The sequence below is a fragment of the Citrobacter sp. Ct235 genome (assembly GCF_030332305.1).
GTDB classification, from domain to species: domain Bacteria; phylum Pseudomonadota; class Gammaproteobacteria; order Enterobacterales; family Enterobacteriaceae; genus Citrobacter_A; species Citrobacter_A telavivensis.
Window position 1 is genome coordinate 114,079 of sequence record NZ_JAOWIC010000043.1, and the last position, 230,686, is coordinate 344,764.

Genomic DNA, 230,686 nt, shown 5'->3' on the forward strand with positions numbered 1-230,686 from the left:
TTTAACGCCCGCGCATTGCGACGCCTGCGCCTCCAGCGTGCAGGCGGCCTCACCTTCATAGCTGAGCGATTCTGGCGCGCAGTTCAGCGCTGCGGCAACCGCATCAAACAGACGCCCACAGGACGAGGCCTGCGGTGCGTTAATCCCGCGCTCAATCGCGCGCGCCAGCACGCTCCAGTTCTGCCGCTGCACGCCGGCGGTTTCCGGATAGCGCTGCCAGTCCGGCACAAAACGCAGACACTGCGCTAACAGGTTACGCCAGGGCTGCTTTGCAGCGAGATCGCCACCGGCAAGCGCCACGGCGGGCAGCCCTCCAAGGTGCTCGCACTCACGGTAGCTCACCCGCAGACACTCTGCGCCCCACAGCGCGCCCGCTTCACCCATTCCGATGCCGTCCAGCGTCAGGGCGATGACATCGCCACCGTCCAGCGGCCAGCCGTGTTCAGCCAGACAGGCCGCAGCATGGGCATGATGATGCAACACACTTTCTGTCGGCAGGCTCATCTCGCTGGCCCACTGGCTGGAGACGTATCCTGGATGGGCATCGCAAACAAGACGCTGCGGCGTGAAGTCATAGATATTCTGGATCAACCGCAGCGCGTCACGCCACTGATGCTGGATCCCGTCGTCGCTGAGATCGCCAAGATGCTGGCTGATCACCGCCTGCTCACCGCGCACCAGGCAGAAGGTGTTTTTCAAATCCGCCCCCAGACAAAGCATCGGCGGCACGTCGCGAAAACCCGGCGGCAGCGCCAGCGCGTCCGGGACATATCCCCGCGAGCGACGCAGCATTTCGCCGCTTTGACGCACCACGGAGTCGTCCATGCGCTGCACGATGTCGCGATTGTGCAACAGGAAACCCCCGGCAATATCCTGTAAATCTTCAAGCGCCTGTTCGTTGCTGATGGCCGGAGGTTTACCACTGAGATTGCCGGAGGTCATCACCAGCGGACCCTTCAGTTCCTGGAGCAGCAGATGCTGCAGCGGATTGGCGGGCAGCATCACACCAACTTCTGCAAGCCCAGGGGCAATACCGTCACACAGCGAGGAAACATGCTGTTTATCCACCAGCACAATCGGCGCGGCGGGTGTTTTCAGCAGCCGACTTGCCGCATCTGGCAAGCCGCTGTCATCGGGCAGCATCACCGCCAGCGGTTTTGCTGGACGGCGCTTACGCGCGCGAAGAGTTGCTACCGCATCGCCGTTTCGCGCATCGCAGGCCAGATGAAACCCGCCGATGCCCTTAACCGCGATAATGCCCCCCGCCTTCAGCATCTCAACCGCAGCCAGCAATGCCGCGTCCTTTTCCGCCTGTCGTCCGCCGCTCAACCAGCTCAGATGCGGACCACACGCCGGGCAAGCCACCGGCTGGGCGTGAAAACGACGGTCATACGGGTCGCGGTACTCCTTATCGCATTGCGGACAGAGCGGAAATGACGCCATCACGGTAAACGGACGGTCGTAGGGCATCGCCCGGATAATGGTAAAACGCGGGCCGCAGTGGGTACAGTTGATAAACGGATAGCGATAACGCCGCTCACCGGGCGTGTTCATTTCAGCAAGACATTCCGGGCAGGTGGCGGCGTCGGGCACAATCTGGGTGTTCATCGTGCCGCCCGCGCTCTGGCGGATGCTGAACTCGGTGGGCTGCTGTCCCCAGTGAAATGGCTCACTCTCCACGCTGTCGATACGCGCCAGCGGCGGACAGTGCTGATGCAGTTCAGCGATAAACGTGGAGGGTTCTTCCAGCAGGCGAACGACGACGCCATCACCGTCATTACAGACATCGCCGTGTAATTGCAGTTGCTGCGCCAGTTGCCAGACAAAGGGGCGAAAGCCGACGCCCTGCACTTTGCCGCGAATACGTAGCTGTACGCCGGAGTGATTGTTTAGTGCCATTAAGTCGTTTCCGCAGTCATCTATCCCGGTTTACCTGATGGCGCTACGCTTATCAGGCCTACGGGGATGCGAACAGTAGGCCGGATAAGATGCATGAGCATCGCCATCCGGCATAAGTACTACCGTATTTTACGCGGATTTTCAGGGATTAGAAAAGCAGCGATGCAGAGGACTCCAGCGCCGCGCGACGACGTTTTTCTGCGCTGAGTTGCTCGAGCTTATTGCGATCAACACAAATCAGGGCGTGCGTCGGGCAGGCTTCCATACAGGCCGGACCGGCGTCACGGTGATGGCAGAGATCGCACTTGTTAGCTTCTGCTTTTTCCGCCCGCACGTTCAGGCCTGCGCCGCTATTACGCACGACCGGACGCACCACCACTTCCATTGCCCCATACGGGCAGGCCACCACGCAGGTTTTACAGCCAATGCAACGTTCCTGCATGACGTGGACAAAGCCTTTATCACGGCTGATGGCACCGTTCGGACAAACGTTCGCACACGGCGCGTCCTCACACTGGCGGCACAGCGTCGCCGTCGAGACATTGACGCCTTTGATCACATGGATACGGGGTAAAAAGGTTTCAGGGGTCAGTGACGCGCAGTCCTGGTTTTCCTGATGGGAGACCACGCAGGCCACCTCACAGGTACGGCAACCAATGCACTTATTGGCGTCTGCAATGATGAAACGGTTCATCAAACTCTCCAGCAATGACAGATAATGTGCCGAAACATTCACAAATCATGCCAGTTTTTATCTTGCTGTAATTTAACGATATTTAAAAACAGGGGGCGACCATTGCGGTGTCATCGTCACGAATGACGATGACGGGTGACAATTTTTACTGCGCCGTGACAGGCGCAACAGAATCGCGGCGGATCAGCGTGCCGGTGAAGCTTTTCGGTGGCGTAAACGCCCCGCCGTCCAGCATGAAGATGAGTCGACCAATGGTCTCCTGAATCATCTCCGTCACTGGAATTTTGACGCTGGAGAGCGCCGGTATGGTGTAGGGTGCCATTGCGATATCGTCAAAACCGATCACCGACACCTGCGATGGCACAACCAGTCCTTTGTCATGCAACTGTTTGATGGCCCCAATCGCCATGTCGTCATTGCTGGCCACCAGCGCGCTGAACGTCGCGTTACGTGAAAGCAGCGTGTCCACCCCCGCCGCACCGCAGGCAGGCGTCCATTTGCCGTTGACGATCAGCTCGTCATTGACGGCGATGCCGTGTCGGGTCAGCGCCTCTTTGTACCCCGACAGACGTTCAACCCCGGTAGGGGAGTCCATTGAGCCGGTAATAAAGGCAATCTGCTGATGGCCTGCGGCAATCAGTTCCGCCACGGCGTTAAAACTGGTTTGCTTTTGATCGCACCAGACGCAGTGGCTGCTATTTTTTCGTAACCGGCGGTTAAGCACCATAATCGGTTGCGAGTGGCTGTCGATAATTTTATCGATCTCATCCACGCTGAGAAAACGCGGGTAGATCATGATGGCGTCGCAGCGCAAGTCCAGCAGATACTGGATCGCCTGGCGCTCTTCTTCGGCGCTGTGCTTACCATCGGCAAGCAGCAACTGACGACCTTTGTCTTCCGCCATCCGCGCGGTGTGAAACAGTAACTCGCTGAAATAGACGCCGTGGTAGAGGGTGTTGGTCACCACAAGTCCCAGCGTTTGACTGGTTTTCGCCGCAAGGCTACGCGCCAGCAGGTTTGGCCGATAACCGCTCTCTTCAATCGCCTGAAATACGCGATCCTTCGTTTCCTGGCTGACGTAGCCATTCCCTGAAAGCACCCTGGAGACCGTCGCCTTCGACACTCCGGCCCGCTGCGCTACCTCCAGCATCGTCGTCATAATTTTTCTTCCTTTTCTCGCAATGAGATGCAGTGTACTTCACCGCTACGCGGTTGTCCTTGATGCTAAATCACGCCAAAAAACCACGAGTGATTCAAATCACAATTCACGAAAATAGATAAAATTAAATATTGCCTGATTAACACAATCTATTCATGATTTTGTGGAACCGGTTTCTCATCAACGTTTCATCACCGACGATCGTTCAGGCGAGCGAGCGGCAAAATAAAACGTACCCTACTGATAAAACAGGATAAAAATCCTATGTCCAAGAATTATGCAGCGCTGGCGCGCGCCGTGGTGACGGCTTTGGGCGGCGTCGACAACATCACCGCAGTGACACACTGCATGACGCGTCTGCGTTTCGTCGTGAAAGATGACGCGCGGGTCGACAGCGCCACGCTCAAAACTCTCAGCGGTGTACTCGGCGTGGTTCGCAGCGACAACCAGTGTCAGGTCATCATCGGCAATACCGTCTCCCAGGCGTATCGGGAAGTCGTTAGCCTGCTGCCGGGCGATATGCAACCAGCAGAACCCGTCGGCAAACCGAAGCTGACGCTAAAACGCATTGGCGCGGGGATCCTGGATGCGCTGATCGGCACCATGTCACCGCTGATCCCGGCGATTATCGGTGGATCGATGCTCAAACTGTTGGCGATGATCCTTGAAATGACCGGCGTGCTGGAAAAAGGCTCTTCCACCTTAACGATCCTGACCGTGATCGGCGATGGTGCCTTCTTCTTCCTGCCGTTAATGGTGGCTGCCTCGGCGGCGATTAAATTCAAAACCAACATGTCGCTGGCGATCGCCATTGCCGGGGTGCTGGTGCATCCGAGCTTTATCGATCTGATGGCGAAAGCGGCACAGGGCGAGCACGTTGAATTCGCGCTGATCCCGGTCACCGCGGTGAAATATACCTATACGGTTATTCCGGCGCTGGTCATGACATGGTGTTTGTCGTATATCGAACGCTGGGTGGATCGCATTACGCCCGCGGTCACCAAAAACTTCCTGAAACCCATGCTGATCGTACTGATCGCCGCACCGCTTGCCATCGTCCTGATTGGGCCAATTGGCATCTGGATCGGTAGCGCAATTTCCGCGCTGGTCTATACCATTCACGGCTATCTCGGCTGGCTGTCTGTCGCCATTATGGGCGCACTGTGGCCGCTGCTGGTGATGACCGGGATGCACCGCGTCTTTACGCCGACCATCATCCAGACCATCGCCGAAACGGGTAAAGAAGGGATGGTAATGCCGTCCGAAATTGGTGCCAACCTGTCGCTCGGCGGCTCCTCGCTGGCGGTTGCCTGGAAAACGAAAAACCCGGAACTGCGCCAGACCGCACTGGCAGCGGCGGCCTCGGCTATCATGGCGGGGATTTCAGAACCCGCCCTCTACGGTGTGGCGGTACGCCTGAAACGTCCGCTGATTGCGAGTCTTATCAGCGGCTTCATCTGTGGCGCCGTCGCTGGTATGGCCGGGCTCGCCAGCCACTCAATGGCGGCACCGGGCCTGTTTACCAGCGTTCAGTTTTTCGATCCGGCCAACCCAATGACCATCGTCTGGGTGTTCGGCGTCATGGCGCTGGCGGTCGTGTTGTCGTTTGTCCTGACGCTGCTGCTGGGCTTTGAGGATATCCCCGTCGAGGATGCAGCCGCACAGGCACGAAAAAACCAGGCGGCGCAACCGTCCGCGGTAAAAAGCGCCAGCGTCTGACTGTTATTCACTGAGGTTTACTATGGCTGTATTTCCGCAAGGATTTTTATGGGGCGGCGCGCTGGCCGCCAACCAGTCTGAAGGGGCATACCGGGAGGGCGGCAAAGGGCTGACCACCGTCGATATGATCCCGCACGGCGAACATCGCATGCCGGTCAAACTGGGACTGGAGAAACGCTTCCAACTGCGGAATGACGAATTCTATCCAAGCCATCAGGCGATCGATTTTTACCATCGCTATAAAGACGATATCGCCCTGATGGCGGAAATGGGCTTCACCGTCTTTCGTACCTCGATTGCCTGGAGCCGTCTCTATCCCAACGGCGACGAACTGACGCCAAACGAGGAAGGCATTGCGTTCTATCGCGCGGTATTTGCCGAGTGCAAAAAGTACGGTATTGAACCGCTGGTGACGTTGTGCCACTTCGATGTGCCGATGCATCTGGTCACCGAATACGGCTCCTGGCGTAACCGCAAGATGGTGGATTTTTTCACTCGCTATGCACGTACCTGTTTTGAAACCTTCGATGGTCTGGTGAAATACTGGCTGACCTTCAATGAAATCAACATCATGCTGCACAGCCCATTCTCCGGCGCGGGGCTGGTGTTTGAAGAGGGGGAAAATCAGGATCAGGTGAAATATCAGGCCGCGCACCACGAGCTGATTGCCAGCGCGCTGGCGACGAAAATCGCCCATGAGGTAAACCCGCAGAACCAGGTGGGTTGTATGCTGGCAGGGGGAAATTTTTATCCCTACTCCTGTAAACCGGAAGATGTCTGGACGGCGCTGGAAAAAGATCGTGAAAACCTGTTCTTCATTGACGTGCAGGCGCGCGGGGCGTATCCGGCTTACTCTGCCCGCGTGTTCCGCGAGAAAGGCGTGGTGATAGAGAAAACCCCGGAAGATGATGCCATCCTGAAAAATACCGTCGATTTTGTCTCTTTCAGCTATTACGCGTCGCGCTGCGCGTCGGCTGAGATGAATACAAAGAACACCAGTGCCGCAAACGTGGTGAAGTCGCTTCGCAACCCATACCTTCAGGTAAGCGACTGGGGTTGGGGAATAGACCCGCTTGGCCTGCGCATCACAATGAACATGATGTACGACCGCTATCAGAAACCGCTGTTTCTGGTGGAAAACGGTCTTGGGGCAAAAGATGAAATCGATGCCGACGGCAACATTAATGACGATTATCGCATCAGCTATCTGCGCGAACATATCCGGGCCATGGCTGACGCCATTGAGGATGGCGTGCCGCTGATGGGTTACACCACCTGGGGCTGTATTGATCTGGTGGCCGCGTCAACGGGGGAAATGAGCAAACGATATGGATTCGTCTATGTCGACCGCGATGATGCCGGAAACGGTACGCTTGCACGAACCCGTAAAAAATCGTTCTGGTGGTATAAAAAAGTGATCGCCAGCAACGGACAGGATCTGACCTAAACAAGATGCCGGATGGCGCTCTCGCTGTCCGGCCTCTACCGGTCTTCCCTCCCTTTCCCGTTACATCATTTGCATTCTGTTTCCGCTATCTCCCTTCCAGTTTCCGGTTTGCCCTTCCCCTCTTTTACTGGCATTTTATACAGGTATATTCTTCTACCCGTGGGCAACAAGGAATCGTTTATGACTATTGAGACTGACAGTCCTGAAGTCGCTATCAGCAGGCCCTTTCGTCGTTTAAAGGTGAGCTATGTCAGAAAGCGCCATGAAGATCCAAAAACCGGCAACACGCGCCGCTATAGCCGGCATGCGTCGTTAACCATTAACGGCGACTGGCTGGAACAGGCCGGTTTTCCTACCGGCACCATCGTCAATGTGGCGGTGATGCAGGGGAAATTAGTGATTGAACAGGTGAAAGAAGAACGGGCCGGATGAGGCCAAACCGTCATCCGGCATGAACATCACGACGCGTCCAGTTCCGCGAAACCGCCGTGGCCTTCCCAACCGTCGAGACGCTGGTAAACGGTGTCGACGGCATCCTTAATCGGCTGAGTCATGGGATAATAAAATCCGACAATATCCGGCTGAATACCGAGGAAGATCACCTCACCGACGTCTTCTTTGAGCTGATCGACCAGATAGTTCAGCGGCATATTATGGGTCGTCATCATGAACATTTCGGCGATATCGTCAGGATCAATGATGCGGATTTCGCCGGGATTCAGCCCCATATCGGTAGCATCCACGATCAGCAGACGATCCGGGCGCAGTTCGCGGATGGCCACGATGTCATTTTCCGGCGCACTGCCTCCGTCGATGACCACCCAGTTGCCCTTCGCCTGCGCCGCACATTTTTCTGCCAGTAGCGGACCCGCGCCGTCATCCCCCATCATGCTGTTGCCAACACACAATAAAACGTCAGTCACGATGTCTCCTCACCATCAGGTAGATGGCACTCTCCTGATGAATATCGTGCAGCATGCCGAGCATCTGTTTACTCCATGCCTGCTGCTCCGGAGTCTGTACGGCAAGCGCCCGATCGAACGCGTGCGCCAGCATTTGCACATGGTTAAAATCGATGACGATCTCCCCGTACTTCGGCACCCCTTCCATCTTTCGACGGGCCTCGCTCCCCTCTTCCAGCGTGGCAATCCACGCCAGATATGCATCCCACGGACAGGTCAGCGCCGCTTCAAGACAGTCGATGATCCCAAGATGATGGCCAATCGCCAGGCTGTAATAGACAACCTGCTGCGCCTCTGCGGGTGTCGCATTGTTCTCATCAATAAACTTACGGCTCAGTTGACTGAACACCACCGTTTCACTCATCGGATACGCGCCTCTTCAACAACCTGATTCAGATGCGAAACGATCTCAGTGAGACGTGGGTCGCTTTCCGCTTCCAGCCAGCGCGCCACCTGATGTTCACCCTGACCTAGCTGTCGCAGGTAGTCATCAGCAATCTGTCGCCCGTAGCGATAGCCCGCCAGACGACGCGCTTCGCGATCAATCTTCACGCGCAGCGGTTGCACCATTTCCGGGTGCAGAATTTCCGCAGGCTGTTCATCCAGTTCGCCTGGGGCGCGAGCATGAATTTTCTGCTCCAGCAGGCCCAGCGCCATCGCGAAACCGTACAGCGTAGCCGCAGGCGTCGGCGGGCATCCTGGAATATACACATCCACCGGCACAATTTTGTCGGTGCCGCCCCAGACGCAGTACAGGTCGTGGAAAATGCCACCGCTGTTGCCGCAAGCGCCGTAAGAGATACAGATTTTCGGATCGGGCGCTGACTGCCAGGCACGCAGCGCCGGAGAGCGCATCGCGCGGGTGACCGCGCCAGTGAACAGCAGAATGTCCGCATGACGCGGCGACGGTACGACTTTGATACCGAAGCGTTCGGCATCGAACAGCGGTGACAACGTTGCAAAAATTTCAATTTCGCAACCGTTACAGCCGCCGCAGTCCACGCGGTAAACATACGCTGAACGCTTGATGTTTTTCAGCAATGACGCCTTCATGCTGGCGATGGACTCATCCACCGTCATCGGTACCGGAATACCGTTTGCGTCACGCGGGCCTAATAAATTGCTCATCAGCTGGCCTCTTTCATATGGCGAGTCAGTTCAATACGGTCGGACGGCACCAGGCACTTCTGGCGCTTGCAGTCCGGGCAGGTCTCAAAGCTTTCGCGGTGATGCTCCGCGCGGCTGTCGCCGTTGTGCCTGAGCAGCGCAATGGCGTAATCAATCTCTTTCTGGACGGCGAAAGGACGGTGACACACGCGGCAGTTGCACAGCGCAAAACGAGACTGCTGGAGGAAATCTTCTTTCTTCCATACCGCCAGTTCGTACTCCTGCGAAAGCTTGATCGCCGCCGTCGGGCACACTTCTTCGCAGCGGGCGCAGAAAATGCAGCGCCCAAGGTTGAACTGCCAGGCCAGTTCGCCACGGGCGAGATCGGTTTCCACCGTCAGCGCATTCGACGGACAGGCATTCACGCAGGCCGCGCAGCCAATACACTGCTGCGGATAATGCTCCGGCTTGCCGCGGAAGTTTTTATCAACCGCAATCGGCTCCAGCGGATAAGACGAAGTCGGCGCGCCGGTTTTGATGACTTTTTTGATAAAGGTAAACATGGCGATTCCTTATTTCAGCGGCGAGTTTTTACGCTCAATGCTGTAGCGCTCAAGTTCTTTGTAGGGCACGACTTTGCTCTTCTTCTTACGCACATCCACCACGGTCATGCGGTCGGTACAGGAGTAGCAAGGGTCAAGGCTACCGATAATCAGCGGTGCATCAGAAACGGTGTTGCCGCGCAGCATATAGCGCAGAGTTGGCCAGTTGGCGTAAGTCGCCGCACGACAGCGCCAACGGTACAGCTTCTGGTTGTCGCCGGTCATACTCCAGTGGATATCATCACCGCGCGGCGCTTCGGAGAAGCCCAGCGCAAAGCGATGCGGGATGTAGGTAAAGCCTTCTACCATCAGCGGACCGCCAGGCAGGTTGTCCAGACCGAAGTCGATCATATTCAGCGCGGTATACACTTCGTTGATACGCACCTTCAGGCGCGAGATCACATCACAACCCTGTTCGCTGTGAACCGTCATCGGCAGCAGGCCGTAACCGACAAACGGGTGATCGGCGCGGGTGTCACGGGCGTGACCGCTGGCGCGAACCATCGGCCCAACGTTACTGAAATCACGCGCGATTTCCGGATCCAGACGACCAATACCCACGGTGCGCTGTTCCATGTTTGGTGTGCTGAGTAACATATCCACCAGTTCCTGCACGTCGCGACGCATCTGTTGCGCCAGTTGGCGGGTCTGAATCATGTCCTCTTTCAGCAGATCGCGACGAATCCCGCCGATCAGGTTCAGACCGTAGGTTTTCCGCGCCCCGGTCAGGATCTCCGCCATCTTCATGGAGGTTTCGCGTACGCGGAAGAACTGCATAAAACCGGAGTCGAACCCGGTGAAATGACAGGCCAGGCCAAGGTTCAGCAGGTGGGAGTGCAGACGCTCCACTTCCAGCAGAATGGCGCGGATCATCTGCGCGCGTTCCGGCACCACAATGCCCATCGCGTTTTCAACCGAAGTGGTATACGCGGTGCTGTGGGCAAAGCCGCAGATACCGCAGACGCGATCCGACAGGAAGGTGACTTCGTTGTAACCCATCCGGGTTTCCGCCAGTTTCTCCATGCCGCGGTGGACATAGAACAGGCGATAATCGGCGTCGATAATATTTTCGCCGTCAACGAACAGGCGGAAGTGTCCCGGCTCATCCGAAGTGACGTGCAGCGGGCCAATCGGCACCACGTTGTTTTTCTTGTCACCCAGTTCGTTGATGAACTGATAAGTCTCAGCATCGGTGGTCGGTGCCGGGCGCTGACGGTAATCCATGCTGTCTTTACGCAGCGGATAGAGTTCATCCGGCCAGTCATCCGGTAACACCAGACGGCGTTCGTCCGGCAAACCGACCGGGATCAGACCGTACATATCGCGCACTTCGCGCTCGCCCCACACCGCCGCAGGCACGCGCGGCGTAACGGACGGGTATTCCGGCTTGTTCGGATCGACCTCAACACGCACCGTTACCCAGCATTTGGTGCCCTGCTCCATCGACAGCACGTAGTACACGGCGTAGTGACCGCACAACTGGCGTTCATCGTTGCCGAACAGCACAGAGAGCCACCCACCCTGCTTGTAGTACAGGAATTCGACCACTTCCGGCAGATAATTGACCTTCACAGTGATCGTCAGCTGATCCCTGGTCTGCCAGGCTTCGTCCAGCACCACGCCAGGAAACGCCTGGTGCAGTGCAGCAAGGTATTGTTGACCTAATTTTTCTTCAGACATGCTCAAACTCTCTTAAATCACGCCACCAGCAAGGAGACGAACGCTAAAAACGCAAACCCAAAACCGGCCCAGGTCACGCGTGAAGTGGCGCAAAAACGCAGACGCGCCATGCTGTTTTCGAACAGGGCAATCACCAGCACGCCGACGAGCAGCTTGACGATGGCAACCACCAGCGCCAGCAGCAGTCCCCCCATGCTGAACGCTTCCATCTGTCCCCACGGCAGGAACACGCCGACAAACATTTGCAGTACCACCAGCTGTTTCAGGCTAATGCCCCACTTCAGCACCGCAAAACCGCTGCCGCTGTATTCGGTCAACGGTCCTTCCTGCAACTCCTGTTCTGCTTCCGCCAGATCGAACGGCAGTTTGCCCATTTCGATAAAGGTGGCGAAGGCGCAGGCGCACAGCGCCAGAATCAGCGGAATACTGTGGGCCGTCGGCCAGTGGTAGATCGTATCGGTGATATTGCTGATATGGGTGGAACCGGCCACCTGCGCGGCGACCCACAAACCCAGCAGCAGGATCGGCTCAACCAGCACGCCGAGCATTGCTTCACGGCTGGCACCGATCGCGGTGAACGGGCTACCGGTATCCAGACCGGCAATGGAAAAGAAGAAACGGGCGATGGCGAACAGGTAAATCAGGGTTATCAAATCGCCCAGTTGCGGCAGCGGAGAGCCGACGGTCACCACCGGCAGCGCGGTCGCGATAGTCAGCATCACGCCGACCATCACAAACGGCGTCAGGCGAAAGACCCACCCGGCGTCCGCTGGCGCGACGCTCTGGCGGCCCAGCAGTTTGATAATGTCACGATATTCCTGCAATACGCCCGGACCGCGGCGATTGTGCAGACGGGCACGTGCCACGCGGGTCACGCCGGATAGCAGCGGCGCGGCGGCAAACAACACCAGCGCCTGAACTAACGGATATAAAACACTCATTCTCAGGCTCCTCGTGAAACCACAATCACCACCAGCACGGCCAGCTCAATCAGCGCCAGACGACGGAACAGAACCGGCACAGCCGCGCTCTGCCAGCCCGGAACCCACGCTACCGGGTTAAGCCACTTCCGCAGTTTGAGGACCGGAGCAAAAGCTTCCTTCACCGGCATCGCGAAACCGTGCGCGGTAATGACCATTGACTGCTCGTGATCGTAACCGCAGACCCATGCCGTACCGCGTGAACGCGACGGCAGACGGTTGCCTTTGAACATCGCCATGAGGATGAACGGCAACAGCGGACAGGCTATCAGCAGCAGCGTGATCATCGGCTGCGAAACGGTGGTATTGGCGGTTTCCAGCGGCAGAGGGACGGCGGTCGCCAGCAGCGGCAGCAGCCACGGCGCGGCAACACCGCCCAGCACACAGCAAATCGCCAGCGCCACGACGCTGATACCCATCAGGATCGGCGCACAGCAGGCGTTTTCCGCCTCTTTCGTGCGCGGCGCGCCGAGGAAGGTGACGCCATACACTTTCGCCATACACATCACCGCCAGCGCACCGGTGATCGCCAGTCCAACCGCCAGTAATGGTCCCAGCAGACGACCAATAAACGCGCCGCTGTTGCCCAGTTTGAAGAAAGACTGATAGATAACCCACTCACCGGCGAAGCCGTTCAGCGGCGGCAGTGCGGCCATCGCCATCAGCCCGACCAACATAGCGATAGAAATCACCGGCATGCGTTTGCCGATGCCGCCCAGCTTTTCGATATCGCGATGTCCGGTACGAAACCAGATGCTGCCCGCACCGAGGAACAGTACGCTTTTGAACAGGCTGTGGTTCACCAGGTGGTAGAGACCGCCGGTCAGGCCAAGGGCAATCAGCGCCGGTTGATTGAGGGCAATCCCGGTCACGCCTGCGCCCAGACCGAGCAGAATAATGCCGATGTTTTCCAGGGTGTGATACGCCAGCAGTCGCTGAATATTGTGCTCCATCAGCGCATACAGACCGCCGACAAACGCGGTGATCATGCCGAGTATCAGCAGCAGCACACCCCACCACAGCGGCGCATTACCGCCAATCAGCGATAAAGAGAGAATACCCAGCAGACCGACCTTCATCACCACGGTGGAGAACAGGGCGGCAGCAGGTGCGCTGGCATTCGCATGTGCCTGCGGTACCCAGCCGTGCAGTGGAATGATCCCCGCCAGCAGACCAAAGCCCGCCACGCCGAGCAGCCAGATGTCGGAGCCCAGCGGCAGTTCCTGCGTGCGCAGATCGAGCAGACGCAGCTCCAGGGTGCCATAGCGCTGCCACACCAGATAGCAGGCAATCGCCAGCAGCAGCGTACCGAGACGTCCCAGCGCAAACCACAGCTTGCCTTCTTTGCTACAACCGGTCAGGAACACGGCGCACAGCGCCATAATTTCCGCCATCACCACCAGCGTGCCGAGATTACTGGCAGCAACGGCGCACACCGCCGCCGCCATCAGCAGATTCACCAGCAGGCCGTTCGCTTTGACCTGCGGATGACGATGCCAGTCGATGTTGTACAGGCTGACGAACAGCCCGCACAGCCCTAACGTAATCAGCCAGATGGCATTCAGCGGGGTGATTTGCACGCCGTGACCGATAAACGGCATCACGCCGCTCACGGCGACAGCGTTGATCAGTACGGTGAAACCCGCCGCCGCGGTGCACAGACTGCCAACCGCGCCGCCCACGCCGGCGATCCAGCCGCTCAGCGCTTTATGAAAAGAGAACAGAAATGCCAGGACGGCGGCGGCGGCAAACCAGGCCACGCCGCTTACGATCAGTGAAATTGCGCTCATTTTGCATCCCCACTCTGAGCCTGCTGAAACAAGGAGAGATCGCCGAAGTCGGTATTAAACGTCAGCTCACGTTTGCGTTTGCTGGCGCGGGCGATATCCATGTTGTTCACCAGATGCAGGGCTTTGGTTGGACACATCCGCACGCAGGCCGGGCCTTGTTCATCAAAGCTGCACAGGTCGCATTTCACCGCAATGGCGCGCACGCCCGGAACCCAGTCCAGCAGTGTGCTGACGCGAGCCGGTGCCGGTGGTGCAGGCGGGGCTTTTGGGGTATTGGCATTGGCCGGGATATGCAGCGGACGGCTGCCGGAAAATTCGATCGCGCCAAACGGACAGGCGATGCCGCACAGTTTGCAGCTCACGCACAAGCTTTCATTGAGCTGCACAGCGCCATCCACCCGGTTAATGGCGTTGACCGGACATACGCTGGCGCAGGGGGCATCTTCACAGTGGTGGCAAAGCTGCGGCGCAGATTCTTTTTCATTCAGCATCACTTTCAGGCGCGGCATAGACTGCAAGCCGTGCTGGCGATGCGTCTCTGAACAGGCGGCCTCACAGGTGTGGCAGCCGATACAGAGCGTGGAGTCAGCAATTACAAAACGATTCACCAGGCATTCCTCAGGTGATAGTCATTTTTGACGAAAACATGCCGATGAAATGTCAGTATCGACACTTATCGACACGTCTGTCCCTCAAATCGCCGTGACAACCGATGACACGACGTCACAACGCAAAGCGCCGCGTTCAGGCCGCTGGGTTTTGTCCCGCCACCAGTTGGCTCAGATTGATCGGCGATCCGCTCTCAACGGCGGTATACAGTCGGTCATAGACGCTGGAGATTTTATCGAGATAGTGTTCCAGCACCTGCTCGCGGTCACGGTTGCTGACCCGCTCGTCCACTTTGCCGTCAATGCTCAATTGCGCCTGTGCAATCCGTTGTTTATCTTCGCCATCTTTTGTTTCGACGTAATACTCGATGGTGTGGCTGTTGAAGCCATCCGCCATCGTGACGGTGATACGAAAGTGTTCGAACAGCACGAAGCAGAGATCTTTATCCGGCGCGCAGCTCATCGCATGATGCAAACGCGCTTTCGACAGGGTGATCCCCTGAACCAGCGAGTTACAGTAAATATGCCACTGGTCCTGTAGGCGACGATGCCGCTGCGCGATGTAATCGGCTTTTTCGCTTATTTCCCAAATAGTCATGTCAGGTTACCCGTTTAACAGAGATAGCCTGCCATAAGCATTTTCCATGCCAGTTTTTAACTAATTGTTTTTGCATGAATTTAAAAATAAATGACGGATGTCGACGTCCAGATGACATGTCATTTCGTCATCATCGTCATCGGCTAACGCACGCAATTTTCAGGCTGGCATAGTTATTGCTTAACCCTGCCCATAACATCGGGAGGCGACATGCACGAAATTACCCTTTGCCAGCGGGCGCTGGAATTGATCGAACAACAGGCCGTCGCGCACGGCGCAAAACGGATAACTGGGGTCTGGCTCAAAATTGGCGCATTTTCTTGCGTAGAAACCAGCGCTCTCTCCTTTTGTTTTGATCTGGTATGCCGTGGCACCGTTGCGGAAGGTTGTAAACTGCACCTCGAGGAACAAGAAGCCGAATGCTGGTGTGAATCCTGTCAGCAATACGTCACCTTACTCACCCAGCGCGTACGCCGTTGTCCGCAATGCAATAGCGACACGCTGCAGATCGTGGCTGATGACGGATTACAGATTCGACGAATAGAAATAGATCAGGAGTGAGCGATGTGTACAACATGTGGTTGCGCTGAAGGCAACCTTTATATAGAGGGTGATGAGCATAACCCTCATTCCGCGTTTCGCAGCGCGCCTTTTGCCCCGGCAGCTCGCCCGGCGCTGAATATTACTGGCATCAAAACGTCCGAATTCACCCCGAGCCAGACTGAAGAAGGCGATCTGCACTACGGTCACGGTGAAGCCGGAACCCACGCGCCAGGTATGAGCCAGCGTCGTATGCTGGAAGTGGAAATCGACGTGCTGGATAAGAACAACCGGCTGGCTGAGCGCAACCGCACCCGCTTCGCCGCGCGCCAGCAGTTGGTGCTCAACCTCGTCTCCAGTCCAGGCTCCGGTAAAACGACCCTGCTCACCGAAACGTTGATGAAGCTGAAAGACAGCGTGCCGTGTGCCGTTATTGAAGGCGACCAGCAGACGGTCAACGATGCGGCGCGCATTCGTGCCACCGGCACGCCGGCCATTCAGGTCAACACCGGCAAAGGCTGTCACCTTGACGCGCAGATGATTGCCGATGCCGCGCCGCGTCTGCCGCTGGCAGACCACGGTATTCTGTTTATCGAAAACGTCGGCAATCTCGTCTGCCCGGCGAGTTTTGATCTCGGCGAACGCCATAAAGTGGCAGTGCTTTCTGTCACTGAAGGCGAAGACAAGCCGCTGAAATACCCGCATATGTTCGCTGCCGCCTCGCTGATGCTGCTCAACAAAGTCGACCTGCTGCCGTACCTGAATTTCGACGTTGAGAAGTGCATTGCCAGCGCCCGGGAAGTCAACCCGGATATCGAGATCATCCTGATTTCCGCCACCAGCGGCGAAGGGATGGATCTGTGGCTGAACTGGCTGGAGGCACAGCGATGTGCATAGGCGTTCCCGGCCAAATCCGCACCATTGAAGGTAACCTGGCGAAAGTCGACGTTTGCGGTATTCAGCGCGACGTCGATCTGACGCTGGTCGGCAGTTGCGATGAGCACGGTGAACCCCGTCTGAACCAGTGGGTACTGGTCCACGTCGGTTTTGCCATGAGCGTGATTAACGAAGCCGAAGCGCGCGACACGCTCGATGCGCTCCAGAACATGTTTGATGTTGAGCCTGACGTCGGCGCTCTGCTGTATGGCGAGGGAAAATAATGCGTTTTGTTGATGAATACCGCGCGCCGGAACAGGTGATGCAACTGATTGAGCACCTGCGTGAACGTGCCGCGCATCTGCCGTACACCGCCGAACGTCCGCTGCGCATTATGGAAGTTTGTGGCGGCCATACGCACGCCATCTTTAAATTCGGCCTCGACCAGTTGCTCCCCGAAAACGTGGAGTTCATCCACGGCCCGGGCTGTCCGGTCTGCGTGTTGCCGATGGGGCGTATCGACAGTTGCGTGGAAATTGCCAGCCATCCGGAGGTGATTTTCTGTACCTTTGGCGACGCCATGCGCGTGCCGGGGAAACAGGGATCGCTGTTACAGGCGAAATCGCGCGGTGCGGACATTCGCATCGTCTACTCGCCGATGGATGCGCTCAAACTGGCGCAGGAAAACCCGTCGCGCAAAGTCGTTTTCTTCGGTCTCGGCTTTGAAACCACCATGCCGACGACCGCCATTACCCTGCAACAGGCGAAACTGCGCGACGTGCAGAACTTTTACTTCTTCTGTCAGCACATCACGCTCATTCCGACCCTGCGCAGTCTGCTGGAACAGCCCGACAACGGCATCGACGCGTTCCTCGCGCCAGGCCACGTCAGCATGGTTATCGGCACTGAAGCCTATCATTTTATTGCCAGTGAATTTCATCGTCCGCTGGTGGTCGCGGGATTCGAACCCCTTGATCTACTGCAAGGCGTCCTGATGCTGGTTGAGCAGAAAATAGCGGCCCACAGTCAGGTCGAAAATCAGTACCGCCGCGTGGTGCCCGATGCCGGTAACCTGTTGGCGCAACAGGCTATTGCCGAGGTATTTTGCGTTACTGGCGACAGTGAGTGGCGCGGCCTGGGGGTGATTGAATCGTCCGGTGTGCATTTGACGCCCGATTACCAGCGTTTTGATGCCGAAGCGCATTTCCGCCCGGCCCCCCAACAGGTTTACGACGATCCGCGTGCCCGCTGCGGCGAAGTGCTGACCGGGAAATGTAAACCGCATCAGTGCCCGCTGTTTGGCAAGACCTGTAATCCAGAGACCGCCTTCGGCGCGCTGATGGTCTCTTCAGAAGGCGCATGCGCCGCCTGGTATCAGTATCGTCAGCAGGAGTGTGAAGCATGAACAGCGTACAACTCGCCCACGGCAGTGGCGGTCAGGCCATGCAGCAGCTGATTAACAGCCTGTTTATGGAAGCCTTTGCCAACCCGTGGCTGGCGGAACAAGAAGATCAGGCGCGGCTTGAACTGGCGCAACTGGTCGCAGAAGGCGATCGGTTAGCCTTCTCCACTGACAGCTATGTCATTGATCCGCTGTTCTTCCCCGGCGGTAATATCGGCAAGCTGGCGATCTGCGGTACCGCCAACGACGTCGCCGTCAGCGGCGCGATCCCTCGCTATCTCTCCTGCGGTTTTATCCTCGAAGAAGGGCTGCCGATGGAGACGCTGAAAAGCGTGGTGAGCAGCATGGCCGCCACCGCGCGCGAGGCTAACATTGCAATCGTCACCGGCGATACCAAAGTCGTTCAGCGCGGCGCGGCGGACAAACTGTTTATTAACACCGCGGGCATGGGGGCGATCCCGGCCAATATTCACTGGGGCGCACAAACCCTGAGTGCAGGTGATGTGCTGCTGGTCAGCGGGACGCTGGGCGATCACGGGGCAACCATTCTTAATCTGCGTGAACAACTGGGGCTGGATGGTGAACTGGTCAGCGATTGCGCGGTATTGACACCGCTGATTCAGTCGCTGCGCGATATCCCCGGCGTGAAAGCTCTGCGCGACGCGACGCGTGGCGGCGTGAACGCGGTCGCCCACGAGTTTGCTGCTGCCAGTGGTTGCGGGATTGAGCTGTCCGAATCCGCACTTCCCGTGAAGCCCGCCGTTCGTGGAGTCTGTGAACTGTTGGGTCTGGATGCGCTTAATTTCGCTAACGAAGGCAAGCTGGTGATTGCGGTTAAACGTCAGGCGGCAGAGCAGGTGTTGGCTGCCTTGCATGCCCATCCGCTGGGGCGCGATGCGGCACTGATTGGCGACGTCGTCGAACGTAAAGGTGTGCGTCTGGCCGGTCTTTACGGCGTGAAGCGCACACTGGATTTACCGCATGCCGAACCTCTGCCGCGTATTTGTTAATTCTGTAATTATGCCGGATGGCGGCTACGCCTTATCCGGCCTACACACGCTTTTGAACCGTAGGCCGGATAAGGCTATTTTGCCGCCATCCGGCGGAAGTCGAGTATATCTATCTATAATTTAGTTTCTTTTTCGCACCGCGCAGCGGTACTTTCCTGGAAAAGCAATATGTCGTATACACCGATGAGCGATCTCGGGCAGCAAGGATTGTTCGACATCACTCGCACATTGTTACAGCAGCCCGATCTTCAATCGCTAAGTGAGGCGCTTTCGCAACTGGTAAAGCGCTCGGCGCTTGCCGACAGCGCGGCAATTGTACTGTGGCAAGCGCAAACGCAGCGCGCGTCGTATTACGTCACGCGCGATAACGGCAATCCTGTCGTCTACGAAGACGAAACCGTATTGGCCCACGGCCCGGTCCGCCGTATTCTTTCCCGACCTGATGCCTTGCACTGCAATTATCACGAATTTACGGAAACCTGGCCGCAGCTGGCCTGCGGCGGACTTTATACACCCTTTGGTCACTACTGCCTGCTGCCGCTGGCGGCGGATGGGCGCATTTTCGGCGGCTGTGAATTCATCCGCAATGAAGACCGCCCCTGGAGCGAAAAAGAGTACGAGCGGCTGCAAACCTTCACGCAGATAGTTGGCGTGGTGGCGGAGCAAATTCAGTGCCGGGTCACGAACAACGTCGATTACGATCTCTTGTGCCGCGAACGCGACAACTTTCGCATTCTGGTCGCCATCACCAACGCCGTGCTCTCCCGGCTCGACATGGATGAACTGGTCAGTGAAGTCGCCAAAGAGATCCACCACTATTTCAATATCGACGACATCAGCATTGTCCTTCGCAGCCACCGCAAAAATAAGCTCAGCATTTACTCCACCCACTACCTCGATGAAAATCATCCGGCGCACGAACAGAGCGAAGTGGATGAAGCTGGCACCCTGACGGAGCGGGTGTTTAAAAGCAAAGAGATGCTGCTGATTAACCTGAACGAACGGGATGCGCTGGCCCCCTATGAACGCATGCTGTTCAATACGTGGGGCAACCAGATCCAGACGCTGTGCCTGCTGCCGCTGAAGTCGGGTAATACCATGCTCGGCGTGCTCAAGCTGGCGCAGTGTGAAGAAAAAGTGTTCACCACCGCCAACCTGAACCTGCTGCGCCAGATTGCCGAGCGCGTGGCCATCGCCGTGGATAACGCCCTCGCCTATCAGGAAATTCATCGACTGAAAGAGCGGCTGGTGGATGAAAACCTGGCGCTCACCGAACAGCTTAATAATGTCGACAGCGAATTTGGCGAAATCATCGGGCGCAGCGAAGCAATGTACAGCGTGCTCAAGCAGGTCGAGATGGTGGCCCAGAGCGACAGCACCGTGCTGATCCTTGGGGAAACCGGCACGGGGAAAGAGCTTATTGCCCGTGCTATCCATAATCTGAGCGGGCGTAACGCGCGCCGGATGGTGAAGATGAACTGTGCCGCCATGCCCGCCGGACTGCTGGAAAGCGATCTGTTCGGCCACGAGCGCGGCGCTTTCACCGGTGCCAGCGCGCAGCGTATTGGCCGCTTTGAGCTGGCGGATAAAAGTTCACTATTCCTGGATGAAGTCGGCGACATGCCGCTGGAATTACAGCCGAAGCTTCTGCGCGTCTTACAGGAACAGGAATTTGAGCGTCTGGGCAGCAACAAGCTGATCCAGACCGACGTGCGTCTGATCGCCGCCACTAATCGCGATCTCAAAAAAATGGTCGACGATCGCGAGTTTCGCAGCGATCTCTACTACCGCCTCAACGTTTTTCCGATCCAGCTTCCGCCGCTGCGCGAACGCCCGGAGGATATTCCTCTGTTGGTGAAAGCGTTCACCTTTAAAATCGCTCGCCGCCTGGGACGTAACATTGACAGTATCCCGGCGGAAACGCTGCGCATCCTCAGTAATATGGAGTGGCCTGGCAACGTGCGTGAACTGGAAAACGTGGTTGAGCGCGCCGTTCTACTGACGCGGGGAAGCGTACTACAACTCTCACTTCCGGATGTTGGTATGCTCTCACCGGACGTCCCCCCTGTCGCAACGGAAGTCGCGCAGGAAGGCGAGGACGAGTATCAGCTCATCATGCGGGTGCTGAAAGAGACCAATGGTGTGGTCGCGGGTCCGAAAGGGGCGGCTCAGCGCCTCGGACTCAAGCGTACAACGCTGCTGTCGCGCATGAAGCGCTTAGGTATTGATAAGGATGCATTAGTGTAAGTCGTTCAGGCTATACTCTGTGAAACATAAACAAAAGGAGGCAACATGGCGGTATCAGCACGTAATCAATTGACCGGTACGGTTAGCGCAGTCGCAACAGGGGCAGTGAATGACGAAGTTGAGTTGACCCTGGCTGGCGGTGCAAAACTGGTCGCCATCGTCACCCACAGCAGCCAGCAGGCGCTGGGCCTGGTGAAAGGCAAAGACGCCATTGCGTTGATCAAAGCGCCGTGGGTCACTCTGGCAACAGAAGATTGTGGTCTGAAATTTTCAGCCCGCAACCAGTTCGTCGGTAGCGTTTCTCAGGTCACTGAAGGCGCGGTTAATGCCACTGTCCACATCAAAACCGACGCCGGATTTGAGATTGTGGCAGTCGTCACCAATGAAAGTCAGCAAGAGATAAAACTGAGCCAGGGCAGCCGCGTGATCGCGCTGATTAAAGCCTCAGCGATTCTGATTGCCACCAAAGCGTAATTCTGGTGCCCGATAACGTCATGCTGTCGGGCTTACCAACGCCCTACTTCTTGCGCTGATATTTTTCCGGTAATGCCGGCACGGGGCGTTTATCGTCGATAAGATGACGAACGGTTAAAATCGGGTGACGCCAGAGCATTCTTGGCCCCGCCCAGCGCATGATCTGCTTCATCTCTTCACGTTTTGCAGGCTGATAGCAGTGTACCGGACACTGTTTACAGGCGGGTTTCTCCTCACCAAAGACGCACTTATCCAGACGCTTTTGCGCATAGGCGAACAGCGCGTCGTAGTGCCCCGACTCGTCGGAAGCCTGCGGACACTGGCTCTCGTACAGCGCGATCATCTTTTTAATCGTCAGTTTTTCGCGAGCGATACGCTTGCCGGACATGATGCGCCCTCCACAACATTAAGGTGCATTTATTCTACAACTTAAATTCTCGCGACACTATCACCCGAAGGTGACATCTCCCTCACCACTCAAATAAGAATTATTTTCATTTAACACTATCTTTATATATGCCTTGTGCTATATAACATAGCAAAGGCTATATTTGATGGATAATTAACCACTTTTTTAGGAGGGATACTATGTCACATCTTTCCCGTCTGACGTCGTCTCTGCTGGCTGGCGTACTGGTCATCTTTGCGCTGTCACCGGCTTACGCCAGAGAGAAACTCAACGTCGTTACCACCTTCACCATCATTGCCGACATGGCGCAAAATGTGGCGGGCGAGGCGGCAAATGTCAGTTCGATCACCAAACCTGGCGCAGAAATTCATGAGTATCAGCCCACTCCGGGTGACATTAAGCGGGCACAGGGTGCGCAACTGATCCTCTCTAACGGCCTGAATCTGGAACTGTGGTTTGCCCGCTTCTATCAGAATTTGTCGGGCGTACCGGACGTGACGGTGTCTGACGGGGTGAAACCGATGGGTATCAGCGAAGGTCCGTATAACGGAAAACCTAACCCCCACGCCTGGATGTCTGCAGAAAATGCGATTATCTACGTCGACAATATTCGCGACGCGCTGGCGAAATACGATCCGGATAACGCCGCGGTTTACCAGAAAAATGCCGAACGTTATAAAGCGCAAATTCACCAGACGCTGGCCCCTCTCCATGCCGCGCTGGCAAAGATCCCTGCCGATAAACGCTGGCTGGTGACCAGTGAGGGGGCGTTCTCTTATCTTGCCCGCGATAACGATCTGAAAGAGCTGTACCTCTGGCCGATCAACGCCGATCAGCAGGGAACGCCAAGACAGGTGCGTAAAGTAATCGATGCGATAAGACAACATCAGATCCCCACCGTGTTCAGCGAAAGCACCGTCTCGGATAAACCGGCTCGCCAGGTCGCCCGGGAGTCCGGTGCACATTACGGCGGCGTGCTGTATGTCGATTCGCTGAGCGCCGCCGATGGCCCCGTGCCCACCTATCTCGACCTGTTGCGGGTCACTACCGAGACCATCGTCAGCGGCATTAACGACGGTCTGAGGAACCAGAAATGAGTCAATCGGCGATTACCGTGAATCAGGTGACGGTGACGTATCGCAATGGTCATACCGCGCTACGCGATGCCACCTTTCAGGTGCCCGGCGGCTCTATTGCCGCGCTGGTAGGGGTTAACGGATCGGGAAAATCGACGCTGTTCAAGGCGTTAATGGGCTTTGTCCGTCTGGCGGACGGCGAGATATCTATCCTGCGACTGCCGGTGAATAACGCGCTGAAACAGAATCTTATTGCTTACGTGCCGCAGTCAGAAGAGGTCGACTGGTCATTTCCGGTGCTGGTGGAGGACGTGGTGATGATGGGTCGCTACGGGCATATGGGTTGGTTGCGTCGCCCAAAGGCAGCGGATCGAGCCAGCGTCGACGCTGCGCTGGCGCGGGTGGACATGCTGGAATACCGCCACCGGCAGATTGGTGAGCTTTCCGGCGGGCAGAAAAAACGCGTCTTTCTCGCCAGAGCCATTGCCCAGGACGGCCAGGTGATTCTGCTGGATGAGCCCTTTACCGGTGTCGACGTCAAAACCGAAGCCCGCATTATTGCGCTGTTACGCGAGTTGCGCGATGAGGGGCGCACCATGCTGGTCTCCACCCATAATCTCGGTTCAGTCACCGAGTTCTGCGATTATACGGTGATGATCAAAGGCACCGTACTGGCAAGCGGCCCAACCGATACGACCTTTACCGCCGAAAACCTTGAGCTGGCATTCAGCGGCGTTTTACGCCACGTCGCGCTCAGCGGCGGCGAAGAACACATCATTACCGATGACGAACGTCCGTTTATTTCCCGGCGTACGGCAGGCAGCGGAGAATCATCATGAACTGGCTGACGGAACCCTTTGGCTATCAGTACATGCTCAATGCGATGTGGGTTTCAGCGATGGTTGGCGGCCTGTGCGCCTTTCTCTCCTGCTATTTAATGCTCAAAGGCTGGTCGCTGATTGGCGATGCGCTTTCGCACTCCATTGTGCCTGGCGTTGCCGGGGCGTACATGCTCGGCTTACCTTTTTCGCTCGGCGCCTTCCTCTCCGGTGGTCTGGCGGCGGGCAGTATGTTGTTTCTGAACCAGCGCTCGCGGCTGAAAGAAGACGCCATTATTGGCCTGATCTTCTCGTCATTCTTTGGCATTGGGCTGTTTATGGTGTCGCTCAACCCGATGTCGGTAAATATTCAGACCATCATTCTCGGCAACGTGTTGGCGATCGCGCCGGAAGATATTGTGCAACTGGCCATTATTGGCGCGGTTTCCCTGCTTATCCTGCTGCTGAAGTGGAAGGATCTGATGGTCACCTTTTTTGATGAAAACCACGCCCGCTCGATTGGCCTGAATCCGGATCGCCTGAAGCTGCTGTTTTTCACCCTGCTGTCGGTGTCCACCGTGGCTGCGCTACAAACGGTGGGCGCCTTTCTGGTGATCTGCCTGGTGGTGACGCCCGGCGCAACGGCCTGGCTGCTGACCGATCGCTTCCCGCGCCTTCTTATCATTGCCGTTGCGATCGGCAGTGTAACCAGTTTCTTCGGTGCCTGGCTCAGTTACTGGCTGGACGGCGCTACCGGCGGGATCATCGTGGTGCTGCAAACGCTGCTGTTCCTGTTAGCGTTCGTTTTCGCCCCCAAACACGGCCTGCTGGCGAACCGTCGTCGTGCACGTCGTAAGGAGCCGTCATGTTCCTGAGCATCCTGCTGGAACCTTTTCAGTTCGACTTTATGGTGAATGCGCTTTCCGTTTCCGCCCTGGTAGCCGTTCCCTGTGCGCTGCTGTCGGTATTTCTGGTACTGAAAGGCTGGGCACTCATGGGCGATGCCATGAGCCATGCCGTCTTTCCGGGAATTGTACTGGCGTATATCGTCGGCATTCCGCTGGCGATTGGCGCGTTTATCGCCGGGCTGTTCTGCGCCGTGGCAACCGGGTATCTCGACGACAATAGCCGGATCAAACGCGACACCATCATGGGGATCGTCTTCTCCGGAATGTTTGGGGCCGGACTGGTGCTGTATGTCTCTATCCAGTCAGAGGTCCATCTCGACCATATCTTATTTGGCGACATGCTGGGGATTTCGCTCAGCGATATTGGGCAAACGGCGCTCATCGCGCTCGGAATTGCGCTAGTCATCGTCTTCAAATGGAAAGATCTGCTGCTTCACGCCTTCGATCCACATCAGGCAAAGGCCTGCGGTCTTAACACGACGCTGTTGCACTACGGATTACTCTGCATGATTGCGCTGACCATCGTGGCGACGCTGAAATCGGTGGGGATCATTTTGTCGATTTCCCTGCTGATAGCCCCTGGCGCGATTGCCGTTCTCCTCACCCGACGCTTTGCCCACGCACTGCTGTTGGCAACAGGGCTGTCGGTAGTCACCTCATTTTTGGGCGTTTATCTGTCGTTTTTCCTCGACAGCGCTCCCGCTCCCACGATCGTGGTGCTGTTTACTATTATCTTTATCGTTGCGTTTGTTTTTGCCACATTACGCGACCGGCGCTCGGAATTGCGACAACAACAATCGGTGTAAAATTCTGAAACGGAAGAAGGATCGAGAAGTCGGCGATCCTGGCTTTCCCTGAAATGCGTATCTCCGCTATCATGTGCCCCTAATGTGATAACAACGAAAACTAAAAGTATCGCAACCCATTTACATTCAGGGAACTGGACACAACTCCATGAGTACAATCGATAATCTCGACGCCCATACCCCCATGATGCAGCAGTATCTCAAGCTGAAAGCCCAGCACCCGGAGATCCTGCTTTTCTATCGCATGGGCGACTTTTACGAACTCTTTTACGACGATGCAAAACGGGCGTCGCAACTGCTCGACATTTCGCTGACCAAGCGCGGCGCATCCGCAGGCGAACCTATCCCGATGGCGGGCATTCCCCATCACGCGGTTGAAAACTACCTCGCCAAACTGGTGAATCAGGGTGAATCCGTCGCCATTTGTGAGCAGATAGGCGATCCCGCCACCAGCAAAGGGCCTGTTGAGCGTAAAGTCGTTCGTATTGTCACTCCAGGTACCATCAGCGATGAAGCCCTGTTACAGGAGCGCCAGGACAACCTGCTGGCTGCCATCTGGCAGGACAGCAAAGGCTACGGTTATGCCACGCTGGATATCAGCTCCGGACGTTTTCGCGTGAGCGAACCGGCCGATCGGGAAACGATGGCGGCCGAACTGCAGCGTACCAATCCGGCGGAACTGCTGTACGCCGAAGACTTCGCTGAGATGGCGCTGATTGAAGGCCGTCGTGGATTACGACGTCGCCCGCTGTGGGAATTTGAAATTGATACTGCCCGTCAGCAGTTGAATTTGCAGTTTGGTACCCGCGATCTCATTGGCTTTGGCGTTGAAAACGCGCCGCGCGGGCTTTGCGCTGCCGGCTGCCTGTTGCAATACGTCAAGGACACGCAACGCACTTCCCTGCCGCATATTCGCTCTATCACCATGGAGCGCCAGCAGGACAGCATCATCATGGATGCCGCGACGCGCCGCAATCTGGAGATTACCCAGAACCTGGCGGGCGGCGTAGAGAACACGTTGGCCTCCGTGCTCGACTGTACCGTAACGCCGATGGGCAGCCGCATGCTCAAACGCTGGCTGCACATGCCGGTACGTGACACGAAAATCCTGACTGAACGCCAGCAGACTATCGGCTCGCTACAGGATGCGACCAGCGAACTACAGCCGGTGCTGCGTCAGGTAGGCGATCTGGAACGTATTCTTGCGCGTCTGGCACTGCGTACCGCCCGTCCTCGCGATCTCGCCCGCATGCGCCACGCCTTCCAGCAGTTGCCGGAACTGCGTGCGCAACTGGAATCGGTGGACAGCGCCCCCGTACAGATGCTGCGCGAGAAAATGGGCGAATTCACCGAACTGCGGGAACTGCTTGAACGTGCGGTCGTTGACGCGCCACCGGTACTGGTCCGTGACGGCGGCGTTATCGCACCAGGCTACAACGAAGAACTCGATGAGTGGCGCGCGCTGGCAGACGGTGCGACCGACTATCTCGACAGGCTGGAAATTCGCGAACGTGAGCGTACCGGACTGGACACGCTGAAAGTCGGCTTTAACGCAGTACACGGTTATTACATCCAGATCAGCCGTGGGCAGAGCCACCTCGCGCCAATCAACTACGTTCGTCGCCAGACGCTGAAAAACGCCGAGCGCTACATCATCCCGGAACTCAAAGAGTACGAAGACAAAGTCCTGACCTCCAAGGGCAAAGCGCTGGCGCTGGAAAAACAGCTCTATGATGAACTGTTCGACCTGCTGCTGCCCCATCTGGCGGATCTGCAACAGAGCGCCAGTGCGCTGGCGGAACTCGACGTACTGGTGAACCTGGCCGAGCGCGCATATACGCTGAACTACACCTGTCCGACCTTTAGCGATAAACCGGGTATTCGGATTACCGAAGGTCGCCATCCGGTAGTGGAACAGGTGCTGAATGAGCCGTTTATTGCCAATCCGCTGGACCTCTCACCGCAGCGCAGAATGCTGATCATTACCGGGCCAAATATGGGCGGTAAAAGTACCTACATGCGCCAGACCGCGCTGATTGCACTGCTGGCCTATATCGGCAGCTACGTGCCGGCGCAGAAGGTAGAGATTGGTCCTATCGATCGCATCTTTACCCGCGTGGGCGCAGCGGACGATCTGGCCTCCGGGCGCTCCACCTTCATGGTAGAGATGACCGAAACGGCCAACATTCTGCACAACGCTACCGAGAATAGTCTGGTGTTGATGGATGAGATTGGCCGCGGGACGTCGACTTACGACGGCCTGTCGCTGGCGTGGGCGTGCGCAGAAAATCTGGCGAATAAGATCAAAGCGCTGACGCTGTTCGCGACGCACTATTTCGAGCTGACACAACTGCCGGAGAAAATGGAAGGCGTTGCCAACGTGCATCTGGATGCCCTGGAGCATGGCGATACCATCGCCTTTATGCACAGCGTTCAGGATGGTGCGGCCAGTAAGAGTTACGGCCTGGCGGTCGCGGCGCTGGCGGGCGTTCCGAAAGAGGTGATCAAACGAGCGCGACAGAAACTACGCGAGCTGGAAAGCATTTCGCCAAACGCGGCGGCAACGCAGGTGGATGGCACGCAGATGTCGCTGCTGTCCGTCCCTGAAGAGACCTCTCCCGCTGTTGAAGCCCTGGAAAATCTCGATCCGGATTCCCTGTCGCCCCGTCAGGCGCTGGAGTGGATCTATCGTCTGAAAAGTCTGGTGTAAGAGAAATGCCCGATGACGCTTTGCGTATCGGGCCTACACACTCACGGTACTGTACTTTCGTAGGCCGGATAAGGCGTCAGCCGCCATCCGGCACTCCGTTAACGTTTATCTTCCGCCAGCAGCGGCGGAATACTCGGCACCATCGGCGCGTCATCAATATCTTTTTGTGTCATGCGAAACGCCTGCGGATAATGTTCGCGGCTGGTGCGGCGCAGCGGTTCCGTATTACGCCAGGTATAAAGGCAGTGCTGGCACTGATACACCGTCCAGACATCTTTCACCGGCGATGTCGCCATCACTTCAATATGTTCATCAGCACAACGTGGGCAAATCATCTTCTTCTCCTTATTTGCGTGCAGCCAGCATCGATGTCAGTTTTTCAGCCCAGGCTTTGGTTTCCGGTAAATCCACCACCGGCTGGCTATAGTGACCACGGTTGTCTGGTGCGACTGGCGTGGTGGCATCGATGATCAGTTTGTCGGTGATCCCCGCAGGGCTTGAACCTGGATCCAGTTCCAGTACCGACATATTCGGTAGCTGAACCAGGTCACCCGCCGGGTTCACCTTCGAAGAGAGCGCCCACATCACCTGCGGCAGGTTGAACGGGTCAACATCTTCATCAACCATGATGACCATCTTCACGTAACCCAGGCCATGCGGCGTGGTCATCGCACGCAGGCCCACTGCGCGGGCAAAGCCACCGTAACGTTTTTTGGTGGAGATAATCGCCAGCAGGCCGTGGGTGTACATCGCGTTAACCGCTTGCACTTCCGGAAATTCCGCTTTCAGTTGCTGATACAGCGGCACGCAGGTGGCCGGCCCCATCAGATAGTCGATTTCCGTCCACGGCATACCCAGATAAAGCGATTCAAAAATCGGTTTGCTGCGATACGAAACCTTATCGATACGCACCACCGTCATATTGCGACCACCGGAATAGTGACCGGTGAACTCGCCAAACGGCCCTTCGATTTCGCGTTTGCGGCTTTCAATCACCCCTTCCAGGATCACCTCCGATCCCCACGGTACATCAAACCCGGTCAACGGCGCGGTGGCGATGGGATACGGGCTTTCACGCAGCGCACCCGCCATCTCATATTCGGACTGATCGTATTTCAGCGGCGTTGCGCCCATCAGCGTGATGATAGGATCGTTGCCCAGCGTGATGGCGATCGGCAGGTCCTCGCCGCGCTCTTCCGCCTTATGCAGATGCAGCGCGATATCGTGCATCGGTACCGGCTGCAGGCCCAGCTTACGCTTGCCCTTCACTTCCATGCGGTAGATCCCGACGTTTTGCTTGCCGAAATGTTCAGGGTCAAGCGGATCGCGGGAGACCACACAGGCTTTATCCAGGTAAAACCCACCATCCCCATCGTTCAGGCGAAACAGTGGCAGAAGGTCGAACAGATTAATCTCTTCGCCATCGACGCTGTTTTCCGCCCAAGACGGATTCTCGCGACGCTCCGGGGCTACCGGGAACTTATCCCAGCGACGGATAAACTCATCAATCTGCTTTTTCACCGGCGTATTCGGTGGCAAGCCCAACGAAATGGCATGATTTTGCCAGGATCCGATGGTGTTCATCGCCACGCGCGCATCGGTGAAGCCGCGAATATTGTCGAACCAGAGTGCCGGCGCACCGTCGCCAATACGGCCAGTGGCGTTGGCGGCTGCCGCCAGATCCGGCTCTGCATTCACCTCTTCACTGATTTTCAGCAGTTGCCCCTGGTCGTCGAGCGCCTGCAAAAAGCTGCGCAAATCATCAAATGCCATTATTCATTCTCCTGTGAAAAATTTTGTGCCTGTGACAACCCCTGCCAGCGACGTGCGTGCGGATGCTCCAGCGCAAACTGGTCCAGGATGCGGGCCACAATGTGTTGTGTAATATCATCAACGGTTTGCGGATGGTTGTAGAAAGCGGGCATCGGCGGCACCATTGCCACACCCATGCGAGAAAGCGCGAGCATGTTTTCGAGATGAATCGTGCTGAGCGGCATTTCACGCGGCACCAGCACCAGTTTGCGCCCTTCTTTCAGCACTACGTCGGCGGCGCGTCCCACCAGACCTTCGGCGTAGCCGGCGCGAATTCCGGCCAACGTTTTCATACTGCAGGGGATAACGATCATGCCGTCGGTGCGAAACGAACCTGACGAAATCGTCGCCGCCTGATCCGCCGGGCTGTGGCAATAATCCGCCAGTCCAGCGACATCGCGTGCGCAGTATGGCGTTTCCAGTTCAATGGTCGTTTTGGCCCACTTCGACATCACCAGATGCGTTTCCACATCCGGCATTTTTTGCAATGCCTGCAACAGCGCCACGCCCAGCGGCGCACCCGTTGCCCCCGTCATCCCCACAATCAATCTCATCCATCACTCCACAAATTGTTCGTATACGAACGTTTTATCTAAATTACCCCTATACAACCGCAGCGACAAGATCGCCCACTCTTTTTCGCACGTATAGCTTAAGCTTTCCTCGTTAAAAAACGCGACGTTACCCGTTATGATAGGAGACACGATTTTCAGCCTGGAGTTTTCATGGAGTTACGGAATAAAGCGTTTCACCTGTTACGCCAGCTTTTTCAGCAACATACGGCGCGTTGGCAGCACGAGTTGCCGGATCTCACTAAACCGCAATACGCAGTGATGCGTGCCATTGCGGAACGTCCCGGCATTGAACAGGTTAATCTGATGGAGGCCGCCGTCAGTACCAAAGCGACGCTGGCTGAAATGCTGAGCCGGATGGAAAAACGCAGGCTGGTGAGGCGTGAGAACGATCCGCTGGATAAACGTCGCCGCTTCGTTTATCTGACCACGGAGGGAGAAGCCTTGCTGAAAGTATGCATGCCGCTGGGAAACCAGGTGGATGAGGAATTTCTGGGACGGTTGAATGACGAGGAACGTGCGCAATTCACCCTGTTAATCAAGAAAATGATGCCCGATTGACGAACCTGAGTATGCATGAAAATGCCCCCGTCTGCTTTCACCTGCGAAACCACAGCAAAAAAGCCAGAAAGAAAAAGGCCAGCCTCAAAGAGGCTGGCCTTTCTTGTTAGAACAGTACTTACTCGCGGAACAGCGCTTCGATATTCAGCCCCTGAGTCTGCAGGATTTCACGCAGACGGCGTAGGCCTTCAACCTGAATCTGACGAACACGTTCACGAGTCAGACCGATTTCACGGCCTACATCTTCCAGTGTCGCCGCTTCATAACCCAGCAGACCGAAACGACGTGCCAGCACTTCACGCTGTTTGGCGTTCAGTTCGAACAGCCATTTGACGATGCTCTGTTTCATATCGTCATCTTGCGTGGTGTCTTCCGGACCGTTCTCTTTCTCATCGGCCAGGATATCCAGCAACGCTTTTTCGGAATCGCCACCCAACGGGGTGTCTACCGAGGTAATGCGCTCGTTAAGACGAAGCATACGGCTAACGTCATCAACCGGCTTATCCAGTTGCTCTGCAATTTCTTCCGCGCTGGGTTCGTGGTCCAGTTTATGGGACAACTCACGCGCGGTACGCAGATAGACGTTCAGCTCTTTAACGATGTGAATCGGCAGTCGAATAGTACGGGTTTGGTTCATAATAGCCCGTTCAATCGTCTGGCGAATCCACCAGGTTGCGTATGTTGAGAAGCGGAACCCGCGTTCCGGGTCAAACTTCTCGACGGCACGGATAAGCCCCAGATTGCCCTCTTCAATCAGATCCAGCAGCGCCAGACCACGATTGCCATAACGGCGGGCAATTTTCACCACCAGACGCAGGTTACTTTCAATCATCCGACGGCGAGAGGCGACATCTCCACGCAGTGCGCGACGCGCAAAATACACTTCTTCTTCGGCCGTTAACAGTGGCGAATAACCAATCTCACCAAGGTAAAGCTGAGTCGCGTCCAACACACGCTGTGTGGCCCCCTGCGATAACAGCTCTTCTTCAGCCAAATCGTTATCACTGGGTTCCTCTTCAACTAAGGCTTTTTCGTCAAAAACCTCAACTCCGTTCTCATCAAACTCCGCATCTTCATTTAAATCATGAACTTTCAGCGTATTCTGACTCATAAGGTGGCTCCTACCCGTGATCCCTTGACGGAACTAGCAAGTGTCAGCCTGGTTCCGCCGCTTTATCGCTGCGGTAAATAACGCAGCGGGTTTACGGATTTCCCCTTGTAACGAATTTCAAAATGCAAACGTGTAGAACTGGTTCCGGTGCTACCCATCGTCGCTATTTTTTGTCCTGCCTTCACTTCTTGTTGTTCCCGGACCAGCATTGTATCGTTATGAGCGTAGGCACTCAGGTAATCATCGTTGTGTTTGATGATAATAAGATTACCGTAACCGCGCAGAGCGTTACCGGCATAGACCACGCGCCCATCGGCGGTCGCGATAATAGCCTGTCCCTTACTGCCCGCAATGTCGATCCCTTTATTGCCTCCCTCGGAAGCCCCAAAGTTCTCGATCACTTTGCCGTCAGTCGGCCAGCGCCATGTGGAGATTGGCGAACTGGTAGACGAACTGCTTGCTGTCGATTCGGTTGCACTAACTGCTGGAGCCGTTACAGGCGCTGTGACGACTGTCCCAGCAGGCTTGTTGTTCGGCAACATTTTGTTAGCACTTTGTTCACCTGAATCCTCAGAATACGTAATTGTCGGTTTAGACGCAACAGCAACGGCGGAATTTTGTGCAGGCCTGGTCACAACTCCTTGCTCTGCTGCATCGGCCCGGGTAATCGCATTACCACCGGTAATTGGCGCACCTGATGCGTTACCTACCTGTAGCGTTTGTCCGACGTTCAGGCCATACGGTGCCTGGACATTGTTGCGCTGCGCCAGGTCACGGAAATCGTTCCCGGTTATCCAGGCGATGTAAAAAAGCGTGTCGCCTTTTTTAACAGTGTAGGTGCTGCCGCCGCTGTAGCTACCTTTCGGAATGTTCCCATACTGGCGGTTGTAGACAATTCGTCCGTTTTCCATCTGCACGGGTTGCTCGGCTACCGGCTGAACGTGCGTCGGTTGCGTCGTCGGGCGCTGCACCGGTTGAATTTGTGGTGTCTGCGAGGCGGATGACGACGTCCCCATCTTCGGTGGCGGCGTGATCAGCATACCGGAACTGGTATTCGCCGGGGCATTACCATTGACTGAGCTTACCGGCGCAGGCGGATTCGATGAATTTGAACAACCCGCCAGCCATAGCGAAACCAGTGACAGTGCCGCAATGCGGCTAACGGTGAATTTTGGGCTTCCCGCGCTCATTTATCCCCCAGGAAAAATTGGTTAACAACCAGTGACGTATAATCGTGCAGACAGCAAATGGGCACTGGAAAATGTGACCACGATACGCTGACCCGTTCCAAAAACTCCAGGAAAACTCCAGGTATTCGGAACCGCGTCTTACGCGAGTTCCCCTTTTACTAAGGGAACAAAACGTACCGCCTCCACGGTGTCGATAATAAATTCGCCGCCCCGACGACGCACCCGTTTCAGAAACTGATGCTCATCCCCCACGGGCAAGACGAGAATGCCGCCTTCATCCAGTTGCGTCATCAACGCGGTCGGAATTTCCGGCGGAGCTGCCGTCACAATAATAGCGTCAAATGGCGCGCGTGCCTGCCAGCCTTGCCATCCATCACCGTGACGAGTTGAAACATTGTGTAAATCGAGCTGCTTCAGACGGCGACGCGCCTGCCATTGCAGACCTTTAATGCGTTCGACGGAACAAACCTGCTGTACCAGGTGCGCCAGTATCGCCGTCTGATACCCGGAACCGGTGCCAATTTCCAGCACCCGCGACTGCGGGGTCAGTTCGAGCAGTTCGGTCATTCGCGCCACCATGTACGGTTGCGAAATCGTCTGTCCCTGACCTATCGGCAACGCGATATTGTCCCAGGCCTTATGTTCAAACGCTTCATCAATAAATTTCTCACGCGGCACCGCGGCCAGGGCATTAAGCACCTGCTCATCGCGAATCCCCTGCGCGCGCAATTGTTCAAGAAGCGTCTGTACGCGTCTGCTTACCATTGCGTGCCAACTCCCACGCTATCTAACCAGTCGGAAACCACATCATGCGCGCTGTGCGCGGTTAAATCCACATGCAACGGCGTAATGGACACGTAACCTTCATCTACGGCCGCAAAATCGGTATCAGGCCCGGCGTCGCATTTATCGCCCGGTGGGCCAATCCAGTACAACGTGTTACCGCGCGGATCTTCCTGCGGGATCACTTTGTCTGCCGGATGACGGCTACCGCAGCGCGTCACGCGGATGCCTTTGATCTGCTCCAGCGGTAAGTCGGGCACGTTGATGTTGAGGATCCGCCCGGTACGCAGCGGTTCCCGACGCAGTGCGCGTAAGATCCGACAGGTGATGGCCGCAGCAGTCTCGTAATGCTGATGTCCGTCTAACGATACGGCAAGCGCAGGAAAACCAAGATGACGCCCTTCCATCGCCGCCGCGACGGTGCCGGAATAAATAACGTCATCCCCCAGGTTGGGGCCGGCGTTAATTCCTGACACCACAATATCTGGACGCGGACGCATGAGCGCATTGACACCCAGATAAACACAGTCGGTGGGCGTCCCCATCTGCACGGCGATGTCGCCGTTTTCAAAGGTAAACGTCCGGAGAGAAGATTCAAGCGTCAGCGAGTTTGACGCGCCACTGCGGTTCCGATCCGGGGCGACGACCTGTACGTCAGCAAACTCCCGCAGGGCTTTTGCCAGCGTTTGTATACCGGGCGCGTGGACCCCATCATCGTTACTCAGCAATATGCGCATAATCACCCATTGTGTTGATCAGTTCCCTCACAACGCTGGTGGCGAAGCTCCCCGCGGGCAGCCAAAAACGTAACTCAACAGTGACATCATCCCACCAGTTCCAGCTTAATTGCTGCGGATAGAGCAGCATCGCTCTTCGCGAAGCCTCGACTTTTTCGCGCAGCAGCAGTGACTGCAACTCGCACTCTTCGGCAATCGCGGACTGTTCGAACGCCAGCGCATCCCGCTGGGTTCCCCACTCGCCGCTGCCGGGAAGTGAAGCCGTCACCATCAATTCTTTTTCATCGACACGACGCTGTAATTCCGCCAATTCTTCTTGTGTGGCGACAAACCAGCTTCCGCGTCCCGCTAATTGTAGCGCATCGCCGTCAACAACTTGATTAAAGTCTGTTTTTTTCAGACGCTCGCTGACAATTTGATTAAACAACGCACTGCGGGCCGCCGACAACCAAAAACTGCGTTTATTGCGATCCCGCACAGGCGCATCGCTTTGCGCCCAGCGCAGCGCGCCTTGCAGATTGCTGCCACCAATGCCAAAACGCTGAGCGCCAAAATAGTTTGGTACACCGCCGGTGTTTATCGCCTGTAGACGAGATTCTACCTCGTCACGATGGCTGACTTCGCGCAGCACCAGCGTGAACGCATTGCCCTTCAGCGCGCCTAAACGTAGCTTGCGTTTGTGACGTGCGTATTCCAGCACCTTGCAGCCTTCAAGCTGGAAAGCGCTCAGGTCGGGCATTTCTTTGCCCGGTACGCGCGCGCATAGCCACTGTTCAGTGACCGCATGCTTATCCTTTTGCCCGGCGAAGCTCACTTCGCGGACATGAATTTTCAGAAACTTCGCCAGCGCGTCGGCGACAAAACGGGTATTACAGCCGCTTTTGAGAATACGCACCAGAATGTGCTCACCTTCGCCATCCGGTTCGAAACCTAAATCTTCGACCACCACAAAATCTTCCGGACTGGCTTTCAGCAACCCAGTGCTTTGCGGTTTTCCGTGGAGATACGTGAGATTATCAAACTCTGTCATTTCGCGGCCTTAATGAGTAACGCCACCGCTTCGCAGGCAATCCCTTCCCCACGTCCGGTAAAACCGAGTTTTTCGGTGGTGGTTGCTTTCACGTTCACATCATCCATGTGACAACCGAGATCTTCAGCAATAAACACGCGCATTTGCGGAATGTGCGGCAGCATCTTCGGTGCCTGAGCAATAATGGTCACATCGACGTTGCCCAGGGCGTAGCCTTTGGCCTGGATCCGACGCCAGGCTTCACGCAGCAACTCGCGACTGTCCGCGCCTTTAAACGCCGGATCGGTATCCGGAAACAGCTTGCCAATGTCACCCAGCGCCGCCGCGCCAAGCAGCGCGTCGGTGAGCGCATGCAGCGCAACATCGCCATCAGAATGCGCCAGCAGCCCCTTTTCATACGGGATGCGCACGCCACCAATGATAATTGGGCCTTCACCGCCAAAGGCGTGTACGTCAAAACCGTGTCCAATTCGCATTATGCATCCTCCAGATGGATTGTTCGGGTCAGATAAAATTCAGCCAGCGCTAAATCTTCCGGACGAGTCACTTTGATGTTATCAGCTCGTCCTTCAACAAGTTGTGGATGGAAGCCGCAATATTCCAGCGCCGACGCTTCATCGGTGATGGTCGCCCCTTCATTCAGCGCACGCGTCAGGCAGTCATGCAGCAGTTCACGAGGGAAAAATTGCGGCGTCAGCGCGTGCCATAAATCGTTGCGTTCAACGGTATGGGCGATGGCCGTTTTGCCCGGCTCCGCGCGTTTCATGGTGTCGCGCACCGGTACGGCGAGGATCCCGCCGGTGCGGCTGGTTTCGCTAATCGCCAGCAGGCGCGCTAAATCATCCTGATGCAGACAGGGACGCGCCGCATCATGCACCAGCACCCATTCAGCGTTTCCGGCGGCCTGTAATCCAGCCAGCACGGAGTCTGCCCGTTCATTTCCCCCGTCCACGACGGTAATGTGCGGATGCTGCGCCAGAGGAAGTTGAGCAAAGCGGCTGTCGCCAGGGCTGATAGCGATGATCACGCGGGTCACCCGGGGATGCGCCAGCAGCGCAGAGACCGAGTGTTCGAGAATGGTTTTATTACCGACTGAGAGATATTGCTTCGGACATTCCGTTTGCATACGGCGGCCAAATCCGGCCGCCGGCACCACGGCGCAAACATCCAAAAAAGTGGCTGCCATGTGATTTCCTGGGCTGGTTTAACGAGTATTTTGCCCCGCAGTTTGCGCGCGTTTAGACGCGTCGGGCACCAGACGATAAAACGTTTCGCCCGGCTTAGTCATGCTGAGTTCGTTGCGTGCACGCTCCTCGATAGCCTCCTGACCGCCATTGAGATCGTCAATTTCGGCAAAGAGCTGATCGTTACGTGCTTTAAGTTTGGCGTTTGTCGCCTGCTGCGCCGCCACGTCATCATTGACGCGACTGTAATCATGTATGCCGTTCTTACCGAACCACAGCGAATACTGTAGCCAGACCAGTAAAGCCAGCAACAGCAGCGTTAGTTTACCCATCCTGCCCCCTGAAAAACGGCATCATCCTCCCATACTTCCGCAAACGACACGACGTTTGCGGGCGGGAAAGCCGCAACAACGCGGGCAAATGTACCACAATTGCCCTTTATAACGTATACCCAGAACCCTGAGAACATCATCTCATTGTTAGTTACGGTTTGAATTATGGACAGTGGTCGCGCTTTAGCCCAGCAGCCACATAAACAATGCGCCGAACATCGCGCAAACGGTCAGCAGGGTTATGATAATGCTGTAGCGCAATTTGCCGTTGAGCAGGGAATGCAGCGCGATACCCACGACGACCGCAACGGGCATCAGCGCCAGGAAGAAAGGCCAGGTGTAGATGAAGAAAAACAATGTGTTAGGGCCATACACCAGAAAGGGGATCCCCAACGCCAGCAGCCATGACACGAAACCCACCACGGCGCCCGGCAGCGACCAGGTGGTTTCGTCATCAGTAGCAAACGCGTCTGTCGTTGTGAGTGTGATGTTCTGGCTATCGCGCATATTAAATCCTGTAACCTTGACTGACTGTACACACAAGTCAGGTGTCTCAGGATCTGATAATATCGCTCTGTCTGAGCAGGTCTAATAATTGGGCGACCAAATTTGTTACTAATTGTTCGCCATTAAGATGAACCTCAGGCGATTCAGGCGCTTCGTATACGGAATCAATTCCGGTGAAATTGCGCAACTCGCCGGCGCGCGCTTTTTTATATAATCCTTTCGGATCGCGGGCCTCGCAGATTTCCAGCGGCGTATCCACGAACACTTCAATGAAGCGTCCTTCACCGACGCGCTCACGCACCATCTGCCGCTCCGCGCGGTACGGAGAAATGAACGCCGTCAGCACCACCAGACCGGCATCCGCCATCAGGTTTGCCACTTCGCCCACGCGACGGATGTTCTCTTTACGATCGGCATCGCTGAACCCCAGATCGCTGCACAGGCCGTGGCGAACGTTATCGCCATCCAGCAGATAGGTACTGACGCCCAGTTGATGCAGCGCTTCTTCCAGCGCCCCGGCGATCGACGATTTACCGGACCCCGACAGCCCGGTAAACCACAGCACAGCACCACGATGACCGTGATGTTGCTCGCGCTGTTGCGGCGTGACGGGATGGGCATGCCAGACGATGTTTTCGTCATGCTGCGCCATTATTTCCCTCCCAGCAGATCGCGAGCGCCCCAGTGCGGGAAGTGACGACGCACCAGCGCATTCAGCTCCAGCTCAAAGGCGCTGAATTCTGACGGCGCAGCGGTCTCCTGCACAATCGGTTCGCGGACCATACCGGCACCCACGGTGACGTTACTCAGACGATCAATAAAAATCAGCCCGCCGGTCACCGGGTTCTGCTGATAAGTATCCAGTACCAGCGGCTCATCAAAGGTCAGATTCACCAGACCAATGCCGTTCAGCGGCAGATTGTCCACCTCACGCTGCGTCAGATTGTTGATATCCACCTGATACTGAACGTTATCAACGCGCGCACGGGTCTTTTTGCCCGCGATTTTGATTTCGTAACGTTGTCCCGGCGCCAACGGCTGTTCCGCCATCCAGACCACATCGACAGCAGCGTGCTGTACCGCCGGCAGGCTTTCGTCCGCCGCCAGCAGCAGATCGCCACGGCTGATATCAATCTCGTCTTTCAGGACAAGGGTAATGGCTTCACCGGCAAAGGCTTCGTCCAGATCGCCATCAAAGGTGACGATCCGCGCCACGCTGGATTCCACGCCGGATGGCAGCACCTTCACGCGCTGTCCCACCTTAACGCGACCAGAGGCCAATGTGCCGGAATAGCCCCGAAAATCGAGGTTCGGACGGTTTACGTACTGCACAGGGAAGCGCATTGGCTGGCTGTCGACCACACGCTGGATCTCAACCGTCTCCAGCACTTCAAGTAAGGTCGGGCCGCTGTACCACGGCATGCTAGTGCTCTGGGAGGCCACGTTGTCACCTTCCAGCGCAGAAAGTGGCACAAAGCGGATATCCAGATTGCCCGGCAACTGTTCAGCAAAGGTCAGATAATCTTCGCGAATGCGTGCAAAAGTCTCTTCGCTGTAGTCGACCAGATCCATTTTGTTGATCGCCACCACCAGGTGTTTGATCCCCAGCAGCGTTGAGATGAAGCTGTGACGACGAGTCTGATCCAGCACGCCTTTACGGGCGTCAATCAGCAGGATCGCCAGATCGCAGGTTGATGCGCCGGTCGCCATATTACGGGTGTATTGCTCATGCCCAGGGGTATCGGCAATGATAAATTTACGCTTCTCGGTAGAGAAATAGCGATACGCCACGTCAATGGTAATCCCCTGCTCGCGCTCGGCCTGCAGGCCATCCACCAGCAGCGCCAGATCCAGCTTCTCTCCCTGCGTGCCGTGGCGTTTACTGTCGTTGTGCAGCGATGACAACTGATCTTCATAAATCTGACGCGTATCGTGCAACAGGCGACCGATCAGCGTACTTTTGCCGTCATCCACGCTGCCGCAGGTTAAAAAGCGCAGCAGACTTTTATGTTGTTGGGCGACCATCCAGGCTTCGACGCCGCCTTCATTGGCGATTTGTTGTGCAAGTGTGGTGTTCATGGCGGCTCCTTAGAAATACCCCTGACGTTTCTTCAGCTCCATAGAGCCCGCCTGGTCGCGGTCAATCACGCGGCCCTGACGTTCACTGGTGGTCGAGACCAGCATCTCTTCAATAATTTCCGGCAGCGTTTGCGCGTTTGACTCCACGGCGCCGGTCAGCGGCCAGCAGCCGAGGGTACGGAAACGAACCATCCGTTTTTTGATCATCTCGCCGGGCTGCAGGTCGATGCGATCGTCATCGATCATCATTAACATGCCATCGCGCTCCAGTACCGGGCGTTCTGCCGCCAGATACAGCGGGACGATCTCAATATTTTCCAGCCAGATGTACTGCCAGATATCCTGTTCGGTCCAGTTGGAGAGCGGGAAAACGCGGATGCTTTCGCCTTTGTTAATCTGCCCGTTGTAGTTGTGCCACAGTTCAGGACGCTGGTTTTTAGGGTCCCAGCGGTGAAAGCGGTCGCGAAAGGAGTAGATGCGCTCTTTCGCCCGCGACTTTTCTTCATCGCGACGCGCGCCGCCAAATGCGGCGTCAAAACCGTATTTGTTCAGCGCCTGCTTCAGTCCTTCTGTTTTCATGATGTCGGTGTGCTTGGCGCTGCCGTGGACAAACGGGTTGATGCCCATCGCCACCCCTTCCGGGTTTTTATGCACCAGCAGCTCGCAGCCGTACGCTTTGGCAGTACGATCGCGGAATTCATACATCTCGCGGAACTTCCAGCCGGTATCGACATGCAGCAACGGGAACGGCAACGACCCCGGGTAGAATGCCTTACGGGCAAGATGCAGCATGACGCTGGAATCCTTGCCGATGGAGTACAGCATTACCGGGTTAGAGAATTCAGCCGCCACCTCGCGAATGATGTGGATGCTTTCGGCCTCCAGCTGTCGCAGGTGGGTGAGTCGTTTTTGGTCCATAACCGTTCCTTTACAATACCGCGAATGTCGAGCACGTCAGATAACCCGACTATAGGGAGCGCAGGAGAACGAATGAAATTACGAATTGGAATGAGTAGTTCCTCAAAGGAATAACGATCTGGCAAAGCAAATATCAAAAAGTGCTTAACCCGCCGGAATTCGGGCATTTAAGAGCAAATGAAATTGTCTTAGCGAGGTCACCGTTTCATACTAGATGGATTAAAATTTTTGCTTTGTATTCAGGGTTTCCCCCGCTGGCTATTAAGGATTCACTATGTTTTCCGCAACGCGCCGTCTTTCTGCTCTCCTGGCGCTCGGCGTATGCTTTATTGTCCCCGCTCAGGCGTCATCCCCAAAACCGGGCGATTTTGCGACAACGCAGACCCGTCATATTGCGACCGTTTTCCCGGGAAGGATGACCGGTTCCCCGGCAGAAATGTTGTCTGCCGACTATTTACGCCAGCAGTTTGAGCAAATGGGCTATCGCAGCGATATCCGCACGTTCAACAGTCGCTACATTTATACCGCTAAAAATAACCGCAAAAACTGGCATAACGTGACCGGCAGTACCGTCATTGCCGCTCATGAAGGCAAAGCCCCGCAGCAGATTATTATCATGGCGCATCTGGACACCTACGCCCCGCAAAGTGACACCGATAGCGATGCAAATCTTGGCGGTCTGACACTGCAAGGTGTGGATGATAACGCCGCCGGACTGGGCGTTATGCTCGAACTGGCAGAACGCCTGAAAAATGTGCCTACCGAATACGGTATTCGCTTTATTGCCACCAGCGGCGAGGAAGAGGGAAAACTGGGGGCCGAAAACCTGCTCAAACGCATGAGCGCGGCCGAGAAGAAAAACACACTGTTGGTGATTAACCTCGATAACCTGATCGTCGGCGATAAGTTGTATTTTAATAGTGGGCAAAATACCCCGGAAGCCGTGCGCAAATTAACCCGCGACCGGGCATTAGCTCTCGCGCGCAGTCATGGTATTGTCGCTACCACTAATCCTGGCCTGAACAAGGATTATCCAAAAGGCACTGGTTGTTGCAACGACGCAGAGGTTTTCGATAAAGCGGGAATTTCGGTGCTTTCCGTCGAGGCGACGAACTGGAATCTCGGCAAGAAAGATGGTTACCAGCAGCGCGCCAAAACCGCCTCTTTCCCGGCAGGAAATAGCTGGCACGATGTACGTCTGGATAATCAACAGCATATTGATAAAGCCCTGCCTGGACGTATTGAACATCGCAATCGCGACGTCATGCGCATTATGCTGCCGCTGGTGAAAGAATTAGCGAAAGCGAGCTAATCATACGGCCGGATAAAGCGATATTGCTATCCGGCAAAAGACGCGAAGAGTGACACTATGCTGAGCGTCGTTTATTTCCATTACGCTCTTTTGTAATAACTTATTGAATGCCCATGGACTGCTTCATTTGCACCAGTGCGGCAGCGCCTTGTTTACAGCCAGCATCCTGATTTTCAGCCGGTAATGCTGCAAGTTGCTTTTTAGCCTCTTCCAGTTGAGGTTTCATTGCTTCCATCTGCTGTTTAGCCTGATCGCTGGTTTTTGATGCCTGAACAATCAACGCATCAACATCATCAAAGTATTGCTGACAAGTATCAGTAATTGCTGCAAAAGAAGAACCAGACACCAGAGTTAGCATCGCAACAAAAAAAATCTTTTTCATTTATTTAATCCCTCAGTTTTAAATTGACGTCACTGCCTCCGGCAATAACGTCACCAAGGGTAAAACAAAGCGATTTATAAAACAGCCCGGGATAATATTTTCAGATTTTTATTTTAGCCTTCGTGCAGTCCGCACTCACGCTTCAACCCAAAGAAACGTGTCTCTTCTTCTGCCATGCCGGGTTCCCATTTGCGCGTGGTATGTGTATCCCCCACGGAAAGATAGCCCTGATCCCACAACGGGTGATACTTCAGCCCGTGCTTTTGCAGGTACTGATAAACCGTGCGGTTATCCCAGTCGATAATTGGCAGCACTTTAAAGACCCCACGCTGGATAGCCAGCACGGGCAGATGCGCACGACTACCGGACTGTTCGCGACGCAACCCCGCAAACCAGGTTTGCGCATTGAGTTCCTGCAGCGCCCGGTTCATCGGTTCGACTTTGTTGATCTCATTGTATTTCTCAATGCCTTCCACGCCCTGCTCCCACAGTTTGCCATAACGTGCTTCCTGCCAGGCGGCGCTTTCGGGGGCGCAATAAACCTTCAGATTCAGTTTGAGCTTGTCCGTTAACTCATCAATAAACTGGTAGGTTTCCGGGAAAAGATAGCCGGTATCGGTCAGGATCACCGGGATATCCGGGCGGATCTGATTGACCAGATGCAGACTCACCGCCGCCTGAATCCCGAAGCTTGATGAGAGGACGTATTCGCCAGGCAAATTCTCCAGCGCCCAGGCTACCCGCCCCTCAGCGTCAAGTTTTTCCAGTTGGCTGTTGGTTTCAGCCAGTGCCATCACGCGCTCCACTTTCGGCAGCGCGTTCAGAGCGTGTAGATCGAGTCTGGACATAAGTTCCTCACTGTTTGACTGCCTGATGGCGCTTCGCTTATCAGGCCTACAACGGCCACCGGGCGTCTACAAAATCCGTAGACCGGATAAGGCGTTCACGCCGCCATCCGGCAATAAGACTGTTTGACTGCCTGATGGCGCTTCGCTTATCAGGCCTACAACGGCCACCGGGCGTCTACAAAATCCGTAGGCCGGATAAGGCGTTCACGCCGCCATCCGGCAATAAGACGTTATTCCCAGAAGTCCCGGGCAGGATCGAGCACCGGGCGAATAATGCCCGCACGCACCGTAAAGTCGCCGAAGCCTTCACCCGCTTCTCGCTCTTTCGCCCAGCGCCCAATCAGTTCGTCCAGCGAGTCGAGAATTTCCGGCTCGGTGATGTTCTCTTTGAACATCCGCGGGATACGCGTGCCGATTCGGTTACCGCCAAGATGCAGGTTGTAGCGTCCCGGCGCTTTCCCGACCAGCCCGACTTCTGCCAGCATCGCGCGGCCGCAGCCGTTCGGGCAACCCGTCACACGCATCACGATATGCTCGTCACTGACATGATGCTTCGCCATCAAACCATCAATTTTATCGATAAACGTCGGCAGGAAGCGCTCGGCCTCCGCCATCGCCAGCGGACAGGTTGGGAAAGACACGCAGGCCATGGAGTTTTCACGCTGCGGCGTCACCGTGTTCATCAGGCCGCTCACTTGCGCGATCTTCTCAATCTTCGCCTTCTGGCTCTCCGGTACACCCGCGATAATCAGATTCTGATTCGCGGTAATACGAAACTCGCCTTTATGGATTTTCGAAATCTCCAGCAGGCCCGTTTTCAGCGGACGTCCCGGATAATCGAGAATTCGACCATTTTCGATAAACAGCGTCAGATGCCATTTATTGTCGATGCCCTTCACCCAGCCAATACGATCGCCACGACCGGTAAATTCGTACGGACGAATCGGTTCGAATTTGATGCCGGCACGACGTTCCACTTCCGCTTTGAACGTCTCGACTCCCACGCGTTCCAGCGTATATTTGGTTTTCGCATTTTTACGGTCAGTACGGTTACCCCAGTCACGCTGCGTGGTGACAACGGCTTCCGCCACAGCCAGCGTGTGCTCCAGCGGCAGATAGCCAAATTCGCTCGCCGTACGGGCGTAGGTTTTCTTGTTACCGTGCTCGATGGAAAGACCGCCGCCCACCAACAGGTTAAAGCCTACCAGCTTGCCATTTTCCGCAACCGCGACAAAGTTCATGTCGTTAGCATGCAGATCGATATCGTTCTGCGGCGGGATCACCACCGTGGTTTTGAACTTACGCGGCAGATAGGTCTGACCGAGGATCGGCTCCTCATCGGTGGTCGCGACTTTTTCCTGATCGAGCCAAATTTCAGCATAGGCGCGGGTACGCGGCAGCAGATGCTCGGATATCTTTTTCGCCCATTCGTAAGCTTCGGCATGCAGCTCTGACTCGTACGGGTTCGAGGTGCACAGCACGTTACGGTTCATGTCGTTGGCGGTTGCCAGCGCGTCCAGCCCAACGGAGTGCAGCATCTGGTGCACCGGCTTCACGTTCTTCTTCAGGATGCCGTGGAACTGAAACGTCTGTCGGTTGGTCAGGCGAATGCTGCCATAAAGGGTGTTGTCATGGGCAAACTTATCAATCGCCTGCCACTGTTTGGTGGTGATGACACCGCCCGGCAGACGGCAGCGAAGCAGCATCGCGTGACGCGGCTCCAGCTTCTGTTCTGCACGCTCGGCGCGGATATCACGGTCATCCTGCTGGTACATGCCGTGAAAACGGATCAGCAGGAAGTTATCACCTTTAAAACCGCCGGTGAGACCGTCATTCAGATCCTCAGCAATGGTGCCGCGCAGATAGTTGCTTTCCAGCTTCATGCGCTCGGCGTCCGTCAGTTTACCTTCGACCACCAGGGGCCCTGGATGTTTTTCGCTCATTAGTAGACATCTCGCTGATAACGGCGCTCAACGCGCAGCTCACTTAAAAATTCATCCGCTGATTCCGCGTCCATCGCGCCGAATTCAGCAATCACTTCCAGCAATGCCTGCTCAACGTCTTTCGCCATGCGATTAGCGTCGCCGCAGACATAAATATGCGCACCGTCATTAATCCAGCGCCACAGTTCTGCGCCCTGTTCGCGCAGTTTGTCTTGTACGTAAACTTTTTCTTTTTGATCTCGTGACCAGGCGAGATCGATACGGCTCAGTACGCCCTCTTTGACGTAACGCTGCCATTCCACCTGGTAGAGGAAATCTTCAGTAAAGTGGGGATTGCCAAAAAACAGCCAGTTTTTACCTGATGCTTCATCAGCGGCGCGCTGCTGCATGAAGGCGCGGAACGGCGCGATGCCCGTACCTGGACCAATCATAATCACCGGCGTTTCAGGGTTCGTCGGCAGACGGAAGTTATCGTTATGTTCGATGAACACACGCACTTCACCCTCTTCTTCAACGCGATCGGCGAGGAAGCTGGATGCGCCGCCGGCGCGCGCGCGACCTTCCACTTCATAACGCACCGCACCGACGGTGATGTGCACTTCGTTCTCCACTTCAGCCTGAGACGACGCAATAGAGTAAAGGCGCGGCGTCAACGGACGTAACAGGTCGACCAACGCCTGTGCATCCAGCTGTGCTGGCGAAAAACGCAGCATATCGACAACCGGCGTTGTCGTCGCATAATGCTGCAACTGTGCCCTGTCGCCAACCAGCGGCAACAGCGATTCACTGCGCGTTAAGGTGGCATAGTTTTCAACGATATTGGCGGTATTGACGGTCAGTTCGACATGCCACTGTAACGCGTCGGACAGCGACAGAGACTGGCCATTGACCGTCACGGGCTCATCACCTTTCAGCCAGACCAGTTCCACTATCTCTTTCACCAGCGCAGGATCGTTCTGATACCAGACGCCCAGCGCGTCGCCAGGCTGGTAGCGCAGACCCGACTCACCGAGATCGATTTCAATATGGCGAACATCTTTCTCTGAATCACGGCCGGTGATTTTTTGATTCACGGACAACGCCGCGCTCAGCGGCGCTTCTTTGGTATACGGGCTGGAGTGGATCTCATTCACCGCTCCGCTGGCAATCGACGGAGTCTGTGTCGCAACCGGCGCACGTGATTTCAACACCTCAACCACACGGGTACGCCACTCGGCGGCGGCGGCCTGGTATTCCACATCGGCGTCAACGCGATCCAGCAAACGCTCACCGCCAAGTTCCGCCAGTTTGCTGTCAAAATCTTTGCCTGACTGACAGAAAAACTCGTATGACGTATCACCCAGACCAAAAATAGCAAATGCCGTGTTTTCGAGCTTCGGCGCTTTTTTAGAGAACAGGAACTTATGCAGCGCGACGGCTTCTTCCGGCGGCTCGCCTTCACCCTGTGTAGACGTGACGATAACCAGCAGTTTCTCATTGGCGATTTGTTTGAATTTGTAGTCGCCTGCGTTCACCAGCGTGACGCTGAGCTTTGCCGCCAGCAGGTCGTCACGCAGCGCTTCTGCCACACGACGCGCATTGCCCGTTTGTGACGCGGAGATCAATGTGATGCCCGGCATTTCAGCAACGGGGGCCGGCGTCGCAACGGTCGCGCCGGGTTGCTGATTCAGCGTGCCCCAGAAATAGCCAGAAACCCATGCAAGCTGCATGGGCGAGAGATCGGTAGTGGCCGCCTGAAGGCGGGCCAGTTGCTCCGGGTTCAGCGGAAGCAAAGCGGAAGGTGGGGCCTGTGTCGTCATGCGTCGTTATGTTCCAGTAAGCAAAGCGGATTTAAGCAATAAAACCCAAACTGAAGATAAGGGTAACGGCGGTGATAGTAACAATTAAAGAAGGGATGGAAATAACAAATAACCAAATGGACTAACCTGTTTTAGTTATAGTTATTAACAACAAAAACGATTAAATAACCACATGAAATATATGAACTTATCTCCTATAAAGTTGATGAATGACGTAATCTGCGACGGAAAGCCGTTTTAGTTAATGATAAAAAATGTACTTTCCGGTACCCTACGGCGGTTTTTTGCCTGACTGAGAGTTTAAGATGACCACCACCCTGTTTAAAGATTTCACCTTCGAAGCCGCTCACCATCTGCCCCATGTTCCTGAAGGGCATAAATGTGGCCGTCTGCACGGACACTCCTTTATGGTGCGCCTTGAAGTCACCGGTGAAGTCTGTCCACATACAGGCTGGATTATCGATTTCGCCGAATTAAAAGCCGCGTTCAAGCCAACTTACGACAGGCTCGATCATTACTACCTGAACGATATTCCCGGTCTGGAAAATCCGACCAGCGAAGTGCTGGCAAAATGGATTTGGGATCAGGTCAAACCGTCACTCCCCCTGTTGAGCGCCGTGATGGTGAAAGAAACCTGTACGGCGGGCTGCGTCTATCGCGGCGAGTAAATGTTTCGTCTTGCCGGATGGCGACGCGAAACGTCTTATCCGGCCTACAGATAAGCCCGACAGGTTAACCCGCCGGGCTTTTTATCAGGCAATATTCAGATATTTGTGCGTCTGCATCGACAGGCGCCAGTTGCGCGCGATGCAGGTTTCGATGCACAGGCGTGTGGCATCCTCTTTCTGACTGATGGGTTGCAGCGCAATCACTCGCGGTTTGTCGTCGCTCAGCGTGGCAAGCAGTTCGTCCAGCGCTTCAATGTCACGCACGCGACCGACCGGATGTTTAATCTCATTCGCGCGTTCCAGGGCCTGTGAAAGAACGTCATAACCACCACGCATGTTCACCTTTGGCGAAACGGTCACCCAGGTATTGGGTGTGCAGCGCACTTCATGCGTACCGCTGGTCTCTATCTGGCAGCTGAATCCATTTTTTTCCAGCAAATCAGTAAGTGGCATCAGGTCATGGATACAGGGCTCGCCGCCGGTAATCACCACATGACGCGCGGTGTACCCTTGTCGGCCAATCACGGCCAACAGATCTTCGCTGCTCGCCGCGCCCCATTTATCGCTCTCTTTGGTTTTCGCCAGGATGCTGTACAGGGAAACTTCCCGATCCTCAAGCTTATCCCAGGTGTGTTTGGTATCGCACCAGGCACAGCCGACCGGGCATCCCTGTAAACGAATAAAAATGGCGGGGACGCCGGTAAAGTAACCCTCACCTTGCAGGGTCTGGAACATCTCGTTAATCGGGTACTGCATAGCGTTCTCTGTTAAAGGGATAATCTGTAATTATCGCAGATTTCGTCTTCCTGGTCATGCGCAGCGGCTGCGCTAACCGCAGGCATAAAAAAACCCGCCGAAGCGGGTTTTTCAGAGCGTAAAGCGGCAGTAATAAATTACTGGCCTTTGATCTCTTTACGACCGTTGTACGGTGCTTTTTCACCCAGCGCTTCTTCGATACGAATCAGCTGGTTGTATTTAGCAACGCGGTCAGAACGGCTCATAGAACCGGTTTTGATCTGGCCTGCAGCGGTACCAACAGCCAGGTCAGCGATGGTTGCATCTTCAGTTTCACCGGAACGGTGAGAGATGACAGCCGTGTAGCCAGCGTCTTTCGCCATCTTGATTGCAGCCAGCGTTTCGGTCAGAGAACCGATCTGGTTGAATTTGATCAGGATGGAGTTAACGATGCCTTTCTCGATACCTTCTTTCAGGATCTTGGTGTTGGTTACGAACAGATCGTCACCAACCAGCTGGATTTTGTCGCCCAGTACTTTGGTCTGGTAAGCAAAACCATCCCAGTCAGACTCGTCCAGACCGTCTTCGATAGAAACGATCGGGTACTGTTTGGTCAGGTCTTCCAGGAAGTGAGTGAACTCTTCAGAGGTGAACGCTTTGTTGCCTTCGCCCGCCAGAACGTATTTACCGTCTTTGTAGAATTCAGATGCTGCACAGTCCATCGCCAGAGTGATGTCTTTGCCCAGCTCGTAACCTGCTGCTTTAACCGCTTCAGCGATAACAGCCAGCGCTTCTGCGTTAGAACCCAGGTTCGGCGCGTAGCCACCTTCGTCACCCACAGCCGTGTTCATGCCTTTCGCTTTCAGAACTTTAGCCAGGTTATGGAACACTTCAGAACCCATACGTACGGCTTCTTTCAGGGTTTTCGCGCCAACCGGCTGAATCATGAATTCCTGGATGTCGACGTTGTTGTCAGCGTGCTCACCACCGTTGATGATGTTCATCATCGGAACCGGCATGGAGTATTTGCCCGGAGTACCGTTCAGCTCAGCGATGTGCTCGTACAGCGGCATGCCTTTAGCGGCAGCAGCAGCTTTGGCGTTTGCCAGAGACACAGCCAGGATGGCGTTTGCACCGAAGTTGGATTTATTTTCAGTACCGTCCAGGTCGATCATGATTTTGTCGATGCCAGCCTGATCTTTGGCATCTTTGCCAAGGATTGCCTGAGCAATCGGGCCGTTAACCGCGCCAACAGCTTTCAGTACGCCTTTACCCATGAAGCGGGATTTGTCGCCATCGCGCAGTTCCAGCGCTTCGCGGGAACCCGTAGAAGCACCTGACGGAGCTGCTGCCATACCGACGAAACCACCTTCCAGGTGTACTTCGGCTTCAACAGTCGGGTTACCACGGGAGTCGATGATTTCACGACCGATGACTTTAACGATTTTGGACATTAGGTTTTCCTCAGTACAAGTTAAACTAAAACTCCAGACAAACAACGCGTACCTTTGGTACGCGTTGCCGTTCTAACTTTTTTACTTCTTACTTCGCCTGACGCTTCTGATGCTCGCTGGCGGCTTTCACAAAGCCAGCAAACAGCGGATGTCCATCACGTGGCGTGGAAGTAAATTCCGGATGGAACTGACAGGCCACGAACCACGGATGATTCGGTACCTCAATGATCTCGACCAACTGATCATCACCGGAACGGCCTGCAACACGCAGACCCGCAGCTTCAATCTGTTTCAACAGCATATTGTTGACTTCGTAACGATGGCGATGACGCTCAACAATGGTCGGTGCGCCGTACAGTTGACGAACCAGACTATCGTCGCCAAGCTGACACTGCTGCGCGCCCAGACGCATCGTGCCGCCGAGATCGCTCTTCTCAGTACGAACCTCAACGTTGCCTTCTTCGTCACGCCATTCGGTAATCAGCGCCACAACCGGGTACTTACAGTCTGGCACAAATTCCGTCGAGTTGGCGTTGTCCATACCGGCGACATTACGCGCAAACTCAATCAACGCAACCTGCATACCCAGGCAAATGCCCAGATAAGGAATATTGTTCTCACGCGCATAGCGTGCAGTGGCGATCTTCCCTTCCACACCACGGTAGCCAAAGCCGCCAGGGATCAGGATAGCGTCCAAATCTTTCAGGATTTCGACACCACGCGTTTCAACATCCTGCGAATCGATAAGCTTAATGTTGACGGTCACACGATTTTTCAGACCACCGTGTTTCAGCGCTTCGATAACGGACTTGTAGGCATCCGGCAGTTCGATGTACTTGCCCACCATGCCGATAGTCACTTCGCCTGCCGGATTCGCTTCTTCATAAATAACCTGTTCCCATTCAGACAGGTTAGCTTCCGGACAGTTCAAGCTGAATCGTTTACAAATATAATCGTCCAGGCCCTGCGATTTCAACAGGCCTGGAATTTTATAAATGGAATCGACATCTTTCATTGAAATAACGGCTTTTTCCGGCACGTTACAGAACAATGCAATTTTTGCGCGCTCATTTGCCGGAACGGTGCGATCGGAACGACAAATCAGGACATCAGGCTGAATACCGATGGACAGCAGTTCTTTCACAGAGTGCTGGGTCGGTTTGGTTTTAACTTCACCCGCGGCGGCCAGGTAAGGTACCAGGGTCAGGTGCATGAACAGCGCGTGTTCACGACCGATATCAACCGCCAGTTGTCGAATCGCTTCAAGGAACGGCAGAGATTCGATATCACCGACGGTGCCACCGATTTCAACCAGGACAACGTCATGGCCTTCGCCGCCTTCCAGCACGCGTTCTTTGATAGCGTTGGTGATGTGCGGGATAACCTGTACGGTCGCCCCCAGATAGTCGCCACGACGCTCTTTGCGCAGAACGTCAGAGTAGATACGACCCGTAGTGAAGTTGTTGCGGCGGCTCATTTTGGTGCGAATGAAACGCTCGTAATGACCCAGGTCCAGGTCGGTTTCAGCGCCGTCTTCAGTAACGAACACTTCCCCGTGTTGGATTGGGCTCATGGTACCCGGATCGACGTTGATATACGGATCCAGTTTCATGATGGTCACGTTGAGGCCACGGGCTTCAAGAATGGCTGCGAGGGAGGCTGCGGCAATGCCTTTACCCAGAGAGGATACGACCCCGCCGGTCACAAAAATATAGTTCGTTGTCATGCTGAACCTGAGAAGTTAGGGTGAAACGATGGAATAACCAGGACGGGAAAGTAGTATACCCGAACATGACGTACGCCACAAACTTTCATTATCCCTCCTCTTCGTCAGCTCACATTTAACATCGGGAGTGAGAAAATAGCCCCTTTGGGGTAAATGTTTTTGACGCAAATCAAGAGCTTGTTATTTAAAAAATCACACAAAACGCCCTTGACCGCTCAAACTCCTTAGAGATCAATTTCCTGCCGTTTTACCTGCTGCCAGACTTCTTCCATGGTTTCCAGATCAACACCCGTCATTTCCAGGCCCCGCGCCGCCACAATCCGCTCGACCTCACGAAAACGCCGCTCGAACTTTTCGTTGGCTTTTTGCAGGGCGGTCTCCGCTTTGGTGCCTAAGTGACGGGCCATATTGACAGTGGCAAAGAGCAAATCGCCCATTTCCTCTTCCAGTTTAGCCTGGTCGACCACGACCTGCCGCGCCTCGTGCATGACCTCGTCAATCTCTTCGTACACCTTGTCAACCACCGGGCCCAGCGTCGTCCAGTCAAAGCCAACATTCGAACAACGCTTCTGGATTTTCTGTGCCCGCATTAACGCTGGTAAGCTACGCGGAATATCATCAAGGGCAGAATGCTGCGCCTTTTGCGCCCGTTCGCCGGTTTTAATTTGCTCCCAACGAGCCAGCACTTCGCTGCTGTTATGAGCCTGAGCATCGGCAAAAACGTGCGGATGTCGGCGCTCCAGTTTGTCACTGATGGCGGCACAAATGTCATTGAAATCAAAGCGCCCCTCTTCCTGGGCTATCTGCGCGTAAAACACCACCTGGAACAACAGATCGCCCAGTTCGCCGCGCAGATCGTCAAAATCTTCACGCGAAATCGCGTCGAGTACTTCGTAGGTTTCTTCAAGGGTGTAGGGGGCAAGCGTGGCGAAAGTCTGTTCGTTATCCCACGGGCAGCCGGTTTCCGGGTCGCGCAGGCGCTGCATGATGCCAAGCAGGCGGTCAATTTGAGTCATTGGAACATCCTGAAAAATAGGCCCGATAAGCGAAACGTCATCGGGCATTGTGATATTGCCGGATGACGGCTAACGCCTTATCCGGCCTACAAATAATTAATTGCCGTGCAAACGACGCGCGTCAATCACATCAGGGACCTGATTCAGCTTGCTGAGCACGCGTCCCAGCACCTGCAGGTTATAGATTTCAATCGTCATGTCGATGGTGGCAAGCTGTTGTTTGGTATCGCTGCGGCTGGCAACGCCAAGCACGTTGACCTTCTCGTTCGCCAGAATCGTCGTGATATCACGCAGTAAGCCGCTGCGATCGTTGGCCTGTACGCGCACCACCAGCGAGTATCCCGCCGAGTAGCTTTCGCCCCAGACGGCCTCCACGAGGCGCTCTGGCGCATGCGCGCGCAGTTCGACCAACTGCTCACAGTCCGCCCGATGGACGGAAATCCCGCGCCCCTGGGTGATGAACCCGACAATCTCATCGCCCGGAATCGGCTGGCAGCAACGGGCAATGTGATGCATCAGGTTGCCGACCCCTTCCACAACCACGCGACCATCATCTTTACGGCGGTTCTGCGGGGAATGCGTTTTCTGCTGAAGCTGCTTCAGCGCGGCGGCATCCTCTTCGGCGGCGCTCGGTTTGTTGAACTGCGATTGCAGGAAATTCACCATCTGATTCAGACGGATATCTCCACCGCCAATCGCCGCCAGCAACTCCTCCAGTTCGTTAAAGTTGTAGCGCGGCAGCAGGTGCTTTTCCGCTTCTTTCAGACTGATACCGAGATGCGACAGCTCATCATCCAGAATCTGCCGTCCGGCAAGGATGTTCTTGTCCCGATCCTGTTTACGGAACCAGGCGTGAATTTTCGAGCGCCCACGACTGGTCGTCACATAGCCCAGATTCGGGTTCAGCCAGTCACGACTGGGATTTGGCTGTTTCTGGGTGATAATTTCGATCTGATCGCCCATCTGCAACTGATAGGTGAACGGTACGATGCGCCCACCGATTTTCGCCCCAATGCAACGATGACCTACATCACTGTGAATGTGGTACGCAAAATCGAGCGGCGTGGAGCCAGCGGGCAGATCCACCACATCACCTTTCGGCGTAAAGACGTAGACCCGGTCGTCAAAGACCTGACTGCGGACTTCGTCGAGCATCTCGCCGGAGTCCGCCATCTCTTCTTGCCAGGCGATCAGCTTACGCAGCCAGGCAATGCGGTCCTCATGACCTGAACGCGCCCCGCCCGCGACCGCGCCTTCTTTGTACTTCCAGTGCGCGGCAACGCCCAGTTCGGCGTCCTCGTGCATCTGCTTAGTGCGAATCTGGATCTCAACCGTTTTGCCGCCCGGCCCTAATACCACGGTATGAATCGACTGATAGCCATTCGGTTTCGGGTTGGCAACGTAGTCGTCAAACTCATCCGGCAGATGGCGATAGTGGGTGTGCACAATCCCCAGCGCAGCGTAGCAGTCCTGCAAACGCTCGGCGACAATACGTACGGCGCGGACATCAAACAGCTCATCAAACGCCAGATGCTTTTTCTGCATTTTTCGCCAGATGCTGTAGATGTGTTTCGGGCGCCCGTACACTTCTGCCTTCACGCCTTCGGTTTTCATTTCCGATCGCAGATGACCGACGAACTCTTCGATGTAATGCTCCCTGTCGATACGTCGTTCGTGCAGCAGTTTGGCAATGCGTTTGTACTCGGCAGGATGCAGATAGCGGAAGCAATAATCTTCCAGTTCCCATTTCAACTGGCCGATACCTAATCGGTTCGCCAGAGGAGCGTAGATGTTGGTGCACTCTTTCGCCGCCAGTACGCGTTCATCTTCCGGCGCGTCTTTCACCTCGCGCAGATGGGCAATGCGTTCGGCAAGTTTAATGACCACACAGCGGAAGTCGTCGACCATCGCCAGCAGCATCCGCCGCACGTTATCGACCTGCTCTGAGGAGACGGAATCGGTATGGGTCGCTTTCAGTTGGCGAATGGCCGCCATGTCACGCACGCCGTGAATCAGGTTGACGATAGACTTACCTACGCTTTCCTGCAGGGTATCTTCGCTAACGACATTGGCATCTGCCAGAGGGAACAGCAGCGCAGCCCGCAGCGTGTCGATATCCATACTCAGCGTTGAGAGGATTTCCACCATCTCCACGCCACGCCACAGCAGCAGTTCCGCATCCGGATGCCCCTGTGTCTGTTGCAGGCAATACGCCCAGGTTTCGGCTAAGCGTTCACATGACTGCTGGCTGGTGATCCCAAGACTTTCGATCCATTTTTTCGGGTCAAATTCCCCAGCTTTATTTAGATGTGCACTTCTTACCGCAACCATTGTCCTCTCCTTAAGGGACGTGACCTGTCGAAGTCGACAAGTCGTGATTCATTATGAATGCTCAAACAACACCATTGACTCCAGGTGTCCCGTGTGGGGGAACATGTCGAGCATCGCCAGCCGCTGAATTTGGTATCCTGCGCGTAATAACGCCTCGCTATCACGCGCCAGCGTGGCAGGATTACAGGATACATAAACAATGCGGCCAGGCTGCAATTTTATAATATGTTGCATTACGCCTGCAGCCCCTGCACGCGCAGGGTCGAGCAAGACCTTATCAAAACCGTTTTTGGCCCACGGCTGTCGGGTAACATCCTCTTCAAGATTTTCATGAAAGAATGTCACATTGTGTAATTCATTTTGTTGGGCGTTTTCGCGCCCTTTCTCCACCAGCGCGGGCACGCCTTCCACCCCGACGACGCTTGCCGCCCGGGTTGCCAGCGGGAGCGTAAAATTACCCATCCCGCAAAAGAGATCCAACACGCGATCGCCAGGCTGTACGTCCAGCCACGCCAGCGTACTGGCCACCATTTTCTGGTTCACCCCTTCATTGACCTGAATAAAATCACGCGGGCTGAAGTTTAAGCGTAGTCCGTTTGACTCATACCAGGGCGTCTGACCAGATACCGTTTCCAGTATCTCGCTTTGCGGCGCCAGATACAGAGACAGTCCCTTTGAATGCGAAAAGCGTTCCAGTTTTTCGTTATCCTGCACAGTAAGTGGCGCGGTATGGCGCAGTATCATCAGCGTGCCGCTGCCCGCCTGCACCAGTTCAACGTGTCCCAGATAGCGTATTCCCTGCAGGCTACTGAGGCATGCCCTGAGTTCGGGCAGCAACGCTTCAAGTTGGGGCACCAAAATGGGGCACTGTCTGATATCGACGATGTCGTTGGACGCCGCCTTGCGAAACCCCATCTGGAACTGCTGGGTTTTCGTCTGGAAGTTGAGACTTAACCGCGCGCGACGACGATAGCCCCACGGCGCATCGGCGATCGCCTCAGTGACATCGTGGTTCATCAGGCGCGACAGCGCGGCGCTTTTACTGCGCTGTTGCAGTTCGATACTGGCATGCTGTTGCTGGCAGCCGCCGCAAATGCCAAAGTGTGGACAGCGCGGCGTTACGCGATCCGGACTATCATTCAAACGGCGCTTAACCTGAGCTTTCGCGTACTGTTTTTTATCTTCGGTGATCGCCACGTCCGCACTTTCCTGCGGCAGCAAACCGGGGATAAACAGCGTCTTTCCGTTGTGCCGCGCAACGCCCTGACCAAAAGCATCGAGGTCATTGACGGTAACGGTTATGATCTGGCGCGTCGTCACGCGCCGTTTTGCAGAGTAGAATTGCGCCATCGACGAGATTGTTCTCAATTTAACAGTGTGACCCTAATTGTCCCATAACGGAACTCCATGACCAACTACAGCCTGCGCGCTCGCATGATGATTCTGATCCTGGCCCCAACCGTACTTATTGGTTTACTGCTCAGTATCTTTTTTGTTGTGCATCGCTACCACGACTTGCAGCGTCAACTGGAAGATGCCGGTGCCAGTATCATCGAGCCTCTCGCGGTCTCTACCGAATACGGTATGAACCTGCAAAACCGCGAATCCATCGGCCAACTCATCAGCGTTCTACATCGCCGCCACTCTGATATCGTGCGGGCGATTTCAGTCTACGATGAGAGTAATCACCTCTTCGTCACCTCGAATTTCAATCTCAACCCGTCGGAAATGCAGTTGCCCCCGGGCTCACCGTTTCCGCGCCGACTGAACGTTGAGCGTCATGGTGATATTTTAATCCTGCGAACACCGATCGTTTCGGAAAGTTATTCGCTGGACGAATCCCCAGCCACTGACGCAAAAAACGCGGGTAATATGTTGGGATATGTGGCGCTTGAGCTCGATCTCAAGTCGGTCCGCTTACAACAGTATAAAGAAATCTTCATCTCCTCCGTCATGATGCTGTTCTGTATCGGCATTGCGCTAATCTTTGGCTGGCGTCTGATGCGCGACGTGACGGGGCCGATTCGCAACATGGTCAATACGGTTGACCGCATCCGACGAGGGCAACTCGACAGCCGCGTCGAGGGCTTTATGCTCGGCGAGCTGGATATGTTGAAAAACGGCATTAACTCGATGGCCATGTCGCTCGCCGCCTATCATGAAGAGATGCAGCACAATATCGATCAGGCCACCTCCGATTTGCGTGAAACGCTCGAACAGATGGAGATCCAGAACGTCGAGCTGGACCTGGCGAAAAAACGCGCGCAGGAAGCCGCGCGCATCAAATCTGAGTTTCTGGCCAACATGTCCCATGAGCTACGTACCCCGCTGAATGGCGTGATCGGCTTTACGCGCCTGACGCTGAAAACCGAACTGAATACCACGCAGCGCGATCACCTGAATACCATCGAGCGGTCGGCAAATAATCTGCTGGCGATCATCAATGACGTCCTGGATTTCTCCAAGCTGGAAGCGGGTAAACTCATTCTCGAAAGCATTCCTTTTGCGCTTCGCAATACGCTCGATGAAGTGGTGACGCTGCTGGCGCATTCGTCGCACGACAAAGGGCTGGAGCTGACGCTCAATATTAAGAATGACGTACCGGATAACGTGATTGGCGACCCACTGCGTTTACAGCAGGTGATCACCAATCTGGTCGGCAACGCGATCAAATTCACCGAGAGCGGCAACATCGACATTCTGGTGGAGAAGCGCTCGCTGAGTAACACCAAAGTGCAGATCGAAGTGCAGATCCGCGATACCGGCATCGGCATCCCTGAGCGCGATCAGTCGCGCCTGTTCCAGGCTTTCCGTCAGGCCGACGCCAGTATTTCCCGTCGCCACGGCGGCACCGGGCTGGGACTGGTGATCACGCAAAAACTGGTCAACGAGATGGGAGGGGATATCTCCTTCCACAGTCAGCCGCATCGCGGTTCAACCTTCTGGTTCCATATCAATCTCGATCTGAATCCGAATGTGATCAGCGACGGCCCGGCCACCGCTTGTCTGGCCGGTAAACGCATTGCCTACATCGAGCCGAATGCCGCCGCCGCGCAATGCACGCTGGATATTCTCAGCGAAACGCCGCTGGACGTGGTCTACAGCCCAACGTTTTCCGCGCTGACCGTTGAGCATTACGACTTTATGCTGCTCGGCGTTGCCGTCACCTTCAAAGAACCGCTGACTATGCAGCACGAGCGGCTAATACAGGCGACCAAAATGACCGATTTCCTGATGCTGGCGCTGCCGTGCCACGCTCAGGTGAATGCCGAAAAACTCAAGCAGGACGGCGTTGCCAGCTGTCTGCTAAAACCCCTGACCTCTACGCGTCTGCTGCCCGCACTGGTGGATTTGTGTCGTCAAAACCACCACGAAAGCATGCTGACATCAGACGAAAGTAAAATCGCCATGACCGTCATGGCGGTCGATGATAATCCGGCGAACCTGAAGCTGATTGGCGCACTGTTGGACGATCTGGTTCAACACGTTGAGCTGTGTGATAGCGGCCAGCAGGCGGTCGATCGCGCGAAGCAAATGCAGTTTGATCTAATCCTGATGGATATTCAGATGCCGGATATGGATGGCATTCGGGCCTGCGAACTGATCCACCAGCTGCCGCATCAACAGCAAACCCCGGTAATTGCCGTCACGGCGCACGCGATGGCGGGTCAGAAAGAAAAATTACTGAGTGCCGGAATGAATGACTACCTGGCAAAACCGATCGAAGAAGAGAAGCTGTGTAACCTGCTGCAACGCTATAAACCTGGCGCAAGCGCCCCGACGCGCCAGGTCGGTGCAGAAACGATCGAACCGATCTTCAACCCGAACGCCACGCTGGACTGGCAACTGGCGCTGCGCCAGGCCGCCGGGAAACCGGATCTGGCACGGGATATGCTGCAAATGCTGATCGATTTTCTGCCGGAAGTGCGTAATAAAATTGAAGAGCAACTGGTGGGTGAAAACCCGCAAGGCTTAATCGACCTGATTCATAAACTGCATGGCAGTTGCGGCTATAGCGGCGTACCGCGCATGAAAAATCTGTGTCAGTTGCTGGAAAATCAGTTACGAGAAGGCACGTCAGAAGAGGATCTGGAACCCGAGTTTCTGGAACTGCTTGACGAGATGGATAACGTAGCGCGTGAAGCGCGCAAATGGCTGTTATAGGCCGGACAGGCATCGCGCCATCCGGCCTGCCGATTGCTTCAGCGTAGCGTCTGTCCCATTTTGAGCGTCGCCGCGACGTTGCGCGCGGTCATGCGCACGTTCTCTGCGGCGTTCTTCAACGCATCGTCCAGCGTACAGATGGTATAAATCACGCTAAATACGGCATCAAGTCCATGCTCATGGACAATGCCGACATCGGCCGTCAGGCTGCCGGCAATACCGATCACCGGTTTGTTGTAGCGTTTCGCCACCTTCGCCACGCCTACCGGAACTTTACCGTGGATAGTCTGGCTGTCGATGCGCCCTTCCCCGGTGATCACCAAATCGGCATCGGCAACGCACTCATCCAGTTGCAGCGCATCGGTGACAATCTCAATCCCGCGCCGCAGTTGCGCACCGCAAAACGCGTACAGCGCCGCCCCCATACCGCCTGCCGCGCCGCCGCCTGCCAGTTCAAGGACATCCACCTCCAGGTCACGGGCAATAATCTGCGCATAATGCGCCAGTGCAGTATCCAGACGATCGATTGTCTCGGCCGTTGCACCTTTCTGTGGGCCAAACACGGCCGACGCCCCCTCTTTTCCGATCAACGGATTGGTCACATCACACGCCACTTCAATACGGCATGTGGCAAGACGCGGATCCAACCGGCTGATATCGATCTGTGCAAGCGCGTCGAGCGCCGCACCGCCCTTACCAATTTCATTCTGTTGGGCATCAAGCAATTTTGCCCCTAACGCCTGCACCATGCCTGCGCCGCCGTCATTGGTCGCACTACCGCCGAGCCCGATAATAATATGGTCTACGCCCGCATCCAGCGCATGACGAATCAACTCCCCGGTTCCCCAGGAGGTTGTCTTTAATGGATCGCGTAACGCGACAGGCACCTGCTCCAGACCGCTGGCCGCCGCCATCTCAATGAAAGCCGTGCGCTCGTCACCGGATAAACCATAAAACGCGGTGACCGGTTCCCCAAGAGGGCCCGTAACATCGACTTCAACAATGCGTCCCGTCGTCGCCTCAACCATGGCTTCGACCGTTCCTTCTCCCCCATCAGCAACCGGAAGTTTTACGTAATCCGCATCGGGCCAGATTTCACGAAAACCTTGCTCAATGGCGTTCGCCACCTCGAGAGCACTCAAACTTTCCTTATACGAGTCCGGTGCGATCACTATTTTCATAAGCCGTCCTTACGCATGTTGACTCAGCTAAGCATACACCCGGTTTACAGATAAAAAATAACCGGTCCTTTTGGGACCGGTGTCTATCTTAACGAACCATGCACGGACGTTTGTTATCGAACGTCCAGTTCGGGATCAGATACTGCATCCCCATCGCGTCATCGCGCGCGCCCAACCCATGCTTCTGATACAACTCATGGGCTTTCATCACCTGGTCCATATCCAGCTCAACGCCCAGGCCCGGTTTCGCCGGTACCTGCACCATACCGCCTTTAATTTCAAACGGCTCTTTAGTCAGGCGCTGGTTGCCCTCCTGCCAGATCCAGTGGGTATCGATCGCCGTGATCTTGCCCGGAGCCGCTGCCGCGACGTGGGTGAACATCGCCAGTGAAACGTCAAAGTGGTTGTTGGAGTGTGAACCCCAGGTCAGACCGAACTCATGGCACATCTGCGCGACGCGTACAGAGCCCTGCATCGTCCAGAAATGCGGGTCAGCCAGCGGAATATCCACCGACTGCAACGACAACGTCTGACCCATCTGACGCCAGTCGGTGGCGATCATGTTTGTCGCCGTCGGCAAACCGGTAGCGCGACGGAACTCCGCCATCACCTCACGACCTGAGAAGCCCTGCTCAGCACCGCACGGATCTTCCGCGTAGGCCAGCGAACCCTTCAGGTACTTCCCGATTTTGATCGCTTCATTCAGCGACCATGCGCCGTTGGGATCCAGCGTGACGCGCGCCTGCGGGAAGCGTTTTGCCAGCGCCACAATGGATTCCGCCTCTTCTTCCCCTGCCAGCACGCCGCCTTTCAGTTTGAAGTCGTTGAAACCGTATTTTTCGTATGCGGCTTCAGCCAGACGGACGACCGCATCGGGCGTCATCGCCTCTTCATGACGCAGACGATACCAGTCGCACTTCTCATCGGGCTGGCTCTGATACGGCAGCGGCGTGGCGTTGCGGTTACCGACGAAGAACAGATAACCCAGCATTTCCACTTCATTACGCTGTTGACCGTCGCCCAACAGAGAAGCCACGTTAACGCCCAGATGCTGTCCCAACAGATCCAGCAGCGCAGCTTCAATCCCGGTGACGACGTGGATGGTGGTACGCAGGTCAAACGTTTGCAGGCCGCGACCGCCTGAGTCACGATCGGCAAAGGTATTGCGTACCGCATTCAGCACGTTTTTGTACTCACCAAGCCGTTGACCCACCACCAGTGGGATCGCCTCTTCCAGCGTCTTACGAATTTTCTCGCCGCCGGGGATTTCACCAACGCCAGTATGACCCGAATTATCTTTGATAATCACAATATTACGCGTAAAGAATGGCGCATGCGCACCGCTCAGGTTCATCAGCATACTGTCGTGTCCCGCAACCGGGATAATCTGCATGGCCGTAACCACTGGGGTGGTAAATTGTGCGTTCATTATTGAGTCCTTATACAAAATCAGTGACGGCCGAAAACGGGACGTTTACGGTCAAAAGTCCAGCCGGGGATCAGATACTGCATAGGCCCTGCGTCATTTCGCGCGCCGCCCGGCAGTTTTTTATAAGCTTCATGTGCCTTCTGCACTTGATCCCAGTCCAGTTCAACACCCAGTCCAGGCGCGTCGGGAACGGCAATTTTTCCGTTTTTAATCTCAAGGGGATTTTTCGTCAGGCGACAATCGCCCTCCTGCCAGATCCAGTGCGTGTCGATGGCGGTCGGTTTACCCGGCGCCGCGGCGCCAACGTGGGTAAACATCGCCAGTGAAATATCAAAGTGGTTGTTAGAGTGACAGCCCCAGGTCAGCCCCCAGTCGTCGCACAACTGTGCCACCCGCACCGCACCGGAAAGTGTCCAGAAATGCGGATCGGCAAGCGGGATGTCGACAGCATTAAGCATCACCGCATGGCCCATTTCACGCCAGTTGGTGGCGATCATGTTCGTCGCCACCGGCAACCCCGTGGCCCGGCGGAATTCCGCCATCACTTCGCGACCGGAGAATCCCTGCTCTGCGCCGCACGGATCTTCTGCATACGTGAGCACATCGTTCAGCCCTTTACACAGCGTGATGGCCTCATCAAGCAGCCAGGCACCGTTGGGATCAACGGTAATCCGCGCATCCGGAAAACGTTTTTTCAGCGCACGGGCGGTGTCTATCTCTTGTTCGCCAGGCAGCACGCCGCCTTTGAGTTTGAAATCTTTAAAGCCGTAGCGATCCTGTGAGGCTTCCGCCAGGCGAACCACGGCATCGCTGTTCAACGCTTCCTGATGACGCAGGTGATACCAGTCGTGATTGCCCGGGGTGGTCTCCAGATAGGGCAGATCGGTTTTTGTGCGATCGCCGATGTAGAAGAGATATCCGAGCACGGTCACCGCATCGCGCTGTTTGCCTGGCCCCAACAGTTCACAGACCGGTACGTTGAGCGCTTTGCCCAACAGATCAAGCAGGGCTGCTTCCAGCGCGGCTACCGCGTTTACGCGCAGTTCGAAGGTCCATGCGCCGTTACCAAAGGTATCAAAGTCAGCGGCCTGATTGCCTTTGTGCACCTGCTGAACCACTTTGTTCAGTCGGGCCACTTCCTGACCGAGCACCATCGGGATGGCATCCACCAGCGTCTGGTAGATCACCTTACCGCCCGGTGCTTCACCTACGCCAGTGTTGCCGGCGTTATCGGTGAGGACCACGATGTTGCGGGTAAAGTACGCGTTATGCGCGCCGCCAATATTGAGAAGCATACTGTCATGTCCGGCGACCGGAATGACCTTCATGTCCGTGATAACGGGACTGGATTGTGTCGTCATGATAGTTGTCCTGCGACAGGTTTCAGTTCGATACGCTTAATATCACCCACCAGCACCAGATAGCTCAGTACCGCCACCAGTGCATGCACGCCCACATAGATCAGCGCGCCGTTAAAGGAGCCCGTCGTGCCGACGATATAGCCAATCGCAATGGGCGTTACGATACCGGAGATGTTGCCGAACATGTTGAACAGACCGCCGCTCAGGCCGCTGATCTCTTTCGGTGCGGTATCGGCCATCACCGCCCAGCCCAGCGCACCGATGCCCTTGCCAAAGAACGCCAGCGCCATGAAACCGATGATCATCCACTCGACGTTAACGTAGTTACAGAACACCATCACCATCGACAACAGCATCCCCATCACGATAGGCGTTTTACGCGCAATGTTCAGCGAGCCGGTCCGACGCATCAGCCAGTCGGAGATAATGCCGCCCAGAACCCCGCCGACAAATCCGCACACGGCCGGAACCGAAGCCACGAAGCCCGCTTTCAGGATCGACATGCCGCGAGCCTGCACCAGATAAACCGGGAACCAGGTGATAAAGAAGTAAGTCAGCGCGTTGATGCAGTACTGGCCGATGTATACGCCGATCATCATGCGGGAACCCAGCAACTGCTTGATTTGCCCCCACCTCACGCTAAACGGCACTTTGGCCTTGGTGTCTTTCTGATCCATGTTGATCAGCGCACCGCCTTCTGCAATATATTCCAGCTCTTTCTTGTTCACACCCGGATGCTGGTTTGGTTCGTGGATCACTTTCAGCCAGATAAAGCTGATAACAATCCCGAGGCCGCCCATAAAGAAGAACACGTGCGACCAACCCACTTCATGCGTCAGCCAGCCCATGATCGGGGCGAAAATAACGGTGGCAAAGTACTGTGCAGAGTTAAAGATTGCGACTGCCGTTCCCCTCTCCTGCGCCGGGAACCAGGCCGCGACAATGCGACTGTTGCCGGGGAAGGACGGCGCCTCCGCCAGACCGACAAGGAAGCGCAGAGTAAACAGCGCGACGATAATGCCGAATCCGCTGAAGATATCGACGAAGCCCTGTAACAGGGTAAACATGGACCAGATGAAGATGGACCAGAAGTAAACACGTTTGGAACCAAAACGGTCCAGCAGCCAGCCGCCCGGGATCTGCCCGATAACGTAGGCCCATGAGAACGCAGAGAAAACGTAACCCATACCGACCGGATCCAGACCAATGTCTTTGGCCATCTCCGAACCGGCAATGGATAAAGTGGCGCGGTCGCCATAGTTGAAGGAGGTGACGATAAACAACATCACCACTATCCAGTAGCGAGCATTTGTGCGTTTTTCCGCACTGCTCGCAGCCTGACTTAATGAACTCATTGTTGCACTCCTGAATTTTCGCGTTAGTCACGCTCACTCTGAACAGCACAACTGGTAGGGGATCAGAGGTGACGTTTCGTGTTTTTTTGCAGCTTTTATTAGGTCGTTCGCCTTGCTAACTGCATTTTTTTATAACTGGCAGGAGAAGTATAAAAAGCACCAGGTTCTTGCTCACCGTGCAAGAACCCAACATTTAGACAACGTATCACTTATGTTTATGGCAAAAGCCCAGGGTGATGGAAGCGACTTCACGGAAATGAAAACATATAACGGAAATCGCGCAGGGCTTACGTGGAAAAGGCAGGAGTGTGAAACAGGTCGCTTGACCCTATGAAAACGCCCCTAAAAACCCTTCAATAGCGAAGGCTTTTAGGGGCGTTTGCCCGAGGCTAACACGATTCAGTATTGGGTAGACTAGAGACAGGTCGTTCCCGTGCCTGGCGTCACAAGGGAGTCCCTCCCGGTAGGGGGAGGGTTAACTCTCAGGGTAAGAGTGTGCCCCAATGTTCAACCCAGGGATTGGATTCGCTTTCGGGCTCCGGGTGCTCACTGGCATCAATCAGCAACATTTCCCCCACGCGCTGTGCGCTTTGTTCCTGCAACAGGGCGTCAAACTGTTTACCGCCATTGCAGAAATTGACGTAACTGCTGTCACCCAACGCAATCACGCCGTAACGCAGATTGGGCTGAAAACCCAGTTGGTCTTTGACCCCCTGAAACAGCGGCACAATGCTGTCAGGTAAATCGCCCTGCCCGGTCGTGGAGGTGACCACCAGCGCGATTTTGTCCTGATATTCCTGCCAGTCCGTCAGTTCAGGATCTTCAAAAACGGTCGCTTTGTGCCCCTGTGCCGTCAGGATCGCTTCTGCCTCTTCGGCAACCAGTAGCGCATTGCCATACATCGTCCCGACAAAAATCCCAATTTCCGCCATGCTTAATTACTCCCTGGATGAAGAACTTATGCCTTCATCCTGACCTGCTGGCTCACTTAACTCAACCCTTTCATTCTCAGGGAGAAGTCCCTGCCAGCCAAACTGTGATAGTGCCTGCATCCAGACCGTATCCAGCCCGGCATGAATCGTCAACGATTCACCGGTAAACGGGTGCGTCAACGAAAGCTGGCTGGCGTGCAGCATCAGCCGGTTGCAGGAAAAATGTTCCGCCGCGCTGCGGTTCTGCCGTAAATCGCCATGCTTGCTGTCGCCAATAATCGGATGGCGCAGGTGCGCCAGATGGCGTCTGAGCTGATGCTTGCGTCCTGTTTGCGGATCCAGTTCCACCAGTCCGTAACGCGTCGTCGGATAACGCCCGGTCGCCACAGGCATTTCAACGGTGGCGAGGCCGCGATAATGGGTCACCGCAGGCTGCGGATCCTTGTTTTCACGGGCAAACTTATCGGCGATTTTATCCAACTCTTCCACCAGCGGATAATCGAGTACCGCTTCCTCCATTAGCCATCCGCGGACAATAGCGTGATAGCGTTTTTGGATCTGATGTTGCTCAAACTGCTGTGCGAGGCGGCGCCCGGCTTCGCTGGATAGGCCCATCAGCAGCACGCCGGAGGTTGGTCTGTCGAGGCGATGGGCGGTAAACACGTGCTGACCAATCTGGTCACGCACCGTCTGCATCACCACCACTTTTTCGTCGCGATCCAGCCAACTGCGGTGCACCAGCCAGCCGGAGGGTTTGTTGACCGCAACCAGCCACTCGTCCTGATACAAAATCTCCAGCATCAGGATTCATCTTGCGCAAAAAGCGCATCCAGTGCCTGCAACGCCTCCAGCAGGAGCTCACGCTGCGGATGATCGGCGGTCAGCGCCATTTCGTAGTAGGGTGCGACGGCAAACGCCTCTGGCAGCGGCTGCGCGCTGTCCAGTAAAGCATGCATACGAGGGAGCAGAACCCATTGCAGCCACTCAATCGGCGCCATCGTATCCATACAAAACGGTTGGGTACTGGAAAACAGGTGGGCTTCGGGTTCATCCATCCGCCAGTGTTGATGCTCACGCAGCAGCGCTTCAAGTGCATGGAGCTGCTGACGCACACGGTCATGAGTCGTCATGAAAGTCACCTCAATGATGAAAAATCTGGCGCGAAGGATACCACCAGTAAAAAAAGAAACAAAAAAAGGGAGCACTGTAAAAACAGTGCTCCCGGTTCGTTTCGCAGCATTCCAGCTACTTTTCGTGCTCCCTGCTCATCCGTGACAACTTTTCCTGGGGTCTTGCGACCTGTTGTTCATCCTGAACATTTGCGTCCTGCACACACCACCCCGATGTGATGACTTCATCCTGAAGCGTCCTGGCCATCCTGACCCACCGACTATCCTGACCGGCTCTCGTTCTCCTTCCTGGAGGTGTCCTTTAACGCGCTCCTGCGTTTTCCTCTTCACTTCATCCTGAAGCCTTTCCCTGTAACACCGTCCTGGTGTGTCCTGCCGAAGTGCCATCATCCTGATGTTCACTTCGTTGTGCGACTCCTTGTCGACGTAGATAGAATCGCCTTTTTCACGCCGTCTTACAAGGTGCTTATAGGCAATGCCTTAAGGAAAATTTCATATGAAAGTTGACAGAAAATGGTTAACTTGCTGATTTATTGGGAAATTGGCTATTTTTGTTTCGCAATGTCTTCTGTTATCACCTGGCGATCTCCTACAGGGCTTGTAAGAGATCTCTCACACGCTGATGGGGTAAATGGATTACAGAAGAGGCTTAAGTCGCGTAAGGAAATCCGCAAGAGAAGGCGCCAGAACGGAACGACTACGGGTTCCCAGCGTTTCTTTGATCACTTCACCGGACAGATTGCAGAGTGAAATCACCTCCAGTTCATTGTCCAGCGTGGCAATAAAAAGGGTCGGTGACAGTTTCAAACGTTTCTGCGTCACCAGATGACCAATCAGGTTCTCCTGAACCCGTCTGAAATCATCCGCGCTCCAGGTCTGCAACAGCGTCAGCGTTTCACTGGCCAACTGTGCACGCATGTCCCCGGCAAACTGCGTGGTATAAAATGCATGAAGGGCTGGTTGTATCACAATATCGAAGGCACGTTCAACCGCGTTTACATTCTGTTCACCTTCAAACGGCTGCGGTTGCCAATAAACGGCATCACGGGTTGTAGAAATAATGCACGGAGAAGGCACCCCGTACAGCTCTTCGCTCATGGGCCAGCTTGCGTGTTTTTCGTGCCATTCGTTGCAGTAGCGCGTCGTAAAGTCCTTCAGGGCCAGAGCTGTCTGTTCGTCCACCGGTTTCTCTCTTCATAAAAGCCAGGATACACTTGACGCATAGTGTATCTGGTTTATGACGGTGAAACATGTCTTCTTATGAAAACCATCAGGCTCTTGACGGCCTGACGCTCGGTAAATCAACCGATTACCGGGATCTTTACGACCCCAGCCTGCTACAGGGCGTACCCCGCAGTTTGAATCGCGACCCGCTGGGATTAAAAGCAGGCAGTCTGCCGTTTCACGGTGCCGATATCTGGACGCTGTATGAACTGTCATGGCTGAATGCCAGAGGATTACCGCAGGTGGCGGTAGGCCATGTTGAACTGGATTACACCAGCGTTAATTTGATTGAATCCAAAAGCTTTAAGCTGTACCTGAACAGCTTCAACCAGACGCGGTTTGATTCCTGGGAGGCGGTACAACAGACGCTGGAAAACGATCTGCGCGCCTGTGCCGAAGGGGATGTGACCGTGGCATTGTACCGTCTCGACGAACTGGAAGGACAACCTGTCGCGCATTTTCACGGCACCTGCATTGATTTTCAGGACATCGACATCGACAACTACCAGTTCACCACTGACTCTCTGCAGTCCGCCGCCAGCGGGGAAAAAGTAGTGGAAGAGACGCTGGTAAGCCATTTGTTGAAATCAAACTGCCTGATCACCCATCAGCCGGACTGGGGCTCCATACAAATTCAGTATCGTGGACGTAAAATTGACAGAGAGAAGTTGCTCCGTTATCTGGTTTCTTTCCGTCATCATAACGAGTTCCACGAGCAGTGCGTGGAACGCATTTTCAATGACCTGCTACGCTTCTGCCAGCCAGAGAAACTGAGTGTTTATGCACGCTATACACGCCGTGGCGGTCTGGATATTAATCCATGGCGAAGCAACACCAACTTCGTTCCGGCAACCGGCAGATTAGTTCGACAGTGAATTATTTCACCATTTTGCGCGCCGGATTCCACGCGCAAGGTTGTGAAAGGTCATAAGCCAGGGCTATTGTAATCTACAGGGAATGACGTTTTGCGTCCCATAAGGAGTTTACTTGATTACACATATTAGCCCGCTTGGCTCAATGGACATGTTGTCGCAGCTGGAAGTCGATATGCTTAAACGCACGGCCAGCAGCGACCTGTATCAACTGTTTCGTAACTGTTCGCTTGCCGTTTTAAACTCCGGCAGTCTGACTGACAACAGCAAAGAGCTGCTGTCCCGCTTTGAAAGTTTCGACATTAACGTGCTGCGTCGCGAACGCGGCGTGAAGCTGGAACTGATCAACCCGCCAGAAGATGCATTCGTCGATGGTCGTATCATCCGCGCCCTACAGGCAAACCTGTTTGCTGTGCTGCGCGACATTCTGTTTGTTAATGGTCAGATTCATAACGCGGGTCGTTTCCAGCATCTGGATCTCGAAAGCTCCGTGCACATTACTAACCTGGTGTTCTCTATTTTGCGTAATGCCAGAGCGCTGCACGTGGGCGAAGCGCCAAACATGGTTGTCTGCTGGGGCGGCCACTCCATTAATGAAAACGAATACCTGTACGCCCGACGCGTCGGGACGCAGTTAGGTCTGCGCGAGCTGAACATCTGCACCGGCTGCGGACCAGGTGCGATGGAAGCCCCCATGAAAGGCGCGGCGGTGGGTCATGCTCAGCAGCGTTATAAAGACAGCCGTTTTATTGGGATGACCGAACCGTCGATTATCGCTGCTGAACCACCGAACCCGCTGGTTAACGAGCTGATCATCATGCCGGACATTGAAAAACGTCTGGAAGCTTTCGTGCGTATCGCCCACGGCATTATCATCTTCCCGGGCGGTGTGGGAACGGCAGAAGAGCTGCTGTATCTGCTGGGGATCCTGATGAACCCGGCGAACAAAGATCAGGTTCTGCCGCTCATCCTGACCGGCCCGAAAGAGAGTGCCGACTACTTCCGCGTGCTGGATGAGTTCATCGTGCATACGCTGGGCGAAGCCGCGTGCGCGCATTACCGCATTATCATTGATGACGCGGCAGAAGTGGCGCGTCTGATGAAAAAAGCGATGCCGCTGGTCAAAGAGAACCGTCGTGACACCGGTGACGCCTACAGCTTCAACTGGTCGATTCGTATCACGCCGGATCTGCAAATGCCGTTCGAACCGTCCCACGAGAACATGGCCAACCTGAAGCTGTATCCCGACCAACCGGTTGAGGTGCTGGCAGCAGACCTGCGTCGCGCCTTCTCCGGGATTGTGGCGGGTAACGTCAAGGAAATGGGCATCCGCGCCATTGAAGAGTTTGGCCCATACAAAATCCATGGCGACAGTGAAATGATGCGTCGCATGGACGATCTCCTGCAAGGTTTTGTCGCGCAGCACCGTATGAAGCTACCCGGCACCGCCTATATCCCCTGCTACGAAATCAGCGCCTGACGCGTAAAGCGTTTCATGAACCGGGAGCGGCTACTGCCTCTCCCGTTTTTTTTATAATTACCAAAGAGATAACGTCTTTACTTTATTAAGGTAGCTAATACATCATACAAAAATTATCGCAACGCAAACGATTACCCACCTAATGCAACCGCGTTTTATCAGCCTAAATTTAACTTAGTCATCATAAACCACCAAAAACAACGCTTTTTACAACGCAACCTCCGCATCTACCTCGCAATACTTTCAGCCGATATGTCGTTAATGCTAGCCTTCGCGCGCGTAAATTCGCTTTGATGTTTTTTTAACAGACTAATGATCCAAACATATCCCTGTTAGAAGTGGATTATTGCATTTGGGATCGCGATCACTGATAGATTCATTAGTTAAATGTATCTTTCTGCCCGCAAATTACTACGGTTAAAAATTTTATAAAAATCGTCATTGCAAGAATTTCGTTTTACTGTCAGGAATTTTTTCCTGATTTTTAGCTTCCTCCAGGAGAAACAGATGGAAACCATTCAAACCAGCACGATTGCTTCGACTGAAACACGAAGCGCATGGCGCAAGACTGATACCATGTGGATGCTGGGCCTTTATGGCACGGCTATCGGTGCGGGCGTATTGTTCCTGCCAATCAACGCAGGTGTCGGCGGTATGATCCCGCTGATCATCATGGCAATTATCGCCTTCCCGATGACCTTCTTCGCCCACCGTGGTCTGACTCGCTTCGTGCTGTCCGGCAAAAACCCGGGCGAAGACATTACAGAAGTGGTTGAAGAGCACTTTGGCGTTGGTGCAGGTAAACTGATTACCCTGCTCTACTTCTTCGCGATCTATCCAATTCTGTTGGTTTACAGCGTCGCGATTACCAACACCGTTGAAAGCTTCATGACCCACCAGTTACAAATGACTGCGCCGCCGCGTGCGATTCTGTCGCTGATTCTGATTGTCGGGATGATGACCATCGTCCGCTTCGGTGAGCAGATGATCGTGAAGGCGATGAGTATCCTGGTGTTCCCGTTTGTTGCGGCGCTGATGCTGCTGGCGGTGTACCTGATCCCTCAGTGGAGCGGTGCGGCGCTGGAAACCTTGTCCTTTGACACTGCCGCGTCAACCGGCAACGGCCTGTGGATGACGCTGTGGCTGGCAATTCCGGTGATGGTTTTCTCCTTCAACCACTCTCCGATCATCTCCTCTTTCGCAGTGGCGAAACGTGAAGAATACGGTCAGGGTGCTGAGAAGAAATGTTCCAAAATTCTGGCCTGCGCGCACATCATGATGGTACTGACCGTTATGTTCTTCGTCTTCAGTTGCGTACTGAGCCTGACGCCGGCAGACCTGGCGGCGGCAAAAGCACAGAACATCTCAATTCTGTCTTACCTGGCGAACCACTTTAACGTCTCGTTCATCGAATGGATGGCGCCAATTATCGCCATTATCGCTATCACTAAATCCTTCCTCGGTCACTACCTGGGCGCGCGTGAAGGCTTTAACGGTATGGTGATTAAGTCGCTGCGCGGTAAAGGCAAATCCATCGAAATCAACAAACTGAACAAAATCACTGCGCTGTTCATGCTGGTTACGACCTGGATTGTCGCCACCCTGAACCCGAGCATCCTCGGTATGATTGAAACCCTGGGCGGTCCAATCATCGCGATGATCCTGTTCCTGATGCCGATGTACGCTATCCAGAAAGTACCGGCAATGCGTAAATACAGCGGTCACATCAGCAACGTGTTCGTTGTCGTGATGGGTCTGATTGCTATCTCCGCGATTTTCTACTCCCTGTTCAGCTAAGTTTTTTAGCGCCGCTTTCGGGCGGCGCTTCCTCCCTGATATAACCGCAATGGATGCCCTATGATTAGCGTATTCGATATTTTCAAAATCGGCATTGGCCCCTCCAGTTCACATACCGTTGGACCAATGAAAGCCGGCAAACAATTCACGGATGACCTGATTGCCCGCAATATTCTGACGGATGTCACCCGCGTCGTGGTGGATGTGTATGGCTCCCTGTCGCTGACGGGTAAAGGCCACCACACTGATATCGCGATTATCATGGGTCTGGCGGGAAATCTGCCGGATACCGTCGACATCGACGCCATCCCGGGCTTTATCCAGGATGTGAACACCCACGGGCGGCTGCTGCTGGCGAATGGGCAGCATGAAGTCGAATTCCCGGTTGATAAGTGCATGAATTTCCATGCTGATAACCTGTCTCTGCACGAGAACGGGATGCGCATTACCGCGCTGGCGGGCGATAACGTTCTCTACAGCCAGACTTACTACTCTATTGGCGGTGGTTTCATCGTTGATGAAGAACATTTCGGTTTACCGAACAGTGCGCCGGTCAACGTACCGTATCCGTACAAATCGGCTGCCGATCTGCAGAAACACTGCCAGGAAACCGGGCTTTCTCTTTCCGGCCTGATGATGCAAAACGAACTGGCATTGCACAGCAAAGAAGAGCTGGAACAGCACTTTGCTAACGTCTGGGACGTGATGCGCGGCGGCATTGAGCGCGGCATCACCACCGAAGGCGTACTGCCAGGAAAACTGCGCGTACCACGCCGTGCTGCGGCGCTGCGTCGTATGCTGGTAAGCAGTGACAAAACCACCACCGATCCGATGGCGGTTGTTGACTGGATCAACATGTTCGCGCTGGCAGTGAATGAAGAGAACGCCGCTGGCGGACGCGTGGTTACCGCACCAACGAACGGTGCCTGCGGTATCGTGCCGGCAGTCCTCGCCTACTACGACAAATTCATCCGCGAAGTGAATGCTAACTCGTTGGCGCGCTATATGCTGGTCGCCAGCGCGATTGGCTCACTGTACAAGATGAATGCCTCCATTTCCGGCGCGGAAGTGGGCTGTCAGGGTGAAGTCGGCGTGGCCTGTTCGATGGCGGCAGCCGGTCTGGCAGAACTGCTGGGCGGCAGTCCGACGCAGGTGTGTATTGCGGCGGAAATCGGCATGGAACATAACCTCGGTCTGACCTGCGACCCGGTTGCGGGCCAGGTTCAGGTACCGTGCATTGAGCGTAACGCGATTGCTTCCGTCAAAGCGGTCAACGCGGCGCGTATGGCGCTGCGTCGCACCAGTGAACCGCGCGTCTGCCTCGATAAAGTCATCGAAACCATGTATGAAACCGGCAAAGACATGAATGCCAAGTATCGCGAAACCTCTCGCGGCGGCCTGGCCATGAAGATTGTCACCTGCGATTAAGACCTGCCTGTAGGCCGGATAAGGCACATGCGCCTTATCCGGCTTTGTTTTCCCTAATGGCGCTACGCTTATCAGACCTACGGACTGACTCCTGACATTAGCCACAATTTGCGGTGAATGTTACCCTATACGCTGACTGGTAAGGGAGAACACCGTGGCTGTCCATCTGCTCATCGTCGACGCGCTCAATTTAATTCGCCGGATCCACGCCGTTCAGGGGTCGCCCTGCGCGCAGACCTGTCTGCACGCGCTTGATCAGTTGATTGTCCACAGTCAGCCCACTCACGCCGTGGCGGTGTTTGATGATGAAGCGCGGAGCAGCGGCTGGCGTCATCAACGCCTTCCGGACTACAAAGCCGGTCGCCCCCCCATGCCTGACGAACTGCACAATGAGATGCCCGCCCTGCGTGCTGCCTTCGAGCAGCGAGGCGTCGCGTGTTGGGTGTCGAGCGGCAATGAAGCCGACGACCTGGCAGCAACGCTGGCGGTAAAAGTTGCGCAAGCGGGCCATCAGGCCACCATCGTATCGACTGACAAAGGCTATTGTCAGTTGCTCTCCCCAACCTTACGCATTCGTGATTACTTTCAGAAGCGTTGGCTGGATGCACCCTTCATTGAAAAAGAGTTTGGCGTTCAACCGCAGCAGTTGCCGGATTACTGGGGACTGGCGGGGATCAGCAGTTCAAAAGTGCCAGGCGTCGCCGGTATTGGCCCGAAAAGCGCAACCCAACTGTTGGTGCAGTTTCAAACGCTGGAAGGTCTCTACGCGCATCTGGATGAGGTGCCGAATAAATGGCGCAAGAAACTGGAAGCTCACCAGGAGATGGCATTCCTGTGCCGTGATATCGCGCGTTTGCAAACCGATTTGCATCTTGACGGTAACCTGCAACAGTTACGCCTGACGCGGTAGTGTTAGGGCCAGATGGCGCAGACCGTCTGACCCGACACACAAACAGCGACGGACTCTCCGCCGCTTATTCTTCGATGCGTAATCCGTAAGTTTTAAACTTCTCCAGCACAACGGCGATCTCTTCATCGGATAACACCGGCACCGGATCCACCACCGCCAGCGTCTTCATATAGAGTTGCGCCAGCACTTCTACTTCATGTGCCAGCCACAGCGCCTTTTGCAGATTCGCCTCACAGGCAATTAAACCGTGATGTTGCAACAGCGTGGCTTTGCGATTTTTCAGTGCCACGACGACATGTTCAGAGAGCTCGCGGGTTCCGAAGGTAGCATAAGGCGCGCAGGGAACAGAATTTCCCCCCGCCGCCGCAATCATATAATGGATTGCCGGAATAGGTCGGTTGAGAATAGACACCGCAGTACAGTAAATGGCGTGATTATGCACAACCGCATTCGCCTCCGGGCGAGTCTGATAAGCCGCCAGATGAAAACGCCATTCGCTGGACGGTAATTTCCCCTCTTCGTATTTGCCGTCGTTATCCACGTAGACAATCATCTGTTCGGTCATTCGCTCATAAGGGATACCGCTCGGGGTAATCAGCATACCGCCCTGATAACGCGCGCTCACATTTCCCGCGGTCCCCTGGTTTAAACCCAGGCGCGTCATTTCCAGACAGGTTTCGATAATTTCTCGAGATAAACGAGTTCTTTCCATCTCAGTTCTCCGGGGTAATCGGTTCAATGACTGATAACGCTCTTTTTGTCGCGCGTATTATTTTTGTCTTAAGCGCTTAATTAATTTCATTTCCACTTTTACCGTCTCATGGACGGGACGATCTTCAATGGCATTGAGCATCATCGCGAAGGCTTTTTCCGCCCAGGCATTCTCGTCCTGCTGCATTGACCACACGTTATTGGACAGAAATCCCAGCATCGGATGTTCGTCGAACGTGCCGATATTGATCTCGGGTGGAATGACGCCAAAACGGTCGCGGATGGCTCTTACCGCGCCTTCCAGCACCGGTAACGACGAGGCGATAAACGCCTGTGGGCATCCCACTTCGTCGATCAGCGCCTGCATGATCTGGTATCCCCCTTCCGGGGTGTTCACCGGTCCTTCACGCACCCAGTCGCGGTGATGAATCCCTTTTTTACTGAGCGCATTCAGATAGCCCGACAGACGATCGCTGATACTCGGCAAACCGGTGTCGCCGACCAGAAACCAGATCGGCAGCTTTTCTGCATCCAGTAGATTTTGGGTTAATTGTTCACCGCCTGAAATATTGTGACTTTCCACCAGCGCGTTATCCGTGTACTTAAAATCACGGTCCAGCAATACCATCGGTTTTCTCACCTGACGTAAATGATGCTGCTGGTTTTCTAACGTCGACGGGACAATAAACAGGCCGTCCACATTACGGGCAATTAAAGCCTTGGTTATTTTGTTTTCGTAATCGACATCATCATAGGTACAGCTAATCATCAACTGGTAACCGGAGCGGCGACAGCGCTGCTCCAGTTTCTCCGCCAGCGTGGCAAAGAAGACGTTAGAAATATTCGGTACGATAAGACCTAGCGTATCCGTTTTATTCAGCTTCAGACTGCGGGCGGAATGGTTAATCACATAACCATATCGCTCAACATATTCATTAATACGCGTTTGCGTTTTGAGGCTGATCCGATACTGTTCAGCTTTTCCGTTTAGCACCAGTCTCACGGTTGTCACCGATAAATTCAGGTCGCTGGCTATCTGTTCTACTGTTTTAGCCATATATGTGCCCCAGTCACCGTCCACGCGTCAATTGACAATCATAAAAGCATTTTACACTTTTGTCTTACCGCATCAGTCGGTTAAGCGCACGCTGTTGATCTCACCAGCTAAGCGGGGGCGCAGACGCCGCCCCCTGCCTGTTTATTTCTTGCCGAAAGGATGTAACAGCTTGTCAATTTCTGGCGTATTGATGTTCTGAGCGCTGACGAATTTCACCGGGATATCGATCTCTTTCGCGACCGTTTGCCCGGACAGCGCGGCATTCAGGGTTTTGATCCCCTGATAACCAATCTGATAAGCGTCCTGGACGACAAAGCCCTGGATAACCCCGGTGTTGAGGAAGTTAATAATGGCTTCGGTACTGTCGAAACCAATGACTTTCACCTTCCCTTTCAGATTCTGACTGTCGATAGCGTTAGCGACGCCCAGCGTTGAGCCTTCATTGGTGCCATAGATCCCAGCCAGATCGGGGTTGGCCTGAATCATATCAATGGTCTTATCCATCGCTTTTTGCGGATCGCCATCACTGTACTGCACGGGCAGCACCTTGATATCCGGATACTTTTCCTTCATGCGGGCGATAAACCCTTCCGAGCGCTCAATCGCCGATGACGTTCCGGCGACGTGAGCGATAATGCCGACCTTACCTTTATTATTCACCTGCGCCGCCAGCGCATCTGCCGCTTCAGCGCCAGCTTTACGGTTATTGGTCGCGACAAAGCTGACTGGAATATCGGAGTTCACGCCAGAGTCAAAGGTGACAACCTTAATGCCACGTGAATTTGCCGTTTCCACCAGCGGAGCAAGCGCATTCGCATCCAGCGCGGCCAGCAGCAGGCCGTTCGGTTTTTGCGCCATGGCGTTTTCAACCAGCTGAATTTGTTCCGCAATCTGGGTTTCGTCCGCAGGTCCGACATAGCTGGTTTTATCGCCCAACTCTTTCGCCGCCGCTTCCGTCCCCATTTTCACGGTTTGCCAGAATTCATGCTGGAAACCTTTACTGATGACCGGAAGGTTCAAATCTTTCGCTAACGCGCTGGACGTGATGCACGCCAGCAGGGATAACGCGTAGACAAAATGCCTGGTTTTCATTGTGGTACTCCGTTGTAAGTGTGTCACCCTTAACGTCAGGGTCAGTGTTCCCCGTGACTGCCGGGAGCGTAAATCAACGAATCTTTTTGCGTAATGTATCGAGATAGACGGCGGCGACGACCACAACCCCCATCGCAACCATTTGCCAGAACTGGGAGACTCCCATCAGGTTCAGGCCATTTTTCAATACGCTCATAATGAATGCGCCAATGATGGTGCCGCCGATGGTGCCAATCCCGCCCATCAGACTGGTGCCGCCAATCACCACTGCCGCGATGGCTTCCAGTTCATAACCAACGCCGACCGTTGGCTGACCGGAGTTCAGGCGCGAGGCCAGAATCACCCCGGCAATGCCAGTCAACAGCCCGCAAAAGGCATAGACAAAAATTTTGACGCGCTGGACTTTGATCCCGGAAAGGTGCGCCGCCACTTCATTACTGCCCACGGCATAGACGTAGCGACCAATCACCGTTTTCTTGAGGATGTAACCGGCAACCAGGGCGACAATCACCAGATAGAACACCGGATACGGCAGCACATCGAATAAACGTCCCTGCGCCAGCAATTTAAAGGTGGGGTAATCGGCAAAATAGATGGCGCGGCCGTCGGTCATCACCATGTTGATTCCCCTGACGGACATCATCAGGCCCAGCGTGGCGATGAACGGCGGGATCGTCATTTTGGTCACCAGCAAACCGTTCACGTAGCCGCATAATCCCCCGGCCAGCACGCCGGCCAGAATGCAGACCGGCAGGGGCAGTCCGAGTGTCGCGCAGATGCCCACCGCAACGCCGGAAAACGCCACCACTGACCCTAAGGAGAGGTCGATTCCTGCCGTAATAATCACAAACGTGACGCCAATGGCCATAATGCCGATAACCGACGTTTGCAGCGCAATCGTCATAATATTTTCGGTATTAAAGAAAAACGGCGAACTGAAACTGAAGAAGACAACCAAAATAATCAAACTGAACAGCGGCGCAAGGCGCATTAAAAGTTCTTTATTAATTTTTATTTTCTTATTATTGCTGTCTGAAGAGGTTACAGAGATGGTCATGATTTAATCCTCTAACGTCGCATATTGCATGATTTTTTCCTGGGTGGCGTTATCAGCAGTTAATTCTCCGGTAATACGACCACTGCGCATGACTAAGATACGATCGCACATGCCCAGAACCTCCGGTAATTCCGAGGAAATCATAATGATCGACTTCCCTTTCGCCACAAGACGATTCATTAATTCATAGATTTCTAATTTTGCGCCGACATCAATTCCCCGGGTGGGTTCATCAAAAATAAGAATATCGGTATCTTTACACACCCAGCGGGCAATAATTATTTTTTGCTGATTTCCCCCACTCAGATTCAGGGCCGCCTGTTGAAGGTGCGGTGTTTTAATTCTGAGCGCCCTGACCTGTTCTTCACTTGTTTGCTGGCAGCGTTTCGAATCAACGTTACCAAAACGGTCGGCGTATTCAGGGTAATTCCCCAACATGATATTGCGCTCAACGGACAAATTAAGCGCCAGCCCCTCTTTTTTGCGATCTTCGGTTAAATAGCTAATACCTTGCGCAATGGCGTCAGAAATACTCTTTATCACAATGACCTTGCCGTTCAGCGTAATGGTCCCGCTGTCGATAGGATCGGCGCCAAAAATGGCCCGCGCCAGTTCCGTACGCCCGGCGCCCATCAAACCGGCAAAACCCAGGATCTCTCCCCGATTCAACGTAAAGTCGATGTTATTGAGAACGCCTTTGCGCGTGAGGCCGCTGACTTCCAGCACCGGTTCCTGATGTGCCCGCGCTTCGCGGCGAGGATAGATGTTTCCCAATTCACGCCCGACCATCATCGCAATCAGGTCGCTTATCTTCACGTTTTCATAATCAACGGTATCAATGTACTGGCCGTCGCGCATAACCGTCGCGCGATCGGCAATCAGCGCCAGTTCTTCCAGACGATGCGAGATGTAGACAATCCCGGTTCCCTGTGCTTTAAGCAACCGGGTCACCTGGAATAAACTTTCTATTTCCGTTTCCGTCAGCGCCGCCGTAGGTTCATCCATAATCAGGATTTTGGCATTGACGGAAATCGCTTTCGCGATTTCCACCATCTGCTGTTGTGCCACCGTCAGGTCTGCCACCAGCGTTTCTGGCGAAATATTCAGGTTTAATTTCTGCAAAATCTCGCTTGCCGCCTGTCGCTGTTGCTTTTCATCCAGTCGCCAACGGTTATTTTTACAAAACTCTCTGCCAATAAAGATATTTTCTTCCACGGTTAATTCCGGAAAGAGATTAAATTCCTGATGAATAATAGTGATCCCGGCATTTTGCGCACTGAGCGGATCGCTGAATGACACAGGATGATCCTCAAATATAATATCCCCTTCATCCGGTTGATAAACACCGGATAAAATTTTCATTAGCGTGGACTTTCCTGCACCATTTTCGCCTAATAGCGCATGCACTTCGCCTTTGCGAAGAGTAAAGTTCACATTGCTCAACGCTAATACGCCGGGAAAGCGTTTGGTAATATGATTCATCTGTAAAAATGTTTCGGACATTGCTGCTTTCCTCAATAATCAGAAACTGCAGGCAGTGAATCAGGCGAAGTGCATTCTCAGGGAGCGAGCGTCACCATGAATGTGAATACTTCCTGAAAACACGTATACGTCACGTCGATATGTTGCCAGATATTGCTAACTCGAGTTAGCGATTTGCCCTTTTAAAGCTATTTTAGCCACCAAAAATAGCCAAATCATTTGGGTTAAAACTGTGATACCGGACAGACATTTATTTCTAATTATTTGATTTTAAATATTTTAATAAATTTGACTGCCTCTGAATTATTTGATGCAGATCGAATTTTAACCACTTCTCGTGAAGCCACTCACAATCCCATCAGAAAAAAGTTGTGTAAAAAACACACCAATATCTAAGCTAACTCGAGTTAGCAATTTTATCTGTTTCAGCCGCCTGCTGCGCTGGTGCTCTTTTCATCCGCCTGAGCAGCGCGCCAATACGTGAGATGAGGAACCCCGAATGAAGAAGATCAGCCTACCGAAAATTGGTATTCGTCCGGTCATTGATGGACGCCGAATGGGCGTTCGTGAATCACTGGAAGCACAGACGATGAATATGGCAAAGGCGACTGCAGCCCTACTGGCGGAGAAGTTGCGCTACGCCTGCGGCACGCCGGTTGAATGTGTTATTGCCGACACCTGTATTGCCGGAATGGCGGAATCCGCCGCCTGTGAGGAAAAATTCAGTCGTCAGAATGTCGGTCTGACGATCACCGTGACGCCGTGCTGGTGCTACGGTAGCGAAACCATCGATATGGATCCTCTACGTCCGAAAGCCATCTGGGGCTTTAATGGCACCGAACGCCCGGGCGCGGTTTACCTGGCTGCGGCGCTGGCGGCGCATAGCCAAAAGGGGATCCCTGCGTTCTCCATCTACGGCAAGGATGTACAGGATGCCGGCGATACGTCTATCCCGGACGATGTTGAGGAAAAACTGCTGCGCTTCGCCCGGGCAGGACTCGCCGTCGCCAGCATGAAGGGCAAAAGCTACCTCTCTCTGGGCGGAGTGTCGATGGGGATCGCCGGTTCCATCGTCGATCATCATTTCTTTGAGTCCTGGCTGGGGATGAAGGTCCAGTCCGTCGATATGACCGAGCTACGTCGTCGCATCGATCAAAAAATCTATGACGAAGCCGAGCTGGAAATGGCGCTGGCATGGGCGGATAAACACTTCCGCTATGGCGAAGATAAAAATGCTAAACAGTATCAGCGTAACGCCGAACAAAGCCGGGCGATCCTGCGGGAAAGCCTGCTGATGGCAATGTGCATTCGCGACATGATGCAAGGGAACCCTAAGCTGGCAGAAAAGGGACGCGTGGAAGAGTCACTCGGCTATAACGCGATTGCCGCGGGCTTTCAGGGGCAACGTCACTGGACCGATCAATACCCCAACGGCGATACCGCCGAAGCGTTGCTGAACAGTTCGTTTGACTGGAACGGCGTGCGCGAACCGTTTGTGGTCGCCACCGAAAACGACAGTCTGAACGGCGTCGCCATGCTGCTTGGACATCAGTTGACCGGCACCGCACAGGTCTTTGCCGATGTGCGTACCTACTGGTCGCCAGAAGCGGTTGAACGAGTGACGGGCCAAGCGCTGACCGGACGTGCTGAACACGGCATTATCCATCTGATCAACTCCGGTTCCGCCGCGCTGGATGGTACCTGTAAACAGCGCGACAGCGAAGGAAAACCGACGGTGAAACCGCACTGGGAGGTGACACAGCAGGAGGCTGACGCCTGCCTGGCGGCCACCGAGTGGTGTCCGGCTATCCATGAATATTTCCGCGGCGGCGGCTATTCATCACGCTTCCTGACCGAAGGCGGCGTACCGTTCACCATGACCCGCGTGAACATCATCAAAGGTCTGGGGCCGGTACTGCAAATTGCCGAGGGCTGGAGCGTCGAACTGCCGAAAGCGGTGCATGACACCCTCGACAAACGCACCGATTCCAGTTGGCCCACCACCTGGTTTGCACCACGCCTTACCGGTAAAGGACCATTCTCCGACGTCTATTCCGTGATGGCTAACTGGGGCGCGAACCACGGCGTCCTGACCGTCGGCCACGTCGGCGCAGACTTTATCACCCTCGCCGCCATGCTGCGCATTCCGGTCTGCATGCACAACGTGGAAGAGGCGAAAATTTACCGCCCCTCCGCCTGGGCCGCGCACGGTATGGATACAGAAGGCCAGGATTACCGCGCCTGTCAGAACTACGGGCCACTGTATAAACGTTAAGCATTGCGCAATTGCCTGATGGCGACGCTGAGACAGCTTATCCTGCCTACGGGTAAACAACGTGTAGACAGGATAAGCGCGGTGCCATCCGGCAACGGGAGTCATAATGAAAAATGAAATCATCCTGGTTCTCGACTGTGGCGCAACAAACGTGCGGGCCATTGCCGTCGACTGTCAGGGACACATTGTCGCCCGTGCTGCGGTTGCCAATGCCAGCGAGATTGCCGCAGAAAACAGTGCCTGGCACCAATGGTCGCTGGATGCCATCCTGCAACGTTTTGCACAGTGCTGCCAGAAACTATCCGCTGAACTCTCGGTCTGTCGGATCCGCGGCATCACGGTCACCACTTTTGGCGTTGACGGCGCGCTGGTCGATGAACGCGGCGAGTTACTCTACCCCATCATCAGTTGGAAATGCCCACGCACCGCCTCGGTGATGGAAAACATCCGTCGTTTTATGTCGCCGCGTCAACTTCAGACCCTTTCCGGCGTCGGCGCATTTAGCTTCAACACGCTGTACAAGCTGATATGGCTTAAAGAAAATTACCCACAGCTGCTGGAGCGGGCCCACGCCTGGCTGTTCATCTCTTCACTCATTAATCATCGTCTGACCGGCGAATTCACCACTGACATCACCATGGCTGGCACCAGCCAGATGCTGGATATCCAGCAGCGGGATTTCAGTACCGATATTTTACAGGCCACAGGACTGCCGCGACGGCTCTTCCCGCGACTTGTAGAGGCGGGTGAACAGACAGGTTCGCTACAGCCTGCTATGGCAACGATACTCGGTCTCCCGCCGGGAATTCCCGTGATCTCCGCCGGACATGATACCCAGTTTGCGCTGTTTGGCGCCGGCGCGGAGCAAGACGAACCGGTTCTCTCTTCCGGCACGTGGGAGATCCTGATGGTGCGTAGCGCGAGGGTTGATACGTCGCTATTGAGCGGACATGCGGGTTCAACCTGTGAACTGGACAGCCAGTCAGGACTTTATAATCCTGGCATGCAGTGGCTTGCTTCCGGCGTACTTGAATGGGTGCGCAAGCTACTGTGGACACCCGAAACCCCCTGGCAAACGTTGATTGCACAAGCGCAAGCGATTCCTGCCGGGTCCGATGGCGTGCAGATGCAGTGCGAACTGCTCTCTTCTGCAAACGCAGGCTGGCGAGGCGTTACGCTCAATACCACCCGCGCGCATTTCTATCGCGCGGCGCTGGAAGGATTAACGGAGCAACTGCGACATAACCTGCATACGCTGGAAAAAATTGGTCAGTTCCGCGCGACGGAACTGCTGTTGGTCGGCGGCGGGAGCCGCAATGCGCTGTGGAATCAGATCAAGGCCAATACTCTTGAGATCCCTATCAAGGTGCTGGATGACGCGGAAACCACCGTTGCCGGCGCGGCGATGTACGGTTGGTATGGCATCGGCGCGTTTTCCAGTCCGCAGCAGGCCAGAGAACAGGTGCGCTACCAGTACCGTTATTTCTATCCCCGCACAGAGTAAAGGAATATATATGCTTAAAACCATTTCTCCTCTCATCTCACCAGAACTGCTTAAAGTTCTGACGCAAATGGGGCACGGCGATGAAATTATTTTCTCAGACGCGCACTTCCCGGCGCACAGCATGGGACCGCAGGTGATCCGTGCCGATGGTCTCAGCGTCAGCGACTTACTGCGAGCCGTGATCCCGCTGTTTGAGCTCGACAGCTATGCGCCACCGCTGGTCATGATGGCTGCCGTCGAAGGCGACACGCTCGACCCGCGCGTTGAAGCGCGCTATCGCGATGCACTTTCCGCACAGACGCCGTGTCCGGAGATTACTCGTATCGATCGCTTCGCCTTCTACGATCGTGCGCAAAAGGCTTTTGCGATTGTCATCACCGGCGAGTGCGCAAAGTACGGGAATATTCTTTTAAAAAAAGGGGTAACACCGTAATCTCAATCGCGGTTGGGGCATTTGATTGAGAGGTGATAAGAGATGAAAGCGGCACGTCAGCAGGCGATCGTGGATCTGCTCAGTCAGTATAAAAGCCTGACCACGGAGACACTGGCCGTTCAGCTCAGCGTCAGTAAAGAGACCATCCGCCGCGATCTCAGCGAACTGCAGATTCAAGGCAAAATACTGCGCAACCACGGGCGCGCAAAAAGGATCCTGCGGGAAAATCCGGACAGCGGCGATCCCTTTCATATGCGCCTGAAGAGCCATTACGCGCATAAAGCCGATATCGCCAGAAAGGCGTTGAGCTGGATTGAAGAAGGCATGGTCATTGCGCTGGATGCCAGTTCTACCTGTTGGTATCTGGCTCGGCAACTGCCGGATATCAATATACAGGTCTTTACCAACAGCCAGCCCATTTGCCAGGAACTCGGTAAGCGCCAGCATATTCAACTCATCAGTTCCGGCGGCAGACTCGAGCGCAAGCATGGTTGTTACGTCAATCCTGCGCTCATTTCGCAGCTCAAATCCCTTGAGATCGACCTGTTTATTTTTTCCTGCGAAGGGATCGACGGCGGCGGCGCACTATGGGATTCCAGCACCTTTAACGCCGATTTCAAATCGGTCCTGTTGAAACGCGCGTCGCAGTCGCTATTGCTGATCGATAAGAGTAAATTCAATCGCTCAGGAGAAGCCCGACTCGGGCATCTGGATGACGTAACGCATATTGTGTCGGACAGTACGTCGATGTAATCAGATCATCACATTCAACAAATAAAAGTCATTACTCTCGCTACAGTGGCAATGTCCCTGACAATATCATCTAACGCGTTAGAAACAATCATAAGAATAATTAACCATAAAATTATTATTTAACATATTAAATTAAAATAGTTCATTAACTCAACTCCCCCTGTAAAATACAAAGCAAGAAAAAAACATTAAAAACACATAAAGATAGCAATCTTCTTTTTGATTTCAACCCCAGATCGTGTGGGTTCAACAGAGGTAATTGCCTGGCGTGTGGAATGGTTGTCGGAAGGTGAAATACGCCTTCATCTCCCCGATGAAACGATTTCCGTCAATATTGCTCTTCGCTGACAAGACGAGATAAATAATTAAGTCATTAGACCGAAATTATAACACGTCACCCTTTTCTTCACATCATCAGTTTCAATCAATGAAATTCAGGTAAAAGTTGAGTTTTTACTGTGTCATAGTAACGTGGTACTTACGCATTGATCTGCTGGATAAAAGAATGATTTCTCAGAGTGTGCTGACTTTACGTGGGTAAGACAGATGCTGAGCCAACCAGAGCGGTTGGCTCAGACAGGATTACTGATCTACAGGACCACAGCCACCAATAATCTTAGAAATAGAAATTGCCGGGTGTAACAAATAATCGTAATCACAATTTTTTTGTTTGTTATAGACACTACCTGTGCAACCAGAAATCACAGAGATAGCAATAGCAAGCAGAGAGAATTTAATTACCTTTGACATGTTGTCTCCTTGGTATAATAATGCCAACCTAATGTTTTTAGCCATTAAGCTCTGGAAATTTAACTTGCCATATCATGGCATTTAACGTTACGTTTTCTTCAGAACATCAAAAAATGCATAGTACTACTATTATTCACATTCAATACAATGTCTGTTTTTCGGCCAGGTAACAAATCTGACCGGGAAAACGTATAATCATTATTATCAGCAAGATCTGACGAACGCAATACATAAAAGAAAATTAGGACAATATAAACATTATCGACTTTATATTTTTTTGGACGTTTATATGACCATCAGTCTAATAACATTCCTTGATGGATACATGAATATCTTATTCCATGGCAACATTCAGTGTTTTGTCCATTCAAAACTACACAAACCAGCGTTTTATCTTTAAAGTATTAATTATGCATGCCAAAGTAAATAATTAGCTTTTTAATGATATTAATATTGATGTATCCCCTTCTCAGGCCGGATTAATGCTGATGAAAATAAGAAATACTGATGGGAAGAACAGCGCCTGACGGCGCTGTGGTTACTCTTGCAAAAGACAAAAGCAGACGCTAGCGCTCGTCGCGACGCCCACCGACCGCTGCCCACAGGCGGCGGACGTGCACCGTCACCTCTTCACGATCGTGATACAGCTGACGCGCCTGAATCTGCGCATTCACGCCGTGCTCGTCGAGTTGCGCCTGGATATAGGCCAGGTTCTGCGAAACCTCTTCGTAGCGTTTTTTCATCGGCAACTTGAGGTTAAAGATGGTTTCCCGGCACCAGCCGTTGACCAGCCACTGCGCCATCAGCGCCGCCACTTTCGCCGGCTTCTCAACCATGTCGCACACCATCCACGAGATGTTGTTGCGGTTGGGGCGATACCTGAAGCCGTCTTCGCGAAGCCAGGTGACCTGCCCGGTATCCATCAGGCTTTGCGCCATCGGGCCGTTATCGACTGAATACACCCACATATTGCGTTTGACCAGCTGATAGGTCCAGCCGCCGGGGCAGGCCCCTAAATCCACCGCGTACATCCCGTTTGCCAGACGCTCATCCCACTCATCTTGCGGAATAAACACGTGCAGCGCTTCTTCCAGCTTCAGCGTCGAGCGGCTTGGCGCATCGGCCGGGAACTTCAGGCGTGGAATGCCCATATAGTACGGCGAGTTGTTACTGGCCCAGGAGTAGCCGGTATAGCAGCAGCCCGGCGCAATAAAGAAGACGTGCACTACCGGGCGCTTCGGCGTCTCATAATTCGTCAGAACGCCAGCATCGCGCAGCGCGGCTCGCAACGGCACCGTAAATTTGCGGCAGAACTTCATCAGCTCTTTGCTTTCATTCGTATCTGCCACTTCCACGCGCAAATCGCCGCCTTTCTCCACCACGCCCTGCAACATGCCAACAATCGGCGTAATGCGATCTTCCGGTGGCAAATGCTGGAGCAATTCGCCGACCACAAACCATTGACGAGCAAAAATCAGTGAACTGAACGGCAGCTCGCTGATAATTTTTTCGGCGTCTTCTGCCTGATAGCACTCATAGATGACATAGCCCGCGTTCTCTTTGACGCGAGCAAAACCGAAAAGCTCCCGACGCCCTGCTTTGTCGGTAATTTCGGCGGCACACTCTTTTTCAAAGCCCGGGCGACACAACAACACAACCTTATTCATGAACTACGCCCTTACGCTTCAAACGGATGGCGCCAATTAACATCAGCACCCAACCTGCCAGGAAGCTGACGCCGCCGACAGGGGTAACAAACGCCCACAGGCGCAGATGAGACAGCGCCAGGCAATACAGACTACCGCTAAACAGCACCGTGCCCAGGGCAAGAAAAACACTACTCCAGTAAAACCAGATGCTGATCCGGCGTTGCATCGCCACCGCCAGCCCGAAGATAGCCAGCGTATGAAACGCCTGATATTGCAGGCCGGTCTGGATCCAGCCCATTTCAACCACACCGAGGGTTTTGCTCAGGACATGCGCACCGAAAGCCCCCAGAGCGACATAAATAAAGCCACTGATCGCGGCAAAAATCAGCATAAAACGGCTGGTCATGGTAATACCCTAAGTAAGTTATTGTTCGTAACGAAAGCGGAATTTCTCTTGTTCCGTGGCCGCTTTCGCCAGTATCCACTGACGGAACGCGGCTATTTTACCCAGTTCTGCCTGACTGTCATGACAAACCAGATAAAATGCATTTTTACTGACCAGCACATCATTAAACGGGCAGACGAGTCGTCCCGCCTCAATTTCTGACTGCGCCATCACGTTATTCGCCAGCGCAACGCCCTGTCCGTGGATAGCGGCCTGCAGCACCATCGCACTATGGCTAAAGATAGGCCCTTGCTGCACGTTGATGTGATTCAGCCCCAACTGTCGCGTATAGGTTTGCCAGTCACGACGTGAGGCATCATGCAGCAAAGTATGCGAAGCCAAATCCGCGGGTGATTTCAGGGGATTATCCCCCGTCAGCAGCAGCGGCGAGCACACCGGCAGCAGATACTCGGCGTACAATTTTTCTACGCGTAGCCCAGGCCAGTTGCCGCGGCCATAAAAAATCGCCACGTCGACGTCGTCCGCCAGTTTATCTTCCTGACGGTCCACCGCCTGGATCCTGACATCAATTCCCGGATAAGCTGAGTTAAAGCTAGAGAGTCGTGGCACCAGCCACTGAATCGCAAAACTGGGCAATAAACTGACCGTCAGCGCCCCTTTTGCACTCCGCGCCTGAAGTTTACGCGTGGCTTCGGTTAATTGCGAAAAAATCTCTTTTATGTCGAGGAAGTAGCTCTGCCCTTCTTCGGTAAGAAGAAGAGAACGGTTGCGTCGACGAAACAGCTTCAGTCCCAAAAAATCCTCAAGTGACTTGATTTGGTGGCTTACTGCGGCCTGCGTCACAAAAAGCTCTTCTGCTGCGCGGGTGAAGCTCAGATGCCGTGCGGCGGCATCAAAAACACGTAATGCGTTCAGCGGTGGAAGTCGTTTTGACATGGCTTTTAAACTTTGATGTTAAAAGAATTTAACAATTAAGCTACACTATGTAACCTATTAGTTTTTTTAATCTGAGCCATTATAATTTGTCCGTTGAGGAACTACCAGCAAATACCTATAGTGGCGGCACTTCCTGAGCCGGAACGAAAAGTTTTATCGGAATGCGTGTTCTGGTGGGCTTTTGGCTTACGGTTGTGATGTTGTGTTGTTGTGTTTGCAATTGGTCTGCGATTCAGACCACGGTAGCAACGCTACCCTTTTTCACTTCCTGTACATTTACCCTGTCTGTCCATAGTGATTAATGTAGCACCGCCAATTTGCGGTGCTTTTTTTTACCTGATATCTGGCGACTACTGATCCAACTCGACCATCTCTTTCACATCGGTACGATTGATCTGCTGTTTGTTGCCATTAGCGTCCTTGTACGAAATCATCCCGGTTTCATCATCGGTTTTCGGCTTACCGTCCGCGACGATGCTACGACCATCATTGGTGTGCATCACATAGTTCGGACCGGAACAGGCGCTCAGGGCAAAAGTCAGCATACATGCAGAGATAATTGCGGCAGTCTTTTTCATCTTCTTCTCCTTAAAGCTGTTTATGCTATTTAAAACGTACTCCGTAACAGGCATAAATATTTACCTAACATAATTCAGCATAAGCTACTGGTCTGATTTCGCCACAACATCCAGAGTATTCCTGGTGGCCGCACAATCCTTGAATCAGCGACCAATTTGCGCCACGATCGGATCACTGAATCGAGGAATACCATGAACGCTTTCAATCCCGCGCAGTTTCGCGCGCAATTTCCCGCATTAGCTGACGCGGGCGTCTATCTTGATAGCGCCGCGACGGCCCTCAAACCACAGGCCGTTATTGAGGCGACCCGACAGTTCTATAGTCTGAGCGCCGGCAACGTCCACCGCAGTCAGTTTGCCGAAGCCCAGCGCCTGACCGCGCGCTATGAGGCCGCGCGGGAAAAGGTGGCGCGTTTGCTGAACGCGCCTGATGACAAAACCATCGTCTGGACCCGTGGCACCACGGAGGCCATCAACATGGTGGCGCAGAGCTATGCCCGCCCTCGCCTGCAACCGGGTGATGAGATTATCGTCAGCGTCGCGGAGCACCATGCGAACCTTGTGCCGTGGCTGATGGTCGCGGAGCAAACCGGGGCGAAAGTGGTCAAGCTACCGCTCAATACCCAGCACCTGCCTGACGTCGAACGCCTGCCGGAGATTATCACCCCGCGAAGCCGAATTCTCGCACTAGGGCAGATGTCGAACGTTACCGGCGGCTGCCCGGACTTAGCCCGAGCCATTACGCTCGCCCATGCCGCTGACATGGTGGTGATGGTGGATGGCGCGCAGGGGGCGGTCCATTTCCCGGCGGATGTCCAGGCGCTCGATATCGACTTCTACGCCTTCTCCGGACATAAGCTGTACGGCCCAACCGGCATCGGCGTGCTTTTCGGCAAACCAGCGTTGCTGGCAGCCATGTCGCCCTGGCTTGGTGGCGGTAAGATGATCAACGAAGTCAGTTTCGAGGGCTTCACTACTCAAGCCGCACCGTGGAAGCTGGAAGCGGGCACTCCTAACGTCGCTGGCGTGATTGGCATGAGCGCCGCGCTGGAATGGCTGGCCGACATTGATATCATCCAGGCGGAAAGCTGGAGTCGCGGGCTGGCCACGCTGGCGGAAGAGGCGCTGGCTCAGCGTCCGGGGTTCCGTTCGTTTCGCTGTCAGGACTCCAGTCTGCTGGCCTTTGATTTTGCCGGGGTTCACCATAGCGATATGGTCACCCTGCTGGCGGAGTATGGCATCGCACTGCGTGCCGGTCAGCACTGCGCGCAGCCGCTGCTGGCTGAACTTGGCGTCACGGGTACGCTACGCGCCTCATTTGCGCCGTATAATACCCAAAGTGATGTGGATGCGCTGGTCAACGCTGTTGATCGCGCACTGGAAATACTGGTGGATTAATGACTAGCCCAATGTTTGCCGGACACCCGTTCGGCACAACCATAACCGAAGAGACGCTGCGCCATACCTTTCTCCCGCTGACCCAGTGGGAAGACAAATATCGTCAGTTGATCCTGCTCGGTAAACAGCTTCCGGCATTGCCCGACTATCTCAAAGCGCAGGCCAAAGAGATTGCTGGCTGCGAAAATCGCGTCTGGCTGGGATATACATGCTCTGAAAAGGGCACGCTACACTTTTTCGGCGACAGTGAAGGTCGCATCGTGCGCGGACTGCTGGCGGTATTGCTGACCGCCGCAGAAGGGAAAACGCCGGCGGAACTTCTGGCCCATTCGCCGCTGGCGTTGTTTGATGAGCTGGGGCTACGAACTCAGCTCAGCGCGTCGCGCGGCCAGGGCCTGGCGGCGTTGAACGAGGCAGTCATTAATGCGGCTCATTCCGCCGGATGACGACGCTGAAGCGTCTTATCCGGCCTACCCCTGGCGTGCCGCTTTTGCCATCATCTTTTTCAACGCATGGGATACTGCCACGAAACCGAACGTGGCGGTGACCATCGTTGCCGCGCCGAAGCCCGACGCACAGTCCATCCGCTTTGGTCCTTCTGCCGTCGCCTTCATGGCGCAGACGCTACCGTCTGACTGCGGATACACCAGCGCTTCCGTTGAAAACACACAGTCGACGCCGAGTTTGCCTTTACTGTTTTTCACTACGCCAAAATCGCTTTTCAGCCGTTCGCGCAGTTTTGCCGCCAGCGGATCCTGGATAGTTTTCGCCAGATCGACGACCTGAATCTGCGTAGGATCGATCTGACCACCCGCACCACCGGTGGTCACTAACGGGATCTTATTGCGTCGACAGTAGGCAATCAGCGCCGCTTTTGGCCGTACGCTGTCAATGGCATCAATGACATAGCTGAATCCCACGTTCATATATTCCGCGACGTTATCCGGCGTAACAAAGTCATCGACTACCGTCACCCGGCACTCGGGGTTGATCAGGCGAATACGCTCGGCCATCACTTCCGCCTTTGCCAGCCCGACATTGTCGCGCAGCGCATGGATCTGGCGGTTGGTGTTCGTCACGCAAACGTCATCCATATCGATAAGCGTAATCGCGCCGATCCCGGTTCGCGCCAGCGCTTCCGCCGCCCAGGAGCCGACGCCGCCGATCCCAACCACGCAGATATGCGCATCGGCAAACAGCTGTAGCGCTTTTTCACCATACAGACGCGCGGTGCCGCCAAAACGCTGACGCCAGGCATCACTAATTACAACAGACATAACACCTCAAATTCATTAATACCGAGCGGGATGGCTGCCTGATGGCGGCTGCGCCTTATCAGGCCTACCCGATGATGTAGGCCGGATAAGCGAAGCGCCATCCGGCGACTAGCCGCTAAACACGTTACCCGCGCCAGGCGCGCTCTTCAGTACCCATACGCGACCATAGTGATTATACCAGCCCGCGCGGTGTCCGGCGTCCGGTCCAATGCCCTGGTAAATATCGAAGTGCTGACCTTTAATCGCCCCACCGACATCCAGCGCCACCATCAGACGCAGCTCATACTGACCGTTAAATTTCCCGTTGTTGTCCAGCAGCGGAACTTCGGCGAGCAACGTCGTGCCCGCCGGGATAATACTGCGGTCAGACGCCACCGACGCGCGGCCAATCAGCGGTACCGCACTGGCCCCTTTCACCGGGGCAAAAGATTGCGGTTTAAAGAAGACGAATGACGGGTTCTGCTCAAGCAATTCACGCACTTGTGCTTCGCTGTGCGTTTCGCCCCAGTGGCGAATCGCCTGCATCGACATATCTTCTCTCTTCACTTCACCGCGATCGATCAACACTTTGCCAATACTGCGGTAGGCGTGACCGTTTTTCCCGGCATAGCTAAAGAAGTTCAGCGGGGAACCGTCGCCAAAGTCGATATAGCCGCTACCCTGCACGTCCATAATGAAGTTATCCATCAGGGAGTTGCTGTACGCCAGGATATAGCTGTCGCTCAGCGCACCGGAGTAGATCTCGGCGCGTGACGGCAGACGACCTCGCTTCGGCGGCATACGATAGATAGGGTACTGGAACTCGCCCTGGCGCGTATGACGCGCCTGAATCACCGGCGTGTAGTAACCGGTAAACTGCACGTTACCGTAGTTATCAGCGCCTTCCATCTGCCAGGCGTCAAGGCCAAACTGGCGCATGGCGCGCGTATCGCCACCGGCGCGCAGCCAGTCCTGCACGGCGTTATAAACATTGCTTTGATTACCGTACAGGCGCGGAGAAGCGCTGCGGATCTGATTGACCTGTTCGGCAAAATCGCCGGCGTTGATCGGTGCGCCGATGGCATCCGGCTGGTTCACCAGTGAGAAAGGCTGGGTAAACTTCCCGTCTTTATACTGCTGTCCGCGATCGGTTGGTTTGGAGGAACAGGCAGCCAACATTGCAACTACCGCGCCCACGAGAAGGTAACTGACCCAACGTCCTTTCATTGTTCTCTTCTTTTAGCTGTAAATCATGCGCAATGAAGATAACAAACCCGGCCCGCTAATGAAACGAGCACCGCTGCCCTGACGCAAATTTTGCACATTATTTAAACTGAAATGCCTTGTTTTTGTTCATTTTCATCCCGAAACCGTGATCCATGTGAAAAAAGGGTTGCATGAAAATGCGAGCAGAGTATAGTGCGCATCCACGGACGCGGGGTGGAGCAGCCTGGTAGCTCGTCGGGCTCATAACCCGAAGGTCGTCGGTTCAAATCCGGCCCCCGCAACCAATTAAAATTTGATGCAGTAAAGCTTTTGCATAGTCGTTCGAATCACAGTAGAGCCAACGCTCATGTGGTTTGAAATACGCAGCAGAAAGACGGACGCGGGGTGGAGCAGCCTGGTAGCTCGTCGGGCTCATAACCCGAAGGTCGTCGGTTCAAATCCGGCCCCCGCAACCAATCAAATTTGAAGTAGTAAAAGTTTCTGCATAGCAGTTCGAATCACAGGAAATGTGGTTTGAAATGCGCAGCAGAAAGACGGACGCGGGGTGGAGCAGCCTGGTAGCTCGTCGGGCTCATAACCCGAAGGTCGTCGGTTCAAATCCGGCCCCCGCAACCAACATCAAACACCTTAACGGGTGTTTTTTTGTTTCTGCGGTTCATAAAAAAAGCGCTTTTCAGCGCTTTTTTATTATCCTCTTCTCGCCAGCGTCGCGCCATCGGCGAAGTACGCTTTGATCCCTGCCAGAATCGACTCCGCCACTTCCTGCTGGAAGGTTGCCGTTTTCAGCTTCCGCTCTTCTTCGATATTACTGATAAACGCCGTTTCGACGAGAATCGATGGGATATCCGGCGCTTTCAGCACCGCAAACCCGGCCTGTTCCACCTGATTTTTATGCAGATTGTTAATCCTGCCGAGCTTGTTGAGCACCGCTTTACCAAACTTCAGGCTATCGGCAATGGTCAGCGATTGCACCATATCGAACATGGTGTGATCGACATAGCGGTCGCCGCTTTTACTTACGCCGCCGATCAAGTCCGAGGCGTTCTGCGTCTGCGCCAGATATTTCGCCGCCGTACTGGTTGCCCCTTTGGTCGACAGCGCAAACACGGATGAACCGCTGGGTTGCCGACTGGTGAAGGCGTCCGCATGAATCGAGACAAAGAGATCCGCACGCTGCTTCTGGGCTTTCGCCACGCGTACCTTCAGCGGAATGAAGATATCTTCATTGCGCGTCATGTAGACCTTCATGTTGCCTTCTTTCTCGATTAAGGCTCGCAGCCGCCGGGCTATCTGCAACACCACATCTTTCTCACGCGTGTTGTACTTACCGACAGCGCCGGAATCCTCACCGCCATGTCCCGGATCGAGCATGATCACAATCGGGCGATCGCGACCGGCTTTACCCGGCTGCGGGCCACTTTGCGCGGGGGGAACCTGCTTATCGAGATCGCCTTTGTTGTAATCTTCCAGCAGCGCCAGCAGCGGATCCTGCATATCCTGCGCATTGGCCGGATAGAGATCCATCACCAGACGTTCTTTAAAACCGGCCACCGGCGCCAGCGCAAACAGCTGCGGCTTCACGTCTTGCTTCAGTTCAAACACCATACGTACGGTCTGCGGATCGAACTGCCCTACGCGTGCCGACTTGATAAAAGGATCGTCGGGACGAATTTGCGCCGCCATACCTTTCAGCACGGAATTCAGGTTCACACCTTCAATATCCACCACCACGCGCTCAGGATTGCTCAGCGCAAACTGTTTGTACTTCAGCTGTTGATTCGATTCCACCGTCACACGGGTGTAACTGGATGCTGGCCAAATACGAACCGCAACGACCTGACTGACCGCAGCCAGACCGACCTGACTGACGCTCAATAGCCACATGGCGCCCGCCCCTTGCAGTAAACGACGGCGGCTGATAGGTGGATTGGATCCTGACATGCTTCTCCCGAGCAAAATAAAACGTAATGGTGATGAGATACTAAACGTCTAAATTGACCGGAAACTTTATCGAATGACGCATAATCTGTCATCTATAAAAGGGTAAACATTGTTATTGTATTCACGGTATTACTGAGAAAAAACTTTGTCAGGGTCAAAATTTGCACTTGCGCGCGGCGGAAAAACAGAATAAAAATACACTAATTACGAATAATCATGCAATGAGGATATGCCGTGGTGAAGGAACGTAGAACCGAACTGGTACAGGGATTCCGCCATTCTGTTCCCTATATCAATACCCATCGGGGAAAAACGTTTGTCATTATGCTCGGCGGCGAAGCCATTGAGCATGAAAACTTTTCCAGCATCGTCAACGACATTGGGCTTCTTCACAGCCTCGGCATTCGCCTGGTGGTGGTCTATGGCGCGCGTCCGCAAATCGACGCCAACCTCGTCACCCATCACCATGAACCGATGTATCACAAAAATACCCGCGTCACTGACGCCAAAACGCTGGAGCTGGTAAAGCAGGCAGCGGGCACTTTGCAACTGGATATCACCGCTCGCCTGTCGATGAGCCTGAACAACACGCCGCTACAGGGCGCGCATATCAACGTGGTCAGCGGCAACTTTATCATCGCGCAGCCGCTGGGCGTCGATGATGGAGTGGATTACTGCCACAGCGGGCGTATCCGTCGTATCGATGAAGAGGCGATCCATCGTCAACTGGACAGCGGCGCCATCGTATTGATGGGCCCCGTCGCGGTGTCTGTCACCGGCGAAAGCTTTAACCTGACCTCGGAAGAGATCGCCACGCAGTTGGCTATCAAACTGAAAGCCGAAAAGATGATCGGCTTTTGCTCTTCGCAGGGGGTGACCAACGACGACGGCGATATCGTCTCTGAGCTGTTCCCGAACGAAGCGCAGGCGCGCGTAGAAGCACAGGAAGAAAAAGGCGATTACAACTCGGGCACCGTACGCTTCCTGCGTGGCGCGGTGAAGGCCTGTCGCAGCGGCGTGCGTCGCTGTCACCTGATCAGCTATCAGGAAGATGGCGCGCTGTTGCAGGAACTGTTCTCGCGCGACGGTATCGGGACGCAGATTGTGATGGAGAGCGCCGAGCAGATCCGCCGCGCCACCATTAACGATATTGGCGGGATCCTGGAGCTTATTCGCCCGCTGGAGCAGCAGGGGATTCTGGTGCGTCGTTCGCGCGAACAGCTGGAAATGGAGATCGACAAGTTCACCATTATTCAACGCGATAACATGACCATCGCCTGCGCCGCGCTGTATCCCTTCCCGGAAGAGAAGATTGGTGAAATGGCCTGCGTGGCTGTCCATCCTGACTACCGCAGTTCTTCAAGAGGAGAAGTGTTGCTGGAGCGAATCGCCGCCCAGGCGAAGCAGATTGGTCTGAGCAAGCTGTTCGTCCTGACGACCCGCAGCATTCACTGGTTCCAGGAGCGCGGCTTCACGCCCGTGGATATTGACCTGCTGCCAGAAAGCAAGAAAGAGATGTACAACTATCAGCGGAAATCCAAAGTGCTGATGGCCGATCTGGGTTAGCGGTTATTGAATTGCCGGATGGCGGCGTAAACGCCTTATCCGGCCTGGCGTCATGAATTCAACACGGGCCGGATAAGCGCAAACGCCATCCGGCAACCTGTCATTTAAACAACGTCGACAGCCCGCTGCGACGTTCGGTACGGGTGGCAACCGCACTGCCAAGAATGCGTTCATCAGCATACAGCGACAGGCGGCGACGTGCGCGGGTGACAGCGGTATACACTAACTCCCTTGTTACCACCGGCGTACGCTGCGTGGGTAACACCAGCGCGGCATGATCGAACTCTGAGCCCTGCGATTTGTGCACCGTCATCGCCCAGGTGGTTTCATGCTCCGGCAGGCGACTGGGCTGTACAGATTTAATACTGCCATCCGGCATCGCAAACCAGACCCTTAATCCTTGCCCACGATCGAGCGCCACGCCGATATCGCCGTTAAACAATCCCAGCGCGCTGTCGTTACGGGCAATCATTACGGGTCGCCCTTCATACCAGCGGGAATGGGGCAGACGATGAATTTTACGCTTTTGCTGCATAGCCAGTTCGATGCGTTCATTCAGTCCGCTCACGCCAAACGGCCCTTCACGCAGCGCACACAGCAGCTGGAATTCATTGAATGCCTGAATGATTAACGCCGGCTCCGCGCGCGCCTGAAGCAACGTCAGGTAGTGTCCGTAACCTGTCAGCGCGTCTTCAAGCATGGCGGTATAATCTTCACTGCTCTCCAGCGTCCGTTTATCGATATCGCTGAAGCCCTGCTGGAAAACGCCGTTTATCGCGGCCTTATCGCCACGGTTGATCGCCGCAGCCAGTTGTCCGATGCCGGAATCACGACCAAAACGATAGCTTTTTTGCAGCAGGCAGAGACTGTCACGCAGCGTGGCGGCGTCGTTGCCCACGCCTGCCGGAACGGGCATCCCCGTCAGGCGAGCCAGCTGCTGCGCCCGTTCTGGGGTATAGCCCGCATTCACCCAGGCGCAGATATCGCCCAGCACCGCCCCCGCCTCAACCGAGGCAAGCTGATCGCGATCGCCGAGGAAAATGACGCGCCCGTGCGGCGGCAACGCCTCGATCAGTCGCGACATCATCGGCAGGTCGATCATCGACGCTTCATCCACCACCAGCACATCCAGATGCAACGGGTTGCCTGCGTGATGGCGTAAGCGCTGACTACCCGGCTGCGCGCCCAGCAGTCGGTGTAAGGTGCTGGCATCATCCGGGATGCGTTTCTTTTGTTCATCCGTCAGCGGCAACTGGCGCAGCGCCTTGCCTAAAGACTCTGTCAGACGCGCGGCGGCTTTGCCCGTCGGTGCCGCCAGACGAATACGGCAGCGTTCGCCTTCCGTCATCTGGATCAGCGCCGCCAGCAGTCTCGCCACGGTCGTCGTTTTCCCCGTACCCGGCCCGCCGGAAATCACCGAAATGCGGCGGGTCAGCGCCACCGCAGCGGCAACTTTTTGCCAGTTGATTTCGTTTGTTGTCGGGAACAGCGCTTCCAGCGTTTGCGTCAGCAAGGCTTCATCCACCGCGATGGGTTGATTCACCTCGCTAAAGAAACGGGCGACCGTGCGTTCGTTGCGCCACATCCGGTTCAGATACAGCCGATCGCCGTGGAGGATCATCGGCGATGGCCGCTCTCCACGACTGACGGCATTCGATGCGAGCAGGCATTCCTCCCAGTCCGCCGGTTCGCCTGACTCACTCAGGCAGGCTGCCAGCAGAGGCGGCAGGTCGGCATCCATCGCCAGTCGGGCGAGTGGTAAACAGACGTGCCCTTCTCCGGCATCCCGACTGAGTAACGCCGCTGCCAGCGTCACCGCAGGTTCATGTTCGCCGGTCACCGCCAGCGCGAATTGCGCATCCAGAGGGCGCAGTTGCTTCTGCTCGACGGCCTCAAGCAATCGCTTTTGTAGCGTCACGATGCCTCCTCCAGTGCCACACCGGCAAACATCTCGTCCATCCGGGCAACCAGTTCCTCCGACGGGCGGGTGGTGTAAATTCCCTGCTGCGGCTGTTCGCTGTCCACGCCGCGCAGGAACAGATAAATCACGCCGCCAAAATGGCGCTCGTAGTCGTAATCCGCGATGCGATGGCGCAAATACCGGTGCAGCGCGAGGGTATAGAGCTGATACTGCAAATCGTAGCGATGCGCCTGCATGGCCGTCGCCATCGCCTGTGGGGTGTAAGCCGAGCTGTTTTCACCCAGCCAGTTCGATTTGTAATCCAGCAGGTAATAGCGCCCGTTGTGACGAAACACCAGATCGATAAAGCCCTTCAGCATCCCGCGAACCTGGGCGAACTCCAGCGGCGGACAGCCTGCCGAGAGCGGGTCATACTGGCGGATCAGCGCATCCAGTTTTTCTGCGATAAGCGGTTGGCTAATGGGCAGATAAAACTCCATCTCGACCTGTTTTTCACGCGCAGAAAGCTGGCTCAGGCTGATGCCGGTTTCATTAAGCGGCGCATGGAGAATGGTCGTCACCCACGCGGTGATGACCGGTTCCCAACTGGCGTCATAGCCGCCAAGTGTGAGTTTTTCCTGCACCCAGGCGGCCTCTACCGGTTGGGTAAAATCGAGATCTTCAAACAGGCTGTGTAAAAACGTCCCCGGCGACGCGCCGCGCGGAAACTGGTGCGGCGTCAGTTCCGGCTCTTCAACCACCTCACCGACGCCTGTCGCATCGATGTCCAGTCGCGGCATGAGATCCTGCGCAATACCATGACCGCGCTGTTGCAGGCCAGAATAACTGGTCACCCGCCAACTGTCGCCAGGCGTTCGTTGTACTCGTCGGGCATTCAGCGACGCCCCGCTCGCCGCAGTGACGGGCAACGGCTCCATGCTGACCGCTTCCGGGACACGACAGATGATGTTCTCATCGCAAACCGCCTCTATCGCCGCGCGTAGCCCGGCGGCATCCATCGGTTCGCCCTTTTGCAGCAGACGCCCCAGCGCGCTCTGATGCACATCGGTATCGCCCTTTTTATCGCCCCGACGACGCACCAGAGGGGCGACGCCCAGACTACAGTGCCAGACTGAACGGGTCAGCGCCACGTACAGTAAACGCAGATCTTCCGCCAACCGTTCGGCTTCTGCCAGCGCCACGCTTTCGTCCGCTTCGCTCAGATCCAGTACCGCTTCAAACGAGTTGCGATCGTGATAAAACGCCTGATCCTGAATGCGGAAATGGGTGATAAACGGCAGCCAGACCAGCGGATACTCCAGCCCTTTTGACTTATGGATAGTGACGATTTGCACCAGATGGTTGTCGCTTTCCAGGCGCATTTGCTGGCTGGAGGCGTTGCTGTCAGGCTCAAGAATATGCTGCGAAAGCCAGCGTACCAGTGCATGTTCGCTTTCCAGTTGCGATGCCGCCTCCTGCAACAGCTCGCTAATGTGCAAAATATCGGTCAGGCGACGTTCGCCCCCCGCCGTCGCCAGCAGGTTTTCCGCAATCTTTCGCGTCGACATCAGCGCGCGCAGCATCGGCATCACGCCCCGTTTCTGCCAGATCTGGCGGTAGACGACAAACTCTTCGACCACCTGATCCCAGGCATTTTCATTGTCGTTGAGCATGTCAATGTCGCGCGCGTTCAACCCCATCATGGAGGTTGCCAGTGCGCTACGCAGCGTATTTTCTTTTTCCGGTGCCATCACCGCCTGTAAAACCCAGAGCATCTCCTGCGCTTCCAGCGTTTCAAACACGCTGTCGCGGTTGGAAAGATACACGGAAGGGATCGCCAGATGCGTCAGGGCGTCGCGCACCAGCGCCGCTTCCTGACGGCTACGTACCAGCACGCTGATATCCGCCGCACTCACCGGACGCGCATCCTTGCCGTTGAAAAGTATCGCCTCACCGCTCAACCCGGCCTTCAGCCAGTCGCGGATCTGCGCGGCGCACACCTGCGCCATATAGCTTTGATAATCCCCTACTCCGCAGCTTTGCCCTTCCATCAGCCACATCGTCATCGCGGGCTGAGTTTCGCCATGAAATTCAAAGCGCAGCGACTGATTTTTATCGGCGTATTTCACTGGCTGAAACGGGATTTCGCGGAACATAAAGGCATCGTCCATCAGGCCGAACAGCCTGTTGACGCTGTTCACCATGCCCGGCGCGGAACGCCAGTTGGTGTCGAGGGTATAGTGCGCGCTGACCTCACCGCGGGCCTTCATATAGGTAAAAATATCCGCGCCGCGAAACGCATAGATCGCCTGCTTCGGGTCGCCTATCAGCAACAGCGCGGTGTCCGGCTGATGCTGCCAGATGCGACGGAAAATGCGGTATTGTTGCGGATCGGTATCCTGGAACTCATCGATCATCGCCACCGGGAAGCGGGTTCGAATCGCCGCTGCCAGCGCATCGCCGCTTTCACTGCGCAGCGCGCCATCCAGTCGGCTGAGCATATCGTCAAATCCCAGCTCACCCCGGCGACGTTTTTCTTTCGCCACCGTCTCACGGATCTCCGCCAGCGCACGGGTGATCAGCAGATCTCTGAGGGTCAAAGGTTCTGACAGCAGTTCATCTATCGCGACAAACAGCGGATGCTGCGGCACAGCGCCGCCTTCTTTGGTGCGATCCTCAAGAAAACGCTGCGAGAATTTCTCCAGTGCCTCTGGCAACTGATAGCTTTGCGTCCCGGACTGAGCCCAGACGCTGATCTTCTCGATCCATTTACCCTGGTTGCCACGATTAAATTTACGCCGGTCGATGTCTGAGGCTTCCATCAATCCCTCAAGCTCACCCACCGCGTCACACCACTGTTGTTTAAGCGCGTTGATTCGCTGCACAATCTGTTGATGACGGGACGCCAGCGTTTCGTCATCCGGCGGCGGCGCTTTGATGACCGGCGCTTCCCCTTGCAGGTAGCGGTTAATATCTGCCAGCAGCGCCTGCGGTCCTTTCCACGTTTCAAACACTACCTGGGCAATGTCACGTGATAAGGGGTAACAGTGTCGACGCCAAAAATCCGCGCAGGCCTGGTAGCGCAGCAGAGATTCATCTTCGATCAACTGTTGCTCAAACAACATGCCGGATTCAAAGGCATTCAGACTCAGCATGCGCTGACAAAAACCGTGGATGGTGAACACCGCCGCCTCATCCATCTGTCTCTCGGCGAGCAGCAACCACTGAGCCGCCTGTTTTTTATCGTCGATCTCGTCCAGCAGACGGGCATAAAGGGGATTGTCGGTCGATTCGCGCAGACAGGCTATCCGCAGCTCATGAATATTACTGCGGATGCGACCACGCAACTCGTCGGTGGCGGCCTCAGTAAAGGTCACCACCAGCAGTTCTTCAACGGTCAGGGGACGGGGAAAGGCAGTGGAACCGCCAAGTCCGAGGAGCAGACGCAGATAGAGCGCCGCGATAGTAAAGGTTTTGCCGGTGCCCGCAGAGGCTTCAATCAGGCGCTCGCCCGTGAGGGGCAAGCGCAGGGGATCAAGGGACTCGGCGACATCATTCATTCTGTTCTCTCACCAGGGGCAAAGTTTGCTGCAACGCGCTGACGTTGTCCCACACTTTCCAGCCTTCCGGGTGCACATAGTGTGGCTTCCCGTTTTGACCACCGGAAATCTGCGACAGTACCGCCATGCCTTGCGGCTCTACCACCGCCTGATGGAAGAAATCAGCAAGTTTTTGCGGCGTCAGCTGTTTTATCTGAGCCACAATTTTATCACGTGAATCGAATCGCATATTAGCGCGATCGAAATCTTTGCTTAATTTCGATGCCTCTTCGCCCAGCGTTTGCGGTGCCTGCAACATCTGCGCAACGATAGCCTGCTTAATCTGGGCAAACTCTTCCGGTTTCATCGCCCGCAGCTTCTCCTCCGCCGTGGGGAAAAACGCCTTGTAGCGCTCCCAAATATATGACGGCTGTTTATCGCTGCTTTGCAGCAGGAAGCCCATCCCCCACTGGCGTCCGACGCTCATCGGGAAGGCGAACACCGCATATCCTAACTGCTCTTCCGTACGCAGTTGATTGTAGAACCACGGCTGAACAATCTGGCCCAGCATGGCGCTGTAGGCCGCGCTGGCATACTCATCATAGCCGGTAGGAACAAATACCGCCGCCAGTGCAGAGTCGGTGCTGCTGCCCGCTTTTTCAAAAATGATCGACTGCTTCTTATCCACCAGCACATCTTTGTTGCGACACCATTCGGAACCGTTCGCACCAAGCTGTTTCTGGATATCCCGCGCCATCGTTGTGACCTGCGCTTCGCTCATGTTGCCAATTGCCAGGAATTCCGGACGGGCACCCGATTTTAACGCTTCACGGTAGGCCATCACCTCTTTCAGGGTGATCGACGGCAGCAGCGCGCGCCGCTCATCGCGCGAGAAATAGGGCACCTGAGAGATCATCTGCACCGGCATAATCGCCTGCTCGTAAGCTTTCCCTTTCTCGGCGGAATCCATCATCTGGCTATACCAGGATTTCGCCTGCTCAAGCTGCTCCTCGGTTGCGGTGTAGCTGAAGTAGCCTTCAAGCAATGCCTGGAAAAGCTGCGGCAGACGCTGTGTGTAGCCGTCAGCGTTGAGCATTAAGCCATTGTTGGCATTGGTTGAAAAACCGATGCCACCCACTGCCGCCTGATTACTTAACTGATCGAGCGCAATCCCCGCCAGATAGTCGTTCAGTGCAAACATAACCTGATTTTTGGCGCTGTCCATCGCCTGCGGATTACGCAGAATGACGCTCACGTCCGCCTTTGGTTCGCTGGCAAAATGTTGGCTCGGGGTGTACACCACGCGCAGATCAGGCTTATCCACGATCAGCGCCGGACGGTCATATTTCTTTTCCGGTTTAATCAGCGTGAAATCGTCAGGAATATAGGGGTTCAGTTCCGGCAGAGACAGCGCAATACCCTGCGTTTTTTTCTGCCAGTCGCTGAAGGTCTGCTTGCTGATTTTATTGACCTGATAAGGGGCATCAACAAAGTAAGCGGTTTTGTTGTGCGGTTCTTTCGGGCTGATGTACCAGATACGCGCATTTTGCGGCGTCATCATCTCCAGACGCGCCTGAATCGCTTTCGCATCGTACTGATCGGCGATGTTCACCGCATCCAGCGTATGCGCCACCGGCACGCGGATCATGGTATCCGCCAGCCATTCGACGTAGTCCATATCACGGGTGATCGACGGATAACGGAAGTCGAGATCAAGCACATGCGACAGCTCGTCAAAGTAGCGTTTATCCACGCCCTTATCACGTAACAGATTGAGATAGCTGAAAATAGCCGCGACAACCTCTTCGCGATTCGCCAGGCCTTTATCGGTCAGCGTGGCGGAAATGGCTAACACACCGCTGTTGCCGTTGACCACCGGATCGGAATCCGCGCGAATACCTTCCACCAGCCCTTGTTTTTGCAGCCAGTCAGAAAGCGTACCCGGACTACGGTTGCCAATCAGATAAGTGATCAGCTCGTCGGTTTTACTGCGAAACTGCGCGCTGTTGTTGTCAATTCGGAACTCAACGCGCAGCACTTTACGCGGCAGCGCAGGAACGTAATGGATAATGACACCCTTCTGCGCATCGGTGACAACCGGAACGGTAATTTCCGGCTTTTCGATATTCTTGTTTGGCACCCGCCCAAAGGTCTCTGCAGCAATCTTTGCCAGGTCCGGCAAAGGCTTATTGCTGTAGATAACCGCTTTCATCAGATTGGCGGAGTAATACTTGCTGTGAAAATCGCGCAATGCCTGCTGCACCGGGTTACCCGGTTTGTCTTTTAAGGTTTCCAGATTACCACCGGAAAAACGTGAACCAGGATGCGCCGGGTTGATGGTTTCCGCACTCACCTGCGCCATCCGCATACCGTCACGGGTGCGCGCCATCGTCAGCTCTGCGTTTACCGCATTGCGCTCACGATCGGCATATTTTTTATCCAGCAGCGGTTCGGCAATAGCATCGGCCAGACGATCAACAGCACCGGTAAGCGCGTCGTTCTCCACTTCCAGGTAGAACGCGGTACGGTACGGCGCGGTACTGGCATTGTGGCTGCCGCCGTGCAATTTCAGGTATTCCGCCAGGCTGTCGGCCTGTGGGTACTTTTTCGATCCCATCAGACACATGTGCTCAAGATAATGTGCCAGTCCCTGATGCGCATCGGGATCTTCCAGCGACCCCACGGGTACCACCAGCGCAGAAAGCGATTTCACCGCTTGCGGGTCGGATACCAGTAATACCACCATGCCATTATCCAGACGAATGGCCTGATACTGGCGGGTATCTTTGTCGCTTTTACGGATGGTTTCCGCAATGGGCTGCCAACCGGTGTCTGCCTGACTTAAGGGCGCCCAAAAGGCGACCAACAACAGTAACGCTTTGAACCAGGTGCTGCGGGGCATTCAAGAACCTCATCATTAACTTTCTTTCTGCGCAAAGACATGTTGGATGCTTCTCTGAGCAGGGCAACGCATCATAAAGGAAGCATCAAAATTGCGCAATTTTTATACAATCATCACGACTGATTAAATCTGAAAAGCGGAAGCAGGTAACGTTGTGACTGCAAAATAATGGCCTCCAGGGTCTCGGAGTCCAGTTGCCGCCACAGGCGCTGATACCAGATATCCTCGCCTTCGCCACGCACGACCATGTTGCCTTCGTAAGCCTGCATAAACTTCACGCGGGCTTTTTGTCGCGTATCATCGTCATCTAACATGGCATCATTTGTCGCGTCATAACAGGTTTTTATCCACGCGCCGCCGCTTTCCGGAAGCACCAGCAGCGGTGCGGACATTCCTTCGCGATATCCGTCAATCAGTTGCGCCAGGTAACCCAATGCCTGCTCTTTTTCCAGCGGTGGGAAACGCCACTCTCCGTCTTTTCGCAAAAACAGCCGGCTTTCACCTTTTCCCCCGCAGGCACAATAGACAAGGTGTTCGAGCCAAAGTTGCACGCCTTGTGAAATGCTGATTAACGAAGGCCGCCAGCGCAGCAGCCCATCTTCCTGCACCTGCGGTAGCCACCCGGTCAACTGTACGCCGTTACAGTGCAGATCGACCTCCAGACTTTGGCTCGGCTGACGGCAGGCCACGATCCTGTCCGCCAGCGTCTGCATTTCCTGATGCTGAACTTCCCAGAGGATCTCGCCATAAGCCCCATACGGCAGATCCCCCGCCGCGCGGAAGCGACGGAACAGACGTTCGGCATCCTCCTGTTCGACCAGTGCATTCAGTAACTGCTGGTTAAGCTGATAGCGGGTTAGTCCTTCCAGGGTAAATGGTTCGGTATCCGGGATTTCACTCTCTTCGGAGCGGAAATTGACCTGCAAGCGCTGCTGAAAAAACGCCCGTACTGGATGCGCCCAGAAACGTTGCAGCGTTTCCAGACTCAGCATCTCTGGCATGTCAAAGGCCAGCGGCTGCACAAAATCGCTATGGGCCTCTCCGCAACGGCTTGCCGCGGGCAACCACTCGCTGGCGTAGCTCTGCTGCTCACCGGGCAGGAAATTTTGCGCATCGAACGGCATACGGGTATGCAGTCGGGCGATATGCGCTTTGACTCGTTTCTCGCTCTCATCGCTGGTCAATGCTTCGTCACCCGGCAAATAGTGGCTTTGTCCGATGTAATCGAGCAGTTCCTGAACCAGCACGGAAGGGAAGCGTTCGCTATTATCCTGGATCGAGCGCCCGATGTAGCTGATATAAAGCGACTGCTGGGCAGAAATTAAGGCCTCAAGGAACAGATAACGGTCATCATCACGACGACTGCGATCCCCACGCATCGGTTTCTGGCTCATGAGATCAAAGCCGAGCGGCGCAAGCTGGCGCGGATAGACACCGTCGTTCATTCCCAGCAGGCAGACGACTTTGAAGGGAATAGAACGCATCGGCATCAGAGTACAGATGTTCACCGGCCCGGCTAAAAAACGCTGGCTGATCCGCTCCTGATCCAACCGCTGCGCCAGCTCATCGCGCAGCAGTGACAGGGGGACCGCGTCGTCATATTCAGCCTTCAATCCTTCGGCGATCATCGCCTGCCACTGTTGCTCGATAAGCGTCATGGCCGCCTCGGTTTCAGTGTCCGGCAGGAAGAAGTCGTTGAGCATCTCACGACACACCGGCAGCCACTCTTCCAGCGGACGCTCCTGTGCCAGACTACGACGCCAGAGATTAAGCTGCATCAGTAATGACGCCAGATGCCCCACCAGCTCGGCGATCAGCCCACTGGACTCATCATAAGGCAGAACGGACTGCCACTCGCCCTGCGCACTTTCCATGGCATAGCCCAATAGCATACGCGTGAGGCCAAATTGCCACGTATGCTGTCCCGTTGCCGGAAGTTCCAGCTCCCGCACGTTGTCATCATCAATTCCCCAGCGAATGCCCGACTCATTGACCCACAGTCGCAAATAGCGCAGCCCTTCTTCGTTGATATTGAAGCGCGCCGCCAGCACCGGGACATCCAGTAGCGCCAGCACATCCTCAGAAATAAAGCGACTGTCAGGCAGTGACAGCAGGCTGATGAACGCCTGCAATACCGGATGCGACTGACGCGCCCGGCGGTCGGAAATGGCATAAGGCAGATAACGCTCTGCAGGGGCGCTGCCAAAGACCGCCTGAATAAACGGGCTATAACTGTCGATATCCGCCACCATCACGATGATGTCGCGCGGCGTGAGCGTTGGGTCCGCTTCCAGCATCGCCAGCAGACGATCGTGGAGGATTTCAACTTCACGCTGTGGGCTATGACAGACGTGAAAGGTGACGCTGGTGTCATCCGGGTCAAGGCGTCGCTTATTATCGCTGCGCGAATACTCTTCCAGGCTCACCCCCGCCACTGCGCGGTTTTCCAGCTCAAGGATATCGGCCTGAATGTTATGCAGCAGGTTATCCGGGGTCACATCGACAAACGCATCAAGCTCCTGGCTGTTTTCCAGTTCTGAGAGCAGATAAATATAGTCGCGTCCCAGTTTCCCCCACGAGGCCAGCATCGGGTTACCGACATCCTGTTCACCATCGCCGTTAAACAAACGTTCGGCATTCGAATTGTCACGGAACAGAGGTAAATGGCGGTCTTCAAAACTATGTCGCCGCTGACGCGCCAGCAGCTTTGCCAGATATGCCGGGTCTTTTATATCGCCCCAGTAGTAGCGGCAGGGATTGGTGAAGAGCAGATGAATGTCGATATGTTTGCCGAGCGCCTGCAATGCCTGTAGGTACACGGGCGGCAACGCGGAGATCCCGCAGATAAACACACGGGAAGGGAGGCCTTGCGGGCAGGTATCGGCGTTTTCGAGAGTCTGGATAAACCGTTGATAGAGATTGGCACGATGCCAGCGCGGCTGACCCAGCGTATCGGTGTACTCCACCAACGCTTTCCACAGCGGCGCCTGCCAGCATTGCGCCTCGCCTAACCCCTCGACCGTTCGCCCCGCTTCCCACTGCGTTAGCCATTCCGGTCGATACACCAGGTACTGATCGAAAAGATCCGCCGCGCGCGACGACAGCTGAAACAGCTTACGCTTGTCGGTATCGTCCGTCAGATAGTGGCGTAAAAGCGCAAAGTCGTCATGATCCAGCAGTTGCGGGAGCAGCGTCATCAACTTCCAGCTCATGCTTTGTTTGTTGAAGGCGCTCTCTTTGGGGATCTCCGGCAGTACGCGGACGAACATATCCCAGATAAAGCTTGCCGGGAGCGGGAATTCTATGTTGGCGGCAATACCAAATTTCTGCGAAAGGGTCATCTGTAACCACTGCGCCATCCCGGTACTCTGCACCAGGATCATTTCTGGCTCAAAGGGATCGTCCAGCCGTTCGCGCTCGACGATGAACTCCATCAATGCTTCCAGCACATCCAGACGGTTTGAGTGGTAGACCCTTAACATAGAGACTCCTGGCAACTAACGGTTGGGCAGTGCAGGCGCGTCATTTTCCCCTGCCTGCCCTGAGGTGAAGATAGCGTAACGCTGATGCTGACACATCCCGCCTGCGTTGTCTGCATCCGGTTAACCTGCCAGTTAACAGGTGGCGAAAACGAATGCAGTTGCGTCTGCTGCCAGCCCTGCCGCCAGAGCTGAAGATACTGACCTCTGATGAAAAAACTGTTCATCAACGCGCGCTGATACCCGGAAAGCGCCGTCACCACCATCACCATGAGGACCATTGCCAGTATCACTTCCGGCAAGCTAAACCCACGCTGTCGGCTCAGGGGATCTGGCATAATGCGGCCTCCCGTAGCGGACAGAAATCGCTCCAGCCATGAGGAGAAAAAATAACGATTTCCTCCTTTTGTTCGCCTTCTCGCCATACGGACGTTCCCTGATAGTTGGCAATAAGCAACGCGCGACTGTCAGCGAGTCTGCGCAGGCAAACAGCAACATTGTCCTCTCCATAGTACCGACACGGTTTATCGGAGTTTACTGACCATTGCTGCATCCTGCCCCACTCCATGGCTGACTGCACGACAGCCTGGCGCTGCAAAGCCTGACTTTCTATCGCCACCCGCGAAGCAAAACTGCTCTGCTGCTGATTAACGCCCTGCAACAGGAGGCTGCCGAGGACCAACAGCATCAGAACCAGCGCCAGAGAGGAAACGCCCCGCTCGCGATTCATAAATTAAAGCCGCTGACGCTGTAGCGCGCGTCAACCACGGTTTGCGGATCTGCCCGACTACTGCCGCGCAGATGTAAGGTCAGTTCGGGTGCAAAGCCCGCGATATCCTGGCGCGTGACCTCAAATGCCGTAATCTGCACAACATCAGGATCGGTCATTTTATCCCATCCTTTTCCGCCGCACGTTTTCGCGCCGCGCTGCGTCTCCAGCACGTTGTCATTCAGGCGAAATCCGGTTTGTTCAGCCTCCTTTACCGGCTCGTTTTCCCAGATACCATTCGCGTTTGCGTCCCACTGTACGATAACGCACTGGCCCGCCTCGGCAATGTTTACCCCTTCGCCACGACAACTACCGTGACAATATCCCGCGCGTTGAAGGTGCTTCGCGACGGTATACACCCGCTGCCACACGTCATCCTCCAGCGCGAGTTTGCGGGTCTGCTGCAAAATATCGCGCTGTAACGCCGGTAAAAACCGGGCAGCCCCCAACAACAGTACGCTACTGATTGCCATCGCAATCAGTACCTCAAGCAGAGAAAAACCACGCTCACTCACCGACAGCCCTGGGTATCGTCGCGTTCGCACAGGCGAATGCGTCCCCAGGGCGAAACCACCACTCGCCACTCCCCTGCCGTATTTTTCAGGCGAATATTCCCCGGCCACGCGGTATTGCGTTGACCATAAAACGCCAGCGAGGCGGTGATCCCGACGAGATCGACATCGCGCCAGAGCGGCACAAAAACGAGCGCAGAGCGCGGCGTACAGGTATTTCGTGAGGCTGTCGAACTGACAAGACACCATGACGCGTCCTCCCTGATGGCGGTAATGATGTGGTCGCGGTTATGCCAGTTGGCGTCCTCCCGTAGCTGCAGCAAGAAATCGCGCAGCTGACAGGCGGTCTGCCAGAGATGTTGCTGTTGCTGCCACTGCTGCCAGCCGTAGAGACCCGTTGCGCTCAGGCTGACAATAATAAGCATCGCGACCAGCGTTTCGATGAGCGTATAGCCCTGCTGTGTATTCATGGCGGCAGTATGACGCGTCGGGAAGTTAAAACGAGGCGAGAATTCAGGTTTTTCGGCGCGTTACGAGGGAAATTTACGCTGTTGCAGCAGGTTGCAACCTTTCAGGAATCCACGCCGAAAAAACAAAACTGGGGTAAAAAAAACCGACGCGCAAAGGCGTCGGCTATGTCAGGATAAGGCCAGTTTAAATAGCAACCGGCGCTTTAATTCCCGGATGCGGGTCGTAACCTTCGATTTCAAAATCGTCGAAGCGGTAGTCGAAGAGGGAATCGGGTTTACGTTTGATCACTAACTTCGGCAGCGCGCGCGGTTCGCGAGTCAGTTGCAGGTGCGTCTGCTCCATGTGGTTGCTGTACAGATGAGTGTCACCGCCGGTCCAAACGAAATCGCCAACCGCCAGATCGCACTGCTGCGCCATCATGTGTACCAGCAGCGCGTAGCTGGCGATGTTAAACGGCAAACCGAGGAACACGTCGCAGGAGCGCTGATACAGCTGGCAGGAGAGTTTGCCGTCCGCGACATAGAACTGGAAGAACGCGTGGCACGGTGCCAGCGCCATTTTGTCCAGTTCGCCGACGTTCCACGCCGAAACGATAATACGGCGCGAATCGGGATCATTTTTCAACTGGTTCAGCACGGTCGTTATCTGATCAATGTGGCGACCGTCCGGCGTCGGCCAGGCACGCCACTGTTTACCGTACACCGGGCCCAGATTGCCGTTTTCATCCGCCCATTCGTCCCAGATAGTGACGTTATTTTCGTGCAGATAGGCCACGTTGGTGTCACCTTGCAGGAACCACAGCAGTTCGTGGATGATGGAGCGCAGGTGGCAACGTTTTGTCGTCACCAGCGGGAATCCTTCCTGCAGGTTAAAACGCATCTGATGACCAAAAATGGAAAGCGTTCCGGTTCCGGTGCGGTCGTTTTTCTGTGTGCCTTCATCCAGCACTTTTTGCATCAGTTCTAAATACTGTTTCATGGTTCCTCAGGAAACGTGTTGCTGTGGGCGACGGCGATAGGCCCACATCATCATGACAACACCAGCGACAATCATCGGAATCGAGAGGATCTGCCCCATGCTGATGTACTGTACCCATTCACCGGTGAACTGCTGATCCGGCTGACGGAAGAATTCAACGATGATACGAAACGCGCCGTAGCCAATCAAAAACAGTCCGGAGACGGAGCCCATCGGGCGCGGTTTACGAATAAACAGGTTAAGAATGATAAACAGCACGACCCCCTCCAGCGCCATCTCATAGAGTTGAGACGCGTGGCGCGGCAAGGAGCCGTAGGTATCGAAAATGGATTGCCATTGCGGGTTGGTTTGCAGCAGCAGAATATCTTCGGTGCGTGACCCAGGGAACAGCATGGAGTAAGAGAAATTCGGGTCGACACGGCCCCACAGTTCGCCGTTGATAAAGTTGCCCAGACGCCCGGCCCCCAGGCCAAAGGGGATCAGCGGAGCAATGAAATCAGAGACCTGGAAGAAACTGCGCTTCGTGCGTTTGGCGAAAATAATCATCACCAGAATCACGCCAATCAGGCCACCGTGGAAGGACATGCCCCCGTCCCAGACGCGGAACAGGTAGAGCGGATTATCCAGGAACAGCGGGAAGTTATAAAACAGCACGTAGCCAATACGCCCACCGAGGAAGACCCCGAGAAAACCTGCATAGAGTAGGTTTTCAACTTCAGTCTTCGTCCAGCCACTGCCAGGACGATTGGCACGGCGCGTCGCCAGCCACATCGCGAAAATGAAGCCCACCAGATACATTAAGCCGTACCAGCGAAGTGCAACGGGCCCAATTGAGAAAATGACCGGATCAAATTCCGGAAAATGCAGATAGCTACTGGTCATCTGTCACCACAAGTTCTTGTTATTCCGCTGAAAAGACTCAGCGAGCGATATGCGCACCCACTGCTTACAGGCGCTCCAAAGGAGCGAATGATAGCATAAGGGGGTTAACGAGGCTGCGCAGAAGATGTAAAAGATCTGTATAGCGCTTTTACATCCCTCCACGAATCAGACCGCCCATGCCGCGACGCTCCATAAACGCCGCCACCTGATGGCGCACTTCCGTTGCCAGTTGCGCCTCAAGGCTACGCTGGGCAAGCGTTTTTGCCTCTTCGTAATCAATACGGCGCAGCAGGTATTTCACGCGCGCCACGGAGCGACCGTTCATTGAGAGATGGCGGAAACCCAGCCCAATCAGGATGGTCACGCACATCGGATCGCCCGCCATTTCGCCACACACGCGCAGGTCGATATCGCTGCGCTCGGCTTCCTGCGCAATCATCGACAGCGCACGTAACATCCCCGGATGCAGACTGTCGTAGATGCTGGCGACGCGCGTATTGTTGCGATCCACCGCCAGCACGTACTGAGTCAGATCGTTCGTGCCGACGGAGATAAAATCGATACGACTTGCCAGATTCGGCAGCATAAAGACCATCGACGGCACTTCGAGCATGATGCCGATACGCGGTTTCGGGATCGCGTAACCGATCATCTCTTCCACTTCACGCCCGGCACGTTCAATCAGGCGGCGCGCTTCATCCACCTCGTCAATACTGGTTACCATCGGCAGCAGAATACTCAGGTTGCCTGTCGCCGCATTGGCGCGCAGCATGGCGCGGACCTGGACAAGGAAGATCTCTGGCTGATCGAGCGTAATGCGGATCCCTCGCCAACCCAGGCAGGGATTCTCCTCGCTGATCGGCATGTACGGCAACTGTTTGTCCGCGCCAACGTCCAGCGTTCGTAGCGTCACTGGCTTGTCGTTAAACATCTGCAACATACCCTGATACTGCGCCACTTGCTCCTCCTCAGAAGGAAAACCGCTTTGCAGCATAAAGGGAATTTCGGTGCGATACAGGCCAATACCGTCGATACGACTGCCCAGCTTTTCTTCATGCTCCGGGCTGAGACCCGCGTTCAGCATGACCTTGACCCGCTCGCCGCTTTTCAGCTGTGCAGGTAAATTGACGTCATCTTCCGCCAGACGGCTAAGCTCGTTTTCTTCACTGATAAGCCGCTGATATTCCTGGATCAATACCGGTTCAGGATCGACCAGCAGCTCACCGCGATAGCCATCCACCACCAGCGTACGCCGGTGCAGTACAGACGGCTGGATATCAGCCCCCATCACGGTAGGAATGCCCAACGCACGCACCATAATGGCAGCATGGGAGTTGGCCGCCCCGTCGCGAACCACAACACCCGCCAGTCGGTCCTGCGGCAGTTCCGCCAGCGTCGTGGCGGAGAGTTCGTCAGCCACCAGCACGAAGCGTTCTGGCCAGGCATTTGGCCCTTGTACGGAATCATCAAGATGAAACAGCAGTCGCTGACCCAGCGCACGCAGATCGCCCGCACGCTCTTTGAGGTAGTTATCGCTCAGCGCGGCAAACTGTTCGGCAAACTTTTCGATGATCGTTTTGACCGCCCACTCTGCCACCGAACCATTATCGACTTCGGTAAACAGTTCGCGTCGCAGGCGGGCATCGGAGAGCAGGTGCGAATAGAGATCGAATATCGCAGCGGTCTCTTTCTGCGCGCCTGCGGCAAACCGCTTGCTGTAACGGCGAAACTCATTTGCCGCCTCTTCCAGCGCACCGGTCAGGCGCTCACGCTCCAGAGCAGGATCCAGCGTCGAGGCTTGATACACCTGCTCCATCAGCGGTAGCGTCGCGTCCTGCCAGCCTTCTGCGATCGCCACGCCCGGTGCCGCCGGTAACGCACGAATACGCGTCTGGCGATACTGGCCAAACAGGGCGGTAAGCTGAGATTGTGACAGGATCGCCGCCATCTGCGTGGCGAGCGTCACGAGGAAAGATTCTTCGCTTTCGTCATACTGGCGCAGTTCACGCTGCTGTACAACGAGGACGCCCAGCAGTTGACGACGCTGAATGATCGGCACCCCGAGGAAGGCACGGAAGCGCTCTTCTTTTACCGAGGGGATATATTTAAAACTGGGATGTTTTTGCGCATCGGCAAGGTTGATAGGTTCCGCCAGCCTGCCAACCAGGCCGACGATACCTTCATCAAACGCGAGTGCGACAGTGCGACCGCGCGGTTTTTTAAGCCCCCGCGTCGCCATGAGGTAATAACAACGCCGGTCATGATCGGCCAGATAAACCGAGCAGACCTCTGTATCCATCGCAAGACAGATGTCAGTAACCAGAATATTCAGCGCTTCATTAAGACGCGGAGCACTGGCCACCTTTTCGACTATTTCGCGCAGGCGGGTGAGCATAATTTGCGTGGCTTAACCTCTTTTACGTCGATAAGCAGGTGTACTTTGCGGCTTCGGCGTCGTTTCCTGAAGCGCCATCACAACACTTGCGAACTCTTTCATCACCCTGCGGTAGACATCGCGTTTAAATGAAACCACTTGCCGGACCGGGTACCAGTAACTTACCCAACGCCAGCCGTCGAACTCAGGAGTGCTGCTGGTTTGCATATTGATTTCCGCGTCCCCGCTCATCAACTGCAAAAGAAACCACTTTTGTTTCTGGCCGATACATACCGGCTTTGTATCCCAACGCACCAAACGTTTTGGTAACTTGTAACGCAACCAGTTGCGAGTAGAGGCAAGGATTCGCACATCTTTACGGCTTAACCCTACTTCTTCAAACAGTTCCCGGTACATCGCCTGTTCTGCTGATTCTCCTGGGTTTATCCCACCCTGTGGGAACTGCCAGGAGTGCTGACCAAACCGCCGGGCCCACATCACCTGCCCCTGACGATTACAAATTACGATACCTACATTTGGGCGGTAGCCATCGTCATCAATCACCGGACTACCTCAATATAAACCTTATATGAGAATGATTGTTTCACACTCCTGACAGACGGTAAACCACTGAGTTAAGACGGTGTGCATCTAATAACAATTGAATAACTCACAGTTAAAGACAAAGTTATAAACAGACACTCACCCATATGGACGATTTTATTCACCTTTTCTGTGGATAGAGTTGTGAAGAAGTACGGAATTACTCCGGGAAAAACCGGTACAGTTTGAATAAACTGCCAACAGGGTAAAAAAAATCTTTTCTTATATTCATGAGGTTACTTGGTCATTCCACCTGTTATCAGGCAAAAAAGTGACAAGTATCACACTGACGATCCTCAGGCTGATGAAAGATCGAACAGCGCCGACTTTATCCACAGATTGTGCCAATAAGTTAAACACAAATTGTGTGAAAATTCGATTTTCGTCGCACGTCAAGGCTGTAAATGGAAACAGTAGTCGGGGTTTTTCACAGTTATCCCATCTTTCTGTGGATAACATGGTGTAAGATCCTGTTTATTTTCAGTGACCAGAAATGGAAAACCCATTCTGGTGTTGCGCAATACGTGATGCCGTAAACTAAAAATCAATATAAATCATGGCATTGGATATCGCATGTGGAAAACGATAAACTTCTTTTCCACGGTATAAAATCATTGTTTATTTTTTCACCTAAGGTATGACGCCATGTCCGGACTCCATCCTTTACGCTTTCCGCCGGAATCTGAAGCCCTTCTGCTCCAGCAGGCGCAGCAGCTTTCGGGCTATTCGTTAGGCGAACTGGCTGCGCTGGCGGGCATTGTTGCGCCGAAAGATCTCAAGCGGGACAAAGGCTGGATCGGCGTGTTGCTGGAACTCTGGCTGGGCGCCAGCGCCGGAAGTAAGCCTGAGCAGGATTTCGCCGCACTCGGCGTCGAGTTGAAAACCATTCCTGTGGACAGCCTTGGGCGCCCGCTCGAAACCACCTTTGTCTGCGTCGCGCCGCTGACGGGAAACAGTGGCGTGACGTGGGAAACCAGCCACGTGCGGCACAAACTGAAGCGAGTGCTGTGGATCCCGGTGGAAGGCGAGCGCAGCATTCCCCTCGCACAACGGCGGGTGGGTTCGCCGGTGCTGTGGAGTCCCGATGAAGAAGAAGACCGTCAGTTGCGTCTGGACTGGGAAGAGTTAATGGACATGATTGTGCTCGGTCAGGTTGAACGCATTACCGCCCGGCATGGCGAATTTTTACAACTGAGACCGAAGGCGGCAAACGCCAAAGCGCTCACCGAGGCCATCGGCGCCCAGGGCGAGCCAATACTGACGTTGCCGCGTGGTTTTTATCTGAAAAAGAACTTCACACGCGCCCTGCTGGAACGCCACTTTTTGTTACAGCAGCGTTAGACTTTCGCCTGGTGCCCCGGAAGCATATAATTAGCGCTTCTTTTTTTTGGCAGGACTTTGTTCAATGTTATTTGCATGGATAACCGATCCTAACGCCTGGCTTGCGCTCGGTACGCTGACGCTGCTGGAGATCGTGCTTGGGATCGATAATATTATTTTCCTCTCTCTGGTGGTTGCAAAACTCCCGACTGCGCAACGCGCACATGCCCGACGTCTGGGTCTTGCGGCGGCGATGATCATGCGTCTGGCGCTGCTGGCCTCCATCGCCTGGGTGACCCGGCTGACCAATCCGCTGTTTGACGTGTTTGGTGAGGCCATTTCCGCCCGCGACCTGATCCTTCTGCTCGGCGGATTGTTCCTGATCTGGAAAGCGAGTAAGGAGATCCACGAATCCATTGAAGGTGAAGAAGAAGGGATGAACATGCGCGTCACCTCCTTCCTGGGAGCAATCGTGCAAATCATGCTGCTCGACATCATCTTCAGCCTGGACTCGGTGATCACGGCGGTCGGCTTGTCCGATCATCTGTTCATTATGATGGCGGCGGTGGTGATTGCCGTTGGCGTAATGATGTTTGCGGCACGTCCTATTGGCGAGTTTGTCGACCGACACCCGTCCGTGAAGATGCTGGCGCTGTCGTTCCTGATTCTGGTGGGCTTCACCCTGATTCTGGAAAGCTTCGATGTTCACGTACCGAAGGGTTACATCTATTTCGCCATGTTCTTCTCGATTGCGGTCGAGAGCCTGAACCTGTTGCGAAACAAAAAAAACCCGCTGTAATTGCCTTTTTCGCTCCCGGTGGGGAGCGAAATTCTTTCCTTTTCCCCTCTCAGTTTAAGATTTTCCTGCTTTTCCTGCCCATAACGTCAGGTTATTACTAGACTATTATCAGACGCAGGCCACGTGAGGATAAATGGATGAAAAAATGGGCAGTGATAATTTCCGCAGTTGGACTGGCTTTTGCTGTTTCCGGCTGTAGTAGCGACTATGTGATGGCGACCAAAGATGGTCGGATGATCCTGACCGACGGGAAACCCGAAATTGACGATGATACCGGTCTGGTGAGCTACCACGACCAGCAGGGCAACGCCATGCAAATTAACCGTGACGAGGTTTCTCAGATCATTGAACGTTGAGGGTTGAGGTCAGCCACGCTGCTGGCCTTAACAATTTTTCTTCCCTTTTTCCCTTCCCTCAGCCATTTTTATAATCCTTATGTCGTGATTATAAAAAGGAAACGGCTATGCAATATCACCGTATACCCCACAGCTCGCTTGAAGTTAGTACACTGGGGCTGGGCACAATGACGTTTGGTGAACAAAATAGCGAAGCCGACGCACATGCACAGCTCAACTATGCCGTCGCCAACGGCATTAACCTGATCGACGTGGCCGAAATGTACCCGGTCCCGCCGCGCCCGGAAACCCAGGGGCTCACCGAAACTTACGTCGGAAACTGGCTGGCCAAACATGGCAACCGTGAAAAACTGATTGTCGCCTCCAAGGTCAGCGGCCCGTCGCGTAATAACGACAACAGCATTCGTCCGAACCAGGCACTGGATCGTAAGAACATCCGCGAAGCGCTGCACGACAGCCTGAAGCGTCTGCAAACCGATTATCTGGATCTCTACCAGGTTCACTGGCCGCAGCGCCCGACCAACTGTTTTGGCAAGCTCGGTTACAGTTGGACCGATGCCGCGCCGGTGGTGTCGCTACTGGATACGCTGGATGCGCTGACCGAGTTTCAGCGCGCGGGTAAGATTCGCTACATCGGCGTCTCAAATGAAACGGCCTTTGGCGTGATGCGCTATCTGCACCTGGCGGATAAACATGACCTGCCGCGCATTGTCACCATCCAGAACCCTTACAGTCTGGTCAACCGCAGTTTTGAAGTGGGACTGGCGGAAGTGAGCCAGTACGAAGGCGTCGAACTGCTGGCCTATTCCTGTCTGGGATTTGGCACGCTGACCGGTAAATACCTGAACGGCGCGAAACCGGCCGGAGCGCGCAATACGCTGTTTAGTCGTTTTACCCGCTACAGCGGCGAGCAGACGCAAAAAGCCGTGGCCGCGTATGTGGAGATAGCCAGACGCCATAACCTCAGTCCGGCGCAGATGGCGCTGGCATTCGTTCGTCGTCAGCCGTTTGTTGCCAGTACGCTGCTTGGCGCCACCACCATGGAACAACTGAAAACCAACGTTGAGAGCTTACATCTGGAGTTAAGCGAAGAGGTGTTGGCAGAGATTGAAGCGGTGCATCAGGTTTACACCTATCCTGCACCGTAACAGAAGCGCGCCGGAGGAATTCCGGCGCGTTGATTACGCCTGACGGCGCTGCCAGATCCACAGCGCCGCAATGGCCAGCGCGAACAGACCGCCAAAACCGATACCCACGGCAATGACCGGGATCCCTACCCATACCGCCAGCGAGTAGAGCCCCAGCATCAACAGCATCGCACTGTTCTCACCGAGGTTCTGTACCGCAATCGCATTACCCGCGCCGACACTCTTCTTACCGCGCTCCTGCAACAGCGCATTCAGTGGAACCACAAAGAAGCCGCCCAGCACACCAATCAGCATCAGCAGCGCATAGGCAGGCAGCAGCGCGTGTTGCAGAGAAAAAATCAGCACGACGACGCCAATCAGGATCCCCGCAGGCATGCAACGCACCACCGTATCCAGCGTCACCAGTCTGGCAGCGGCACCCGCCCCGACCACAATACCGACCGCGACCATCGCGTTAAGATAGGTTGGCGTGGCGTTATCGGTAATGCCTAACGCCACCGGCACCCACAGCACCAGCAGGAAACGCAGCGTCACTCCCGCGCCCCAGAACAGACTGGTGCCCACCAGCGAGAAACGTGTTTCGCCGTTGCGCCACAGTGAAACACAGGCGCAGAAGAAACTGCGGGTCATTTTTGCCAGATGCCAGGACTGCCCAGGACGCGCGGCGGCCAGTTTGGGAATAGAGAGGTTTGCCACCACGGCACCGGCGTAGGCCAGCGCACAGGCAACCAGTGCGGCAATGACATGCCAGTCGGCCAGCACCCCACCGGCCACCGAGCCAAGCAGGATCGCCGCAATGGTGGATGCTTCCATCAGACCGTTGGCTTTCACCAGCTTATCGCCGGTGGTCAGTTCACCCAGAATGCCGTATTTGGCCGGTGAGTAAGCCGCCGCGCCAACACCCACCAGCGTATAGCCGAGAAACGGATTGAAGCCAAAGCAGATGCTTGCCGCCCCCAGCAGTTTAAGGCCATTGGCGAACATCATCACCCGACCTTTGGCAAAGCTGTCAGCGACCTGCCCCACAAATGGCGCAAACAGGATGTAAGCGCCCACAAACACCATTTGCAGAATCGGCTGACTCCAGTCCGGATAGAACTGTTCCTTCAGCAGCGCCAGCGTGGCAAACAGCAGGGCGTTATCGCCAAACGCCGAGAGAAACTGCGCCGCGATAACCGACATCATCCCTTTCGACCAGACAGAGGTATTGGTATGTACTGACTCAGGCATTTTGTTTTTCCGGATTATCAACCCAGCTTTTCAGCGTCACGAAATCCGGCTTACCGCTGCCGAGTAACGGGAGTTGTTTCAGGTAACGGATATCGCGCGGCACCGCCAGTTCAGGGATGCCGTGCGCGCGGGCGTACTGCTGTAAAACGTCACGCGTCAGTTCGCTGTCGGTGGTAAAGAGCACCAGCGCTTCGCCTTTGCTGACATCACTCTTGATAGCCGTTGCATGCATTTTCTCCGGCGACACGCCGAGCGCCAGCTGCTCCACCATCTCCAGCGAGACCATCTCGCCGGCAATTTTCGCAAAGCGTTTGGCGCGTCCCTGAATCTGCACGAATCCCTGCTCATCAAAGCGTACAATGTCTCCGGTGTCATACCAGCCGCGCTCCAGTTCTCCCGCGGCGTTTTCCGCCGCTGGCACTTCCAGCACGCCCGGTTTTTCCACGCGCAGGTAACCGTTCATGATGTTTGGCCCTTTCAGTTGCAAACGTCCTCCCTCTTCAATGCCGGGGATCGCCAGCAGGCGCGCGTCCATGCCGGGCAGGATCCGTCCTACGGTTCCAGGCTTCGCTGCCATCGGGACGTTAATCGAGACCACAGGCGCACATTCCGTCACGCCGTAACCTTCGAGAATGCGCAGACCAAACTTGTCCTGCCAGAGCTGTTTTGTACTCTCCTGGAGTTTCTCCGCTCCCGCCACCACATAGCGCAGGCGATAGAAATCATACGGATTGGCAAAGCGCGCATAGTTCCCAAGAAACGTGGAGGTGCCGAACAGCACCGTGCAGTTCCGGTCGTAAACCAGTTCCGGCACAATGCGATAATGCAGCGGACTGGGATAGAGGAACACTTCAGCGCCGGTGAGCAACGGCGTAAACAGCCCCACCGTCAGGCCGAAGGAGTGAAACAGCGGCAGCGCCGACATAAAGCGGTCATTGGCGGTGAAGTCAGCAATGGTTTTGATCTGCTCGACGTTAGCCAGCAGGCTCTTGTGGCTATGCACCACGCCCTTTGGATGGCCTTCAGAGCCAGAGGTAAAAAGGATCACCGCCGCCTCTTCCGGCTGCTGTTTGACCTGCGCCCGATGCGGCATCAGCAGGTGCGCAAAGATCCACAGCTTGTCTGCCGTGGTCACATCAGCTTTGAGATCTTCCAGATAGACCCAGCGAACCTGCGTCAGTTGCTCCGGCAAGTGCCAGAGTTTGCCTTTATCCAGGAACTGACGGGAGGTAAAAATGGTTTTGATTTCCGCGGCGGTGATGGCGCTGGTCAGCCCTTTGACGCCCGCCGTGTAGTTCATCATTGCCGGGATACGACGGCGAGACACCGCGCCGAAAATCACCGCCGCGCTGATGGCGGCATTCGGCAGCATCAGGCCAATTTTTTCGCCCTCTGCGCTGTATTTTTCCAGAATACGCCCGACAAACAGCGTCTTAGTGAGCAACTGTCGGTAGCTGTCCGGCTTGAAGTTGATGTCTTCGATACAGTGCTTACCCGCGCCATAGCGGTACTTCGCTGCCAGGAGCGATTCATACAGCGTTTCGCGCGGGCGCACCGCCATTCGCGCTTCCATCATTTTTTGATGCAGCATTTCGCCAGCAATTTTACGACGATCGCGCGCGCGCGGCGCGTCTGGCATAGGCAGACGGGTTGGCGGCAAAACATGCAGATGGATCTGCGGGAAGAAGCGACGTTTCACCAGCCCTTTCAGGCGGCTAAAATGGGTGAGCTCTGCCCCTTCAATCCGTACCGGCACCAGCGTCGCGCCGGATTTCGCGGCGACAAATCCGGCACCGTCGTAGATTTTCATTAGCGAGCCGCTCACCGATATGCGTCCTTCCGGGAAAATCACCACCGGACGACCCTGCTCGATCAGGCGAACCAGATGTTTAATCGCCATCGGCTTCGTCGGGTCGAGCGGCACAAAATCAATCAGCGAGGTTAACCAGCGCATGTACCACTGCTGGCTAATTGAGGTGTAGACCGCGAACACCGGGCGTACCGGCAGAAACAACGCCAGCAGAATACCGTCGATAAAAGAAACGTGGTTAGGGGTGATTACGACGCGCTCTCCCTGTAACGCCTGCATATCCCCCGTCACGCGTACCCGGTAGAGCACACGGCACAGGTTACGGAAAAAGCCAAATAACATTTCAACTCCCTTTGCGCACGATTCGGTAAAATAATGGTGGCAGATTACACGAACAAGGCAACAGGAGCGACAGTAAAGTCGGGGCGAAAAAAAACCTGCGCATCCGCGCAGGTTGGTGCAAGAGACAGAGTACGAAGAGCGTACCGAATAATCTCACCAATCAATACCTCTGGGATCTTGATTGTGGTCGGTACGTGACCGCTTCGCCAGCGAGAAAACGCAAAGGAATGAAGGGAAATGCAACCAGTTGTGTAAATTATCGCTTACTGTTACAGATTGCGGAAATCGCAAAAAAAAACCTGCGCAACTGGCGCAGGTTGGTGTAATTCGTGTGCTCAACCCGAAAGTTGACTTCACCTATCAATACCTCTGGGATCTCAACTTTATCAAGCCGCCAGGAAACGTCGCCAGCGAACAATCGCAACAGCCCTTCGCAAAGTGTAACTAATGGTTTGCATCTTTCGATTTTTGTCTTAATTCCGAGGGTGTTGCTCACATTTGCCGCGTCGTAACAGGCAATCTGCTTGAACCAGCAGACGTTTTCCGTAACACTGACAGAATGTAAGCGTTTACCCACAATAGGTACTGTCATGGCGACCATAAAGGATGTAGCCCGACTGGCTGGTGTATCAGTCGCCACCGTTTCCCGCGTCATCAACCATTCCCCCAAAGCCAGCGAGGCGTCACGCCTGGCGGTAACCAGTGCGATGGAGTCGCTCAGCTACCATCCCAACGCCAACGCGCGCGCCCTGGCGCAGCAGTCCACCGAGACCATAGGTCTGGTGGTTGGCGATGTTTCCGACCCTTTTTTCGGCGCGATGGTGAAAGCCGTGGAGCAGGTCTCCTATAACACTGGGAATTTTTTACTGATTGGCAACGGCTACCATAATGAACAAAAAGAGCGCCAGGCGATCGAGCAACTCATTCGTCACCGCTGCGCAGCGCTCGTCGTTCACGCCAAGATGATCCCGGATGCCGATCTGGCGTCATTAATGAAGCAAATGCCCGGCATGGTGCTGATCAACCGGATCCTGCCCGGTTTCGAACAACGCTGTGTGGCGCTGGATGACCGCTACGGCGCCTGGCTGGCGACCCGTCATCTGATCCAACAGGGCCACACCCGCATTGGCTATCTCTGCTCGAATCATTCTATTTCGGATGCGGAAGATCGCCTCAAAGGCTATTACGATGCCCTTGAAGAGAGCCATCTCCCGGTTAACGATCGCCTTGTGACGTTTGGCGAGCCGGATGAGAGCGGCGGGGAGCAGGCGATGACCGAACTGCTGGGTCGGGGCAGAAACTTCACTGCAGTAGCCTGTTATAACGACTCCATGGCCGCAGGCGCAATGGGCGTGCTGAATGATAACGGCGTGGACGTCCCGGCGGAAATTTCGCTTATCGGCTTTGATGATGTGCTGGTTTCGCGTTACGTTCGCCCGCGGCTGACCACCGTGCGTTATCCCATCGTGACGATGGCGACGCAGGCCGCAGAACTGGCGCTCGCGCTGGCGGAAAAACGTCCGTTGCCGGATGTCACCCATGTCTTCAGCCCTACGCTGGTCCGTCGCCATTCCGTGACGACGCCAGTGGAGTCGGGCAATGCGTCATCAAACGAGTAATCAGGAACGCGTCATGATAACAATGCTGGATGTTTCCCGTCGTGCCGGTGTCTCGAAAGCCACCGTTTCTCGCGTGCTGAACGGCACCGGTCAGGTTAAAGAGAGTACACGTCAGAAAGTGTTTAAGGCGATGCAGGCGCTGGACTATCGCCCAAACTTTCTGGCCCGATCGCTGGCGAACCGGACCAGCAACAGCATTGGACTGGTCGTATCGACCTTTGATGGCTTCTACTTTGGCCGCCTGCTACAGCAGGCCTCGCGGCAGACTGAATCTCATGGCAAGCAGTTGATTGTCACCGATGGTCACGATACGCCAGAGCGCGAACAGGAAGCGGTGCAGATGCTGGCCGACCGGCAGTGTGACGCCATCATTCTCTACACCCGTTATATGAGCGAAAAGGCGATCCTGGCGCTGGCGGATTCGATTACGATGCCGTTGATTATCATCAACCGCGACGTCAGCCTCGCCCGTGAACGCGCCATCTTTTTTGAACAGGAAGATGCGGCATTTCAGGCGGTGGATTACCTGATTTCTCAGGGACACCGCGAGATTGCCTGTATTACCGTGCCGGGACACACGCCGACCGGGAAGTCGCGTCTGATGGGCTACCGTAAGGCGCTGGAGAAAAATGGCATCGCCTGGGATCCGGCGAAGGTGAAGTATGGCGATTCCAGCATGACGCGCGGCTATGACGCCTGTAACGAACTGCTGCGGGAAGGGGTAACGTTCAGCGCCCTGTTCGCCTGTAACGACGATATGGCGCTGGGCGCATCGAAAGCCCTGCACCAGGCCGGGCTTAACATTCCGCAGGATGTGTCGCTGTTTGGGTTTGACGATGCGCCGAGTGCGAAATGGCTTGAGCCAGGACTGTCGACGGTTTATCTCCCCATCGACACGATGATCACCACCGCCATTGACCAGGCAATTCGCATGGTCAATGGTGAAGAGGTTGAACCGATCCCGCCCTTTACCGGCACGCTGGTCCTGCGCGACTCGGTGACCACCGGGCCGTATTTTAACATATAAATCGTAATGTTATCTGCGCGACGCAATGCCTGATGGCGCTTCGCTTATCAGGCCTACAAACGACGGTAACTCCGCAGGCCGGATAAGCCGCTGCCCGACAAGAAATTAAAACACTTCCAGCGCTAACAGTTCTTCAATGGTCTGGCGACGGCGAATCAGTCGCGCCTGACCGTTGTCAAATAACACTTCCGGCAACAGCGGACGGCTGTTGTAGTTCGACGACATCGACGCACCGTATGCGCCGGTATCATGCAGCACCAGATAATCTCCCGGTGCCACCACCGGCAGCGCACGCGTCTCCACCTTGCCTCCCTCCTGCTGGGTAAAGACGTCGCCCGATTCACACAGTGGTCCTGCGACGACCGTATCGACCCGTGGTGCCTTCTCCAGCGAGCGGCCATCCGCCGCCAGCGCGGTAATATGGTGATAACTGCCGTACATCGCCGGGCGCATCAGATCGTTAAAACCCGCATCCACCAGCACGAAATGACGACTGCCCATCTGCTTCACGCTGCGTACCTGGGTAACCAGTACGCCTGACTGAGCGACGAGAAAACGTCCAGGCTCAATTTCCAGCTTCACGTGATGCCCCAGATGACGGGCGATCTGCTCGCGCGCGGCGTTCCACAAGCCAAAGTAATGCCGGGTGTCCACCGCCTCTTCGTCATCGTGATAAGGAATCGACAGGCCGCCACCGGCGGAAATGGCCTCCAGATCCTGACCAAAATCAACCACCTGACTCACCATCGCGCCACACACCTGCTCCAGATGTTCATAGTCAACGCCTGAACCAATGTGCATGTGAATACCGACCAGTTTCAACTGATGGCGCTGCATCACCGCCAGCGCCTGCGGCAAATCGGTATGCCAGATGCCGTGTTTACTGTTTTCGCCACCGGTATTGGTTTTCTGGCTGTGACCATGACCAAAACCTGGATTAACGCGCAGCCAGACGCGATGGCCCGGCGAAACCTGTCCAAGCTGATCGAGCATATCGACAGAGCCGGCATTGACCGGAATGCGCAATTCGCTGACGCGGGCCAGCGTGGCGCTATCAATCACATCGGCGGTAAACACGATGTCATCCGGGTGCGCTTGCGGATCGTATCCCGCCGCCAGCGCACGCTCGATTTCGCCTAATGACACAGAGTCCACTTTGACGCCCTGCTCACGCATTAAACGCAGAATATGAATATTGGAGCAGGCTTTCTGCGCGAAGCGCACCACATCAAACTGCTGCAACGCCGCAATCTGGCGACGAACGATCTGTGCGTCGTAAACCCAGACCGGACAGCCAAATTCAGCCGGCAACCTGAGCAGGTTTTCCGCAGTGAGATCGGTATCGGTGCAATACAGTGAATGAGGCATAACGGACTCCGGACATGACGTTTTTTATCATTACGCCACAGTGCGAAGAGAATAAAAAATATCGTTTTATATCGACTCTATGCAAAAATGATATGGATTGAATCAAACGAGGTGACTATGGCTGCCGTTAACTTACGTCATATTGAAATTTTTCATGCGGTCATGACCGCCGGAAACCTGACTGAAGCCGCGCGACTGCTGCATACGTCACAGCCCACCGTCAGTCGCGAACTGGCACGATTTGAAAAAGTGCTGGGATTAACGCTGTTTGAACGCACGCGCGGTCGCCTGCATCCGACGGTCCAGGGGTTACGTCTGTTTGAAGAGGTTCAGCGATCCTGGTACGGGCTGGATCGAATTGTCAACGCGGCGGAAAGCCTGCGGGAGTTTCGCCAGGGAGAGTTGTCGATTGTCTGTCTGCCGGTCTTTTCGCAGTCGCTGCTGCCTGCGTTGATTCAGCCGTTTCTCGTCCGCTACCCGGACGTCAGCCTGAACATCGTGCCTCAGGAGTCACCGCTGCTGGAAGAGTGGCTTTCCGCTCAGCGTCACGATCTGGGGTTAACAGAGACGCTGCATACGCCTGCCGGAACGCAACGTACGGAACTCTTCTCGCTCGATGAAGTCTGCGTGCTGCCGCCGGGACATCCGTTGGCGGAAAAACCGGTATTAACGCCGCAGGATTTTCAGGGGGAGAACTACATCAGCCTGTCGCGCACGGACAGTTACCGGAAGCTGCTGGACGCGTTGTTTAATGAGCACGACGTTAAACGGCGAATGGTCGTGGAGACCCACAGCGCGGCGTCAGTGTGCGCAATGGTGCGCGCCGGCGTTGGTCTTTCAGTCGTAAACCCGTTCACCGCGCTGGATTATGCGGCGAGCGGCGTGGTCGTGCGCCGTTTCAGTATTTCCGTGCCGTTTACCGTCAGCCTGGTTCGTCCGGTCCACCGCCCCGCTTCCGCACTGGTCGAGGCCTTCAGCGATCATCTGCAAACCCGCCATCACCTTCTGGTGACGGCGCTGGAGCAGATCCTCGGACCGGTTACGACAGCATAAACGTCACGGCGTCTGCGGCATGGATCGCGGCGGTGTCGAACACGGGAATTGGACTGCGCTCTACCGGTACCAACAGGCCAATCTCGGTGCAGCCAAAAATGACGCCCTCTGCACCCTGCGCCGCGAGGTCTTCAATCACCTCGACATAGTACTGGCGCGAGGTCTCGGTAAAGTGTCCCAGGCAAAGCTCATCAAAGATAATCTGGTTGATCTTCGCCCGAGCCTGCGCATCTGGCACCAGGCTCTCAATAGCAAACTGCTGTTCCAGACGACCGCGATAAAAATCCTGCTCCATGGTGTAACGCGTACCCAGCAGTGCAACCCGGCGCATTCCCTGCGAGGAGATGACGCGACCGGTTGCATCGGCAATATGTAGAAAAGGCAGCGAGCAGCGCGATTCAATGGCTTCCGCCACTTTGTGCATCGTGTTGGTACATAAGACGATCCCTTCCGCCCCCGCCTGCTGCAGCCCGATCGCGGCTTGCGCAAGTATCTCTCCGGCTTTGTCCCACTCACCGCGACTCTGACACGCTTCGATCTCATGGAAGTCAACGCTGTGCAGCAGCAGGCTCGCAGAATGAAGCCCACCCAGTTGCTGTTTGATCCCTTCATTAATTAACCGGTAGTACGGGATCGTCGATTCCCAACTCATGCCGCCTAACAAGCCGATCGTCTTCATTACCTGCTCCTTCATCAGTGATTTACAGCAGTGAAGCAAACTTGTGATCAAGTTTCCAGTTCATTCGATCTGCCGTTTTCTTTATCGCGTGCCTGAGTTAGCTTGAATGAAACATTGTTTCAAACACTAACAGGATCCCGCATGTTTGTTTTCCATAACGAGACGACGCTTGAAGATCTGGGCAATGGCGTCACCCGCCGCATCCTCGCGCATAATGGCAACATGATGGCCGTTGAGGTGAATTTCGAACAAGGGGCGATCGGCCCGCTGCATCATCATCCTCATGAACAACTGACCTATGTCTTATCCGGTGAATTTGAATTTACCATCGGTGACGAGAAGCAGGTGGTACGCGCAGGGGATACGTTATATAAGCAACCGGATATTGTGCACGGCTGTGTCTGCCTGAAACCGGGAACCCTGCTGGATACTTTTACACCGGTTCGCGAGGATTTTCTCAACACCTGATTTCATCAATAAAAAACCCTGCGCGATGGCAGGGTTTTTTCGATAAACGGGGGCGAATTAACGTGCCAGCCAGCCACCGTCAACAGCCACGGTGTAGCCGTTGATGTAATCAGATGCGCTGGATGCCAGGAACACCACCGGTCCCATCAGATCGCTCGGCAGACCCCAACGGCCAGCCGGGATGCGGTCGAGGATTTCAGCGCTACGCTGTTCATCGGCACGCAGCTGCTGGGTATTGTTGGTTGCCATGTAACCCGGTGCGATCGCGTTGACGTTGATACTGTGCTTCGCCCATTCGTTCGCCATCAGACGGGTTACCCCCATTACGCCGCTTTTGGACGCCGTGTAAGACGGGACGCGGATACCGCCCTGGAAGGAGAGCATGGAAGCGATATTGATGATTTTGCCGCCGTTACCCTGCGCGATGAAATGTTTTGCCGCCGCCTGAGACATAAAGAACACGCTCTTGATGTTCAGGTTCATCACGTCATCCCAGTCTTTTTCGCTGAAATTGATCGCATCTTCACGACGGATCAGACCAGCGTTGTTAACCAGAATATCGATATGACCAAACTCAGCAACCGCACGCTCCAGCAGCGCCGGGATCCCGTCGATCTGACGCAGGTCAGCGGTCAGGCTCAAAAAGCGACGGCCCAGTGCGGTCACTCGCTCGATGGTTTCGGTCGGTTCAACGATGTTAATCCCGACGATATCGCAGCCGGCTTCCGCCAGACCGAGCGCCATGCCCTGGCCCAGACCCGTGTCACAACCGGTCACGACAGCGACTTTACCTTCGAGAGAGAATGCATTCAAAATCATTGTAAATCCTTAGTTTTTCATACCTGTCACGGACAGGCGTTATGAGCGCCCGCGACTAGCGCAGATCTTTCACCGCAACGTGGTCCATGTCATCAAAGACCTGGTTTTCACCGACCATGCCCCAAATGAAGGTATAGGCTTTGGTCCCCACCCCGGAGTGGATCGACCAGCTTGGCGAAATGACCGCCTGTTCATTGTGCATAACGATATGACGCGTTTCCTGAGGCTGCCCCATCATATGGAAGACACAGGTGTCTTCTTCCATATTGAAATAGAAGTACACTTCCATGCGGCGTTCATGGGTGTGGCACGGCATAGTGTTCCACAGGTTGCCCGGTGCCAGTTCGGTAAGGCCCATGCTCAGCTGGCAGGTCTCCAGCACATCCGGCACGAAATATTTATTGATGGTGCGACGGTTACTGGTGAGATTGTCGCCTAACGTCACGGGCGCAACATCGGCAGGCGTCACTTTTTTGGTTGGGTAGGTGGTATGAGCCGGCGCGCAGTTGTAGTAGAACTTGGCTGGCGTCGCGCTATCCACGCTGGCGAAGACCACTTCTTTTGCCCCTTTGCCGACATACAGCGCGTCGCGGTGGCCGATTTCATAGCACTGACCGTCGACGATGATGGTGCCTGCGCCGCCGATGTTGATCACACCCAGTTCGCGACGTTCCAGGAAATAGGTCACACCGAGTTGTTTACCGACTTCGCCGCCGACGGAGACCGTTTTTGCCACCGGCATAATGCCGCCGACGATGATGCGGTCAATGTGGCTGTAAACCATTGTGTATTCGTCAGCCACGAACACTTTCTCAACCAAAAACTCCTTGCGTAGCCCCTGGGTATCCAGTGTTTTGGCGTGCGCGCTGTGAATACTTTGTCTTACGTCCACATTTACCTCCAGTGATGTACTGAGCGGGAATTCCTCGACGGAGAGCGAAACGCTGTTCCGTTTTACGTTATGCGCCCATGATAGTCCTCCAGGAACCCGTTTTCAATTACAAATAAAACATCGTTTCACTTTTTCTGCATCTTATTGTCAAAAGTGTAATTCCGATCACGATCGATTCATTCCATGATTAAGCGCAGGGGTAAAATCGTATAGTAAAACAAAGAAATAGGATTTAACCCCGAGTCTGCGACACCCCCACTCCCAGGCAAACCGCTGTAAGTTCATTCGCTTAGTTCATCTGTCTGATGCTAATAATGAAGGGAATACAAAACAAAACGCAGTAATGCCGTCACGATTTCTCGCACGGCATAACGGCTATGAATGGAATGTAGAGGGAGAGAAAAAAGGGGAGTTAATCGCGTTCGATGGCTAATGCTACGCCTTGCCCACCGCCAATGCACAGCGTCGCCAGACCTTTGCGGGCATTGCGTTTGACCATTTCGTGAACCAGAGAAACCAGAATACGACAGCCGGAAGCGCCAATCGGATGTCCAAGGGCAATCGCGCCGCCGTTGACGTTCACCCGGCGCTCGTCCCACTCCAGCATTTTGCCCACGGAAAGCGCCTGGGCGGCAAACGCCTCATTCGCTTCAATGAGATCCACATCGGCCAGCTGCCAGCCGACCCGCTCCAGACAGCGGCGAGTGGCATACACGGGGGCAATGCCCATCAGAGCAGGATCTACGCCGACGCTGGCAAAAGCGCGGATGCGGGCCAGCACGGGCAAATCCAGCTCCTGCGCTTTGGACTCGCTCATCATCATCACCGCCGCTGCGCCATCATTAATCGAAGAAGCATTGCCGGCGGTCACCGATCCTGACAGTTCGAAGGCCGGATCCAGCCGCGCCAGACCTTCTGCGCTGGCATCGGTTCGCGGCTGCTCGTCAGTATCCACCATCACGGTTTGCCCATTACGCTGGGTGGCAACCGGAACAATTTCCGCTTTAAAGCGACCGGCATCGATGGCCGCTCGCGCCTTTTGCTGCGAACTGAGGGCATACGCATCCTGCAGTTCCCGGCTGATGCCGTATTCACGCGCCAGATTCTCGGCGGTCACGCCCATGTGGTAATCATTGAAGGCATCCCACAGGCCATCGTGCACCAGACTGTCAACCAGTTGGCTGTTGCCCAACTGCGCGCCGGTTCGGCTGTCGGTGAGGACATGCGGCGCACGGCTCATGTTCTCTTGCCCACCCGCAATCACAATGTCCGCTTCGCCACACTGGATCGCCTGCGTGGCAAGATGCAGCGCTTTAAGCCCTGAGCCACAAACGTCGTTGATGGTGATAGCAGAAACGGTATTCGGTAATCCCCCTTTGATTGCTGACTGACGCGCCGGGTTTTGTCCCGCCCCCGCCGTCAGCACCTGCCCGAGGATCACTTCATCAACGGCATGCGCCTTCACGCCGCTGGCTTCAATCAACGCTTTGACCACCATACTGCCCAATTCCACGGCAGAATGACGTGCCAGCGTCCCCTGAAAACAACCAATTGGCGTACGCAACGCCCCGACTATCACCACCTCTTTCATTACGACCTCAGCGCAAAATAACACCGCAATAGTAGAGGATTGTTAAAAATAGTTATCTTGATTGTTTAAGAAAAGTGAGTTTTATCACAAAGGAAATCGTTATAACGCCCCGCGACCAGGGACACTGCCTTGCTGTAAATGGTATCTCAGCCAGTTCCCTGCCGCGCCGGGCGGTGATTTTTTGTTCCAGAGCAGATCGATAGCAATCGCTTTGGGCCATCCCGGAACATCGAGTTGCATCAGTGGTTTTTCCGCCGCAAATTCCTCCACCAACGCACAGGGGAGCGCACACCAGCCAAAACCCTGTACTGCCATACTCAACAACAGCAAATAGTTCGGCGCGGACCACACCGGACCACGGGCAAGCGGAGCGCCACGATCGATGTAGGTGTTAAGGCGCAACTCACGCCAGACGTGCAGCTGATCCCATTGCAGTTTCTTCTCTTTCGCCAGGGGATGGGAAGCGGCAACGTAGAGCCCCATCCACGTTTGCATCGGCAAGCGCGTCGCACCGATATCGGTGGGATAGTGGTCCCTGGCTTCAATCAAACCGACCTGCGCCCGCTCTTTTTGCAGCAGATCGATGACGTCGACATCTTCACCAATCAGGCACTCAAACTCGGTATGCGGAAACTGGCGATCAAACTGCACCATCAGTTCCTCCAGTACATCGGGGTGCAGGGTGTCGGAGAGCACAAACGTCAGCCGCGCTTCGGTTTCTCCGGCCAGCGAAAGCGCTACCTCATCAAGACGCTCGCTGGCCGAGAGAATCGCCTGAACGTAGACGAGCACTTTCTTTCCTTCTTCCGTCAGCACCGGCTGACGCGAGGAACGGTCAAAAAGTTGAACGCCAAGATCGGCTTCAAGATGGGCAATCGCCGTGCTAATGGTGGACTGACTTTTACGCAGTCTGCGTGCTGCAGCCGAGAAAGACCCACAGGAAACGGTCTCGACAAATGCGGTTAAAGCTTCAGGTGAGTAACGCATAAACTATCTACTTTATCGATGGATACTATCTTTTAGATATCATATAAAGCGATAAAATACCCTCTATTCCGTTATCCGGGCGTTTTTAATAAAGGTAAGTTATGCAACACAATGCGGTTCAACGTCGTTCGTTACTGGAGCGTGTCTTCCACGCCGTATGTTTTGAAGGGATTGCCACGGCGATCCTGGCACCGACCACGGCCTGGTTAATGCAGCGATCGGTGCTGGAAATGGGCGGACTGACGATCCTGCTGGCGACCACAGCGATGATCTGGAACATCATCTACAACGCGCTGTTTGACCGTTTCTGGCCTTCACATCTGGTGAAGCGAACGGCGAAAGTGCGTGCATTTCACGCGCTGGGGTTTGAAAGCGGCTTTATCGTCATTGGCGTGAGTATCGTGGCATACGTGCTAAACGTTAGCCTGATACAGGCCTTTACGCTGGAGATTGGCTTCTTCCTGTTCTTCCTGCCCTACACCATGTTCTACAACTGGGCTTACGACACGTTACGCGTACGCGTTATGAAGCGTCGCGAACAGCGCGTGACTGCCTGATAATTCACACATTTGCCGGAATCACCTGGGTTCCGGCAAGGCCCGTTGCCACCCCTTCTCCCGTTCAGTCCTCACGCCCGCCCGCTCATTTATGGTAAATTGCGCTTCTTTTTGTTTATTTTATAGTTGATACGTTCAAGAAATGTCGAAAATTTGGTCAAAAGAAGAGACGCTCTGGAGCTTTGCGTTATATGGGACGGCCGTTGGCGCAGGAACCCTGTTTCTCCCCATCCAGCTTGGCTCCGCGGGCGCGATGGTATTGTTTGTCACCGCCCTGGTCGCCTGGCCTCTCACATACTGGCCGCACAGAGCCTTATGTCAGTTCATTCTCTCGTCTAAAACCTCCGCAGGAGAAGGGATCACCGGCGCGGTGACACATTATTATGGTAAGAAGATCGGCAGCCTCATCACCACGCTGTACTTTGTTGCCTTTTTTGTTGTGGTTCTGATTTATGCCGTCGCCATAACCAACTCCCTGACAGAGCAGTTAGCCCGGTATCTTGAGATTAGCCTGGGCATCCGCATGGGCGTCAGCCTCGGTGTGGTGTTAATCCTGAACCTGATTTTCCTGATGGGCCGCCATGCGACCATTCGGGTGATGGGATTTTTGGTGTTCCCGCTGATCGCTTACTTCTTATTTCTCTCGCTGTATCTGACCGGCAGTTGGCAACCCTCGTTGCTCACGGGACAAATGGCGTTCGATCAGCACACCCTGCGTCAGGTCTGGATATCGATTCCGGTGATGGTTTTTGCTTTTAGCCATACGCCTATTATCTCCACGTTTGCCATCGACAGACGTGAGAAATATGGCGAGCTGGCCATGGGTAAATGCAAAAAAATCATGAAGGTAGCCTATCTGATTATCTGCTTAAGCGTGCTGTTCTTCGTCTTTAGCTGCCTGTTATCGATTCCGCCGTCGTATATCGAAGCCGCCAAAAATGAGGGCGTCACTATCCTTTCGGCCTTATCCATGATGCCTGCCGCCCCGGCGTGGCTCTCTGTTTCGGGTATCATTGTCGCCGTGGTGGCAATGTCGAAATCCTTTCTCGGCACCTACTTTGGCGTTATCGAAGGGGCAACCGAGGTGGTCAAAACCGGTCTGCAACAAGTTGGTGTGAAGAAAAGCCGGGCCTTTAACCGCGCCCTGTCCATCATGCTGGTATCAGCTATCACCTTTATTGTCTGCTGCATCAACCCGAATGCCATCTCGATGATTTACGCCATCAGCGGACCGCTCATCGCCATGATTTTGTTCATTATGCCGACCCTGTCGACATACCTGATCCCGGCGTTAAAACCGTACCGTTCTCCAGGTAATCTGATCACCCTGATTGTCGGCCTGCTCTGCGTGTCCGTGATGTTTCTCGGCTAATGCTGGAGTAAACGGCTCGTCCGGGCCGTTTACTCAATACTGCGACACAGCAGCGAAGGGGCGCCTACCGTCGTAAAGACCCACCCTTCCCGATAACGTTTAATCAATAGCGAAAAAGAAGCACGCTCGGAGAGATAGAGCGAGGGCAGTGACCGGTATCCTTTTTTCGCCTCTAAATTATCACTCGGAAACCGCACGAGGTTATTGCTGCTAATAACATAGTTGTCCCGCACCTTGTAATAAGTGAAATAGATAATCCGGCTAATTTTATAATTATCAGTTTCCGGCGTATGCAAATCGCCGGTGATTGTGACTATCCCCTGGTTATTCTGCATCTGGTAGGCGACGTCTCCCCGGAACTCCTCATTATTAATTTCCCATACCACGCGCCCCTGGCAATCAATCCCATTTTTGCCTTTATGTGAATACCAATAACCTGCGCTTGCCAATATCACTACTACAACCAGTAAAATGAATACTACTATTTTAATTTTTATCATTAATCGAGTACCACGTCGTACATTTGGTCTGAGGGCTTTCCCTTATATCTAACTGACAGGCGACTGCCGCAATATTTTTCGCGCTGTTCATTCCCGAGAGATACACATATTTATGGCTCTGACAGATATCCGGGTGTCTTGTCAGGAATGTTGCATAGCGAGTATTTAGCGTACTATTGCCTTTCAGTAACAGAGTACAGGATGAAAAGGAGGTGGTATCGACAATAGTATAGGAAGAAAACAGCGATTCCGCCGTCGGATATAACAAACCAAAAGAAAGGCCGACACCGATCAGCAATACCGACAGTAAAACGGCCCCCACCATTAGCGTTTCCCTTGAAGGCCGCATTTTGAGCGGAGTTGCCGTCAGCGCGGGTGATGTTGACTCCTCCCCGGTAACGTCCTCTCCCGCATTATCAACCGATTCCATCTCCGTACGTTGAATTTCTGCGGTCATCATCATACCGCGCCGGGCAACGGTTTTAATCAGATCGCGCGGCAACCCGACTTCAGTTAACGCATTTCTGAGCGTGAGCACCGTCTGATATAACGTATTGACGGAGGTGATAGTGTTTTTATCCCCCCAGCCCACCTCTACGAGCTGAGTTTGTGGAATAACAACCCCACAATTTGTGAGGAGATATAAAAGAATGAAACTCGCAGGGTTTTGAAGAATGACCGTTTTTTGCGTATTTTTATTTGTCAGCGTTCTGTCACCCGGGTGAAAGTCAACCAGGTTATTAATTGTGTATAATGTTGTGTGCGTGTACTTCTCAAACACGGTGTGCATTCTCGCATTTACTTGATGAATGACATGCTACAAAAATCTTATACAGAGATCACCAAATATATAATAGATATGTCAGTGCGGTCATAGCTCAAAAATAAAATTTCTTATAAATCAATACACTTCCAGCTGAAAAAGATCATGTATTCTTAATTAAGACCATTTTAGATGCTTTATCACTCAGCACTCATTATTATTGTTTCACGTTTAAAAAACGGACAAACAGATAAATAGCATTACTTAATAAAAGACAAAAGCATTGTTACAATTGTTTCAGACAATTTAACATAAGTTCAACTTTTTGCCATTAATGCCATTTAGCGATAAAACTTAAACATTTTTGCAATATAGATTTTCCTGGTGGTTGTTACAAAATTCCTGGAGGCGTTTTTTCATGCTTCGCCCGTTGGAGAATGACCCCGATAGAAACCTGAATTGATACAGAGGCAACGCCCTAACAAAAGTCACGATTAAGAATAATAGCAATAAATAAATTTTCGGATTTTCTCTCTATCAAAGTTGCATTTTGTTGAGTATTGACATGTTTTAAAACGGATGAAATTATGAAATCATCTACGGATAGGGAGGCTCTCAATATGGGGCTGGACGTTAAATTAAAGAATTTGACATGCAGCAGTTGTACCTTGCATTGTAAAATAATGCCCGAAAAATCACCCCGCTTACAGTATTGTGCCAATGCTTGCTTTTGCATGTGGCCAGAAGAAAGCATTTATTTTAATAAGGGGGTCATTGAAGGGATTTTAAATAATAATCACAACGCCAGACTTAGTGGCTATATTTTTGTAGATTTCTCTATCAGCTTTTTACGCCTGTTTTTGGATATAGAGTGGATAGAATATCTCGCAAGCACGCGCATGGGCATTATTTTGATAAGCGATCGCAACATGCAGTCGCTCGCCAACTACTGGCGTAAAAAACATCCTGCGATTTCCGCCATCATTTACCACGATGACGGACTGGATGTCGCCAATGAGAAGATCCGCCAGGTGTTTATCGGACGGCATTTGTCGTTCACCAAAGGGAATACGTTGACGCAGATGGAGTTCACCATTCTGGGCCATATGGTTGCAGGCAGCAATCCGCACCAGATCGCTCAACTGTTGGACATGGATATCCGCAGCATCTACGCCTACAAGCAAAGAATTGAAAAAAGAATGGGTGGACGAATCAATTCGTTGTTTATTCACTCGCATCCGGTTTCTGGCGATAAGTCATCTTATCCGCTGTTGCTTAAAGAGACGGATGGTACAGCAGTGCATTTGCAAAGACGCAGATGAGTCCGACAACAGGGAACGAAATGGACAAGGTATATAAAGTGGGATACTACGAAGAAGAAACGCGCGCGCTGAGTGCGATATTGTTATCGCTCTTTACGGCACGTAATGAACTCGCCTTTGGAGAGTTGGAGCGCTCTCTGCAAAAACTCGCCTTTCCACCTGCCGTGCGCAAGTTATGCGAAGAGGCGTTGCAAAGTCATAGTGAAGACGAAACCGATCGAACGAATGCCCGGGCGGTCTGCTGCCTGTTGCATGCGCTGGAATCCATTAGTGGCTATAAGCACGTTGAGCGCTATATTTCCCAGCGGAATCAGGCTGTAGTGTATTGCTAAGACACAGAGTCGGGACAACGTTCCCGGCTATTTTATATAGGAATCCAGAACCTTAAGAACCACGTCCAGATCCTCTTCTCGCTTCTCTTCATCACTCTGATGAACGATATGCTCGGTCAGATGCCCTTTGATCACTTCCCGCATTAATCCATTTACCGCCCCGCGTATCGCGGCGATCTGCTGCAACACAGCGGCACACTCATGGGGTTCGTCGAGCATTTTCTTCAGCGCAACGACCTGTCCCTGAATTTTGCTGGTTCGGGCTTTTAGTTTCTGTTTATCCCGGATGGTATGTGACATCGCAACACCTCATTAACATAAATCATTGTGGATTATAGCATTACGCTGCTACTGGGGGGTAGTATTTGGTACTGGGGGGGAGTAGAATCTGGCAAAACAGGCAACTAAGAATCATTATCATGGGCGAATTTTCAACACTTCTTCAGCAAGGTAACGCGTGGTTTTTTATTCCCAGCGCGATTCTTCTCGGCGTGCTGCATGGACTGGAGCCCGGCCACTCGAAGACGATGATGGCGGCATTTATCATCGCCATTAAAGGGACCATCAAACAGGCGGTGATGCTGGGACTGGCGGCAACGCTCTCCCATACCGCCGTGGTCTGGCTGATTGCTCTCGGCGGCATGTATATCAGTCGGGCGTTTACCGCAGAGTCCGTGGAGCCCTGGCTGCAACTGATTTCAGCATTTATTATTCTGGGCACTGCGACCTGGATGTTCTGGCGGACGTGGCAGGGGGAGCGAAACTGGCTCACCGATATGCAGCATGACGACCACGCTCATGCCCCTCATCACGACCATGACCACGATCATCATCACGATCATCATGCTCACGATCATCATGACCACCACGATCACGCGCATCACGATCGCGAGCATCAGCACGACCACAACGTTCTGGCGGAACTGTCGGAAGGGTCGAAAGCCTGGCAGGACGCCCACGAGCGTGCGCATGCCAGTGATATTCAGCGCCGTTTTCACGGCAAAGAGGTGACCAATGGGCAAATCTTGCTGTTCGGTCTGACAGGTGGGCTGATCCCCTGCCCCGCAGCGATTACCGTGCTGCTGATTTGTATCCAGTTGAAAGCCTTTACTCTCGGTGCAACGATGGTGCTCTGCTTTAGTCTGGGACTGGCTATAACGCTGGTGGTGGTCGGCGTGGGTGCGGCAGTTAGCGTCCACCAGGTCGCCAAACGCTGGAGTGGATTCAACGCACTGGCAAGAAAAGCGCCCTATTTTTCCAGCCTGCTAATCGGTCTGGTCGGCCTTTATATGGGCATTCATGGCTACATGGGGATTGTTCACGCTTCCTGAAAATACGTTTCTGACGCACAGCGCCTGTCGCTGTGCTCACTCATCTTTCCAAAAAAACCTCATTTTTCTCGTTGTGAAGATAAGGGTTTGTCAGCGCAAAAGAATCAACGCGTACCGCATGGCACAAATTGCTGGTGAAAAAATTGTCAAAAGTCATCTCTTTCAGGGTCTGACACCGCGTTTTTTGCCATGAACCTGGCAAAAATGACGCGACATCAATTGCAGAGGAAAAAAATTTTTCTTGTTTTTTGATGTTGAGCAGTCCGCGATTACTGGAACCCTCGACATTAAGCTTCCAGAAGCAACTCTATAATCAAATAAAATTCTCATCCCTGAATGTCATCAGCAAAATAATTAGCACGGTGCACTATTCATTTTTCTTTATGTATAGCGTGTGAATTTTCCTGGTCCGGGAACCTGTCAGGCGGGAATACGCTTTTCACCCGGCGAAACACTTCAACATTAATCATCTAATAATCTAAAATTCCTAATAAAGCTACCGCCGATCTATTTCCAGATTTTAATAGACTCAACCTATCACCAGTAATCTATCTGTTCGTTTTAAACGATTTTCCTCTTTATGGATATTCTCGGTAATATCCACGCAGACAAATTAACTGATTAACCAGGGTGAATTTATTCTCGCTACGAAAATATAATCATTGCCGTTACGATATTCCTGATACAGGAAGCATTCACCTTTTAAGAAAATCACCAATTATTTTATTTTGTCCCCATTCCCGCACAGAGCCATCGCGATAAATGTCCCTGCGCATGGAAGAACCCTGTCCCGCAGGGTAAATCAACACGACTGAAAAAAATGGAGTTTATATTATGACCTTAAATCGTGCCTTCCTTTCGGCGCTGATGGCCTCTGCGCTCTTTTCCACGAATGCACTAGCCTCTGACAACACCATTACGTTTATGGGTGAAGTGAGTGACGAGACCTGTTCAATATCGGTAAATGGCTCTGATGCCTCTCCGGTGGTATTGCTGCCGACCGTGACGGCCACCGAACTGAATGCCAATCAGGTGGCTGGCGCGACGACATTTGATGTTGGTGTGAGCAACTGTACCGGCTCACCTTCTGGCGTGCAGATCTCAACGGTCTTCGTTGGCAACAACATCAGTTCAGCCACCGGGAACCTCGGCAGCACGGGCTCTGCGACAGATGTGGAGATCCAAATCCTCGATACCAGCGGCGATGAAATTGACTTCCGCAGCGCCTTTACCGGTACCGGCGACCTCTCTCTCGCCGCTAACAAGGACTCCGCGAGCGCGACCTATAAAGCTCAGTATTACAGCGGTGGTGCCGCCACCACCGGTACGGTGCTGGCCTCACTGCAATACGCCGTTTCTTATCAGTAAAAGTAGTCCTGGCGGGAATGAACTCCCGCCATCCACCTTCAGGGAAAATACAATGCGAACTTCTCATCGTTATCGTCCGTTTATTTCAGGTTGCCTGTTTCTCTTTTTTAGCGCCTGCTGTAGCCACGTGAATGCCAGTATTACGATGACAGGAACGCGTATTATTTATAATGGTGCAGCGAAATCTACCGATGTGCATCTGAAAAATAAAGATGCCATTCCCTATGTTGTCCAGAGCTGGTTCGATAACGGCAATATGGCCGATGGTCCGGATAAATCTGCACAGGTTCCGTTTATTGCCACACCTCCGGCATTTCGTATTCAGTCTGGAGAAGGGCAAATCATTCGTATTGTTTACACCCGGGGGAAAGAATTACCTCAGGACAGGGAATCGCTGGTCTATTTTAATTTCATGCAGATCCCGCCCGCCAATGCCGGACAATCCGCGACCCACACAGAAAAACAAAACAGTCTGCTGATTATGTTGCGCAATCGGGTCAAACTTTTTTATCGCCCGGCAGGTCTCGTCGGCGATCCGCAAAAAATGCTGGAAAATCTGCAGGTCAAACGTATTAGCGGAAATAAAGAACTGGCGATAAGCATAAAAAATAACCAGCCTTATTTTGTCACGGTCGCAGTCCTGCAACCCGGTCGCTCATCGGAAATTCTGCACCCCAAAAACGACATGATTTCGCCCTTTGCCAGCGAAACGTTTCACTTTCCGCGTACCTCTGGCGCTGACGCACAGCGCGTACGCGTTACCTTGATCAACGATCAGGGAGCACGCATCAGTGCCGACTATCCGCTATAACGTCGTCGCGCCCCTGATAGGCCTGGCGTTAACCCCGGCGACGGCGTGCGCGGAATATTACTTTGACCCGGCGCTTTTGCAGGGTTCCGATGTGGGTAAGACACTGGATCTGGATCGCTTTAATCAGCGAGATGACGCGCTTTCAACGGGCAACTATGTGCTCGACGTCTATCTCAATAACCAGTTGATTCGTCACCAGGAGTCAATCACGCTGGTAAAACCGGAAGGCGACAATGCGCGGGTTCAGCCCTGTCTGTCACCTGAACTGATTGCCGCCAGTGCTATTCGTACAACGCAAAATTCTACGCCCGACGCGTGTCTGCCAATTGACAGTCTGGGACAGAAAATCAACTGGGAAGTGGATTTAAGCGCGTTACGCCTGAACATGGTGATTCCTCAGGCGGGGCTGTTACATTCGCCAAGAGGCTTCATTCCGGTATCCGAATGGGATGCCGGTGAAACCGCGCTGTTTCTGCGCCACAACACCAATTTTTACCATACCGAAAACACGGACAGCCATCTGCGCTATGACTATCTGTGGAGCAATATCAACGGTGGGATCAACCTTGGCCTCTGGCAGGTTCGTCATCAGGGTAACCTGCGCTACGCCGATGACAATCAGACGGGAGGTCACTACAAATACAATGCGGTCGCCACCTCGGTACAACGGCCTTTGCCGCAGCTGGACAGCATCATTGCCTTCGGTGATAACTACACCAACAGCAGTCTGTTTGGCAGTCTGTCATTCAACGGCGTCAAGCTCAGCACCGATCAGCGCATGTGGCCGCAGGGAAAACGGGGCTATGCGCCGGAAGTGCGCGGCGTCGCCACCACAACGTCCCATGTCGTTGTGCGCCAGCAGGGAAAAGTCATCTACGAGACCACTGTCGCGCCCGGTGCCTTCGTCATTAACGATCTGTACAACACCCGCGGTCAGGGCGATCTGACGGTCGATGTGATTGACGCCAACGGACAGGTATCGCGCTTTACCGTCCCCTACTCCGCCGTACCAGACTCGATTCGTCCCGGTAACTGGAACTACGAGCTGGCGATGGGCTACGTTCGTCAGTACTACAGCGTGGAAAATAAGTTTATAGAAGGTGTGTTGCAGCGCGGGATGAGCAACGTGCTGACGGCCAACATGGGGTCGCGACTGGCGGATAATTATCAGGCCATTCTCGCGGGCGGCGTGCTGGCGACCTCTGTCGGCGCCTTCGGTCTGAACACGGTATTTTCCAGCGCCCGTGTGGAAAATGACGAGAAGCAACAGGGCTGGCGCGTCGAGGCGAGTTACAGTAAGACCTTCACCACCGGAACCAACCTGGTCCTCGCGGCGTATCGCTATTCCACCAGCGGCTATCGCGATTTGCAGGACGTACTCGGCGTGCGTCGCCAGGAAAAAAGCGGCACCACCTACTACTCCGACACGCTCAATCAGCGGAACAACTTCTCGGCGACCCTCAGCCAGCCGATGGGCAACTGGGGCATGCTGAGCTTTACCGGCAGCACGTCGGATTACTACAACAACGCCTCACGCATCACTCAACTACAGCTCGGCTACAGCAATAGCTGGCGGGATATCAGCTTCAATGTCAGCGCCGCACGCCAGCGTAGCACTTACTCCAGCCGCTACTTCAGCAGCGTCAACGATCGCGATTTCGATAATGAGAACCAGCGCAAATACACCGAAAACACCGTGTCGCTGGGGATTTCGATTCCGTTCGACTTTGGCTCCAGCCGTTCGCAGATCAATCTGGACATGAACCGCAGTCGCGACAGCCGGACGGCAACGGTCGGGATGAGTGGGACAACGGGCGAGAAAAGTACCACCTCGTGGGCGCTCTACAGCGGTATTGAGCACAACAATGACAGCGGCGACAGCTCAACCTGGGGCGGTAATATTGAACGCCGCACCTCCGTCGGTGCCTTCCGCGCCTGGGCCTCCCGGGGTGACAGCTATCAGCAGTACGGGTTGGGCATGTCCGGTACGCTGGTCGCCCATCGCGGCGGAATTACCGCTGGCCCGTATACCAGCGATACCTTCGCACTGGTAGAGGCCCCAGGCGCACGCGGTGCGACGATACGTAATGGTCAGGGTGCGACGGTAGACCGTTTCGGCTACGCGATCCTCCCGTCCCTAACGCCCTATCGCTATAACACCATCAGTCTCGACAGCCAGAATATGGCCGATGACGTCGAACTTCAGGGCGGCAGCAAGCGCCTTGTCCCCTATGCAGGGGCGATTTCCCGCGTGACGTTCAAGACCACTCACGGCAAAGCGACGCTGATCAATACCACCCTGCCCGACGGCAGCCTGCCGCCGATGGGCGCGGACGTCACGGACGGCAACGGCGACGACGTGGGCATCATGGGTCAGGGCGGCCAAATCTACGCCCGAATCGCCGCGCAGTCCGGCGTGCTGTTTGTTAAGTGGGGCAAAAATGCCGCTCAGCGGTGCCAGGTCTGGTATCAATTGCCGACGACGAGCGACACGCCGTTGTATCAACTCACGCTACCTTGTCGCCAGGAATGATGACTCATGAAATTATCCTCTGTCCTCCCGCTACTGCTGGTCGCTGTCGTACTGACACCGCCCGCATGGTCTGCCTGTAAAAGGGTGACCTCAGCCAACGACCTGTCGCAGGTGGCAAAAGACGCAGGCTACGTCGGCGCCAGTTGGGGTGGCGTTGGCGATAGCGAAGTAAAAGGCAAACTGGGATTGCCCGGCGTCATCACCTTAAGCAGCGGCACCGGCTTTCAGAGTGAAGGCACGCTGCTCGCCAGCTCAACGGCCAGCTTTGTGCCTAACGGCCGCACCCAGGGCGTCAACGCCAACCAAATCTATTTCCGCTGTGATGTCGCAGAAATCGGCAAAGTGTATGAGTATTACGCCACCAACGGCGATGACGCCTGGGGCGGCAGAGAAGCGGTTGCGGGTATTGAAGGCGCGTACTACACCTACGTCAAAAACGTGGCGCTCCGACTGACGAACCTGAAAACCGGGCAATACTACTCGCGCTACTGGAAAACACGCCTCATCCCTGAAAGCGAGATGTTTAATGACGGGACCTATATTTACATCCCTGGCAGCGCCTTCAGCGATGTTTTCGTTGAGCTTTTTCGGGTTGATGACGCGTCGAAAGGCGTGAACGGTTCAAATCGCTATGGCTATACCTACGCGGGGCCGGCGGGCTATATCGCCTTTCACGGCGGTGGCATGAGTTCCGGACTCTTTGACGGCGCAGACAGCAGAACCAATTACGACGGCTGGGGTGCTATGCAGTGGCCAGGCGGCTGGACGCTCACCAGTCAAAGTTACTTTGTGCGCGGCGCCGCCTGTCGGATCGACGACTATCCCGCCATCGTCCGCCTGCCGCCGATTAGCGTCGGTGAACTGAGCGGCGGCGGCACGGCGCAGACGCCCTTTAACATTACCGTCGAATGCGAAACCGGTGCGATTTCCAGTACCGCGGTCTCGACCACCAGCAAAGCGAATGTGGCGATGGGGTTTCTGGTGAATAACCTGACGGCGGCGAATGCGGCGAACCAGTTAGGGCTCAAGACCGGATCGGGGGCCTGGACCTGGCTGCTCGATAACCATTACGGCGCCAGCGGCGTGGCGTCCGGCGTGGGCATTCGTATTTACAGCGAAAAATTGGGCGGTAGCGCCATCAACCTGTTGCCGAATCTGACGGCGACCGCGACGGGCAACGCCGGAGGGTGGTATGGCTATGCCGATTTAACCAGTAAAACCTCAAGCGGTTCGACCGAATTTTACAACGGTGAATTCACCGCCTCGCTGGAAGCAATTCCTGGCGAAGCCATTACAGCAGGATCGGTTTATGCACAACTTCAGGTGGTGGTTAGCTTTCAGTAGCGCGTTGCTACTGAACGTTCTGCCGTTCTCCAGCCACGCGGTAGTGAATAGCGAAGTGACCCGAGTGATTTTTAATGCCGGTGACAAAAGCACGTCGCTGGCGCTGATTAATTCACCGCAGCAGCCGGCACTGGTTCAGGTCTGGACCGATACGGGCAATCCGTCGAGCCAGCCCAACGAGGAGACGACGCCCGTCATCGCGCTGCCGCCGGTGTTTAAAATGCAGCCCGGCGAGTTGCGCAGCATTACGCTGCAACTCACCGACACCGCCGCCCTGCCGCGCGATCGTGAAGCGCTTTACTGGCTGAATGTGTATCAAATTCCCCCCATGACGCAGACCGATGCGCAGGCGGCACAAAAAGTGGTACTGCCATTACGCATCCGCATGAAGCTGTTTATCCGTCCGCAGGGCATTGGCGCGCTCCAGGAAAGCGACGCAGAAAAGCTGCGCGTGACGTATGCTGAACCACAGAATCAGTTGCAAATAACCAACCCTACCCCGTGGCATATCACGCTGGCCGGAATAAGCTGTGAAGCCGGCAGTGCAAGCGGCGTCATGATCGCACCGCTTTCTACTGTCCCGGTACCGCTACAGGGACGTGGTGCGCCGTGTTCGTCGATCCGCTATGACGCGATCAACGATCACGGCACTGCCTGGCACTACGAAAAAACCGTCTCGCCGCAACCGTAGCGGGCTCTCCCCCGTTTAGCGTGCGACGCTTCCCCACACCAGTTGCCCCTTATGGAACGTGGCGCTTCGTGGTGAAATACGTGCAACCGTCTCGGCAGAACAGGAGGCGTCTACCAGCACAAAGCTGGCGTCATCCTGCGCTTTCGGCCAGACACGCTCACCTTTCTCGTTCAACGGCAGCACGTTACCTGTCGCAAGGAACAGCGCGCGGGAAAGGCTTTGTTCATTGGGACGGATATAGAGCTGGGCGTAAAGGTTAGCCTTCTCCAGCATGTCGCCCAGACCGTAAGGCGACCAGTGGTCGATCACGCTGTCCGTGCCGGTCATCACCATCACGCCGCTATCGTGCAACTGCTTAAGCGGCATATGCAGCGTGCCAATCGGCACCGTTGACGCGATGGATATTTGCTGTGCCGCCATGCGTGCGGCAATCTCATCAACCTGCTGTGCATTCATCGTCGCCAGCGCAAAGGCGTGGCTGATGGTCAGCTTGCCCTTCAGTTGCGGCGTTTTCTCAACCGTTTCAACCATATACTTCACCGCCGCGACGCCCGCCGGGCTGGTTTCATGCAGATGGATGTCCACGCCCTTGTTATAATCGAGAGCGATCTGGAACATAGTATCGAGAGATTTTTCCATCGCGCCGTCGACGTTAGTCGGATCCAGCCCGCCGACATAGTGCGCGCCGGCCTGCATCGCTTCACGCATCAATGGTTCTGATTTCGATAACAGCAGGCCGTGCTGTGGGAACGCCACGATTTCACAATCGAAGCCCGCTTTACGCCGTGCCAGTACCGCCTGCAAATCCTCGAGATTTTTGAGGCCAGAGACCGGTTCGATATTACAGTGGCTGCGCGCCACGGTGGTCCCTTTCGACTGCAGCAGGTCGATCAGCTTTTCGGCATGTTCCTGCGTATAGGGCTGCAGTTCTGGCAACAGTTTTTGCTCAAGTTTGATCATGTCCTGAATGGTGGTCCTGCCGGACGGTTCAGCGAACGCCACGGCCCGCCGTAGAACGTTTTATCGAGGTGGATGTGCATGTCGCGCGTGGTCGGCAGCATCAGTTTGCCGCCCGCATCGTAATGCGGCAGCGTGGCGTCCGGATGACTTTTGTTGTCGCGCAGCGCGACAATTTTGCCCGCCTGAATCTCCACGGTTTGCAGCGCCGTACGCGTGTGAACCGCGACCGTGCCCTCATAGTCAAAGCCCGTCTCAAGCAGGACGTTGTCGAGGTAGTAATGGGTATCGTTAATCGTCATGGTGCCTCTGGCGTCACAGGTTGCTGCACCAGAGGTTGCCGCATAGGCGACCGGCGCGCCAGCACTCAATAGCGCGGCGGCGGTGACCATCTTCCCGCTCTGGCTCAAAAACTCACGGCGGCTTTTGTTTTCCTTCATCGTTGCTTCCTGTTATGAATGGACGATATGGGTGCCCGTCTCGCCGCGAATGGCCGCAGGCAAGCACTCAGGCGTAGTGATGATGACGCGTTTGCCGCCGTGCTGGAGGAAGGCCAGGCTGGCGATAATTTTTGGTAGCATACTGCCCGGCGGGAAGTGACCTTCCTGCATATAACGGGTCATCGTAGGGATGTCGACCCAGTCCAGCGCCTGCTGTTCGGGTTTGCCAAAGTGAATGCACACCTTCTCAACGCCGGTGGTGACAACCAGAATGTCCGCCTGAATCTCGCGCGCCAGCAGCGCGGTAGAGAGATCTTTATCGATAACCGCATCGACGCTCTGATAATCGCCCTGCTCGCCGCGCACCACCGGGATCCCGCCGCCGCCCGCGCCAATAACGACAAAGCCCTTCTGAGTCAGTGCCTTAATCGCTTCCGACTCAACAATGCGCTTCGGTTCAGGTGACGCGACAACCCGACGGTAGCCGCGCCCGGAATCTTCCACAAACCGCCAGCCAGGGTTAACCCGCTGTAATTCATCGCGCTGGGCTTCGCTAAAGAACGCGCCAATGGGCTTGGTGGGATGGGTAAATCCCGGATCGTTTTTATCCACCTCCACCTGGGTGACGACGGTGACGGCTTTCTGCTCGCCGCGCTTCGCCAGTCGGTTATTCAGCGCCTGCTGGATCAGATAGCCAATTCCCCCCTGCGTATCGGCGACACAGTTTGCCAGCGGCGTCAGCGGCAGCCCTTCACGTTCATGAGCGATCTCCGCGCGGCGCAAATCCAGTCCAACCTGCGGGCCGTTGCCGTGGGTCAGCACAATATTGTAGTCCGATGCCAGCATCTCCAGTACGGTATCGGCGACGGCTTTCACCGCCTCGGCCTGATGTTCAACCGACTGGCTGGCGTTATCTTTGATAATGCTGTTGCCACCAATGGCAACGACCACAAGTTCTTTCATCGTGTAGGTTTCCGGTACAGAGTGTGATGGGATTATTGTGTGTGTTGAGAAAGAACCCCCGGCTCAGAAAGCGCCGGGGGGTGAGTGGTTATGCGCCGTAGCGTTCGCACCAGCTCAGGATCGCTTTTTCGAAGCAGGCAAACGGCGGGTGGACAATCCCGGCGCCAATCATGCCGATACCGGCATCTTTATGCGCAATCGCGGTGTTGATCACCGGCAGAATGCCGCTGCTACCGACGCGGGTAATGTCGATCGCCGTCGGTATCCCCATAAAGCCCAGTAACGGAATGGTGACGTTCGGGTTTTCGCCCAACGTGATTTCACGCATCTGTCGGGAGAAATCGACCGCCTCTTCCACCGTTCCGCCGACCAGTGCAACGATAGCCGGTGCCGTGGCCATCGCAAAACCGCCGATGCCGTAGGTTTCGGTAATCGCACTGTCGCCAATATCCAGACCAGAGTCTTCCGGCTTGTACCCTGCGAACATGGGGCCAATCACCTGCTGTGCCGGACCGGTAAACCACTGACCCGGCAGGCCGCTAACCCGTAGCCCAAACTCCACGCCGTTACGTGCCATCGTGGTTACCACCGTGCTGTATTCGATACCGTGCGCCGCGTCCATTGCCGCTTTACACAGCGCCATCCACGTTGGGCCGGAGAAGTAGTCGCTGCTGGCAACAAAGTCGAACACTTCACGCTGTTGTTCAACCGGGTAACCGGCCTGAATGATGCCCGGCGTCAGCGCCTGAATCAGCAGCGTGGTGCCCGCGTTGTTACGGTTGTGGCACTCATCGCCCATATGCAGCGCCTGTGCCAGCATTAAGCGCAGATCGATTTCACCGATAATCTTCATCGCATCGCGTAGCATGGGCCCCTGCACGTCACGCATCCAGTTCAGACGGTCGATCACGCTCTGGTCGTTGGCTCCCATACGCAGGATCTTCGCCATCTGCTCACTCATGTTGGTGTACGCAATGTTGCCGTAAGTTTTGTTTTCGACAATGTGCATAAACATAGAAGCAGAAGTGACACCCGCCATCGAACCGACGCAGTCATGCTCGTGGCACGGCGAGAAGATAATCTCACCGGAGGCCGCCAGCTCAGCGGCTTCATCAATATCTTTTGCCAGCCCTTCAAATACCAGCGCGCCGGTGACCGCGCCTTTCATCGCGCCGCACATTTTTTCCCATGTAACGGGCGGACCGGCGTGGAGAATGGTTTTCGACGTCATGCCCGGCACAACGTTGATCGCCTGATCAAAACCAATCAGCACCGGATGTGACTGAATGATCCGCTCCAGCGCCTGCTGGTTCGCAGCGGCGATTTTCTCCGCCAGCGGCGAATCGGCAATGCTGTCCAGCGCCTTCACCACCTGCATGTTGCCCTGGCCCGGCGGCGTCCAGTCAAGTTGGGTGACATCGACATGCTGTTTTTTCAGATCGTCGCTAAACATTGCGATACCCACGTTGATGACGTTCAGCGGTTGGGTAAACAGTGACTGGCTCATCAGGCTTCCTCCCCTTTGCAGATAAATTCACGCGCCAACAGACCGGTATTGGTGCTGCTGCTTGCCAGGATCACGCCCGCGTCGCTCAGCATCTGGCTCTGTTTTTCCAGCGACGGGGCATCGAGATCGGTGCCTAACACATAGGCGAGGATCGTAAGCTCACGCCCCTCAGCGGCGGCGATCGCTTTCGCCTCTTTGATCGCATCGATCGTGGAACCAACCGGATCCTCGTGCGAGCCAAAGCCAAGCACAAAATCCATCACGATCACACCCACTTGCGGATCTTTGGCCTCCTGCAGCAGACGGCTGATACGGTTGGTGGGGTCGATCATCGGGTGCGGCTTACCGTTGGTGAAGTCGTCATCGCCAAAGTCGAGGAAGGTGTGCTTAACGCTGCGATTCAGATCCGCCAGGCGGAAGGCCGGATCGGGCTGAATATTGCTGTAGACGTCGCCATGTTTTTCCATCACCGCAAACATGGTTTCATCACACAGCGTGCCGCCGCAGAACAGACCGCGAATGTACTTCTGTTGCGGGGTCAGACGCGCGCGCACTTCGGCAATCAGCGTCTCGTTCAGCGAATGCAGGTTTAACGATTCTTTCCTCACGCCGCTCAGTAGCACCGCTTTCAGTGCCGCCTCTTTCGTCCCGCGAGCATACTGCAGACCCTGCTCGTCAACTGGCGGTTCTGCGCGCCCAAGGAAGCAGGCCACGACGGGCTTACGGCAGGCACGCGCACGCTCCAGTACCTTACGCGCGACTGCCGGGGCTGGCGGTTTTGAGATCAGCGCGATGATTTCCGTTTCCGGGTCGTCTTCCAGCATTGCGATGGCGTCCAGCATCATCAGGCCGCCGATTTTCTCACTCAGATCGCGTCCGCCGGTGCCGATGAGCTGCGAGATGCCGCCGCCAAATTCATGAATGCGTACGCTCAGTTCCTGGCTACCGGTCCCCGAGGCGCCCACAATGCCAATGTTGCCGCGACGGACCGCGTTGCCAAAGCACAGTGCAGCACCGTTGATGATCGCCGTACCGCAGTCCGGCCCCATCATGAGCAACCCTTTTTCGTGCGCCAGCTGTTTGAGCGACAGTTCGTCTTCAACAGAGACGTTGTCAGAAAACAGCATCACGTGCAGATCGTTTTGCAACGCCTGGCGCGCTTCACGGGCAGCAAACAGGCCGTTAACCGAAATCACCGCCAGATTGCTGTCCGGAATATGTTTTTTCGCACTGGCCAGCGTGGCATAACGCGCTTCGTGCGAGCCGCTTTCCGCTTTTTTGCTGAACAACTCCTCAATGGCCGCCAGCGTCCGATCGTTGTCTGCGCCGTCTTTGCCGTTAATCACAATCATCAGGTCGCCGTTTTTCGCCTCAGCCAACTCCGGCGTCAACAACCCCAGATTTTTTAGCACCCCTTTGTTCATCTCGGTCGCCATCGCCACAAACGCCTGATCGACGCCGTCGAGTTTATTGGCGCGGGTGGAAATGGACATAAGCGACACGGAATCAAAATAGGTATTCTTTTTAATGACTATCTTAACTGACATAATTCCCTCCATATATTTGGCTCAGCGCGCAGGCATCCGCCATGCCATACAGCATGTCGCAACCGGAACTTGAGCCAATATTTTTAATATTGGCAATAGACTGGATAGAAAAGCCGTTGGGTTCATTAATCATGCAGCGAATAAACCCGGCAATATTTTCGCGATAACGTTGTTCAAATGCCGCTTCCAGCGTAATCGCGCTAAGCAGTGTGGTATTTCCCCTGCCCAATTGCAGTGCCGAACAAAATGCCTCCTTGTATTTTTCCGCCGGATGACCAGCAATAAATAAAATAATGCTCAGGCCAACCAGATAATCGTCTGCGGAGGGCGTCAGGCCAATACCTAACCCCATCATCTGGATTACCGCGGGCGCAATTTCGATTCCTTTTCGCATTGCACGTAATAACGTATTTCGTCGACGCTGTAGTTCGTGGCAAATTGCCTGATAAAATGGATTATCTCCACGCCAGAGAAATAATGTCTCATTCTCCTGTAACTGTTGATGGATTAGTTCGCTCCACCGTTGCCAGGGAATTTGCCGGAACCTTTCGGGACTCAGCTGCAGTTTCGGCATGTGCCAGTCATGACAGGATGTCTTGTCTATCCATTTATCATCACCCACCGTTATTCCCGAAGGATGAAACTGAACCAACTCACCAGGCCGGAACAGGCCGTCAAAGTGGGTGAGTGCTAACCGGGCGCTATTGGGCGCGTTGTCATACTCTTCACACAGCAGCGTCAGTAGTTGGTGCTGTGCCGGGAGATACAGATTGACCGCCCGGGAAAAGACCTGTTCGACCCGCCCACTACCGCGTTCGCAGAGAAAGCCCGCATCCGCAGTTAGCGCTTGCACACACCGCCGTTGTGGGGTGTCGATAACGTTTCTCCTTCGTCAGGCTCCTGCGGCAATCAGCAATTGGGCGATCGCCTCAAAGCCTTTTTCCCGTGCCAGTTCCAGCGGCGTTTTACCGTATTTATCGGTCATATGTGGACTGGCCCCCTTTTCCAGCAGTAAGGCAACTATCGCCTGCTGCGTAGCACCGCCGTCATTCAGCACAATGGCTTCCAGTAGCGGCGTCCAGCCAACAAAGTTAGTGTGATTCACATTAATCGTTGTCTGCGTTAATAGCTCCTTGACGATATCAAGATGGCCTTTTTCACAGGCGGGCGTTAATCCCACGCCGCCAAAACGCGTTAATCGATTAAGATCGGGGCTGGCCGGTAAAATTAAACGCAAAAGTGTGAGATCGTTATTCAGACAGCTCAGTAGAAAAGGATTTAAACAGGTCTGATCCTGCTGATTAATATCCGCGCCTGCGCGAATTAACGCCGTAACACAGTCATATTTTTTATGCAGGCTCGCCAGAATAATGGCCGTCTGCCCCTGGCGGTTACAGGTATTCACATCCACACCCTGCTCCAGACAGGCGGTTAATTTCTCCACATCACCCTGCTGCGCAGCCATTAGGTAGTCTGTCATCAGACTGGTATTTGTCATGTGCATTCCCCTGATTTTTGTGGCTGTATCTGATGGACTGAGAATAGCAACGAAATTTATAGAAAAGAACCCGCTTAAATTTTATTCGCCATAAGCGGATTAATTATTGAATGGTTTTTAACAATCCGCACAGACTGTGCTGTAGTGCACCCTTTATTTCTTTGCTGCTATTCCCCTTAACTCAATCGGGTTTTCTTTCTATATAGTTGCTGGATGAAACCACTCTATCCAGACGTTAATAACGGGAGATAAAGATGAACGGACTCACCGCAACAGGCATTACTGTCGGCATTTGTGCAGGTCTCTGGCAGATGGTGTCCTCGAGGGTTGGGCTGGCTCCAGGCTGGGAATTACTGGGCACCATTGGCTTTGTCGCGTTTTGCAGCTTCTATGCTGCCGGAGGGAGCAAGGCGGGGTTTGTGAAAAGCCTGTTTGTGAACTACACCGGTGCCGTCTGGGCTTTTCTGGCGGCGCTGGCCTCCGGATGGCTGGCTTCCGCGAGCGGGCTTTCTTCGTTCTGGGCAGGTGTGGTCATGACCGTACCGTTTTCCGCCGTCATCGTCTGGCAGGGGCGCTTCTGGTTAACCTCGTTTATTCCTGGCGGCTTCCTTGGCATGACGCTGTTTTTCGCCACCGGGCTGAACTGGACGGTGACGCTACTGGGCTTTTTAGCCGGGAACTGCGTGGGTTTCATTTCGGAGTACACCGGGCGGAAACTGAGTGAATCCACGTCGAAAAACCGTGCCTGAGCCCGACTCAGGTATTAAAAGTTATTCAAAAGTGATTGCTCAATGGCAAGCCCAGCCAATACAGTCATCTCCGGGGAGACGCGACGACCGCCGATCGGAACAGGAACCAGTGCATGAATTCAATTTTTACGGAAGAAAACCTGTTGGCCTTTACCACAGCCGCTCGTTTTGGCAGTTTCAGCAAGGCGGCGGAGGAGCTGGGCCTGACGACTTCAGCCATCAGCTATACGATCAAACGAATGGAGGCGGGTCTTGATGTGGTGCTGTTTACCCGCAATACCCGCAGTATTGAACTCACCGAGTCGGGGCGCTACTTTTTTCGCAAGGCCACCGACCTGCTAAACGACTTTCATGCCATTAAGCGCAGCATTGATACCATCGCGCAGGGCATTGAGGCGCGGGTGCGTATTTGCATTAATCAGCTCTTATATACGCCAAAACATACCGCGCGATTGCTCCAGGTGCTGAAGAAGCAGTTTCCGACCTGCCAGATTACGGTCACCACCGAAGTGTATAACGGCGTCTGGGACTCCATCATCAACAACCAGGCCAATATTGCCATCGGCGCGCCCGACACGCTGCTGGACGGCGGCGGTATTGATTACACTGAAATTGGCGCCATTCGCTGGGCATTTGCGATCGCACCGGATCACCCGCTGGCTTTCATGCCAGAGCCGATCGCCGAAAGTCAGTTGCGCCTCTACCCGAATATCATGGTGGAAGATACCGCGCATACCATTAATAAAAAGGTGGGCTGGTTGCTGCATGGTCAGGAATCGATTCTCGTGCCGGATTTCAATACCAAATGCCAGTGTCAGATCCTCGGTGCAGGAATTGGCTTTCTACCGGACTACATGGTGCATGAAGCGATGGAAGATTCGCTGCTGGTCACGCGGCAGATCCATAATCCACGTCAGGATTCGCGGATGCTGCTCGCCACCCAGCACTCCGCCACCGGTCAGGTGACCCAGTGGATCAAAAAGGAGTTTGGACCGCAGGGGATATTAACCGGCATCTATCAGGATTTACTGCATCGGGAAGGGTAAATTTAGCCGGACTGCTCAGGCGCATTGTCCGGCATGTTTTCAGGCCCGAATATCGTCATACTCACGCGTTTTATCAAACTCATGTTTGGCAAACGGACAAAGAGGGATAACTTTGCGATTCTCGCGGCGCATTTTCTCCACCACTTTCGCCACCAGTTGTTTTCCGACGCCTTGTCCTTTCAGACTGGCATCGACATCAGTATGCTCAATAATGCTTAAATGTTCGCCGGTCGGAACAAAAACAATTTCAGCGACCTGATTCCCCTGCGCATCATTGACATAGAATTTATTGTGGCCTTCCCGTATTTCCATCTTTCCCTCGCTTTATTTATGACGATATTGCAGCGCCCCGCTTGGGCAGGTATCGATAACCCTGGTCACCGTTGAAACATCAACTTCATCAGGCATGATCCACGGTTTGCGTTTCAGATTGAAAAGGTTAGCACTACCGCGTACACAATTTCCGGAATGCTGGCAAATCGACGTATTGAAGTAAACATCGATTTTCTCACCGGTATAGACGCGGTAACCCGCATCCTCAAGTTGCTTATCCATGACATTGCCTCTTTTTTGTTTATCCCTTAAGCATAGCGTGTGAATGTCCCCGTTACGATTTTAATGTTAGATGAGTAAATGCTCACCTATCTCTTATTCATAAGGATAAAAAACCAGTTGTGGAGATATTTAAGGCTTTATATTATGTATTTAATGATATTTAAGGTTATTTGCTCTAATTGACTATTTGATGCAAGGTCGGCATAATATTTATATCAAAAAAAACGATTTAAAAACCCTTGTTTTCATTAAAAAATACTAATCAAGAAGCGTGATCACATAAAGGGGAATCTGTCTGATATCGAATCTTAAATCAACGTGTTGAAGCTGATCTCTACTCCGTTTTCTCCACTTTTGTTGATTATCAGGCAGTCAAAACGACGTATTTATAAGCGGAAAGTCATCGACTAACGCCATTTAGGGACAGAATATCAGCAGGAATCACTACAAGATGAACATAACAAGTACAATATATTTATTCGCTTCTCAAGTCCAACACCTGATAATCAAACTAACTGTTTGATCTTTTTGACATAAGATCAACATTTCCGCAATGCGGCAGTAATCAATCCGAGTTTAATCATTGAAATGCTCAGACGATTACACTACCGGATTAAACATAGCGGCAGAAACCACTAGTTTTATTAACAAAATTCCTTATTGTCTATATACATATGTGAAACTACAGCACAAAAACATTAGTTTCATAAATCAAACGGCTACTGTGTTCGCATATAGTATATGTAATACTATGCTCAGAATTTTCTACACTTAAGTCTCTACTCTTTATAACTTTCGCACATCGTGAACCTATATGTACTGGATTATTAACGATAATATTGAATTCAGACCTGACAGTAAAAAGTTAATTTCTGTGACTAATCCAGAAATTAACGTCGTTTTGACAACGCCTGCCAGCCGTTGTCTGCTTTTGCTGCTTGAGGCTTCGCCGGACGTGGTCACTCAGCAGGAGTTTTTCAAAAAGGTGTGGGAAGATGAAGGAATGCTGGTTCCAGCAAACACCCTTTATCAGAATATCTCTATTGTCCGTCGTGGGCTACGCGCCGTCGGTGAGACCGACCGAATCCTGGTCGCCACGGTACCGCGCAAAGGGTTTCAAATCGACAAAAGCGTTAAAATCGCCCGCGTTGCGGCAGATCAGGCTGATGAAGTGGTCTCTGAAACCCTACAGGGTGAGGATGAACTGGATGTCGAGTACCACGCTGACGCTGAGCCGGAGTTTACACCGGAAGAAACTGCACTTCCTGCCCATACGGTAACGGTGAGTAAGCGCAGCAGATTGCCCCTCTTCGTCGGTATCATCGCCATGGCAGCGGCATTTTTCATCGGTGCAATCGGCATGAACTTTGCCTGGCACTTTAGTGATACGAAGCCTTTCTTCGCTGGCTATACCTTCGTCGAGCAGGACAAAGGCTGTCATTTCTATATCACGGATGACAGCCACGATAATAAAAACAGTTATGCACGCTTCAAGACGTTGATATTGGGTTCTGGCCTCGATTGCGAAAAGTATCCCTGGGTGTACTTTCCGCTGTCACAAACGTCTCCCGGATTAGCCGTTCTTGTCTGTCGCAAGAATTACCTGAAATCAGCCATTCCGGGTTGTATCACACTCTCTTTTCGTGGAGTAGGAAGTGAGTAAAAAAACGATCATGATGATGAGTGCGGTGTTTTTACTCGCGGGTGTGCTCATCGGCGCGATATACAATGTTCTTATGTCTAAACATTACGATAAACAGGAATGTTCGATGTCGCTGGTGGTGTTTCATAAAAACGCGCGCGCAAATATTACGCTGAATTACATGTATTCCCTGAAGAATCAGAACGGCATCGTGGCCGTCAGCGGGACCTACATTGAAGATAACAAACTTAAAGGACGGATCAGACGAGATGTCGCCTATAACTGGACAGAGAACCAGGATTCGTATCACTTACACTCAACCAGAATCAATAAGTTCGAAATCATCGAGACGTTACCGGATGCATTATTAGCCAATATTCTGCCTGATTTCTACGTCTATCCCGATAAGAATGTGAGTTACTCTATTCTCAATCAGGGCGTCCACGGGTTCCTGTTTACCATCGGAAAACGCCCCCTGCTATACTGCGCCCGCTAAACGAACTACCGCCGTCAGCTCTGGGCTTAACAGGGCTGACGTTTTTTACAAAAACATCGTCTCTTCCAGTAAATTCTCTTTGATTAGCAGCAGATCGTGGACCCTGTGGCCCCCCAATTTCTTGCACGCGAGATTGCGATAGGTGTATACCCGTTTCGGAGGCAACGCCAATGATTCGGCAATCAGGTTAATATCTTTTCCCTGCAGCGATTCACAAATAATCATTTTCTCGACGCGATTGAGAATATGATTCCGGATAACCTGCCGCTTTTCCATGCTCGCCAGACGCGTAATAATCATCGTCAGTGCCAGCAGAGACTGTCGGGCACTGACAATCATGTCGGCATCAAATACCAGTGCGCTGCGCTCAGAATTCAGTATAATCAGCAACTTACATTTTTTGTTGAGACGGGATATTTCCCTGGCACAACTTTTGTTGAACAGATTGAGATGCAAAATCACGGTATCGTCGAAAGTGAGTTTTTCTACAGGCAAGTGGTGCATGGTTTCTTTCACAATTTCCAGGTTGGCCTCTTTTGCCAACAAGACTATCCCGTCCTGCAAAAAGTTATTGTTGCTTATAATATATATCGTCATCGCTTTTACTTCCGTATTAATAATCCATTTAACTTGCCGTTTATTTCCGTTCTGCTATATCATCTGGCGCGGTATTAAAACTATATTAGGAAATAATTGAATACCTCAATTAAAAAGTCTTAACTGACATGATTTCCCTAACTTATTGAAAATATAGATTTTAGTTTGAATTCTTAAACATTCTTAAATGGATGATAACTCGTCTCTTTCTGTATTCTGTCTTTTTCTCTATGCTATGTTGTGCCACTAGCGCACAGGCAGATGGGATGGGGGGAAAAAAATGACCAGGCGTATCGATTACCTGATTGAGAAATATCACTTCACTGAAATCAACGAGTCGTCGCGTATTACCCGCCAATGGCAGGAGGTTCTGGCGGAGTGCCAACAAGAGAACGCTGGCGTTGAAGAACGACTGCGTATTGCGCTGCTCAACGTCGATTACGTGACCAGCTTCGAACTGCCCTTTCGTTTACTGCTCACCCGCACCCCGCAACTGATCGATAAACTGCGGAAAGAGTTTGCCCTCACCCAAAAAAACGTCCTGATTAATGATAAACGCCGTGGGCAGGTTTACAGCATCAGTGCCGATCTCAGTCGCGTCCCCGATGCCTTTCGTTATCGTCTGTCGTCGCGTATTCGCCGTATGGATGAGGAAACGATTACCACGGCCCCCTATCAGCAGGTAGCCAGTCAGACAAAACACCCCGAAGAACGGCTTCGACTGGCGCTGGAGAGCGGTTTGCAGGTTAACGCCCTGGATGGGCTGTTCTGGTTGGGGATCCAGCGAATTGCCGCAGATATACAGCGGCTCCGCGCATCGGGGATGCCTGTTCAGGCGTCGGATGTCGAGGTGTTCGATTCACTGACCGGGACGCACAGAACCGTGACGGCTTACCATCTTTAACCCGTTGTCAGTTCCTGAAAGCGGGATAAAAAAAGCGCTCGCGCCTGCCGTGGCATCAGCGGATTGACGGTCAGCCGCGTCGTGGGCGACACGCCTGCCAGCATCGGCCAGTCATTTCCGGGATCCAACTTGAGATCGCGCCGCTCGGTCGCCAGCACCATCAGATCCACCTGCTTGATCACCTTGCTCGGCGTGAGAGGAAGATGAAAACGCTGACGAATGGCGTTGTCCAGCCGCGCTTCAATCTCTTTGTACTCAGGAAGCAAACGCTTTAGCGGCGAGGGAAGATCCTGGCAATAGGCCTCAGCGGCATCGTGCAGCAGCGCTTCAAGCGCAAACTCTGGCGGTGTTAACTGGCTGCACAGAACCACGTGCTGGGCGACGCTGTAAAATTCAGGCACATGCCCGGCAAAGCGACAGATGTTCGACAGTGCCACAGCGATGTCTTCAATCACGATATGTTCCGGTCGAATATCGCTGTAGTCAATGTGTTGCCCGGTTAAGGTGGCGATAAATTTCATTCGTTCTCCTGTTTCCTTACCGTTTTTGCCCGCGTCAGCGGTGCCAGGACATCCCTGAAGACACTACGTACTTACATTTATCCTGTAAATATCTTTTAACGCTCATCGCACGCCTTCCCAGGGAACTCAACGCGGAGAAGGCGTTTAGCTGATGGGCTGTCACTGCCTTAATTCTGGCTCGCCGTCCACTTGGAAGCGGGCGGCGTATACGTCGCAAAATACTCAACAATTTCCGGCAAGGAATCGGAGAAAAACAGCATATCCACGTAGCTCTGCTTCATAAAACCTTCATCGGCCATCTTCTGTACCATGGCCTGCAACGGTTGGTAAAAATCGTTCATGTTATAAAACGCGCAGGGCTTGTTATGGATGCCCAGTTGCCCCCACGTCCACTGCTCAAAAATCTCTTCCAGGGTGCCAGCCCCGCCGGGTAAGGCGATAAAAGCAGAAGACAGCGCCGCCATGCGATCTTTACGCTGGTGCATATTCTCAACGACCTGCAAATCTGTCAGCCCGGTATGCGCAATTTCACGTTCAAGCAAAGACACGGGGATCACCCCCGTCACGTGCCCACCGTGTTGCAGGGCAGAATCCGCCACGGCCCCCATCAATCCAACCCGACCACCACCAAAAACAATACCCAGTCCAGCCTGGGCCAGAAAGGTTCCGGCTTCGCGCGCGGCCTGCATGTAAACAGGAGAATGACCTTCAGATGAACCGCAAAAAATACCGATAGACTTCATATCATTTCCTTCAGTCATCACCCAATCCGTAAATCTTCAGTAACGCAATGTCGGAACAGCATAATTCAAAGGGACGCAATACACTATGTCACACTGAAAAAAGAAAGTACCGATCATGTGAGTTCCAGTAATTACCAAAATGAGGCGTAATGTCAGCAGCAATACAATATCAGAAAACAGCGCTGTCTCTTTAGAACGCTACCCGTAAACACCTTTGTCCGGACAAGAGTAATTTCAAGCGTTATTATTCCGCCGCTCACGTTTTATTTGTCGCAAAATATTTCATCACATTTGTATTCTAATTTTACCACCCGCCTCTGTCAGTCAAATATACCCGTATCATTACACTTTTCGCATGATAAACCGGGAGCATTTTGCTCCCGGTTAAATACCCGGCACATCTCTTAACGCGGTTGTCATACCTATTATGACTATTCTCTCTGTGATTTTTGCAGTATTGTTTAGTCATTGTTGTGGTTCTACAGTGAATGCTAGCGAGGTTGTTATGTTGTTCTCCGCCTTCAGAGAAGTCCCTTGCACATCATTCAGGATGTTCCAGAATGGACTCGATCTTAGAGCAGCAATAAATTTTTTTGATTCAGCAAGATAACCCCGAGCACAAGATAAGAGGAGGCTACCAGTCGATAATGGCACGACGTTATGACGTAACAACATACAGCCATTTTCATTATCCGGTTAAGTCTTTCTGTGACGTAGCGGTGTTGTATACGATTTACGCCTACCGTGCTGTACTAATAAATAATGAGCTAAAACCGGATAAGACCATTGGATTAATGGGAATCAGCAGAATGAGTGCACACCTGCAATCAAAAGGGAACCTAATGAAAAACAGCGCAGATAATAAGAAGAGGAATTTTTTGACTCAAAATGAAATAGAGTCGCTTCTCAAAGCAGCAAATACCGGACCAAACGCTACCCGCAATTACTGTCTGACATTACTGTGTTTTATTCATGGATTTCGCGCCAGTGAAATCTGTCGCCTGCAAATTTCAGATATTGATATCAAATCACGATGCATTTATATTCACCGTCTGAAAAAGGGGTTTTCGACAACGCATCCATTATTAAGTGAAGAAATTCAGGCATTAAAGAACTGGCTGGTTATTCGTGCCGCCTATCCCGATTCCAACAGTGAGTGGTTATTTTTATCAAGAAAAGGGAATCCTCTTTCTCGCCAACAGTTTTATCAAATCATTTCAGCCTCGGGCGATCACGCAGGACTCCCGCTTGAAATTCATCCACATATGCTTCGTCACTCTTGCGGTTTTGCGTTAGCCAATATGGGGATCGACACCCGTCTCATCCAGGATTACCTGGGGCACCGTAACATTCGCCATACCGTCTGGTACACTGCCAGTAATGCAGGTCGATTTTACGGTATCTGGGATGACGCTAAACTCAAACAGCATAATGCTATTTCACTGTGACATTTTCAACGCCATGGATGGTGTTAAAAAACAACCCCGTGGCTTACGAGACATTAATAATATTTAACCTTATGTTTATTATGCTTATTATTCACGCATATCTTTATTTGCATTAAAATTAAACAATTTTATTATATCCCTGTAATTAACAATGATATGTCTTTTACCAAAGTTAACGTTTCATCAAACAAACCTTCGCGGGAATCACTACCGTCTGTAACTATTTTTCTTTTAAATTTATACACCTGACTTTGTCTACCACAGACGCTATTGTCGCACCTGATAAAATCAATAAAAATAAGATTTATCATGTAGCAATAATAGCTGCGTGTGTAAAAGTGATGTAATCACAAACTGTGATTAATCCCCTAAATATAATATGCCTTTAACATCGCAGATTATTTTTTAATCGCATGATGTTGGCTACAGGCGTTCACTATCAGAAACATATTTCAGGAGTAATGTATTGTGAATCGACGTCGTTATCTTACCGGCAAAGAAGTACACGCTATGATGTTGGCCGCCCGGCATGGCGCGACCGGGGAGCGAGATTATTGCCTTATTTTACTGGCATTCCGTCACGGCATGCGCATCAGTGAACTCCTCGATCTGCATTACCGCGACTTCGATCTTAACGAGGGACGAATCAATATCCGTCGACTAAAAAACGGTTTTTCCACCATCCATCCACTGCGTTTTGATGAGCGTGAGGCCGTTGAACGCTGGAGTCAGGCGCGAGCAGACTGGAGAGGCGCAAGCCGGACTGACGCCGTGTTTATCTCCCGTCGGGGGACACCGCTTTCTCGCCAACAAGCGTATCGTATTATCCGGGCTGCAGGCATTGATGCCGGAACCGTCACCCATACCCATCCCCATATGTTACGTCACGCCTGCGGTTATGAACTTGCCGAAAGGGGGGCAGATACGCGCCTGATTCAGGATTATCTTGGCCACCGTAATATTCGCCATACCGTCCGTTACACCGCCAGCAACGCCGCACGTTTTGCCGGATTATGGGAGAGGAGCAGTCTGTTAGAAGTCATTTCACAGGAGAAAAAGAAATAAGATAACTTATTGATATAGAAAGGGAAGTCTTTGCATGAATAGGTCAATTGGGGCCAAACTGTTTATATCATAAAAAAAATGCGTAAAGCTTTGCAACTAACAAGTTGAGCATTATCAAAAATCACTAATTATCTCGTTGATTAGAATAGCATTATCCTCAATATTTTTTCTCACCCACCTCCGCGTTTAAAGACTTTTGGGATTTCTCCCTCTGAAATCTGCCCTGTATCCGCCCGCCTGTTAAAAATCACAATGTAGTTTTTTGTGTTTATAAAACACAAAAACAAAACATAAAAATCCGACAAATGAAATAATAATCGCCATTTCAAGACATTTATCCCAATGAGTCAAAATGGCCCCAATTGTCTCATTCGTTGGGCGAAAACTGTGCAGAACCGGCAGTCGTACCATTATGTTGAAACATGGAATGCCTGGAAGGCATAACGACTGCCCATTTGGGTTCGTTATATCGATATTGTTTAAAGGAAAACAGCATGAAAATTAAAACACTGGCTATCGTTGCTATGTCAGCTCTGTCTCTGGCTTCCGCGGCGGCTCTGGCCGATACCACCACGGTAAACGGCGGTACAGTGCATTTTAAAGGGGAAGTCGTTAACGCCGCCTGCGCCGTCGATGCCGGTTCTGTCGATCAAACCGTACAGCTTGGTCAGGTTCGCTCGGCAAAACTGGCGACGGCGGGCAGTACCAGTTCTTCCGTCGGTTTCAACATTCAGCTTGATGACTGTGATACCAGCGTATCAACCAAAGCCTCTGTGGCGTTCTCTGGCACGGCGATTGATACCACCAATAACACCGTACTGGCGTTGCAGAGCTCCGCAGCCGGTAGCGCCACCAACGTTGGCGTCCAGATCCTCGACAACAAAGGCACCCCACTGGCGCTGGACGGCGCAACCTTTAGCGCCGCGACAACCCTGAACGATGGCACCAACATCATCCCGTTCCAGGCCCGTTACTTTGCAACGGGCGCAGCAACAGCCGGTACTGCTAACGCTGACGCCACCTTCAAAGTTCAATACCAGTAATTCATCAGGCAGGGAAGCGAATGGGGCCAGGACGGCCTGTTATCCGCAATGGGACTGAGGTGATAACGATGCACAGGATGAAATCAGGACTGCTGATGCTTTTACTCCCCGCCTGCGCGCTGGCTGGAAACAAGTGGAATGTCACGTTGCCCGGCGGAAGCATGCGTTTTCAGGGCGTCATCATTGCCGAATCCTGCCGTGTTGAGGCAGGCGATCGTCAGATGACCGTGCAAATGGGGCAGATCAGCAGCAATCGATTTCATGCGGCAGGGGAAGATGCCAACCCTGTCCCTTTCGACATTCATCTCCAGGAGTGCAATACAGCCGTAAGCCAACGTGTCGGGGTGACGTTTCATGGCATTGCCGATGGGAAAAACCCCGATGTCCTCTCCGTGGGGGAAGGGCCAGGGATCGCCACCGGTATTGGGATAGCGTTATTTGATCAAGAAGGCAGCCAACTTCCTCTTAACCTTCCACCGGTTAGCGGATCGCGCCTCTACAGCGGGCCAACCACACTGCATTTCGTAGCGAAATATCGTTCTACCGGACGTCAGGTCACCGGAGGAACCGCCAACGCACAGGCCTGGTTCTCTTTGACCTACCAGTAATTAACCCGCAGAGATATCGAATACAGGAAATAACGGTGAGAACAACAGGGGTAAACATGAAAAAAACACGCACAATGATGCGCCGTCTGCTGGCAGGCGTGCTGCTGGTAACCGCCATGGGATCCTTCACCCAGGCCGAAGCGGGCGTGGCGCTGGGCGCGACTCGGGTGATTTATCCGGCGGGTCAAAAACAGGTGCAACTGGCGGTCACCAATAATGATGACAACAGTACGTATCTGCTCCAGTCATGGGTTGAAAATGCCGAGGGCGTCAAAGACGGACGCTTTGTCGTTACCCCGCCACTGTTTGCCATGCAGGGAAAAAAAGAGAACACCTTGCGTATTCTCGATGCGACCAATAATCAGTTGCCCCAGGACCGGGAAAGTCTGTTCTGGATGAATGTCAAAGCGATCCCGTCGATGGACAAATCGAAGCTCAGCGACAACACCCTCCAGTTGGCCATTATCAGCCGCATTAAGCTGTATTACCGTCCGGCCGGACTCGCACTGTCGCCGGATCAGGCCCCCGAAAAACTCACCTTTCGCCGTAGCGCAGGCTCGCTGACGTTGATCAATCCAACGCCGTACTACCTGACGGTGACTGAACTCAGCGCGGGCACCCGAACGCTGGAAAATGCACTCGTCCCACCGATGGGCGAAACCCGCGTGGCATTACCCGCCGATGCAGGCAGCGAAATTACCTATAAGACCATTAATGACTATGGCGCGCTGACGCCGCGCATGAAAGGCGCAATGTAATAACGCACGGGGAAACCAGCGTCATCCCTGAATAAAAAAAGAACTGACAGCCGGGCGATCTCGAACCGGAGGGACTAATGTCATATCTGAAATTTGGACTCGACCGTTTGAGCTCCCGCCGTATACGGCAGTACGCGCCACGTTTGGCAGGCATCATTGCGCAGACAGCCCTTGCCCTTCTGCTCGTTTTGCAGACATTTTCCGCGCGGGCAGAGCTCTATTTTAACCCGCGTTTTCTGGCGGACGATCCATCTGCCGTCGCGGATCTTTCCGGTTTTGAGAAAGGGCATGAGTTGCCCCCCGGCACGTACCGCGTCGATATCTGGCTGAATGACGGGTATATGACCACCCGCGATGTCACCTTCCATGCCAGCGAAAACAGTCACGAACTGGCTCCTTGCCTGACGCGTGGACAACTCGCGGCGATGGGGCTTAACACCGCATCAGTGAATGGAATGGATGCGCTGGCGACCGACGCCTGCGTTCCGTTAACGGAGATGATTAAAGACGCTACCGCACGTTTAGACGTGGGGCAACAGCAGTTGCATCTGACTATCCCTCAGGCGTTTATGGGTAATCAGGCGCGGGGCTATATCCCGCCGGAACAATGGGATAACGGTATTACGGCAGGGTTACTGAACTACAACTTCACAGGTAACACTGTCCAGAACGACATCGGCGGCAGCAGCAATTATGCGTATCTGAACCTGCAAAGTGGGCTTAACCTTGGTGCGTGGCGTCTGCGTGACAATACCACGTGGAGCTACAGTAGCGGCGGTGGATCTTCTGGCAATGACAACACATGGCAGCACGTCAATACCTGGCTGGAACGGGATATCACGCCGTTACGCTCGCGCCTGACGCTCGGCGATAGCTATACCAACGGCGATGTCTTTGACGGTATTAACTTTCGCGGCGCGCAACTCGCCTCTGATGACAATATGCTGCCGGACAGCCAGAAAGGTTTCGCCCCGGTGATCCACGGTATTGCCCGCGGTACGGCACAGGTCTCCATTAAACAAAACGGCTATGAGATCTATCACAGCACGGTACCGCCCGGCCCCTTCACCATTAGCGATCTTTATGCCGCAGGTAACGGTGGCGATCTGCAGGTCACCATCAAGGAAACCGACGGCAGCAGCCAGAATTTCACCGTTCCTTACTCCTCAGTTCCGGTGCTGCAACGTGAAGGCCACACCCGTTATGCCGTCACCGCCGGAGAGTACCGTAGCGGTAACGATCAGCAGGAAGAACCGACGTTCTTTCAGAGCACAGTACTCCACGGCCTTCCGGCAGGCTGGACCCTGTACGGCGGCACTCAACTGGCGGACCGCTACCGCGCCTTCAATCTGGGGGTGGGGAAAAATATGGGGGTGTTGGGGGCGCTGTCGGTAGATGTCACTCAGGCCAATGCCACCCTGCCCGATGACAGCAAACATCAGGGGCAGTCGGTACGCTTTCTCTATAACAAATCACTGAGCGACGTTGGCACGAACATCCAGTTGGTGGGCTATCGCTACTCCACACGCGGTTATTTTAGCTTTGCCGATACCACTTACCGTCGTATGAGCGGCTATAGCGTTGAAACGCAGGATGGGGTCATTCAGGTACAGCCAAAATTCACGGATTACTACAACCTCGCCTATAACAAGCGCGGCAAAGTGCAGGTGAGTCTGACCCAACAGTTAGGCCGCACCGCCACGCTCTATCTGAGCGGAAGCCACCAGACATACTGGGGCACCGACAGCGCCGACGAACAGTTGCAGGCTGGGTTGAACACCGCCATCGACGATATCAACTGGACACTGAGTTACAGCCTGACCAAAAACGCCTGGCAGGAGGGGCGCGATCAGATGCTCGCGATTAACGTCAATATCCCCTTCAGCCACTGGTTGCGATCGGACAGCCAGTCCGTCTGGCGACACGCCAGCGCCAGCTACAGCATGTCGAACGACCTTAACGGTCGAATGACCAACCTGGCGGGGCTGTATGGCACCTTGCTGGAAGACAATAACCTCAGCTACAGCGTGCAAACCGGCTATGCGGGCGGCGGTGAAGGTAACAGCGGCAGTACAGGCTATGCCGCGTTGAACTACCGCAGCAGTTACGGCAACGCCAACGTCGGTTACAGCCGTAGTGACGGTCTCAAACAGCTCTATTACGGGATGAGCGGTGGCGTACTGGCGCATGCTAACGGCGTCACGCTGAGCCAACCGCTCAATGACACGGTGGTGTTAATAAAAGCACCGGGCGCTGAGGGCGTGAAAGTCGAAAACCAGACCGGAGTCCGTACCGACTGGCGGGGTTACGCCGTCCTGCCTTACGCCACCGAATACCGCGAAAACCGGGTTGCGCTGAATACCAATACGCTCGCCGACAACGTTGATCTCGATGATGCCGTCATCAACGTCGTCCCCACGCACGGTGCGATCGTCCGTGCCGAATTTAATGCCCATGTCGGGATGAAACTGCTGATGACGCTAATCCACAACGGCAAACCGGTTCCGTTTGGCGCAATGGTCACCTCTGACAGCAATAAAAGTGGCAGCATCGTCGCCGATAACGGTCTGGTTTATCTGAGCGGCATGCCGCTGGCGGGAAAGGTGCAGGTGAAATGGGGGAACGCTGCGAGCGCCAGTTGCGTGGCGGATTACCGCCTGACCGCAGAGAACCAGCAACAACGACTCATTCAGCTCACGGCGGAGTGCCGCTAAGGACATGATGATGAAAAAACGTCTTTATCTGCTGGGTGTCGTTTTCTCGCTGATTGCCGCTAACGCGCTTGCCGCCGACAGCACCATTACGATCAGCGGGTATGTCAGGGATAACGCCTGTGCTGTGGCGGGCGAATCCAAAGATTTTACTGTCGATCTACTGGATAACGCGGCAAAACAGTTCAGCCGCGTCGGCGCGACCACGCCTCCCGTCCCGTTCCGTATTGTGCTCTCCCCCTGCGGCAGTTCAGTCACTGCGGTAAAGGTCGGTTTTATCGGTATTGCTGATAATGACAACACCCATTTATTGCAACTCGATAGCGGAAACTCGGCGGCGGCCGGAATGGGGATCCAGATCCTCAACGGACAGCAGACGGAGCTGCCCCTCAATGCCGGATCATCCACCCTACCCTGGACCACCCTGACGCCCGGCCAGACCAACACGCTGAACTTTTATGCCCGCCTGATGGCGACGCAGGTGCCCGTCACGCCAGGACACGTTAATGCAACAGCGACATTCACTCTTGAATTTCAGTAAGCGGAGGCTCTGATGAGATGGTTTCAACCCGGGTGGCTACTGGCTGTAATACTGGCAGCCCCCTCAGCGCTACAGGCAGCCGACGTGACTATTACCGTGAACGGAAAAGTGGTAGCGAAACCGTGCACGGTATCCACCACCAATGCCACCGTCGAGCTTGGCGATCTCTACACCTTCAGTCTGGTCTCGGCCGGTTCCACCTCCGCCTGGCATACCGTGGCGCTCGATCTGAGCAACTGTCCGGTCGGTACGTCCCGCGTTACAGCCAGCTTCAGCGGTACGGCCGACAGTACCGGCTATTACAAAAATCAGGGGAGCGCCGGAAATATCCAGCTTGAACTCCAGGATGACAGCGGTAACCGACTGAACACCGGCGCGACAAAGTCTGTTCAGGTGGATGACGCCACGCAGGCCACCCGTTTTCCTTTACAGGTCAGAGCGATATCCGTCAACGGCGGCGCAACCCAGGGAACTATCCAGGCCGTGATTAACGTGACCTACACCTATGCCTGACCAGGAGAGTATGTTAATGAAAAAAATCATCACCCTGCTGACGACGTTGCTACTGTTGGGCTGGTCGGTCAATGCCTGGTCCTTCGCCTGCAAAACCGCTAGCGGGGCGACAATTCCTATTGGCGGCGGCAGCGCTAATGTCTATGTCGACCTCGCACCGGCGGTGAACGTCGGGCAAAACCTGGTTGTCGATCTCTCAACGCAGATTTTTTGTCACAACGATTATCCTGAAACCATAACCGACTATGTCACTCTCCAGCAGGGGTCCGCTTACGGCGGCGTGTTAGCGAGTTTTTCCGGCACCGTAAAATACAACGGTTCCAGCTACCCGTTTCCCACCACCAGCGAAACCGCGCGGATGATCTATGACTCGAAAATCGATAAACCCTGGCCGACCGTACTGTATCTGACGCCGATCAGTTCTGCCGGCGGCGTGGCGATAAGCACCGGAACGCTTATTGCCAAACTGATTCTCCGCCAGACCAACAGCAAAGACAGCGATGACTTTCAGTTCGTCTGGAACATCTACGCCAACAACAATGTGGTCATTCCTACCGGCGGCTGCGACGTCTCCGCCCGCGACGTGACGGTGGCCCTGCCTGACTACCCTGGCTCCATGCCCATCCCTCTGACCGTTTACTGCGCGCAAAGCCAGAAACTGGCGTATTACCTCTCGGGAACCACGGCGGATTCCGCCAGTTCAATCTTCACCAATACCGCATCGTCCTCTCCGGCATTGGGCATTGGCGTCCAACTCACGCGCAACGGCAGTGTCGTCCCCACCAACAGCACCGTGTCATTAGGGACGGTCAGCACCTCTGCCGTGAGCCTCGGCTTAACGGCCAATTACGCGCGAACCAGCGGACAGGTTACGGCGGGAAATGTTCAGTCAATCATCGGGGTGACGTTTGTTTATCAGTGATACGGGAAGCCCCACGATGGACTACATTCTGTCGCCCTGCCCCTATGCTGGCGAAGGACTCGCAAGGATGATGGCGTCAGACCGCCAGCAGTTGACGCAGTTGGACGCACAGTCGCTGGATATTTCGGCGCTTGCCGCCCTGGCGCCAGCACGCCGAATTGTGGTGTTTCTTCCTGACGATCCCCTTGGGTTGCTCACGACGCTGCAGCAAGCGGCGGTTTTGCTGGACCAGTCCGCCGCTCCCCTGCCGATGCTAATCCTTAGCCGCTGTCCTGACCGTTGGTTGTGGCACACGCTGGGGCATCTTGTTACCCGTCGCAGTCTGCTTAGCGAAATCCGGGTCGCCGCCTCCGACTTGCCAACTCGCTGCATTGCGGCACAGCTGCGCGGGCATGGATTTCAGGAGGCCCCTTTTCTGATGCAACGAGCAGAAAAAGCGAGGCTGGTTTATGGCAAACCGGCGGTTGGCCTCAGCAAACCTGAGCTAAACGCCATTCTGGATTTATTGCATGGATACAACATCATGGAGCGGGCACAACAGCAGGGTATCAGCCAAAAAACGCTTTATAACCAGAGGACATCAGGACTCAAAAAGATGGCAGAACATCACCCAAAACTGGCAGCACATTTTCCCGGCAATCCGGAAACCCGGCAGAACAGAAGCGGCATCAATCCGCTATCCCCCTTCGAACGTGAATTCATCCATGCCATCCATTGCCGACAACTCTTTCCGGTATTTCAACCGATTGTTGATAGCACCCATCGATTACAAGGTGTGGAAATTCTCTCACGCTGGCGTCGCAATGGAACGGTCCTGCAACCCGGCGAATTTTTGCCACAGATACGCGCCGAATACGCCTGGCAGGTACTGACTGCGTTTGTTTTGCAGGAAGCCATACAGCGAATCAACCAGCATCCCGGGGAGTTTTATTTCTCACTGAACATCCCTGCCGCCATTGCCGGTCATGAATGCCTTCCGCGAATGCTGGAAACCGCAAAACAGCAGTTGCATTCGCCGCAGCGAACGGAGAGGCTGGTACTGGAATTTGCTGAAACCATCGATGTCAGTCAAAGAGGGAAAACCGCCGCGAACATCGACAAATTAAAACAGCTCGGCTTTCGTATTATGCTGGATGACTGCTTTTCACAAGGCAGCGTGATGTTTCCGGTCAGGCAGATCCAGTTTAGCGAATATAAGCTGGACAGGGGCATTATCAATGATATGCAACGCGATCCACACGCACTGGCGCTGATAAAAAGCCTGAACTATTACTGTATGCTGACAGGCAGTCGCTGCGTTGCCGAAGGGGTGGACAGTGCAGAGAAATTTGCGATATTAAAAGCCTTAGGTATCGATCGCTTTCAGGGATATCTCATCTCCCCGCCGGTAGGCGGGAATATGCTCGAAACGTTTATGGGCAACGCCATATCATTCTGATCAAACATGCTTTTCGCCTGCACGATAGCGAACGGGCATCAAATCAGACCTTTTCAGGCGGTAAACAGACTCGTCAAGAGGACAGAAAATATCGACTGTTGTGGGATAAGTCCATTTTGTCAGGCAACGAGGCAGGTTATACTTATTCAAACACTCATCTCAGAGGCAGCAGCTGGCGTGAAGGATATGTATTACAGCGATGAAGGGATCAATGCGTTAATCCAGAACGAACTGAATACGTTCATTAAGGACTACAAAAATACGGTCTACGCATATGCGATCATGAACAAGAAAGATCCCTCGCAAATGCAGATTATCAATAATAATCCTGAGTGGTTTGATATCTATCTTGAAAGAAAATATCAGTTTATTGACCCTGTTATTATTAGGGCATTAAGCAGCGTTGAGGATTTTTTCTGGGAGAACAAGGTACTACTGGCAAGCGGTTATAATCTTACCCGCATTTTCAGTGAAAGTTCTGAACACAATATTTTTCAGGGCCAAACGTTTCCCCTGCATGACTATCTGAATAATCTTGTCGTGTTGTCCATCATCAGCCAGAAGGATTCGGGTATTGAGATGGAAACCTGTCGTGCACATTTCATGCATTTTCTCATTCAGTTACATCAGAAGACACTCGATCTCTACAGTAAAGTTCATCAAAAAAAGAACGTTTTTTTGTCACCGCGCGAACGGCAGATTTTGAAATGGGTCAGTGCAGGTAAAACGTACGCAGAAGTCTCGGTTATTTTATCAATTGCTGAGCGAACCGTGAAATTTCATATGGGTAATGCGATGAAGAAGCTGGGCGTGAACAACGCCAGACATGCGGTAAAACTCGGAATGGAGCTCAGATTACTGGATAACTGAACTCCGTGCGCAATTACATACGGCGAAGTTGTTGAAGTATCTCGCGGAGCCAGTGGCTGTCCTTGTCTTTACTGATGATGCTTTCGACCGCGCTTTCACTTGCCGGCATAAAAATATAGTAGATAGTTTCACCTTTCTCAGAAAGACCTTTCTGAATCACGTCTATTTTCCAGTTAGCATGACGAAATATGGCATACATGCCGCGACTGGCAACGGCGTACATACCCCGATACTGTTTTTTCATGCAATAGATGATCATCGCGAGGAACAGTGCCTTACTGGCTGGCATCCCGCGAAGGTTTCCGGAATCACGTCTGGCTTTATCTAAAAACAGGCGACTCACTTCGCAACAGGGAATATCCGTTGGAAGGGAGATATTATCAAAGTACTCATGGAATATTTCGCTGATCATCGTCGGTTGCGTGGCGTCGATAAATCGGGCGCCGCACAGGATCTCTCCCCCATGCATGCCTAAAAGGTAAGTCGTGTTTTCGTTATCAAATTGATCCTTTTCCAGGCCATCAATACATTCCACTTTCCAGTCGAGTCGCTCACGAAATGTTCGGTTTCGCAGTCTGTAGAGTTCAGTGGCAAAACCTGACGGCAACTTATCGCGATCAAGCAAAAAAAACTCAACAAAAGAGTTCATTTATTCATTCCTGATAATAACATTCCGAAATTATTATCCCCTGTCTTTTAGGACAGCTTTTTTTTAGGGCGGGTCTTCCTTATACTTAAAAAATACCTGACTAATAGCGCTCGCGGCGCATACTAGTCAGGCGGTCAAAGACCAACGTAACACCAGGGATAAATCCACCCGAGATTATCTAACATTTAGTCCCTCGGGTACAGAATGCAATAAGCACTTAATCAATAAAAAACCATTAAAATACGACAAATATCAAATATTCACCTTTATTATATTGCCCCTTGTATTTTCAAGGGGTAATATTTAGGGTCGCATTAATTCAAAAATTCAGTACAGTCCTGCCTTGTTTCAGTCCCTTGTCATCACGACGCTCAATCTTTCCTTATACCACCTTCCGGCGACAAATCCCTTCAACGCCAACGTCATCACTACTTTCAGTAAGAAAACAACGGCTTGCCGGTGAGTCGCTATGAAAGGCAATTCTGCCCTGTTGACGATCCTCATCCAGGCAACGCGTGGTAAAAATGACCACCAAACAATTTCGCAATAATTCTCAGCGGAGCATCGTTTATTCCTAACGCCGTTTGTCCCTTTACACAGAAGAAACACATCTCTCTTCTCTCTCGGGTCAACCGCACGTTCCGATGGTGCTGATGGCTCAGCCTGGCATCCCTCTGCTAATTTGACGGCGACCAGTGCGCTGTCAGGATTGTCGTCCACGCGTCGGATAACGGCAGCACCTGTATTCCCACAAATTATTTATGGGTTAAAGGTTATATCCCTCTCATCTACGGCAGCGGAAAGGCGGTATTATCCGTGACGATTTATATATTGACGAATTTCAATCTCAACAGATCCACGGTGAGGTTTCTCTCAAATGAAGTAACCAACACGCTATCGGATAGCTAAACTTCATTTGGCCCGCACTTTAACATAAAGTGCTATTTTTTCTTTCTGATACCCTTCAAATCCTTGCAATAATGGCTTAATGTATGGAATAAATTCTTATTTTACTCGTGTAAGAGAATAGTTCCATTTGCATATATTGCATGAAATCATCGCAAATCACGCTTGCTTTAAATATAAGAATTTTACCCTTTACGGTATTTTACCCACACGCATTATAGGCTCATTTCAATAGCAGAACTATTGACATCACGTAATATTGACTTTACTTTTCATAAAAGTCATACATATGAAAAATTGATTAGTAACGTGTCAAATAGTCTTACTTTATATTGTTCCCCCTTAAGGACAGGAGATGGGTCTATTTTCAAAAAAATATTTACCTGGTGCGTCAGGTGTTTCTGTGACTCTTTTTTCTCAGTATCCCGTCCCCCAGACGTTCTGTATTGCATTCGACTGTTTAAAGGAATTGGGTTCGGGAACCGATTTACCTGTGCTCATTGAGACGTATATGCCACCCGCGAGCACCAGGATAATTACCAAAAACACGACAACACTCTCCTGTGTCTGGCAAAGGAATACCGATACGTTCTCTGTTCATGACGAGGGCCTGACGATCAATAGTCCGGGCATGGAACCTTTGAATACGCCTCTCCCACTGGAAAAATTGTTTTACACGGATAGTTTTTTAACATCTTTTGGAAAAATCTCAGACGTGTATAGAAACCTAACAAATGAATGAGAACGACTTGGGAGAATTTATATATGAATGCGTATTTGAAAAAACAGATTCATTGTATTAGTTGTGAGACGTCATGTCTTATTTCCCCAGAGAAGAGCGTCTGTTCTCTGTATTGTGACCATACTCAATTCGCAGTATGGCCGGAGGTGAATATTTATTTTAAAAATGGGGTCATTGAGAAGTTTTTAATGAAGTATAAAAACCATTTGCCACGTGGTTTTATCTTTATCGACTTCTCCTTTGCTAACCTGAGATATTTTGTTAAATCGGATTGGGTTGATTACCTGATCGGTACAAAAATGTACATTATCCTGATCGCCGATAAAAAAATGAGTTCCTTAGCGAATTACTGGCTTGTCAATCGTCAGGAAATCAGAGGCGTTATTTACTCCTGTGATAGAGAAGATGCCATTGAACAAAAAATCAAGCGATTATTCAGAGGTGAGTTAGCCAATCGCCGGATGGGAGAAACGCTGAATCGGGCTGAGTATTCCCTGCTGGCTCATTTTATTGCTGGCAGAGGGTTTAAAGAAATCATCGAACTTGATCAACTCAAACCCAAAGAAGTCTATGTCAGAAAATTACGTCTGGAAAATAAATTTGGCTGTCGAACCAATGCTATTTTCTGTCAGATTGCGGGGCAATGACCTGTCATTCACAGCGGCTCAGAAATAGCGCCCCCAGCGTATGGTACTTTCCGTTCCCCTGTATGCTTTGGATACCATTCTGCTTGCGTAATGGCTGTGATTCCCCTTCCTCTGTATTGGTTACAGAATGTCATGGGTTACTGGATTTTCTGCTCAACATCGAAACGCAGAGCAACCTGATCGGCTTGCAGGCATTCAGGCTGTAATCGTGTATCGGCGAAGAACAGAGATATAACCCTCCCCCGACGGCCAGAAGCGACGTCGGGGGGTATTCCATTCGCTTCTCATTCGGATGAATAATCACGCAGAACGTGCGCAACGCGGATTCGGTAAAACGAAAATATCGACTCCCTTCCTTCCATTTGCGCGGCCCGATGTTTCATGTTGTTTTTCCACACCGTAACGGCGTCTTCACTCTCCCACCACGACAGCGATAAAATCCGCCCCTCCTTGCTCAAACTTCTGAAACGCTCAATTGAGATGAAACCCTCAATATTAACGAGTTCCGTCCTGAGTTCAGCGGCGAGTTGTAAATATCGTTCCTGCTGAGCGGGCACCGCATCCGCTTCAAAAATCACTGCAATCATAGCAACCTCCGGCATAAGCACTTCCGCTACTTTAGAGGGTAATTGCGGGCAATACTTCGCTGGAGACCGAATGATGAAGGATTGGGGTTATGTAAATATCAGGCGTTCTATCTCGTTAGTGGATAACGCGGCTTCCTCCGTCGCGACCATGATCATAACGACACATCCGCATCCGCATCCGAATCGAGCTTACTGTAAAACCCTTGCTCCAGTTTCGTTTCCAGTATCGACCGGACTTCAATCGCCAGATGTTTATAAAACTCAGACAGTTCGTCGTCCTTACACAACAGGACAATTTTGCGCCGCTCTTTACGGTTGTTGATACGGATGATCTTCAGCGAGTCGGTAAACGTGGGAATGGTGGTCATAAACAGCGGCGTGGTCAGCGTCCATCCATAACCGTAGGAAATAAGTTTCAGAATGTCATCAGCATTGTCCATTTCAAACTGTATGGATGGAGACAGGTTATTCCATTTCAGCCAGTTGAGCGTCTGGATGCCGGTTGGCGTACTGGGGGTGTAGGCGATGTAGTTCCTGTTTTTACACAACTCTTCCAGTCGCGTCTCCGGCCAGGCTTTGGGGCAAACGCACAGAAACTCTTCCTCAATCAACGGGTACATTCTGACGTTAGGCGGCATCTCAGTATGCAGCATGGTGATTGCCAGGTTAATGCTGCCTGTATTCAGTGCGGAAAGCAGTCCCGATGCCGTACCGGTAACCTGAAAAATATGTTTTACCTGCGGTTGCAGGAACTTAAGGATATCCAGCCCAATGGATTTACCGATCGAATCAACAAAACCAATTTTCAAATGTGAAATATGCCCGTGACTGATCGCGTTAATATGTTCCTGCAAATAAATGCCGCTATCGATAATCTTTTTCCCCAGCGGATACAGCGCTTGCCCGGCTATCGTCATCTGAATGGGTCGCTGTGAGCGGTTAATCACATCTGTCTTTAGGCCATTTTCCAGATTCGCTATCTGCTGAGAAATCGAGGATTGAGTCAGGTTGAGCTTCTTTGCCGCAGCGGTAAATGAACCGGTCTCAATCACCGCTAAAAACGCCTGTAACTGCTTAAAATCGAAGTTAATGTCCTTCATCCCCGCCTCTACTATTACATTTTTTAATAATGAGTATTTATCTTTTCAATGGTTTTTTTTCTTTGAGCCACTTCAAATTATCTGTACAGCCAGCAAATTAAGGTAGCGACACACCTTAATACAGGAAGAGAGATAACGATGCGTGAAGAAAAGGATCTATTAGGAACTTTAATGGTGCCGGATGACGCCTACTACGGTATTCAAACGCAACGGGCGGTACTGAATTTTTCAGTATCGGGACAAACGGCCGGCGATATTCCGCATTTCCTGTGGTCTATCGCCGCGATCAAACAAGCGGCGGCTCAGGCGAACGCGCAAATTGGCGCGTTGGAACCGCGGAAAGCCGCCGTCATCGTGACGGCGTCGCAGGAGGTGATGAACGGAAATTTTGCTGCCCATTTCCCGATTGATGTTTTTCAGGGCGGTGGCGGCACCTCGACCAACATGAACATGAATGAAGTCGTCGCTAACCGCGCGAATGAACTTCTCACCGGCGCACGGGGATATGACGCGATTCACCCGAATACGCACGTCAATATGGGGCAGTCAACTAACGACGTCATCCCTGCGGCAATGAAAATGACCAGCCGCATGAATATTAAACATTTGCTCGTGCAACTGGAAAAACTGGAAGCCGTGTTAGCGGACAAAAGCCGTCTGTTTGCCGACAAGGTGAAGTTAGGCCGCACCTGCCTTCAGGATGCGGTGCCGATGACGTTTGGTCAGCAGTTTGGCGCGTATCGCACACAGGTCAGCAGACTCAAAGAAAAGCTGACCGAGGTTAACGAAGAGGCGTTGTGTTTACCCCTGGGGGCGACGGCGATCGGCACGGGGTTATCCACACATGAGGGATATCTTCCGGCCGTTTATCAGTGGCTGGAAACCCTCACAGGCGAAAAATATCGACCAGAAACGGATTTCTTCGATGGTCTGCAACACGGTGATTTTTATATTGAATTCTCCGCACAGCTCAAAAAAATCGCAGCCTTTCTCTCCAAAATGGCAACCGATTTTCGTATTCAGGGTTCAGGACCGCGCGCAGGCTTTAATGAAATTATCGTCCCGGCCGTGCAACCGGGATCGTCCATCATGCCGGGCAAAATCAACCCGGTGATGCCCGAACTGATGAATCAAATTGCGTATCAGGTGATAGGTAATGACGTCACGGTGACCATGGCCGTTGAGGGTGGCGAGCTTGACCTGAACGTGTGGGAACCTGTACTGCTGAAGGCGCTTTTCGAATCCTGTTCGTTACTGAGTCGGGGGATACCGTTATTCATCGATAAATGCCTGAAAGATATTGCGATCAATGAAGAAGTGAGTGCTCGCTACGCCGAGGAAAGTACGGCGCTGGCCACCGTCGTGGCAACGCTGTTTGGTTATCAGGTGGGATCGCGAATTGCAAAAGCCGCGTATCAACAACAGTGCAGCGTAAAGCAGGTCGTGCTGGCAGAAAAACTGCTGACGCCGGAACAGGCGGACTATTTGCTTGATCCGATGAATATGACCGACCCGCAAAAAAGTACGGCAGCGATTAAACGCTATCAAACAGAAATGAATATGTCGTAATCATCTGTTTTCGAGAAATAAGCGTTAACTGCAGGTAATGAATATTCACTATTCATTACCTCGCCACCTCGTTGCCGATAAATAAAATATAACAAAGAGCAGGTTAAATATATGGTGATATTACATGTCGTTTTATTGCTGGGAACCATCATGCTTGCCGCCCGCTGGGGCGGAATTGGCGTCGGGTTTGCCGGCGGGATCGGATTAGCGATTTCGGTATTTATCTTTGGCGTTCCAGCGGGATCTCCGCCTGTCGACGTGATGCTCATTATTCTGTCGACCATTGTGGCACTTTCGGCCATGCAACAGGCCGGTGGAATGGATTATCTCGTCACCCTGACAGAAAAGTTATTACGTCATCATCCTGGCTACCTTAATATTCTCGCCCCTACCGTGACCTTTATTTTGACGGTACTTTCCGGTACCGGTTATACCGCGATGTCGGTGATGAACGTGATTCAGGAAGTGGCGAAAGATAATGGTATCCGGCCCAGCCAACCACTGAGTTCTGCGGTTGTGGCGTCACAATTGGGGATTACCGCCTCCCCGATCTCTGCCGCCACGGCTATCATGTACGGCACTGTTGAAGTGATGGGCGTCAGTTTCGGCGATGCAATGCTGGTTATCCTGCCCACCGCGTTATTCGCCATGCTGATCGCGGCGTTTATTGCCAGCAGACAGGGCGCAAAACTGGCCGACGATCCTGTGTGTCAAAAAATCATGCAGGAGAATAAAATTGTACTGAATAAACATACCCACCGCCCGATTCCCGCTGGTGGAAAATCTTCGGTTGCTATATTCCTGGCAGGTGTTGTCTTTGTGGTGTGTATGCTGCTATTTAAATCGCTTATCGGGCATACCATCAACTCCCGCGACTTAATCATTATTACGATGTTTGTCGTGTCCACCATCATTATTTTTACCTGCAAGCTGGACATGAAAGAGCTGAAGAACTCACCGATATTTAAATCAGGTGCGGAATCGCTGGTGGTCGTTTTAGGGATTGTCTGGTTAAGCAGCACGCTTATCGGTGCCCATATTGATGAGATCAAAATGGAAGCCAGTGACATATTGCGCACCTGGCCGGTCTTATTAGCAGCCGTATTTTTCTGTACCAGCGCAATGCTGTTCAGCCAGGGGGCGACCAGTGCATTACTGATGCCTATTGCCGCGTCTATCGGCATTAGCGCAGATGCCATATTAGCCAGTTTTGTCGCAGTCAGCGCACTCTATATCACGAATATTTATCCGACAACCGCGTTTGCGATAGCCACTGATGATACGGGATCGTTTCTCAGTCCACGCTGGAATGGCTCAAGGATCATTAATCATCCCTTCTTCCTGCCGGGATGTTTGTCGATTATTTTCTCGGTACCGTTTGGCTTTTTACTGGCACAGATAATTTTGTAATGGCAAATAGAGAATAAACGGCTGTTGGTGGCTTTCTCCCTACGGCATCGCAAACGTAGCCGCATTAAATGTGTCCTGATTAACAATCCGCTCAGAACAGGTTGACGTTAGCCTGTTCTGATGTGCATTCGCCTGTTAGTTACTGGTATGTCATCGTAAAAGACAGGACGCCATTCGCCGCCCCGGTGGTGATGCGCTCGCCCGTCTGATAGTAACGCGCCTTAAGCGGTACCGAAAATCCGCCTCCCGTGCCTGATGCCCCAACCGCAACATCTGAGCCCAGCCTCATCGGCTGATTGTCATAAAGCAGTTGGATTCCGACCCCTGTGGCGGCGTTACTCCCACTGGTCGTATTGATAACGCCTTTCGTTGCGTCATAAATATCGCCTTCCATCCTGACGCTGACCGCCGTTCCGGCATTGCAGGTCATCGGCAGACTGAATGACTGGGTATATGTCTCTCCCGGCGTCGTGCCTTTGCCATTAAAGGCGTTTTTATCGACCTCTTTCATATCGACAGGGATTGATGCTGTGGTGAGTTTGCAGGCCGGCGTGGTCACCGTGAACGCATTGATATTGACTGCGGCCTCTGGGGATTGCCAGAGCAGCGAGTTATTCAGCAATACCAACGACCCCACCGTTCTTGCCGATATCGTCCCAGACCCCGTCTCCGTCGCCGTTTTATAAAACGTCACCGTGACTGACCCATTTAATCCAGGGCTTATCATTCCCGTGGTATTTTGACACAGTTGAGCGGTGTTAATATCCCCTCGAATAGTATTCGACCCGGTGACGGTGGCATTCCCTCCGGCACACTTTGCCGTTGTAGCGGAAATAGCATAGCCAATACCGTTAACGTTGGTTTTATAAACGCGTACTCCATTGACCATCGAATCGAAGGTACCTGTCGCCTTTACGCCAAACGTTTGATTGGAAATGACCCCTTGTTGTGAGTCAAAACAACTGAACGCATTCACTGTCGGGGTCATTATCTGCGTACCAATAACGGCCCCCACCGGCAGATCCCTGGAGATAGTGATATTCTGTGGCGATAATGTTGTTGAAGGCGTGACCGTCGAACAATCCCACGCCAGCACGGTACGTGAAAACAGTCCCAGAGCCACCAACAGTAAACTCGCAATAATTCGATTCATCTTACTCTCCACTTATCTGCATTCTGCGGTGACGTTATGCGTTTTGTCAGAAATCTGCGCAATCTGATAACTTGCCTGACAACTTTCCCCAGCCCAGTTCACCACCACGGAGCCTTTTTCCGGTGCACCGCTAAACCAGACTCGCTGACGATCGTCAACAATTCCTTCTGGCGCATTGTCGCGATTGTTTATCTTTGCCGTCGCCCCAAACGGAATCGTTTTACCCGTCAATTGCAGCATGATCCGGTAGCCGGTAACGGTCGGGAAGTCAGCCAGCGCCAGCGCACCTTTTGTGGGTATGACCGTGCGCGTGTCATTTAACACATCGGTATTGTTATTCAAGGCGTCGGTATTTAACGTCAGACTGTTCTGCCGATATGGCGAAACGTATGGCACAACGGCAAAACCTTTACTGTCCGTGTAAATGCCACTGTTATTCGCCACTTTCGCATCTGCCGCGTTCTCGGCCCTCACCAACGCCATCGTCTCGCCAAGAGGCTGAGTCGCAGAGACGCCATACGGATGAACCACCAGTCCCCCCATTGCGCCAACCGACACCTGTCGGTTATCGCGAGAGTAGTTATAACCAAGCTGATATTCACCGTGACGCCCCTTATAATTTGCCGACGCGCTACCCGTCACATCTGACCCCTTACTGTTGTATCCCTGCTGGACGTTCCAGCTCAGATTTCTGTCTTCCAGCGCGGAACCGGACAGCCCCACCTGTGAAGTGGCATCGCCTTTTTTATTCGCGCTTGCCGAAATCGTCATCCAGCTATTTGGCAAGAAACGTGAGAACGGAATCTGCATCGTAAAAGAGACGATATGATCATTGTCGTTGTGCCAGGGACCACGGGAATAGCTGTAGTTCAGGCCATAATTAATATTGTTAATACTGGTGTTGTAACCCAGGCTGACGTTACGTTCGCTATCGCCGCCCCAGTAGTCCTGGTGCCAGGCCGAAAGGTTGAGATTCCCGAAACCACCGAGTTGCTGGTTCAACGTCACCTGTGCCTTACTGCGTTTGTTACGCTGATAGCGCCAGTCATTTCCTTCCAGAGCGTTATCACTCGCCATCCGGTATTTATTCACATCGCCATTCGCTTCCTGAAAATCATGAAAACCGGAAGAGGAATACCGATACCCCATCAGACTCAGCGAGGTGCCCGTGGATGAAAAATCTTTGGCGTACTGCGCACGAAGCGAGATACCGCCTTCCGTTTTGCCTGGCATCTGCGTATGTGCAAAGGTGGTGTCAAAAGAAAACGAACCAAAATCACCCAATCCTTTGCCGATACCGACTGCCGCAGCCTGGTAATCCCCCGACGCCAGCGTGCCGCCGTAGAGCGTGGTGTCCCACGGCAACCCGTAACGCATCGTGGCCTGAAGGAATTCCGGTTCCTTATCCGTGCTGTTTGACGCACGATATTTCCCCGCGGCCAACGCATATTTAAACTGGCCTTCACGCTGCATGATCGGCACAGCCGAAAATGGCTGAATAAACTGATGTACCGAACCATCGGCTTCACGCACAGCCACGGTAAGATCGCCGCTAGCGGCAGTAGGATAGAGATCGTCAATCACAAACGGCCCCGGCGGAACATAAGACTGCCAGATAATATTCCCGCCCTGACGAATGGTGACTTGTGCGTTACTTTGCGCAATACCACGGACCACAGGCGCAAATCCACGTACGCTTTCCGGTAGCATGGTGTCATCCGAATAAATTTGCGCGCCGCGGAAATGAACACTGTCGAATACGCCGGCCTGTGTATAACCATCACCCATACTGAACTGACTTTTCAGCACTTTAATATCACGCTCCAGTGAAGTGCTGAGGGTGTTCCAGCGACCGTCCCCTTGGTTATTGTTATACGTCGAGTAATTACGCAACCGCCAGGGACCGACGTTAATCCCACTACGCAGGTTCAGATAGCTGTCATTACGCGAATCTCCCTTGCCATGGCTATTGGCAGCAGAGAAGTTGTAATTCAGGAACAACATATTCAGCCCGTCGTCCCACTGTTCCGGTGAGACTGAGCCGCGCGGATCGCGCTGCATATATTCTTGCGGTACTGAAATCTCCAGCCGCATCCTGTCAAACTGAAAATTGAGTTGGCTTCCGGGGAGTAACTCACCAATATTATCGATGGTTGCGGAATCCGCCATACTCATCCAGTCAGGCTGTGCATTATGCTTCACACCCCATTTCACGAAATCGGCGTAAGTTAACGATGGCGTCAATTCACTCGCTTTACCCAAAAAAGTGATATCACGAGATTCGATATAATTTCCGTTCAGATAGACATCAACGTGATAAACACCGGGAATCTGTCCGTCAGTTCTGCTGAAACGAGAGATATCAATATCGCGTGGGATATTCCCTCGGGTTTCAATAAAGTCTGGTGAAAAATAATCCTCAGCTAACACAGTTGAAGCATGTGTAGTCAGATAGACCAGGACTGATAATTTTGTTAACGTTGCAAAACCTGAGACCGCATTGAGATGGAGCATAAGTAATTAACCTACATTTTAACTTTTTGTTCAGTCGTGACGCCTCCAAAATCATTAATCGCACGCCATGATACCTCTCCGCCTGTTATCCCCGACGGTGGTAGCGTTACTGTTTGAAATGGTAATACCATTGGAGGTTTTGTTATCGCTCTGCCGTTCACCTTTACTTCATTAAGCGACACGCTATAAGGCGTTGGATTATTGACAGTCAACTTTCCGCCCTCGCGCGAAAAAATTAACTGCTGGTACGCTAATGACGGGTCGCCCTTTAATCCCGCGGGACGATAAAATAGCTTCATTTTACTTTTTACTGCGATCAACAATTCATTTTTCGCATCCGGCGAGGATGACGGAATCGCTTTAATATTCAACCAGTAAACACTTTCCCTGTCCGAAGGTAAGTGGTTTTCTGCCAGCATGACGCGAACGGAATTCTGTGAATTTGGGTTTAATTTAAACAAGGGTGGTGTCGTGGTAAATTCGCTTCCACTGTCATCACCATTTTCACTTTTACTCACCCATGACTGGATTAAATACGGTTTATTGTCCGGGTTTTTCACGCTTATTGTGGCCTGACTGGCATTACTATTATAAATAAGACGGGTGCCGCCTATTTCAACACCACTGACTGCCGCTGTTGAGACCAATATCATCCCCACAGCAAGCGTTTTATATAATTGCTGAAACATGAGAGTTCCTGATTGATTACTCAGGGCCACTGGTGGCCCTGCTTTTACTGATAAGTCACGGTGAAGGACGTTGACGCGTTTGCCGTCCCCGCGCCGACAGTCCCCGTGGCCATATATTTCGCGAAATAGGTCAACGTATTGTTGACGTCTTCCAACAACGTCACGTTAGCCGAAGAAGAGCCTACCGGGATCAATGTGGCGCTGTCCTGTTCATAGATAGCGACGCCGACATTCGTCGCCGTTTGCCCCGTGGTCAACGCCAGAATCGAAGGATTCGCCGTGTTAGTGGCACCGTCAAACCGAATGCTGGCGCTGCTCACACTCGCCGGGCAGGATTTCAGCACAATATTGAAGCGCTTGGCTGCCGCGGTTGCGCCATTCCCGCCAGAAAATGCCGCCGTTGAGACGGTACCCAGCTCAACAGGTTGTGCAATCGCAGAAGGATCAACCACGCACGCCGTTCCCGTAATCGTTCCGGTAAAGTTAATTACGCCATCGGCTGCATTGGCTGCTTGCAGAGTAGAAAGCGATAAAATCGCGGAGATCAGTGCAATTTTTTTCATATATAAATCCAGATAGTTAAGTTAATAAGTAATTAAAAGCATGGATATTAAAAATAATTATTCCCGCGTTCACCTCCTCTGTATATTATCGCCCCTGACATTAATGCAACAATTTATGCAAGGCCAGATTCATGAGTACACTGTTTGCACATCCTTATTCGCGCGATATTGCGATACAGAGACACTCGATTACCGAGTTGAAGTTTAAATATTAAACTGCGACGATGTGCATAAAACGTCTTCATCGACATGCCCAATAACTCACCAATCTCATTCGCATCCATTCCTTTTTGCATACAAGCAAGAACCTCATTTTCCCGGAATGAAAGTGTGTATTTCACCCGATAAGCATACCGAGGGTCATTGACAAACAGGCACGAGAGAATTTCGTTTATCCGGCGTTTCTTATCAATAAAGGTAATATCGCTCAAATGGTTCAAAGCATAGTAGTCTAGATCATTAGTGATAAATGCAATGATTTTCCTACCAGGCGACAAATACTCAGTACTCCGTTGAAAACTAGACTCATCAACATCGACTATATAGTAATTTTCATCAATCAACTCCGGCGTTAACAACGCACTTATGCCGACAATAAAAAAATAATCATCAGAAAAAACGGAGTCTGATAATTTCATAAAACTTCCCTTTTCGACACGTCCTGTTTGCTTTTATAACGTCAGTAAGCCACTTCATGTTTCGCTGTAAAATTTACAGAAAATAATTCAGCATGACATCACAAAAGTCGTGGATTTCGTCAGAAAACATAAAAACGATCGTTTCTACTATCTTTTCATCATCAAAAGAACAACGATCCACACTTAACTATTTTAACCAATACAAAAGCCCACACAGAAGAACAAAATAAGAATTAAACACTGACTACATGGATAGGTTTGGTTTAATGATCCGAGCATGTTTGATAGCTGAAACTTGTAATAAACCAAAACATGGATTTTTCTTAGGAAATATACCAGGTTTAATTAACTAATTTTATTCTGTTGGAACAGGGCTTATTTTACCTGGTTAACACGAGAGCAACATCAGCGGTGCCTTATTATTCTGTCAGGCACCGCCTACACGTGTAGGAAGGGGAATTAGGGCGTGAACTTCTCGATTGCGAGCTCCAGTTCGTCCAGCAGCGTCTGGATATGCTCAAGCTCACCAGACAGTGCTGTGGCGGTAATAGCATCCGGGAGTTTATCCTCCAAAGACTGTGCAGCCGTCATCAAGGTCTCAACCCCCAATAGCTGGGCGGTCCCGTTAATGCGATGAATATGATGTTTCACCAGACGATAATCACCAGACTCACTGGCTTTATGAGCCGCGGTTAAATCGCAGCGATTTTCTACCTGCGCATCCTTTAATGCGCGAAGCATCAATGCCCGATTCCCTTGCGCCAGCATCGCCAGTCTTTCGAGATCAAATACGGTGTCGTGGGCGTCACTCACACCGGAGAGCAAATGAGAAAGCTGCGACAGTGTGATCGGTTTGAAAAGACAGGCATTCATACCCGCCGACAAACAACGTTCGCGCTCGTGTTCCTGCGCCGTTGCCGTGAGCCCCCAGATAACAAGCGTCGTATTAAATTGTCTTACCTGGCGGGCAAGCTCAACACCCTCCATAACCGGCATATTGAGATCGGTAATCAACAAGTCGTAATCTCTTTGCTGAAGATAATGTAATGCGGTCTCTCCGTTGTCGGCTTCATCCGCCATGATGCCCAGTGTTGCCAGTTGACGCTTGAGGAGTAATCGGCTGAAAGGAAGGTCATCAGCGATTAATACCCGGAGCGTTCCTTGAAATGCTGGCAGAGGCGAGTCAACGTCCGCAACGGTGGGCGTGATATCAAACGACGTCTGGATTGGCAGGCTCAACGTCACGGTCGTTCCCCGATTGAGCTCACTTTGCAGTTCGATTGTTCCTCCCATTTGCTTCAGTAATGCCCGACTGATTGCTAATCCAAGCCCCGAACCACGATGATGTGCTCCCGCTTTTCCCTGGCTAAAAGCGGTGAATAATCGACGCTGTTCTTCTTCGCTCATCCCCGGACCAGAATCACTCACCGAGATCACCAGCGTTTGCTCATGCTTCTCCGCTGAAATTCGCACATCACCGCGTTCGGTAAATTTCACCGCATTACCGATAATATTGGTCAGAACCTGCCCCAATAATTGTGGATCCAGTCGCATCGCTTCACGTGCATCTAAACGAGAATCGTAATGCAGCGCGATCCCTTTTTGCGCCGCCAGCGCGCTAAATAGCGCAATGTTGTCTTGTACCAGACCGTCCGGATATTTCCATTGAGGGACAACCTCTAACAAACCCGATTCGATCTTCTCCAGATCGAGGATCTCGCCGATAAGTTTTAATAACGAACGTGAGGCTTGAGCAGCCTGGTCCACTGACGCTTTATCTTCCGGGCTAAACTTCGCAGGAGAAAGTTGCAGTAATTCAAGAAATCCCATAATGGCGCTTACCGGGGTTCGTATCTCATGGCTCATATGAGAAAGAAATTCTCTCTTCTCCTCATTAGCCCTGAGAGCCCTGTTCCGTTCCTCTTTGAGTAAGCGTTGAGAACGTTTTCTGACACGGACTTCCCGCACCAAATAGACTGCCCATAACAAGGTGCTGAGTACCAGTAACGATGCTAACGTAGCTACCAGATAAAAAGGCCTGTTGTATAACTCCCAGGTATCTATTTTGACATCCGGCAGACGGATCCATTTACTGACTATCTGCAGGACCTCTTTTTGTGGAATATCATCTAACGCTTTATCCAGAATTTGCCGTAGCTCCGGTTCAGAGCGGGGCACCGCAAAACTAATTGCCGCAGGATCTTCTCCTGTAAGCGGTATCCAGGAAAGCTGATCGGGATAGTAATGTTCACTCAGATAACGCGCGGTCAGTTGATTCGAAATGGCGGCATCCACTTTTCCTGTTGCGACCAGATTCAACGCCACGCTGGAATTTTCCACCTCTTCCCACAGAATGCCTGAATATTGCGCCTTCAGTTTGGTCAGTAAAGTGTGATCGGCGCTTATTGCCACATGATTACCGGGTCGCAGCGCATGTTCTTTACTTTCCTCTTTTCTGATCACGGCAACGAATTGTGTGGTGATAAAGGGGTGAGTAAAAGAGAGATAATTTTCCCGGCTGAGATCATAGGTTGCCGCCTGCACAATATGCCAGTTACCTTTCTTCATCTCAGCGATCATCTCTTTATTCGATTTGACGACAACCGTCTCAAACTGAATACCCGTTTGCAGGCCAATCAAGTTAAGGATGTCGCCAACAATACCTCGCGTCTGCTGGCTGCCATCAACCATCGTGTAGGGGGCAAACCAGGGATTGATAATCACACGTAGCGTTTTGTGATTATTCAACCACTGCTTTTCGCGTGGCGTCAGGTTCAGGGGTTCAATCAGGAAGGAGAGATTGCTTTTATCAATCATCGACTGGGCAATTTGCCCATGGATATTTTCATCAATTGCGCTAAGCGTATTGTTCACAATTTCCCGCAACCGTTGCTGTGCGGGTAAAAATAAAAAGTAGCTCTTTCTTTGCGGTGCAGGCCAGTACTTTACCGTTGTCAGCGCAAGACTGAACTCCTGGGAAAGCCAGGTACTGGTAGTGAGTGAATCACCGAAAAACCAGGTATTGCGTCCATTATTAACGGAATTCAGCGCCTCCTGATAGCTGTTATAGTTATTTATCTCGGCATCGGGAAAGGACTGGCGGATAAAATCGTCATCCGGATAGTGGTTAACAATCGCCACACTCGTACGTTGCGCGCTCTGCAACGGCGCCATAACGTTGCCAAGGGAAGTCACTAAATTTGGCCAGGAATGAATCAGTGGCAGAGAAACCTGAACACTTGCTTCACGCCAGGATTGACTCTCCAGCCCGGTCAACACCATATCGACTTCGCCCTTTTTTAGCGCGTCGACAGCGTCCGTTTGCCCCGGAAATACCATCACACTGATTCGTGTATTAAGGGAATGTTGAATCAATGCCAGATAGTCAGCATTCATTCCCCGATAACGTCCCGTCAGCGTTGTCAGAACAAGCGGTGGCTGACCGGGTTCATAAACGCCGACCCGGAGTATTTTTTTCTGTTGCAGCCAGCGTTTGTCATCCTCACTCAGATAAACCGGTACAGGCGTTATATAATTGAATCCTGATAGTTCCAGCTCAACGGGCGGTTTTTGCTGTGCGTAAACGGTGCGTCCACCTACAGATAAAACAATGAACACCACTATCAGCCATTTATTCATCATCATGTCAGCTTATTTTGGTGAGCAAAAGAGAGCAGTTCGATTAATGATTTACAACCGAGTTTTTCCATCAGTCGCGTTTTATAAGTACTGACGGTTTTACCACTAATATGCATCGCCTCACCGATCTGCGAATTGTCCAGACCGTTAAGCACATGTCCCATGACTTTCATCTCTTGTGCTGAGAGGGACTCCAGACGCTGCGAATCGGTAAGGATTTCGGAGGCTTCTTCGTAGAAAAATGGAAAATAGGTATACCCATTCTGCGCGGCATTAATAGCCGCCAGAATGTTATCCATGTTCTGCTTTTTACTGATAAACGCATTCGCCCCCGCCTGCGCGCAACGTTTGCTGAAGTAACGATCGTTTTTCGCTGAGACGACAATTAACACACCGCAATAGCGTTCCGATCTGAGCCTTTCCACCAGTTCGACACCATTGATGCCGGGGATCTCAACGTCAATAACGACAATATCCGCTGTCGTTTTTACCAGACTCTTTAACGCAATCGCACCGTCTTCATACTCTCCGAGAACCGTAATGTGATCTTTTTCCAGCACACCGCGAATAGCCATACGCGCCAGAGGATGATCGTCCACAATAATTGCCGTGCGGGAACGCATTCCACTCATAATTCCCCCGAAGACCATGATGCATAAACACGCTATGTCACTAAGAATAGCGTAAACGATACGGCAGATTATCCCCTACATTACCCTTTGTCATGAGGAGTCATTCACTGTTCCTGTCAGTTCCCCGCTCTGCTCAACTGAATATATTTAAAAATAAGGTATCGAATGCTCACGCATACGCGATCGCGATGACTGCGGTTTTTGCATGCCGGGAAGAATGCCGTTGTATTGACTCTCGTTACAAGAACGGAGGGCGAAATTACCGGCAACATTAAAACCAGACGGAAACAGACGGGGGGTTTCATGCCCACGCTTCCTGCCGCATTATGCAAGAAACGCATAGCGCGAAACATTCTTGCATTTTCCCCATATCCGCATGACTGATAAGGTCATTGAGTTCGGGCCACTTCTGGCCTGTCGCGACAAACACACATCATCAAAAAAATAACGGGGTTCGCTATGGCGCAACAAGGGGAACAGGCGGCGCTGCCGCTTGCAACAGAAAAAGTCGGACTTAAAGGGTATCTGGCATTTTTTCTGACCATCATTTTCTTTTCCGGCGTATTTTCCGGAACGGAAGGTTGGTGGCGTGTTTTTGATTTTACCGTGCTGAACGGTTCATTTGGCCAAATCGCGAATGGGGCTGGACAAACGTCTGTAACCTTCCGGGGGGCGGGCGGTACTGGCGCAAAAGATGGTTTTCTTTTCGCGCTGGAGCTCGCGCCGTCAGTCATTTTGTCACTGGGCATTATTTCTATCACCGACGGTCTTGGCGGATTGCGTGCGGCTCAACAACTGATGACGCCAATCCTGAAGCCGCTGCTTGGCATTCCGGGCATCTGCTCGCTGGCGCTCATCGCGAACTTACAAAATACCGATGCGGCTGCGGGTATGACGAAAGAACTGGCGCAGGATGGCGAAATCACTGAGCGTGATAAAGTCATTTTTGCGGCATACCAGACCAGCGGTAGCGCGATTATTACCAACTATTTTTCCTCTGGCGTCGCCGTCTTCGCATTTCTGGGAACGTCTGTTATCGTCCCGCTGGCCGTCATTCTGGTGTTTAAATTTGTCGGTGCCAATCTGCTACGTCTCTGGATCAATTTTGAAGAACGCCGTAACCCAACGCAAGGAGCACAAGCATGACCACTCAGGTTCGCAAAAATGTCATGGACATGTTTATCGACGGTGCCCGCCGCGGCTTTACTATTGCCACCACTAACCTGCTGCCAAACGTGGTCATGGCGTTCGTCATTATTCAGGCGCTGAAAATTACCGGTTTACTCGACTGGGTTGGACACATTTGCCAACCGATCATGGCGCTTTGGGGGCTTCCCGGTGAAGCGGCCACCGTGCTGTTAGCGTCGCTAATGAGCATGGGCGGCGCGGTAGGAGTTTCCGCCAGTCTGCTCACGGCGGGGGCATTAAATGGTCACGACGTCACGGTTCTGCTCCCGGCGATATACCTGATGGGTAACCCAGTGCAGAACGTAGGCCGCTGCCTCGGTACCGCCGAAGTGAATGCCAAATATTATCCCCACATCATTGCAGTGTGCGCCATCAACGCATTGCTGTCGATTTGGGTTATGCAACTCATTGTTTAAAAGGGAATTACCATGCCTGATTTATCCTTCGCAGATTTTACGTTGCTGCAAGGTGCACACCTTTACACCCCTGAAGACCTGGGGATTTGCGACGTGTTTCTCGCCAACGGCAAGATTATTGCCGTTGCACGCGATATCTCTCCTCAGATCGTGCCGGATTGTAAGGTTATCAATCTCAAAGGACGGATTCTGTGTCCTGGCTTTATCGATCAGCATGTTCACCTGATTGGCGGCGGCGGCGAGGCCGGCCCCACAACCCGAACGCCAGAAGTCAGGTTGAGCAGACTGACCGAAGCCGGGGTCACGACCGTCATTGGCCTACTCGGCACCGACTCCGTAACTCGTCATCCGGAATCACTGCTGGCAAAAACCCGGGCGCTGAATGAAGAAGGGATCACCGCCTGGATGTTGACCGGCGCTTATCATGTCCCTTCACCGACGATCACCGGTTCCGTAGAAAAAGATGTGGCGCTGATCGACCGCGTCATCGGCGTAAAATGTGCCGTCTCTGACCACCGCTCTGCCGCCCCTGGCGATTATCAACTGGCAAACATGGCCGCTGAATCCCGCGTGGGCGGCCTGCTGGGCGGCAAACCGGGGGTCAGCGTGTTCCATATGGGCGACAGCAAAAAAGGACTCAAACCGCTGTACGACATTCTGGAAAATAGCGATGTGCCGATGAGTAAGCTGCTTCCCACCCACGTTAACCGCAATGAGGCGCTGTTCGAAGAAGCACTGGCCTTTGCTCTCAAAGGCGGCACCATCGATATCACCAGCGGTATTCCCGATCCGGTCGCACCGGCTGAGGGTGTGGCTCGGGCAGTGAAAGCCGGTATACCGCTTGCCCGAATAACGGTCAGTTCTGATGGTAATGGTAGCCAGCCGTTGTTTGATGATGCCGGAAAACTCACCGGAATTGGCGTGGCGGGCTTCGAGAGTTTGCTTGAGACCGTACAATCGCTAATAAACGATCACGGATTTACCCTGACCGACGCACTGCGTCCGCTGACGACCAGTGTGGCTGCCTTTCTTAACCTTTCCACTAAAGGCGAAATCGCGCCAGGGAAGGATGCCGATCTGCTGGTTATGACACCAGAATTAGGTATTGAGCAGGTTTATGCTCACGGCAAACAAATGGTGGTTGACGGTAAAGCCTGCGTGAAGGGTACCTTCGAGTAAGCTCAATCGGTTGTCAGCCGTGTGAATGCCCGTAAAATGGCGCAGACAGACGGCTGACAGGTGATGATAAATGGATGTGAGTGGTGCAGGTTTGTATAACATTGAAACGAAATGGCTGTATGACTTTCTGACACTGGAAAAGTGCCGAAATTTCTCCCAGGCCGCGATTATCCGTAATGTCTCGCAACCCGCTTTCAGCCGCCGTATTCGCGCACTGGAAAACGCGGTAGGGGTTGAATTGTTCAATCGTCAGGTCTCGCCGCTGCAGCTCTCCGAGCAGGGAAAAATCTTTCACTCTCAGATACGTCATTTGCTACAACAGCTGGAAAGCAACCTGGCTGAGCTACGTGGCGGCAGCGATTTCATGCTGCGTAAAATCAAGATTGCCGCGGCGCACTCCCTCTCACTGGGGTTGTTACCCGGTATCGTCAGCCAGATGCCAACCCAGTTTACCTGGTCAGTTGAAGCGATCGATGTCGATCAGGCAGTAGATATGTTGCGGGAAGGACAAAGTGATTTCATCTTCTCTTATTATGATGAAAACCTGCTCCAGCCTCCGTTTGCCAATATTCCCCTGTTCGAGTCGCAACTGTTTCCCGTCTGCGCAAGCGATGCGAACGGAAAACCGCGATACACACTCGACCAACCCTCTTTCCCGCTGCTCAACTATAGCCAGAACTCCTACATGGGGCGGCTTATCAACCGAACGTTGACCCGTCATACCGAGCTGAGTTTCAGCACATTTTTTGTCTCTTCAATGAGTGAATTGCTTAAACAGGTTGCGCTGGACGGTTGTGGAATCGCCTGGCTCCCGGAGTACGCGATTCGTCAGGAGATTCGGAGTAAACAGCTCGTCGTGCTGGACAAGGACGCGTTAATTATTCCTATCCAGGCCTATGCTTACCGGATGGATACGCGGATGACTCCCCTGGCGGAACGGTTCTGGAAGGAGTTGCATCACCTGCATACGGTCCCCTGATCGCCATTCACACGCAGGCAACCTGTTGCACAGGCTCATCCACCTGCGTATCCGGCCATGACTCATACCAACGAATAGCGGCATTGACCAGAGACGCAGTTGAATCAATAAACCGGCGCCCAAATTTGTTCTCATGCCCGGCCACAATTAACGGGATCTCGGTGCAGCCCATAATAATTATCTGCGCCCCGTGGGAAACCAGTCGCTCAATTTGGGGAAACAGCAACCTTTGCGCTGCGGATTTATCGCCGCTTTTCAATGCGTAAATGGCCTGCATCACCTGCTCCTGACCGGTCTCTTCCGGCTGAACCAGAGAGAGTCCCTGCGCAATCATTTTTTTTTGGTACAACCCCGTCGCCAGCGTGGCATTCGTGGCCAGCAGGCCGACGCGGGTCACGCCGGAAGGAATATCACTCAGCGTGGCATCCAGAATGCTGATCATTTCCGCCTTTGCCACTGCCCGTAAATCATCAAACCAGTAATGCGCAGTGTTGCAAGGTATGACGATACATTCAGCCCCCGCATCTTCCAGCATGTGCAGATAACGCTCAAGATAGTGCCAGGGAGAGGGACCGCCAGAAAGCAGGCAGGCTGTACGATCGGGAATGTCAGGAATTGAGCTAACGATTAGCGGAATATGCTGCTGATCGCAGCTGGCGCTGCGAAGTTCAACAAATTTTTCCAGCATATCCGCCGTTGCAGCAGGCCCCATGCCGCCCAGAATCCCAATGGTATGTTTCATTACCGCACCGCTCTTTCTCTGCTATTTCAAATGACACTATCAGCTTGATGCATATGTAAAAAATGCCATTTTCTTAGCCGCTATGCGTAAAAGTTATCGCCTGACAGACGCGAATCTGTTTACACAGAGGGCTGACAGCGCCTTCGGCTGTCTGCGAAGGACCTGTTTCTGAGCCTTGCGCCGCTAAACAGTGACTAAACAGCGAACACCCCGTTTCGGTTTTGTAACACCCACCCGCAAATTAGCGATGCCCGCCACAAAATTCACATATCACTGGCGTTGATGAAAGGAAGCATATTGCATTTGCACAGTGAGTCGGATAGCGTCTGTAACGTTACACTAAAACGTTACAGAAAACAGATTCAGCGACTTTTTCGTTAAACCAGCTGGCCGTGTCAGCCTTGCCAGATGGCGTTATCGCGACCTCTACACTGTGAGAAAGGATAATCATGATGAAAACAACACCGTTTCGTTCAGCCAGACGTTTTCTGGCACTCGCTTGCCTCAGTAGCGCCCTGATTGCAGGTAGTGTGCTGAGCGCTTCAGCACAGGCAGCAATCAATTTTCGTGTTTACTCGTCTCTGCCAGGAGATGACTCCTCTGCGCACTATATTTGGTTCAATCGATTCCAGGAAAACCTGAATAAAAACGAGAAGTTAAAAGGCCAGATTAAGCTTAATTATTTCGCCAACGCCATGCTGGGAAAAGAAGCCGATGCCACACAGCAGGTCCGTATCGGTGCCATTAACATGATGATTTCAGGCACCTCAATCTGGGCCACGCTGGTCCCTGAAGTCGGTGTTCTGGATCTGGGTTATCTGTTTAAAGACTATGACCAGGTCGGGAAAGCGCTGGACGGCAAACCCGGTGAGCAGCTTTCTAAGTTGATGATGGATAAAGCGAACGTGATGGTGTTGGGTTATGGCTATAACCTCGGCGCACGTAACGTGTACACCAAGAAGGCGATTGAAAAACCAGAGGATTTAAAGAATCTGAAAATCCGCGTTCTGCCGGTGCCTAACTTTATCGCCACGCTGAATCACATGGGAGCAGTAGCGATTCCAATGCCGGGCGGGGAAGTCTATTCCAGCCTGCAAATGGGCGTGATCGATGGCGTCGAGCATGATGCGCCCACCATCTACGCCAGCAAATATTATGAAATCATCAAGAATGGCACGCTGACCCGCCATAGCTATAATCCACTGATGATCGCCATGAACAAGAAGAGCTTCGAGCAGATCCCGGAATCATTACGTGCCGACGTGCTGGCCGCTGCGAAAGAAGCCACGGAATACGAACGCCAACAGGCCAGCCAGAAAGAGCTGGAAGCAATTAAAAACCTGGAGGCCAAAGGCGTCACTTTCCGGGAAACCGATCGCGCGTTCTTCGCGCAGGCCGTACAGCCTGTCTGGAAAACCTTCCTTGATAAATACCCGGATCTGAAACCTATGGTGGACGAGATCAGCGCTGCGGCGCCGAGCGACAAGCCATAAGCCGTGCATCGTCGGCCTGCGGAATTTCGCGGGTCGGCGATGTTGCCCAAACAAACCATGAAAGGAGTTCACCATGGCAGATATCTCGATGAAAACAAAGGATGAAAATACTTTGTTGACGCTGTTGGGGCGGCTGAGTCGATTTTTGACAACCTTAACGTCGTGGGCCGGGGCGCTGGTGCTGTTTATCAACGTACTGGTGGTATTCGCTTCGGTGATCTGGCGTTACGCCCTGCATTCACCGATCCACTGGGCGGAAGAAGTGGCGCGTGCGCTGATGATTGCGCTGGTCTTTTTTGGCGTTGCCACCTCAACGGGCAGAGGCGGACACATTGGTGTCGATCTGTTCTTACGCTTCCTGCCTGAAAGCGTTCGCCCTTACGTTATCCATGCCAGTCGCTGGATCCTGTTTTTGGTCTCCGTCGGGCTGGTGATTTCCAGTTATGACCTGGTACAGGCCGCGCGATTGCAAACCACCGAGACAGGCCTGCCGCAGACCATCTACGTGATCCCGGTGTTAATCGGCTCCGTCGTTATGATGGTGGCCGCGCTGGAACATGCCCTGCATGAACGCGCCAAAGTGGTGTTGCTCAGCGGTGTTGGGATCCTGGTGCTGGCGGCGCTGGGTTATCTGAAACTGTCGCTGATGGCCGATCCTGCCAGCGCAGCGGCGGGCCTGATGCTGATTTGCTTCGTGCTCGGCATTCTGGCCGGTGTGCCGATCGCCTTCACGCTCGGCATGTCCGCAATGGTCTTTTTCATCTGCGACCCTTCCCTGCCCTTTGTCTTTTTCTCTCAGCAGGTGGCGGCGGGCGTTGACCACTTTGTTCTGTTGGCGATTCCGTTCTTCTTGCTCGCCGGTGCGGCAATGGAAATCAACGGCATGTCCACGCGACTGGTCGAACTGATTGTGCGCGGTATGGGACGGTTTCGCGGCGGTCTGAACATGACAACCGTGCTATCGATGGCCTTTTTCTCCGGCATCTCCGGTTCCAAACTGGCGGATGTGGCGGCCGTCGGCGGGGTGTTAATGCCAGCGGTACGCCGTGCGAAGCAGGATAGCGAAGAAGCCGCCGGGGTATTTGCCGCCTCCGCAGTGATGGCGGAGACCATTCCTCCCTGCGTGAACCTGATTGTGATGGGCTTTGTCGCGAATATTTCCATCGGGGCGTTGTTCATCGCCGGTCTGGTGCCTGCGGCCTGCCTGCTGGTGTTGTTAATGGTTGCCGCCAACCGTTTCGGCGGAAAAATTAACGTCAGCGAAGCCTACCCGGTATTACGTCCGAGAACTCAGCTTTACCTGGGTGCCGCTGTTGGCCTGGTCATGATCTTCATGATTGGTCGTGGCGTCATGATGGGGATCGCCACCTCCACAGAAATTTCCGCCTTCGCGGTTATCTACGCCATTGTGGTGGGTCGCCTGGCATTTGGTGAACTGACGCTGAAAGCCACGGTTAAAATGTTCGTTGATATCGCGGCGATGTCCGGCGTTCTGCTGTTCATCGTGGCCTGTGCAACCAGCCTCTCTTATGCCCTGACCATTCAGATGATCCCGCAGCAGATCGCTGAACTGCTGGTGGGAATTGGTATGGAGCAAGGTGCCTGGCTGTTCCTTATGTTAACCATTGTCATTCTGATCATCTTTGGTGCGGTTCTCGAAGGTGCGCCTGCGCTGATCATCTTCGCCCCTATTCTGGTGCCGATTGCAATTCAGCTTGGCTTTAACCCGCTGCACTTTGGCATTGTGATGATCATGGCGATGGGCTTTGGTCTGTTTTCACCCCCGATCGGCCTGGGTTTGTACACCACCTGCGCGATTTGCGGAGTGGAAATGAAACACGTCATCAGACCTATGGCGAAATATCTGGCGGTGATTTTTGTCGGCATCATTATTGTCGCCATGGCGCCACCGTTAACCACCTGGCTGCCTGGACTGGCCGGCTACTGATAATTAAGTTCTGTATTTGCCACATTCAGGTGGCAGGGATATCCACGCGTAAAAAACGGCAAAACGATGTTACGTCATTGCCTGATGCCGTTTTAAATATGAATAACGGGAGTATGAAATGGGATTATTAACGGGTAAAAAAGCATTTATTACGGGTGCAGAACAAGGCATTGGTAAAGAGAGTGCGAGAAAACTGATTGAAGCGGGATGCGATATCTATATTCATTATTTCAGTGGCGAAGAAGGCCCACGGGAATTAATCGCCCTCGCCGAACAGCAGGGCTGTCGGGCGGCCTGTGGTTTCGCCGATTTAACCGATGAAGAAGATGCGGCCCGCTGTGTGGCGCAGGCGGCGGAATTTCTCGGCGGTATCGATATTCTGGTCAATAACGTCGGCGGCATTATTGCCCGCAAATGGCTGGGCGAGATTGAGCCACATTTCTGGCGCACCGTTATCGATGTCAATATGACGACGATGCTGAATGTCACTCAGCAGGCATTACCGTGGCTGAAAGCCGCGCCAGAAGGCGCCAGTATCGTCAACCTGGCCTCTCTGGCCGGGCGTTCCGGCGGCCACGCGGGTTCTCTGGTGTATTCCACCACCAAAGGCGCGGTGCTGACCTGGACACGCTCGCTCGCCGCTGAACTCGGTGAACACGGCATCCGCGTCAATGCCGTTGCCCCAGGGCTGATTCTGGGCACGCGTTTTCATAATCAACACACCACGCAGGCCTCTGCCGACCAGACCATCCAGGCAATTCCTTTGGGAAGAGCGGGTACGCCGGAAGATGTGGCAAGGGTCATCTGTTTCCTCGCCTCTGAATATGACGGTTTCGTTTCCGGCGCAACCATTGACATTAACGGCGGTATTTACCGGGCATAAAAATGTGGCGGGCAATCAAGCCCGCCAGTTTTAAAAAGGTATGACATATGATCAAGTCAGATATTATTCATCCTGATTTATTACAGGCACTGGCACAGTGCGGACACAAGGCGAATATTTTAATCACCGATGCCAATTATTCTTTTTTAACCAATACCTCTGCGCAGGCACGGATTATCTGGCTTAATTTCACTCCGGGAATGATCGGCAGCGTCGTCATTCTGGAGAAAATCCTCGGCTATATTAATGTGGAAAAAGCCACGTTAATGGCAAGCCCGGCGGATTTTGATAATACGGTCGAGCGCGAATACCGCGGCATGCTTTCTGAGACCATCGAGTTTGAGCACGTTGAACGCAACGCGTTTTATTCGCTGGCCAAATCATCCGACACTATCCTGGTTATCGCGTCCGGAGAAACCCGCCGCTTCGCCAATATCCTGCTGACCGTAGCCCCAACGCTGGTATGACAAAACGAGAAGAACGTAATGTTCTTCTCCTGCCACGCCGTTACCGTACCGATTGCCGGGAGACCAACGACGGAGGGAACAGAAACTCCTCTGGCGGAATGGCCGGGTTTTCGGTCCTGTCAATCAACCGGTCAACCATCACCTCTGCCATCTCCCGAAGCGGCGGCATGATGGAGGTCAGGCCAGGGAAAACCAGTCCGGAGAGTGGGATATTGTCGATACCCACAATAGAAATTTGTTGCGGCACATGGATCCCCGCCTGATGCAGACCAGCCATCAGACCAATACCCAGGGCGTCGTTGATTGCCACGATGCCATCCGGGAACGCCGGCTGTTGGCTGATTTTTAACGCCAGCGCCCGCCCAAGTTCCGTCATTTCCGTGTCGCCATAGGCGGCCACGGCCTGGCCTTCAATGATCATCCCTTCCCGATAAAGTCCATGGTCTTGCACCGCACGAAGAAAGCCTTCGATTTTGTGCGCGCGGCTCGGCGTCATCCCTTCCACCGTGGCAAATGCGAGACGACGGCATCCCTGCGCGATCAGGTGTTCTGCCGCCATTCGCCCGGCATCAATGTTGTCCATGGATACGCTGTCCAGCGCAAAATGGTCTGACTGAGCGCGCGCAGGCATGCGGCCATCATAGTTCACCATCACCATGCCCTGCTCTACCGCTCGCGCAAAGTGCGCTTTTTCAATATCGCAGGCGGCAACGATAATCCCGCGGACGCCGTGAGAAAACATGTCGTCCAGAAAGGCCTCTTCTTCTTCAATCTGCCGGTAGGTATTACCAATCAGCACCCGGAACTGACGCTTTTTGGCCGCCAGGTCAACTTCACGGGCCAGGGCGGCAAAGCTGGGATTCACAATCGACGGCACCAGCAAGCCAATCATTTTGGCCTGCCCAGTTTTGAGCTGTTGCGCCACCCGGTTTGGAAAGTAATTCAACGTCTGCATGCTCTGCTGGATGCGCGCCAGCGTTTCGGCACGCATTTGATCGGTACGACCGTTGAGCACATTGGATACCGTACTGACGGAAACGCCAGCATGCTTTGCGACATCACGAATATTCGCCATACATCTCCTTTGCGGCAATCGATGAATGGCGGAAGACACTAACACCCGGCATCGCCATCTTCTTAGGAATTATGAACAACAACGGTTTAGTGTAACGTTACAGGTCTTGCTGTCAATGCAATGTGTTGGCGAAAAGAAAACGGAGTTGAGCGAGAGACGATGATTAACAGGAGAAGTGTCAGTAGAAAGGGGGGGAATGCCCCCTTTGCAGACTTAACCGTTAGCGACGATGCGTGTTTCTCCCTGCGCGTCGGGATACTCGGGCAGAATGGCATTCAACAAATAGCGCGTGTAGTCATGACGCGGTGCAGCAAAGACTTCTGCGGCTTCTCCCTGCTCAACGATCTCTCCCCGGTACATCACCCCCACGCTGTCAGCAATGTGCCTGACCACGTTAAGATCATGAGAGATAAAGAGATACGCCAGCCCATAGTCACGCTGTAATTGCATCAGCAGATTGAGAATTTGCGATTGGATCGAGACGTCCAACGCGGAAACCGGCTCATCACAGACGATCAGCTTCGGCTTCAGGATCAGCGCCCGGGCAATACCGAGACGCTGGCGCTGACCGCCGGAAAACTCATGCGGATAGCGGGCGCTATCCTGTGGCCGCAGGCCAACCTGCTCCAGCATCTCAGCAACCTGCGTCTTGCGATTACCGGCACCATGGATAATCAGCGGCTCTTCCAGGCTATAGCCAATGGTGCGTTTTGGATCGAGCGATGAAAGCGGGTCCTGAAAAATCATCTGCATGTCGCGGCGCACGCTCCGCCATCCAACGGCGTTACGCCCCGCAAGCGGTCGCCCCTCAAACGCTATCTCGCCCGCGCTTGCGGACGTCAACCCCAGCACCAGGCGGCCGGTCGTGCTTTTTCCACTGCCGGATTCCCCTACCAGCGCCCAGGTTTCGCCCGCATTCAGGGTAAAACTGATGTTATCAACCGCCTGTACCGACTGCCCACGACGGCTAAAGGTTTTCGACAGGTTTTTAACGCTTAACAACGGTGTCGTCATCTCAACACTCCCGCTTCGTCGGCCCGCCAGCAGCGAACCTGTTGTGCCTTGTGCCCTACCGCCCGCAGTTCAGGTGCCTGTGCCCGACAGCGCGGCTGCGCCAGCGGGCAGCGATCGGCGTAAGTGCAGCCTAAAGGCAAGTCATGCAACGCGGGCACCTGACCACGAATTTCCGCCAGCGGCGTTTTCGGTGTGTGATCCGCCGACGGACGCGCCGCCAGCAGCGCACGGGTATATGGATGACGTGGACGCTCAAACAGCGTGTGTACATCCGCCTCTTCCACAACCTGTCCGGCATAAAGCACCACCACCCGCTGACAAAGCCGTGCGACCACGCTCAGATCGTGCGTGATAATGACAATACCCATACCCGACTTCTGGTTAATGTCCTCCAGCAAATCGAGGATTTGTGCCTGAATGGTGACGTCCAGCGCCGTGGTGGGCTCATCGGCAATCAGCAACGACGGTGACGTCGCAATGGCCATTGCAATCATCACGCGCTGACGCATACCGCCAGAGAGTTCATGCGGCCAGGCACCCGCGCTGCGGGCAGGATCGACAATACCAACCTGCGTCAACAGGCTGATAATTTTCTGCTGACGCTGCGCTCGATTCAACGAGGTATGCAGCCGCAGGTTCTCATCAATCTGCAAGCCAATGGTCATCACCGGGTTCAGGCTGGCGAGCGGGTCCTGAAAAATCATCGCCATTTCATGCCCGTTTCGCTGACGGCGCGCTTTCGCCGACAGCGAATGCAATGCTTTTCCTGCCAGCGTTACCTCGCCGTGAACCCGACAGGTACGGGGAGACAGTAGCCCCATCAGTGCCTGCGCGGTCACGCTCTTACCGCAGCCGGATTCACCAATAATACCGAGAGTCTCATGTGTGTTAACCCGAAAGGAGACGCCACGCACCGGAGAGACAACGCCCTGCCGGGTAGCGAAATGAACCTCAAGATCCTTCACGTCAAGCAAGATATCAGCCATGGCGACCTCCTTGTTTTAGCCGTCGTAACACGCGACGCGGCAGAGGCTTCAGGCTGGGATCGGCATTATCTCTCAGGTCGTCGCCTATGATATTCAGCCCCAGGATCAGCAGGACAATGGCAACCCCTGGAAAAAAGGTCATCCACCACGCGTTAAAGATAACGGCCTTACCTTCCAGTAACAGGTTGCCCAGGCTGGGCATTGGCGCAGGCACGCCGGAGCCGAGAAAGCTCAACGCCGCTTCGGTAAGAATGGCCACCGAAAATACCCAGCTCACCTGCACGATAAACGGCGAGATGACGTTAGGCAGCAGGTGCAGCCAGATAATGCGCGAAGCGTTCGCCCCCTGCGCGCGCAGGGCTTCGATAAAATTCTTCTCTTTAATGACCATGGCCGCACCGCGGATCACCCGGGCTATCGACGGTACGTAAACCAGCGATAACGCCAGCACCACGTTGGCGATATTCGGCCCCAATACCCCCACAATGGCGATGGCAAGCAACAGAGACGGAAACGCGAACAGACCATCGCAGACACGCATTAACACTCTGTCGACCGGACGATACCAGGCACACAGTAAACCGATGACGATCCCCGTGACGCCTGCAATCAGCGCTACCGCAGCACCCACCGAGAACGACACCCGTACCGCAAGCGCCACGCGAACAAAAAGGTCTCGCCCGAAGTTATCGGTACCAAACCAGTGCTCAACGGAAGGGGGTTTCAGGCGGCTTAACGGATCGATGCTGTAGGGATCGTAAGGGCTCACCAGGCTGGCAAAAAACGACAACAGTACGATCGCCACCAGTACGGCGGGCCAGATCAACAGCGTCGGGTTTCTCGACAGGTTCATTTTTCCCCTCCGTCTATAGACAGTCGCGGATCGGCCAGGTAGCTCAGCAGATCCACCGCCAGGTTGATCAACACGTAACAAACCGTGATCAGCAGCACCACGCCCTGGATCACCGTCACGTCACGCCGTTCGATCGAATCCACAATCAGCGAACCCACGCCCGGAATACCGAACACACTCTCGATAACGAGAGTGCCGGTCACCAGCGAGGCGAACGATTCGCCACAAATGGTCAGAATCGGGATCAGGCTGTTTTTCAAAGTATGCCGCAGCAGCACCAGCCGCTCCGGAACCCCCTTTGCCCGTGCGGTGTTGATAAAAGGCTCCTGCATGACATCCAGCATCACAGCCCGGGTCATACGGGCTATCAGCGCGGCAATGCGCAGTCCCAACGCGAATGCAGGCAAGGTTAAATACCAGACGTTTAACCAGAAAGAATCGTTGGTGGAGCGATAGCCCACCACCGGAAACCATCGCAGCTGAACGGCAAAGAAAAAGATCAGAAACAGGCCAAGCAAAAACCCCGGCACCGACATGCCAAACGTCGCCAACATACGAATGATGCGATCCGCGATGCCGCCATGTTGCCAGGCGCTTACCACGCCGCCCGCCAGCCCAAGAATGAGCGCGATGAGCTGGGCGTATAACGCCAGTGCCAGCGTCGGCGTCAGATGCTGTAAAAACAGCGACATGACGCTGGTATTCAAAAACAGTGAATGCCCCAGATCGCCAGTCAGTATCTCGCCAAACCAGCTAAAGAACTGCACAAGCAACGGCCTGTCCAGCCCCATCTGCTGGCGCAGCGCGGCAATATCCTGAGGACTGGCATCGTTCCCCAGGATCACCAGCGCCGGATCGCCCGGCGCCAGGTGAATCAGACAGAACACCACCACCGACACCACCAGCAGCACCGGTAGCAGTGCCAGCAGGCGGTGAAAAAGGTATCTTTTCATCGCCTTTCTCCATCAGGGTTTCGTCACGCTAACGTTCCACAGAACGGGACCTATCAGATCCTGGTAGCCTTTCACATTGTTTTTGATCGCCACCGCATCCGGCGTAGTACGGCCCAGCACGATAACCGGCAGATATTGCCAGCTCAGCGTGTTCAGTTTATCCACCAGCGGTTTGGCCGCTTTCAGCGACGACGCTTGTTTAATCTGATCCAGCACGTTGTCAATTTCCGGGCTGTTGCTCAGGCCGGGGAATTTCGCCCGGGAATCCAGGAAAGGATACTGATGCAGTACCTGACGCATAGAGAATTCCAGCGCGCAGAGATCGAAGTTTTTCGGATCCTGGCGGCGTTGCAGCACCGTCGGCCAGTCGTACACGTCCAGCCGCGATTTCACGCCAATCTGTTTCAGCACCTGTTGGGCCACAATCGCCAGGTTATACAGTTCGGCATACTCTTTAGTGGCAATGATCACCACCTCTTCACCCTTGTAGCCCGAGGCCTTCACCAGCGCACGAGCCTCGTCCAGCTTATGTTGATTCCAGAAGGGTTTGCCGGCTTCGCTGTACCAGTCCACCTGATCCGGGAAGCCCAGTGAGGGATCTTCTTTGAAGAAACGCGGATCGCTGTAACCCGCCAGCAGCGTCTGATGAACGTCGAGCGCCAGGTTAAATGCCTGCCGCAGCTTCACGTTGGCGAACGGCCCCTGGTTTTTATTGAACAGGTAGGTAATGAGCGAGCCGCCGCTTTGCGGCTGAAACAGCGACAGATCCGGCGCGCTGCTAAGCGTGTCGATATTGTCCTTCGGCAACTGGAATACCAGATCGTATTCACCGGTCATCGCCCCGGCCAGGCGCGTGGATTCATCGGTTATATAGCGAAACCAGATGTCCTTCACGTCCGCTTTCTTTTCGCCCGACAGGCCGCTCGCCGGTTCGGCGCGTGACTGGTACTGGTCATAGCGGGTCAGATGCAAATAATCACCAGGCTTGAATTCCGCCAGCTTGTAAGGGCCGGTGCCTATCAGCTCGGCGATCGGCTTCTTGCTGCTGTTGGCCTCGTCGACAATGCGTTTCGGCATAATTGCGGCAATGTTCTTCACGTCCGCCAGCACGTTGAGTGTAATGAGCGACGGAGCAGGCAGCGTAAAGGTGACTGTTTTATCATCCACCTTACTGAACTGCACACCGGGGAGGTTGGCTTTCCCCTGCGTGGACACCGCCAGCCAGCGGTTCATTGACGCCACCACGTCATCGGCAGTCAGCGGTTGTCCGTCATGAAAATGGATCCCATCGCGCAATACAAAGGTGTAGGTCTTGCGATCGTCGCTCAGGGTATAGCGTTGCACCAGCTCCGGTACGGGCTCAAATTTAGCGTTGATGGTGAACAGCGTTTCGAAAATATGCCTGTCCACGTCTGAGGTGGCGTTGTTGGTCGTCAGATAAGGATCCAGCGTGCCCGGCCGGTTTCCATAGGCAATATTCAGCGAAGCGTTACGATCGACGTTCTCAGCCTGCGCGCTTCCCAGGGGTAAAACCGCCGCCAGCAGGAGTGCGGCGGCAGAAAACAGCATTTTCATTGTTATGATACTCCGGCTAAGGTCATGCGGCTTGCGTGGCGGCGGTTTGCCCGGCAAATTCGTCTTTCGCTTCCTGCAGCAGTGCGGCATCGGTTAACAGACGCAGCCCGGTTCGCGCCAGCACTTGTGCCCCCGCGATCAGCGCGTCATATCCCTGCACTGAGTTCGCGGCTTCGCGAAACGCCACGGTGTGTCCAATCAACTCATCGGGGCCAATCTTGATGTACGGATGTGCGGTCGGCACCGCGTGGCTGATATCGCCTGCGTCGGTGGAGCCCAGCCCCTCTTTTTCCTTCAGCTCGACGTTTTCTCCTGCGGCGGTGAACTCGTCCAGCAGCACGCCGTTCAGCGTGTGGTTGATATTGAAATCTCGCGGCCCGACCTGGTGCTCAATTTTCACCGTGGTGCCGGTTGCCAGCGCAACACCTTCCGCAATGGCACGGATACGGGGTTCCAGCGCTACCACCTCTTCACGGGTATGGGCGCGGATGTAATAGTGCGCCGAGGCATACTCCGGGATCACATTCGGCGCCTGGCCGCCGTTGGTAATAATGCCGTGAACGCGGATACCGTCCGGCAGTTGCTGGCGCAGAACGCTGATCCCGTTGTAGAGCAGCACAAGCGCATCCAGAGCATTCACGCCTTTATGCGGCGAGCTGCCCGCGTGGGACGGTTTGCCATAAAAATGGAAGTACAGATGATTGTTTGCCAGCGACGGGCCAGTCAGTCGCGTTTTACCCGCCGGGTGGATCATCAGCGCCGCATCGACGTCCTTCAGGAAACCGTGCTCCACGAACCGGGCCTTCACATTACCATTCGGGCCGCCTTTACCCCGCAGTCCGCCCTCTTCCGCAGGCGTACCGAGTACCACTACCTTACCCCCTGTCGTGTCCAGCGTTTCGCTAAGGGCAATCGCTGCGGCGATACTGGTGACCCCAATGATGTTGTGACCACAGGCATGGCCAATATCAATAAGCGCATCGTATTCCGCGAGGTACGCGATAGTTGGACCGGGTTTGCTGCTCTCCTTTACTGCATAAAAAGCCGTTTCATGGCCGGCGACATTGAGGGTGACAACAAAGCCGTGCCTCTCCAGCAGTTGAGTCAGCAGGCCGCTGGCGTAATACTCGTTGTTGCCCGTTTCCGGGTGGGCGTGAATATCTTTGGCGATGGCCACATATTCATCCCGGTGCTGTTGAATACTGGTTTCAAGACGGTCTCGTAATTCGCTGTTGCTCATTGCTTCCACCTCAGTCATGACGGTTGATTCATTCCCGACACCGGGAACTACGTTTAAGATAAGTGCCGTTTCGCCTCCTGGCGCACCCGATGCAGAACGTGATGTTTGATCTCGCTGTAGGCGGGGTGTTCGGCAAGCGTTTCGATATCCCGATCGCGACCAAAGGGCAGAACGATCTCATCGACGATTTTTCCGGGTTTTGCTGACATGATCAGAATGCGATCGGCGAGAAACAGCGCCTCTTCGACATCGTGAGTGACGAAGAGCAGCGTGGTGCCGGTGGAAAGCCAGGCCTCACGCAGCAGTTCCTGCATCATCAGCCGGGTTTGTGCATCCAGTGCGCCGAACGGCTCATCCAGCAGCAGCACTTCCGGGCCGGGAAGCCAGGCACGTGCCAGCGCCACGCGCTGTTTCATGCCGCCTGAAAGCTGCCAGGGGGCGTGATGTTCAAAGCCTTTCAGCCCTACTCGCTCAAGCCATGCCTGCGCCTGCGCGTTGGTTTCATCCTTGTGGTGTTTGCCCAGACGTGGGCCAAAGGTGACGTTTTCCAGCACCGACAGCCACGGGAACAGGTTGGGTTGCTGGAAGATCATCCCGCGATCGGGACCAGGCTGTCGTACCGTTTTGCCGCCAGCCACCACTCGCCCCCGATCCGGTTTACTAAACCCGGCGACCAGGTTCAGGATGGTGGATTTACCACAGCCAGACGGCCCAAGCAGGACCACAAACTCGCCGCTGTTGAGGCTCAGGTTGATCTCTTCCAGCACCGTAAACGGCTGCGGTTTCGCTGCAAAAGAGAGCGACACATTTTCCAGGTTAATAGCACTCATTATTCTTTCCCCGCCCAGGGCACCGTCAGGCGCTGTAACCCCAGCAGCAATAAATCCAGGAGATAGCCAATACCGCCCAACAGCAAAATACCAAGCATGACAATATCGGTGCGCAAGTAAGCGCTGGCGTTGATCACCATCCAACCCAGACCAGAGCTGGCAGCGACCATCTCTGCGGCAATCAGCGACGTCCAGCCGATGCCAATGGAGAGCCTGACGGTGGTAAAGAGATCCGGCAGCGCATCCGGCAACACCACGCGCAGGAAGATTTGCCTGCGTGATGCGCCCAGCGTCTGCGCCACGCGGATGCGCGAACGACCAATACGCTCAACGGCCGCCGATGCACCCACCACCACGCTCAAAAATGTGGCGATGAAAATCAGGAAAAACTTGGATGCCTCGCCAATCCCCAGCCAGACGACGGCCAGCGGGATCAGCGCAATTTTTGGCAAAGGACGCAGGAACTGCACGAAGGGATTAAGCACCGCCGCCAGGCCATCAGACAGCCCCATCAGTAAACCCAGCGGAATACCGATGATAATCGCCACGGAAAACGCGCCGAGTGCACGCGCGAGGCTCACCGCAATGTGTTCCCAGAGCGGCACCTGGCGATAGCCATCGGCCAAAAGCTCTTCAGTCGTCAAACCGATGTCCGTCAGCGATGGTAACAGCAGCGGATCGACCCACTGCTGCGTTGCCGCCACCTGCCAGACGATAAAGAAAATCGCCACCGACACCACGCTGATGGCGATATGCTGACTCAATCTCATTGCGCCGCCACCGCCGCATCACGAATGTAGCGGGAATCAATCGCGGTATCCCAGTTGGCGGGAATATCACGCTTGCGAATCTCACCGATGTCGGCAAGGAAGCGGGAGGTTTTGGTCAACGCTTTGCCAATACCACTGTCTGTGGTTTGGGTGCCATTTCCCAGCCAGTCAGCCGTCCCTTGCTGGGCCAACGTGGGATATTCCAGCCCGCCCAGCGTATTGGCGGCGGTGGTGACCGGAGCACCCACTTCTTTCGCGACAATGGCTGCGGCGCGTTCCGGATCTTTCCTGAACTCATCCACTTTCTGCTGGTGTACGCGCAGGAAGGCGGTCACCGCTTCCGGATACTGTTCGGCAAAGGCTTTACGCACCACATAGTTGTTGTAAATCAGGTAACCCTCTTTCTGCAGATCTTTGGTCGCAAAGACCTGATGGCCACCCGAGGCCTCCAGCTCCTGCGCAAACGGCGCCCAGACATAACCAGCATCAATGTCACCACGTTTCCAGGCCGCCACCATTTCTGCCGGACGCAGCGGCAGCAGCGTAATTTTGCTGCGATCCAGTTTGTTTACATCGATCGCGGCTTCGAGAGCGTACTGTGCCGTTGAATTGGGTGGATAGGCGACACGCTTGCCCTCGATATCATTGATTTTCACAATGCCGTCTTTGCCGATCAGTCGCTCGTAGCTGGCAATCACGCCCGAAACGCCAATTATTTCGACCGGTAATTTACGCACAATACCCGCTGTCGCCGGGCTGGAACCAAAATTGGCAATATCGATCGCGTTACTGGCGAAATAATTCAAAGCATCTGCACCAGAGGCAAATTGCACCCATTTCACTTTGCTGTTTAACGCGGTATCCAGAGAGCCGTCGGCTTTTGCCAGCATTAATACCTGGGAACCGCCGCTATAGGCCACACGAACTTCAGTTGGCGTTGCAGCAAAACTTATATTTGCCCATACCCCACCCGCTGCAATTAATAAGCAGAGACTTTTCTTCATTTTATTTTCCCGTGATTGTTCTGAATTTATCGTCCGTTATCGCACCGGACAGCGTTCTAATTAAACTGTGCGTAGGTTTGCCATAATTGCGAACATCGCTCTGCCAGTGCCTGAGCCGGATCCCAGGTGAGATGGAGGAAAGGCGCATTGGCCGCTTCCAGCGCAACCGGCACTTCAGTACAGGCCAGTACTAACTTTTGCGCGCCCCGGGCAAACAGTGCGTTGGCCTGCAACGTCAGTAATTCCCCACCTTCATTTAGCGAACCCCGTTTTACTGCGTAGCAGCCCGGTACAAACCAGTGCTCCAGTTCCTCAGGGACTGGCACGATTGCCTCAATACCCAGCGCTGCCAGTCGCTCCTGATACCAGCCCGCCTCCAGCGTGCCTTTAGTGGCGATCACCCCCACCCGCTGAGGCCTATCCTCAGCCTGTGACAGCGCATCCAGCGTGGCATCAACAATGTGCAGAATGGGCGCATTACTGGCTTCACTCAGCGCGTCGTACCAGTGGTGCGCCGTGTTGCACGGTATGGCGATATGGCTTGCCCCTGCCTGGTTAAGCTTCTCAACAGCGTAAAGCAACTGCGGCAGGGGCGATGGCCCTTTGCCCGCCAGCGCGTCCTGGCGATCGACAATTTGCGGCACATTCCAGACGACCGTGGGGATCTGCTGTTGATCGCTCTGTGCGGGCGTGGCCTCCAGCAGGCGGCGCTGAAAATCCAGTGTTGCCAGCGGCCCCATACCGCCCAGTACGCCAAGCAGGAAAGGCTTAGACATGCTCCAGTACCTGACGATAACCAAACAGACCCGCCGCGCCGCCGGTATGGATAAACACGACGTTTTCATCCTGACGGAAATGGCCTTTACGGATGAGATCGATAAGCCCGGCCATGCCTTTGGCGGAATAGACCGGATCGAGCAGAATGCCTTCATGGCGGGCGAGCAGCGCCAACGCTTCCAGCGTGCCTTCTGTCGGCAAACCGTACCCATCACCGACATAATCACTGTTCGCCACCACCGCATGACGCGACAGTTCCCCCGGCACACCGAGCAGATCCAGCGTCCGCGAGGCCAGATTCCAGACGTTCTCTTCCTGTTTTGTTTTTGGCGCCCGCACGCTAATGCCAAGCACGGGAATATGGCTGTTGGTGGCGGTAAAACCGGCGACTAACCCAGCTTGCGTGCCGGTACTGCCGGTGGCGTGAACCACATGATCGATGCGCAGACGGCGCTCTGATGACTGGTACAACAGCTCTTCCGCGCAGGCCACGTAGCCCAGAGCGCCGATCGGGTTCGAGCCCCCGCCGGGGATGATATACGGCGTGTGCCCCTGTTCACGCAGCGTCGCCGCGTATTCCTCCATCGCCTGTTGCATATCGGTACCGCCCGGCAGGTGGGCGACGATGTCGCCGCCGAGCAGCGTATCCAGCAATACGTTACCTGAACGCTGATAATCTTCACCAAAATCGGTAACGCGTTTTTCCAGCAGCGCCTTCGCTTTCAGCCCGAGACGCGCGGCGCCCGCGATCGTCTGGCGCACATGGTTTGACTGCGTCGCCCCCTGGGTAATGACCACATCGGCTTTTTTCTCCAGCGCATCCGCCAGCAGGAATTCCAGCTTGCGGGTTTTATTTCCGCCCGTTGCCAGACCGGTTGCGTCGTCGCGTTTAATCCATATTTTAGGTCCGCCTAATAATTTGCTTAAATTATTCAGCGGCTCCAGCGGCGTGGGGAAATGACCAAGTGAAATTCGTGGAAACCGGGCCAGATGCATAAATGCTCCTTGCTAATAAAAAGGGCTTTATAAAAGTGAAATTCACTATACACATCTGCCAGATGGGGCCAATCAAGAATACTAAATAACGATTACTGAAAAATGAATAAGCAGAAAAAGAGTGGCTGACGGGATAAGATATATTCTGTTCTGGAATGGCTTGCAGCAAAAAAGAATAACGCCTTCCCTTCGCAAGGCGTTACAGGAAGGCTTACTTCATAGAAATCAGCCATTGTTTTAAGTCATCAAGTAAACAGGGGGACATTCCTCCCCCCTGATGTTTACTTCACTCTTTGACCTGCATCATTAACCACTTTCTCGCCATCTTCTTTCGCGAACGCGCCTTTTTGCGTATCAGGGAGAATATCCAACACCACCTCTGAAGGGCGGCACAAACGCGTTCCCAGCGGCGTCACCACAATCGGACGGTTAATCAGGATCGGATGCAGAAGCATAAAGTCGATTAACTGGTCGTCAGTAAAGTTATCTTCCGCAAGCCCCAGTTCTTCGTAAGGCTCAACGTTTTTACGCAGCAGAGCTCGTACTGAAATGCCCATATCTGCAATGAGTTTGACCAGCTCATCGCGTGACGGTGGATTCTCAAGGTAATGAATAATCGTCGGCTCAGTACCGCTGTTGCGGATCATCTCCAGCGTATTACGCGACGTGCCGCAGGCCGGGTTGTGATAAATGGTGATGTTGCTCATATCAGTATCTCATTACAAAGTGAAAGAGAGACGTAGCGCCAGCGCGGCCAGCGTTACAAACAGCACGGGTAGCGTCATGATAATCCCGGTGCGGAAATAATACCCCCAGGTGATGGTCATGTTCTTCTGTGAAAGGACATGCAGCCAGAGCAGCGTTGCCAGACTACCAATAGGGGTAATTTTAGGTCCCAGATCGCAGCCAATCACGTTGGCGTAAATCATCGCCTCTTTGATTACGCCGGTTGCAGTGCTGCCATCAATCGAGAGCGCGCCAACCAGCACGGTAGGCATGTTGTTCATGATGGAAGACAGGATAGCCGTCAGGAAGCCCGTACCCAACGTCGCGGCCCAAAGTCCTTTATCTGCCAGCACGTTCAGCACAGCGGAGAGATATTCCGTTAGCCCGGCGTTGCGCAGGCCGTAGACCACCAGATACATCCCCAACGAGAAGATGACGATTTGCCAGGGCGCACCGCGCAGTACTTTACCGGTATTAATGGCATGGCCTCGTTTCGCCACCGCAAACAGGATGACAGCGCCAACAGCCGCAATCGCGCTGACCGGAATACCGAGCGGCTCAAGGACGAAAAAGCCAACCAGCAGAAGAATCAACACTATCCAGCCGGTTCTGAACGTTGCCAGATCTTTAATCGCATTCGCCGGTGCTTTCAGAAGGGCTAAATCGTAAGTCGGCGGAATATCTTTGCGGAAGAACAGATGCAGCATCACCAGTGTGGCGATAATGGCGGCGATATCCACCGGCACCATCACCGACGCATACTCAGTAAACCCCAGTCCGAAGAAATCAGCAGAAACGATATTCACCAGGTTTGACACGATAAGCGGCAGACTGGCCGTATCGGCAATAAACCCGGCAGCCATAACAAATGCCAGCGTAGTGCCTTTACTGAAACCCAATGCCAGCAGCATGGCGATAACAATCGGCGTCAGAATAAGCGCTGCGCCATCGTTAGCAAACAGCGCCGCGACCGCTGCGCCAAGCAGAACGATATACGTAAAGAGCAAACGGCCATGACCATTTCCCCAGCGCGAAACGTGCAGTGCCGCCCATTCGAAAAAGCCGGATTCATCCAGAAGCAGGCTGATAATAATCACGGCAATAAACGTTGCCGTCGCATTCCAGACGATATTCCATACCACCGGAATATCGCCCACGTGTACAACGCCCGAGATTAACGCCAGCACCGCGCCCAACATCGCACTCCAGCCGATCCCTACTCCCTTCGGCTGCCAGATAACCAAAACGAGGGTCAGGACAAAAATAGCGCCCGCCAGTAACATACATCCTCCTGACAGGGCGACTCTGCCGCCCTGTATACACTAAAATTAACCCGCCAGCGCTCTGAGTTTTTCGATGCCAGTAGGTTCTGAGGCCAGAACCGGAACAAGTGCTATACGGTCAGCATGCTGATGCTTAACAACCTCAATCTGAGGTAGTTCCTGCCGGGCACGCTGGCAAAGCAGCGGTGAGTGAGTATCGGCAATGGAAAGACTGTTATTGATTATCCAGCCCCAGGGGTGGATCCCCGCGCGTTCCAGATCGGCCTGCAAATTTGCCGCTTCCAGCACAGGTGTGGTTTCAGGCAGAGTGACAAGCAGAACGTTGGTACGTTCCGGATCCTGAAGCTGCATCATCGGGGTGGTAAAATGACCCTTGTCACCCATTTTCTTAGCAATCTCACGGTGATAAGCCCCGGTTGCATCCAGCAGCAGCAGCGTATGCCCGGTAGGTGCCGTATCCATGACCACGAACCGTTTACCTGCTTCACGGATCACGCGTGAGAACGCCTGAAACACCGCAATTTCTTCTGTGCAAGGGGAACGTAAATCCTCTTCGAGCAGCCGTTTCCCTGCTGCATCCAGATCTCTGCCCCTGGTCTCAAGAACGTGCTGGCGATAGCGTTCGGTTTCATCATGAGGATTGATTCGGCTGACCTGAAGATTCTTGAGGCTGCCATTGAGCGTTGTACTCAGGTGTGCAGCAGGATCTGAGGTAGTGAGATGCACATCAAAACCCCTGTCCGCAAGTCGTACCGCAATTGCCGCAGCCATCGTGGTTTTACCCACCCCGCCTTTACCCATCAGCATAATCAAACCGTGTTCACTGCGGGCGAGATCATCGACCATGACAGACAGAGACATATTCTCTGGCTTGCATTGTACGCACTGTTCAGGAAGCCGTGCTGGCTCAGCGCATTCGTTGAGCAGCCCTTTCAGGGCGGACACGCCAACCATGTTCAGCGGCTGAAGGAATAGCGTGTCTGTCGGCAACTCAGATAAACCGGCAGGAAGATTTGCCAGTGCCGCCTGCTCCCGTTGCCCTATTGCCGCAGCCAGGGCGTCACGCTCTGCTTCGGCTGCAGGCAGGACACCGTTAATAACCAGATACTGATTTTTCAGGCCAATGGCTGACAGTTCGTCATGCGTGCGGGCGACTTCCTGCAGCGTGGATTTTTGTAGGCGTGCGACCAGTACCAGGCGCGTGCGTTCGGGATCGGATAACGCCTCAACCGCATGAGCATACTGCTCGCGCTGCTTTTGCAGCCCGGCCATCGGCCCAAGGCAGGAAGCACCCTCCGGGTTACTTTCAATGAAACTGCTCCAGGCGCCGGGAAGCTGGAGCAGACGAATAGTGTGGCCCGTCGGCGCTGTATCAAAAATGATGTGATCGAAGCGGGTCAACAGAGTGGCGTCTGTCAATAAGCCGGTAAACTCATCGAATGCCGCAATCTCCGTCGTACAGGCTCCCGAAAGCTGTTCGCTGATACTGTTTACGACGTCGTCGGGCAGAAGGCCTTTAACAGGATCAACGATTCTGGCCCGGTATTGCTGAGCGGCTTCTTGTGGGTCGATCTCCAGCGCTGAAAGACCGGGCACCGCAGCCACGGGTTGGATCGTATTACCGATAGCCTGATCGAATACCTGACCGACATTGGAGGCGGGATCGGTACTCACCAGCAAAACCCGCTTGCCCTGCTCTGCCAGGCGGATAGCCGTTGCACAGGAAATGGAGGTTTTACCCACGCCGCCCTTACCGGTAAAAAACAGGTAAGGCGGGATATTGTGTAAGAATTTCATATGTCCTCCTGACATACTCAACAACAGGACGTATTACCACCACAACAGCGAGTGGGAGCTACCCCCACTTTCTCCAGCGGAATACCGAACCAACGAGCCAGCTCAGCGCGTTTTGGGTATCGCCCCGCCATCACCGTTTCACCGTCCAGCAACAGCAGCGGAAGCCCTTCAGCTCCAGATGCGTCGAGGAATGCTTTCGCCTTCTCGTTCTGAACAAAGCTCATGGGCTGCTGCGCCAGGTTGTAACGTTCAACCTGCACGCCACGCCCTTTCAGCCATTGCACATCCGCAGAAAAATCGACCAGAACCTGATCGACATCGGAACCACAAACGCCGGTACTGCAGCACATCGCCGGATCAAACACCGTTAACGCCTTCATCTTTAACACCTCACATTCGTAAAAACATATATGTACAGGTAAATTTTTTAGATGCAAACAGCTTTACCGCTACCAGAGCAGTTAGCCGATGCCAGCTTACGGGCGATGGCCTGCACGTCGTCCTGCTGGCTTAGCCAGGCCTGCTCAATCACCTGCGCAGCCCAGGAAGGAATATGCGGAGATAAGCGGTAATGAACCCATTTCCCCTGCTTGCGATCCAGCAATAATCCACTTTCACGAAGCATTGCCAGGTGACGGGAGATCTTGGGCTGGGACTGTTCCAGCGCCGTGCAGAGATCGCACACGCACAGTTCCCCCATCTCCCTGAGCAGCAACACGATGCCCAGACGAGTTTCATCGGAGAGGTTTTTGAAGAGTTGTATTGATGATAATTGCGGCATAAGCCCTCCTGCTTCTGTCTGGCAGTCTCTCTCCGCAACCATAAAATGTCAAAATTATATTTTAATTTTCATATATGAAATGAGAGATGATTGAATACGCCGCCACACACCATTGGCTGGCCTTTCAGCTAAACCGTACTCCCACATTCAGGCTGATCCTGAGGGAGCAAGTAGGGTTGGACTCAATTGATGAATAGAATTTAATGACTCTTTATTTATCAAGGGGAAAGTTGAGAGTGGTGATGTTTTGAGAAACAGAGTCTGGTGCAGGCGACGGAAATCTCCACGCTCCAGACAGATCGTAATTTCATGGATTTATTAACAAAAGCGCGATGCTTTGTAGGATGCGCTACAACGACTTACACACCCTTTCACTCCAGAACGCTGATAAGCTTAAGCGCATCATTTCTGACAGAATCTTGTATTCGCCCAGAGTCGGCAACCAACGTCAACGCTTCAATACTTAAACCATCCCTGATCACTTTTCGCGCTTTACTGAGACGGGTCCGGCAACTTTTCTCTGTATACCCCTCACGTGAGTGCATTTGCTCAATGATGTCAGCGCTTGATAAATTTGAATCGGCAAAACGATGGTAGTAGTTTACGAAACACTCCATCCCGATAGCCTTAAGGAGGTCTGTCAGCGTAGCGCGGCTTGTTATCCTCTCTTGCTGATTCAAAACGTCCGCCATGGCGTTGAGCGGAGGGTTTTGGGAAGAGACTTCATTTACTGAAACTGAATTGCTGACAATCAAGTTTTCTTTGATGGACATAACGCGGGGATCGGTAAGAATTGCGCCCTTAAGGTTAATGATGTGCGCGTTAACATGATCACTATGCCGAGCATAATCTTGTATTACTTCATGCGGGATTTTGTAACTATCAAGAATGTTGTAATTTTCATCGAAAATAACCGCAATTAAATAATCAAAATCGGCTGCCTCATAGTTTCGCAACGCACTCAGTTGCCGGGAAGGATTATCCGGCGTCACTCTCCTCGCTTTGATCTGCACTTTCATGCCATCAGCATCGATGGCATCAGCCCCCGCTGACGAATTACTGAGAAGAGTCATACCTAGCGCTTTAGAAACCAACCATTCGGCGTAATCACCTACAGGATTATTCTTGGTGCGTATAACATCTCTCGAACGTAATACTGTCAAAATTTTGGAATGAAGTGACAGTAACTCAAGATTACTCAACGAGGCCAGGTAACCATCTGATATTAAATTTATATTTTTCATAATCTTTCGCCCTGACTGAAGTGAAACGCCACTGTAACGCCTACGTAGTGCATCTGTATTTTGATTTTTTAGAGATACTTATAGCTATCAGTTTTAGATAAGACAGACAATTATTATCCGCACCCGGTATCTGTTTACCCATCCAGTAATTAAAACTCAGAATATGACATCTACTCTATTGTTTCAGCTTATCTTATTTGAGCGCAGATACGATACCTCAATTGTCATTGGTATTGGGCCTGCACCGCTTTGCGGTCCCCATACTACGTACAACAGCGACGTGCTAATCCGCACCGTTCAGCAAAAGCTTCCTGACGCATTCCGGTGGCAATGCACAATGCTTTTACTCGTTGTTCAAACAGGGTTCGAAGGGACTTTTTCATCGCTGAATTTGCGCAGATGACCACTAAAGAGCCATTCACTTATCGTGATATTACGAATCAAACGTTTATTATGTTGTTAGAAACACCGCATGGGTGGATTTCGAGGAAAGAACAACATGCTTAAAGAGCAGATTAGAAAAACAGGCTTTATGTGCAAGGCAGCGTTAGGCACTTTACTCATCACAGCGTCAACAACATCCTACGCAACCGAAAGCATTGATCAACTGGCTACACGTATCGGAATGGATCACTTCCGTGAAGCAATAAAAAAGGGCGACCGCAACGCCTACAAAACCCTACCGGCAAAAGGCTATAAAAACGGTTTAACCGGGTTATTGGTTAAAACGAATACTTACGTTAATCCCGAATACAGCTTTGCCGATTGCGACACGGACACGGTGATAGTTTCTGTTCAGGAAAACAAAACGTTGCCCGGTTGCCGAATCTCATTAAAACTCGCAACCAAAGACGCAGATGGCAGTTATCACGATAATGGCATTCGCATCGAATACGGTGTTGCCACTGGCTCCAAAAAGTTTATCGCCAACAATTCAGCGTGGGCGCAACATGCCATTAGTGGTGATAAAGTGCTTGAAGGTGCCCTCCACCCGGATAAAGCGAGTAGCGACAAAGATCAAATGTGCATGGGTATGGCTCAATTTACCGCAAACGTAACCGAGGGCCGAAACGGAGGAATGACCAAAGGAGAATATTATCAGCGTCTCGATAATATGAATGGCAAGTCCGAAGTCACTCCCCAGATGATTACGCTCTATAAGACTTTCGTTGACTACGTATATGAACACCCGAAACAGGATGCTCAGGTTTCAGCGAAATTCATTTACACTAACTGTATGAATAACTTTTAATTCTTTGTTGATGCAATAGTGCGACGATAGTTGCTCTGGAAATATCGTATTCACGCGGTAACGCGCTGTCACTGGCTTCTTCTCCATAATCGCTCTACGGGCTTGTACACCGGCAGATCGCCGGTGTCGTTCGGCGCAACCTCTTTGTTGCGTCTTGTCATGTGCCATAGACCTTCATTATTTGTTCGGCCGAAACGGCGCATCGGGGCAAAAGTTGTCACACCAGAAACGTTGCAGGCAAAATGGCTGTAGCTGACTGAAAGTATTCCCCATCCATACCCTCACATTGAGCTTGACCTTGGGGGAGTACAATTGCGTTCAATAGACTAATAGAATGCAATAACTGCTGATTTATCAAGGGAAAATTGAGTTTGGTAGACTTCAGGAGACTTGAGTTTGGAGCGGGCGAAGGGAATCGAAGTATCGAAGACAACTCACCGTTAACCATTTGTTTCTTAAAAGATGATGAATCCTTATGGTTACAGTTATGGTTACACGTTGAGTGATCTTTGGTCAAGGCCGGATACATGTAATATTCCCACAAAAAGAATAGAACAAAGGTTAGAACATCTGGAAGGGTCTCAATGTTTCAACTTCAAGGGGTAGCCTCCCTCGTTTCAGGGCAAAATCAAGGAAGGCTACGGGGACAATACGAGAGAGTAAACTATTAGATAGACGCTCAGATTTTTGTGGGAGATTTTAGAAAAAGGCTGTAAGCATCACTCACCGCCACCAAGCACTGCCGCCAACCGCATAATGAAAACCTGTCAGCACCAGAGCTACAGCAATGGCTACAAATAAAAGGATACCGCACATACCTGACAGCCTATTGAAAACAATGCGATACACTATGCCGGCAATGAACAATATTCCGGCGGCCCACCAAAACGCCTTAACAGCCCGACCAACTGCGTAATAGGTAGACCACGAGATACCACCGTATATATAACCAGCCATACATCCCATAGCCAACAGTAGCGCAGCCATAACAATGAACGCCCCCATACCTCTTACCATAATGATTTTCCTAAAGTAATCCATTCAGTGACTGAGGGTAGGATAGCCTGATTGCAGCCTTTGTGTTGATCGTTTGTCTCGATCGGTAACATGAAATTGATCGCTCATATCTATGGAGATCGATAGCTATCATAGATTCAGTGTTCGGGCATACCAGACGCTGCTGCGAGAAATCATGGATAACCCTTGGGATTTCGTCAGGTGACCGTTAAGCACAGCCCTGTAGATGCGCTCAGGTTTCCTACCGTCAACACATTTACCAATCTTGTTAAGGGTCTGCATAGCTTCCCTGTAGTCGTCCTTATGACGTTCCAATAGCTCAGCTTCAGCGAGATAGCCAAGTTCGACCATCTTATTAGCAACGACCGTGGCAACTTCAGGCATCTCAAGGATAGCCTCAAAGGCCGCATAGACCATGTCCTCGAAATCTTCAGAGACCCATCCGGCATACTTGAGGGTTGCCTGTTTGTCTGCGTAGGTTATGCTTTCAATACCAATCTTCTCGACGTGCATTTTTTGCATGTCGGCGAGCCTCTTTGTTACCTTGCCGCGCCACTGAGAGGGTAGCTTATTGTTTGGTAATCCGAGGATTTTCCATATTTCTGTAAGGTTCCACATGCCAGACTCATTAGATTTAAAGCTGTGGCCTTCAATATTAATAATATGACCTGCATGTTTATGTTTATTATTCATTACTTGGTTACCTTTTAAATATGCACCCTAAACCGAACCCTACTGACCCACTCAAAGTCCCCAAGCGAAGGGAGACCAGCAGGACAAAGGATGCACATTTAGAATGTCTTTGAGATTAATAGGAATGGTTTCATGTGGAGACACTGAACGTTTTTTTCAAATTGAAACGACTAATGAAGTAGATAACGCTAAGTTCTCATAAAGTTCTTCTTTAAGTTCTTATTATTATCTTGTGTAAACAAGTAATATAACTCTAAGGTCTTTAAGTAATACTTTAAGTTTAGCCCCTGTAGGCCAGAGGCCATATTAATATGATTACTGTCATTGGCTATTCACTTATCGACTGACCCAGAGCACACAGGAAGCATTCACTTTAAGTTGAACGCTTGGTGTCTGTAATTGGTCATCCCGCCCCTGAAAGGATGCGATAAGCTACGGTTAGTTGTCATAGAGGGAAAACTCTTTGTCGTCCCTCTCCCTTATAGTGAGTCGTATTGATTTTTGCTGATATTAAAGTAGGTTTGCGAGCTAAACCTGACAACTAAAGGCATGGAACCACACTTTCTGTTAGTTACTCAGAGTTCCTCTCCCTAAAGTGAATCGTATTGATTGCTAAGCTGTCTTTTTGTCGCGCTTTTCGATTCCCTGACGCGGCCCCTCAGGCATGCTCTGGAACATCTCCTCAATCTCCTTTGGTCTCGTAATTCGGTCATCAACAATGATGTTCAGCAGTTTAAACAGACCGTGTGTTAACTGTGGGTCATCATCAAGGCTAATCTCACCGGGATGGACCGCCTGATTGCCAACGATTCGACAAATGTCTGCGGCTTGCTGAATACGAGGTGGTAAGCCTTTCTCCACGAGAGACTTAATGTCGTCGTTAATGTTTTTCCCCGGCTCGCCTAGATGGACCATTAACTTCTGGAGACACAAGCGGAGGAGCGCAGCGGCCCCTTTAGGAGAAAGGTTGACGATGCTTCTGGCTTCCATGTAGTCGGCCTTGCAGTCATCCGGCATATCAGTATTGGGCAACTCAACATTCGCAGATGCAGGAATTATGAGGGACTCCTCAAACCAATATGAGTGCTCCTCACAGCGCTGACATTCTGACACATGCATGGGGAAAGCCATTCCATCATAGTAAGGAAATAATTGGACCCACTTTTGCTTAGCATACGCCTGACAGTACGGGCAGTTAAAAGCTTCTTTTTTGAACTCCGCTGGTTCATAGGGAATTGCCATTTACTTTACCTCCTTATAAATACCTACCATCACATTAACCAACCTATCCACCTCAACTTCTTTAGCGTAGCGGTCATAAGTAATAGACCCTGAACTATGCCCCAGAATTGACTGAGCATACGCTAATTCGACGCCATGTTGTTTTAGCTGAGTCGCAACTGTATGCCTGAACGAATGGAAAGCCAGCCCGTTACGTTCAGCAATCACTTTAGGCAGCAACGTACGGTTAAACCATTTACTTACCTGCTCGCCGTAACCGTTCTTCATTAGGCGAAGCCCCTCAAACACCATAGCGTCATCACCATCAGCGCCTCTACGAGCCTCTACAAGCGCCTTAAAGTCAGCCAATACAAAACCATAGGCTCCATCAACCAAAGGCACACTGCGATCACTGTGAACGTTCTTGATACTCTTACCCGGCAGACGGCTATCGTCTTCATTAATATGGATATAGAGGGTCCCAGCCTCAGTGGTCCTAACGTCTTTGACCTGAAGTTGAGCCACCTCATTAAGCCTCGCCCCAGTGATAGCAGCCAAAGCGGTAACGTAGTAGTGATAGGGCTTACCAGAGGGCTTCAGAGAGTAAGCCTTAGCGGCGACCAGTAGTTGCCTCACCTGCTCCGTAGAGAAGGCGTTACGGGCCTCAGAGGCTTTACGCTGAGGGACTTTAAGTTCCAGCCCCTCAGTCATATTCTTTTTGATCAGGCCATTACGGACAGCCCACTTAAAGACTGCCGCCATTTTGATGAGATACTTGTTATTGATGGTGACAACATCCAGACAATCAGTCCTATCATCACGGCTCAGCAGGTCAGCCAATGAGGCAACCTTGAAGCGCTGCTTACGGTTCTTAGGTAACTGCTGGAGCACATCACGAACTCTGAGCATGTCTGCTCTACTGGCTTCAGCATTGAGACCCAGATAGTCGAATATTTCGATTAACGCTGCGTGTGACGCTTTGTTTTCCCTTAAGGTTGCAGGCTTCCAGTTCTGAGCGTTCTCCGCTTCGTATTGCTCAAAGAGGCTCGCTACGGTGACCACAGGTTGAACTTCTGGTTTTACTTCTGGAGCACCAACAGATAGGGACACAGAGGCTTGGTCACCTTGCCGCTCAATATCATCAAATCCATCGATATAATCTATTAGTGGCTTACTGTCTCCCGCATCGATACGCTTCATACAGGCCTTAAGCACTCCCAAAGCCTCGTGAATGTATCGATGCTGGTCAATACTAAGGGGTTCACAGGCTAGTGCATCAACAAGGTTCCCACCAAGTTCTGAATAAAGCCCGCTATATGTTTCCCTCATGTCAGGCTCGAAGAGGTCAGAGCGTCCCGTCGATAATTCCCACTCAGCGATGTCCTTAAGGTGCTCCCTCATCTCCTCATAGGTAGCGTTGGGTCTGTCTGCGTGTATAGCCTTGAGTGCTGCCTTGATATGCCTTGAGTGAGCCATAGCGGTGCGTCTATCCTTGGTCCGTAATGATACTGATGTCATTCTATCATTGTTTGATTGTCTGACCCGAAGACGGAAGTAGTAGACGCCGTTACGCTGGTAGAGATAGGAGACGGCTGGAAGTTTGTGACTGCTGGATAGCTGAATCATATGTCTGTATGCCCTGAGAGGGTTACACAGTGGGTTACAGTAAGTAACTCTGCAAGGAGGCTTTAGGCCATATCCCTTAGGATTCAGTGAGTTGGAATACTTTAAGAAGTGTCATGGAGCGGGCGAAGGGAATCGAACCCTCGTATAGAGCTTGGGAAGCTCTCGTTCTACCATTGAACTACGCCCGCTTTGGTGTGCGTAAGGCATTATAAACCTTACGCTCTTGTTGGCAAGGGACAGGCCTGCTGACTGGCGATTAATTCGCCGTCAGCATTTTGGTTTGCTGCCCTGCGGTGGCAGGTAACGCTGCGGATCGATGGCCGTCGCACGATAGCGAATCTGGAAATGCAACCGCACCGAGGCCGCATCAGTACTGCCCATCGTGGCAATTTTCTGTCCGGCCTTCACGCTTTGCCCGTTATTCACCAGCATCGTGTCATTGTGCGCGTAGGCAGTAATGTAATCTTCACTGTGTTTGATCATGATGAGATTACCGTAGCCGCGCAGTTGGTTGCCCACGTAGACCACCTTCCCTGCCCCGGCAGCATAAACAGGCGTACCACGGGCAGCGGAAATGTCGATCCCCTTGTTGCCACCTTCCGCCGTGGAGTAAGGCAGGATCACCTTACCGCTGGCAGGCCATTGCCAGCAACGTTGTCCCACCGGAGGCCAGGACGATTGCGGCACAGAAGAGGACGGTCTGACCGCTGCCGTTTTGGTGGACGATTTTTTAGTGGATTTCGCTGAGGCCGTTTTCGAACCACCGAGCTTCAGCTTTTGCCCCACCTCAATGGTATACGGCGGAGAAATGCCGTTCAGACGCGCAAGATCTTTGACGCTGGTGCCGGTAGTGCGTGAAATACGGTAAAGCGTATCCCCCCGTTTAACGGTATAAACGGCGCCAGACCCGGATCCAGAATTAGACGATTTGCTCCCCGAGCAGCCTGCGATCAGCAATCCTGCACAAAGCAGCATGGCAATACCCAGGCTATTTTTCTTCAGGCGTCCTGCGCTCAAAACCGTTCCTCGCAACATTCACAGACGCCATATGATAGCAGTCATAATCCGGATGCCAAATTTATTGAGTCGGTAAGTATCATCACAGACTGCCAGATAAACGCTATCACTGCCACTTACCGTGTATCACAATGAGTTGATTAAACTCATAATGATACGCAAGACATCCATTTTTCCCGGTCTGTTATCCCTTTCAGCAGGCCATATTATTATCTCCGTCACACTTCCCGTCTCCCACCGTTCGACTTTGCGCTTCTGGCGTAATTCTTGCCTGATTTAACGGTTGTTCAGGAACCGAATAGTCAAATCAGGGGGACGTTTATGGATGCGCGGGAAGCAACCGCTACCGGTGAGTCATGTATGCGCGTGGATGCCATTGCTAAAGTGACCGGGCGGGCTCGATATACTGATGATTACATGATGGCGGGTATGTGTTATGCCAAATACGTTCGCAGCCCGATTGCCCACGGTTACGCCACCAGCATCGACTGTGACGAGGCGAAAAGCCTGCCCGGGGTGTTGGCCGTGTTTACCTGGGAAGATGTACCTGATATTCCATTCGCCACGGCTGGACACGCCTGGACGTTGGATGAGAACAAACGCGACACCGCCGACCGTTTACTGCTGACCCGTCACGTACGCCATCATGGCGATGCGGTCGCGATTGTCGTGGCAAGAGACGAGTTAACCGCGGAGAAAGCCGCCCTGCTGGTGAAGGTGGAATGGGAAAAACTCCCGGTGATTACCACGCCAGAGGCCGCTCTGGCACAGGAGGCAGTCCCCATTCACCCCGGCGGTAATCTGCTCAATCGCAGTGAAATGACTACGGGGAATGTGCAGCAGGCCATTGATGCCGCAGATTATCAACTCCAGGGACATTACCAGACCCCGGTCATTCAACACTGCCATATGGAAAGCGTCACCTCATTTGCCTGGATGGAAGATGACTCACGTATTTCCATCGTCTCCAGCACGCAGATTCCGCACATCGTGCGGCGGGTTGTGGGTCAGGCGCTGGATATTCCCTGGTCATGCGTGCGGGTCATCAAACCGTACGTCGGCGGCGGGTTTGGCAACAAACAGGATGTGCTGGAAGAGCCAATGGCCGCGTTCCTGACCCGTAAACTGGGCGGTATTCCGGTGAAAGTTTCGCTGAGTCGCGAAGAGTGTTTTCTCGCTTCCCGGACCCGCCATGCGTTCACGATTGATGGACAGATGGGACTCAATCGCGACGGCACGTTGAAAGGCTATCGTCTGGATGTCCTGTCAAATACCGGCGCCTATGCCTCGCACGGACATTCAATCGCCTCGGCGGGCGGCAACAAAGTGGCCTGGCTCTATCCCCGTAGCGCGTATGCTTACCGTTCCACCACCTGCTATACCAATCTCCCTTCCGCTGGCGCGATGCGCGGCTACGGCGCGCCGCAGGTGATCTTTGCCGTGGAATCGATGCTGGATGATGCCGCGACGGCGCTGGGTCTCGACCCGCTCGAGGTTCGGTTGCGTAATGCGGCCTGCGAAGGCGACAAGAACCCGATTACCGGCAAACGCATCTACAGCGCGGGACTCCCGGAGTGTCTGCAAAAAGGCCGCACGCTGTTTGAATGGAATGCCCGTCGTGCTGAATGTCAGCACCAGCAGGGCAATATCCGCCGGGGTGTCGGCGTCGCCTGCTTTAGCTACACCTCCAACACCTGGCCGGTCGGCGTGGAAATCGCCGGTGCCCGTCTGCTTATGAATCAGGATGGCACGATCAACGTTCAGAGCGGTGCCACAGAAATCGGTCAGGGGGCGGATACCGTCTTCTCGCAGATGGTAGCGGAAACCCTCGGCGTACCGGTCAGCGATGTACACGTCATTTCGACCCAGGATACCGATATTACCCCGTTTGACCCCGGCGCATTTGCCTCTCGCCAAAGTTATGTCGCCGCACCGGCACTGCGCAAAGCGGCAATGCAACTGCGCGATAAAATCCTCCATCACGCTGCCGACATGCTGCATCAGTCCGTCATGAACCTGACGCTGACGGCAGGTAGCATCGTCCTTATCGATCGCCCGGACTCTCCGTTGCTGTCATTAAAAGACCTGGCAATGGATGCGTTTTATCACCCGGAACGCGGTGGCCAACTGTCAGCGGAATGTTCCGTGAAAACAACCACCAACCCACCGGCGTTTGGCTGTACGTTTGTCGATCTGAGCGTCGATATCGCCCTGTGCAAGGTCACTATCAACCGCATCCTCAATGTCCACGATTCCGGCCATATTCTGAATCCACAACTGGCGGAAGGACAGGTGCACGGCGGGATGGGGATGGGCATTGGCTGGTCGCTGTTTGAAGAGATGATCATCGATGCGGAAAGTGGCCTGGTGCGAAACCCCAATCTCCTCGATTACAAAATGCCAACCATGCCCGACCTGCCACAACTGGAAAGCGCATTCGTTGAAACCCAGGAGCCGCAATCGGCGTATGGGCATAAATCCCTCGGCGAGCCGCCCATTATCCCGGTGGCTGCAGCCATTCGTAACGCCGTGAAAATGGCCACCGGCGTTGCGATTAATACGCTGCCCCTGACGCCAAAACGGTTGTATGCGGAGTTCCACCAGGCTGGCTTGATTTGAGGATAAGACCATGTTTGACTTTGCTTCTTACCATCGCGCGTCAGGCATTGCCGAGGCTATCAGCCTGTTGGCGCGCTATCCGCAGGCGAAACTGCTCGCCGGTGGAACCGACGTCCTGATCCAACTTCATCATCATAATGCGCGTTACCGCCATATCGTTGACATCCATGATCTGCCCGAGCTCCAGGGAATGACATTGACGAAGGAGGAGGGGTTGCGCATCGGTTCCGCCACCACTTTTAGCGAGATTATCGAGCACCCCATTACGCAACGATATCTGCCAGCCCTGTGCGCCGCTGCCGCCTCTATCGCCGGACCGCAAATCCGTAATGTCGCCACCTACGGCGGGAATATCTGCAACGGCGCAACCAGCGCAGACTCGGCGACGCCAACGCTGATTTATGACGCCACGCTTGAGATAGCCTCGCCGAAAGGAGTGCGTTTTACCAGTATCAACGGTTTTCACACCGGCCCCGGGAAAGTCGCTCTTGAGCAAGATGAAATCCTTGTCGCCTTTCATTTTCCCCCGCAGCCCAGGGCCGATACCGGCAGCGCGCATTTTAAATACGCCATGCGCGATGCGATGGACATTTCGACCATTGGCTGCGCGGCACGATGCCAACTGGATAACGGCGGTATTAAAGAACTTCGCCTGGCGTTCGGCGTTGCGGCTCCCACGCCAGTTCGCTGTCAGCATGCGGAGAGCGCGGCGCAAAATGCGCCATTGACCCTGCAAACGCTGGACGCGATCGCTGAATCCGTTCTGCAAGACGTCGCCCCGCGCTCTTCCTGGCGGGCCAGTAAGGAATTTCGTCTGCATCTCATCCAGACGATGACCCGGAAAGTTGTAACTGAAGCCGTTGTCGCGGCGGGAGGAAGGCTGCAATGAATGACACTAACCGAATCACGCTGGAATGCGTCATCAATGGTCACCCTTTTCAGCTCAGCATTCTGGCGGGAATGCCGCTCTCTGAACTCCTGCGCGAACAAGGGTTGCTGAGCGTCAAACAGGGATGCTGTGTCGGTGAATGCGGTGCCTGTACGGTTCTGGTCGACGGTACGGCCATTGACAGTTGCCTGTATCTTGCCGCGTGGGCAGCAGGAAAAGAGATCCGCACACTGGAAGGCGAATCGGCTGGCGGTCAACTTTCACGTGTCCAGATGGCTTATGCCGCATCCGGTGCCGTACAGTGCGGCTTTTGTACGCCAGGTTTGATTATGGCGACCACCGCAATGCTGGCAAAGCCGCGGGAACAGCCGTTGACCATTCTGGAGATCCGTCGCGAACTGGCGGGAAATCTGTGCCGCTGCACCGGATATCAGATGATTGTCGATACCGTACAGCGCTGCACCGGGCCGGAATAAATAATAGACGCCGCCTCTTTCAGATTGCCTCCGGGATGGAGGCATTCACACGTTTGCGTGCCGAGTTAAACGTTCAACAGCTCGTACTTTTTAATCTTGCGATAGAGCGTCGCAATCCCGATGCCTAACTCATCCGCCACCTGCTTTTTGTTGGAGTGGCGGGACAGCGCTTCGCGAATCATCTGCTTTTCCATCTCTTCCAGCGCGGTTCCGCCAGTGTCATCGGACAGCAGCTGCGCCATGTGAGCCACCGCACCAACCGATTCCGGCGCTTTACCGTTGTTGATGAGATTTGGCGGTAAGAGCGTACTGTCTATCACCTCACCCGAAGGAACCACGTTGACCAGATACTCCATCAGGTTGCTGAGCTCGCGCAGGTTGCCCGGCCATTGATGGTGCCTGAGCAGGGTTACCACATCCGGTGCAATACCCGGGTAAACCAACCCTAGGCGGCGAGTATGCAGATGCAGAAAATAGTGCACCAGCAGTTCAATATCGTCCTGTCGCTCACGTAGCGGCGGCAGGGTCAGTGGGATAACGTTCAGTCGATAGAACAGGTCTTCGCGGAATTTACCTTCAGCGATAAACTGCCCGAGGTTCTGATTGGTGGCTGAAATAATGCGGATATCGACCTGAACCGGGCTGCTCGCCCCCAGCGGCAACACCTCTCTCGCTTCAATTGCCCTGAGCAGTTTAGCCTGTAGCATCAATGGCATATCGCCAATTTCATCGAGAAAGAGCGTTCCACTGTTCGCCGCCTGAATCAGGCCGGTTTTCCCATTGGCGGAAGCGCCGGTGAATGCGCCTTTGACATAGCCGAACAGTTCACTTTCCAGCAACGGTTCCGGTATCGCAGCGCAGTTGATGGCGATAAACGGTTTATTGCGTCGTTCACTCAGTTTATGAATGGCGCGCGCGACCACCTCTTTCCCGGTGCCGCTTTCCCCCACAATCATGATGCTGGACGGACTGGGTGCAATGCGACTAATCAGTCGCTTAAGCTGGCGCATGACCCGACATTCACCAACCAGTTGCTCAATATGCGGCTCATCGGTGGCAATCGACACAGAGGAACTGGTATGCGACTGATGGAAGGCCATCAGGAATAACTGCCGCCCCTGAACATGATGCAACTGACCAATAATCAGTTCACTTTTATCATCCCAGGAGACGATATGCTGCATATGCCCGTGGGTGAAATTACTTTCAAACGTTAATGGCCGGAACCTGACCGACTTTCCCATCATATTATTCTGCGCCGCGCCGAGAATTTTTAACGCGGTTTGATTCGCGAACTGTACGCGGTTATCTTCATCAATGACTAACACACCTTGATCCATATTCTCGATCATTGTCGAAAATATTTTACTGATGTTGTCACTCCCACTCTGGTCTTCGAGAAGTTTTGAAACAAAAATGGTGGATATATGGCGAACATAATCTGAAAACTCGCGCAGGTTGTCATTGATATGTTCCTGCTGTTCATGCGTTACGGCAATCAAACTGATCACGCCTACACAGCGGTCCTGTAGAATGACCGGCGTTCCCAGAAAAGCTTTCTCACGACAGTTCTCCTTGCTATCGCAATCTTCGCACAACGGATCAAAGCGGGAATGCGTCACAACCTTTTCTTTTTTACTTTCCAGTACATAGCGCAACAGTCTGGAGTTACCGCTCAACGGGCGTCCGAGGTATTTACCGTAGGCGCCGGTACCTGCGACGCGGCAGAGGTTGTCGTCGACAATCTCAACTTCGAGTTGCAAAACGCTGGCAAGCATTCTGGCGAAACGCTGAATGGTCGGTTGAATCTGCATCAAAACGGACTGCGTTGTTGCAAGCACCATAGTCTTACCTTCCGGAATCACTTAAATGATTGATCATTGAAGACATTGATGGTTCGTAGAATATAAGGATACTAACTCAGACAAATTTTGCTTTGATAAAAACACAGGCTCTTTATCATTTTATAATGAAAATATGCAAGAGAAATCACATTTCCATATCAATATGAGAATCAGCGGAGTGAGTTTATCAAACTGACGGTATTTACACCCCTTCCGGGTATTATTCCGCCAGTAATTTCATTGACAGATTGCGATATTTATTAAGCCAAACGTTTTCGTATATTCATGACGAATTACAGATAGCTTTATTCTGTGATCGAAACCACATATTGCCGGATGAATTTCTGTTTATCCGCCGCCGGATTCATTTTGGCACGCTTATTGTTAGTCCCTGGTATATCGGTGATGCCGCTTGTCATTACCGCGAATAAGCCACCTTGCCGTCATTCCACTACCAGGATCTTACAATGAAAACTGTTAATGAGCTGATAAAGGATATCAATTCGCTGACCTCACACCTTCACGAGAAGGATTTTTTGCTTACGTGGGAACAGACGCCGGATGAACTGAAACAAGTCCTGGACGTCGCTGCCGCGCTGAAAATGCTGCGTGCCGAAAATATCGCGACCAAAGTCTTCAATAGTGGATTAGGAATTTCCGTCTTCCGCGATAACTCCACCCGTACCCGCTTCTCCTATGCCTCCGCCCTTAACCTGCTCGGTCTGGCTCAGCAGGATCTGGATGAAGGGAAATCACAAATCGCGCACGGCGAAACCGTCCGCGAAACGGCCAACATGATCTCCTTCTGCGCCGATGCCATTGGTATTCGCGACGACATGTATCTTGGTGCGGGCAACGCCTATATGCGTGAAGTCGGCGCCGCGCTTGATGACGGCTATAAACAGGGCGTACTCCCGCAGCGTCCGGCGTTAGTTAACCTGCAATGCGATATTGACCATCCGACACAGGCGATGGCGGATCTGGCCTGGCTGCGTGAGCACTTCGGCTCTCTGGAAAACCTCAAAGGCAAAAAAATCGCCATGACCTGGGCCTACTCACCCAGTTACGGCAAACCCCTCTCCGTGCCGCAGGGCATTATCGGTCTGATGACCCGCTTTGGTATGGACGTCACCCTGGCGCATCCGGAAGGTTATGACCTGATTCCGGACGTGATTGACGTGGCGAAAAACAACGCGAACGCGTCCGGCGGCAGTTTCCGTCAGGTCACCAGCATGGAAGAAGCCTTCAAAGATGCCGACATCGTCTATCCGAAGTCATGGGCACCTTACAAAGTGATGGAAGAGCGTACTGAACTTCTGCGGGCTAACGATCATGCGGCCCTGAAAGCGTTGGAAAGACAGTGCCTTGAACAGAACGCGAAGCATAAAAACTGGCACTGCACTGAAGAAATGATGCAACTCACCCGCGACGGCGAAGCGCTGTATATGCACTGCCTGCCAGCGGATATCAGCGGCGTCTCCTGCAAAGAAGGCGAAGTCACCGACGCCGTATTCGAAAAATACCGCATCGCGACTTACAAAGAAGCCAGTTGGAAGCCCTACATCATCGCCGCGATGATCCTCTCCC

208 protein-coding genes, 4 tRNA genes and 1 pseudogene (2 of these 213 running past the window's edge) are annotated in these 230,686 nt (G+C 53.4%); 84 read left to right on the top strand and 129 right to left on the bottom strand.

Going from position 1 to position 230,686, the window contains the following annotated elements; all coding sequences use genetic code 11:
- The 3 genes from hypF to OGY35_RS09710 all read right to left on the bottom strand — a co-directional run.
- Positions 1-1,899, bottom strand: partial view of a carbamoyltransferase HypF gene (hypF, locus tag OGY35_RS09700; protein WP_286632157.1) — the 5' portion only. It extends 363 nt beyond the left edge of the window; 1,899 of the gene's 2,262 nt are visible here — the first part of the coding sequence; its start codon is at positions 1,897-1,899; its stop codon lies off the left edge, out of view.
- A gap of 148 nt (positions 1,900-2,047) precedes the next feature.
- The gene (hydN, locus tag OGY35_RS09705; protein WP_152402542.1) at positions 2,048-2,593 is read right to left on the bottom strand and encodes an electron transport protein HydN; all 546 of its coding nucleotides are present in this window, start codon (positions 2,591-2,593) and stop codon (positions 2,048-2,050) included.
- A 145-nt stretch (positions 2,594-2,738) separates the two neighbouring features.
- Positions 2,739-3,752, bottom strand: a complete 1,014-nt coding sequence (locus OGY35_RS09710; RefSeq protein WP_286632158.1) for a LacI family DNA-binding transcriptional regulator — start codon at positions 3,750-3,752, stop codon at positions 2,739-2,741.
- Positions 3,753-4,016: 264 nt separating this feature from the next.
- On the opposite strand from OGY35_RS09710, the gene ascF reads away from it, so the two are divergent.
- The 3 genes from ascF to OGY35_RS09725 all read left to right on the top strand — a co-directional run bounded on the left by ascF (position 4,017) and on the right by OGY35_RS09725 (position 7,350).
- On the top strand, positions 4,017-5,471 hold the full coding sequence (gene ascF / locus OGY35_RS09715) for a PTS cellobiose/arbutin/salicin transporter subunit IIBC (protein WP_286632159.1): 1,455 nt from the start codon (positions 4,017-4,019) through the stop codon (positions 5,469-5,471).
- Positions 5,472-5,493: 22 nt separating this feature from the next.
- Positions 5,494-6,918 carry a 6-phospho-beta-glucosidase gene (locus OGY35_RS09720; protein ID WP_286632160.1) on the top strand — a complete coding sequence of 475 codons (1,425 nt, stop codon included), beginning with the start codon at positions 5,494-5,496 and terminating at the stop codon, positions 6,916-6,918.
- A 180-nt stretch (positions 6,919-7,098) separates the two neighbouring features.
- Positions 7,099-7,350, top strand: coding sequence for a SymE family type I addiction module toxin (locus tag OGY35_RS09725; protein WP_152402534.1), 252 nt, complete (start codon positions 7,099-7,101; stop codon positions 7,348-7,350).
- 26 nt (positions 7,351-7,376) lie between these two features.
- Here OGY35_RS09725 and hycI read toward each other — a convergent pair whose 3' ends face one another.
- The 9 genes from hycI to hycA form a co-directional block, all read right to left on the bottom strand.
- Positions 7,377-7,841 (bottom strand): hydrogenase maturation peptidase HycI, encoded by a 465-nt coding sequence (hycI, locus tag OGY35_RS09730; RefSeq protein WP_200112147.1) that lies wholly within the window; start codon positions 7,839-7,841, stop codon positions 7,377-7,379.
- Complete coding sequence (locus OGY35_RS09735; protein ID WP_178825987.1) at positions 7,834-8,244, bottom strand: formate hydrogenlyase maturation HycH family protein; 411 nt, start codon at positions 8,242-8,244, stop codon at positions 7,834-7,836. The genes hycI and OGY35_RS09735 overlap by 8 nt, the downstream gene beginning before the upstream one ends.
- A complete protein-coding gene (gene hycG, locus OGY35_RS09740) occupies positions 8,241-9,008 on the bottom strand; it encodes a formate hydrogenlyase subunit HycG (RefSeq protein ID WP_152402528.1) in 768 nt (255 codons plus the stop codon). Before hycG ends, OGY35_RS09735 begins: the two co-directional genes overlap by 4 nt.
- Positions 9,008-9,550, bottom strand: a complete 543-nt coding sequence (locus OGY35_RS09745) for a formate hydrogenlyase complex iron-sulfur subunit (protein ID WP_286632161.1) — start codon at positions 9,548-9,550, stop codon at positions 9,008-9,010. The genes hycG and OGY35_RS09745 overlap by 1 nt, the downstream gene beginning before the upstream one ends.
- Before the next feature lie 9 nt (positions 9,551-9,559).
- Positions 9,560-11,269, bottom strand: coding sequence for a formate hydrogenlyase subunit HycE (hycE, locus tag OGY35_RS09750; RefSeq protein ID WP_178825991.1), 1,710 nt, complete (start codon positions 11,267-11,269; stop codon positions 9,560-9,562).
- A 17-nt stretch (positions 11,270-11,286) separates the two neighbouring features.
- On the bottom strand, positions 11,287-12,210 hold the full coding sequence (locus OGY35_RS09755; RefSeq protein WP_286632162.1) for a respiratory chain complex I subunit 1 family protein: 924 nt from the start codon (positions 12,208-12,210) through the stop codon (positions 11,287-11,289).
- Positions 12,211-12,212: 2 nt separating this feature from the next.
- Positions 12,213-14,039: a formate hydrogenlyase subunit 3 gene (hycC, locus tag OGY35_RS09760; RefSeq protein ID WP_286632163.1), complete on the bottom strand. Its 1,827-nt coding sequence runs from the start codon at positions 14,037-14,039 to the stop codon at positions 12,213-12,215.
- Complete coding sequence (hycB, locus tag OGY35_RS09765; protein ID WP_286632164.1) at positions 14,036-14,647, bottom strand: formate hydrogenlyase subunit HycB; 612 nt, start codon at positions 14,645-14,647, stop codon at positions 14,036-14,038. The genes hycC and hycB overlap by 4 nt, the downstream gene beginning before the upstream one ends.
- 136 nt (positions 14,648-14,783) lie before the next feature.
- Positions 14,784-15,245, bottom strand: coding sequence for a formate hydrogenlyase regulator HycA (gene hycA, locus OGY35_RS09770; protein WP_152402517.1), 462 nt, complete (start codon positions 15,243-15,245; stop codon positions 14,784-14,786).
- A 210-nt stretch (positions 15,246-15,455) separates the two neighbouring features.
- Between hycA and hypA the strand changes: the two genes are divergently transcribed.
- The 7 genes from hypA to OGY35_RS09805 all read left to right on the top strand — a co-directional run bounded on the left by hypA (position 15,456) and on the right by OGY35_RS09805 (position 21,794).
- Positions 15,456-15,806: a hydrogenase maturation nickel metallochaperone HypA gene (gene hypA / locus OGY35_RS09775; protein ID WP_042322631.1), complete on the top strand. Its 351-nt coding sequence runs from the start codon at positions 15,456-15,458 to the stop codon at positions 15,804-15,806.
- 3 nt (positions 15,807-15,809) lie between these two features.
- Positions 15,810-16,682, top strand: a complete 873-nt coding sequence (gene hypB / locus OGY35_RS09780) for a hydrogenase nickel incorporation protein HypB (RefSeq protein WP_286632165.1) — start codon at positions 15,810-15,812, stop codon at positions 16,680-16,682.
- Positions 16,673-16,945, top strand: coding sequence for a HypC/HybG/HupF family hydrogenase formation chaperone (locus OGY35_RS09785; RefSeq protein WP_178826878.1), 273 nt, complete (start codon positions 16,673-16,675; stop codon positions 16,943-16,945). Before hypB ends, OGY35_RS09785 begins: the two co-directional genes overlap by 10 nt.
- Positions 16,945-18,066 (top strand): hydrogenase formation protein HypD, encoded by a 1,122-nt coding sequence (gene hypD / locus OGY35_RS09790; protein ID WP_286632166.1) that lies wholly within the window; start codon positions 16,945-16,947, stop codon positions 18,064-18,066. Before OGY35_RS09785 ends, hypD begins: the two co-directional genes overlap by 1 nt.
- Positions 18,063-19,073, top strand: coding sequence for a hydrogenase maturation carbamoyl dehydratase HypE (hypE, locus tag OGY35_RS09795; RefSeq protein WP_286632167.1), 1,011 nt, complete (start codon positions 18,063-18,065; stop codon positions 19,071-19,073). The genes hypD and hypE overlap by 4 nt, the downstream gene beginning before the upstream one ends.
- A gap of 168 nt (positions 19,074-19,241) precedes the next feature.
- Complete coding sequence (flhA, locus tag OGY35_RS09800; protein WP_152402510.1) at positions 19,242-21,320, top strand: formate hydrogenlyase transcriptional activator FlhA; 2,079 nt, start codon at positions 19,242-19,244, stop codon at positions 21,318-21,320.
- 45 nt (positions 21,321-21,365) lie between these two features.
- Positions 21,366-21,794: a TOBE domain-containing protein gene (locus OGY35_RS09805; RefSeq protein WP_286632168.1), complete on the top strand. Its 429-nt coding sequence runs from the start codon at positions 21,366-21,368 to the stop codon at positions 21,792-21,794.
- A 43-nt stretch (positions 21,795-21,837) separates the two neighbouring features.
- Here OGY35_RS09805 and OGY35_RS09810 read toward each other — a convergent pair whose 3' ends face one another.
- Positions 21,838-22,182: a nitrous oxide-stimulated promoter family protein gene (locus tag OGY35_RS09810; protein WP_152402506.1), complete on the bottom strand. Its 345-nt coding sequence runs from the start codon at positions 22,180-22,182 to the stop codon at positions 21,838-21,840.
- Positions 22,183-22,382: 200 nt separating this feature from the next.
- Between OGY35_RS09810 and OGY35_RS09815 the strand changes: the two genes are divergently transcribed.
- The 5 genes from OGY35_RS09815 to mutS all read left to right on the top strand — a co-directional run bounded on the left by OGY35_RS09815 (position 22,383) and on the right by mutS (position 28,521).
- A complete protein-coding gene (locus OGY35_RS09815) occupies positions 22,383-23,300 on the top strand; it encodes a metal ABC transporter substrate-binding protein (RefSeq protein WP_286632169.1) in 918 nt (305 codons plus the stop codon).
- On the top strand, positions 23,297-24,118 hold the full coding sequence (sitB, locus tag OGY35_RS09820; RefSeq protein ID WP_152402501.1) for an iron/manganese ABC transporter ATP-binding protein SitB: 822 nt from the start codon (positions 23,297-23,299) through the stop codon (positions 24,116-24,118). The genes OGY35_RS09815 and sitB overlap by 4 nt, the downstream gene beginning before the upstream one ends.
- Positions 24,115-24,972: an iron/manganese ABC transporter permease subunit SitC gene (gene sitC / locus OGY35_RS09825; protein WP_152402499.1), complete on the top strand. Its 858-nt coding sequence runs from the start codon at positions 24,115-24,117 to the stop codon at positions 24,970-24,972. Before sitB ends, sitC begins: the two co-directional genes overlap by 4 nt.
- Positions 24,963-25,811, top strand: coding sequence for an iron/manganese ABC transporter permease subunit SitD (gene sitD / locus OGY35_RS09830; protein ID WP_286632170.1), 849 nt, complete (start codon positions 24,963-24,965; stop codon positions 25,809-25,811). Before sitC ends, sitD begins: the two co-directional genes overlap by 10 nt.
- 148 nt (positions 25,812-25,959) lie before the next feature.
- Positions 25,960-28,521 (top strand): DNA mismatch repair protein MutS, encoded by a 2,562-nt coding sequence (mutS, locus tag OGY35_RS09835; protein ID WP_286632171.1) that lies wholly within the window; start codon positions 25,960-25,962, stop codon positions 28,519-28,521.
- 98 nt (positions 28,522-28,619) lie between these two features.
- Here mutS and OGY35_RS09840 read toward each other — a convergent pair whose 3' ends face one another.
- Genes OGY35_RS09840 through OGY35_RS09850 form a run of 3 tightly spaced genes read right to left on the bottom strand, consistent with a single transcriptional unit; the run spans position 28,620 to position 30,887 of the window.
- Entirely contained in the window at positions 28,620-28,856 is a 237-nt protein-coding gene (locus tag OGY35_RS09840) for a non-oxidative hydroxyarylic acid decarboxylases subunit D (protein ID WP_178827462.1), read from the bottom strand.
- Between the two features lie 10 nt (positions 28,857-28,866).
- The gene (locus tag OGY35_RS09845) at positions 28,867-30,294 is read right to left on the bottom strand and encodes a non-oxidative hydroxyarylic acid decarboxylases subunit C (RefSeq protein WP_286632172.1); all 1,428 of its coding nucleotides are present in this window, start codon (positions 30,292-30,294) and stop codon (positions 28,867-28,869) included.
- Positions 30,294-30,887, bottom strand: a complete 594-nt coding sequence (locus OGY35_RS09850; RefSeq protein WP_178826319.1) for a non-oxidative hydroxyarylic acid decarboxylases subunit B — start codon at positions 30,885-30,887, stop codon at positions 30,294-30,296. The genes OGY35_RS09845 and OGY35_RS09850 overlap by 1 nt, the downstream gene beginning before the upstream one ends.
- 171 nt (positions 30,888-31,058) lie before the next feature.
- Between OGY35_RS09850 and OGY35_RS09855 the strand changes: the two genes are divergently transcribed.
- Positions 31,059-31,466, top strand: coding sequence for a MarR family winged helix-turn-helix transcriptional regulator (locus tag OGY35_RS09855; protein ID WP_286632173.1), 408 nt, complete (start codon positions 31,059-31,061; stop codon positions 31,464-31,466).
- 118 nt (positions 31,467-31,584) lie between these two features.
- On the opposite strand, the gene rpoS is transcribed toward OGY35_RS09855, so the two are convergent.
- The 12 genes from rpoS to cysD all read right to left on the bottom strand — a co-directional run bounded on the left by rpoS (position 31,585) and on the right by cysD (position 41,337).
- Complete coding sequence (gene rpoS, locus OGY35_RS09860; RefSeq protein ID WP_000081550.1) at positions 31,585-32,577, bottom strand: RNA polymerase sigma factor RpoS; 993 nt, start codon at positions 32,575-32,577, stop codon at positions 31,585-31,587.
- A 62-nt stretch (positions 32,578-32,639) separates the two neighbouring features.
- Positions 32,640-33,716, bottom strand: a complete 1,077-nt coding sequence (gene nlpD, locus OGY35_RS09865) for a murein hydrolase activator NlpD (protein WP_306464037.1) — start codon at positions 33,714-33,716, stop codon at positions 32,640-32,642.
- A gap of 189 nt (positions 33,717-33,905) precedes the next feature.
- A complete protein-coding gene (pcm, locus tag OGY35_RS09870) occupies positions 33,906-34,532 on the bottom strand; it encodes a protein-L-isoaspartate O-methyltransferase (RefSeq protein ID WP_042322593.1) in 627 nt (208 codons plus the stop codon).
- Positions 34,526-35,287, bottom strand: a complete 762-nt coding sequence (surE, locus tag OGY35_RS09875) for a 5'/3'-nucleotidase SurE (RefSeq protein WP_152402476.1) — start codon at positions 35,285-35,287, stop codon at positions 34,526-34,528. The genes pcm and surE overlap by 7 nt, the downstream gene beginning before the upstream one ends.
- Complete coding sequence (truD, locus tag OGY35_RS09880; RefSeq protein ID WP_152402474.1) at positions 35,268-36,317, bottom strand: tRNA pseudouridine(13) synthase TruD; 1,050 nt, start codon at positions 36,315-36,317, stop codon at positions 35,268-35,270. Before truD ends, surE begins: the two co-directional genes overlap by 20 nt.
- The gene (gene ispF, locus OGY35_RS09885; RefSeq protein ID WP_152402472.1) at positions 36,314-36,793 is read right to left on the bottom strand and encodes a 2-C-methyl-D-erythritol 2,4-cyclodiphosphate synthase; all 480 of its coding nucleotides are present in this window, start codon (positions 36,791-36,793) and stop codon (positions 36,314-36,316) included. The genes truD and ispF overlap by 4 nt, the downstream gene beginning before the upstream one ends.
- Positions 36,793-37,503 carry a 2-C-methyl-D-erythritol 4-phosphate cytidylyltransferase gene (ispD, locus tag OGY35_RS09890; protein ID WP_152402470.1) on the bottom strand — a complete coding sequence of 237 codons (711 nt, stop codon included), beginning with the start codon at positions 37,501-37,503 and terminating at the stop codon, positions 36,793-36,795. The genes ispF and ispD overlap by 1 nt, the downstream gene beginning before the upstream one ends.
- A gap of 18 nt (positions 37,504-37,521) precedes the next feature.
- Positions 37,522-37,833 (bottom strand): cell division protein FtsB, encoded by a 312-nt coding sequence (gene ftsB / locus OGY35_RS09895; RefSeq protein ID WP_042288707.1) that lies wholly within the window; start codon positions 37,831-37,833, stop codon positions 37,522-37,524.
- 183 nt (positions 37,834-38,016) lie between these two features.
- Positions 38,017-38,340, bottom strand: a complete 324-nt coding sequence (locus OGY35_RS09900; protein WP_152402468.1) for a DUF3561 family protein — start codon at positions 38,338-38,340, stop codon at positions 38,017-38,019.
- Between the two features lie 46 nt (positions 38,341-38,386).
- Positions 38,387-38,992 (bottom strand): adenylyl-sulfate kinase, encoded by a 606-nt coding sequence (gene cysC, locus OGY35_RS09905; protein WP_286632174.1) that lies wholly within the window; start codon positions 38,990-38,992, stop codon positions 38,387-38,389.
- Positions 38,992-40,419 (bottom strand): sulfate adenylyltransferase subunit CysN, encoded by a 1,428-nt coding sequence (cysN, locus tag OGY35_RS09910; RefSeq protein WP_286632175.1) that lies wholly within the window; start codon positions 40,417-40,419, stop codon positions 38,992-38,994. The genes cysC and cysN overlap by 1 nt, the downstream gene beginning before the upstream one ends.
- Before the next feature lie 9 nt (positions 40,420-40,428).
- Positions 40,429-41,337, bottom strand: a complete 909-nt coding sequence (gene cysD / locus OGY35_RS09915) for a sulfate adenylyltransferase subunit CysD (RefSeq protein ID WP_042322572.1) — start codon at positions 41,335-41,337, stop codon at positions 40,429-40,431.
- Positions 41,338-41,611: 274 nt separating this feature from the next.
- Here cysD and OGY35_RS09920 point away from each other — a divergent pair, with 274 nt between their 5' ends.
- A complete protein-coding gene (locus tag OGY35_RS09920) occupies positions 41,612-42,649 on the top strand; it encodes an aminopeptidase (RefSeq protein WP_152402460.1) in 1,038 nt (345 codons plus the stop codon).
- A 100-nt stretch (positions 42,650-42,749) separates the two neighbouring features.
- Here the strand turns inward: OGY35_RS09920 and OGY35_RS09925 are convergent, their stop codons facing one another.
- From OGY35_RS09925 to cysJ, 4 genes are all read right to left on the bottom strand, one after another.
- On the bottom strand, positions 42,750-43,031 hold the full coding sequence (locus OGY35_RS09925; RefSeq protein ID WP_178827941.1) for a DUF5339 domain-containing protein: 282 nt from the start codon (positions 43,029-43,031) through the stop codon (positions 42,750-42,752).
- Between the two features lie 113 nt (positions 43,032-43,144).
- Positions 43,145-43,879, bottom strand: a complete 735-nt coding sequence (cysH, locus tag OGY35_RS09930) for a phosphoadenosine phosphosulfate reductase (protein ID WP_286632176.1) — start codon at positions 43,877-43,879, stop codon at positions 43,145-43,147.
- A gap of 230 nt (positions 43,880-44,109) precedes the next feature.
- Positions 44,110-45,822 (bottom strand): assimilatory sulfite reductase (NADPH) hemoprotein subunit, encoded by a 1,713-nt coding sequence (gene cysI / locus OGY35_RS09935; RefSeq protein ID WP_286632177.1) that lies wholly within the window; start codon positions 45,820-45,822, stop codon positions 44,110-44,112.
- Complete coding sequence (cysJ, locus tag OGY35_RS09940; protein WP_286632178.1) at positions 45,822-47,621, bottom strand: NADPH-dependent assimilatory sulfite reductase flavoprotein subunit; 1,800 nt, start codon at positions 47,619-47,621, stop codon at positions 45,822-45,824. Before cysJ ends, cysI begins: the two co-directional genes overlap by 1 nt.
- A gap of 305 nt (positions 47,622-47,926) precedes the next feature.
- Here cysJ and queD point away from each other — a divergent pair, with 305 nt between their 5' ends.
- The gene (queD, locus tag OGY35_RS09945; protein WP_152402449.1) at positions 47,927-48,289 is read left to right on the top strand and encodes a 6-carboxytetrahydropterin synthase QueD; all 363 of its coding nucleotides are present in this window, start codon (positions 47,927-47,929) and stop codon (positions 48,287-48,289) included.
- Between the two features lie 84 nt (positions 48,290-48,373).
- Here queD and queE read toward each other — a convergent pair whose 3' ends face one another.
- From queE to rlmD, 6 genes are all read right to left on the bottom strand, one after another.
- Complete coding sequence (gene queE, locus OGY35_RS09950; protein ID WP_042322555.1) at positions 48,374-49,045, bottom strand: 7-carboxy-7-deazaguanine synthase QueE; 672 nt, start codon at positions 49,043-49,045, stop codon at positions 48,374-48,376.
- Positions 49,046-49,182: 137 nt separating this feature from the next.
- On the bottom strand, positions 49,183-50,478 hold the full coding sequence (gene eno, locus OGY35_RS09955; protein ID WP_042322547.1) for a phosphopyruvate hydratase: 1,296 nt from the start codon (positions 50,476-50,478) through the stop codon (positions 49,183-49,185).
- Positions 50,479-50,566: 88 nt separating this feature from the next.
- Positions 50,567-52,204, bottom strand: a complete 1,638-nt coding sequence (gene pyrG / locus OGY35_RS09960; RefSeq protein WP_286632179.1) for a glutamine hydrolyzing CTP synthase — start codon at positions 52,202-52,204, stop codon at positions 50,567-50,569.
- Between the two features lie 224 nt (positions 52,205-52,428).
- A complete protein-coding gene (mazG, locus tag OGY35_RS09965; RefSeq protein WP_286632180.1) occupies positions 52,429-53,220 on the bottom strand; it encodes a nucleoside triphosphate pyrophosphohydrolase in 792 nt (263 codons plus the stop codon).
- 96 nt (positions 53,221-53,316) lie between these two features.
- Entirely contained in the window at positions 53,317-55,551 is a 2,235-nt protein-coding gene (gene relA, locus OGY35_RS09970) for a GTP diphosphokinase (RefSeq protein WP_152402437.1), read from the bottom strand.
- Between the two features lie 51 nt (positions 55,552-55,602).
- Positions 55,603-56,901, bottom strand: coding sequence for a 23S rRNA (uracil(1939)-C(5))-methyltransferase RlmD (gene rlmD / locus OGY35_RS09975; protein WP_286632181.1), 1,299 nt, complete (start codon positions 56,899-56,901; stop codon positions 55,603-55,605).
- Positions 56,902-56,958: 57 nt separating this feature from the next.
- Here rlmD and barA point away from each other — a divergent pair, with 57 nt between their 5' ends.
- Positions 56,959-59,715, top strand: coding sequence for a two-component sensor histidine kinase BarA (gene barA, locus OGY35_RS09980; protein WP_286632182.1), 2,757 nt, complete (start codon positions 56,959-56,961; stop codon positions 59,713-59,715).
- A 38-nt stretch (positions 59,716-59,753) separates the two neighbouring features.
- Here barA and OGY35_RS09985 read toward each other — a convergent pair whose 3' ends face one another.
- The 8 genes from OGY35_RS09985 to syd form a co-directional block, all read right to left on the bottom strand.
- The gene (locus tag OGY35_RS09985; RefSeq protein WP_286632183.1) at positions 59,754-60,896 is read right to left on the bottom strand and encodes a glycerate kinase; all 1,143 of its coding nucleotides are present in this window, start codon (positions 60,894-60,896) and stop codon (positions 59,754-59,756) included.
- Between the two features lie 88 nt (positions 60,897-60,984).
- Positions 60,985-62,325: a glucarate dehydratase gene (gene gudD, locus OGY35_RS09990; RefSeq protein WP_286632184.1), complete on the bottom strand. Its 1,341-nt coding sequence runs from the start codon at positions 62,323-62,325 to the stop codon at positions 60,985-60,987.
- Between the two features lie 20 nt (positions 62,326-62,345).
- Positions 62,346-63,686 (bottom strand): enolase C-terminal domain-like protein, encoded by a 1,341-nt coding sequence (locus OGY35_RS09995; RefSeq protein ID WP_286632185.1) that lies wholly within the window; start codon positions 63,684-63,686, stop codon positions 62,346-62,348.
- The gene (gene gudP / locus OGY35_RS10000; RefSeq protein ID WP_178827393.1) at positions 63,683-65,041 is read right to left on the bottom strand and encodes a galactarate/glucarate/glycerate transporter GudP; all 1,359 of its coding nucleotides are present in this window, start codon (positions 65,039-65,041) and stop codon (positions 63,683-63,685) included. The genes OGY35_RS09995 and gudP overlap by 4 nt, the downstream gene beginning before the upstream one ends.
- Before the next feature lie 482 nt (positions 65,042-65,523).
- Positions 65,524-65,973: a flavodoxin gene (locus OGY35_RS10005; RefSeq protein ID WP_286632186.1), complete on the bottom strand. Its 450-nt coding sequence runs from the start codon at positions 65,971-65,973 to the stop codon at positions 65,524-65,526.
- Positions 65,974-65,979: 6 nt separating this feature from the next.
- The gene (truC, locus tag OGY35_RS10010) at positions 65,980-66,774 is read right to left on the bottom strand and encodes a tRNA pseudouridine(65) synthase TruC (RefSeq protein ID WP_286632187.1); all 795 of its coding nucleotides are present in this window, start codon (positions 66,772-66,774) and stop codon (positions 65,980-65,982) included.
- Positions 66,774-67,103: a YqcC family protein gene (locus OGY35_RS10015; protein ID WP_286632188.1), complete on the bottom strand. Its 330-nt coding sequence runs from the start codon at positions 67,101-67,103 to the stop codon at positions 66,774-66,776. The genes truC and OGY35_RS10015 overlap by 1 nt, the downstream gene beginning before the upstream one ends.
- A gap of 636 nt (positions 67,104-67,739) precedes the next feature.
- Positions 67,740-68,285, bottom strand: coding sequence for a SecY-interacting protein (syd, locus tag OGY35_RS10020; protein ID WP_286632189.1), 546 nt, complete (start codon positions 68,283-68,285; stop codon positions 67,740-67,742).
- Between the two features lie 68 nt (positions 68,286-68,353).
- Here syd and queF point away from each other — a divergent pair, with 68 nt between their 5' ends.
- From queF to xni, 5 genes are all read left to right on the top strand, one after another.
- A complete protein-coding gene (gene queF, locus OGY35_RS10025; protein WP_152402414.1) occupies positions 68,354-69,202 on the top strand; it encodes an NADPH-dependent 7-cyano-7-deazaguanine reductase QueF in 849 nt (282 codons plus the stop codon).
- A gap of 112 nt (positions 69,203-69,314) precedes the next feature.
- A complete protein-coding gene (gene ppnN, locus OGY35_RS10030) occupies positions 69,315-70,679 on the top strand; it encodes a nucleotide 5'-monophosphate nucleosidase PpnN (protein WP_286632190.1) in 1,365 nt (454 codons plus the stop codon).
- 507 nt (positions 70,680-71,186) lie between these two features.
- A complete protein-coding gene (locus OGY35_RS10035) occupies positions 71,187-72,476 on the top strand; it encodes an HAAAP family serine/threonine permease (RefSeq protein ID WP_046486535.1) in 1,290 nt (429 codons plus the stop codon).
- Between the two features lie 60 nt (positions 72,477-72,536).
- Entirely contained in the window at positions 72,537-73,904 is a 1,368-nt protein-coding gene (sdaB, locus tag OGY35_RS10040) for an L-serine ammonia-lyase II (RefSeq protein WP_042322507.1), read from the top strand.
- A gap of 154 nt (positions 73,905-74,058) precedes the next feature.
- A complete protein-coding gene (gene xni / locus OGY35_RS10045; RefSeq protein ID WP_286632191.1) occupies positions 74,059-74,814 on the top strand; it encodes a flap endonuclease Xni in 756 nt (251 codons plus the stop codon).
- Between the two features lie 64 nt (positions 74,815-74,878).
- Here xni and fucA read toward each other — a convergent pair whose 3' ends face one another.
- The 5 genes from fucA to OGY35_RS10070 form a co-directional block, all read right to left on the bottom strand.
- Entirely contained in the window at positions 74,879-75,526 is a 648-nt protein-coding gene (gene fucA / locus OGY35_RS10050; protein ID WP_152402406.1) for an L-fuculose-phosphate aldolase, read from the bottom strand.
- 57 nt (positions 75,527-75,583) lie between these two features.
- On the bottom strand, positions 75,584-76,582 hold the full coding sequence (locus tag OGY35_RS10055) for a LacI family DNA-binding transcriptional regulator (RefSeq protein WP_152402405.1): 999 nt from the start codon (positions 76,580-76,582) through the stop codon (positions 75,584-75,586).
- Positions 76,583-76,723: 141 nt separating this feature from the next.
- Positions 76,724-77,674, bottom strand: coding sequence for an ABC transporter substrate-binding protein (locus OGY35_RS10060; protein ID WP_046486542.1), 951 nt, complete (start codon positions 77,672-77,674; stop codon positions 76,724-76,726).
- 73 nt (positions 77,675-77,747) lie between these two features.
- Positions 77,748-78,731, bottom strand: a complete 984-nt coding sequence (locus OGY35_RS10065) for an ABC transporter permease (RefSeq protein WP_152402403.1) — start codon at positions 78,729-78,731, stop codon at positions 77,748-77,750.
- 3 nt (positions 78,732-78,734) lie between these two features.
- A complete protein-coding gene (locus OGY35_RS10070) occupies positions 78,735-80,234 on the bottom strand; it encodes a sugar ABC transporter ATP-binding protein (RefSeq protein WP_286632192.1) in 1,500 nt (499 codons plus the stop codon).
- Positions 80,235-80,712: 478 nt separating this feature from the next.
- Between OGY35_RS10070 and fucI the strand changes: the two genes are divergently transcribed.
- The 4 genes from fucI (at position 80,713) to fucR (ending at position 85,178) form a co-directional block, all read left to right on the top strand.
- Positions 80,713-82,488: an L-fucose isomerase gene (gene fucI / locus OGY35_RS10075; protein ID WP_286632193.1), complete on the top strand. Its 1,776-nt coding sequence runs from the start codon at positions 80,713-80,715 to the stop codon at positions 82,486-82,488.
- Between the two features lie 106 nt (positions 82,489-82,594).
- The gene (gene fucK, locus OGY35_RS10080; RefSeq protein WP_286632194.1) at positions 82,595-83,992 is read left to right on the top strand and encodes an L-fuculokinase; all 1,398 of its coding nucleotides are present in this window, start codon (positions 82,595-82,597) and stop codon (positions 83,990-83,992) included.
- 10 nt (positions 83,993-84,002) lie between these two features.
- Complete coding sequence (fucU, locus tag OGY35_RS10085) at positions 84,003-84,425, top strand: L-fucose mutarotase (RefSeq protein ID WP_286632195.1); 423 nt, start codon at positions 84,003-84,005, stop codon at positions 84,423-84,425.
- A gap of 42 nt (positions 84,426-84,467) precedes the next feature.
- A complete protein-coding gene (gene fucR, locus OGY35_RS10090) occupies positions 84,468-85,178 on the top strand; it encodes an L-fucose operon activator (RefSeq protein WP_286632196.1) in 711 nt (236 codons plus the stop codon).
- Positions 85,179-85,760: 582 nt separating this feature from the next.
- On the opposite strand, the gene OGY35_RS10095 is transcribed toward fucR, so the two are convergent.
- The 5 genes from OGY35_RS10095 to OGY35_RS10115 form a co-directional block, all read right to left on the bottom strand.
- Positions 85,761-85,928 (bottom strand): YhfL family protein, encoded by a 168-nt coding sequence (locus tag OGY35_RS10095; protein ID WP_061075167.1) that lies wholly within the window; start codon positions 85,926-85,928, stop codon positions 85,761-85,763.
- Between the two features lie 566 nt (positions 85,929-86,494).
- The gene (gene rlmM / locus OGY35_RS10100) at positions 86,495-87,595 is read right to left on the bottom strand and encodes a 23S rRNA (cytidine(2498)-2'-O)-methyltransferase RlmM (protein WP_286632197.1); all 1,101 of its coding nucleotides are present in this window, start codon (positions 87,593-87,595) and stop codon (positions 86,495-86,497) included.
- Complete coding sequence (locus OGY35_RS10105; protein ID WP_046486574.1) at positions 87,588-87,983, bottom strand: DUF423 domain-containing protein; 396 nt, start codon at positions 87,981-87,983, stop codon at positions 87,588-87,590. The genes rlmM and OGY35_RS10105 overlap by 8 nt, the downstream gene beginning before the upstream one ends.
- Before the next feature lie 18 nt (positions 87,984-88,001).
- Complete coding sequence (gcvA, locus tag OGY35_RS10110) at positions 88,002-88,919, bottom strand: glycine cleavage system transcriptional regulator GcvA (RefSeq protein ID WP_286632198.1); 918 nt, start codon at positions 88,917-88,919, stop codon at positions 88,002-88,004.
- Between the two features lie 350 nt (positions 88,920-89,269).
- Complete coding sequence (locus OGY35_RS10115; protein ID WP_042322452.1) at positions 89,270-89,497, bottom strand: YgdI/YgdR family lipoprotein; 228 nt, start codon at positions 89,495-89,497, stop codon at positions 89,270-89,272.
- A gap of 192 nt (positions 89,498-89,689) precedes the next feature.
- Here OGY35_RS10115 and csdA point away from each other — a divergent pair, with 192 nt between their 5' ends.
- Positions 89,690-90,895 carry a cysteine desulfurase CsdA gene (gene csdA / locus OGY35_RS10120; RefSeq protein ID WP_152402387.1) on the top strand — a complete coding sequence of 402 codons (1,206 nt, stop codon included), beginning with the start codon at positions 89,690-89,692 and terminating at the stop codon, positions 90,893-90,895.
- A complete protein-coding gene (gene csdE / locus OGY35_RS10125) occupies positions 90,895-91,341 on the top strand; it encodes a cysteine desulfurase sulfur acceptor subunit CsdE (RefSeq protein ID WP_152402385.1) in 447 nt (148 codons plus the stop codon). The genes csdA and csdE overlap by 1 nt, the downstream gene beginning before the upstream one ends.
- A 24-nt stretch (positions 91,342-91,365) precedes the next feature.
- Here the strand turns inward: csdE and tcdA are convergent, their stop codons facing one another.
- The gene (gene tcdA / locus OGY35_RS10130; RefSeq protein WP_286632199.1) at positions 91,366-92,172 is read right to left on the bottom strand and encodes a tRNA cyclic N6-threonylcarbamoyladenosine(37) synthase TcdA; all 807 of its coding nucleotides are present in this window, start codon (positions 92,170-92,172) and stop codon (positions 91,366-91,368) included.
- Between the two features lie 108 nt (positions 92,173-92,280).
- Positions 92,281-93,378, bottom strand: a complete 1,098-nt coding sequence (mltA, locus tag OGY35_RS10135; RefSeq protein WP_286632200.1) for a murein transglycosylase A — start codon at positions 93,376-93,378, stop codon at positions 92,281-92,283.
- Positions 93,379-93,585: 207 nt separating this feature from the next.
- Here mltA and OGY35_RS10140 point away from each other — a divergent pair.
- The 3 genes from OGY35_RS10140 (at position 93,586) to OGY35_RS10150 (ending at position 93,993) form a co-directional block, all read left to right on the top strand.
- Positions 93,586-93,662 (top strand) — tRNA-Met (locus OGY35_RS10140).
- A 94-nt stretch (positions 93,663-93,756) separates the two neighbouring features.
- A tRNA-Met gene (locus tag OGY35_RS10145) sits at positions 93,757-93,833 on the top strand.
- 83 nt (positions 93,834-93,916) lie between these two features.
- Positions 93,917-93,993: transfer RNA gene (locus OGY35_RS10150), tRNA-Met, on the top strand.
- 72 nt (positions 93,994-94,065) lie between these two features.
- On the opposite strand, the gene amiC is transcribed toward OGY35_RS10150, so the two are convergent.
- Positions 94,066-95,319, bottom strand: a complete 1,254-nt coding sequence (gene amiC, locus OGY35_RS10155) for an N-acetylmuramoyl-L-alanine amidase AmiC (protein WP_286632201.1) — start codon at positions 95,317-95,319, stop codon at positions 94,066-94,068.
- A 234-nt stretch (positions 95,320-95,553) separates the two neighbouring features.
- On the opposite strand from amiC, the gene argA reads away from it, so the two are divergent.
- Positions 95,554-96,885, top strand: coding sequence for an amino-acid N-acetyltransferase (gene argA, locus OGY35_RS10160; RefSeq protein ID WP_042322440.1), 1,332 nt, complete (start codon positions 95,554-95,556; stop codon positions 96,883-96,885).
- 100 nt (positions 96,886-96,985) lie between these two features.
- Here argA and recD read toward each other — a convergent pair whose 3' ends face one another.
- From recD to rppH, 12 genes are all read right to left on the bottom strand, one after another.
- The gene (recD, locus tag OGY35_RS10165; protein ID WP_286632202.1) at positions 96,986-98,803 is read right to left on the bottom strand and encodes an exodeoxyribonuclease V subunit alpha; all 1,818 of its coding nucleotides are present in this window, start codon (positions 98,801-98,803) and stop codon (positions 96,986-96,988) included.
- Positions 98,800-102,345 (bottom strand): exodeoxyribonuclease V subunit beta, encoded by a 3,546-nt coding sequence (recB, locus tag OGY35_RS10170; protein WP_286632203.1) that lies wholly within the window; start codon positions 102,343-102,345, stop codon positions 98,800-98,802. Before recB ends, recD begins: the two co-directional genes overlap by 4 nt.
- On the bottom strand, positions 102,338-105,226 hold the full coding sequence (gene ptrA / locus OGY35_RS10175) for a pitrilysin (RefSeq protein ID WP_286632204.1): 2,889 nt from the start codon (positions 105,224-105,226) through the stop codon (positions 102,338-102,340). The genes recB and ptrA overlap by 8 nt, the downstream gene beginning before the upstream one ends.
- Positions 105,227-105,339: 113 nt before the next feature.
- Positions 105,340-108,708 (bottom strand): exodeoxyribonuclease V subunit gamma, encoded by a 3,369-nt coding sequence (recC, locus tag OGY35_RS10180; RefSeq protein ID WP_286632205.1) that lies wholly within the window; start codon positions 108,706-108,708, stop codon positions 105,340-105,342.
- Positions 108,702-109,043, bottom strand: coding sequence for a prepilin-type N-terminal cleavage/methylation domain-containing protein (locus OGY35_RS10185; RefSeq protein WP_286632206.1), 342 nt, complete (start codon positions 109,041-109,043; stop codon positions 108,702-108,704). The genes recC and OGY35_RS10185 overlap by 7 nt, the downstream gene beginning before the upstream one ends.
- Positions 109,028-109,435 (bottom strand): DUF2509 family protein, encoded by a 408-nt coding sequence (locus OGY35_RS10190; protein WP_178828130.1) that lies wholly within the window; start codon positions 109,433-109,435, stop codon positions 109,028-109,030. The genes OGY35_RS10185 and OGY35_RS10190 overlap by 16 nt, the downstream gene beginning before the upstream one ends.
- Entirely contained in the window at positions 109,432-109,995 is a 564-nt protein-coding gene (locus tag OGY35_RS10195; protein WP_286632324.1) for a prepilin peptidase-dependent protein, read from the bottom strand. Before OGY35_RS10195 ends, OGY35_RS10190 begins: the two co-directional genes overlap by 4 nt.
- Positions 109,986-110,456, bottom strand: a complete 471-nt coding sequence (locus OGY35_RS10200; protein WP_286632207.1) for a prepilin peptidase-dependent protein — start codon at positions 110,454-110,456, stop codon at positions 109,986-109,988. Before OGY35_RS10200 ends, OGY35_RS10195 begins: the two co-directional genes overlap by 10 nt.
- 184 nt (positions 110,457-110,640) lie before the next feature.
- The gene (gene thyA, locus OGY35_RS10205) at positions 110,641-111,435 is read right to left on the bottom strand and encodes a thymidylate synthase (protein ID WP_286632208.1); all 795 of its coding nucleotides are present in this window, start codon (positions 111,433-111,435) and stop codon (positions 110,641-110,643) included.
- 6 nt (positions 111,436-111,441) lie between these two features.
- Complete coding sequence (gene lgt / locus OGY35_RS10210) at positions 111,442-112,317, bottom strand: prolipoprotein diacylglyceryl transferase (protein ID WP_046486620.1); 876 nt, start codon at positions 112,315-112,317, stop codon at positions 111,442-111,444.
- 148 nt (positions 112,318-112,465) lie between these two features.
- A complete protein-coding gene (ptsP, locus tag OGY35_RS10215) occupies positions 112,466-114,712 on the bottom strand; it encodes a phosphoenolpyruvate--protein phosphotransferase (RefSeq protein WP_152402360.1) in 2,247 nt (748 codons plus the stop codon).
- Positions 114,713-114,724: 12 nt separating this feature from the next.
- Complete coding sequence (gene rppH, locus OGY35_RS10220) at positions 114,725-115,255, bottom strand: RNA pyrophosphohydrolase (RefSeq protein ID WP_152402358.1); 531 nt, start codon at positions 115,253-115,255, stop codon at positions 114,725-114,727.
- Positions 115,256-115,939: 684 nt separating this feature from the next.
- On the opposite strand from rppH, the gene mutH reads away from it, so the two are divergent.
- The 4 genes from mutH to OGY35_RS10240 all read left to right on the top strand — a co-directional run bounded on the left by mutH (position 115,940) and on the right by OGY35_RS10240 (position 118,917).
- Positions 115,940-116,635 carry a DNA mismatch repair endonuclease MutH gene (gene mutH / locus OGY35_RS10225; protein ID WP_046486629.1) on the top strand — a complete coding sequence of 232 codons (696 nt, stop codon included), beginning with the start codon at positions 115,940-115,942 and terminating at the stop codon, positions 116,633-116,635.
- A gap of 64 nt (positions 116,636-116,699) precedes the next feature.
- On the top strand, positions 116,700-117,413 hold the full coding sequence (locus OGY35_RS10230; RefSeq protein WP_042322411.1) for a TerC family protein: 714 nt from the start codon (positions 116,700-116,702) through the stop codon (positions 117,411-117,413).
- A gap of 137 nt (positions 117,414-117,550) precedes the next feature.
- The gene (gene ygdR, locus OGY35_RS10235; RefSeq protein ID WP_046486633.1) at positions 117,551-117,769 is read left to right on the top strand and encodes a lipoprotein YgdR; all 219 of its coding nucleotides are present in this window, start codon (positions 117,551-117,553) and stop codon (positions 117,767-117,769) included.
- A gap of 107 nt (positions 117,770-117,876) precedes the next feature.
- A complete protein-coding gene (locus tag OGY35_RS10240) occupies positions 117,877-118,917 on the top strand; it encodes an NADP(H)-dependent aldo-keto reductase (protein WP_286632209.1) in 1,041 nt (346 codons plus the stop codon).
- 33 nt (positions 118,918-118,950) lie between these two features.
- On the opposite strand, the gene lplT is transcribed toward OGY35_RS10240, so the two are convergent.
- Positions 118,951-120,147, bottom strand: coding sequence for a lysophospholipid transporter LplT (gene lplT / locus OGY35_RS10245; RefSeq protein ID WP_152402354.1), 1,197 nt, complete (start codon positions 120,145-120,147; stop codon positions 118,951-118,953).
- A complete protein-coding gene (gene aas / locus OGY35_RS10250; RefSeq protein ID WP_286632210.1) occupies positions 120,140-122,299 on the bottom strand; it encodes a bifunctional acyl-ACP--phospholipid O-acyltransferase/long-chain-fatty-acid--ACP ligase in 2,160 nt (719 codons plus the stop codon). The genes lplT and aas overlap by 8 nt, the downstream gene beginning before the upstream one ends.
- Before the next feature lie 590 nt (positions 122,300-122,889).
- Here aas and galR point away from each other — a divergent pair.
- On the top strand, positions 122,890-123,918 hold the full coding sequence (galR, locus tag OGY35_RS10255) for an HTH-type transcriptional regulator GalR (RefSeq protein WP_152402352.1): 1,029 nt from the start codon (positions 122,890-122,892) through the stop codon (positions 123,916-123,918).
- Between the two features lie 13 nt (positions 123,919-123,931).
- The gene (locus OGY35_RS10260) at positions 123,932-124,945 is read left to right on the top strand and encodes a LacI family DNA-binding transcriptional regulator (protein ID WP_152406265.1); all 1,014 of its coding nucleotides are present in this window, start codon (positions 123,932-123,934) and stop codon (positions 124,943-124,945) included.
- 105 nt (positions 124,946-125,050) lie between these two features.
- On the opposite strand, the gene lysA is transcribed toward OGY35_RS10260, so the two are convergent.
- Positions 125,051-126,313 (bottom strand): diaminopimelate decarboxylase, encoded by a 1,263-nt coding sequence (gene lysA / locus OGY35_RS10265; protein ID WP_152402351.1) that lies wholly within the window; start codon positions 126,311-126,313, stop codon positions 125,051-125,053.
- 117 nt (positions 126,314-126,430) lie between these two features.
- Here lysA and OGY35_RS10270 point away from each other — a divergent pair, with 117 nt between their 5' ends.
- Positions 126,431-127,366 carry a LysR family transcriptional regulator gene (locus OGY35_RS10270; RefSeq protein ID WP_286632211.1) on the top strand — a complete coding sequence of 312 codons (936 nt, stop codon included), beginning with the start codon at positions 126,431-126,433 and terminating at the stop codon, positions 127,364-127,366.
- Here OGY35_RS10270 and OGY35_RS10275 read toward each other — a convergent pair.
- On the bottom strand, positions 127,353-128,045 hold the full coding sequence (locus tag OGY35_RS10275) for an aspartate/glutamate racemase (RefSeq protein WP_152402349.1): 693 nt from the start codon (positions 128,043-128,045) through the stop codon (positions 127,353-127,355). The genes OGY35_RS10270 and OGY35_RS10275 overlap by 14 nt on opposite strands.
- Before the next feature lie 141 nt (positions 128,046-128,186).
- On the opposite strand from OGY35_RS10275, the gene OGY35_RS10280 reads away from it, so the two are divergent.
- Positions 128,187-128,513 (top strand): cupin domain-containing protein, encoded by a 327-nt coding sequence (locus OGY35_RS10280; protein ID WP_286632212.1) that lies wholly within the window; start codon positions 128,187-128,189, stop codon positions 128,511-128,513.
- Between the two features lie 57 nt (positions 128,514-128,570).
- Here the strand turns inward: OGY35_RS10280 and kduD are convergent, their stop codons facing one another.
- The 4 genes from kduD to OGY35_RS10300 all read right to left on the bottom strand — a co-directional run bounded on the left by kduD (position 128,571) and on the right by OGY35_RS10300 (position 132,802).
- Complete coding sequence (gene kduD, locus OGY35_RS10285) at positions 128,571-129,332, bottom strand: 2-dehydro-3-deoxy-D-gluconate 5-dehydrogenase KduD (RefSeq protein ID WP_286632213.1); 762 nt, start codon at positions 129,330-129,332, stop codon at positions 128,571-128,573.
- Between the two features lie 55 nt (positions 129,333-129,387).
- Positions 129,388-130,224 carry a 5-dehydro-4-deoxy-D-glucuronate isomerase gene (kduI, locus tag OGY35_RS10290; RefSeq protein ID WP_286632214.1) on the bottom strand — a complete coding sequence of 279 codons (837 nt, stop codon included), beginning with the start codon at positions 130,222-130,224 and terminating at the stop codon, positions 129,388-129,390.
- Positions 130,225-130,636: 412 nt separating this feature from the next.
- Entirely contained in the window at positions 130,637-131,815 is a 1,179-nt protein-coding gene (locus tag OGY35_RS10295; protein WP_125369812.1) for an acetyl-CoA C-acetyltransferase, read from the bottom strand.
- A gap of 99 nt (positions 131,816-131,914) precedes the next feature.
- The gene (locus OGY35_RS10300; protein ID WP_152402347.1) at positions 131,915-132,802 is read right to left on the bottom strand and encodes a LysR family transcriptional regulator; all 888 of its coding nucleotides are present in this window, start codon (positions 132,800-132,802) and stop codon (positions 131,915-131,917) included.
- Positions 132,803-132,903: 101 nt separating this feature from the next.
- Here OGY35_RS10300 and OGY35_RS10305 point away from each other — a divergent pair, with 101 nt between their 5' ends.
- Together OGY35_RS10305 and OGY35_RS10310 are read left to right on the top strand one after the other, a co-directional pair.
- On the top strand, positions 132,904-133,359 hold the full coding sequence (locus OGY35_RS10305; protein ID WP_152402346.1) for a multidrug/biocide efflux PACE transporter: 456 nt from the start codon (positions 132,904-132,906) through the stop codon (positions 133,357-133,359).
- Between the two features lie 142 nt (positions 133,360-133,501).
- A complete protein-coding gene (locus OGY35_RS10310; RefSeq protein WP_286632216.1) occupies positions 133,502-134,731 on the top strand; it encodes an amino acid permease in 1,230 nt (409 codons plus the stop codon).
- Between the two features lie 29 nt (positions 134,732-134,760).
- Here OGY35_RS10310 and OGY35_RS10315 read toward each other — a convergent pair whose 3' ends face one another.
- Positions 134,761-135,231: a YqeJ family protein gene (locus OGY35_RS10315; protein ID WP_286632217.1), complete on the bottom strand. Its 471-nt coding sequence runs from the start codon at positions 135,229-135,231 to the stop codon at positions 134,761-134,763.
- A complete protein-coding gene (locus tag OGY35_RS10320) occupies positions 135,218-136,021 on the bottom strand; it encodes a winged helix-turn-helix domain-containing protein (RefSeq protein WP_286632218.1) in 804 nt (267 codons plus the stop codon). Before OGY35_RS10320 ends, OGY35_RS10315 begins: the two co-directional genes overlap by 14 nt.
- A gap of 593 nt (positions 136,022-136,614) precedes the next feature.
- Between OGY35_RS10320 and OGY35_RS10325 the strand changes: the two genes are divergently transcribed.
- Both OGY35_RS10325 and OGY35_RS10330 read left to right on the top strand, forming a co-directional pair.
- Positions 136,615-137,316, top strand: coding sequence for a helix-turn-helix transcriptional regulator (locus OGY35_RS10325; RefSeq protein ID WP_152406264.1), 702 nt, complete (start codon positions 136,615-136,617; stop codon positions 137,314-137,316).
- Positions 137,317-137,336: 20 nt separating this feature from the next.
- Complete coding sequence (locus tag OGY35_RS10330) at positions 137,337-137,648, top strand: hypothetical protein (protein WP_178824512.1); 312 nt, start codon at positions 137,337-137,339, stop codon at positions 137,646-137,648.
- A 27-nt stretch (positions 137,649-137,675) separates the two neighbouring features.
- Here the strand turns inward: OGY35_RS10330 and rcnR are convergent, their stop codons facing one another.
- Positions 137,676-137,948, bottom strand: coding sequence for a Ni(II)/Co(II)-binding transcriptional repressor RcnR (rcnR, locus tag OGY35_RS10335; protein ID WP_042999451.1), 273 nt, complete (start codon positions 137,946-137,948; stop codon positions 137,676-137,678).
- A 119-nt stretch (positions 137,949-138,067) separates the two neighbouring features.
- Between rcnR and OGY35_RS10340 the strand changes: the two genes are divergently transcribed.
- The 6 genes from OGY35_RS10340 (at position 138,068) to OGY35_RS10365 (ending at position 145,726) form a co-directional block, all read left to right on the top strand.
- Positions 138,068-138,979, top strand: a complete 912-nt coding sequence (locus OGY35_RS10340; protein ID WP_286632219.1) for a nickel/cobalt efflux protein RcnA — start codon at positions 138,068-138,070, stop codon at positions 138,977-138,979.
- A gap of 834 nt (positions 138,980-139,813) precedes the next feature.
- Positions 139,814-140,347 carry a fimbrial protein gene (locus OGY35_RS10345; RefSeq protein WP_152402337.1) on the top strand — a complete coding sequence of 178 codons (534 nt, stop codon included), beginning with the start codon at positions 139,814-139,816 and terminating at the stop codon, positions 140,345-140,347.
- Positions 140,348-140,399: 52 nt separating this feature from the next.
- A complete protein-coding gene (locus tag OGY35_RS10350) occupies positions 140,400-141,158 on the top strand; it encodes a fimbria/pilus periplasmic chaperone (protein ID WP_286632220.1) in 759 nt (252 codons plus the stop codon).
- Positions 141,139-143,691, top strand: coding sequence for a fimbrial outer membrane usher protein (locus tag OGY35_RS10355; RefSeq protein WP_286632221.1), 2,553 nt, complete (start codon positions 141,139-141,141; stop codon positions 143,689-143,691). The genes OGY35_RS10350 and OGY35_RS10355 overlap by 20 nt, the downstream gene beginning before the upstream one ends.
- A 6-nt stretch (positions 143,692-143,697) precedes the next feature.
- Positions 143,698-145,035 carry a fimbrial usher protein StbD gene (gene stbD / locus OGY35_RS10360; protein WP_152402330.1) on the top strand — a complete coding sequence of 446 codons (1,338 nt, stop codon included), beginning with the start codon at positions 143,698-143,700 and terminating at the stop codon, positions 145,033-145,035.
- Positions 145,001-145,726, top strand: coding sequence for a fimbria/pilus periplasmic chaperone (locus tag OGY35_RS10365; RefSeq protein ID WP_286632222.1), 726 nt, complete (start codon positions 145,001-145,003; stop codon positions 145,724-145,726). Before stbD ends, OGY35_RS10365 begins: the two co-directional genes overlap by 35 nt.
- Positions 145,727-145,741: 15 nt before the next feature.
- On the opposite strand, the pseudogene OGY35_RS10370 reads toward OGY35_RS10365, so the two are convergent.
- From OGY35_RS10370 to OGY35_RS10395, 6 genes and pseudogenes are all read right to left on the bottom strand, one after another.
- Positions 145,742-147,123 (bottom strand): annotated as a pseudogene (locus tag OGY35_RS10370) (amidohydrolase family protein).
- A gap of 12 nt (positions 147,124-147,135) precedes the next feature.
- Positions 147,136-148,086, bottom strand: coding sequence for a carbamate kinase family protein (locus tag OGY35_RS10375; RefSeq protein ID WP_152402323.1), 951 nt, complete (start codon positions 148,084-148,086; stop codon positions 147,136-147,138).
- Positions 148,087-148,174: 88 nt separating this feature from the next.
- Complete coding sequence (locus OGY35_RS10380; protein WP_152402321.1) at positions 148,175-149,593, bottom strand: YlbE family protein; 1,419 nt, start codon at positions 149,591-149,593, stop codon at positions 148,175-148,177.
- Positions 149,593-151,140, bottom strand: a complete 1,548-nt coding sequence (gene fdrA / locus OGY35_RS10385; protein ID WP_286632223.1) for an acyl-CoA synthetase FdrA — start codon at positions 151,138-151,140, stop codon at positions 149,593-149,595. Before fdrA ends, OGY35_RS10380 begins: the two co-directional genes overlap by 1 nt.
- A complete protein-coding gene (locus OGY35_RS10390; protein ID WP_286632224.1) occupies positions 151,130-151,993 on the bottom strand; it encodes an oxamate carbamoyltransferase subunit AllH family protein in 864 nt (287 codons plus the stop codon). Before OGY35_RS10390 ends, fdrA begins: the two co-directional genes overlap by 11 nt.
- 39 nt (positions 151,994-152,032) lie before the next feature.
- On the bottom strand, positions 152,033-152,638 hold the full coding sequence (locus tag OGY35_RS10395; RefSeq protein ID WP_286632225.1) for an ankyrin repeat domain-containing protein: 606 nt from the start codon (positions 152,636-152,638) through the stop codon (positions 152,033-152,035).
- A 254-nt stretch (positions 152,639-152,892) separates the two neighbouring features.
- Between OGY35_RS10395 and OGY35_RS10400 the strand changes: the two genes are divergently transcribed.
- Complete coding sequence (locus tag OGY35_RS10400; protein ID WP_152402312.1) at positions 152,893-153,387, top strand: DUF1097 domain-containing protein; 495 nt, start codon at positions 152,893-152,895, stop codon at positions 153,385-153,387.
- Positions 153,388-153,500: 113 nt separating this feature from the next.
- Complete coding sequence (locus tag OGY35_RS10405; RefSeq protein ID WP_152402309.1) at positions 153,501-154,433, top strand: LysR substrate-binding domain-containing protein; 933 nt, start codon at positions 153,501-153,503, stop codon at positions 154,431-154,433.
- 39 nt (positions 154,434-154,472) lie between these two features.
- Here the strand turns inward: OGY35_RS10405 and OGY35_RS10410 are convergent, their stop codons facing one another.
- Together OGY35_RS10410 and yjdI are read right to left on the bottom strand one after the other, a co-directional pair.
- Complete coding sequence (locus OGY35_RS10410; protein ID WP_152402307.1) at positions 154,473-154,745, bottom strand: GNAT family N-acetyltransferase; 273 nt, start codon at positions 154,743-154,745, stop codon at positions 154,473-154,475.
- A 12-nt stretch (positions 154,746-154,757) separates the two neighbouring features.
- Positions 154,758-154,988 (bottom strand): 4Fe-4S mono-cluster protein YjdI, encoded by a 231-nt coding sequence (yjdI, locus tag OGY35_RS10415; protein ID WP_152402305.1) that lies wholly within the window; start codon positions 154,986-154,988, stop codon positions 154,758-154,760.
- Positions 154,989-155,802: 814 nt separating this feature from the next.
- Between yjdI and OGY35_RS10420 the strand changes: the two genes are divergently transcribed.
- Positions 155,803-156,651, top strand: a complete 849-nt coding sequence (locus OGY35_RS10420; RefSeq protein ID WP_152402303.1) for a winged helix-turn-helix domain-containing protein — start codon at positions 155,803-155,805, stop codon at positions 156,649-156,651.
- Positions 156,644-157,126, top strand: a complete 483-nt coding sequence (locus OGY35_RS10425) for a YqeJ family protein (protein WP_286632226.1) — start codon at positions 156,644-156,646, stop codon at positions 157,124-157,126. Before OGY35_RS10420 ends, OGY35_RS10425 begins: the two co-directional genes overlap by 8 nt.
- Positions 157,127-157,171: 45 nt before the next feature.
- Here the strand turns inward: OGY35_RS10425 and OGY35_RS10430 are convergent, their stop codons facing one another.
- Positions 157,172-157,723, bottom strand: coding sequence for a hypothetical protein (locus OGY35_RS10430; protein WP_152402299.1), 552 nt, complete (start codon positions 157,721-157,723; stop codon positions 157,172-157,174).
- Positions 157,724-158,003: 280 nt separating this feature from the next.
- Between OGY35_RS10430 and OGY35_RS10435 the strand changes: the two genes are divergently transcribed.
- Positions 158,004-158,627 (top strand): ECs1377 family protein, encoded by a 624-nt coding sequence (locus OGY35_RS10435; protein WP_286632227.1) that lies wholly within the window; start codon positions 158,004-158,006, stop codon positions 158,625-158,627.
- Here the strand turns inward: OGY35_RS10435 and OGY35_RS10440 are convergent.
- Both OGY35_RS10440 and OGY35_RS10445 read right to left on the bottom strand, forming a co-directional pair.
- Positions 158,624-159,148 (bottom strand): HD domain-containing protein, encoded by a 525-nt coding sequence (locus OGY35_RS10440; protein ID WP_152402295.1) that lies wholly within the window; start codon positions 159,146-159,148, stop codon positions 158,624-158,626. The genes OGY35_RS10435 and OGY35_RS10440 overlap by 4 nt on opposite strands.
- Positions 159,149-159,315: 167 nt before the next feature.
- Positions 159,316-159,891, bottom strand: a complete 576-nt coding sequence (locus tag OGY35_RS10445) for an LOG family protein (RefSeq protein WP_286632325.1) — start codon at positions 159,889-159,891, stop codon at positions 159,316-159,318.
- 842 nt (positions 159,892-160,733) lie between these two features.
- Between OGY35_RS10445 and OGY35_RS10450 the strand changes: the two genes are divergently transcribed.
- From OGY35_RS10450 to OGY35_RS10500, 11 genes are all read left to right on the top strand, one after another.
- Complete coding sequence (locus OGY35_RS10450; protein ID WP_286632326.1) at positions 160,734-161,339, top strand: tyrosine-type DNA invertase; 606 nt, start codon at positions 160,734-160,736, stop codon at positions 161,337-161,339.
- A 468-nt stretch (positions 161,340-161,807) separates the two neighbouring features.
- Positions 161,808-162,404, top strand: a complete 597-nt coding sequence (locus tag OGY35_RS10455) for a tyrosine-type DNA invertase (protein WP_152402293.1) — start codon at positions 161,808-161,810, stop codon at positions 162,402-162,404.
- A gap of 494 nt (positions 162,405-162,898) precedes the next feature.
- The gene (gene fimA / locus OGY35_RS10460) at positions 162,899-163,447 is read left to right on the top strand and encodes a type 1 fimbrial major subunit FimA (protein WP_152402290.1); all 549 of its coding nucleotides are present in this window, start codon (positions 162,899-162,901) and stop codon (positions 163,445-163,447) included.
- Positions 163,448-163,515: 68 nt separating this feature from the next.
- Positions 163,516-164,055 carry a type 1 fimbrial minor subunit FimI gene (gene fimI / locus OGY35_RS10465; RefSeq protein ID WP_152402289.1) on the top strand — a complete coding sequence of 180 codons (540 nt, stop codon included), beginning with the start codon at positions 163,516-163,518 and terminating at the stop codon, positions 164,053-164,055.
- A 56-nt stretch (positions 164,056-164,111) separates the two neighbouring features.
- Positions 164,112-164,813: a fimbria/pilus periplasmic chaperone gene (locus OGY35_RS10470; RefSeq protein WP_284554097.1), complete on the top strand. Its 702-nt coding sequence runs from the start codon at positions 164,112-164,114 to the stop codon at positions 164,811-164,813.
- A 77-nt stretch (positions 164,814-164,890) separates the two neighbouring features.
- Positions 164,891-167,527 (top strand): fimbrial biogenesis usher protein, encoded by a 2,637-nt coding sequence (locus OGY35_RS10475; RefSeq protein ID WP_152402287.1) that lies wholly within the window; start codon positions 164,891-164,893, stop codon positions 167,525-167,527.
- Positions 167,528-167,537: 10 nt separating this feature from the next.
- Entirely contained in the window at positions 167,538-168,065 is a 528-nt protein-coding gene (gene fimF / locus OGY35_RS10480) for a type 1 fimbrial adaptor subunit FimF (RefSeq protein WP_286632228.1), read from the top strand.
- A 12-nt stretch (positions 168,066-168,077) separates the two neighbouring features.
- On the top strand, positions 168,078-168,578 hold the full coding sequence (gene fimG / locus OGY35_RS10485) for a type 1 fimbrial minor subunit FimG (protein WP_286632229.1): 501 nt from the start codon (positions 168,078-168,080) through the stop codon (positions 168,576-168,578).
- A gap of 16 nt (positions 168,579-168,594) precedes the next feature.
- Entirely contained in the window at positions 168,595-169,500 is a 906-nt protein-coding gene (locus OGY35_RS10490) for a fimbrial protein (protein WP_286632230.1), read from the top strand.
- Positions 169,501-169,516: 16 nt separating this feature from the next.
- Positions 169,517-170,938: an EAL domain-containing protein gene (locus OGY35_RS10495; protein WP_286632231.1), complete on the top strand. Its 1,422-nt coding sequence runs from the start codon at positions 169,517-169,519 to the stop codon at positions 170,936-170,938.
- A 186-nt stretch (positions 170,939-171,124) separates the two neighbouring features.
- Positions 171,125-171,808: a helix-turn-helix transcriptional regulator gene (locus tag OGY35_RS10500; RefSeq protein WP_152754354.1), complete on the top strand. Its 684-nt coding sequence runs from the start codon at positions 171,125-171,127 to the stop codon at positions 171,806-171,808.
- A gap of 13 nt (positions 171,809-171,821) precedes the next feature.
- Here OGY35_RS10500 and OGY35_RS10505 read toward each other — a convergent pair whose 3' ends face one another.
- Positions 171,822-172,457, bottom strand: coding sequence for an acyl-homoserine-lactone synthase (locus OGY35_RS10505; protein WP_286632232.1), 636 nt, complete (start codon positions 172,455-172,457; stop codon positions 171,822-171,824).
- A 1,671-nt stretch (positions 172,458-174,128) separates the two neighbouring features.
- Here OGY35_RS10505 and OGY35_RS10510 point away from each other — a divergent pair.
- Complete coding sequence (locus OGY35_RS10510; RefSeq protein WP_152402275.1) at positions 174,129-174,752, top strand: helix-turn-helix transcriptional regulator; 624 nt, start codon at positions 174,129-174,131, stop codon at positions 174,750-174,752.
- 284 nt (positions 174,753-175,036) lie between these two features.
- On the opposite strand, the gene OGY35_RS10515 is transcribed toward OGY35_RS10510, so the two are convergent.
- Positions 175,037-175,339 (bottom strand): antibiotic biosynthesis monooxygenase family protein, encoded by a 303-nt coding sequence (locus OGY35_RS10515; protein ID WP_152402273.1) that lies wholly within the window; start codon positions 175,337-175,339, stop codon positions 175,037-175,039.
- Between the two features lie 152 nt (positions 175,340-175,491).
- Positions 175,492-176,439, bottom strand: coding sequence for a LysR family transcriptional regulator (locus tag OGY35_RS10520; RefSeq protein ID WP_286632233.1), 948 nt, complete (start codon positions 176,437-176,439; stop codon positions 175,492-175,494).
- A gap of 138 nt (positions 176,440-176,577) precedes the next feature.
- Between OGY35_RS10520 and OGY35_RS10525 the strand changes: the two genes are divergently transcribed.
- Entirely contained in the window at positions 176,578-178,008 is a 1,431-nt protein-coding gene (locus OGY35_RS10525) for an aspartate ammonia-lyase (RefSeq protein ID WP_152402260.1), read from the top strand.
- A gap of 111 nt (positions 178,009-178,119) precedes the next feature.
- Positions 178,120-179,418 (top strand): anaerobic C4-dicarboxylate transporter, encoded by a 1,299-nt coding sequence (locus OGY35_RS10530; protein WP_152402259.1) that lies wholly within the window; start codon positions 178,120-178,122, stop codon positions 179,416-179,418.
- A gap of 139 nt (positions 179,419-179,557) precedes the next feature.
- Here the strand turns inward: OGY35_RS10530 and OGY35_RS10535 are convergent, their stop codons facing one another.
- The 7 genes from OGY35_RS10535 to evgA all read right to left on the bottom strand — a co-directional run bounded on the left by OGY35_RS10535 (position 179,558) and on the right by evgA (position 189,246).
- Positions 179,558-180,571, bottom strand: a complete 1,014-nt coding sequence (locus OGY35_RS10535; protein ID WP_286632234.1) for a fimbrial protein — start codon at positions 180,569-180,571, stop codon at positions 179,558-179,560.
- Positions 180,572-180,583: 12 nt separating this feature from the next.
- Positions 180,584-183,085 carry a fimbria/pilus outer membrane usher protein gene (locus OGY35_RS10540; protein ID WP_371895156.1) on the bottom strand — a complete coding sequence of 834 codons (2,502 nt, stop codon included), beginning with the start codon at positions 183,083-183,085 and terminating at the stop codon, positions 180,584-180,586.
- Between the two features lie 11 nt (positions 183,086-183,096).
- Positions 183,097-183,774, bottom strand: coding sequence for a fimbrial biogenesis chaperone (locus OGY35_RS10545; protein ID WP_286632236.1), 678 nt, complete (start codon positions 183,772-183,774; stop codon positions 183,097-183,099).
- A gap of 44 nt (positions 183,775-183,818) precedes the next feature.
- Complete coding sequence (locus OGY35_RS10550; RefSeq protein WP_152402253.1) at positions 183,819-184,337, bottom strand: fimbrial protein; 519 nt, start codon at positions 184,335-184,337, stop codon at positions 183,819-183,821.
- A gap of 113 nt (positions 184,338-184,450) precedes the next feature.
- Positions 184,451-184,975, bottom strand: a complete 525-nt coding sequence (locus OGY35_RS10555) for a helix-turn-helix transcriptional regulator (protein ID WP_286632237.1) — start codon at positions 184,973-184,975, stop codon at positions 184,451-184,453.
- Positions 184,976-185,434: 459 nt separating this feature from the next.
- Positions 185,435-188,620: an ATP-binding protein gene (locus tag OGY35_RS10560; protein ID WP_286632238.1), complete on the bottom strand. Its 3,186-nt coding sequence runs from the start codon at positions 188,618-188,620 to the stop codon at positions 185,435-185,437.
- Positions 188,617-189,246 carry an acid-sensing system DNA-binding response regulator EvgA gene (evgA, locus tag OGY35_RS10565; protein WP_229236535.1) on the bottom strand — a complete coding sequence of 210 codons (630 nt, stop codon included), beginning with the start codon at positions 189,244-189,246 and terminating at the stop codon, positions 188,617-188,619. Before evgA ends, OGY35_RS10560 begins: the two co-directional genes overlap by 4 nt.
- Positions 189,247-189,705: 459 nt before the next feature.
- On the opposite strand from evgA, the gene OGY35_RS10570 reads away from it, so the two are divergent.
- The 4 genes from OGY35_RS10570 to hypT all read left to right on the top strand — a co-directional run bounded on the left by OGY35_RS10570 (position 189,706) and on the right by hypT (position 193,008).
- Entirely contained in the window at positions 189,706-190,392 is a 687-nt protein-coding gene (locus tag OGY35_RS10570) for a nucleoside recognition domain-containing protein (protein ID WP_152402248.1), read from the top strand.
- Positions 190,389-190,850: a YjiG family protein gene (locus OGY35_RS10575; RefSeq protein WP_152402246.1), complete on the top strand. Its 462-nt coding sequence runs from the start codon at positions 190,389-190,391 to the stop codon at positions 190,848-190,850. The genes OGY35_RS10570 and OGY35_RS10575 overlap by 4 nt, the downstream gene beginning before the upstream one ends.
- Before the next feature lie 12 nt (positions 190,851-190,862).
- Complete coding sequence (iadA, locus tag OGY35_RS10580) at positions 190,863-192,029, top strand: beta-aspartyl-peptidase (protein ID WP_286632239.1); 1,167 nt, start codon at positions 190,863-190,865, stop codon at positions 192,027-192,029.
- A gap of 70 nt (positions 192,030-192,099) precedes the next feature.
- Complete coding sequence (hypT, locus tag OGY35_RS10585) at positions 192,100-193,008, top strand: hypochlorite stress DNA-binding transcriptional regulator HypT (protein ID WP_286632240.1); 909 nt, start codon at positions 192,100-192,102, stop codon at positions 193,006-193,008.
- 7 nt (positions 193,009-193,015) lie between these two features.
- On the opposite strand, the gene cuyB (OGY35_RS10590) is transcribed toward hypT, so the two are convergent.
- A complete protein-coding gene (cuyB, locus tag OGY35_RS10590) occupies positions 193,016-193,750 on the bottom strand; it encodes a cysteate racemase (protein WP_286632241.1) in 735 nt (244 codons plus the stop codon).
- A 449-nt stretch (positions 193,751-194,199) separates the two neighbouring features.
- Here cuyB (OGY35_RS10590) and OGY35_RS10595 point away from each other — a divergent pair, with 449 nt between their 5' ends.
- The 4 genes from OGY35_RS10595 to OGY35_RS10610 all read left to right on the top strand — a co-directional run bounded on the left by OGY35_RS10595 (position 194,200) and on the right by OGY35_RS10610 (position 198,541).
- The gene (locus OGY35_RS10595) at positions 194,200-195,243 is read left to right on the top strand and encodes a TRAP transporter substrate-binding protein (protein WP_152402239.1); all 1,044 of its coding nucleotides are present in this window, start codon (positions 194,200-194,202) and stop codon (positions 195,241-195,243) included.
- A 73-nt stretch (positions 195,244-195,316) separates the two neighbouring features.
- Positions 195,317-197,191, top strand: a complete 1,875-nt coding sequence (locus tag OGY35_RS10600) for a TRAP transporter large permease (protein WP_046486785.1) — start codon at positions 195,317-195,319, stop codon at positions 197,189-197,191.
- A 118-nt stretch (positions 197,192-197,309) separates the two neighbouring features.
- Positions 197,310-198,074 (top strand): SDR family NAD(P)-dependent oxidoreductase, encoded by a 765-nt coding sequence (locus tag OGY35_RS10605; protein WP_152402237.1) that lies wholly within the window; start codon positions 197,310-197,312, stop codon positions 198,072-198,074.
- 47 nt (positions 198,075-198,121) lie between these two features.
- Entirely contained in the window at positions 198,122-198,541 is a 420-nt protein-coding gene (locus OGY35_RS10610) for an RbsD/FucU family protein (RefSeq protein ID WP_152402236.1), read from the top strand.
- Between the two features lie 40 nt (positions 198,542-198,581).
- On the opposite strand, the gene OGY35_RS10615 is transcribed toward OGY35_RS10610, so the two are convergent.
- The 18 genes from OGY35_RS10615 to OGY35_RS10700 all read right to left on the bottom strand — a co-directional run bounded on the left by OGY35_RS10615 (position 198,582) and on the right by OGY35_RS10700 (position 216,445).
- A complete protein-coding gene (locus OGY35_RS10615; protein ID WP_286632242.1) occupies positions 198,582-199,616 on the bottom strand; it encodes a LacI family DNA-binding transcriptional regulator in 1,035 nt (344 codons plus the stop codon).
- A 213-nt stretch (positions 199,617-199,829) separates the two neighbouring features.
- A complete protein-coding gene (locus OGY35_RS10620; protein WP_286632243.1) occupies positions 199,830-200,630 on the bottom strand; it encodes an ABC transporter ATP-binding protein in 801 nt (266 codons plus the stop codon).
- Positions 200,627-201,616 carry an ABC transporter ATP-binding protein gene (locus OGY35_RS10625; RefSeq protein WP_286632244.1) on the bottom strand — a complete coding sequence of 330 codons (990 nt, stop codon included), beginning with the start codon at positions 201,614-201,616 and terminating at the stop codon, positions 200,627-200,629. Before OGY35_RS10625 ends, OGY35_RS10620 begins: the two co-directional genes overlap by 4 nt.
- Entirely contained in the window at positions 201,609-202,469 is an 861-nt protein-coding gene (locus tag OGY35_RS10630) for an ABC transporter permease (protein ID WP_178825624.1), read from the bottom strand. Before OGY35_RS10630 ends, OGY35_RS10625 begins: the two co-directional genes overlap by 8 nt.
- Positions 202,466-203,422 (bottom strand): ABC transporter permease, encoded by a 957-nt coding sequence (locus OGY35_RS10635; protein ID WP_286632245.1) that lies wholly within the window; start codon positions 203,420-203,422, stop codon positions 202,466-202,468. Before OGY35_RS10635 ends, OGY35_RS10630 begins: the two co-directional genes overlap by 4 nt.
- Positions 203,423-203,434: 12 nt before the next feature.
- Positions 203,435-204,997 (bottom strand): ABC transporter substrate-binding protein, encoded by a 1,563-nt coding sequence (locus tag OGY35_RS10640; RefSeq protein WP_286632246.1) that lies wholly within the window; start codon positions 204,995-204,997, stop codon positions 203,435-203,437.
- A 22-nt stretch (positions 204,998-205,019) separates the two neighbouring features.
- Entirely contained in the window at positions 205,020-206,237 is a 1,218-nt protein-coding gene (locus OGY35_RS10645) for a M20 family metallopeptidase (protein ID WP_286632247.1), read from the bottom strand.
- 53 nt (positions 206,238-206,290) lie between these two features.
- Complete coding sequence (locus tag OGY35_RS10650; RefSeq protein ID WP_286632248.1) at positions 206,291-207,067, bottom strand: ABC transporter ATP-binding protein; 777 nt, start codon at positions 207,065-207,067, stop codon at positions 206,291-206,293.
- Positions 207,067-207,837, bottom strand: a complete 771-nt coding sequence (locus OGY35_RS10655; RefSeq protein ID WP_178825182.1) for an ABC transporter permease — start codon at positions 207,835-207,837, stop codon at positions 207,067-207,069. Before OGY35_RS10655 ends, OGY35_RS10650 begins: the two co-directional genes overlap by 1 nt.
- Positions 207,834-208,841 (bottom strand): taurine ABC transporter substrate-binding protein, encoded by a 1,008-nt coding sequence (locus tag OGY35_RS10660; RefSeq protein ID WP_178825180.1) that lies wholly within the window; start codon positions 208,839-208,841, stop codon positions 207,834-207,836. The genes OGY35_RS10655 and OGY35_RS10660 overlap by 4 nt, the downstream gene beginning before the upstream one ends.
- 56 nt (positions 208,842-208,897) lie before the next feature.
- Positions 208,898-209,617: a cysteate racemase gene (gene cuyB, locus OGY35_RS10665; protein ID WP_286632249.1), complete on the bottom strand. Its 720-nt coding sequence runs from the start codon at positions 209,615-209,617 to the stop codon at positions 208,898-208,900.
- Positions 209,610-210,614 (bottom strand): D-cysteate sulfo-lyase, encoded by a 1,005-nt coding sequence (gene cuyA, locus OGY35_RS10670; RefSeq protein ID WP_152402211.1) that lies wholly within the window; start codon positions 210,612-210,614, stop codon positions 209,610-209,612. Before cuyA ends, cuyB (OGY35_RS10665) begins: the two co-directional genes overlap by 8 nt.
- Positions 210,615-210,895: 281 nt before the next feature.
- Positions 210,896-211,321 carry a glutaredoxin-dependent arsenate reductase gene (arsC, locus tag OGY35_RS10675; RefSeq protein ID WP_286632250.1) on the bottom strand — a complete coding sequence of 142 codons (426 nt, stop codon included), beginning with the start codon at positions 211,319-211,321 and terminating at the stop codon, positions 210,896-210,898.
- A 12-nt stretch (positions 211,322-211,333) separates the two neighbouring features.
- Positions 211,334-212,623: an arsenite efflux transporter membrane subunit ArsB gene (gene arsB / locus OGY35_RS10680; RefSeq protein ID WP_286632251.1), complete on the bottom strand. Its 1,290-nt coding sequence runs from the start codon at positions 212,621-212,623 to the stop codon at positions 211,334-211,336.
- Positions 212,624-212,668: 45 nt separating this feature from the next.
- A complete protein-coding gene (gene arsA / locus OGY35_RS10685) occupies positions 212,669-214,420 on the bottom strand; it encodes an arsenical pump-driving ATPase (protein ID WP_286632252.1) in 1,752 nt (583 codons plus the stop codon).
- Positions 214,421-214,437: 17 nt separating this feature from the next.
- A complete protein-coding gene (arsD, locus tag OGY35_RS10690) occupies positions 214,438-214,800 on the bottom strand; it encodes an arsenite efflux transporter metallochaperone ArsD (protein ID WP_178826248.1) in 363 nt (120 codons plus the stop codon).
- Between the two features lie 47 nt (positions 214,801-214,847).
- Positions 214,848-215,201, bottom strand: a complete 354-nt coding sequence (gene arsR / locus OGY35_RS10695) for an As(III)-sensing metalloregulatory transcriptional repressor ArsR (protein WP_286632253.1) — start codon at positions 215,199-215,201, stop codon at positions 214,848-214,850.
- A 371-nt stretch (positions 215,202-215,572) separates the two neighbouring features.
- Entirely contained in the window at positions 215,573-216,445 is an 873-nt protein-coding gene (locus OGY35_RS10700) for a DUF6998 domain-containing protein (protein ID WP_286632254.1), read from the bottom strand.
- A gap of 499 nt (positions 216,446-216,944) precedes the next feature.
- Between OGY35_RS10700 and OGY35_RS10710 the strand changes: the two genes are divergently transcribed.
- Positions 216,945-217,697 carry a hypothetical protein gene (locus tag OGY35_RS10710; protein WP_286632255.1) on the top strand — a complete coding sequence of 251 codons (753 nt, stop codon included), beginning with the start codon at positions 216,945-216,947 and terminating at the stop codon, positions 217,695-217,697.
- Between the two features lie 723 nt (positions 217,698-218,420).
- Here OGY35_RS10710 and OGY35_RS10715 read toward each other — a convergent pair.
- From OGY35_RS10715 to actS, 6 genes are all read right to left on the bottom strand, one after another.
- The gene (locus tag OGY35_RS10715; RefSeq protein ID WP_286632256.1) at positions 218,421-218,714 is read right to left on the bottom strand and encodes a hypothetical protein; all 294 of its coding nucleotides are present in this window, start codon (positions 218,712-218,714) and stop codon (positions 218,421-218,423) included.
- 129 nt (positions 218,715-218,843) lie between these two features.
- Positions 218,844-219,407 (bottom strand): hypothetical protein, encoded by a 564-nt coding sequence (locus OGY35_RS10720; RefSeq protein WP_286632257.1) that lies wholly within the window; start codon positions 219,405-219,407, stop codon positions 218,844-218,846.
- 612 nt (positions 219,408-220,019) lie between these two features.
- Positions 220,020-220,649 carry a DUF4145 domain-containing protein gene (locus tag OGY35_RS10725; protein WP_286632258.1) on the bottom strand — a complete coding sequence of 210 codons (630 nt, stop codon included), beginning with the start codon at positions 220,647-220,649 and terminating at the stop codon, positions 220,020-220,022.
- Entirely contained in the window at positions 220,650-222,254 is a 1,605-nt protein-coding gene (locus OGY35_RS10730) for a site-specific integrase (protein WP_286632259.1), read from the bottom strand.
- Positions 222,255-222,368: 114 nt separating this feature from the next.
- Positions 222,369-222,442 (bottom strand) — tRNA-Gly (locus tag OGY35_RS10735).
- A gap of 79 nt (positions 222,443-222,521) precedes the next feature.
- Complete coding sequence (gene actS, locus OGY35_RS10740) at positions 222,522-223,271, bottom strand: amidase activator ActS (protein ID WP_178826257.1); 750 nt, start codon at positions 223,269-223,271, stop codon at positions 222,522-222,524.
- A gap of 321 nt (positions 223,272-223,592) precedes the next feature.
- On the opposite strand from actS, the gene xdhA reads away from it, so the two are divergent.
- From xdhA to xdhC, 3 genes are read left to right on the top strand one after another with little or no spacing between them, the layout of a single operon-like run.
- Positions 223,593-225,890 carry a xanthine dehydrogenase molybdenum-binding subunit XdhA gene (gene xdhA / locus OGY35_RS10745; RefSeq protein WP_286632260.1) on the top strand — a complete coding sequence of 766 codons (2,298 nt, stop codon included), beginning with the start codon at positions 223,593-223,595 and terminating at the stop codon, positions 225,888-225,890.
- A gap of 10 nt (positions 225,891-225,900) precedes the next feature.
- Positions 225,901-226,779, top strand: coding sequence for a xanthine dehydrogenase FAD-binding subunit XdhB (gene xdhB, locus OGY35_RS10750; RefSeq protein WP_286632261.1), 879 nt, complete (start codon positions 225,901-225,903; stop codon positions 226,777-226,779).
- Positions 226,776-227,255: a xanthine dehydrogenase iron sulfur-binding subunit XdhC gene (gene xdhC / locus OGY35_RS10755; RefSeq protein ID WP_286632262.1), complete on the top strand. Its 480-nt coding sequence runs from the start codon at positions 226,776-226,778 to the stop codon at positions 227,253-227,255. Before xdhB ends, xdhC begins: the two co-directional genes overlap by 4 nt.
- Before the next feature lie 65 nt (positions 227,256-227,320).
- Here xdhC and OGY35_RS10760 read toward each other — a convergent pair whose 3' ends face one another.
- A complete protein-coding gene (locus OGY35_RS10760) occupies positions 227,321-229,099 on the bottom strand; it encodes a sigma-54 interaction domain-containing protein (protein WP_286632263.1) in 1,779 nt (592 codons plus the stop codon).
- 467 nt (positions 229,100-229,566) lie between these two features.
- On the opposite strand from OGY35_RS10760, the gene ygeW reads away from it, so the two are divergent.
- Positions 229,567-230,686, top strand: partial view of a knotted carbamoyltransferase YgeW gene (gene ygeW, locus OGY35_RS10765; protein ID WP_152402191.1) — the 5' portion only. It continues 68 nt past the right edge of the window; 1,120 of the gene's 1,188 nt are visible here — the first part of the coding sequence; it begins with the start codon at positions 229,567-229,569; its stop codon lies off the right edge, out of view.

Excerpts from the sequence above, each read along its gene's own strand:
- hydN (WP_152402542.1), bottom strand. The coding sequence starts at position 2,593 with ATGAACCGTTTCATCATTGCAGACGCCAATAAGTGCATTGGTTGCCGT.
- OGY35_RS09710 (WP_286632158.1), bottom strand. The coding sequence starts at position 3,752 with ATGACGACGATGCTGGAGGTAGCGCAGCGGGCCGGAGTGTCGAAGGCG.
- ascF (WP_286632159.1), top strand. The coding sequence starts at position 4,017 with ATGTCCAAGAATTATGCAGCGCTGGCGCGCGCCGTGGTGACGGCTTTG.
- OGY35_RS09720 (WP_286632160.1), top strand. The coding sequence starts at position 5,494 with ATGGCTGTATTTCCGCAAGGATTTTTATGGGGCGGCGCGCTGGCCGCC.
- OGY35_RS09725 (WP_152402534.1), top strand. The coding sequence starts at position 7,099 with ATGACTATTGAGACTGACAGTCCTGAAGTCGCTATCAGCAGGCCCTTT.
- OGY35_RS09735 (WP_178825987.1), bottom strand. The coding sequence starts at position 8,244 with ATGAGTGAAACGGTGGTGTTCAGTCAACTGAGCCGTAAGTTTATTGAT.
- hycG (WP_152402528.1), bottom strand. The coding sequence starts at position 9,008 with ATGAGCAATTTATTAGGCCCGCGTGACGCAAACGGTATTCCGGTACCG.
- OGY35_RS09745 (WP_286632161.1), bottom strand. The coding sequence starts at position 9,550 with ATGTTTACCTTTATCAAAAAAGTCATCAAAACCGGCGCGCCGACTTCG.
- hycE (WP_178825991.1), bottom strand. The coding sequence starts at position 11,269 with ATGTCTGAAGAAAAATTAGGTCAACAATACCTTGCTGCACTGCACCAG.
- OGY35_RS09755 (WP_286632162.1), bottom strand. The coding sequence starts at position 12,210 with ATGAGTGTTTTATATCCGTTAGTTCAGGCGCTGGTGTTGTTTGCCGCC.
- hycC (WP_286632163.1), bottom strand. The coding sequence starts at position 14,039 with ATGAGCGCAATTTCACTGATCGTAAGCGGCGTGGCCTGGTTTGCCGCC.
- hycA (WP_152402517.1), bottom strand. The coding sequence starts at position 15,245 with ATGACTATTTGGGAAATAAGCGAAAAAGCCGATTACATCGCGCAGCGG.
- hypA (WP_042322631.1), top strand. The coding sequence starts at position 15,456 with ATGCACGAAATTACCCTTTGCCAGCGGGCGCTGGAATTGATCGAACAA.
- hypB (WP_286632165.1), top strand. The coding sequence starts at position 15,810 with ATGTGTACAACATGTGGTTGCGCTGAAGGCAACCTTTATATAGAGGGT.
- OGY35_RS09785 (WP_178826878.1), top strand. The coding sequence starts at position 16,673 with ATGTGCATAGGCGTTCCCGGCCAAATCCGCACCATTGAAGGTAACCTG.
- hypD (WP_286632166.1), top strand. The coding sequence starts at position 16,945 with ATGCGTTTTGTTGATGAATACCGCGCGCCGGAACAGGTGATGCAACTG.
- hypE (WP_286632167.1), top strand. The coding sequence starts at position 18,063 with ATGAACAGCGTACAACTCGCCCACGGCAGTGGCGGTCAGGCCATGCAG.
- flhA (WP_152402510.1), top strand. The coding sequence starts at position 19,242 with ATGTCGTATACACCGATGAGCGATCTCGGGCAGCAAGGATTGTTCGAC.
- OGY35_RS09805 (WP_286632168.1), top strand. The coding sequence starts at position 21,366 with ATGGCGGTATCAGCACGTAATCAATTGACCGGTACGGTTAGCGCAGTC.
- OGY35_RS09810 (WP_152402506.1), bottom strand. The coding sequence starts at position 22,182 with ATGTCCGGCAAGCGTATCGCTCGCGAAAAACTGACGATTAAAAAGATG.
- OGY35_RS09815 (WP_286632169.1), top strand. The coding sequence starts at position 22,383 with ATGTCACATCTTTCCCGTCTGACGTCGTCTCTGCTGGCTGGCGTACTG.
- sitB (WP_152402501.1), top strand. The coding sequence starts at position 23,297 with ATGAGTCAATCGGCGATTACCGTGAATCAGGTGACGGTGACGTATCGC.
- sitC (WP_152402499.1), top strand. The coding sequence starts at position 24,115 with ATGAACTGGCTGACGGAACCCTTTGGCTATCAGTACATGCTCAATGCG.
- sitD (WP_286632170.1), top strand. The coding sequence starts at position 24,963 with ATGTTCCTGAGCATCCTGCTGGAACCTTTTCAGTTCGACTTTATGGTG.
- mutS (WP_286632171.1), top strand. The coding sequence starts at position 25,960 with ATGAGTACAATCGATAATCTCGACGCCCATACCCCCATGATGCAGCAG.
- OGY35_RS09840 (WP_178827462.1), bottom strand. The coding sequence starts at position 28,856 with ATGATTTGCCCACGTTGTGCTGATGAACATATTGAAGTGATGGCGACA.
- OGY35_RS09845 (WP_286632172.1), bottom strand. The coding sequence starts at position 30,294 with ATGGCATTTGATGATTTGCGCAGCTTTTTGCAGGCGCTCGACGACCAG.
- OGY35_RS09850 (WP_178826319.1), bottom strand. The coding sequence starts at position 30,887 with ATGAGATTGATTGTGGGGATGACGGGGGCAACGGGTGCGCCGCTGGGC.
- OGY35_RS09855 (WP_286632173.1), top strand. The coding sequence starts at position 31,059 with ATGGAGTTACGGAATAAAGCGTTTCACCTGTTACGCCAGCTTTTTCAG.
- rpoS (WP_000081550.1), bottom strand. The coding sequence starts at position 32,577 with ATGAGTCAGAATACGCTGAAAGTTCATGATTTAAATGAAGATGCGGAG.
- pcm (WP_042322593.1), bottom strand. The coding sequence starts at position 34,532 with ATGGTAAGCAGACGCGTACAGACGCTTCTTGAACAATTGCGCGCGCAG.
- surE (WP_152402476.1), bottom strand. The coding sequence starts at position 35,287 with ATGCGCATATTGCTGAGTAACGATGATGGGGTCCACGCGCCCGGTATA.
- truD (WP_152402474.1), bottom strand. The coding sequence starts at position 36,317 with ATGACAGAGTTTGATAATCTCACGTATCTCCACGGAAAACCGCAAAGC.
- ispF (WP_152402472.1), bottom strand. The coding sequence starts at position 36,793 with ATGCGAATTGGACACGGTTTTGACGTACACGCCTTTGGCGGTGAAGGC.
- ispD (WP_152402470.1), bottom strand. The coding sequence starts at position 37,503 with ATGGCAGCCACTTTTTTGGATGTTTGCGCCGTGGTGCCGGCGGCCGGA.
- ftsB (WP_042288707.1), bottom strand. The coding sequence starts at position 37,833 with ATGGGTAAACTAACGCTGCTGTTGCTGGCTTTACTGGTCTGGCTACAG.
- OGY35_RS09900 (WP_152402468.1), bottom strand. The coding sequence starts at position 38,340 with ATGCGCGATAGCCAGAACATCACACTCACAACGACAGACGCGTTTGCT.
- cysC (WP_286632174.1), bottom strand. The coding sequence starts at position 38,992 with ATGGCGCAGCATGACGAAAACATCGTCTGGCATGCCCATCCCGTCACG.
- cysN (WP_286632175.1), bottom strand. The coding sequence starts at position 40,419 with ATGAACACCACACTTGCACAACAAATCGCCAATGAAGGCGGCGTCGAA.
- cysD (WP_042322572.1), bottom strand. The coding sequence starts at position 41,337 with ATGGACCAAAAACGACTCACCCACCTGCGACAGCTGGAGGCCGAAAGC.
- OGY35_RS09920 (WP_152402460.1), top strand. The coding sequence starts at position 41,612 with ATGTTTTCCGCAACGCGCCGTCTTTCTGCTCTCCTGGCGCTCGGCGTA.
- OGY35_RS09925 (WP_178827941.1), bottom strand. The coding sequence starts at position 43,031 with ATGAAAAAGATTTTTTTTGTTGCGATGCTAACTCTGGTGTCTGGTTCT.
- cysH (WP_286632176.1), bottom strand. The coding sequence starts at position 43,879 with ATGTCCAGACTCGATCTACACGCTCTGAACGCGCTGCCGAAAGTGGAG.
- cysI (WP_286632177.1), bottom strand. The coding sequence starts at position 45,822 with ATGAGCGAAAAACATCCAGGGCCCCTGGTGGTCGAAGGTAAACTGACG.
- cysJ (WP_286632178.1), bottom strand. The coding sequence starts at position 47,621 with ATGACGACACAGGCCCCACCTTCCGCTTTGCTTCCGCTGAACCCGGAG.
- queD (WP_152402449.1), top strand. The coding sequence starts at position 47,927 with ATGACCACCACCCTGTTTAAAGATTTCACCTTCGAAGCCGCTCACCAT.
- queE (WP_042322555.1), bottom strand. The coding sequence starts at position 49,045 with ATGCAGTACCCGATTAACGAGATGTTCCAGACCCTGCAAGGTGAGGGT.
- eno (WP_042322547.1), bottom strand. The coding sequence starts at position 50,478 with ATGTCCAAAATCGTTAAAGTCATCGGTCGTGAAATCATCGACTCCCGT.
- pyrG (WP_286632179.1), bottom strand. The coding sequence starts at position 52,204 with ATGACAACGAACTATATTTTTGTGACCGGCGGGGTCGTATCCTCTCTG.
- mazG (WP_286632180.1), bottom strand. The coding sequence starts at position 53,220 with ATGACTCAAATTGACCGCCTGCTTGGCATCATGCAGCGCCTGCGCGAC.
- relA (WP_152402437.1), bottom strand. The coding sequence starts at position 55,551 with ATGGTTGCGGTAAGAAGTGCACATCTAAATAAAGCTGGGGAATTTGAC.
- rlmD (WP_286632181.1), bottom strand. The coding sequence starts at position 56,901 with ATGGCGCAATTCTACTCTGCAAAACGGCGCGTGACGACGCGCCAGATC.
- barA (WP_286632182.1), top strand. The coding sequence starts at position 56,959 with ATGACCAACTACAGCCTGCGCGCTCGCATGATGATTCTGATCCTGGCC.
- OGY35_RS09985 (WP_286632183.1), bottom strand. The coding sequence starts at position 60,896 with ATGAAAATAGTGATCGCACCGGACTCGTATAAGGAAAGTTTGAGTGCT.
- gudD (WP_286632184.1), bottom strand. The coding sequence starts at position 62,325 with ATGAACGCACAATTTACCACCCCAGTGGTTACGGCCATGCAGATTATC.
- OGY35_RS09995 (WP_286632185.1), bottom strand. The coding sequence starts at position 63,686 with ATGACGACACAATCCAGTCCCGTTATCACGGACATGAAGGTCATTCCG.
- gudP (WP_178827393.1), bottom strand. The coding sequence starts at position 65,041 with ATGAGTTCATTAAGTCAGGCTGCGAGCAGTGCGGAAAAACGCACAAAT.
- OGY35_RS10005 (WP_286632186.1), bottom strand. The coding sequence starts at position 65,973 with ATGGCGGAAATTGGGATTTTTGTCGGGACGATGTATGGCAATGCGCTA.
- truC (WP_286632187.1), bottom strand. The coding sequence starts at position 66,774 with ATGCTGGAGATTTTGTATCAGGACGAGTGGCTGGTTGCGGTCAACAAA.
- OGY35_RS10015 (WP_286632188.1), bottom strand. The coding sequence starts at position 67,103 with ATGACGACTCATGACCGTGTGCGTCAGCAGCTCCATGCACTTGAAGCG.
- queF (WP_152402414.1), top strand. The coding sequence starts at position 68,354 with ATGTCTTCTTATGAAAACCATCAGGCTCTTGACGGCCTGACGCTCGGT.
- OGY35_RS10035 (WP_046486535.1), top strand. The coding sequence starts at position 71,187 with ATGGAAACCATTCAAACCAGCACGATTGCTTCGACTGAAACACGAAGC.
- sdaB (WP_042322507.1), top strand. The coding sequence starts at position 72,537 with ATGATTAGCGTATTCGATATTTTCAAAATCGGCATTGGCCCCTCCAGT.
- fucA (WP_152402406.1), bottom strand. The coding sequence starts at position 75,526 with ATGGAAAGAACTCGTTTATCTCGAGAAATTATCGAAACCTGTCTGGAA.
- OGY35_RS10055 (WP_152402405.1), bottom strand. The coding sequence starts at position 76,582 with ATGGCTAAAACAGTAGAACAGATAGCCAGCGACCTGAATTTATCGGTG.
- OGY35_RS10060 (WP_046486542.1), bottom strand. The coding sequence starts at position 77,674 with ATGAAAACCAGGCATTTTGTCTACGCGTTATCCCTGCTGGCGTGCATC.
- OGY35_RS10065 (WP_152402403.1), bottom strand. The coding sequence starts at position 78,731 with ATGACCATCTCTGTAACCTCTTCAGACAGCAATAATAAGAAAATAAAA.
- OGY35_RS10070 (WP_286632192.1), bottom strand. The coding sequence starts at position 80,234 with ATGTCCGAAACATTTTTACAGATGAATCATATTACCAAACGCTTTCCC.
- fucI (WP_286632193.1), top strand. The coding sequence starts at position 80,713 with ATGAAGAAGATCAGCCTACCGAAAATTGGTATTCGTCCGGTCATTGAT.
- fucK (WP_286632194.1), top strand. The coding sequence starts at position 82,595 with ATGAAAAATGAAATCATCCTGGTTCTCGACTGTGGCGCAACAAACGTG.
- fucU (WP_286632195.1), top strand. The coding sequence starts at position 84,003 with ATGCTTAAAACCATTTCTCCTCTCATCTCACCAGAACTGCTTAAAGTT.
- fucR (WP_286632196.1), top strand. The coding sequence starts at position 84,468 with ATGAAAGCGGCACGTCAGCAGGCGATCGTGGATCTGCTCAGTCAGTAT.
- OGY35_RS10095 (WP_061075167.1), bottom strand. The coding sequence starts at position 85,928 with ATGTCAAAGGTAATTAAATTCTCTCTGCTTGCTATTGCTATCTCTGTG.
- rlmM (WP_286632197.1), bottom strand. The coding sequence starts at position 87,595 with ATGAATAAGGTTGTGTTGTTGTGTCGCCCGGGCTTTGAAAAAGAGTGT.
- OGY35_RS10105 (WP_046486574.1), bottom strand. The coding sequence starts at position 87,983 with ATGACCAGCCGTTTTATGCTGATTTTTGCCGCGATCAGTGGCTTTATT.
- gcvA (WP_286632198.1), bottom strand. The coding sequence starts at position 88,919 with ATGTCAAAACGACTTCCACCGCTGAACGCATTACGTGTTTTTGATGCC.
- OGY35_RS10115 (WP_042322452.1), bottom strand. The coding sequence starts at position 89,497 with ATGAAAAAGACTGCCGCAATTATCTCTGCATGTATGCTGACTTTTGCC.
- csdA (WP_152402387.1), top strand. The coding sequence starts at position 89,690 with ATGAACGCTTTCAATCCCGCGCAGTTTCGCGCGCAATTTCCCGCATTA.
- csdE (WP_152402385.1), top strand. The coding sequence starts at position 90,895 with ATGACTAGCCCAATGTTTGCCGGACACCCGTTCGGCACAACCATAACC.
- tcdA (WP_286632199.1), bottom strand. The coding sequence starts at position 92,172 with ATGTCTGTTGTAATTAGTGATGCCTGGCGTCAGCGTTTTGGCGGCACC.
- mltA (WP_286632200.1), bottom strand. The coding sequence starts at position 93,378 with ATGAAAGGACGTTGGGTCAGTTACCTTCTCGTGGGCGCGGTAGTTGCA.
- amiC (WP_286632201.1), bottom strand. The coding sequence starts at position 95,319 with ATGTCAGGATCCAATCCACCTATCAGCCGCCGTCGTTTACTGCAAGGG.
- recB (WP_286632203.1), bottom strand. The coding sequence starts at position 102,345 with ATGAATGATGTCGCCGAGTCCCTTGATCCCCTGCGCTTGCCCCTCACG.
- ptrA (WP_286632204.1), bottom strand. The coding sequence starts at position 105,226 with ATGCCCCGCAGCACCTGGTTCAAAGCGTTACTGTTGTTGGTCGCCTTT.
- recC (WP_286632205.1), bottom strand. The coding sequence starts at position 108,708 with ATGTTAAGGGTCTACCACTCAAACCGTCTGGATGTGCTGGAAGCATTG.
- OGY35_RS10185 (WP_286632206.1), bottom strand. The coding sequence starts at position 109,043 with ATGCCAGATCCCCTGAGCCGACAGCGTGGGTTTAGCTTGCCGGAAGTG.
- OGY35_RS10190 (WP_178828130.1), bottom strand. The coding sequence starts at position 109,435 with ATGAATCGCGAGCGGGGCGTTTCCTCTCTGGCGCTGGTTCTGATGCTG.
- OGY35_RS10200 (WP_286632207.1), bottom strand. The coding sequence starts at position 110,456 with ATGAATACACAGCAGGGCTATACGCTCATCGAAACGCTGGTCGCGATG.
- thyA (WP_286632208.1), bottom strand. The coding sequence starts at position 111,435 with ATGAAACAGTATTTAGAACTGATGCAAAAAGTGCTGGATGAAGGCACA.
- lgt (WP_046486620.1), bottom strand. The coding sequence starts at position 112,317 with ATGACCAGTAGCTATCTGCATTTTCCGGAATTTGATCCGGTCATTTTC.
- ptsP (WP_152402360.1), bottom strand. The coding sequence starts at position 114,712 with ATGCTCACCCGCCTGCGCGAAATAGTCGAAAAGGTGGCCAGTGCTCCG.
- mutH (WP_046486629.1), top strand. The coding sequence starts at position 115,940 with ATGTCCGGACTCCATCCTTTACGCTTTCCGCCGGAATCTGAAGCCCTT.
- OGY35_RS10230 (WP_042322411.1), top strand. The coding sequence starts at position 116,700 with ATGTTATTTGCATGGATAACCGATCCTAACGCCTGGCTTGCGCTCGGT.
- ygdR (WP_046486633.1), top strand. The coding sequence starts at position 117,551 with ATGAAAAAATGGGCAGTGATAATTTCCGCAGTTGGACTGGCTTTTGCT.
- OGY35_RS10240 (WP_286632209.1), top strand. The coding sequence starts at position 117,877 with ATGCAATATCACCGTATACCCCACAGCTCGCTTGAAGTTAGTACACTG.
- lplT (WP_152402354.1), bottom strand. The coding sequence starts at position 120,147 with ATGCCTGAGTCAGTACATACCAATACCTCTGTCTGGTCGAAAGGGATG.
- aas (WP_286632210.1), bottom strand. The coding sequence starts at position 122,299 with ATGTTATTTGGCTTTTTCCGTAACCTGTGCCGTGTGCTCTACCGGGTA.
- galR (WP_152402352.1), top strand. The coding sequence starts at position 122,890 with ATGGCGACCATAAAGGATGTAGCCCGACTGGCTGGTGTATCAGTCGCC.
- OGY35_RS10260 (WP_152406265.1), top strand. The coding sequence starts at position 123,932 with ATGATAACAATGCTGGATGTTTCCCGTCGTGCCGGTGTCTCGAAAGCC.
- lysA (WP_152402351.1), bottom strand. The coding sequence starts at position 126,313 with ATGCCTCATTCACTGTATTGCACCGATACCGATCTCACTGCGGAAAAC.
- OGY35_RS10270 (WP_286632211.1), top strand. The coding sequence starts at position 126,431 with ATGGCTGCCGTTAACTTACGTCATATTGAAATTTTTCATGCGGTCATG.
- OGY35_RS10275 (WP_152402349.1), bottom strand. The coding sequence starts at position 128,045 with ATGAAGACGATCGGCTTGTTAGGCGGCATGAGTTGGGAATCGACGATC.
- OGY35_RS10280 (WP_286632212.1), top strand. The coding sequence starts at position 128,187 with ATGTTTGTTTTCCATAACGAGACGACGCTTGAAGATCTGGGCAATGGC.
- kduD (WP_286632213.1), bottom strand. The coding sequence starts at position 129,332 with ATGATTTTGAATGCATTCTCTCTCGAAGGTAAAGTCGCTGTCGTGACC.
- OGY35_RS10295 (WP_125369812.1), bottom strand. The coding sequence starts at position 131,815 with ATGAAAGAGGTGGTGATAGTCGGGGCGTTGCGTACGCCAATTGGTTGT.
- OGY35_RS10300 (WP_152402347.1), bottom strand. The coding sequence starts at position 132,802 with ATGCGTTACTCACCTGAAGCTTTAACCGCATTTGTCGAGACCGTTTCC.
- OGY35_RS10305 (WP_152402346.1), top strand. The coding sequence starts at position 132,904 with ATGCAACACAATGCGGTTCAACGTCGTTCGTTACTGGAGCGTGTCTTC.
- OGY35_RS10310 (WP_286632216.1), top strand. The coding sequence starts at position 133,502 with ATGTCGAAAATTTGGTCAAAAGAAGAGACGCTCTGGAGCTTTGCGTTA.
- OGY35_RS10315 (WP_286632217.1), bottom strand. The coding sequence starts at position 135,231 with ATGATAAAAATTAAAATAGTAGTATTCATTTTACTGGTTGTAGTAGTG.
- OGY35_RS10320 (WP_286632218.1), bottom strand. The coding sequence starts at position 136,021 with ATGCACACCGTGTTTGAGAAGTACACGCACACAACATTATACACAATT.
- OGY35_RS10325 (WP_152406264.1), top strand. The coding sequence starts at position 136,615 with ATGGGGCTGGACGTTAAATTAAAGAATTTGACATGCAGCAGTTGTACC.
- OGY35_RS10330 (WP_178824512.1), top strand. The coding sequence starts at position 137,337 with ATGGACAAGGTATATAAAGTGGGATACTACGAAGAAGAAACGCGCGCG.
- rcnR (WP_042999451.1), bottom strand. The coding sequence starts at position 137,948 with ATGTCACATACCATCCGGGATAAACAGAAACTAAAAGCCCGAACCAGC.
- OGY35_RS10340 (WP_286632219.1), top strand. The coding sequence starts at position 138,068 with ATGGGCGAATTTTCAACACTTCTTCAGCAAGGTAACGCGTGGTTTTTT.
- OGY35_RS10345 (WP_152402337.1), top strand. The coding sequence starts at position 139,814 with ATGACCTTAAATCGTGCCTTCCTTTCGGCGCTGATGGCCTCTGCGCTC.
- OGY35_RS10350 (WP_286632220.1), top strand. The coding sequence starts at position 140,400 with ATGCGAACTTCTCATCGTTATCGTCCGTTTATTTCAGGTTGCCTGTTT.
- stbD (WP_152402330.1), top strand. The coding sequence starts at position 143,698 with ATGAAATTATCCTCTGTCCTCCCGCTACTGCTGGTCGCTGTCGTACTG.
- OGY35_RS10365 (WP_286632222.1), top strand. The coding sequence starts at position 145,001 with ATGCACAACTTCAGGTGGTGGTTAGCTTTCAGTAGCGCGTTGCTACTG.
- OGY35_RS10375 (WP_152402323.1), bottom strand. The coding sequence starts at position 148,086 with ATGAAAGAACTTGTGGTCGTTGCCATTGGTGGCAACAGCATTATCAAA.
- OGY35_RS10380 (WP_152402321.1), bottom strand. The coding sequence starts at position 149,593 with ATGAGCCAGTCACTGTTTACCCAACCGCTGAACGTCATCAACGTGGGT.
- fdrA (WP_286632223.1), bottom strand. The coding sequence starts at position 151,140 with ATGTCAGTTAAGATAGTCATTAAAAAGAATACCTATTTTGATTCCGTG.
- OGY35_RS10395 (WP_286632225.1), bottom strand. The coding sequence starts at position 152,638 with ATGACAAATACCAGTCTGATGACAGACTACCTAATGGCTGCGCAGCAG.
- OGY35_RS10400 (WP_152402312.1), top strand. The coding sequence starts at position 152,893 with ATGAACGGACTCACCGCAACAGGCATTACTGTCGGCATTTGTGCAGGT.
- OGY35_RS10405 (WP_152402309.1), top strand. The coding sequence starts at position 153,501 with ATGAATTCAATTTTTACGGAAGAAAACCTGTTGGCCTTTACCACAGCC.
- OGY35_RS10410 (WP_152402307.1), bottom strand. The coding sequence starts at position 154,745 with ATGGAAATACGGGAAGGCCACAATAAATTCTATGTCAATGATGCGCAG.
- yjdI (WP_152402305.1), bottom strand. The coding sequence starts at position 154,988 with ATGGATAAGCAACTTGAGGATGCGGGTTACCGCGTCTATACCGGTGAG.
- OGY35_RS10420 (WP_152402303.1), top strand. The coding sequence starts at position 155,803 with ATGTACTGGATTATTAACGATAATATTGAATTCAGACCTGACAGTAAA.
- OGY35_RS10430 (WP_152402299.1), bottom strand. The coding sequence starts at position 157,723 with ATGACGATATATATTATAAGCAACAATAACTTTTTGCAGGACGGGATA.
- OGY35_RS10435 (WP_286632227.1), top strand. The coding sequence starts at position 158,004 with ATGACCAGGCGTATCGATTACCTGATTGAGAAATATCACTTCACTGAA.
- OGY35_RS10440 (WP_152402295.1), bottom strand. The coding sequence starts at position 159,148 with ATGAAATTTATCGCCACCTTAACCGGGCAACACATTGACTACAGCGAT.
- OGY35_RS10445 (WP_286632325.1), bottom strand. The coding sequence starts at position 159,891 with ATGAAGTCTATCGGTATTTTTTGCGGTTCATCTGAAGGTCATTCTCCT.
- OGY35_RS10450 (WP_286632326.1), top strand. The coding sequence starts at position 160,734 with ATGAAAAACAGCGCAGATAATAAGAAGAGGAATTTTTTGACTCAAAAT.
- fimA (WP_152402290.1), top strand. The coding sequence starts at position 162,899 with ATGAAAATTAAAACACTGGCTATCGTTGCTATGTCAGCTCTGTCTCTG.
- fimI (WP_152402289.1), top strand. The coding sequence starts at position 163,516 with ATGCACAGGATGAAATCAGGACTGCTGATGCTTTTACTCCCCGCCTGC.
- OGY35_RS10470 (WP_284554097.1), top strand. The coding sequence starts at position 164,112 with ATGAAAAAAACACGCACAATGATGCGCCGTCTGCTGGCAGGCGTGCTG.
- OGY35_RS10475 (WP_152402287.1), top strand. The coding sequence starts at position 164,891 with ATGTCATATCTGAAATTTGGACTCGACCGTTTGAGCTCCCGCCGTATA.
- fimF (WP_286632228.1), top strand. The coding sequence starts at position 167,538 with ATGAAAAAACGTCTTTATCTGCTGGGTGTCGTTTTCTCGCTGATTGCC.
- fimG (WP_286632229.1), top strand. The coding sequence starts at position 168,078 with ATGAGATGGTTTCAACCCGGGTGGCTACTGGCTGTAATACTGGCAGCC.
- OGY35_RS10490 (WP_286632230.1), top strand. The coding sequence starts at position 168,595 with ATGAAAAAAATCATCACCCTGCTGACGACGTTGCTACTGTTGGGCTGG.
- OGY35_RS10495 (WP_286632231.1), top strand. The coding sequence starts at position 169,517 with ATGGACTACATTCTGTCGCCCTGCCCCTATGCTGGCGAAGGACTCGCA.
- OGY35_RS10500 (WP_152754354.1), top strand. The coding sequence starts at position 171,125 with ATGTATTACAGCGATGAAGGGATCAATGCGTTAATCCAGAACGAACTG.
- OGY35_RS10505 (WP_286632232.1), bottom strand. The coding sequence starts at position 172,457 with ATGAACTCTTTTGTTGAGTTTTTTTTGCTTGATCGCGATAAGTTGCCG.
- OGY35_RS10510 (WP_152402275.1), top strand. The coding sequence starts at position 174,129 with ATGAATGCGTATTTGAAAAAACAGATTCATTGTATTAGTTGTGAGACG.
- OGY35_RS10515 (WP_152402273.1), bottom strand. The coding sequence starts at position 175,339 with ATGATTGCAGTGATTTTTGAAGCGGATGCGGTGCCCGCTCAGCAGGAA.
- OGY35_RS10520 (WP_286632233.1), bottom strand. The coding sequence starts at position 176,439 with ATGAAGGACATTAACTTCGATTTTAAGCAGTTACAGGCGTTTTTAGCG.
- OGY35_RS10525 (WP_152402260.1), top strand. The coding sequence starts at position 176,578 with ATGCGTGAAGAAAAGGATCTATTAGGAACTTTAATGGTGCCGGATGAC.
- OGY35_RS10530 (WP_152402259.1), top strand. The coding sequence starts at position 178,120 with ATGGTGATATTACATGTCGTTTTATTGCTGGGAACCATCATGCTTGCC.
- OGY35_RS10535 (WP_286632234.1), bottom strand. The coding sequence starts at position 180,571 with ATGAATCGAATTATTGCGAGTTTACTGTTGGTGGCTCTGGGACTGTTT.
- OGY35_RS10540 (WP_371895156.1), bottom strand. The coding sequence starts at position 183,085 with ATGCTCCATCTCAATGCGGTCTCAGGTTTTGCAACGTTAACAAAATTA.
- OGY35_RS10545 (WP_286632236.1), bottom strand. The coding sequence starts at position 183,774 with ATGTTTCAGCAATTATATAAAACGCTTGCTGTGGGGATGATATTGGTC.
- OGY35_RS10550 (WP_152402253.1), bottom strand. The coding sequence starts at position 184,337 with ATGAAAAAAATTGCACTGATCTCCGCGATTTTATCGCTTTCTACTCTG.
- OGY35_RS10555 (WP_286632237.1), bottom strand. The coding sequence starts at position 184,975 with ATGAAATTATCAGACTCCGTTTTTTCTGATGATTATTTTTTTATTGTC.
- OGY35_RS10560 (WP_286632238.1), bottom strand. The coding sequence starts at position 188,620 with ATGATGATGAATAAATGGCTGATAGTGGTGTTCATTGTTTTATCTGTA.
- evgA (WP_229236535.1), bottom strand. The coding sequence starts at position 189,246 with ATGAGTGGAATGCGTTCCCGCACGGCAATTATTGTGGACGATCATCCT.
- OGY35_RS10570 (WP_152402248.1), top strand. The coding sequence starts at position 189,706 with ATGGCGCAACAAGGGGAACAGGCGGCGCTGCCGCTTGCAACAGAAAAA.
- OGY35_RS10575 (WP_152402246.1), top strand. The coding sequence starts at position 190,389 with ATGACCACTCAGGTTCGCAAAAATGTCATGGACATGTTTATCGACGGT.
- iadA (WP_286632239.1), top strand. The coding sequence starts at position 190,863 with ATGCCTGATTTATCCTTCGCAGATTTTACGTTGCTGCAAGGTGCACAC.
- hypT (WP_286632240.1), top strand. The coding sequence starts at position 192,100 with ATGGATGTGAGTGGTGCAGGTTTGTATAACATTGAAACGAAATGGCTG.
- cuyB (WP_286632241.1), bottom strand. The coding sequence starts at position 193,750 with ATGAAACATACCATTGGGATTCTGGGCGGCATGGGGCCTGCTGCAACG.
- OGY35_RS10595 (WP_152402239.1), top strand. The coding sequence starts at position 194,200 with ATGATGAAAACAACACCGTTTCGTTCAGCCAGACGTTTTCTGGCACTC.
- OGY35_RS10600 (WP_046486785.1), top strand. The coding sequence starts at position 195,317 with ATGGCAGATATCTCGATGAAAACAAAGGATGAAAATACTTTGTTGACG.
- OGY35_RS10605 (WP_152402237.1), top strand. The coding sequence starts at position 197,310 with ATGGGATTATTAACGGGTAAAAAAGCATTTATTACGGGTGCAGAACAA.
- OGY35_RS10610 (WP_152402236.1), top strand. The coding sequence starts at position 198,122 with ATGATCAAGTCAGATATTATTCATCCTGATTTATTACAGGCACTGGCA.
- OGY35_RS10615 (WP_286632242.1), bottom strand. The coding sequence starts at position 199,616 with ATGGCGAATATTCGTGATGTCGCAAAGCATGCTGGCGTTTCCGTCAGT.
- OGY35_RS10620 (WP_286632243.1), bottom strand. The coding sequence starts at position 200,630 with ATGACGACACCGTTGTTAAGCGTTAAAAACCTGTCGAAAACCTTTAGC.
- OGY35_RS10625 (WP_286632244.1), bottom strand. The coding sequence starts at position 201,616 with ATGGCTGATATCTTGCTTGACGTGAAGGATCTTGAGGTTCATTTCGCT.
- OGY35_RS10630 (WP_178825624.1), bottom strand. The coding sequence starts at position 202,469 with ATGAACCTGTCGAGAAACCCGACGCTGTTGATCTGGCCCGCCGTACTG.
- OGY35_RS10635 (WP_286632245.1), bottom strand. The coding sequence starts at position 203,422 with ATGAAAAGATACCTTTTTCACCGCCTGCTGGCACTGCTACCGGTGCTG.
- OGY35_RS10640 (WP_286632246.1), bottom strand. The coding sequence starts at position 204,997 with ATGAAAATGCTGTTTTCTGCCGCCGCACTCCTGCTGGCGGCGGTTTTA.
- OGY35_RS10645 (WP_286632247.1), bottom strand. The coding sequence starts at position 206,237 with ATGAGCAACAGCGAATTACGAGACCGTCTTGAAACCAGTATTCAACAG.
- OGY35_RS10650 (WP_286632248.1), bottom strand. The coding sequence starts at position 207,067 with ATGAGTGCTATTAACCTGGAAAATGTGTCGCTCTCTTTTGCAGCGAAA.
- OGY35_RS10655 (WP_178825182.1), bottom strand. The coding sequence starts at position 207,837 with ATGAGATTGAGTCAGCATATCGCCATCAGCGTGGTGTCGGTGGCGATT.
- OGY35_RS10660 (WP_178825180.1), bottom strand. The coding sequence starts at position 208,841 with ATGAAGAAAAGTCTCTGCTTATTAATTGCAGCGGGTGGGGTATGGGCA.
- cuyB (WP_286632249.1), bottom strand. The coding sequence starts at position 209,617 with ATGTCTAAGCCTTTCCTGCTTGGCGTACTGGGCGGTATGGGGCCGCTG.
- cuyA (WP_152402211.1), bottom strand. The coding sequence starts at position 210,614 with ATGCATCTGGCCCGGTTTCCACGAATTTCACTTGGTCATTTCCCCACG.
- arsC (WP_286632250.1), bottom strand. The coding sequence starts at position 211,321 with ATGAGCAACATCACCATTTATCACAACCCGGCCTGCGGCACGTCGCGT.
- arsB (WP_286632251.1), bottom strand. The coding sequence starts at position 212,623 with ATGTTACTGGCGGGCGCTATTTTTGTCCTGACCCTCGTTTTGGTTATC.
- arsA (WP_286632252.1), bottom strand. The coding sequence starts at position 214,420 with ATGAAATTCTTACACAATATCCCGCCTTACCTGTTTTTTACCGGTAAG.
- arsD (WP_178826248.1), bottom strand. The coding sequence starts at position 214,800 with ATGAAGGCGTTAACGGTGTTTGATCCGGCGATGTGCTGCAGTACCGGC.
- arsR (WP_286632253.1), bottom strand. The coding sequence starts at position 215,201 with ATGCCGCAATTATCATCAATACAACTCTTCAAAAACCTCTCCGATGAA.
- OGY35_RS10700 (WP_286632254.1), bottom strand. The coding sequence starts at position 216,445 with ATGAAAAATATAAATTTAATATCAGATGGTTACCTGGCCTCGTTGAGT.
- OGY35_RS10710 (WP_286632255.1), top strand. The coding sequence starts at position 216,945 with ATGCTTAAAGAGCAGATTAGAAAAACAGGCTTTATGTGCAAGGCAGCG.
- OGY35_RS10715 (WP_286632256.1), bottom strand. The coding sequence starts at position 218,714 with ATGGTAAGAGGTATGGGGGCGTTCATTGTTATGGCTGCGCTACTGTTG.
- OGY35_RS10720 (WP_286632257.1), bottom strand. The coding sequence starts at position 219,407 with ATGAATAATAAACATAAACATGCAGGTCATATTATTAATATTGAAGGC.
- OGY35_RS10725 (WP_286632258.1), bottom strand. The coding sequence starts at position 220,649 with ATGGCAATTCCCTATGAACCAGCGGAGTTCAAAAAAGAAGCTTTTAAC.
- OGY35_RS10730 (WP_286632259.1), bottom strand. The coding sequence starts at position 222,254 with ATGATTCAGCTATCCAGCAGTCACAAACTTCCAGCCGTCTCCTATCTC.
- xdhA (WP_286632260.1), top strand. The coding sequence starts at position 223,593 with ATGGATGCGCGGGAAGCAACCGCTACCGGTGAGTCATGTATGCGCGTG.
- xdhB (WP_286632261.1), top strand. The coding sequence starts at position 225,901 with ATGTTTGACTTTGCTTCTTACCATCGCGCGTCAGGCATTGCCGAGGCT.
- xdhC (WP_286632262.1), top strand. The coding sequence starts at position 226,776 with ATGAATGACACTAACCGAATCACGCTGGAATGCGTCATCAATGGTCAC.
- OGY35_RS10760 (WP_286632263.1), bottom strand. The coding sequence starts at position 229,099 with ATGGTGCTTGCAACAACGCAGTCCGTTTTGATGCAGATTCAACCGACC.